This window comes from Salinicola sp. CPA57 (assembly GCF_003206035.1).
In the GTDB taxonomy this organism is placed as follows: domain Bacteria; phylum Pseudomonadota; class Gammaproteobacteria; order Pseudomonadales; family Halomonadaceae; genus Salinicola; species Salinicola socius.
The window spans coordinates 330-162,332 of record NZ_PZJR01000012.1 but is presented as its reverse complement, the minus strand read 5'-3'; the positions used below and the strand labels follow the sequence as shown (position 1 = coordinate 162,332).

Here is a 162,003-nt window from a genome sequence, read left to right as displayed (position 1 = left end):
AAATCAAACGCTTGGTTTTCTTCTTCACCGCCTCCGAGAACCTGTCTCGGCGGCAGCGGATGCGTACTTTACGACTCTCGCCGGCACTTGGCAACCCCCGAGCAGACAAAAATCTGATGATCTCTACCGCGGGTCATCAAGTTGTCATCTAGCCGATGTCACTGCCCGCCTAGATAGCCCAAAGTCCCACGAAAGCATCGACCGGCATAGACGCGAGTCGCGCTTCGTCTTCATACAGTGCGAGGATCTGTTCACAGCGCTGCGCGGGAAAGCGCGTCGCCAGGTTGTGCCGAAACTTCTTCTTCAGCAGTGGAATCCCTTCTTCACGTCGCCGGCGATGGCCTAGCGGATACTCTACCGCCACTTTTTCTGTGTGCGTGCCGTCGCTGAAGAAAACCTGAACCGCGTTGGCGATGGAGCGTTTGTCGGCCTGATGATAGTCACGGCTGTAGCGCTCGTCTTCGATCACTTCCATCTTGTCGCGCAGACGATCGATGATCGGATTGGCAAGATGGAAATCATCTTCGTAATGCTCTGCGGTCAAATCTCCGAACGCCAGGGGCACGGCAATCATGTACTGAAGACAGTGATCCCGATCGGCCGGGTTGGCGAGCTCTCCCGCCTTGGAAATGATACGGATGGCCGACTCGTGAGTGGTCACCACGATACGCTCGATCTCGTTCAGGCGATCACACACTTGAGGGTGAAGAGTGACGGCTGCTTCTGCCGCCGTCTGGGCATGGAATTCAGCCGGGAAACTGATCTTGAACAGCACATTTTCCATGACATAACTACCGTAGTCCTGCTCGACCCGGAAGCGGCGCTCGGCTTCGGGCTTGATCGCCTGATCCTTGTTGGTCTTGCTGAACAGGACATCATAAAAGCCCCATTGCGGTGCCGAGAGCACACCAGGAATCCCCATCTCCCCTCGCATGGCGATATCCACGAGCCTCACCGCCCGGGAAGTGGCATCTCCCGCGGCCCAACTCTTGCGCGATCCGGCATTGGGCGCGTGGCGATAGGTTCGAAGACTCTGTCCATCGACGAAGGCATGCGACAGCGCCGAAAGCAGCTGCTCTCGGCTGGCACCCATCAACTTCGCCACCACGGCGGTCGATGCCACCTTGACCAGCACCACATGATCCAGGCCCACCCGATTGAACGAGTTTTCGAGCGCCAGTACCCCCTGAATCTCATGGGCCATGATCATCGCCTCGAGCACGTCGCGCATGAACAGCGGGGGGTGCCCCTTTGCCAGACGCTGCTGAGATGCGTGATCGGCCACCGCCAGAATCGCGCCGAGATTGTCAGACGGATGCCCCCATTCCGCTGCCAGCCAGGTGTCGTTGTAATCCAGCCAGCGAATGATACAGCCGATATCCCAGGCGGCCTTGACCGGATCGAGACGAAACTGGGTTCCCGGAACACGCGCGCCATTGGGAACGAACGTACCTTCGACCAGCGGGCCCAGGTGCTTGGTGCATTCCGGAAAACGCAGCGCCAGCAGCCCGCAACCCAGCGTGTCCATCAAGCAGTGCCGCGCCGTGTCCAACGCCTCCTGACTCTCGATACGATAATCGAGAACGTAATCCGCAATGGCCTGAAGCTCCGGATCGTAATCGGGGCGCTGATTGAGGTCGACGTTGGCACTCATGAAATGGCGTCCTTGGTTATGTCGGTGTAAGAAGTCCGTGTCTCGCCACACGCTCCCGTTTCACACTATCGCTGCTCGATCGGCACCCACTCGCGTCTTTCCGGGCCTGCGTAGTCCGCGCTGGGACGGATAATGCGATTGTTGCCGCGCTGCTCGAAGACGTGAGCGCACCATCCCGTCAGGCGGGAGCAGACGAAGATCGGCGTGAACAGCTTGGTGGGGATACCCATGAAGTGATAGGCACTGGCGTGATAGAAGTCCGCGTTGGGAAAGAGCGTCTTCTCTCGCCACATGACCTCGTCGACACGTTCCGATACGGCATAGAGGTGATTGTCGCCCACGTCGTCCGCCAGCTTCCGGGCCCACTCCTTGATGATCGCGCTACGGGGATCTGACTCGCGATAGATGGCATGTCCGAAGCCCATGATCTTGTCCTTGCGCTCGAGCATTTCGAGAATGCGCCGCTCCGCTTCGTCCGGCGTCGACCAGCGACCGATCATCTCCATCGCCGCCTCGTTGGCGCCACCATGCAGAGGGCCCCGCAACGAACCGATCGCCCCGGTGATGCAGCTGTGCAGATCCGATAGCGTTGACGCGCAGACTCGCGCCGTGAAGGTCGAAGCATTGAACTCGTGTTCGGCATAGAGGATCAGCGAAACGTTCATCACTCGCGCATGCAGGTCCGACGCGGGCTTGCCGTGCAGTAGATGCAGGAAGTGCCCCCCCACGGAGATATCGTCAGTCTCGGTCTCGATACGTTCACCGTAGAGTGAATATCGGTACCAGTAGTTGAGAATCGACGGCGTCACGGCCAACAAACGATCTGCATGACGCTGCTGCTCTTCCAAGCGCTGCTCGGTTTCCAGGTTTCCCAGCATGGATGTGCCCGTGCGCAGGACATCCATCGGGTGGGCATCGGACGGGATCTGTTCCAATACCTTCTTCAAGGGTGACGGGAGCGAGCGTGAACGTTGAAGTTGTGCAATGTAATCCTCCAGCTGCTGCTGAGTGGGAAGCGCGCCCTTCAGCAACAGGTAGGCAACTTCTTCGAAGCGGGCGTTCTCGGCCAGCGTCTGGATGTCATAGCCGCGATAGGTGAGGCCGGAGCCGCTCTTGCCGACCGTGCAGATCTCGGTCGACCCTGCACTTTGCCCTCTCAGCCCGGTGCTTTGGGGTTGGTTCACCATGATGCTCTCCTGGACTTAGCCTGAAAAATGCCTGCGCTCAGTCGCTCCCTCTCTCGAACAGCGAATCGAGCTTGCGTTCGAAAGCGTGATAGTCGAGGAATTCATAAAGCTCCTCTCGCGTCTGCATCGAATCGACGACATCTCGCTGATGCCCTTTGGCATGAATATCCTGATACACCTTGAGTGCCGCAGCGTTCATCGCCCGAAACGCCGACAGCGGATAGAGCACCATTCGACAGCCGACTTCCGCCAGCTCCTGCTGGGTAAATAGCGGCGTCGCGCCAAACTCGGTGATATTGGCGAGAATCGGTGCCTCGACGCCCTCGCAGAACGCCCGATAGTCATCCAGGGTGTGAACCGCTTCGGCGAAGATCGCATCCGCCCCCGCTTCGACGCAGGCGTTGGCACGTTCGACAGCGGCCGCAAGCCCCTCCTTCTGGAAGGCATCGGTACGTGCGATGAGATAGAAATCCGGATCGCGCCGGGCGTCGGAGGCAGCCTTGATGCGATCCACCATCTCCGATTGGGAAACGATCTCCTTGTTGGGGCGGTGACCGCAGCGTTTCTGGGCTACCTGATCCTCGAGATGGACCGCGGCGACACCGGCACGCTCCATCTCCTTGACCGTGCGGGCGATGTTGAACGCTCCGCCCCAGCCGGTATCGATATCCACCAGTAGCGGGAGGTCGCAGGCACCAGTGATTCGACGGGCGTCTTCCACGACATCGTTGAGCGTGGTCATGCCAAGATCCGGCAACCCGTAGGACGCGTTGGCCACGCCACCGCCGGAAAGATAGAGCGCATGATGCCCGACAGCCTTAGCCATCATCGCGCTGTAAGCGTTGATGGCGCCGACGATGGGCAACGGGCGATGAGTGTCGAGCGCTTCACGAAAGCGGCCACCGGGGCTCGGATGGGTCATGATTCGATCCTTGGGGTTTCGGGTGAATGCACCGCTTCGTCGCCTAGTGTGCGGGCATAGTGCGCCGCGACGTTTTCTCGGGAAGCGCTGACATGGCGACGCATCAACAGTTCGGCCAGTTCGGCGTCGCCCGCTTCGATCGCATCGACGATACGGTGGTGCTCGACGAATGCGCGTTGCGGCCGGGAGCCGTTGGCGCTGAATTGAGTGCGGTAGAGCCGCACCAGGTAATAGAGGTCGTCGCATAGCAGCGTCATCAGCATGCGATTGTGACTGCCCTGCACGATGCGGTAATGGAAGTCGAGATCGCCCTCGCGCTGGTAGTAGGCCTCGCCACTGGAAAGGTCTTCCTGGCGCTCGTGGAAAGCCAGCACTTCGCGCAGGCCGGCGATTTCCTCGGCCGTCATCGACTTGGCGGCCAATCTCGCGGCCATGCTTTCCAGAGCCTCTCGAACGTCGAACAGCTCCAACAGCTCGTCCATCGACAGCTTGACGACACGAGCACCCACATGTGGTACCCGCTCGATCAGCCGATAGGTCTCCAGCCGTCGCATGGCTTCCCGCAGCGGACCGCGCGAGATACCGTAGTGGGTCGAGAGCTCCGGTTCCGTGATACGCGTGCCGGGGGGGAGCTCGCCTCGGACGATGGCACGCTGCAACTGATGAAAAACGCGCTCGGCAAGCGTGCGAACCACGGGGAGCTCGGTATCGGCGTCATGCATATCGGAAATTGGCTGAGGCATTGAATTGTTAACAATTAGAGGGCGAAGCCCCCATGATAGGCGGCCCGTTTTTGTTGATCAATGGAAAAAAGCTCGCAATGACTACACTTTAGTCGGAATACCAACGCCTTCCCATGCGACATTGTCAACAATTAGGCTGGGCAAGACGAGCCAGTGCTGCCAGTCATTCTGCCTCGAGGCGAATCAGGCCGTACCACAACGCCCCGAACGGAGATCCGTGGGCCTCGCTCGTCGGCATCACTCCCGATAGACTTGGCGCCCGATACTCACTGCCTGACACGCATCGCCCAGACTTTCTTGTCCGGTATCGCGCAGCACGGCAGGGTCCCGACGGCCCGTCGTCGTCCAGGCGTCAGGCGTCGTGCGCTCCCCGGGCGTCTTTCATTCCTCAGGAATAGTATTAATGGCCGATACGAGACCCCGGCTCGAGATAACCGACTTTCCCTATACGCCCGATCCGGCCTCGCTCTTCGAACGATTGCAGCGACGTCCGGGTGCCGTATTACTGGATAGTGGGCGCCCGAACGCGCCGGGCGGCCTCTTCGACATTATCAGCAGCGATCCGCTGGCGATGCTGAGCGTCGATGATGGCCTGACGCGGTGCGAACCGCCGATGCCGCTGCCCGCCGAGCCCTTCGAGGCTCAGCAGGCTCTCCTGGATCACGCCGAGACCGAGCTGCTGCCTCTACTGACAAAGGCCGTAGCGGCCGAGGCGAAGGCGCTCCCGTTTCTCGGTGGCCTGCTCGGCTATTGGGGCTATTCACTGATGAACTCCCACGAGCCGACTCATTCGACGACAGGACAAAGCGACCAGCGCCCGGGACCCAGCCTGCCAGCAGCCCGGCTGGGACTTTACGACTGGGCGCTGATCCAGAATCACGACACGCAACGCACGCTGCTCGTCGCGACGGCTGCGCGCCGAGAGCAGGTGATCGATTGGCTGAAAGAACCCGCGAAGCCGGACTCGGCCGACTTCACATTGACCAGTGAATTCGTGGGCGATATCGACCGCGCCAGCTACGGAAGACGCTTTCAACGGGTCATCGACTACATTCACGCGGGCGATTGCTACCAGATCAACCTGGCACAGCGTTTTACCGCAAAGTTTCAGGGAAGTACCTGGCAGGCGTATCGGCGTCTACGCCTCGCCACCCCGACGCCCTACGGCGGTTATCTCGCGTGGGCAGACCAGGCCATTCTGTCGCTATCACCGGAGCGCTTCATCGGCGTTGCCGCCGGTCAGGTCGAAACGCGCCCGATCAAGGGCACCCGCCCCCGCGGGCGGACGGCCGATGAAGACCTATGCCTGGCAATCGAACTCCAGCAGAGCGCCAAGGATCGTGCCGAGAACATCATGATCGTCGATCTCCTGCGCAACGATCTCGGCCGCGTCTGTCGTCCCGGCAGCGTCGCGGTCCCGCAGCTATGCGGGTTGGAGAGCTATGCCAACGTTCATCACCTGGTCAGCATCGTACGTGGCGAACTGGCGGCAGGCGCAACGCCACTGGACCTTCTGGCCGCTGCATTTCCCGGCGGCTCGATTACCGGCGCCCCCAAACATCGCGCCATGCAGATCATCGATGAGCTGGAACCCTGTCAGCGCAGCGTCTACTGCGGCAGCCTCGGCTACGTCGACCGGCGTGGCCGACTGGACAGTTCGATCGCCATTCGCACTGTGATTGCCGATGGCGACACTCTCCATATCTGGGGTGGCGGCGGACTCGTCGCGGATTCGGATGAAGAAGCGGAGTATCAGGAGACGCTCGCCAAGATCGAACGCCTGATGCAAGCGCTGACCAGCCAAGTCCACGACGAGAACGATTCCCAATAGTATTTCATTGGTTTACGCTGCCTGTCGCCATCGCCAAACAACGAACACTGCCTTGAGAACCCACACGATCTCGCCTCACGCTACAGCGCCGAACTCCACCATCAGCCGCTATCTGGCTCGCCGCCGACGTCAGCTGTGGCTCATCGCTGTGACCGCCCTGGCAACATTGATCTCGCTGTTGGTCGACGTCGCCACCGGGCCTGGCGCCTATCCGCTCGTTGACGTGATGAAGGCTCTGGTGACGCCCGCAGGAGTGCCCCACATTCTTCACGTCGTGGTCTGGGAGATACGACTGCCGGTGGCACTGATGGCCATCGTCGTCGGCGCCAGTCTCGCCGGCGCCGGCGCACAAATGCAGACGCTGCTCAACAATCCACTCGCCGATCCGTTCACGCTCGGCATCTCTTCCGCCGCCAGTTTCGGCGCGGCACTGGCGATCGTGCTGGGTTTCGGCGTTCTGCCCGTCGCCGGGACACTGCTGTTGACCGGCAACGCTTTCGTGCTGGCCATGCTCGCCTCGCTGATGATCTGGGGATTGAGCAGGCTACGCGGTGTCAGCGTGCAGACGATGGTGCTGATGGGCATCGCGATCATGTTCTTCTTCAATGCCCTGCTGGGAATTCTGCAGTACGTCGCCTCCGCCGAGTCGCTGCAGCAACTGGTGTTCTGGTCTCTGGGCAGCCTGAACAAGGCGAGCTGGGGCAAGGTCGGGCTGGCGGGGCTGGCACTGGTGGTGACGACGCCGATCTTCGTCCTCGCGCGATGGCATCTCACCGCGCTGCGGCTGGGAGACATTCAGGCCAAGGCAATGGGAATCGACGTCGGCCGACTTCGGCTACGCATGCTGCTGTGCTGCGCGCTGCTATCCGCAACGGCAGTGGCTTTCGTCGGCACGATCGGCTTCGTCGGGCTGGTCGGCCCGCATATTGCCCGACTTCTGGTCGGCGAGGATCAGCGCACATTCCTACCGATGTCGGCGCTGACCGGCGCGCTGATTCTGTCGTTGACCTCGATTCTCTCGAAGACGCTGATTCCCGGGATTCTGCTCCCCATCGGCATTCTCACCGCGCTGATCGGATTGCCGTTTTTCGTTTCGCTGGTGCTGCGCTCGCGCAAGGAGATCTGGCGATGACGCTACGCATCGACCGTCTCGACTGCACCCTGGGCAAACGCAGGATCCTGCGGGACCTGTCGGGGCTGGAGGCAAGACCGGGAGAAATCACGGCGTTGATCGGGCCCAACGGCGCGGGGAAATCGACACTGCTGAAAGCTATCGCCGGCATCGAAACCGCCAGCGGGCGCATCACCCTGGGCGAACAGACGCTCGATGCGCTGTCCCTCGAGCGCCGCAGCCGACTGCTCTACTATCTGCCTCAGGACACCAGCACCCAGGCCGCGTTGAGTGTCTTCGAGGCCGTGCTGCTGGCCCGTCGAACGCAGATAGCCGAGCCTGTCGACAGCGCGCTGTCGGCGGTCGAACGGGCGCTGAAATCGCTGGAGCTCGAGCCGCTGGCCGAACGCGAGCTGACGGTACTGTCCGGCGGCCAACGGCAGCGGGTCGCCATCGCTCAGGCCATCGTACGTCGCCCGAAACTGCTGATGCTCGACGAGCCGACCAGCGCGCTGGATCTGCATCATCAGCTACAGGTGCTCGATTATCTGCAGCGTCTGGCACGCCGAGAACGCGTCGTGATCCTGCTGGCCATTCACGACCTCAATCTGGCCGCACGCTTCGCCGACCATCTATGGGTGGTCAAGCAAGGCCTTCATGTGGCCAGCGGCACCCCAGGCCAGGTTCTGACCCAAGAGCGCCTTCGGGAGGTCTACGCCATCGAGGCTCATGTCGAATGGCCGTCCGATGCCCCACCCCGCGTGACTCCGCTATCGGCACTACGCCAACTGGGTGGTTGATCGCCGGGAGCCAATCCCCGGTGTGATAATTCGGTTATCTATCAAACTAACCAAACGGTATTGGTCGATACCGGGACAGGATTGGTAGAGTGCCGATATTCCATACCCCTAGTGGCAGCGTTCCCTCGTTACGCTGAACCAAGCCCTCAGCGCGGTGTGACCACCTTTGAAGGAGTCAACCATGGCGTTCGATCTCGATGCGCTCAACCGTGACATTGGCCACGATCCGGTGGCCATTACCGAATTCGCACTCAGTCTGGATAACAAGGCAATCTGCACGACCAACTTTCGTCCGTTCGAGGCCGTGATCCTGCATCTGGTCACGCGTGTTCGCCCGGATATTCCCGTCGTGTGGATGGACAGTGGCTACAACACCCCCGCGACTTATCGTTTCGCCGAAGAACTGACGAAGCGGCTCGATCTCAACCTCACCATTTATCACCCTCGCCGATCTCGAGCACATCGGGAATCGGTGGAGGGATCGACGCCGCAGATCGATGACCCGCGTCATGCCGCATTCACCGAAGAGGTCAAGCTCGAGCCCTTCCGCCGCGCCCTGGCCGAAACGGCACCGGATGTCTGGTTTACCGCGCTACGAGCCGAAGACACCGCGGAACGTTCCCGCATGCAGCCGCTATCGCGCAACGCCGATGGGCTCTTGAAAGTCGCGCCGGTACTGAACTGGACGGCCAAGCAGATGTATCAGTATCTTCAGCAGCACGACCTGCCCAACAACTTCGACTACTTCGATCCGACCAAGGTCGAGGACAAGCGGGAATGCGGCCTTCACCTGCAACATTGATTCAGCGCTGACACCTGACGCATGAGCCCCGCCAATGGCGGGGCTCATGCGTTATCGGGTCGGCATTGTCGGCGGCACGACAACGGCCTTGTCATAACACCGGCAGCTGAAGGTCCTTGAACAGATCGGCCTCATGCCTGGGCCCGGCCGCCAGCGCGGCTTCGACGGTATCTCGATCAAGATGCGGCGCCATGCGTTTGACGAAATCATACATGTAAGTGCGCATGAACGTGCCGCGGCGAATACCGATCTTGGTGGTGGAACTTTCGAACAGATGCGAGGCATCCACCGCGATGAGATCGCTGTCGGCGACGGGATCGACTGCCATGTGGGCAACGATGCCGATACCGAGACCCAGCCTCACATAGGTCTTGATCACGTCGGAGTCCGCCGCGGTGAGGACGACATTGGGCTTCAGATCACGAGATTTGAACGCGTCGTCGAGCTGCGAACGACCGGTGAAACCAAAAACGTAGGTCACCAGCGGATGTTCCGCGACGCGCTCCAGCGTCAATTCACCGGTTGCCAGCGGATGGCCCTTGGGGACGAGAACGCAGCGATTCCAGCGATAGCACGGCAGCAACACCAGATCGTTGAACAGCTCCAGCGATTCGGTACAGATTGCGAAATCTGCGGAACCTTCGCTCACCATCTGTGCGATCTGCTTGGGCGTCCCCTGCTGCATATGGAGCGCGACTTCCGGATATTTCTGTCGAAATTCACTGATCACGCCGGGCAACACGTAACGCGCCTGGGTGTGCGTCGTGGCGATGGACAGATTGCCTCGACGCTCGTCACTGTGTTCCTGGGCGACGTGCTTGATATCGTCGACGGTTCGCAGCACCTTGCCAGCCAGTTCGACGATCGCCTCGCCTGCCGGCGTGACGCGAGTCAGATGCTTGCCGCTGCGTGCGAATATCTCGACGCCGAGCTCGTCTTCCAGCAATCGAATCTGCTTGGAGATGCCGGGTTGCGACGTGAACAGACTTTGCGCCGTCGCCGATACATTGAGCTGGTGCCTTGTCACTTCCCACACGTAGCGCAACTGCTGAAGCTTCATAAGCGACCTCGTGGCTTCCGACTCGCCAAAATGGCATAAGAAACTGTATGAGGATTACTTTACGCAATATGTGGCGACGGGTGAAGGCCAGAAATCGCGATTCCCGGTATGAAAAAAGGGTCTTTAATAACCTGGCGCTATCGTTCCGATACGGCAGGGTATTTGCCAGCACCCTATGCAAGGGCTAACATCGATGCCATGAGCTCGGTCAGAGCGCAATATCTACAGGAGTTAACGTCATGTCCAACAACGTCGATGTCACCACTGCCAACTTCGAGCAGGAAGTGCTGAACGCGGACAAGCCCGTTCTGCTCAAGTTCTGGGCACCGTGGTGTGGTCCCTGCAAGATGATGGCTCCCGTCGTCGACGAAGTCGCCGATGAGAAAGCCGCAGACATCAAGGTGGTCAGCGTCAACGTTGACGACGCACCGGAAATCGCCTCCGAGCATGGGGTGCGCGGCGTCCCCACGGTGATGCTGTTCAAGTCCGGCGCCAAGGTCGCCTCGCTGGTCGGTGCCCAGTCAAAATCCCAGCTGACCCAGTTCCTCGAACAGAACGGCTGATACCCGCTGGGGCCGTCAGCCACGCCCTTTCAATCAGGACCTGCCAGCCAAGCCGCCCTCTCGGAGTGCGGCTTTTTTCGTCATATTTGGGCGTCAACCCTTCCCGAGAGCACTGCTCGTCGAGATGGCCGGCTCTCGCCCATCACTCGATCTCTTCTTCCAACTCGTCCAGCGCGTTCTGCGCCCTGCGTTGACGTCGCCGTCTGCGCTCGGACGGACTCAACATCTTGGCAATCCAGCGTGTCTCCGGGTGGCTATCCAGCGCGATCTTGAGCGTCATCGTCAGCGGTACCGAGAGCAGCATGCCCACTGGCCCCAGAATCCAGCCCCAGACCACCAAGGATAGAAACGCGACCAGCGTCGACAACCCCATCGTTCGGCCCATGACGCGTGGCTCGACGATATTACCCAGCACGAAGTTGATACTGAGATAAGCGCCCGCCAACGTCATCGCTTTCACGACCCCACCATCCGGCATCGCAAGCGTCAGCAACACCGGCGGTACCGCGGCCAGCACCGAACCAATGTTGGGGATGTAATTCAGAATGAACGCCAGTGCACCCCAGAGCAGTGCAAACTGCACCCCCACCAGCCAAGCCGAGATGGTCACCAGCACCCCCGTGATCAGGCTGATGACGGTTTTGACCGCCATATAACGCTTGAGGTTGTAACTGAACTCGGTAAATCGCTCCAGACTCGGCCCGGGATTGGTCAGCGCACGAGCGACTTTCTGACGAAAATCCAGCGTTTCAAACAACATGAAGTTGACCATCAGCAGAATGACCAGGCTCTGCGACAAGACCAGGCCAATACCGCTCAGGAATCCGGAAATCCAGTCTTGATCACCGGTACCATCCACCATGTCGGACAGCCGCTGCGGCGACACCGACAGCCCCTGGTTCGCCAGCCATTGCAGCAGAGTCAGATAATGCCCTTCCAACTGCTTTTGCATCTCCGGCCAGTTTTCCATGAACATCGCGAAACTGTTGGCTAACAGCGTGCCGAACAGGGCCAGCAGTCCGCCCAGGATCAACAGCGTGATCAGCACCGCCGCAAGGGAATTGACGCCACGGCGATAAAGCCAGTGAACCGGCGAGGTACAGATCACGGCGACGAACAGCGACAACAGTATCGGAATAATGAGACTTTCAGCGGCACGCATCCCGGCGATGATGATCGTCAGCGACGCCAACGTCAGCATCAGATTGAAGGGAACGTTCCGAAACGTGGGTTCCTGCCCGGGCGACATAGCGGTAATCCTAATGGCACATCCTGTGAATCGAGACAGTAGCACGAACCCCGAGCGGGTTCGTTGACGTAGTGCAAAGTACCGGAAAACTCCTCATTGACGATGCGCCAACGTAAACGCCCCCGAGCCATCGCTCGGGGGCGTCCGATGATACCGACCCAGACCAGGTGCTGACTGATCAGCCGTAACGCCCCGTGATGTAGTCTTCGGTGCGTGACTCCTTCGGCTGGGTGAATATCTTGGTCGTGTCATCACACTCGATCAGGCTTCCCAGATACATGAAGGCCGTGATATCCGAAATACGGGCCGCCTGCTGCATGTTGTGGGTCACGATGACGATCGTGTAGTCCTTCTTGAGTTCGTTGATCAGATCTTCGATATAGCCGGTCGAGATGGGGTCAAGCGCCGAGGTCGGCTCGTCGAGCAGGATCACCTCCGGCTTCACCGCAATGGTACGGGCGATACACAGGCGTTGCTGCTGTCCACCGGAAAGCGCCTGCCCGTTCTGCTTGAGCTTGTCCTTGACCTCGTTCCAGAGTGCGGCCTTGCGCAGCGCCCACTCGACACGCTCCTCCAGTTCCCGGGCCGACAGCTTCTCGTACAGCCGAATCCCGAAGGCGACGTTATCGAAGACCGACATTGGAAACGGTGTCGGCTTCTGGAACACCATACCCACGCGGGAGCGCAGCAGGTTGAGGTCGACCCCCGACTGATAGATGTCGTAATCATCGAGCAGGATCTGCCCCTCGGTCCGGATCCCCTCGTAAAGATCGTGAATCCGGTTGAAGCAGCGAATGAGCGTCGACTTGCCGCAACCCGACGGCCCGATGAACGCCGTCACCTGGCGCTCGGGAATTTCCATGGAGACGTTCTTGATCGCCTGGAATTTGCCGTAGTAGAGGTTCAGATCGTCGACACGCAATTTGGTGGCGACCTGCGGCGCTGGCTTGGCATCGGGGCCGCTGGCGTCGCGTTTCTGCTTGAGTTGAAGTTCGGCTGTCATGGCAGTCTCGCAGCTGGAAATCAGGAACGCTGGCGCGAGAAATAGCGCGCCGCAATGTTCAGAATCAGAATGGCAGCGGTCAGGATCAATGCCCCGCCCCAAGCCAGCGCAACCAGATCGGGAATGAAGGCGTTGATCGTCATGTTCTGGTAGATGGTCATCGGCAGGTTGGCCATCTCGCTACCCAGGTCGAAGAAGTTCCACTGGTTGGAGTTAAGCGAGGTGAACAGTAGCGGGGCCGTCTCGCCACTGATCCGCGCGAAACCGAGCAGAATGCCGGTCAGGATGCCCGCACGCGCACCGCTGTAACACACTCGTATGATGATCCAGTAGCGGTGGGCGCCGAGCGCTGCTGCGGCCTCCCGTAACGAGTTGGGGATCAGGCGCAGCATGTCCTCGGTGGAGCGAATCACGACCGGCACGATGATCACCGTCAGTGCCAGCACACCCGCCCAACCGGAGAAGTTGCCCATCGGCACCACCACCATGGCATAGATGAAAAGGCCAATGATGATCGACGGCGCCGACAGTAGAATGTCGTTGATGAAACGGATCACCTTGGCCATCATCCCCTTGCCACTGTACTCCGCCAGCCAGGTGCCCGCGGCGACGCCGATGACCGTCCCGATCACTGTCGCCGCGCAGGTCATGATGAAAGTCCCCCAGATCGCATTGCCCAGGCCGCCGCCGGTCATGCGCGTGCGCTCGACAAAGGTCGAGGGCGAGATCGCCCCCAACCCTTTGGTCACTAGCGTAAAGAGAATGGCGAACAGAAAGGCAAACCCGATCAGGGTTGCCACCTGACACAGCACCATCACCAACTGGCTGAGCCGTTTGCGACGGCGATAACGCGGCGTTTGACTGATATTCATGGTTCTCTCCCGCCGCTCAGGCGTGGCGACCGGTACTGTTGCGCAGCAGATAGCGCGCGAAAGCCAGTACCGCGAAAGTGATCAGGAACAGAATCAGGCCCAATGCCAGCAGTGCCGAGCGCTGAGAGCCGTCGGATTCGGAAAACTGATTGGCGATCAAGGCCGCGATCGATGTGCCCTGCCCGGTCAAGGTGGTGTTGAGGAACAGGTTATTACCAATGACGAACGTCACGGCCATGGTTTCACCCAGCGCACGCCCGAGCCCCAGTACGACGCCACCGACCAGGCCAGTCTTCACTGACGGCAGGATGACGCTACGGGTAACTTCCCAGGTGGTGCAGCCCAGACCATAGGCGGACTCACGCATGACCGCGGGTACGGTATTGATCACGTCCCGGCTCACGGCGGTAATGAAAGGAATGATCATCACCGCCAGAATGATACCCGCCGTCGTCAAACCGGTGCCGGCGGGAAAGACCGTGGGGAACCACGTGCGCAGCAACGGCGCCAGCACTTCCATGCCCCACATGCCGTAGATGATGGAGGGAATGCCTGCCAGCAGCTCGATCAGGGTACTCAGCGGCTGGCGCAGAAATCCGGGGCATTGCTCGGTCAGAAAGATGGCAATGCCAAAAGAGATGGGCACGGCAATGACGATCGCGATGAATGACGTCAGCAGCGTACCGTAGATTGCCGGCAGCGCGCCGAAGACTTCGACATTGGCTGCCCAGCGATTTTCCGTAAAGAAGTCCAGACCATAGCGTTGGATCGCCGGCCAGCTGGACACCATCAGTGACGCGATAATCGCCCCTAGCAGCAGCAGTACGGCAAAAGCGAAGGCGAACAACGTGCGCTCGAACCACACATCGAAGCGGGCCTTGCGTTGGAGCCGCTTGCGGGTGGCATCGCTGAGATGCCCCAGACCGCTGGCTTGAATCGCGTTGGAGGTGGACATCTTCATTCCTCATCGACTTGCCAACATGCCGCCAACCGGCGGCATTCGATACAGCGCCGCGACGGAGGCGGTCGCCCGCCCGCCGTCGCGGCATGTCATGCAGTGATCACGGGTTCCAGACAGCACTGCCGTCCGATCCCTTGATCTCGCTCCAGCTGTCACGAACCATCTCGGCAACGTTCTCGGGCATCGGCACGTAGTCCAGCTCCTTGGCCATGTCGCCGCCATTGCTGTAAGCCCAATCGAAGAACTCGAGCGCCTGACGAGCAGCGTCGGCGTCCTGAACTTCCTTGTGCATCAGGATGAACGAGGCACCGGTGATCGGCCAGCTCTCGTCGCCCGGCTGATTGGTCAGCACCAGGTACATGCCCGGCGCCTTTTTCCAGTCGGCATTGGCGGCGGCAGCCATGAAGGCTTCCATGTTCGGCGCGACGACGTTGCCGGCCTGGTTCTTCAGGTGCACCAGACTCAGATCGTTCTGTTCGGCATAGGCGTACTCGACATAGCCGATCGCGCCATTGGTGTTGGAAACCTGGCTAGCCACACCGGCGTTCGCCTTGGCGCCCACACCGGCAGGCCAGGCGACGGACTTGCCTTCACCGACGGTGTTGGCGAAATCTTCGCTGACCTGCGCCAGATAATGGGTAAACAGGAAGTTGGTGCCAGAGCCGTCGGCGCGATAGACCGGCGTGATCTGGGTATCCGGCAGATCCAGACCCGGGTTCAATTTGGCGATGGCCTCGTCGTCCCAGTTGGTAATCTTGCCCTGATAGATGTCAGCCAGCGTCGGGCCGTCCAGATTGAGCGAGTCCCCTTCAATGCCTTCGACGTGGAACGCGGCGACCACGCCACCCATGACCATCGGCCACTGCATCAGGCCATTCTTGTCGAGCTCTTCCTTGGTCATCGGCGCGTCACTGGCACCGAAGGTGACGGTCTTGGCGACGATCTGCTGGATGCCACCGCCGGAACCGATCGCCTGGTAGTTGAGACCGATCCCCGACTCATCCTGATAGGCATCTGCCCACTGCGAGTAGACCGGATACGGGAAGGTTGCACCGGCACCGGTAATGGTGTCCTGGGCCTGGACACCGGCGGCGCCCAGAACCATCGAGCCGGAGATGAGCGCTGCGAAGACATGTTTAAGCATAGCGATATCCTGTTTCCACCTTGAATGCGTGAGCGATAACGACGTTGCGAAGGTTGCCAACACTCTCAGCGCTCACCGTACGTCAGTGTCGTGACAGTTTTATGACACCCATGCAGCAACGTTAGCGGAGGCTGCGGGATCATGCCCGCCATTGACGAAAAAACCATCGAGCGATTGCCTGAATCCTCAGGGTCGTCAATGGCTTTTCGATGTAGCTTGGCGCGTGAGCGTCACAACCTTCGCGTCTTCACGATGACAAGTTTTGATGACAGCAGGATGACAATCGTCAAGCAGAGTAACGATAGCGCCGCTTCCGGTAACGACTCATGACGTCGCCTTGTCGGTATTGGCTTGGCCCTTGAGCGCTCGACCGGCCAGCACGCGGACAGCGATATTGCCCAGCAGCGTGGCGCCCAGCATCGTCAGCACCGTGGGCCACGCACTGGCCAGTTCGAAAGCGCCCACCAGCGCGCCGGTGACGGCACCGCAGGTGAACTGCAGACAGCCCTGCAAGGCCGTTGCCGTGGCGCTCATGCGCGGGAAGTGATCCAGCATCGACGACATCGCGTTGGGACTGATCAGACCCTGCATCCCCACGAACACCACCATCAGCGGCGCGATGGTGAATATGGAGTCCAGCCCCGTCGCGACCATGGCGACAAGCGAGATCCCCGCCACCAACTGGATTCCCAGACCCAGGAGTAGATTCTGCTGCGGGGTGCGAATCTTCAGCAGTCGGATATTGAGACGGCTGGATGACGCCATGATCAGAATGTTGGCACCGAACACGAACGGATAGAGCGTGGTCGAAAGCCCGTAGTGCTCCATGTACAGATAAGGAGACCCTGTAATGAAGGCGAACATGCCGGCAAACGACATCGACACGGCACCGATATAGCCCATCGCCTCGCGGTGCTTCAGCACGCTGGCATAATTACCCAGAATTTGACGTGCAGAGGGGGCTTGCGGATCGCGACCGTGGGTTTCGGGAAGATAGCGACCGAGCAGCCACAGCACGAATGCGGCGTAGAGGGCGAGGAACAGAAAAATCAGCCACCAGTCCGCCAGGTGCAGCAACGCACTGCCGATAGCGGGAGCCACCAGAGGTGCCATCATCAGGATCATCACCATGGTGGACATCACCTTGGCTGCCTCTCGCCCGCTGAACCGGTCACGCACGATCGCCGCGGAATTCACCACGCAAGCGCCACCGCCCAACGCCTGCACGAAGCGCCATCCCCACAGCGTCGCCAGTGAACCCACTTGGGTCAGTGCCAGGCTGGCGATGAAGAAGACTCCCAGGCCGAGCATCAGCACCGGCTTGCGGCCAAACCGATCGGATAGCGGCCCACAGACCAATTGGCCGAGCGCGAACCCGAGCAGGAAAACACTGAGAGACAGTTCCGTATGGTGCACGCTGGCACCAATCGACGCGGCCAGCGACGGCATGGCCGGCAGATAGGCATCGATCGCCAGTGGTGCCAGCGCCGTGTTGGCAGCGACCAGAAACGCCAGACGGCGTGCGCTCAACGTCGTCACATACACTCCTTGGACAGGCCACGATCCTCACCAGCTCGAGAGTCCGACATCCGCAACGAACCGGAGTCAATGAGAACGAAATAAAAACGTCTCACCGGAACGGCAAGACGAGAGGGGTTCAATTCCGACGCGGTGAAAATCGAGCGACCGATGTGGCGACCGCTGACATCAGACGTCTATATCAAAGCGGCGCATCCACGCTGGCCAAGACATCATGACTGCCGAGACATCATGACTGCCGCCCCGGCAACTGCTTCAATGGTGCGAGGAAGCGTTGGCGCGCTGTGACTCGAGCAGGTCGACGAACGGCTGGAACTCGTGTCGATTGTGCTCGCTCATCCGCATCAGGATGCGATGCGCTTCGAGAATCCGCTGCTGAATGGCACTCTCGTCAGTTTCGACCTGCGGCAGCTCATCCAGCTCCGACGGTTCGGTCAGCGGCGCCTCCAGCAACGTGAAATAGCGGGCGAACCCCATGACGTCCAGCATACGTCGCACGTCCGGATGCTGGGCGATGATCGTGGGAGGATCCTCGAGCCGCCCCTGCACGGCCATCGCCACCTTGGCCAGAAACCCCAGCGCCGTCGAATCGACGTTGGTCGCCGCACGCAGGTCGACCATCACCGCTCGCAGGCCAGGCAGGTCAGCGAGGCGCTGCGCCTCGGCGTCCAGCGTGGCGCAAAGCGTCAACCGTACGTCGCCGCACAGTTTGAGCACGAACACGCCCGACTCGAAGGCCGCCTTGATGCGCCCGTCAATCATGGTCGAAACCACTCAATGTCATCATGCTGAGATCATCCGGTAGAGGATCCCCCAACGCCAACCCTTCCCTCAGATCGTCGACGCCGGTGCAGTGTGTCGTGCGGAGCTCGAGTTCCTTGAGCCGCGCGTCCAGTGAATTCTCCGGCAGGCATTCCAGAACGCCGTCGGAGCAGAACCAGAGCCGGAACGACTCGGGCAGAGAACAGCCGTAGATGGGGTACTCGACATCTGGAAACAACCCCACGGGCGGCCCCGAGCCTCCCAGATAAGCGCTACGCCCTTCTGTCTGGAGAATCGGCATCGGCAGCTGAGCGCCGAGCGCATAGTGCAGAAAATGGCGCTCATGGTCCAGCACGCCGGCGAAAACCGTGGCGTGCTTGCCGATCCCCGTCTCCAGCAACTCGCGATTGAGCTCGCCCAGCCACCGTGACGGAAACGCTTCCGGCAGCAACGTTCGCCACTGGGCCAGCCAGCGGTTGCAGAGATACTTCAACAGCACGGTGACGAAAGCCGACGACGCGCCGTGTCCAGCCACGTCAGCGAAATAGAAGAAGCTGTAGCGATCGTCACAGCGCTGGAAATCCAGAAAATCACCGGAAAGGTAGAGCGATGGCGCGAACCAGTAATCGCAGCGCACGCCGAGGTGAGTGACCCCGGGAGACGGTAGCAACTTGCGCTGCACATGCCCACCGGCTCGCTGATCGTCGCGAAGCATCTCGAGATGTCTTTCGAGGCGATCATTCAATGCTTCGAGTTCCGCTCGACTCTGGCGGTGCTCGCTCGATAGCCGATCCAGCTCCAGCGCCCGCTCGATCAGCCGACGCAGAATATCGGCATGCTTCAGCGGCTCCACCAGATAGTCGATCAGCCCTGCGTCGATCGCCTTGTGCAGATCGCCATCGAGACGGTTTTCGCTGATCACGATCGTCGGCCGTCCCACCGCCAGCTGCTCCCAGCCCTGGTGGGAAACGGCACGCACGTGGGCAACGACCAGATCACAGCGCGCCGGCAGGGTCGAGACCGAAATCGCGACGCGGATCTCGGCGTCGAGGCGAGAGAGCTCCTCGACCAGCCGTTCACGATCCGGCCCGGGCAGGTCGATCAAACCGATCACAGGCAGCGCGTCCGACAGCGTATTGGCCACAGGTCTACTCGGCGAAGTCGTCTTCACTGTATTCGAAATCGTCACCGAAACCGCCACTGGCAAACGGATCCTCGCCCGCTGCGCCATTGGTGACCTCGAACTGGCGACGCTGCAGATAGGCATCACGAATGAAACTGTAGCGATCGCCTTGAATCAGCGCCTCCTGGTCAAGCAGACCGGCCCGCAGATCCACGAATCGCAGGAAGGTCAAACCGTATCGCCATTTGTCATCCTCCACATAGGTGACCGGGTAGGTGTAGGCATCGACCGGTAAACCACTGGCATCGCGAACCGTGCTTGGACCGAAGATCGGCAGCACCAGGTAGGGCCCGGAATCGACACCCCAGGCACCCAGTGTCTGACCGAAATCTTCCTCGTTTTCGTTCAGCCCCATTCGCGTAGCCGGATCGAGCACGCCGCCGACACCCAGAATGGTGTTGACCACAAAACGTCCGGACGCCACGCCAGCATTGCCCCACTGCCATTGGAGGATGCTGTTGAAGACCGTACGGATCTCACCCAGATTGGAGAAAAAGTTGCCGACGCCATCCTGAACCGGGTCCGGGGTGACGGTGTCATAACCCTGCGCGACCGGCTTCAGCGCATAGCGATCAAGTGTGTCGTTGAACTGATAGACACCGCGGTTGAAGCCTTCCCACGGATCCTGAGGATTGGAATCCTCACCCGTGGAGGCGCAGCCGCTCAACGCTGTGGCGATACAGATACCGCCCAGCCAATGGATCGATTTCATCAACACGCATTTCCTTTACGCAGTATCACACTGCCCGCACTGTAGCCCGCACCGAAGGAACACACCACCCCTACGTCGCCCTCCTGCAACTCGTCCCGGTGCAGGTGGAAGGCAATGATCGAGCCTGCCGAACTGGTATTGGCATAGCGGTCGAGAATGATGGGGGCTTCCGCGATCGATGCTTCACGCCCCAGCACTCGCTGAGCAATCATGTCGTTCATATGACGGTTGGCCTGGTGCAACCACAGCTTCTTGACCGAATCCCCGGTTAGCGACTGGCTTTCCAGATGATCGAGAATCAGCGCTGCGACCATCGGACAGACCTCCTTGAACACTTTGCGCCCTTCCTGGACGAAAAGCTTGTCCATGGCGTCCGGTTCATCGTCGGCAAGACGGTTGAGAAATCCGAAATTGTTGCGGATGGCGTTGGAAAACCGGGTCACCAGACGCGTGCCAAGCACCGTGAAATGCTCCCGGTCCTTCGCCAGATGATCGGCCTCCAGCACGATGGCCGTGCAGGCATCGCCGAAAATAAAGTGGCTGTCGCGATCGCGAAAGTTGAGGTGCGCCGAGCAGATTTCAGGGCTGACCACCAATACCCGCTCCAGACTGCCGGCACGGATCGCATTGGTCGCCATATCGATGGCGAACGTCGCGCTGGAACAGGCCACGTTCATGTCGAAGGCATAGCCACCCGCGCCCAGCGCTGCCTGCAACTCGACCGAGACCGCCGGATAAGGTCGCTGGAGGTTGGAACAGGCGACGATGATCAGATCGAGCTGATCGGCACGAATGCCAGCGTTATCCAGCGCTTGGCGGGCGGCAGCCACGCCCATCTCGGCTTGTACCGACAGCGCCTCATTGGCGCGCTCGGGAATTCGTGGCCGCATACGCTCGGGGTCCAGAATGCCGTTAGCTTCCATCACGTAGCGGCTTTCGATGCCAGAGGCCTTGGCAATGAAGGCCTCACTGGAGTACGCCAGCGGGTCGCGTTCACCTTTGGTGATCGCGTCCGCGTGACGAGAATTTTCCGCATCGACCCAGCTATTGAAGCTGGCGACCAGCTCGGCGTTATCGATCGAATCCGGTGGCGTGAACAGGCCCGTCGCGGTAATCACGGCTTGCGTCATCGGCTGTTACCTCCTGCGGCATCGGCCGCTTGTAAGCATTACGCGCATCCGCCAGCGGTGGATGCAATATGGCGAGCCCTGCCATCACACGGACTGCCCGGTTATTTCCTGCCAGCGTCGCGTCAGACGCTTTTCCGATACGCTCTCCAGCGTGCCCAACTGCTGAGCGAATAGCGAGACTCGCCACTCCTGCAGCCACCAGCCGAACTCGACGAGATCGGCATCGACGATACCGTCGAGATGCGTTTTCTGGCGCCGTGCATCGACACGCTGCTCCCACGCCTGCACCTGCTGCATGGCCAGCTGATCCCGACGCAGATCGCGGGGCGCCTTTTCGAGACGAATCTCCGCCGCCTGCAGATAGCGCGGATAGTGTGTCAACCACGGGCCCGCGTCGCGCACGAATCCGGGATAGACCAGTCGCTGCATCTGCGCCTTCAGATCGCTGTAGGTCAGCGCCATTGCCAGCGTGACATTGCCCTTGAGTGCCTTGGTGACCGCCAGGTGGCCTTGCAACGCCTTGTGCAGGTGATCCAGCAGCGTCTCGGTGTAGGCGACCAGTTCGCCACGCCACTGCTCGAGACGAGTGTCGAATTCCTCCCGTGATCTCGGCAGCGGATCGGCGGCCACGGTCTGGGCCAGACAGGCATCGACCACATCGCGGGCCAGTTGCTGCTGACTGCCCACCTTGGCGAACAGCAGCGCACACTGCTTGAGCTTGGGCAACTCGCGCTGAATGTAGCGCACCGTATCGGGCAGCCGACGGCGGGCCAGCCGCACGACACCTTCGCGATGCGCCGACGCCGCACGTTCGGCGTGATCGAACCAGGCGATATGAAAATCGTCTCCCTCTGCCACCATGGCCGGATAGACTTCGACCTGAATGCCGGCCTGGCTGGTCGTGCGAGAATCCGGCAGCGCTGTCTCGGGCAGATCCTCGAGTCGTTCGGCGGTCTCTTGCGGCGTCGCCGCCAGCGCCTTGGCGCCTGCCGCGGCGGCCTCGCCGAAGCGTGTCTGCAGCGCGCGCAGGTCGCGCCCCTCCCCCAGCACCTTGCCGTGGTGATCGACCACACGCAGGTTCATCACCAGATGCGGATCGAGCTGATCGTGTCGCCAGGCCGATGCGTCGAGCCGGGTCCCGGTCCTGATCCGCAGAAACTCCCCTAGCGCTTCCTCGACCGAGCGCTCGTCCGGAGTCAACGAGACCAGAGCAGCGTCGACCCAGTCGGGAATCGGCACGACCTGTCGACGCATCGTCTTGGGCAAAGCCTTGAGCAGCGCGATGCATTTCTCGCGCAGGAGCCCCGGCACCAGCCAGCTCAGACGTCCTTGTGGCAATTGCGCCAGCATCACTGCCGGCACGGTCACGGTGACACCATCATCACTGGCACCGGGCGAGAAGTGGTAACTCAGCGGATAGCGAACGCCGTTGAATACCAGCTCGTCCGGATACTGATCGACGTTCACGTCATCGGCATCCCGCGCCATCAGCGCCGCTTTATCGAGCTTGAGGATGTCCGGCGTGTCACGCTCGGCCTGTTTGCGCCAGTTCTCGAAACTGCGCCCGCCAGCCACCTCCGCCGGAATCCGCTCGTCGTAGAAGGCGAACAGGGTTTCTTCGTCGATGAGAATGTCGCGTTTGCGCGCCCGATCCTCGAGGTCCTCGACCTCGGCGACCATCGCCCGGTTGTGCTCGAAAAAAGCGGCCTTGGTCTGGTAATCGCCTTCCACCAGCGCCCGTCGCAGAAAGAGCTCACGCGCCTCCTGGGGCGCCACCTTGGCGTAGTCGACGCGGCGGCCGGTGACGATCGGCAGTCCAAAGAGCGTCACCTGCTCCAGCGCCACCACCTGGGCCCGTTTGCGCTCCCAGTGCGGCTCGCTGTAGGTACGCTTGATCAAATGGGCCGCCTGCGGCTCGATCCACTCCGGCTTGATCCTCGCCACGTCCCGCGCGTAGAGACGGCTGGTTTCCACCATCTCTCCGGCCATCACCCATTTGGGCGGCTTGCGCGAGAGACCCGACGCCGGATGAACCAGGAAGCGGCGATTTCTGGCACCGAGAAACTCGCGACTCTCCGGTTGCAGCTGCCCCAGATTGGAGAGCAGCCCGGATAACAGCGCCTGATGTAACCGCTGAGTATCGACCTGAGGCAGTCTGGCGGGCTCTTGCGTCAATGCGGACGCCCCCTCGGCGGAGCCGACGGCTGACTGGCGCGCTTCGCTGTCGCCAGGCTGCATGGCAGACGACAGCTCGAGTTTCATCTCGCGGGTCAGCTGGCGCAGTTGGCGATAGGTATCGTGCCACTCCCGCAGGCGCAGATAGTTCAGGTACTGATCGCGACACCAGCGCCGCAGTTGACTGCTCGAGAGCGTCTCGCGCATGGCGTCGAAGCCGTGCCACAGGTTGAGCCAGGCGACGAAATCGGAGTTGGGGTCTTCCCACTGCTTGTGGCGTTGATCGGCGGCCTGGCGTTTCTCCGCGGGCCGCTCGCGGGGATCCTGGGTCGCCAGCGCACTGACCACGATCAGCACCTCGCGCAGACACTGAAAGCGCTCGCCCGCCAGCACCATCCGGGCCAATCGCGGGTCGATCGGCAGCCGTGCCAGCTGGCGTCCGAGGTCGGTGATACGCTCGCCATCGTCCACCGCACCCAGCTCGAACAGCAGCCGGTAACCGTCCTTGACGAAGCGAGCGTCCGGCGCGTCGACAAACGGGAAGTCGAACACGTCGCCCAGCCTGAGCGACAGCATCGACAGGATCACCGAGGCGAGGTTGGTGCGCTGGATTTCGGGTTCGGTGAATTCGGGCCGCGACAGACAATCCTCTTCGCTATAGAGCCGGATGCAGACCCCTTCGGCGACACGCCCGCAGCGTCCCTTGCGCTGATCGGCACTGGCCTGACTGACCGGCTCGATCGGCAGCCGCTGGACCTTGGCGCGTGCGCTGTATCGACTCATCCGAACCAGGCCAGGGTCGATCACGTAGCGTATCCCGGGGACGGTCAGCGAGGTCTCGGCGACGTTGGTGGAGAGCACGATGCGTCGGCCGGCATGGGACTGGAATACCCGATTCTGCTCGGCGTTGGAGAGCCGCGCGTACAGCGGCAGGATCTCGGTGCTCTTGAGCTCGGCGCGACGCAACACGTCCGCGGTCTCGCGGATATCCCGTTCGCCGGGCAGAAAGATCAGGATATCGCGCGGACCGCTGTACCAGCGCTTCTCGCGTTCGATGCGCTCCACCTCGTCGACCGCTGCCAGGATCCCTTCCTGCAGCGTCAGATCCTCCTCTTCCCGCGATTCGCGCACCAGCGGCCGGTAATGCACTTCGACCGGATAGGCGCGTCCGGAAACCTCGACAACGGGGGCCGGCTGGATCTTGCCATCGCGCTCGACGGCAAAATGTCGGGAGAGTCGTTCGACGTCGATGGTTGCCGAGGTGATGATCACCTTGAGATCGGGACGACGTGCCGTCAGCCGCTTGAGATAGCCGAGCAGGAAGTCGATATTGAGGCTGCGCTCGTGGGCTTCATCGATGATGATCGCCTCGTAGCGCATGAGATCCGGATCATGCTGCGTTTCGGCCAGCAGAATACCGTCGGTCATCAGCTTGACCAGGGTGTTGTCACTGCTCTGATCGGTAAAGCGAACCTGATAACCGACCTGCTCGCCCAGCGGCACCTGGAGTTCTTCGGCCAGGCGCGACGCTACCGAGCGCGCCGCCAGCCGGCGGGGCTGGGTATGCCCGATCATGCCACGCCGCCCCAGCCCCAGCTCCAGGCAAAGCTTGGGGAGCTGCGTGGTCTTGCCGGAGCCGGTTTCGCCGGCGACGACCAGGACCTGATGATCGCGCAGGGCATCGAGGATGGTCTCGCGCCTGGCGGCGACCGGCAGCGACTCGGGATAGTTCAGCGTGACCGGCTGACGTTGCCGGCGCGCCAGCGCTTCGCTGGACGCCGTCAGCCGCGCGTCGATCTCGCCCAGCGACCGATCGATCGGCTTGCCGTCACGGGCTCGCCGCGCCAGGCGCTGGAGCCGCTGACGCTGCTCGTGAGCGTCACGCAGCAGACAGCCGTCCAGGCGCGTTTCCAGGTCATTCAGGGCTTGCAGTGAGGGGGAGGCGATAGCGCTCAAAGAGATCCTCTACGTCGGCGAGATAACGGCAACAACAGGTTCGCCATCCATGGCGGTGGCGAACCTGTCATTGTAGCGCCGTCGGCGGATCAACTCACGTCCGAGGAAGATCGCCGTTCCGTCGACGTCGTATCGCCAGCCTTGCCGGAGGATGCGGATTCAGCGCTGGATGCCTCGTCGCGCAGCTCACGCCGCAGTACCTTGCCGACATTGCTCTTGGGCAGCTCGTCACGCAGTTCCACGAACTTCGGCACCTTGTAGCCGGTCAGCTCCTTCTTGCACCACTGACGCAGCGCCTGGGGATCGAGACGATCGTTGCGCGCGACCACGAACAGCTTGACGGCTTCTCCGGTCTCTTCATCGGGGACACCGACGGCCGCCGCTTCGACGACATCGGGATGGCCCGCGACGACTTCCTCGATCTCGTTGGGATAGACGTTGAAACCCGAGACCAGAATCATGTCTTTCTTGCGATCGACGATCTTGACGTAGCCGTCGTCCAGAATCACTGCCATGTCGCCGGTGCGCAGCCAGCCATCGGCATCGAGTGCTCTGGCGGTGTCGTCCGGGCGGTTCCAGTATCCCTTCATGACCTGGGGGCCCTTGACGCACAGCTCGCCGCGCTCGCCCCGCGGCAGGGCTCGGCCATCGTCGTCGACGACCTGAACCGACGTTCCCGGCACCGGCTTGCCAATAGTACCGATCTGCGGCGCCTCCGGCGGATTGACCAAGGCGATGGGCGAGGTTTCGGTCAGGCCGTAACCTTCGACGATGCCGATCCCCGTCGCCTGCTGCCAGCGCTGTGCCACGGTCTGGGTCAGCGCCATGCCGCCGGAAATCGTCATCTTGAGCCGGGAGAAATCGAGCGCCTTGAAATCGTCGCGCTGACACAGCGCATTGAACAGGGTATTGAGCCCCACGAATACCGTGAAAGGGGTCTTCGACAACGTCTTGACGAAACCCGCGATATCGCGGGGATTGGGAATCAGAATATTGTGCTGGCCGGTCACCATGGCGAACAGGCAATTCACCGTAAAGGTATAGATGTGATAGCACGGTAGCGGCGCGATGATCGTCTCCTCACCCTCGACCAGCGCTCTGCCGACCACTTGCTTGGTCTGCAGCATGTTGGCGATCAGGTTGTGGTGGGTCAGCATGGCGCCCTTGGCGACCCCGGTGGTGCCGCCGGTGTACTGCAGCGCCGCCACGTCGCCGCCGTGACTGACAACCACATCGGCCTTGTGCCGGCTACCCACGGTCAGCGCGTGCCGGAAGCCGATCGAGCCGGGTAGCGAATAGCGCGGCACCAGCTTCTTGACGTATCGCACCACCCCGTTGATCAACGATCTTTTCGGCCAGGGATGAAGGTCCGCCATCTCGGTGACATAGACATGCCGGATATCGGTCTGGTCGAGCACCTTTTCCAGCTTGTGGGCCATGTTGGCCAGCACCAGTATCGCCTTGACGCCGGCATCGCGAAACTGATGACGCATCTCGCGCTCGGTGTAGAGAGGGTTGGTGTTGACGACCACCAGCCCGGCACGCAGCGCGCCGAACACGGCGACGGGAAACTGCAGCACGTTGGGCAGCTGAATCGCGATTCTATCGCCGGGTTCCAGATCGGTTTCGTGCTGCAGCCAGGCAGCGAAGTCGCCGGAAAGCCGGTCGACGTCCCGATAACTCAAGGTATGGCCCAGGCAGCTGAAGGCCGGCTTGTCGGCGAATCGCTCACACGCCTCGGCGATGATGTCGTTGATCGACGCGAACGCCTCCATGCCCTCCAACGGCGGCCCCGTCTCGACGCACGGGCTGACGCTATCGCTCATAGGATCTCCTTGATTCGTGACGGTTATCGATCTTATAACAGGATCGTGCCAGCAAGGCGTTGCCACCAAGGTTGTAAAGCGATCGTCGGGACGCTGCGATATGCCGCCATGACTCCGGCCCGCGACTGCCTAGATCGACGGCTCCTCGCGCCGGGCCAGCCGACGACGGCTCACCGCCCGCCGCCAGCGAAGCAGCATCCATAGCAGCACGATGACCGCGATGACGATCCAGGTCACCGGACGCTGGGCGTAGGTCTCCACGTAGGGTTTGGCAAATCGCCAGCTCTGCCGGGCTTTATCGACCGCGATATCGGCCATCTGCGAGGCGGTGAGTCCGTCGGTGAAAGTGTCGCTGTCGTCGGCATCCAGGCTATCGTCCTGCTGGCGAGAATCGCTGGTAATGCCGTGGTCGAGATCCGCGCCGTTCAAGCCCACCGCAGCCTCCGGATGCAGACGCACCACGGGCAGATCGAAGTGCAGCGTACGCCCGCCAAGCTGGGCCTCGGCGGCGATCTCGACCGGCAGTGACTGTCCGGGATCGGTCTGAGGTATCGCAATCGTCCACTCCCGGTCGCCGCTCTGGCGAATATCGAGCGCTCTACCGGTGAGACTGGCACTGAGCTTGGTGTTGTTGACGTCGAGATCCGGATGATTCGCACGCACCACGATCCGGGTACCATCCTCGCTCAGCACGGCACTCAGGGCAGCGACCACATTCACTGTCTGCACTTGCTGGCGAATCATCCGATCACTGCGCGCCGTGATCGTCAGGCGGGCGTTGCCCAGTTGATCCGCGCCCGGCAGCTCGCCTTGGAAATGATCCTGAGCAGGTGCCAGTTCGGTGTCGGCGAGCACCGCACCGTCGAGATCGCGCAGTTCGGCACGCACGGTGAAATCCTCGGGACGCTCGTCGGTGCCCAGCGCTCCGCCATCCGACGCCAGCCACACGTCCAGTGGCGTCGAAAAACCTCGATAGAGCGTCGCCGGGAGCGGCGCGCTGCGCAGGACCGTATCGGCATGGATACCGACACGGCTATCGGCGCCGATATCACCGTCGATCTGCCATTCGCCCGGCGTGGGGTCGGGCACGGTAATCAGGTCGTAGCGGTCACTACTTTGCCACTCCACCGAGCCGGGATGATCGTCGCGCGAGTAGCGCTGCCCGTCCGGACCGATCAGGACCGGCGAATCGGCATCCGGCGCGTGAAACAGCAAGGCGTTGAATTCGTCGATATCATCATCGACGCGAAAGCGCTGCTGGTCATCGATGGGTACCTGGTCGCCGGGCAGGATACGATCGAGAACATCCAGAAAGGCCCGTAGCAGCTCTTCCGGCGTGTTGGCCACGGCCGCCAGCCCACCGGTGGTCTGCGCCACCTGCTCCAGCAGAGGCAGGTCGACGTTGTTGGAGAGCGCAATGGGATGCACGACGACGCCGCGCGACGCCAGTTCCGGCGCCAGCTCGTTGATGATGCGCTGGCGTGAAGCGCTGTCACGCGAGGTCTTGTCACTGCCGGAAGCCGGCAGGTCGACCATGCCATCGGTCAGCAGGATCAGGTGTCGATTGGCGCTATCCGGCGCCGCACTCGACGTCTGGCGCAGCGCACGCTCGATGTCGGTGAATTGCTGATAGTCGGTCAACTGGGCGCCCATGCGCCCGGCCCGATCACGCCATGTCTCGACGACCTCGCCACTCGGCAACGGATTGGCGACGGTGGTGCCGAAAGTCCAGATGGACCCTCGCGCGCTGGGCGGCAGCAGCGTGGCGGCGAACTCCAGCGCGTTGGCGCGCAGGTTCTGGGGGTCGTTCTGCTTCATGCTACCGGAAACATCGATCACCATTCTCACGTCCGGAGCGGGCTGCGCCAGCGTCCAGGCGGGAAAAAGCGCCGCTACCAGTACCCCAATCAACCACAACGCTCGCATCTCTCGCTTCCTTGTCGAAACACACCTCAGGCGTTGGCGGCGGGCATCTCGCCCGAAGCATCGACGCCTTTCAGCCGCTGTCCTGCCGGAATCAGTTGACTACCGGCTCTCGCCGCTCTCCAGGCTTGCCCCGACCCTCTTCGGGTTTACGGGCAGGACGCCGGGGCCTGGTCTGCGACGCAGAGCGTTCACGTGACGGGCGCCTGGAGCGGCCCGATCCGTTGCCCGCGTCGTCATTCTCATCGCCGCGGCGGCGAACCAGCAGTCGCCAGGCCATCAGGCCCAGCGCTGCCCCGATCACGGCGCCCACCAACAGCAGCGGCAACGCCCCGGCGACCTGCCCGCCATCGTGCTGAACCACGCCAACGGCCATCACCACGATCGCCGGGGCCAGACCGGAGTAGGTTTCCCCAGGTTGCAGCAGCGGCAGCGAGAACGGTGCCACCATCCACAGTCCACCGGCGACGACCCCTAGCACTATCAGCCGCGGCAACAGCGGCAACCAACGCACACCCAGATAACCGGTGACCAGAACGATCAAGGAAAGCACGCCATAACTCAGCCAGAGTTGCGGCAGGGAATCGGAAAACAGCATGGTAATGACTCTCGATTCATACGATTTGTGCCATGGTACACTCCCAATCGAGAAAGCACAGCCGCCGCTAGCAGCCGTGGAAACGCGGAGCCCGGGCGCGACTGCCGCAAGCCATCTTTCTCGAAGCGCATTTCCAGACGCGCTTCTACCGAAGCGCCTTGGAAACCTCAGCGAGGCGCTTTTGAAACATCCTGCCCGCAAGGACTCTCCCCCGACCCATGTCCCGTTCGCAGACGACCCAAGCGCTCCCCGCCATTCACTTCCGCCGTGATGACGACCCCGACTGGCACTGGCTGGAATCGCGCGACGACCCTCAGGTCAAGGCTTTCCTACGCGCGGCCAATCGCGAAAGCGATGCCTTCTTCGCCCCGTTGACGGCACTGGAAAATGCACTCTACGAGGGCCATCTGGCGCGCCGGGAGCTCAAGGTGACCGGTTTGCCCACGGCGCTCGATCGATTCCGGTACTGGAGCGAAACGGCCGGCGATGCCGACTACCCGCTATGGTGGCGACAAGCGGTGCAGAGCGACGCCGCTCCCGAGCTGCTGCTGGACCTCGAGGCTCGCTCGAAAGCGCACGATTTTCTCGAACTCGGTGATATGGCGATCTCGTCGGACGAGGAGTGGCTGGCGTGGACCGAAGACGCCAGCGGCAACGAGTATTTCGATCTCTATCTGAAACGGTTGCCGGACGGCGAACCGCAGCGTTTACGCCGCCGTATCGGCCCGGACCTGGTGTGGGCGGAGGATAACCGTACGCTGCTTTTCACCCGTTACGACGCCACGCAACGGCCCGCCAGCGTATGGCTGCTGCGCCCCGAGGACGATCACTGCGAGAAGATTTTCGAGGAGATCGATGTCGAATTCTGGGTCGGGCTGGGCAAGACACGCTCGCGCCAATGGCTGGTGCTGGAAACCGCCTCGAAGGATACCGCGGAGTGCCACCTGATTCCGGCGCGTACGCCAAAGACCCCGCCTGTCTGCGTGCGGCCGCGGGAAACCGGCATCGAATACGCCCTCGAGCATCGCGGCGACCTCTTCTATGTGCTGCACAACCGCGACGGCTCGCACTTCCGCCTGGATACGGCGCCGGTATCGCAGCCGGCGAACTGGACGCCACTGGTGCCACATCGCGACGACGTCACCCTCGAGGGCGTCGACGCCTTCGGCTGGGGGCTGGTCGTCACCGAACGGGATCATCACGAAGCCCAGGTCTATCTGCGCGTGATCGAACTGACGGGCGACGAACTCGGCAGCGATGTCCAGCTAACCGACGGCGTGCCAGGGGCTCGGCTTCCCCTCCCCGAGGCCCCCTGCAGCCTGGCGCTCGGCGACACCCCGGATTTCCACACGCGTCAGCTGCACCTGCGCGAGGAGTCGTTCACCTTGCCGGTGCGCTGGATCGAGCACGATCTCGACAGCGGCAAGCAGCACGTTCTCAAGACCCAGCCGCTCTATGGCGATCTGCAGCCTGACGATCTGACCTGCCGACGACTCTGGGCCGAAGGGCACGACGGTGAGCGCATTCCCGTTTCGGTGGTGACCAGAGCCGACAGCAACGGCCAGTCGCCGATGCCGACACTGCTCTATGGCTACGGCGCCTACGGTGAAGTCCTGGACCCCTGGTTCTCGATTGCCCGGCTGGAACTGCTGACCCGCGGCGTGGCGTTCGCGGTCGCCCATGTACGCGGCGGCGGCGATCGCGGCGAGCCCTGGTATCTGGCGGGCAAGCTCGAGCACAAGGAGAACAGCTTCAGGGACTTTATCGCCGCACGTCAGGCACTGGTGGCCGAGGGCATTTCCGATCCCGATCGGATCGCCGCCTACGGGGCGAGCGCCGGCGGCCTGCTGGTCGGCGCCAGCCTCAACCTCGCGCCGGAAGCGTTCTGCGCGGCCGTGCTCGATGTCCCTTTCGTCGATGTGCTGCGAACCATGGAAAATCCTGATCTGCCGCTGACCACGGCGGAATATACCGAATGGGGGAACCCGGACGAGCCCGCCGTCCGTCGGCGCATCCGCGATTACTCCCCGCTCGACAATCTGACCGCCCAACCCTACCCCACGATGCTGTTGCAAGGCAGTTGGCACGACTCTCGAGTGCCTTATTGGGAGCCTGCCAAGCTCTATGCCCGCATGACCGAACTTGGCAGCGCGCGAGGGCCGGTGCTGTTACGAACCGACATGGCGTCCGGACACGGGGGCGCATCGGGTCGATTCAAGGCGTGGCGGGACAACGCCCGTCAGGACGCTTTCATCCTGTGGGCGCTGGGACTCGACGCTCTCTGACGGGGGTGGCGAATCAGGCCATCATCGAATGAATGCGAGGCAGTCGACTGAGGTCAAGCTCAGGGCCGTTCGTCGAGGGGAATGATCTCGATGATGTGCTCTTCATAATCGGCCTCGTCGACATCGGCCTCGCTGACGCCAAAATGGCGAACGCTCATCTTGCGCTCGTGCATGCGACGATCGCTACCGCTGCGTAGCGGATGCCAACTGGCCAGTTTGCGACCCTCGGCAAGCCGTCGGTACGCGCAGCTGTGAGGCAACCAGTGAAACTGGTCCAGGTTCTGCAGGCTCAACTGGGTGCACTCCGGCACCCGCTCGAATCGATGCGTATAATCGCTGCAGCGGCAGCTGCCGATATCCAGCAGATGACATGCCACGTTGAGCGTGGCGACATCTCCCGTCTCCGTATCTTCCATCTTGACCAGACAACATTTGCCACAGCCATCGCAGAGCGCCTCCCACTCCTGCCGAGTCAGCTCCTCGAGGGGAAACTGCTCCCAGAACCGTTCACGCATAGAACTCTCCTCGCCTGCTATCCGTGGCACGCAACGGACACGCAGCGCGGCCCGTCATCATCGTCATTGCCACGCCATCATTCGTCACGTGGGGAGAACAGGTCCAGCACCTCGGGATCCTTTGGCGGCGGCATCTGCAGGTAGAACCCCTGGGCCCGAATCGCGGCCATGACCTTGATCACATCGACACGCGCCAGCGGCCGCTCGGGCCGCAGCAATAGCGTCATGATCGACATCGGTGGGCCAAACTGGTCAAGCAGCGATTGCGGAACTGCCGCCATCCCGCGCGCCTTGTCGAGATACAGGTACATCTCGTCTCGGCGCGGACTCTTGAAGACCTCGCAGATCAGGCGGGAAGCATCCGTCACGCCGCGGCCTGCTCGGCCAGTGCCTGTTCCCAGCCGGCCGCCAGCTGCCGACCCCGCCACCCGCTCGGCAACGGTAACGCCGTCTGCCTGAGGTGGGCAGCCACCACGGCTTCCATCTCCGTCCGGTTGGAGAGTCGTTCAGGCGCCACACCCAGCGCTTCGGCGCGTGCCTGGACGACCTGCTTCAACGCCTTGAGCCGACGCTTGAACGCAGGGGATGTGGGTATCGGCAGCGGCTCGCAGAGCTCGGCCTCGTCCCGATGGTGCGCGGCCTTGACCAGCGCCAGCAGGGCGTCCCCTTCACGCTTGACCAGCGTGGGCGTCATGCCATCGATTGCCGCGAGCTCGTAACGGTTCTGCGGCATGGCATCGGCGATCGCGAACAGCAGACTATCCTTGGCCAGCCATCCCCGCGGCACGTCCCGACGACGAACTTCGGCCTCGCGCCAGACGGTCAGCTCCCGATACGCCTCGATCTGGCGCGGCTTCAAACGCCACAGCTGCCGGTGGCGGGCGTACCACTGATCCCCCGAAGCCCCATCGCGCCCCTGACTCAACGCGACGCACTCCTCCTCGAACCAGCTCTCGCGCCCCAGCTCCGTCAGCGCCTGGCGCTGCTGATCCCAGATCGCCGGCAGAAACACCACATCGAGAGCAGCGTAATCCAGCTGGGCCGGTGTCAGCGGCCGTTCGAGCCAATTGGAGCGGGTCTCTTCCTTGGGCAGGTCCACCCCGCAGCGTTGCGCGACCAGACGCCGATAGCCCATGGCCGGATCCGAGCCCAGGAAAGATTCGGCAACCTGCGTGTCGATCAGCGGCGCTACCTTGACGCCGGCCCACAGTGACAGCACCTCGAGATCTTCGCTGCAGGCGTGGATCAATTTCGGCGGCCCGCTACTCAACAGCTGCTGGAGACCGTCGCTCACCGCCACCGCCTTGGGGTCGACCAGGTAGACGACATCACCCGCCGTCAGCTGGATCAGCGCCGGCACGGGATAGAAGCTCGACTCCCGGAAGAACTCGGTATCCAGCGCGACGATATCCGCCGTGGTCAGCGCCTCGCAGGCGACCTGCAATCCTTCCGGGGTGTCGACCCAACATAGCGAATAGTCAGAACTCATTCAGATTCCTTGCGGCCATGGACGAGGCCCGGCAGTACGGGAAATCAGTCGGGGCAATGGCAAGATTCGTCCCGAACCTCGCGCCCCACGTCTTAATCGTAGGAGAACGGTTGCCGCCCCTGAAACGCGCGGCTGAGCGTGCCGCCATCGACATACTCCAGTTCACCGCCCATGGGCACGCCGTAGGCCAGACGTGAGAGCTTGGCCTCTCGCCCGACCAGATGTTCGGCGATGTAATGCGCGGTCGCTTCGCCCTCGACGGTGGGATTGGTTGCCAGAATGATCTCGTTGACCGCCTCGGCGGCGAGCCGCGCTTCCAGCTGATCCAGACCGATATCGTCCGGACCGATCCCGTCGAGCGGTGAGAGATGCCCGTGGAGCACGAAGTACTGACCGCGATAGCCTCCGGCCTGCTCGATCGCCAGCATGTCAGCCGGCGACTCGACCACGCATAGCAGCGCCGAGTCCCGCCGCGGATCCTGGCAGACCCCGCACAGCGCCTCTTCGGTCAGCGTTCGACATCGCTCGCAATAGCCGACCTGCTCGATCGCCTGGGTCAGCGCCTGCGATAGCCGCCGGCCGCCGTCGCGATCTCGCTCCAGCAAATGCAACGCCATCCGTTGTGCCGTCTTGGGCCCGACGCCCGGCAACACGCGCAGGCTTTCCAGCAACTGCTCGACCAGGGGTGAAAAGCTCATCAGAACGGCATCTTCATTCCGGCTGGCAGGTTGAGCCCGGAGGAGACTTCTTCCATCCGTGCCTTGGACTGGGTCTCGATCTTGCGTGAGGCATCGTTGACCGCGGCTGCCAGCAGGTCCTCGAGCAGCTCCTTGTCTTCCTGCATCAGGGAAGGGTCGATCTCGACGCGACTGACATCATGGCGACCGTTCATGGTGACCTTGATCATCCCGGCGCCGGCTTCGCCCGACACCTCCATCTGCGCGATCTCTTCCTGAACCTCCTGCATCTTCTCCTGCATTTCCTGAGCCTGCTTCATAAGATTGCCCATGCCACCCTTGAACATGACGAACTCCTTCGAGATTGGGAATACTTTTGAAAAATGGAAGTACTGTTGAAAAATGGAAGTACTGTCGAGAGCCTTTTAGCACTGCCGAACGTCGTGGCACTGTCGAAAGTCGTGGCGCTGCCGAACTCGTAGCGCAGCAAAATTCGAAAGCCAGTTCGGGGCGCCCCCTTCGAACACCAACGCCCCCTTCGAAAACCAACGCCACCTTCGAAAACCAACGCCACCTGACCAGCGTCAAACACGATCGGCGGTCACACTCTCTTCCATCAGCCGGGCACCAAAACGCGCCTGCAGCTCTTGGATATGCGGGTCGATACGCAAGGCTTCAACGGCACGCGCATGGCGTTCGCGCGCTTCACGGTCACGCTTCGCCTTCGCCGTTTCGCGAGTCCCATCGAGTTCGGCGACGTCGATCTCGAGACGCCGAGCGTAGCCGATCTCCACCAATGCCTTGGTGATACGATCGGTGTGCAGATCCGACAGCATCGCCGACTGTCCAGGGTCCAGCGTCATTTTCAGCACGCTGCCGTCATCGCTCTCGATGACGCAGTGCGCCGCCAGGTTACGGGTCAGACCCCCGATACCCAACTGATCGAAGCGCTCCAGCCACAGCGCGTGCGTCAATTTTCCGGCGGTTGCCGGAACTTCCCGTGAGGACGTCGCAACATCGTCGGCAGCCCGGGATATCGACGTCTCGGTAACCTCCTCGGTCGACTCCACCGGAGCCGCCGTCTCGATCGGCGCTCGGTCCGTATCGTGAACTCGCGCCACCTGCGCGGCAGCGGCCTGATCGGTGCCGGGTGACGCATCGGCAGTCAGCGCGCCGTCGCCGATCCCCTCCGACGCAGCGTCCACCACCGCCGAATCGGTCGCCCAGGCGTAAGCCTCGTCATTGAAATCGGCGACATCATCGAGTCCGTTCCCTGCGCTGAATCCCGCCCCGTGATCGAAGCCGACCTCCTCGTCCGAAGCGGGCGCGACCACGTCACGCTGATCTCGCTCGGCCGGCTGCCCCGATGAGGCTGGTTTCGAGCCAGCGTCGGTCGAGCCAGCTTCGGTCGAGCCAGCTTCGGTCGAGAAAGCCTCTGTCGACCACGGCGGACGGTCGTCCGGCGATTCGTCAGCATGGCTCGGCGCTGGTGAGGCCGACGGCTCGGTCGCTGGCGATGCAACATTTTCCAGAGGACCGGGAGACGGCACATCCTGCTCGGCGGCCACGGTGCCTTCAGTACCGGCGGACGGCTCGGCCGTCGCTGACGCGGCGCTGACTTTCGACGGCGCCACGGAAGCTGTTGGCACACTCCGGTCATGCCGATCGCCACTCGACGAGGCTGCGCCTTGCGACCCGTCCCCCTGCTGCGTATTGCGCAAGGGCAAGTCGGTCTGCGGCGGCGTGGGTACGCCCTGGGGTCGAAACGCCAGCATTCGCAGCAACGTCATCTCTACCGCCGAACGCGTATCCGGCGCGTTGACGATGTCGCCCCGCCCCTGCAGCGCAATCTGATAATAGAGCTGGACGTCTTCCGCGCTGAACCGTCCGGCCAGGGCCAACAGCTCGTCACGGTCGCCATGACCGTTATCCAGCGCGCCAGGCACCATCTGAGCGACCGCCAGCCGGTGCATCAATCCGGACAGTTCATCGAGCACGCCGGCAAAGTCCGGCCCCTGCTCGGCCAATGCCGCCACTTCGGACAGCAGCCGTTCCGCATCGACATCCGCCAGCGCCTGGGCCAGTGCGATCAGGTGCGCGTGATCCAGCGTACCGAGCATGGCGGCTACGTCTTCCCGGCGCACCTCGCCCTGGCCGAAAGCGATGGCCTGGTCGGTCAGGCTCATGGCGTCGCGCATCGAGCCGTCGGCCGCTTTGCCAAGCAACCACAGCGCCTGAGGATCGAAGCCGATCTGCTCGGCCTCGAGAACGCGAGTCAGATGCTCGACGACCCGCTCCGGGGGCATGTTCTTGAGCGTGAACTGCAGACAACGCGACAGTACCGTTACCGGCAGCTTCTGGGGGTCCGTTGTCGCCAGCAGGAACTTGACGTGCGGCGGGGGTTCTTCGAGCGTCTTCAATAACGCATTGAAGCTGTGCGTCGACAGCATGTGAACCTCATCGATGAGGTACACCTTGTAACGCCCCTGGGTCGGCGCGTACTGCACGTTGTCCAGCAGCTCGCGGGTATCTTCCACCTTGGTACGCGACGCCGCGTCGACTTCGATCAGATCGACGAAGCGCCCGTTATCGATATCGAGACAGGTCTCGCACTGGCCGCAAGGTTGTGACGTTACTCCCTGCTCGCAGTTGAGACACTTGGCGAGAATCCGCGCCAGCGTGGTCTTGCCAACGCCCCGAGTCCCGGTGAACAGATAGGCATGGTGCAAGCGGCTCTGATCGAGCGCATTGATCAACGCACGACTGACATGTTCCTGACCGACCAGCTCGTGGAAGGTACGTGGGCGCCACTTGCGGGCCAGAACCTGATAACTCATGCGGCGCGATACTCCTCGCAGATAGGCTCGCGGCTGAACGTGATCGCCAGGGACCGCGGTGACCACGATCGAAACGCGACGATCGAAACATCGTTGTCAGCCTGGGTGAGCCTGAAGTGATCGGGCCATTCTAGCAGGGTCGGCAGAAACGTGACGAGGCAGGAGGGGGCGACTTTCGAACGGGAGCGAATGTCGAGCCAGACCGGCTTTCGAAGCGCCAGGCCATGGTGGAGGCCATTCGGATGGGGGACCCGAAATGGAGGCGGCCCCGACCAGCCACATCCCGGCACACGCGACCACCACTACCGTTGCTCCCTTCCGGGCCTGGCGGGGTTTGCGGTTTAGCGTTGCGGGAGGACCGGTAAGGGCCACCATAGTTCGATTCATCAACCACATCGATGAGACCGAAGGCCGACAAAGCCTGTTCCATCAAGGCGTTGCCGAGCGAGGCGCACTATAACAGCGCCATCGCCTTCCGGCAACCGCAGCGCAGCTGGCTTGTCTCGAAAAAGTTATCCATGAGTCCGCCCCCACAACCGACTTTTGGCCTCGTGACTCATTCGTGTTGCACCTCACTCCATCGCGGCGAAGGCAAGCGGGATGGCGGCGAACAAAAATGCCCCGCCGGGATAACCGTACGGGGCATGGACCCAGTCACTTCAGTGATTCAGCCGACTTTCGCCTTGGCCGCCTGCATCCGGCGACGCAGGATCGGCCCCACGACGACCGGCAACAGCAGGCCGATGATCGCCACCGCCCACAAGCCGATGGAGAGACCGCTGCTCCACAGGATCGACCAGTCGCCGTCGGAGATCTGCATCGCGTGGCGCAGGTTCTTCTCCATCTCCGGCCCCAGCAGCAGCCCGAGGATCACCGGCACCAGCGGAATTTCCAGCTTGCGCAGAATATAGCCGCCGACGCCGAAGGCGATCATGAAGTAGAGATCGAAGGTCGAATGGCTGATCGAGTAGATCCCCACCACCGCGACCATGGTCACGATCGGCAGCAGATACATCGGCGGCACCGACAGGATCTTCACGAACACGCCGACCAGCGGAATGTTGAGCAGCAGCAGCATGAAGTTGCCCACCAGCAGTGCCGCGATGACCCCCCATACCAGATCGGCGTTCTGGGTGAACATCAGCGGGCCCGGCGTGATGTTGAGCGACACCAGCATCGCCAGCAGCACGGCCGTGGTGCCGCTACCCGGCACACCCAATGTCAGCATCGGCACCAGTGCGCCGCTGGAGGCGCCATTGTTGCCGGCTTCGGGTGCGGCAACCCCACGTGGGTCGCCTTCGCCGAAATAGCCCTTCTTGCCGAGGATCTTCTTTTCCAGGGTATAGGAGATGAAGCTACCCAGCGAGGCGCCGGCACCCGGCAGCACCCCGGCGATGAAGCCGAGCACGCCCCCTCTCACCGTCGTCGGGAAGATCGACGCAATCTCCCGCCATTTGAGCTTCAGCGGATTGACCTTGATCATCTCGCGGCCGGCGCCGGCTTTCTCTTCGATGAAGAACAGAAGCTCCGATACCGCAAACAGGCCGACGATGGCGATGATGAAGTCGACCCCTTCGTAGAGCTCCAGCACCCCGAAGGTGTAGCGCTGCGTGCCGGTGGAAAGATCGATCCCCACGGTGGCGATGATCAACCCGATCGCCGCGGCCATCAGCGTCTTCATCGGGTTCTTGCCGGTGATACCGCCCAGCGTGGCAAAGGCCAGCACGAACAGCGCGAAGTATTCGGCCGGGCCGAACGTCAACGCGAAGCGAGCGAGCAATGGCGCCAGCAGGATCAGACCGATCGTCGCGATCAGGCTGCCCATGAAGGAAGCGATCGCCGAGATCGCCAGCGCCTCCGCCGCCTTGCCTTGGCGCGCCATGGGATAACCGTCGAGACAGGTCATCATCGCCGGCTCGTCACCGGGAATATTCAGCAGGATCGACGAGATTCGCCCGCCATACATCGCCCCGGCGTAGACCGCCGTGAGCATGATCAGCGCGGTTTCCGGCTTGAGGCCCAGGGTGAATGCCAGCGGAATCAGAATCGCCACACCGTTGGCCGGACCCAGACCGGGCAGCGCGCCGATCAGCGTACCGATGAAACAGCCCATCAGGGCGAACATCAGGTTCTCGGGCTGCAGCGCCACGCCGAAGCCGAGCGAAAGATAGTGCAACGTCTCCATCAGTTCATCTCCAGCAGGCCGAGCGGCAGCGGCAATTCCAACCCATAGGTGAACAGCACGAATACCACCGCACCGCTGATCAGCCCCGTGAGATACGCTTTCTTCGGACGCGCGCCCATCCGCCAGCAGAGCGTGCCGACGGCCAGCATGGTCGAGAGGATGAAGCCCAGCGGCTCGAGCAGCAGCGCGTAGGCGATCAGCACGACGACGGCAATGCCCAGCTCGACGAACGTCTTGGCGACCGGCCAATGGTTGTCCGGATCGGGCTTGACGATCATGTACAGGCTGCAGATCGCGAGAATGACGGCCAACAGTTTGGGAAACGTCTCCGGCCCAACGGCTTCCGATCCCCCGAAGGGGACCGGAAACTGGGTGGCGCCGTAGTAGTAGGCAACGGCGATCACCAGCATGACCAAACCGAAGACGCGGTCATTGAACTTGCTCATTGAATCAGCCCGATTTCCTTGGACAGCGACTGGATATCCTGGATCTGCTGCTTGACGAAGGCCTGGAATTCGCTGGAATCCGGGTGGAACGGCATCAGACCGTTGCTCTTCATGACCTTCTTCCACTGATCGCTGGCGTAGAGCTTGTCGACGGCATCGACCCAGTACTGCTTGGCGTCGTCATCGATGTTGGCCGGGACGTAAAAGCCCCGCCAGTTGGGCCCAACCGCATCGATACCCTGCTCTTTCGCCGTGGGGATATCGGCCAGATCGCCCGGCAAACGCTCATCGGAGAGCACCGCCAGTACGCGAAGGTCGCCTGACTTGAGGAAGCCCTGGGTTTCGGTGATGTCACCGGTGAAGGCATCGACGTGACCGCCGATGACCTGCGTCATCGCCTCGCCACCATTGTTGTAGGAGAGGTACGGGATGCGCGGCAGGTTCTCGACCCCCGCCGCCTTGGCAGCGATCAGCACCTTGAGGTGGTCCCAGCCGCCGTTGGCGCTGCCGCCGGCGAACTTGACCGCACGCGGATCCTTCTTCATCGCCTCCATCAGCTCATTGAGGTCGTGATACGGTGAATCCTTGGATACCGCGATGACACCGTAGTCCGCACCCACGGCACCGATCCAGTTGACCATGTCGGCATTCATGCCCGGAAACTGGCCTTGCGCCAGACGCGTCGTCGTCGCCGTGGAGGCAGCTACCAGCAGTTGATTGTCGCCGTCTCGCTTGCTGACGGTGTGGGCAAAAGCGACGCCGCCGCCGGCGCCGGCCATGTTGATGGTCTGAACGCTGGCGGGCACCAGCTTGAGCTCTTCAAGCACGTTACCGACGCTGCGGCAGGTGAAATCCCAGCCGCCGCCCGGATCCGACGGGGCAATACATTCGACCTTGCCGGCAGGTTCGAATGCCATGGCGCTGCTGGCAGTGAGGGCCAGTGCTGCCGCCGCCACCCATTTGATTGTCTTGACTGCAAACATGGTTGCTTCTCCTTGCTGATGAAGCGGAGTTATTCGTGGCTGACGCCAACCTTACAGTTTCGTAAGGTAGAACTTTGTTCCCATGGGCGGAAATTAGGGTGAAGCCATGCAAGGGTCAACGCCGCGAGTACAAAAGCCGACTAAAGTTCAATGTCATCTCGATCGATTCGTTTACAATTGCCTGTCAATGCGCGATGGGCGAAGCCATCGCTGGCTCACCGCCCGCAAAGCGTGAGAGAGCGGGAATATCTCGGCTGCGGGTCGAGGGCCATCCTCTCGCCTTCGTCTTCAGGAGTTTTCCATGTCCCCGAAGTTGCTGTTGATCGAGGACGACCCTCTGCTCGCCAGTACCCTGACGGCAACGCTGGCGGTCGAGAACCAGCGCGTCGAATGGTTCGGTGACGGCGGTGAAGCCCTCGCGCGCCTTTCGCTCGATCACGACTACGATCTGATCCTGCTCGATCTCAACCTGCCGACCCGCAGCGGTCTCGAGGTGCTGGCCACCCTGCGCGCGCGCGACCGTCATACGCCGGTGCTGATCTTGACGGCTCGGGCGGCGATCGAGGACCGCGTCAGGGGCCTGGATCTCGGCGCGGATGACTATCTCGCAAAACCGTTCGCACTCGACGAACTGGAAGCGCGGGTTCGCGCGCTATTGCGGCGCCGCCAGAATGATCCGAGCGAGCCGTTGGCGCTCGGCTCGCTGCGGCTCGACCGTCAACGTCAGCACTTCACCCTCAACGGCACCGTGCTCTCCTTGCCGCCGCGAGAACATCGCCTGCTGGCGTGCCTGATCCACTACGGTGGCGAGCCGGTGGACAAGGCGCGACTGCTCGAAGACGCCTTTGCCGGGGAACCGGTTGGCGACAACGCCATCGAGGTCTACGTGCACCGGTTGCGGCGCCGGTTGGCCGCGTCCGACGTCAGGCTGCGTACGGTTCGCGGTATCGGTTATCTGCTGGAGGCCGAGTGAGCTCGTCAAGGCGATGGCGGCTGTCCCATCTGAGTCTCTATCGGCGGCTGACGATCTGGCTGCTCTTTCCGCTGGTGCTGCTGGTCGCCATCATGCTGCTGCAGGCCTGGTTTGCTTCGCGTGAAGCGGCCGATCGCGCCTTCGATCGATTGCTGGATGCCGCCTCGCTTTCGATTGCCGAGCAGGTCCGCTGGCAGCAGAGCCGACTCTGGATGGATCTGCCGCCTTCGGCGCTGGAGATGCTCGCCACCGACGCCGAGGAACGGGTCTTCTATGCGCTCTACGATGCCCAGGGCCGTTTCGTCACCGGCAACCGTTCGCTACCCTCGTTGCCCGCCAGGGATGGCAATCGGATGAGCTACGGCGACGTGATCTCCGGTGACATGCCCGTGCGGCTCGGCGTGCTGCGCGCGCGCCTCGAGGGCTGGGATCGAAGCGATCGCTTCGAAGTCAGGGTCGCGCAGACCCGCGAAGGCCGCGAGGCCCTGGCCAATCAACTGTTCCTGGCAAGCCTGATCAATATCGTGATCATCGCCGGGCTTGCCATGGTGGTCGTCCTGCTCTCGGCCCGCTTCGCGCTGGAACCGCTGACCCGGCTGCGCCGCGCGATCCGCCAGCGCAACCCGCGCACCCTCGCACCGCTCGAACTGGCACTCCCCCGCGAGCTGGCCGAGCTGCGCCAGGCGCTGAACGAATTGCTGGCGCGCATGCGCCGCGTGCGCGCCAATCAGGAACGGTTCATCGGCGACGCCTCTCACCAATTGAGAACGCCGCTGGCCGGTCTCTCGGCTCGCGCGGAACTGGCCATGCGGCAGTCGGACCCTGACGCCTGGCGCGAAGCACTGGCGACCATGCACGGCACCGCGACCCATACCGCGCGACTGGCCGGTCAACTGCTGTCGCTGACCCGACTCAACAACCCGGAGGCGACGCCGGCCAAGCAGGCGGTCGACCTTGCCGCCCTGGCTCAGCGCTGCGTGAGAGCGGCATTTTCCCGCCATCACCGCCAAGGCATCGATCTCGGCGTCGAAATCCCCGAACAGGCCGTGGTGGTACTCGGCAACGACTGGCAACTGGAGGAGGCGCTGAACAACCTGATCGACAACGCCTCGCTCTACGGCGCCAGCCAGATCACCGTTCAGGTCACCGATGCACCGCCACGCCTGGTGGTCAGAGATGATGGCCCGGGGATTCCCGAGCCCCAGCGCCTGCTGATGCTGCGCCCTTTTCATCGCGGCCAGCAGACCGGCGATGGCAGCGGGCTCGGTCTGGCGATCGTCGACAGCATCGCCCGTGCCCATGACATTCGACTGAGCCTGCAAGCGGCCCGGCCCGGCGATCCCGAGCGCCCCGGCCTGTCCATCGCCTTGACCTTTCCGGTGAACGCCTGATGATCGCGACACCTGGAATCTTGCAGCTCGATGCCGCCCTGCGGGCTCTTGTGCTGCTGCTGACCGTGCTGCTGCCAGCCTCGGTGCAGGCAAGGACACTGCACTTCGCCGCAGACACCGAGTCACCGCAACCGCTGACCATCTATGGCGTCGTCGATCCGCCACAGGTGCGTCCGCTGCTCGCGGACTTTCACCGCCGGAATCCGGATATCGCGATCGCCTACCACAACCTGGAGACGCTGGCGCTACACGCACGGGTACTGCAGGAGCGCGGCGCACCACGTGCCGACGTGGTGATGTCGCCCGCGATGCCGTGGCAGTATCAGCTGGCCAACGAAGGGCTCTCGACCCCGGTCGACTCCCCCGCCGCAGCGGCATGGCCAAGCTGGGCGCGTTGGCGTCAGGAGTTGTTCGGCTTCACGTTCGAACCCATCGTCATGGTCTACCGACGGGACCTGGTCAGGCACATGCCGCCGCCGCAGAGTCACGCCGAGCTTCTGAAGCTGCTACAGCAACAGCCCGAGGCCTTGAGCCATCGCGTGGTCACCTACGATCCGCGACGCAGTGGCGCCGGTTATACCTACGCCATCGAGGACGCCCGAATCTCGGCTCGATACTGGGATCTGGTCGAAGCGCTCGGCAAGACCCATAGCGCGCTGGAGACCACGACGGCGGCGATGCTCGAAGGGCTCAGTGACGGTCGCTACTGGATCGGCTATAACCTGATCGGTTCCTACGTGCAGGATTACGTCGCCAAGCATCCCGAACTGGTCATGGTCGTGCCCAAGGATTATGCCCTGGTGCTGCAACGCCTGGTCATGATCTCCCGCGACGCCCCCCACCCCGCCACGGCACGGCGTTTCGTCGAATATCTATTGAGCGCGCCGGCGCAACGCCTTCTCGCCACGCAGACCACGCTGGGTGCCGTGCACCCCTCGATCGACGGCATCGGCACCGCTGCCGACCTGCGCGAGCGGTTGGGGGACGCCATCCGACCGGTCCAGATCGGCCCCGGCCTGCTGGCGACGCTGGATACCCTCAAGCGCCAGACGCTACTGGAGCAGTGGCAGCAAGCCTTCAAGAACCATTCGACATATGCCGACGGGCCGCTGGCAGACCCCTCTCCGCTCCCCCAGACACCGCAGGAGTGAACACCCGATGAAACGCCTCGACCAGCTGGTCACCGTGCACGTGCGATCGCGCACCCGGGCGCAGCGCCTGATTCGCCAAGGCCATGTCAGCATCGGCGCCGATGGTGGGTGGCGAGTCGTGACCAAACCGGGCGAGAAACTGCCGGAGACGACGGAACTGCGCATCGCCGAGGCACCGGAAGAGCGCTACGTATCACGAGCCGGCCTCAAGCTGGAAGCGCTGCTGGAAACGATGGGCCGGCGCCTCGATGGCTTTACCGTACTCGACATCGGCCAATCCACCGGCGGATTCAGCGACTGCGCGCTGCGCTACGGGGCGAAACGGATCGTCGGTATCGAGGTGGGCCACGATCAGCTCGATGTTTCGCTGCGCGATGACGATAGAGTCACCTGCCTGGAGGGCGTCAATGCGCGCCAGCTACCTTCCACCCGGCTGGAAACACTCGCGCCCGAGGGCTTCGACGCGGTGGTGATGGACGTCTCGTTTATCTCCCAGACATTGATTCTGCCCGAAATCGCCCGCGTGCTGCGCGCAGGCGGCGAGCTATACTCGCTGGTCAAACCGCAGTTCGAGGTCGGTCCCGGCAAGGTCGACTCGCGGGGCATCGTCCGCGATGCCGGCCTTTACCGGGGAGTCGCCGACACGCTGCATCAGGCCTGCGACTCCCTCGGACTCGACATCGATCATTGGCAGGACAGCCCGATCCAGGGCGGCGACGGCAACCACGAATTCCTGCTTCACGCCCTGCGCCGCTGAGCGACTTCCCTCTTTTCGAGGCGGTGCGATCAACGCCCGCCGTCTGCTCCTCCATCGCCGCCATCGTGGCCGGCGCCGCCGACGTCGGCATCACCCAGGTGACCGTCGTCGCCGCTGCGAGACTGGCGTGCAACCCGGGATGCCGACGGCGAGCGAGATGTCGACTCAGGCTCCGAACCCAGTGACACGTCGTTCCCGCTGGCGCTCTGGATCTTCGCCATCTGGCCGTTATCGCCGTGCAGCCATACGTCCATCTGGTTGAAAGCCACGCGAATCCCGTGCTCCTTGAACATCTGATCCAGCCGCCGGTTGATTTCGTCGCTGGCGTAGAGCCGATCCAGCAGATCGTTGACGAAGATGCGCAGTTCGAAGTTGAACGCCGTCGGCCCGTAACTGATACAGAACACCTGAGGCTCGGGGTCCCGTAATACTCGCCGGTTTTCGTCCGCGGCCTGCCGCAGCAGGCGGTGCACCTCGTCGAGATCGGAGCCGTGCGCCACGCCGTAGGTCAGCACGACCCGAGTCACGTTGTCCGACAGCGACCAGTTGATCAACTGATCGGTCACGAAGGTCTTGTTGGGAATGATGATCTCCTTGCGGTCGAAATCGGTCACCGTCGTCGCCCGGATACGAATCCGGCTGACCGAACCGTGGAGCTGACCGAGCGTGATGGTGTCGCCGATCCGCATCGGACGTTCGAACAGGATGATCAGGCCGGAAATGAAGTTGGCGAAGATCTCCTGCAGACCGAAACCGAGACCCACGCCCAATGCCGCTACCAGCCACTGCAGCTTGTCCCAGGAAACCCCGAGCGTACCGAGGGAGACCACCACCCCGGTACCGACGATGGTGTAGGACAGCAGCGATGAAATGGCGTAGGCGCTACCCTGCTTGAGCGTCAGGCGTGACAGCACCATGACCTCCAGCAGCCCCGGCAGGTTGCGTGCCAGCATCATGGTCAATGCCACCGTCATGAGGGCGATCACGATATCGGCAACCGTGATCGGGTCCAGGGTCATCGCCTCGCCTTGCCCACGCTCGATTTCCCACACGCTCACGTTATCGAGATAGGAGAAGACTTCGAGCAGATCCGACCAGATCAGGTAGAACGCAAAGGTAAAGCCGATGAACAGGATCAGCTTGGAGAGTCTCAGCGACTGCTGGTTGACCTGCTCCATGTCCAGCGGCGGCTCTTCGACCACCTCGAGTCCGCCCTCGGCGCCTTCCTGGATCTGCGCCCGTCGACGCGCTACCGCCCGGCGATAGGCCAGGCGCCGCTGGGCGACGGCCAACCCGCGAACCACCGTGGCCTCGACCAGAATCCACAGCCCGAAAATATAGAGCGAATTGATGAATCGCCCGATCAACCGCAATGCGGCGTATTCATAGCCCATTGCAATCAGCCCGCCCAACACCAGCGGTACCAGTGCCAGCCCAAGCCCCAGCAGCAGCCGAAACAGCTTGAGACCGAAATACGGCACGTGGGCCAGGATCAGTCGGACCAGAATCCCGCTCATCGCCAGCAGCCCCGCCAGCAACAGCAGCAGGAACAGAGGGCGCGTGGATAGTTCGGCCTGGCTGCCGGGCGAGGTGCCGCTGATGAGGATGACCGGGATCAGCGAAATTCCCAGCCAGAACAGCAGCCGACGCAGACGTGCCACGTAGCCGGTCGACCAGTGGAAATGGCGCGTCGCCACGCCATCCGACACCAGCAGCCGTCGCGCCCACCCCAAGACGCCCCACGCCAGTGCCAGCTGCAGCAGCGATTCTCCCACGCGTTCGGCGAAATCATCGCTGCCGAGTCGCAGCAAACCGCCTATTACCGCCATGATCAGCGGCCCGTGCGCCGCCAGCAGCGCGTTGTAGAAAATCGCCCGCGGCGTATGCATCTGGGTATCCCGCTTGAGCCGGCCGATCTGCTCGTGCAGGTTGAGTAACCGCACCTTGATTCGGCGTCTCAACACCAGCAGCGTAGCCGTCAGCAACAACACAGGGATGACCGCCAGCGCCCGGATATCCGGCACTTGCCAGAAGCTCGCCAACGCCTGCTTCCATGCGCCACTTCGCACCTGGTCGGCAAGCAGATCGGGCGCATCCCGCCACCAGCTCAATGTCAGCGGACGCGCACTCGCGACCCAGAAAAGCTGCTCTTCGATGACGCCGCGCAGCGACGTCGTGAGACTCGCCAGCTGTTCCTGGTTGAGCTGCAGATCGATCGCCACCGTCAGCAGGTTGCCGTACTCCTGATCGAGCTGCTCCAGGATCTCGCTGCGGGACTGAAACAGCTTCGTCAACGAATCGATCAGCGAAGGGGTGACATCGATATCGGTGTCGGCCAAGCTCTTCTGGGCCAGTTCGCGCGGCTGGCGAAGTGCGTCGCGCTGTTCGACCAGGTCGAACTGGCTCAATCGCGTCTTGGCGATCTCTTCCTGCAAGCCGCCCAGTTCGTCGATGTCGGGCAACGCTCGGCGTTGCTCGTTGAGAATACGCGACAACAAAGGACTGCCGCGGATCGCCTCGATCTGCTCGTTGAGCGTCCGCTTGACCTGGCGCACCCGATCGAGCTGCGAGCGGGTATCGATTGCCTGTCGGATCAGCTCATTGGTGCGATCGGTGATCCCGAGGAGGCGATCGCTGAGCTCGCGGTTGGTCTTCTGGATATCACGCAATACCGGATGTGCGGAGATCGCCGCGCTATCCTCTTCGCCGATGTCGGCGACCGCTTTCTCCGATTCGGCGCGGCGCTGGCGATCGAGAGCTGCGCGCAGCGCATTCAGGCGGGCTTCTTCGATGGCGACCTGGCGCTGCAGCAGTTCGCGGCGCTGTGCATCGAGCTCGCGAAGCTGAGTGTTGTTGGTCAGTTCGCGACGATGATATTCGGCCTGCAGCTCGGCCAGGGCGAGCGCCAGTTGATAGCGTGCCTGGGCCGGATCGAAGCTTCGGGTCTCGCCATCCTCGGGCGTCTCCAGCTCCGTTCGCGCCTGCTCTGCATCGGACATCGCGCTGGCGATGGCCGCTTGAGCCCGCTCAGGCAGCGTCTCGGCACTGATCAGGCGGGCGTTGACCGTGGCCAACTGGCTCTGCAGCGCCTCCAGTTGATCGAGAGAGTCGGACGTCCTCTGACCCAGCGTCTCCACCGAGAGCTGATCGAGCGACTCGCCCGAAGGCGCCTTGTCGTCACTCAGTGCAGAGAGCTGGCGCTCGAGCTCGCGAATACGCTGCGGCGCCTGCTGCGCCGCGTTCTCGAGCGCCTTCAGATCCTTGCGCAGCGCCTCCAGTGAGTCCAGCGTCTGCAGCGCGGCACGCAGATCTTCGCGATCGGCCTTCTGCTGCTCGCTGGGTGTCTCGATCTGCTCGAGCTTCTGCTGTTCCGCCTTGAGCCTGTCGCGTGTCGGCAGGCTTCCCGGCTGTTGCGCCAGGGCGACAGCGCTTGTCACCAGTATGCACAATACGAGGGCGAAGAACGTGGTACGCTGAGCCACTTTTTTGAGGATGGCAGGGGCTCGAGACGGGATCGCGGGCCTCCCTTCCAGCATCGTCGCCGACGTGATCGCCGTCGGGTTGGCTATTCTCTCGGATTCAGATGATCCGCGGGCAAGAGAGCCCGATTGCCTGACTGACTCGCGCTCGGCCGGGGAATCCGACATGCCCTCTCCTCGTCAACTTCGTTCATGCGGCTACCGTCGCTCTCGCAAGGTACGATCTCCGGTCGAATTCGGAGTTTACCGCCAGCGCGAACGGATTCCGAGGCGTTCGTTACCTCGCTGGACGAGTTTGGACTTGACCCGACGACATGCTAGAAATCGTCACTACTTTAAAAGAAGCCTGATTGGCATCGACCGGATCGTGCTTCTCCCTATTGGATCATCTTGACAGGACAGTCTTATGACGCCCATTCGTTCGCTGCGCCATACCAGTCTTCTATTGATGGGGATGCTGACCACACCATTGGCAGCCGCACAGGATACGGCCGCCAGCGATCCGGTCCAGCAGGCGAACGAGCAGGCGGAAGTGCGCCGCAATCTCGAAGCCGAAACTGCCGAGAACCCGCTGGCGATCACGACTTATCGCCGCAACTACATCCTGCCCTGGACTTACAACACCAATCCCGACAAGTCCGATTTCCGCGAAATCACCTCCGAGGGCGACGTCGACAATTCGGAAATCAAGTTTCAGCTGAGTTTCAAGATCAAACTGCTTGACGACATGTTCGGCGATAACGGCGATCTATACTTCGCCTATACCCAGCGCAGTTGGTGGCAGGCCTATAACTCCGAGGCGTCCGCGCCCTTTCGCGAGACGAACTACGAGCCCGAGGGCTTCTTGAGCTTCGACAACCGCTGGACGGTACTGGGATGGACCAACACCATCAACCGGGTAGGTTTTGCCCACCAGTCCAATGGTCGGTCGGATCCGCTGTCGCGCAGCTGGAATCGCCTCTATGCCGAGTCGATATTCCAGCGTGGCGACTGGGCCTTCAGTGTCGCCCCTCATTGGCGTATTCCGGAAAATGACGAAGAGGACGACAACCCCGACCTGGAAGATTACCTCGGCTACGGTGATCTGACCGTCGTGCGCGCCTTCGGCGATCAGGAAGTCTCACTGATGGTTCGCGGCAATCCGGGCAAAGCCCACTATGGCGGACAGCTCGACTATTCATTCCCGCTGTTCGGCAAGGTTCGCGGTTATCTGCAATATTACAAGGGCTACGGCGAGAGCCTGATCGACTATGACCATGACGTGCAGCGTTTCGGTCTTGGCTTCAGCATCAATACCTTTTTAGCCGGTATTCCCGGCACGCGTTGATGACAGCAGATAGCATGTCTATGCTGAAGCCTGTCTGTATCAACCATGCCACTCGACTGTCAAAGGATGACAACCATGACCATGCAATCCATCGGCGGCAATGGCCCCGAACGTGAACGCGAAGCCTCTACCGAGCAGCTCAAGGAAGATCTACGCAATCTGTCGCACACCGTCGAAGAGCTGATTCACGCCACGGCCGACGACTCGCGCAGCAACATCTCTGAGCTGCGCGAGCGCGCTCAGCAGCGCCTGCAGGAAACTCGCGCACGTCTCGAAGCGCGCGGCGAGAAGATCTACGCCAACGCCAAGGATCAGATGGACGCCACTGATCAGTATGTGCACGAGAACCCGTGGACGAGCATCGGTATCGGCGCTGCGACGGGCGTCGTCCTGGGGCTGCTACTGGGGCGTCGTTGATGGCGGGTCCAGCCGAGAATGTCATATCCGCCGCTCGGCGGCTGATCGCCAATCTCATCTCCACGGGCGAGACGCGTCTGCGTCTCGCCGTCGTCGAGTGGGAGGCAGAGCGCGATCGCATGTTGACCCTGCTGCTGCTGGCAGGGGCAGGGCTGATCGTACTCTCGTTCGCAATCGGTATGCTGCTGCTGCTGGTGGTCGTGGTGTACTGGGAAGACAATCGCCTGCAGGCGATCGGTATCTGCTCGGCAGTTCTCTTCGTCATCGCGGGCGGATTGATTCTGGCGGCCAAGCGAGTGGCCAAGCAGCGCAAGCTGATGGCCGCGACCTTGCATCATCTCGAGCGCGACCGCCAGGCGCTGGGACCGTCCCATGACTGAACGTACCCGGCAACAGCAGATCGACGAGCTCGAAGACGAGATTCTACAGCAACGTCTCGACATGACCTCGGCGATGCGTGAATGGCGTGACGCGACCGCGCCGATCGATCATGCCTGGGAGAAGATGATGAGCTGGCGGGTTCCGCTGATGGCTGTCGGTGGGATGGTGGCGATGCGCAGCGCGCGCAAACCTCGCTCGACCGGACGGTTGTTCAGACGAGCCCTGACCGGGTTCATGATGTACAACCGCGGCAAGGCGCTATACCGGGCAACACGCGGACGCAATCGCTGACCCGTGCGCTATCGTCGGTATTGCCTGAAACGGCCACTATTCTCAGTGGCCGTTTTTCATTCTAGACAGACTGGCCGCTGGCTACCCCTGACGCCCACGCCCACTGAAAATTGTAGCCTCCCAGTTGACCGGTAACATCCAGCACCTCCCCGATGAAATGGAGCTGGGGAATGCCGTTGACGGCGAACGTCTTCGACGAGATCGTCTCGGTATCGACGCCGCCCAGGGTGACCTCCGCCGTCCGCCACCCTTCCGTGCCGGCCGGCTTGAAGTGCCAGGTCTTGAGCCCCTGCGCCACTGTGTCGATGTCGGCGTTGGAGAGTTCGGCCATCGGTCGATCCTTCCACGACTGCCACTGCATCAGCGCCTGGGAAAGTCGCCTGGGCAGCACCTCGCCCAACCAGGTTCCCAACTGACGCCGGGGCGCGCTCTGTCGCAGCTCCCGCAGGGACTCCTCGACCGGCATGGATGGCAACCAGTCTATCTCGACTGCCATTCCCGGCTGCCAATGGCTCGACGCCTGAAGCATGGCCGGACCCGACAGGCCCCGATGGGTAAACAGCATCGGCTCGCGGTACTGGCCATCACCGCAACGAGCCACTACCGGGCAGGACAGCCCGGACAGCGATGCCAGCGAGCTCTTCCATTGCGATGTCACCGTGAACGGTACCAGGGCCGCCCGCGTTTCGGTCACGGCGAGGCCGAACTGGCGGGCCAGATCGTAGCCGAACCCGCTGGCACCGAGCGTCGGGATCGAGAGCCCGCCGGTGGCGACGACCAGAGAGCCCGTGTCCACGGTGCGGCCGTCGATCCGTAGACGCATGCCATCACCGAGGCGTTCGACATTGCCCACCGTCGTGGAAAGAGAGACTTCCACGCCGGCCCACTCGCACTCGGTCAACAGCATCGAGACGACATCCTTGGCCGAGTGAGCGCAGAACAGCTGTCCAGGCGTCTTTTCGACATACTCGATGCCGTGCCGCTCGATCAGTTCGACGAAGTGCTGCGGCGTATATCGCTTCAAGGCCGAAATCGAGAAGTGTGGATTACGCGAGAAGAAATTGGCCGACGTGGTCGCGAGGTTGGTGAAATTGCAGCGCCCGCCGCCGGACATCAGAATTTTCTTGCCGGCTTTATTGGCGTGATCGACGACGCGTACGCGAAGGCCACGGTAGCCCGCCGTCAGCGCGCACATCAAGCCGGCCGCGCCTGCGCCGATAACGACGACGTCGTAGGTTTTCATGTCCACACGACCCTGCCTTGCTGATTGGGCGGGCATTCTAACAGAGCCTATTTCCAGCACGGCCTTTTCATTCGCCAGGGGTTGAGGTACTAACGGGGTTCGATAGCTCACAGGACATCGGTAGCGTCCCTCCTACTTCTGGCAACGCAGCGAAGACATCAGCCCATTATGACAATGATACCGGCGATCCTCTTGACCTCGTTTCCCTCGATGTCGCCCTTTTCGAAGCCACCCCTGTCGAGTCCACCCCTGTCGAGGCCACCCCTGTCGAATCCCCATCTGTCGAATCCGCCCCCGTCGACATCAGCCCTCTCGCGGAAGCGCTTTCTGCCACCGCCCATGCTGCTGAGACTGGCAGCCGCAGCCGCCCTGTTGCTCGGCTCGTTGACATCGGAGGCGCAGACCGACGCCCCGATCGCGGTGATCGGTGCCACCGCTAGCGCTTCCACCTGGCAGGATCCGGTCGAGGCGCTGGGCACCCTGAAGGCAGACGAAAGCGTCACGCTCTCCTCGACGCTGACCGGTACCGTCAGCGCCATCAACTTCGAGGATGGCGATAGCGTCGCGGCCGGCCAATGGTTGGTTCAGCTCGACGACGACCAGGCCCAGGCCGAACTCCGCGCTGCCCAGGCGCTGCTCGGTCAGCGTCAGAGCGCCGTCGATCGCGCCCAGCAGCTCCAGGACCGCAATCTGGGCGTGCGGGCCACGCTCGAGGACAACGCCGCGCTGGTCAAGCAGAGCGAAGCGGAGATCGATGCCATTCGGGCGCGACTGGCCGATCATCGCTTGCAGGCGCCGTTCGCCGGCACGGTCGGTCTGCGCGAAATCAGCATCGGCGCTCTGGTCACGCCCGGCACGGAACTGGTCACGCTGGACAAGCTCGACACCATGAAACTCGACTTCACCGTACCGGCCACGCTGCTGTCGGTACTGCATCCCGGCCTCACCCTCAGTGCCACGACGCCAAGCTATCCGCAACGGATCTTTCGTGCCCAGGTCGCCACGCTCGGGACGCGGATCGATCCCGTTTCCCGCAGCCTGGTGGTGCGCGCCAACCTGGCCAACCCCCAGGGTCGACTGCTCCCGGGCATGTTGATGGAAGTCCAGTTGAACCAGCCTCCCCGTCAGGCGTTGACGATTCCGGAGAGTGCGCTGGTCCCGGATGGGGAGCGCCAGACGGTATGGCTGATCGAACCGGGCCAGCCGCCCCACGTGACACGCCGAGAAGTCACCACCGGCGAGCGTCGGGAAGGCGAAGTGGAGGTCACCGCGGGTCTCGACGACGGCCAGCGTATCGTCACTCACGGCACTCTCAAGGTGCGTGAAGGCGATGCGGTCGAACTGATCGCCGAAAACGTCGGCGAAGGCGACATCAAGGATGTCCTCGAACGTCAACGCCGCGCCACCGAATCACAGGCGACTGAATCGCGAGACAGGGACTGATGCGAATTTCCGACCTCTCGATTCGCCGTCCGGTCTTCGCGACGGTCGTCTCGCTGCTGCTGATCGCTTTTGGCCTGCTGGCCATGGAGCGCCTGCCGCTGCAGGAATATCCGGCCATCGATCCGCCCATCGTCAGCATCGAGACCAACTACCCCGGCGCTTCCGCCAATGTCGTCGAGACACGCATCACCCAACTGCTCGAGGATCGCATTGCCGGTATCGAGGGCATCGTCTCGATCGAGTCCAGCAGCGCCGACGGCGAGTCGGAGATCGACGTCGAGTTCTCGCTGGATCGCGATATCGACGGGGCCGCCAACGACATTCGCGACCGTATTTCGTCAGTTGCCGATAACCTGCCCGACGAGGCCGAGCCTCCGGAGATCGAAAAAAGCGACAGCAGCGACGATGTCATCATCTGGCTATCGCTCTCCGGGGAGGGTTATACCATTCCGGAGCTGACCGACTACGCCAACCGCTATCTCGTCGACCGGTTCTCGACCCGGGACGGCGTGGCCCGAGTACGCCTCAGCGGTGGCAAGGAATATGCGATGCGGGTGTGGCTCGATCGAAACGCTCTGGCGGCGCGTCGATTGACCGTCGACGACGTCGCCAGCGCGCTCGAGGACGAGAACGTCGAGCTACCCGCCGGCTTCCTCGAATCCCGAGATCGCCAGTTCACCCTCAGAATTCCACGCAGTTTTACCACCGCTGCGGACTTTCAGAACCTGGTCATCGCTCGAGGTGGCGATGGTCATCTGGTCCGATTGTCGGACGTCGCTCGCGTCGAAGTCGGCTCGGTTGAAGAGCGCTCGCTGTATCGGGGCAACGAGGTTCCGATGGTCGGTCTGGGCATGATCAAGCAGTCGACCGCCAGCGTGCTGGAAGTCGCCAACGGCGCCAAGGCCGAAATGGCGCGGCTCCAACCGACGCTACCCGACGGTATGCAGCTCTCGCTCAACTTCGATTCGTCGGTATTCGTCTCCGGCGCGCTACAGGAAGTCGTATCGACCCTGTTCATCGCCATGGCGCTGGTGGTGGTGGTGATCTTCCTGTTTCTGGGCAATGTGCGTACCACGCTGGTGCCCGCAGTGACGGTACCCATCTCGTTGATCGGCACTTTCATCTTCCTGACGATGTTCGGTTTCACCCTGAACCTGCTGACGCTGCTGGCGCTGGTCCTGGCGATCGGGCTGGTCGTCGACGATGCGATCGTGGTTATCGAGAACGTCCATCGCCGCATGGTGGTTTACGGCGAGACGCCACTGGTCGCCGCTTATCGGGGTACCCGGCAGATCGGCTTCGCGGTCATCGCTACCACCCTGGTGCTGATCACCGTGTTCATTCCGCTGAGTCTGCTCCAGGGCGACATCGGCCGTCTGTTCTCGGAATTCGCGCTGACCCTCGCCGCCGCCGTCGGACTTTCCTGCCTGGTTGCGCTGTCGCTGGCGCCGATGCTGTGTTCGAAGCTGCTCAGCCCGCGGATGCATGAAAGCCGCGTCAGCCTTGGCGTGCACTGGCTGCTGGACCGCTCGCAGACGATCTACCGCCGCTGCCTGCTATGGTCTCTGCGCTGGCGCTGGATCGTGGTCGGCCTGTTCACCCTAGTGCTAGCACTCACCGCCTGGCTGTTCCAGCAGTTGCCCAACGAGTACACCCCTCAGGAAGATCGCGGCGCCTTTTTCGTGCTGATCGAAGGGCCGCCCGGCGCGACGTTCCACTACATGCAGGATTACTACGACGAGATAGAAGCGCGCTTGATGACGCTGGTCGATGCCGGTGACATCAATCAGGTATCGATTCGCGGGCCACGCGGATTCGGTAACGTCGAGAACTTCAATGACGGCATGGCCATCGTCTCGCTCAAGGACTGGGGCGATCGCCGATCGGCCTGGGACATCATCGCCGATGTCAGGTACCAGCTCTCCGACCTGCCCGGCGTGACTGCCACCCCGATCATGCGTCAAGGGTTCGGCGGCAGGGTCGAAAAGCCGATCCAGTTCGTCATCGGCGGCAGCACTTACGACCAGTTGGCGGACTGGCGCGACCGGCTGCTGACCCGCATTCGCCGTGATGGCAACAGCGGCCTCGAAGCGGTGGACAGCGACTACAAGGAGACTCAGCCGCAGCTACGCATCCGGATCGACTATAACCGCGCGGCCGCCCTGGGCGTTACCGTCAGCACCATCGGCAGTACGCTGGAAACGTTGTTCGGGGGCCGCAACGTCACGACCTATGTCGACGGCGGCGAGGAGTACGACGTCATCCTCGAGGGCGAGCGGAATAGCCAGCGCGCCCCCAGCACGCTGGACAACGTCCAGGTCCGCTCGGCGGCCAGCGGCGAGCTGATCCCGCTCGCGAGCCTGGTGACGGTGTCGGAGTTCGCCGGCGCCAGTGAACTCAATCGCTTCAATCGGATGCGCGCGATCACGCTGGAAGCCAACCTGCAGAGCGGCGTCGCCATCGGCGACGCCCTGGACTACCTGCAACGCATCGCCGACGAAGAGCTGCCCACCGAGGCGGTCATCGACTACAAGGGGCCTTCTCGCGATTACCGGGAAGCCAGCGGCGCGACCACCTTTCTTCTGCTGCTGGGCGTCGTCGTCGTATTTCTGGTACTGGCTGCACAGTTCGAGAGCTTCATTCACCCGCTGGTCATCATGTTCACGGTTCCATTGGCGATCAGCGGCGCCCTGCTGGGTCTCTGGGCCAGCGGACAATCCCTCAACATCTACAGCCAGGTGGGTCTGGTCATGCTGGTCGGCCTGGCCGCCAAGAACGGCATCCTGATCGTCGAATTTGCCAACCAGCTGCGGGACGAAGGAGAGGCCTTCTTCGATGCGCTGGTCGAGGCCGCCGTGACGCGACTGAGGCCGATCCTGATGACGACGGTCACCACCATGGCCGGCGCCATACCGCTGATTCTGGCTTTCGGTCCCGGCGCCGAATCGCGCATTGTCATCGGCACCGTGATTTTCTGCGGCGTTGCCGCCTCGACGCTGCTGACCCTGTTCATCGTGCCGGTAGCCTACGATATGCTGGCACGACGAACCGGTTCGCCCGGCGACATCAGCCGACGTCTGGAGCGCGACATGCAGGATCACGCTTCGACACCACCCCGCGCTAGCGGGGAGTAAAATTGCGACTACACTATGTTGACGACACCGCGACGACGACACCATGATCCTGGCGCTACGACAGCGATGCTTTAGCGATGACATCATGATGACGACGCGATGACAGTGACACGCCACAACGATCTGTTATCGATTCTGTCATCGCCTGCCCCGTCATGGTGTGGTCGATCACAGGTCGGGTCCGTCAGCGCGGGGGACTTTGCCAGATGCCCCGTGAGGTACCTTGCCAGATAACCTGTGAGGTACCTTGCCAGATAACCCGTAGGGTGGTCGTTCCCTCGAACCGGAGAGCTGAAAATGAGTCTGTTCCACCGTGACGACAAGGAAGCCGGGGCCAGCCGTATCGATGAAGACATGGCAGCCGCGGCCGAGCGCGCGCCTCATTTGGGGGATGATCCGATACGTGAGGAGCCCGCACTGATGCCAGATGGAGAGCCGCTGGAAGAGAGTATCGACGAGCCCTCACCCTACGCTGCCGCCTATCTGCCCCACGACAGCTGGGCCGACCGTTCGCGTCGGCGGCTGGACGATCAGATCAGCGATACCCGGGAAAGCTGCGACGACTTCGTGCAGCGCAATCCCTGGCAGAGTGTCGGCATCGCTGCACTGGGCGGAGCGTTGATGACCCTGCTGCTGAGCCGCCGTTGACACCCTGTTTTCCACCACTGATCGGTTGCCAAGCGCCGATCGCCATTGATGAATGATTAAGGACGATCCATGAGCCGTAATTATCGCGAAGACACGCGCCATTATTATCAAGACGCCAAACGCCGCGGTCGGAAAAGCCTCGACCGCGCTCGCCATCGGGCGGACGACGTCAGCCACGAACTCGCGGAGCATGCGGAAGAAGCATGGCGTGAGACCGACGACTACATCCACCGCAACGCCTGGAGCAGCATGGGTGTCGTGGCACTCGCCAGCTTCGCCATCGGCTTCTTCGTCGGTCGCCGCTAGAGAGCGTTGCCGACGGCCTGACACAGGCCGGCAGCGAAGGTCCGCGCCTGTCGGGTAAGGCGCCACCCTGATGATACGGCCCCGTGACGCAATATCTGCGCCACGGGGCCGTATCGTGTCGATGCAAGATCGACATCCGACCGACAGTCAACTCCCCTTTCAGCCCTCGTCGATCCCCAGTCGCCCGCCCCTTGCCCAGTCTTCCTTGTCGGTTTCGTGGAAGAATATCTGTACCGACTCCGCTGATATCCCATACGCCTGCACGAAAGCATCGGTGACCCGCTCGGCCAGTTCGCGCTTCTGTTCGACGTCACGGGGAAACTGCTGAATGGTCACGATGGGCATGCTAGCCTCCTCAAGGTGATAAGCCGGTGTGATCACCCTGCTCGGACAAGGTTTCACGCAGCTGGCGCAGCGATTGTGCATCGCTGCTGTCGGGCCATAGCCATGATCGATGGCCCGACAGCTCGATCGCCAAAAGCAGCGGGCCAAGTCGAATCAGACGGCACGTCTGCTTTTGCCAAGCCTGGGCATCTTCGGAACTTTCCCAGACCGGCTGTTCGTTTTCGTGCACGCAGCGCAAGTCACGCTGCTTTGGCGACGCGAGATATTGTCTGGCTGCCATCGCGACGGCGATGAAGGCCGCGATGGCGGCGTACCGATAATCGATCCACCAGCCTGCATACAAAGCCAAACCAAGCCCCACCAGGAGCTGGAAGGCCAGCGACAGCCTAGAGCGCCTGATGGCGACTGCGATCAGTGGTTTCGGCATGTTCGACGATCATCTGGACAAGACGGCGCATTTCCGGGTCCTGCGGCCATTCCCGGCGCATCAGCCAGGTGAATAGATCCTGATCCTCATTGGCCAGCAGCTCTCGATAGCGCTCCTTGTCGTCCGGCGAAAGTTCGTCGTAACAGGCCTCGAGGAAAGGCATCAGCAGCAGGTCCAGCTCCCACATACCGCGGCGGGAATGCCAGTACAGTCGTCTACGCGTGACATCTTCGTTGTCTGACATGGACTATCCTCGATCCGGTGAACTGAATGACTGCATTGATCCGCATTATACCCAAGGTACCCACCGGCCACTATTCAGGCGCGCCGGGTGACCGGCTAATGCGTTGTTTTCTCGAAAGTTGCGAAGTATGCTGAGACGACAATAACAGACGTCGGACGCCCATTGCGCGGTCTCTCGCCGCCTGGCCGAGGCTTCACGGAGAATGTCGATGACCAAGTCTGAACTGATCGAGCAGATTGCTGCCCGCCGAGCCGAGCTATCGGCGAAAGAAGTCGAGTCCGCAGTACGTGTCATCCTCGACGACATCACCAACGCGCTGGCTGACGGCGGGCGCGTGGAAATTCGCGGATTCGGCAGTTTTTCCCTGCATTTTCGCGAGCCTCGCACCGGGCGCAACCCGAAGACCGGCGACCCGGTCGATCTCGACGGAAAATATGTCCCGCACTTCAAGCCGGGCAAGGAACTACGCGAACAGGTCAATGCCAGCCGCGCGCTAGGCTATTGATCTCACCAGTCACTGCAGCCGGCGCCCGAGTCGACGGCTGCCACCGCGGAACGAATCGACGGCGAGAGCCGTTGGCGGTGTGTCACCAGGAAAACTTATGCGCTGGCTCAAAGGCGTCATCCTCGCCATCATCTTGATCGTCGTGTTGCTGCTGGGCATTCTGTTCGCGGTCAACAATCAGCAGCCGCTACCCCTGGACCTGATATGGGTGCAGCTGCCCCAGGCATCACTGTCGCTGTGGCTCCTGGTGGCACTTGCCTGCGGCGTGATTCTGGGCATGCTGGCCATGACTGGCATGTACCTGCGCCTGCAAACGCTGCTGACCCGCGCACAACGGCACAATCAGCAACAACGCAAGGAACTCGATCGTCTACGGACGCAGGAGTTCAAGGAAAGCGCCTGAATGAGCGATGTTCTGCTGCTGGCGTTGCTGGTGGCAGCCATTGCCATCGGCTGGATGCTGGGGCGCTGGGAGTCGGGACGATTCCGGGATCGTCCGCAACCGCCTCGCGGCTCCTTGCCGAGAGACTATTTCGTCGGTCTCAACTATCTGCTCAACGAGCAGCCCGATCGCGCCATAGAGACTTTCACGCAAGCCCTCGAAGTCAATAGCGACACGATCGAAACCCATATCGCGCTGGGCAACCTCTATCGTTCCCGCGGCGAGGCGGATCGTGCGGTACGCATCCATCAGAATCTGCTTGCCCGACCCACCTTGACCCCCGCCCAAAGCGGGCAGGTGCAGCTGGAACTTTCCCGCGACTTTCTCAACCTGGGTCTTCTGGATAGGGCGGAACGGCTGTTACTGTCACTTCAGAAAAGCCATGCCGACGACTCGCAGAAGCTTGCCGCGAAGCGCTTGCTGGTGGATCTTTTCGAGCGGGAAAAGGAGTGGGCGCAGGCCCTGGAAACCGCCCTGCCCCAACTGGTGCGCCAGGATGCCGACATCCGACGTGCCGCCGCACACTGGCATTGCGAACTGGCGAGCCAGCATCGCAGCAACAGTAGCCCATCTTTGGCTCGCAAGGCGCTGAAACAGGCGCTCAATATCGACGCTCGCTGCGTGCGCGCCAACTGGATGCTGGGCCAGCTCGAATGGGATATCGGCCAGTATCGAGACGCGGCTCGGCTCTGGCAACGTGTGCCCGAGCAGGATTGCAGCTTCACCACCATCGTTCTGCAACCGCTACGAGACGCCTACCGCCTGCTCGACGATGACACCGGCTGGTGGCAGTTTCTGGAGAAGCAACTGCAGCACAATCCGCAAACCACCGTGGTGATGATGGCGGCGGACACGTTGAGACAGCGACAGGGTACCGACATCGCCTGCGCCTTCGTCAGCGAACAGCTGCGCGAACATCCCAGCCTGCGTGGGGTCGACTATCTGATGGACCTCTACCTCGACGATAGCGATCCCGCAGAGCGCGACCGCCTGGAGCTGCTCAAACAGCATACCCATCAGTTGCTGAGCATCCGTCCCCGCCATCGCTGCCAGCGCTGCGGCTTTGGAGCCGAGCAACTCCATTGGCAGTGTCCGCGCTGCCGCAGTTGGGGCACCACAAAGCCGGTCACCGGGCTCGAAGGCGAATAGTCAGGCCCTGTCGGACAGGGAGCGCTCGATGTCGGCCAGGGCTGCCATCGGGTCAGCCGCCCGGGTGATCGCTCGACCGATGACCAGGTGAGTGCTGCCCGCCCACATCGCGGCTTCAGGCGTCATCACGCGTCGCTGGTCCCCCTGGTCGGCCATCGGGGGACGAATTCCCGGCGTCACCTTGAGGAACGCTCCGCCACACAGTTCGCGGATGCTCGCGCTTTCCCGTGCCGAACAGACGACGCCATCCAGTCCACTCTGCTGCGTCAGTCTGGCCAGTCGCTCGACCTGAGCTAGCGCATTCCCAGAAACGCCCGTCTCGTGAAGCTCGTCGTCAGACATGCTGGTCAGCACGGTGACGGCAATGAGGTGCGTCTTCAAACCTCGTTTCACCAATCGCTCGGCACTGGCTTCCATCATTCGACGGCCACCGGAGGCGTGCACGTTGACCATCCATACCCCCCGATCCGCGGCCGCTTCGACAGCGCCTGCCACCGTGTTGGGGATATCGTGAAATTTCAGATCGAGGAAAACCTCGAACCCCCGTTGATGCATGGCATCGATGGCCGCCGGCCCGGTCCGGGTGAACAGCTCCTTGCCGATCTTGACCCGGCAACGGGCGGGGTCGAGCGCATCGGCCAATGCCAGCGCCTGAGAGAGATCGGGGTAGTCGAGGGCAATGATGAGCGGCGATTCGGTGGCAGCCATGTCAAGTCTCCGGCAGTCGAGTTCGTGCGGGAGTATACCGAATGCCGCAATGGGATAGGTCGCTCCTGCCATATCCACGCCAGCTACTTTAGCCAGATTGAGTAGAAATTGACTGACAGGAATGATCGTTTTTTTCCGATAAAAAATCGTGGCGCAGCGTCGATACAAGGTAATGACGGGCGGTGTGAAACGACACCGGCCTTCACTCACCGACATCAAAAGAGAGATCGCCATGAAGACTCTGATCCATGCCGCACTGTTCTCGCTGTTCAGCTTCACCGCACTTCCCGTATTCGCTCAGGACGCTCCGGTCAACATCAACGAAGCTTCGGTCGAGACATTGGCCACACTTCCCGGCATCGGTGCGGTCAAGGCGCAAGCCATTGTCGATGACCGTGAAGCCAACGGTGACTACGCCAGCCTGGAAGACCTCACTCGCGTCGACGGCATCGGTGAAACCACTGTCAGCAACCTGTCCGAGAAAGCAACGCTGTAACGCCCAGCGCCGGGGCCAGCAACGGTCCCGGCGCGTCGACGCTTGTATTCCTCCCGATCGTCTCCATCTTGGCTAGCTAGGCAGCGTCAACGACGGAGACATCATGCCCCTGCTATTCCTGCTGACGATCTTCGCGATCGCGGACTTCGCTTTACTGTTCACCATTGGCGCCAAGATCGGCCTGCTGGCGAGCCTGATCTGGATCGTTGTCAGCGCCGCTTTCGGGATTCATCTGATTCGACGAGAAAGCCTGATCACGCTGCAGCGAGCCCGTGAGCGCATGGCCGCTGGCCAAATCCCCTCCGACGAACTGTTGGCGGGCGCCTCGTTTCTATTCGCCGGCATCCTGTTGATAGCACCCGGTTTTCTTTCGGATATCGTGGGTCTACTATGCCTGATCCCCGGCAGCAGCCGACTACTGCGTCGGTGGTCGGGGCGCACCGCTCGCAGCGCTGACGCCATGGGCCAGCGGAGAGGCAGGGAGGCTTCCGATGACTGGAACCTCCACCAGCAAGACGCCGGCCAATCGACCACAGGGGAACGAACTCACGATGGCGCCAAACCCGTGGAAGGCGAATATCTGGGAAAAGACAGGTGATCGCGCGGGATGAAGCCCCGGCCGAACGAGAAAATTTTCAGCCTGCCCCTTGAAACCGGCTATCCAGACCCAATCAAGGCAGCAGCGATAGCTTTAGGCCATCAGGCCGATTAACCGGAAGGCTAAGCCTTCGCCCCTTGAGCCTCGCTCATATGGGTATGTGCATTTGCAACATGCAACCATCAGGAGAACGTGAGCAATGAAAATCCGTCCCTTGCACGATCGTGTCATCGTACGTCGCAAAGAAGAAGAGCAGAAAACTGCCGGCGGCATCGTGCTTCCGGGCAGCGCCCAGGAAAAGCCGACCCGTGGTGAAGTGCTGGCCGTGGGCAATGGCCGCATCCTCGAAAGCGGCGAAGTGCGCGCGCTGGACGTCAAAGTCGGCGACACCGTGATTTTCAAGGAAGGCTTCGGCGTCGAGAAACAGAAAGTCGACGGTGAAGAGGTCCTGATCATGAGCGAAAGCGACATTCTGGCCGTCGTCGAAGGCTGATTGGCTCGACGCTCGACGATTCATCACGATTTCACGCATTACATTAGGAAGATCGAACAATGGCAGCTAAACAAGTCAAGTTCTCCGATGATGCTCGCAAGCGCATGGCGCGCGGCGTCAATGTTCTCGCCGACGCGGTCAAAGCGACCCTCGGCCCGAAAGGCCGCAACGTCGTCCTGGAAAAATCCTTCGGTTCACCGACCGTCACCAAAGATGGCGTCTCCGTTGCCAAGGAAATCGAACTGAAAGACCGGTTCGAGAACATGGGCGCACAGATGGTCAAGGAAGTCGCTTCCAAGACTTCCGATGCCGCCGGTGACGGCACGACCACCGCTACCGTTCTGGCACAGTCCATCGTCAACGAAGGCCTCAAGGGCGTCGCTGCCGGCATGAACCCGATGGACCTCAAGCGCGGCATCGACAAGGCCGTCATCGAGGCTGTCAAGCACATCCAGGCGCTGTCCGTTCCGTGCACCGACTCCAAGGCCATCGCCCAGGTCGGCACGATTTCCGCGAACGGCGACGCGCGCATTGGCGAGATCATTGCCGAGGCGATGGAAAAGGTTGGCAAGGAAGGCGTCATCACTGTCGATGAAGGCCGCGGCTTCGAAGACGAGCTGGAAGTGGTCGAAGGCATGCAGTTCGATCGCGGTTACCTGTCGCCCTACTTCGTGACCAACCAGGACACCATGGCGGTCGAGCTCGAAGATCCGTACATGCTGCTGGTCGACAAGAAAGTCTCCAACATTCGCGAACTGTTGCCGGTTCTCGAAGCTGTCGCGAAAGCGGGCAAGCCGCTGGCGATCATCGCTGAAGACATCGAAGGCGAAGCGCTGGCGACCCTGGTCGTCAACAACATGCGCGGCATCGTCAAGGTCGCGGCAGCCAAGGCGCCCGGCTTCGGCGACCGTCGCAAGGCCATGCTGCAGGATATCGCTATCCTGACCGGCGGCACCGTGATCTCCGAAGAAGTCGGTCTGAGCCTCGAGCAGGCCAACCTCGATCACCTGGGCAGCGCCAAGCGCATTACCATGTCCAAGGAAAACACCACCATCATCGATGGTGCTGGCGTCGAGTCCGACATCGAAGCGCGCGTTGCACAGATCCGCGCCCAGATCGAAGAGACCTCTTCCGATTACGATCGCGAGAAGCTCCAGGAGCGTGTCGCCAAGCTGGCCGGCGGCGTTGCCGTCATCCGTGTCGGTGCGGCTACCGAGTTCGAGATGAAAGAGAAGAAGGCTCGTGTCGAAGACGCGCTGCATTCGACTCGCGCCGCCGTCGAAGAAGGCGTCGTACCTGGCGGCGGTACTGCCATGGTTCGCGTCCTGACCCTGATTCAGGGCCTGACCGGTGACAACGAAGACCAGACTCACGGTATCGCCATTGCGCTTCGCGCCATGGAGTCACCGCTGCGTCAGATCGTGACCAACGCTGGCGAAGAAGCTTCCGTCATCGTCAATCGCGTCAAGGACGGTGAAGGCAACTTCGGTTACAACGCGCAGACCGGCGAATACGGCGATCTGTTCGAAATGGGTGTTCTCGACCCGGCCAAGGTGACTCGTACGGCTCTGCAGTCCGCAGCTTCCGTCGCCGGCCTGATGATCACCACCGAAGCCATGGTCGCCGAAGATCCGGACGACGCACCGGCAGGTGGCGGCGCGCCTGACATGGGCGGTATGGGTGGCATGGGCGGCATGATGTAATCATCACCCTGCCATCTCCTGGTTTTTCGGACTGTCGAAAGATTCAGGTATCATGGAAAGCCCCGCCATTGGCGGGGCTTTTTTTGTTTTCGAATCGTGCTGTCGCACGGGAGCCGTGCCGACGATATCGCCATGACCTTTTTTCTTGCAGGAGCTTATCGCGCATGCTCGATCGCATTCGCATCGTTCTCGTTCAGACGTTCCACCCGGGTAACATCGGTGCCAGCGCGCGCGCCATGAAGACCATGGGCCTGAGCGATCTGGTGCTGGTGGCACCGCGTCAGTTTCCGGACGAGGAAGCCACTCGCCTTGCCGCTGGCGCCACCGATCTCGTGGAACACTGTCGTATCGTGGATTCATTGTCCGAGGCCATTGGCGACTGTGTCCAGGTGATCGGCGCCAGCGCCCGTCTGCGCAGTCTGCCGCTGCCCTGCTACCATGCCCCGGATCGGATGGCCGCCGAGCTCTGGCAGCGCTTGCCGGAAGGCCCGGTCGCCATCGTCTTCGGCAGGGAGCGCTATGGATTGACCAATGACGAGATCGGGCACTGCACCCATCAGTTGAACATTCCCGCCAATCCGGACTATGGCGTACTCAATCTTTCCCAGGCCGTGCAGATCGTCGCGTACGAAGCGTTCCGGCAGTCCCGAGCCGAGGGCGGGCTGGCCCAGGCGCCCCGAGCCAACGGCCCCTATCCGACGGTCGAACAGCTGGAGTACTTCTACGATCATCTGCATCGTGCGCTGGACAGTGCCGGGTTTCTGACGCAGCCCCATGCCAGGACCGAAGCCCACTTGCGCGCCCTGTTCACCCGCGCCGAACCCAGCCGCAAGGAGCTGTCGATTCTTCGCGGCGTGCTCAACGCTCTGGAGGGGAGCAACCGATCCGAATGATCGTCGCCAAAGGTCTTTGACAGCGAAGCCATCGGAATAGAGAATGGGAATCGATATCATCCAGAAGGCGATGAAAGCGATGTCCTCCGAACGCTCTCAGCTCTACTACACCTGCGTCTTTCTACAGGTCTCCTTCCAGGCCATTACCCATTCGGTTCTGGCCAATACCGAGCAGACCAGCCGCTGCTGGCTCGATGCGCGGACGCTCGAAATGCTGCTGGATGAACTCAAGCGTTGCCGTCAGAATGCCTCCCCCTTTCGGGAGGTTCATTCATCGCTGGATCAGGCAACTTATCATTGCGGGTTGTTGATGGCTCAATGCCCGGGCGCGCTCGATCGACATCTTTGCCGGCATCATCTCGAGGCCATCAGCGCACCGCTCGGACAGGCCGTCCGGTCTCTCGCCACCGCTTCAGCACAATCGAACCGGACATCTTCCTCTGCCCGGGGGTTCCGCCACTGGTTTGGGCATTGAAGTCTGCTGAAGTCTAGAGGGTCGGCAGCGGGTCAGTTTGAGGTCAGCGTCGATCCCGAGACCCGATGAATTTGATCTTTAAGCCGGATTGGTGAATACCGCCCATAAAAAAACAGCGCCCGGAGGCGCTGTTTTCTGTGGGAGAACTCATTCAGCGAATCAGTCCTGACCCATCTGTTGCTTGATCAGATCACCGATGGTGGTCGGACCGTTCGGCTCGGCATCCTGATCGCGCTTGCCGCCGCCTGTGGTGCCGCGACGCGGCTCAACCTGATCCTTCGCCTTGATGGAAAGGTTGATGACACGGCTCTTGCGATCGACGTTGACGATCCGGGCTTCGACGCTGTCGCCTTCGTTAAGCACGTTGCGCGCGTCTTCGACACGGTCAGCGCTGATCTCGGAAGCCTTGAGCACGGCAACGACGTCAGTCGCCAGCTCGACGTGGGCTTCCTTGGCATCGACTTCGACGATACGACCGGTAACGACGGCACCCTTGTCATTGACAGCCAGGTACTCGGAGACCGGATCGGACTCGAGCTGCTTGATGCCCAACGAGATGCGCTCACGCTCGGGATCGATAGACAGGATGACCGCTTCCGCTTCATCGCCTTTCTTGAACTGACGGACCGCTTCTTCGCCAGTTTCGCTCCAGGAGATGTCGGAAAGGTGAACCAGACCGTCGATACCGCCTTCCAGACCGATGAAGATACCGAAGTCGGTGATCGACTTGATGGTACCGGCAACGCGGTCGCCCTTGTTGTAACGGCCGCTGAAGTCTTCCCACGGGTTGGTGGTGCACTGCTTGATGCCCAGGGAAATACGACGGCGCTCTTCGTCGATGTCGAGAACCATGACTTCGACTTCGTCACCGACCTGAACGACCTTGGACGGATGGATGTTCTTGTTGGTCCAGTCCATTTCGGAAACGTGGACCAGGCCTTCGACACCCTCTTCCAGCTCGGCAAAGCAGCCGTAGTCGGTCAGGTTGGTCACGCGGGCGTTGACCTTCATGCCTTCCGGATAACGGTCGACGATGTTGACCCACGGATCTTCGCCCAGCTGCTTCAGGCCCAGCGAAACGCGATTACGTTCGCGATCGAACTTGAGCACCTTGACATTGATCTCGTCGCCAACGGCAACGATTTCGCTCGGATGCTTGATACGCTTCCAAGCCATGTCGGTGATGTGCAGCAGGCCATCGACGCCACCGAGGTCGACGAAAGCGCCGTAGTCGGTGAGGTTCTTGACGATACCGTTGATCTGCTGGCCTTCCTGAAGGGTAGCAAGCAGCGCTTCACGCTCGGCACTGTTCTCGGCTTCGAGAACGGCACGGCGGGAAACGACAACGTTGTTGCGCTTCGGATCGAGCTTGATGACCTTGAAGTCCAGCTCTTTGTGTTCCAGGTGCGCGGTGTCGCGAACCGGACGCACGTCTACCAGCGAACCCGGCAGGAAGGCACGGATGGAAGCCACGTCGACGGTGAAACCGCCCTTGACCTTACCGTTGATCACGCCCTTGACGATCTCGTCCTTCTCGAAGGCCGCTTCCAGCTCTTTCCACGCCTCGGCGCGCTTGGCCTTCTCGCGTGACAGGCGAGTCTCACCGAAGCCATCTTCCACGGCTTCCAGTGCGACCTTGACTTCATCACCGATCGCAATGGTCATTTCACCATTGTCGTCGCGGAACTGCGCGACGGGGATCTGACCTTCGGACTTCAGACCCGCGTTGACGGTGATCCAGTCGCCTTCGATGTCAACCACGGTTGCCATGACGATGGCACCGGGTTCCATGTTGATGTCCTGGAGAGACTGTTCAAACAACTCAGCAAAGCTTTCGCTCATGTGATTCCTACGTGATCAACGTTAATGACGGTTGTACCAATGAGGGTTGTACCGTCTTCCTCCGTACCACCAGCAAGCACGGGCCTTATCGACATATCCCTGGGGATGTTGGCGCTGGTTCGACCTGCAACGACTTGTCAGTCGGATCATTGCACGTCATGACATCTTGCCAGGGGCCCCGGTAGCGGAAGTGCGTCGTCGGCTCATGCCGTGGAACCCCGAATCGAGCCACGAAGGCTCTATACCAGGTTCCGTTCGGCGATCAGCGTCTCGATACGCTCCACGACTTCCGGTATATCCAGCTGCGTCGTGTCCAGCTCCACCGCATCTTCAGCGGGCTTGAGCGGAGCCACGGAGCGCTGCATATCACGCGCGTCGCGCGCTTGGATTTCTTCTAAAAGGGTCGAGAGTCTAGCATCTTCACCCGCCTGCTGCAATTGTAGCTGGCGGCGTCTGGCGCGTTCCTCGGCCGAGGCCGTCAGGTAGATCTTGAGCGATGCATCCGGGAACACCACCGTCCCCATGTCGCGACCGTCTGCCACCAACCCGGGCGCCTGACGGAAGTCGCGCTGGCGCTGAAGCAAGGCATCCCGCACCGGCGGCAGCGCCGCCACCTGGGAGGCCGCACCGCCAACCCGCTCGCTGCGAATTTCGGTCGTCACGTCATCGCCCTCCAGCAGGATCTGCATCTTACCGTTCTCGACCGCGAACACCACGTCCAGCCCGTGGGCCTGGTCGGAGAGCGCCTGTACGTCATCGACCGCCACGCCATTGCGCAGCGCCGACAACGCCGTGAGCCGGTAGAGGGCACCGGAGTCCAGCAGGTGCCAGCCCATGCGCTCGGCAATCATCCGGCTGATGGTGCCTTTACCGGCACCGCCCGGCCCGTCGATGGTGAGAATAGGCGCTGCGTGGGTCATGTCGAAGTCTCCGTCAGCTCGAGCCCCACCTTGTTCGCCAGCGTGACGAAGCCCGGGAAGGATGTGGCGACGTTGGCACAATCGTCGATCACCACCGGCTCACTGGCTCGCAAGGCGGCAATGGTGAAGGCCATCGCGATGCGGTGATCGCCCAGGCTATCGACCTTGCCACCCAAGTAATTGGGCCGTTCGCCGCCCTTCCCGACGACATCGATGCCGTCGTCGTGGACAGTGGTGTCGATGCCCAGAATGGTGAGACCGTCGGCCATCGCCTGGATCCGATCGGACTCCTTGACGCGAAGCTCCTCGGCTCCGCGCAGGCGGGTAGTGCCCTCGGCGTTGGCCGCGGCGACGAAGAGCGCCGGGAACTCGTCGATCGCCAGCGGTACCTGGTCGACGGGAATGTCGATGCCCTTGAGCGGTGCATAACGGATGTGCAGATCGGCGACCGGCTCGCCGCCGACTTCACGCGGATTCTCGAGCCGCAGATCGGCACCCATCGCCTTGAGGATGTTGATCACGCCGATACGCGTCGGATTGACGCCGACATGTTCGAGTACCAGATCCGAGCCCGGCGTGATGGCCGCGGCGACCAGAAAGAAGGTGGCAGAGGAAATATCCGACGGCACGTCGATGGGCGCGCTGGTGAGCTCGCCGCCACCCTGCAATATCGCCAGGTCGCCATCGCGCTCGACCGGGTAACCGAAACCGTTGAGCATGCGCTCGGTATGGTCCCGGGTGGGGGCCGGCTCGCGGACGCGGGTTTCGCCCTCGGCGTAGAGCCCCGCCAGCAACAGGCACGACTTGACCTGGGCGCTCGCCATCGGCATGTCGTAGTCGAGGCCTTTCAGCGGCTGGCCGCCATGAATCTTCAGCGGCGGACGTCCGCCTTCGGCGGTATCGATCTTCGCCCCCATCAGACGCAGCGGATCGGCCACCCGCGCCATCGGACGCTTGGTCAGCGAGGCATCGCCGGTCAGTTCGGTATCAAAAGCCTGCCCGGCCAGCAGACCGGCAAACAGGCGCATGGCAGTGCCGGAATTGCCGACGTAGATCGGCCCCGCCGGCTTTTTCAGACCATGCAGGCCCACTCCATGCACCGTCACTCGGCCCTGATGCGGACCCTCGATGACGACACCCATATCGCGAAAGGCCTGCAGCGTCGCCAGACTATCCTCGCCTTCGAGAAAGCCCTTGACCTCGGTCACACCGTTGGCAAGCGCACCGAGCATGATCGAGCGATGAGAAATGGACTTGTCGCCGGGGACGCGAATTCGGCCGCTGACCGAACCGCCGGGCGATACCCGATACTGAACCTGTCGTGCTTCCATGGTCTGATAACTCGTCTGATTCAACAGCGTTTCAAAATAGTGTCTGGCGTGGCTGGCACGGTCGAACGTGCCCAGCATGGCGTCGCTATCGCCCTGCTCCACTGCCGTCCGCAGCCGGGCCAGGCCGGCTTCGAAGTCATCCAGCGCCGCCAGCAACGCGCCGCGATTGGCGGTGAAGATATCGCGCCACATGACCGGATCGCTGCCAGCAATCCGGGTGAAGTCGCGAAACCCGCCGGCGGCGTAGCGAAAGATCTCCAGCCGCTCGTCCTGGCGAGCCAGCGTGTCGACCAGCGAAAATGCCAGCAGGTGCGGCAGATGACTGGTCCGCGCCAGCACCTGATCATGCCGGTCCACCGGCATCTCGAGCACTTCGGCGCCGCAGCGCTGCCACAGCGAGCGCACCGCCGCGACGGCGTCCGAGGCCGTGTCAGCTTCCGGGGTCAGAATGACCTTGTGATGACGGTAGAGCGCCGGATTGGCGGCGGCCACACCGCTCTTTTCGGAACCGGCGATCGGATGCCCGGGGACGAAGTGGGTCGGTAGATGACCAAAGGCTTCCCGCGCGGCCTCGCAGACGCAACGCTTGGTACTGCCGACATCGGTCATGACACGATCACCGACCAGCGGCACCAGCTGGGCGAAGACCTGACGCATCGCCAGTACCGGTACCGCCAGCACGATGATATCGCTCTTGGCGACCAGCGGTGCGAGATCGCCACCGCCCTCGTCGATCACCCCCGTCCCGAGGCCGATGGCGATCTCGCCGCCATCGCGGTCACACGCCAGAATGCGCCCTGCGTAACCGTTGGCCTTGAGCGCGGCGGCCAGCGAGCCGCCGATCATGCCCAGCCCCACGATCAGCAGCGTCGGATCGGTACCGGATACATCGCCTGCCCGCATCCTAGAGCACACCCACCGGATAGGAACCGAGCACTTTCATGTCCTGCGCGCGACCACGGACTTCGGCCAGCACGCTGGCGATATCGGGCTGGTCGATATGCCCCTTGAAGTCGATGAAGAACACGTAATTCCAGGCCCCGGTTCGAGAAGGCCGAGTCTCCAGCCGCGTCATGTCGACGCGATGGCGGTGGAACGGCTCGAGCAGATCGTGCAGCACGCCGGGCTCGTTGCGCATGGCGACCACCACCGAGGTCTTGTCGGTGCCGGAGGGCGGCACCAGCTCGTTGCCGATGATCAAGAAGCGCGTGGAGTTGTCCGGCCGATCCTCGATCTTCTCGGCGACGTGGTCGAGACCGTAGAGCTGGGCCGCCATGTCACCCGCGATCGCCGCGCTGTGCCATTCGGTCTTGACCAGCCGCGCCGCTTCGGCGTTCGACGATACCGCGACACGCTCGGCGTGCGGATAATGCGCGTCCAGCCACTTGCGGCACTGGGCGAAGGATTGCGGATGCGAGTAGATGCGAGAGATCTTGTCCTGACGGGTGACGCTCGACATCAGCAGATGATGGTGAATGCGCAGCACCACTTCTCCGCTGATGTGCAGCCCGGAATCCATGAACGAGTCCAGGGTGTTGTTGACCACGCCCTCGGTGGAGTTCTCGACCGGCACCACCCCGTAATTGACCGCTCCCGCCTCGACCTCGCGGAAGACTTCGTCGATGGCGGCCATCGGCAGGCTGATCGCGCTATGCCCGAAATGCTTGAGTGCCGCCTGCTGGGTAAAGGTGCCCTCCGGCCCCAGATAGGCAACCTTGATCGGTTTTTCCAGCGCCAGGCAGGCCGACATGATCTCGCGGAACAACCGCGCCATCTCTTCGCCATGCAGCGGCCCGGGGTTATTCTCCATCACCCGGCGCAGCACCTGCGCCTCTCGCTCCGGGCGATAGAACACGGCATCCGGATCGTCGGCCGTCTTGACGTGGGCGACCTGCTGGGCGCAATCGGCGCGTTCGCTGATCAGCCGCATCAGTTCGCTGTCGATGGTGTCGATGCGTTGCCGCAGGGCAGCGAGATCCAGCGGCGCATTCGAGGAGTCACTCATGACCGTATCCTGAAGGAGGTGGGTGACGCCCCGCTCAACCGCGGCGGCGCTCGAAATCCTGCATGAAGGTGATCAGCGCCTGAACGTCGGCTTCGCTGACCGCGTTGTAGAGACTCGCGCGCATCCCGCCGACGCTGCGGTGCCCCTTGAGATTCAGCAGCCCTTCCGCCTCGGCCTCGCTCAGAAACACCGAGTTCAGCGATTCATCCGCCAGCGTGAATGGCACGTTCATGATCGAGCGGTTGACCGGATCGATCGGGTTGGCATAGAAATCGCTGGTGTCGATCGCCGTGTAGAGCGCCTCGCACTTGCGTCGGTTGATCGTCTCCATCTCGACCAGACCACCGATATCGTGCTTGAGCCACTGAAACACCAGACCGGCCAGATACCAGGCGTAAGTCGGCGGCGTATTGATCATCGAATCGTTGTCGGCGTAGACCTTCCAGCCCAACAGCGACGGCGTCTGCGGCAGAGCACGCTCGAGCAGGTCGTCGCGAACGATGACCACGGTGATGCCGGCAGGGCCGATATTCTTCTGGGCGCCAGCGTAGATGACGCCATATCGGCTCACATCCAGCGGCGCCGACAGGATCGACGACGACATGTCGCAGACCAGCGGCACCTCGACATCCGCCCCACCGGTAGCGGGAACGTAGTCGAAGGCAAGCCCCCCGATGGTCTCGTTATGACAGTAATGCAGGTAGGCGGCGTCTCCCGACAGCGATATCTCGTCCTGACGCGGCACGTGAATATAACCATTGCCCTGCGTCGAGCCCGCGACATGGGCACCGGCCAGATGCTCCGCCTCCTTGATCGCCTTGGCCGACCAGATGCCGGTATCCAGATAGTTGGGAGTACCACCCTGGCCTAGCAGATTGAGCGGCACGCAGGCGAACTGCATGGTGGCGCCGCCCTGCATGAACAGCACGCGGTAGTTGTCGGGAATCGCCAGCAGATCGCGGAGATCCTGCTCTGCCTGAGCGGCGATCGCCTCGAACGTCGGACTGCGATGACTCATCTCCATCACCGACGCCCCCTGCCCGCGATAGTCGAGCAACTCCTCGCGAGCGCGTTCCAAAACGGCGGACGGCATCGCCGCCGGACCAGCACAGAAGTTGTGCAGACGTGTCATTGCCTGGATCCCTAGATTGTGTCCGAAACTCGTCAACGGTTGAACAGCGCGACAATCCAGGCACCCCGGAGCCACCGGGGCGCCCTCCCCATCTCACTCGTTGCGCGGCTCGTCGTCGCTGTCGGCCGAATCATCGCTGTCGGCCGAACCCTCACTATCGACTGAGTCTTCGCCCGTTGGCGACGGCTCGCCCTCGACATCCGCCTGATCGCCTTCGACGATCTCGCCGTCCACCGCGTCACCCTCGGCCCACTCTTCTTCCTGCGGCTCGTCGACGCGCACGGTCTTGACCAGGTGCTCGTCTTCGCCGGTGCGGATCAGGGTGACACCCTGGGTGTTACGCGAGCTGATCGAGACTTCGGCAACACGAGTACGCACCAGTGTGCCGCGGTCGGTGATCAGCATCATTTCGTCGCTCGAGCGTACCTGCATCGCCGCGACCAGCGAGCCGTTGCGGGAGGTGGTCTGCATCGCGATCACACCCTGGCCGCCACGACCGCGAATCGGGAACTCCTCGAGCCGGGTGCGCTTGCCGTAGCCATTTTCCGATGCCGTCAGAATGTAGATCTGCTCGTCATTGCCATGGCTGCCGTCACTGCCGGTATCGACCTGATCGTCGGCTTCAGCGTCCGCATCGGCATCGATGGTCTGGCTCTGGGGGATGATCAGGCTGATCACCTCGGCGCCATCGAGCAGGCGCATCCCGCGCACGCCACGGGCGGTACGCCCCATCGCCCGCACGTTGCCCTCTTCGAACCGGATCGCCTTGCCGTTGGAAGAGAGCATCATCACGTGATCCGAGCCGGAGGTGATCGCGGCACCGATCAGGCGATCCCCTTCGTCGATATCGATGGCGATCAGTCCGACACTGCGCGGACGGGAGAACTGGTCCAGCGACGTCCGCTTGACCGTACCGCCAGCGGTGGCGAAGAAAATGTAGCTATCCTCGCGATACTCGCGCACCGGCAGCACCGCGCTGATCGACTCCCCGGCATCCAATGGCAGCAGGTTGACCAGGGGCTTGCCACGCGAGCCGCGGCTGGCATTGGGCATTTCGTAGGTCTTGAGCCAGTACACCTTGCCGCGACTGGAGAACAGCAGCATGGTGTCGTGCGTCGAAGCCACCACCAGATGCTCGATGACGTCCTCGTCCTTCATGCTGGTGGCCGACTTGCCACGTCCGCCGCGCTTCTGCGCCTGGTAATCGGAGATCGGCTGGGTCTTGGCATAGCCGCCACGGGAGAGCGTGACCACCATGTCCTCCTCGGCGATCAGGTCTTCCATCGACAGGTCGAGACGACTGGTGTGGATTTCGCTCCGGCGCTCGTTGCCGTACTGATCGCGAATCGCTTCCAGCTCCTCGCGGATGACCTCCAGCAGCCGATCCGGTGATGCCAGGATGAGATTGAGTTCGGCGATCCGTTCGAGAATGCTGAGGTACTCGTCGAGCAGCTTTTCGGTCTCGAGCCCCGTCAGGCGATGCAGGCGCAATTCCAGAATCGCCTGGGCCTGCGCCGGAGAGAGCCGGTACATCTTGCTGTCGTCGGTCAGTCCGTAGCCTTCTTCGAGATCTTCCGGCTTGCAGGAAGTCGCGCCGGCGCGCTCGAGCATGCCGGTCACCTGCCCCGGCTGCCAGTCACGGGCGAGCAGCTTTTCCTTCGCTTCGGCCGCGTTCGGCGAGCCCTTGATCAACTCGATCACTTCATCGATGTTGGAGATCGCGACCGTCAGGCCCTCGAGAAGATGTCCTCGCTCGCGGGCCTTCTTGAGTTCGAACAGCGTACGCCGGGTCACCACCTCGCGGCGGTGACGCACGAAGGCTTCCAGCAGCTGCTTGAGATTGAGCGTCTTGGGCTGACCATCGTCGAGGGCGACGATGTTGATCCCGAACACGTTCTCGAGCTGAGTGTGCGCAAACAGGTTGTTGACGACGACGTCGCCGGACTCGCCGCGCTTGATCTCGATCACCACGCGCAGCCCGTCCTTGTCGGACTCGTCACGCAGTTCGGCGATACCCTCGACCCGGCGCTCCTTGACCAGCTCGGCGATCTTCTCGATCAGTCGCGCCTTGTTGACCTGGTAGGGAAGCTCGGTAATGACGATATGGTCACGGCCGCTCTTCTTGTCGAACTCGACGGTGTGCTTGGCGCGCACGTAAATGCGGCCGCGGCCGGTGCGATAGGCCTCGATGATGCCGGCACGGCCGTTGATGATCCCCGCAGTGGGGAAATCGGGGCCGGGGATGTACTCCATCAGGTCATCGACCGTCAGCGTGTAATCCTCGATCAGCGCCAGACAGCCGTTGATCACTTCCACCATGTTGTGCGGCGGAATGTTGGTCGCCATGCCCACCGCGATACCGGAGGCACCGTTGATCAGCAGGTTCGGCACCTTGGTCGGCAGCACTTCGGGAATCCGCTCGGTGCCGTCGTAGTTGTCGACCCAGTCGACGGTGTCCTTCTCGAGATCGGCGAGCAACTCATGGGAGAGGCGCGTCATGCGCACTTCGGTATAACGCATCGCCGCGGCGTTATCGCCATCGATGGAACCGAAGTTGCCCTGGCCGTCGACCAGCACGTGGCGCATCGAGAAGTGCTGCGCCATCCGTACGATGGTGTCGTAGACCGCGCTATCGCCGTGAGGGTGATATTTACCGATGACATCGCCGACCACGCGCGCCGACTTCTTATATGGCTTGTTCCAGTCGTTGCCGAGTTCATGCATCGCGTAAAGCACACGACGGTGAACCGGCTTCAAACCATCGCGGACGTCAGGTAGCGCACGCCCGATGATGACGCTCATCGCGTAGTCCAGGTAGGACTGCTTGAGCTCATCCTCGATGTTGACTGGCAGAATTTCTCTGGCGATATCACCCATGGGTCGTCAAATCCTTTGCACCGCTGCCACGACCGGAGGTCCGGCCGTGGCAGCGTTATTAAAGCCCTGGCAAGGCGGCCAAGTGGCTCAGCCACACAATCACGGGATCATACCATTTCAGGGCCTTCAAAGGCAGGCGTTGACGCGCTTTGACCAGGTTTTCTACTTCGTTTCGAGTGTATCGACCACCAGCGGTCCCAATCGCTGTGCCCATTCCCCATCCATCGCGATCACCTGAGCGCTTTTTTGATCCAGCAGCACGAAGGTCAGTGTCGCTGCCGCCACCAGTTCGCCGCTGCCGACGTGGGTGATTCTATGCCCGACCACCCCGCTGCGACCGCCGACGCGGGTCAGACAGGTCTCGACCTCGAGATCGTCGTTCATGACCGCCGCGCGGCGGTAATCGATGTTGAGATTGACCACTACCAGCGCCACGCCTTTTGCCAGCCCGTCAGCGAACTCGGGATGGGCATCGACGTAGGCCCAGCGCCCCTCCTCGAGAAATTCCAGATACCGGGCATGATTGACGTGGCCGTAGCCATCGAGATGGAAGCCGCGAACGCGGACAGCGGTCACGGTGGTGCGTGAATCCATGGAAGCCTCTCCTGGTTGGGCGCAAGGGTTTTGCCGTAGCTCGTGGCTCGCAATCAAAAACATACGCTCGTTTGAAACACTCACGCAAATTTCGACGTGTCACCTTGGTGGTAACGGATGGGTCGTTTCGACATAATATGCCTCCTTTCAAACGGAACGGGCGCATGTGGTTCAAGCACTGTCATCTGTATCGCTGCCATGATACCGAGGTTCTCTCGCTGGAGGATCTGGAAACCGCGCTGGCAGAATTTGCGTTTCGCCCCGTCTCCCCGCGTGAAGCACGCCGGGTTGGCTGGAGCGCACCGGCCGGTCGTCGCAGCGAACAACGCGTACATGAAATTCAGGGCCACCGGCTGCTGTCGATGCTGCGCCAGGAGCGCCTGCTGCCGGCAGCCGTGGTCAATGACGAGGTCAATGAGCGTAGCGAGGCGCGCGAGCTTTCCGAGGGCCAACCGCTGTCGCGCCGTGAACGTCAGCTGCTCAAGGAACAGGTGATGGAGGAGCTGCTGCCGCAAGCCTTCACTCGCACGCAGCGGGTCGAACTGTGGTGGGACACCCGCACGCGGCTGATCGGCATCAACGCGTCCAGCCGCAAGCGGGCGGAAGAGGTGCTGGATCTGCTGCGCCAGACGCTCGGCTCGCTGAAAGTGACCCCGCTGGCAACGAAAACCCCGCCGTCGCGCGGCATGACTCAGTGGCTGAGCGATCCCGGCAGCCGCCCTGCCAGCCTGCTGCTCGGCGATCAGGTCGAACTGCGCGCCGCCGAGGACGACGGCGTGCTGCGCGCGCGTCAGGTGGATCTCGACAGCGAAGAGATCCAGTCGCTGCTCGAGAACGGACGTCAGGCGAGCCAGCTCAGCCTGGGCAGCGAAGGTCAGCTTCGGGTGATGCTGCACGACGACCTGGCGCTCAAATCGCTGCAGTTCGATGACGCGCTACTGGATGAAGCCAGCCAGAGCGATAGCGGAGAGGACCCGATCGTCAGTCTCGAGACGGACTTTGCCCTGATGTCGCAGACCCTGGCTACCTTCGTCGCCCAACTGATCGAATGGCTGGGTGGCGAAGCCGACCCGGCAACCCCGACGCCATGACGACCCGCACCGATACCGACAACGGCGCCGCAGCCGACAAGAACACCACGGCCGGCAATTCGCACAGCGCCGAGGCGGCGATCGATCTCGATCGCTTCGCCGACATTCGCCCCTATCATGACGAAGAGGTCGAGGCCGTACTGGCCCGACTGGCGCATGACAGCGAACTGCTTGACGCGATCACTCGCTTCCGGCTGCCGCGCCTGGCGCGTTTCGCCCCGCCGCTGGCACGAGCGCTGGCGAGCTTTCGGCTGCAGCGTGAGATGCGCGGCGTCAAGACCGTGCGCGATCTTCAGCTGCGCATCGCCGACTACATGGCGCACATGATCAACAGCTCCACCCGCGGCTTCGAAGTCGAGGGGCTGGATCGGCTGTCACCGGATCAGGCCTACCTGTTCATCGGCAATCATCGCGATATCGCCATGGACCCGGCTTTCGTCAATTACGCGCTCTACCGTGCAGGCCATGACACCGTGCGCATCGCCATCGGCGACAACCTGCTGCAGAAGCCGTACGTCACCGATCTGATGCGGCTCAACAAGAGCTTCATCGTGCCGCGCTCGATCAAGGGCAAACGCGCGATGCTGGCCGCCTATCAGTCACTGTCGGGCTACATCCGCCACTCGATCACCGACGACAACCACTCGGTCTGGATGGCGCAGCGCGAGGGCCGGGCCAAGGACGGCGTCGACCGCACAGACAGCGCCATCGTCAAGATGCTGTGCATGGCCCGACGCCTGGAAGAAGGCGACAGCGATATCGGCAATGCCGTGCACGAGCTCAAGATCGTCCCGGTATCGATCAGCTACGAGTACGACCCCTGCGCCATCAACAAGGCCCGCGAGCTGCATGCCAAGGAAACCGACGGCGCCTACCAGAAGGTCGAGTTCGAAGACATTTTCTCCATCGTCGCCGGCATCACCGGCGACAAGGGGCGCGTCAAACTCAGGTTCGGCACGCCGCTCACCAGCGATTTCGAGACTGCCGATGAAGTCGCCGCCGAGATCGACCGCCAGGTACTGGCGAACTATCCGACCTATCCCAGCCATCAGCTGGCGCTGGCCGAAACCGGACTGGCCCCGGAACTGGTCGATCTATCCGGGGTGACCGCGGAAGATCGCGAACGCTTTCAGGCGCAGCTCGCCACGGTTCCCGATACGCTGCGTCACTGGTGGCTGCTGCAGTACGCCAATCCGATTCTGAACCGAGCCGGAAAAGCGCACAGCCGAGACGCGTAAATTCGCACCCCGCTCACCATCGAATCCATACTGCCATCGAATCTCTGCCGCCATCGCCCCGCGATGGCGGTTTTTTAATGGCCACGCGTTCACCTGCCTGGATAAGCGCTATTGCAGGAGAAACGTTACCTGCCCTGAAACAGCGTTATCTCCCTGAAACAGCTTCCCTGAAACAGCTTCCCTGGAACAGCTGTCCCGGAACAACGTTCCTGGCCTGGAAAACGTTACTTGCGCCAGAAGAACGGCATCAACAGCACCAGCACGGTGAGAATCTCGAGGCGACCCATCAGCATGCCGATGGAGAGCAGCCATTTGGCGGCGTCCGGCAGCGAGGCGAAGTTGCCGGCGGGCCCGATCGTATCGCCCAGCCCCGGGCCAACGTTGGCCAGCGCAGTCGCCGCACCGGAGACGGCGGTGACCATGTCGAGCCCCAGCGCCGCCAGCGCCAGCGACAACACCGCCACGGCCAGAAAGAAGAAGAACGAGAACGCGATGACGGCGCGCACCACCTCGTCATTGAGCGGGCGGCCGTTGTAGCGCTGGGCGAAGATGCCACTGGGATGCACCAGATAGCGCAGCTGATTGGCCAGCAGCAGCCCACCGATCTGGAAGCGGAAGATCTTCATGCCGCCGCTGGTCGAGCCGCTGCAACCGCCGATGAAGGTGATGAAAAAGAAGGTGGTGACCGCCAGCGGGCCCCACTGGGTGTAGTCGGCGCTGGCGTAACCGGTGGTCGTCACGACCGAAATGACGTTGAACGCCACATTCGTCAGCGCCTGAAAAGGCGCATCGGAGAACGCCAGGATCCGGTAAAGCGTCAACGTCGCGATCACCAGGGTCAACAGGGTCACAAGGCCGCGTACCTGCTGGTCCTGCCACAGCGCGCCGCGGCTATCGCGCAATAGCCGAATATAGAGCACGAATGGCAACGCGCCGCCGAGCATGAAAAGACAACCCAGCCACAGGATCAGCGGTCGATCGTGATAGATGCCGAACGAAGCGTCGTAGTTGGCGAATCCCCCGGTGGAGACCGAGCTCATGGCATGCACGATGGCGTCCAGCGTGCCCATGCCGGCCAGCCGATAGCTCAGAATCGCGGCCAGGGTCACCCCGAGATAGATGAGGGTCGACGCCTTGGCGATGCCGCCGGCGCGGGGCAGTACCTTGTCCGACCAATCGGAGGATTCGGTCTGGAACAGGCGCATGCCACCGACCTTGAGGAACGGCAGGATCGCGATCGCCATCACGATGATCCCGATGCCGCCCAGCCACTGCATCAGCCCGCGCCAGAGCTTGAGGCCATCCGACAGGTTTTCGATGCCCGAAAGCACGGTGGAGCCGGTGGTGGTGATGGCCGAGACCGACTCGAATACCGCATCGGTGAACGACAGCTGCGGCGCGCCCAGCACCATCGGCAGGCTGGCGAAGGCACTGATCACCGCCCAGCTCGAGGTGGTCAGGATGAACATATGCCGGGTCTTCAATTCCACCGGCGTGCGCCATGTCCATGCCAGCAGCGTTATCGATACGACCGCCACCAGCCCCATCGACTTGAGAAACGCCCACAGATCCGGGTCGTTCTCGAGCCCCAGCAGAATCACCGGTGGCACCATGAACAGCGACAGCACGACCAACAGCAGCGCCAGAATCTTTAAAATTGGCTTGGCGTCTTGCAAGACTTCCTCCCGATCCCCTTCCGAGCTCCACGACGTCGAGGTCTACTGGCCTCGGACCGCCTGGCTCGCCCTGTCGCGTTGAACCGCGTTATCGTTCGTTCTGACGTTCGCCCTGACGTTAACGAGCCTGGCTTTTCTGCGTGGCTGCGAACCCATTACACAACGAGCAAACCGGTGCGATGATAGGCCATCCCGGCGCGCAAGACACGACCCCGCCTGCATTTCTTGTGGGTGCGCTCCACCGTTCGCCCAGGACTCGCGGCCACCTCTCGGATCCGCTCTGGCCGCACGGCGAGATATGCTATGGTGGCGCCATCAAAGCTCCAATTTACAAGCCAGTCACTAGAGGAAAGCCCCCATGAGTTCCGCCTCGGAAATGCAGAAGACCCGCGTCATCCAGGAACTTCGCGCCTTCATCAAGAAACTGCTGCAGGAGCCCGGCATCCTCGAGAATTCGCTGGCCATCGCCAAGCGCCACTCCGACGGCAGCAACGACACCCAGGCCTGGGCGACCATCGCCAACGAGATTTCGGATACCACCAGCGTGCATATTCCAGAAGACCCGGCCGAGCATTCGGAAGCGGACCGGCTGTTTCTGGACGTGTTGCGGGAAGTCGTGGGGGAAGAGAAGGCGCTTTATTGAGCGGTAAGCCGTAAGTTCTAAGCTTTAAGCTGGAAGAGAGAAGAAAAAGCAAGGCCGGCGGATGCCGGCCTAGGTATAGACTAAATGCCATCGCAACTATCTGGCAGATCGTCATTATCAATATCGGGCGATGAACATTCCCATCCGCCTTCTGTCTGACGCGTCAAAACAAGGCTGTCACCGCCGAAATTGCCGACTTTGTCATCGAACGTGAATGTGATCGTCGGATTGGCTACGTTTCCTTCATCATCCCTACCATCAAACTCTGCCAAAACTATCTTCCCATTTTGGACCGCGTCTGCTGACAAGCCTATATCCTCAACATCAGCCACGGCCCTACCTTCTTGAAATGCCAACTCAGCAGGGGTCTGAAGAGATTTCATCGTTGATAGGGCTGCACTGATTTGAGAACGCGCAACATAGTTTTGATACTGCGGAATTGCGATCGCGGCAAGGATGCCGATGATCGCGACGACGATCATGAGTTCGATCAGGGTGAAGCCGCCCTGCCGGCGGGTCTGTCGTTTCAGGTTCTGCATCGTGATTCCCTGCCTTGCCGTTATTGACTTGATCGTTAAGCCGATAATTGACCGATGGGCGCGGCGCCCGCCGTCGTGCCCATCGAACGCCCCGACCCTTGCGCTCCCCGCCTTTCCGAGCGCCATCGAGGGGGTCGAGCAATCCCGAACCGCCTCGATTCGCTCACGATTTCTCATACGTAAAGATACGCAAAGTTACCTTCGGTGACACTCCACTCGCCTTATCGGCCGGTTGCGAAGAATACTTAAAGAAAAAATGACGTTCGCCGATAGCAGACTCATCAGAGACGGTGAAGATCGGCTTTTCAGGTTTCGATCGATCGCCTGCCCGTTCGTCAGCCAGTCAGCCGGGGCGCCTACTTCCATGCCGGACGTCATCACATCGCGTGCACAGAGCAGTCTCGCTCAGCGCTTTATCGAACATCGTCTGATCGGCGCGGCGGAGTGCAAGCAGGCGTTCCGTGAAGCGGCTGACAAGCAGCTGACGCTGCTGGAGTTTCTGGTTCGGGCAGGTCGCATCGATGCCCGCGAGGCCGGCATTCTGGCGGCCCGCGAGTATGGCCTGCCGTTCATGGACCTGACGCAAGTCGACTGGGACAAGCTGCCGGTCATCGAGCCGGTGGCGGACAGGGTCATCCGTCGTTTTCCGGTGCTGCCGCTGGCGCGCGACGACCGCCGCCTCACCGTGGCGATCGCCTTCCCCGCCACGCTGGCGAACCTGGACGAGCTGCAGTTCACCACCGGACTCGCGATCGAGGGCGTGCTGGTGCCGTTCGATCAGCTGGAACGGGCGCTGGCCAAGCGTTACCAGCACCAGGAGACCTCCGGCATGCTGGAAGCGCTGGGGGAAGCCAGCGATTCGCTGACACTGGATACCAGCGAGGCGGATCTGGCGAGCGAAGCCGCGGCTTTCGACAAGGGCGGCGAGGAAGACGAGCCGGTGGTGCGCTTCGTCAACAAGATCCTGCGCGACGCCATTCATCGCGGCGCGTCCGACATCCACTTCGAGCCCTACGAATCCAGCTACCGGATTCGCTTTCGCGTCGACGGCATGTTGATCGAGATCGCCCGGCCGCCGCTCAACCTGCGCACCCGCCTGGCCGCGCGGCTCAAGGTCATGGCACGGCTGGATATTTCCGAACGCCGCCTGCCCCAGGACGGCGCCATGAAGATTCGCCTGGACGCCAATCGGGCCATCGATTTTCGCGTCAACACGCTCCCTACCGTCTTCGGCGAGAAGATCGTGCTGCGCCTGCTGGATGCACGGACCGCCAGCTTCGGCATCGATGCGCTGGGCTTTGCCCCGGATCAGCGCCGGCTGTTCGAAGCCGCGCTGGTCGAACCCCAGGGCATGATTCTGGTGACCGGCCCCACCGGCAGCGGCAAGACGGTCACGCTCTACACCGGCATCCATCTGCTCAATACCGAAGAGCGCAATATCTCGACCGCCGAAGACCCGGTGGAGCTCAAGATGCCAGGGGTCAATCAGGTCAACGTCCAGCCGCGCATCGGCCTCGACTTCGCCAGCGCCCTGCGCGCCTTTCTGCGCCAGGATCCGGACGTGGTGATGGTCGGCGAGATCCGCGATCTGGAAACCGCGGAGATCGCGGTCAAGGCAGCGCAAACCGGCCACCTGGTGCTGTCGACGCTGCACACCAACTCGGCGGCCGAAACCCTGACGCGACTTCGCAACATGGGCGTCGCGAGCTTCAATATCGCCAGTTCGGTGTCGCTGATCATCGCCCAGCGCCTGGCCCGCCTGCTCTGCCCGCGCTGCAAGGCGCCGGCGGAGATTCCTCTGGAGGCGCTGCGCCGGGAAGGGGTCTCACCGGAGAAGCTGGCAGGCGCCACGCTCTACCGCGCAACGGGTTGTGACCACTGCACGCTGGGCTACAAGGGCCGCATCGGGATCTACGAGGTCGTGCCGGTGGACGATGCCATGAGCCAGTTGATCATGGCCGACAGTCACGCACTCGATCTGGCACGCAAGGCGCGCGATGCCGGATTCCCCGGGCTCCGCCAGAGCGGCATCGACAAGGTGCTTCAAGGCGTGACCAGCCTCGAGGAGATCAATCGCGTGACCACCGACTAGCCAGGTCGCGGCTACCGGCGGCCTTGCAGCCCTCTTTTCGTCGATTCACCGTCAGGAACGCACTCATGGCGATCACGCTCAAGTCAGCCAAATCGGTGAAGCCTGCCAAGCCCCCCAGACGGGTCGTGATGCACCGCTGGCAGTGGCGTGGCAAGAATCTGCGTGGCGAAGTGGTCTCCGGAGAGCTCATCGCCGGCGATATCGGTGACGTGCGCAAGGAGCTGACGCGTCAGAAGATCATCGTCAAGCGGATCACGCGCAAGACCGGCATGTTCGGCCTGGGCCGGGTCAAGGCGCGGGACATCACGCTATTCTCCCGCCAGCTGGCGACCATGATCCGGGCCGGCGTGCCGCTGCTGCAGGGCTGCAAGGTCGTCGCCGAGACACTCAAGAACCCGGCCATGCGCAATCTGGTCGAAACGCTGGCCAACGATATCAGCGCTGGCTCCAGCTTTTCCGAAGCGCTGGCCAAGCACCCCTCGCGGTTCGATCGAATGTTCATCAACATGGTTGCCGCCGGTGAACAGGCCGGTGCGCTGGACAAGATGCTCGAGCGCGTCGCCAGCTACCGCGAGAAGATCGAGACCCTGAAGGGGCGGGTCAAGAAAGCGCTCTACTACCCGACAGCGGTGGTTCTGGTCGGCATTGCGGTCACCGCGCTGCTGCTGGTCAAGGTCGTGCCTCAGTTCGAGAGTCTGTTCCAGGGATTCGGCGCCGAGCTACCCGCCTTCACTCAGTTCACCGTGCACCTGTCCCAGTTGACCCAGGCTTACTGGTGGCAGGCGATGCTGGTCATCGCGGCCGCCATTTTCGGTCTGCGTCAGGCGATCAAGCGCTCGCCGGCGTTTGCCTATCGCGCTCATCAGCTGATGCTCAAACTGCCGGTGCTCGGCAATATCGTCGACAAGGGTTCGATCGCACGCTTTTCACGCACGCTGGCCACCACCTTCAACGCCGGCATTCCGCTGGTCGAGGCGCTCGACACCGCCGCCGGCGCCACCGGCAACCGGGTGCATCAGCGCGCCATCGCCAGCATTCGCGAGGACGTCGGCTCGGGGCAGCAGCTCAACTTCGCCATGCGCCGCACGCGGATCTTTCCGGTCATGGCGGTGCAGATGGTCAGCATCGGCGAGGAGGCCGGCGAACTGGACACGATGCTCGACAAGGTGGCGGAGTTCTACGAAGAAGAGGTCGACAATCAGGTCGACGCGCTGACCTCGCTGCTCGAGCCGTTCATTCTGGTGGTGCTGGGCACGATGGTGGGTGGCCTGGTGGTGTCGATGTATTTGCCCATTTTCCAGATGGGTTCCGCCATTTAGGTTGTTATTCATGACTGCGCGCATCCGCCGCGTTGTTGCCCGCCACCTCGAAATCCTCACGGACAACCGCGTCCGCTCCGGGTTCTCGGCGTCGGGCGCCTAGCGGCAAAAGCGCTCGACAATGAATCTCGACCTCAGCGCACTCAAAAGCCAGCTTTCATATGCGTTACCCTTAGCGCTGACTATTTATTCGATGTTCGTGGAGCTTCCGTTGTCCGATCTTCCCCCTTTGCTTACTTGGCCGCTGGCGTTCGTGTTTGGCGCTGTGGTGGGTAGCTTCCTCAACGTGGTCATCGTGCGTCTGCCGGTGATGCTGATGCGGCGCTGGCGTGCCGAGGCGCTGGAAGCGCTGGAGCAGCCGGCAGAAGCCGATTCCCGCTACAATCTGGCGACGCCGCGCTCTCACTGTCCCAGCTGTGGGCATTTCATTGCCTGGCATGACAACTTGCCGCTGGTTGGCTGGCTCAAGCGACGCGGCCGTTGCGCGGCGTGTGGTACGTCGATCAGCGCCCAGTATCCGCTGGTCGAGCTGGCAGCGGCACTGCTGTCAGTGGCGGTCATCGCACTTCACGGGGTGGATTGGCAAAGTCTGTGGTTGATCGGCGCCTGCCTGAGTCTCCTGGCCCTGGCGGTGATCGACTGGCGGACCCAGCTGTTGCCGGATGCGTTGACCCTGCCGCTACTCTGGGCCGGGCTGCTTTACCAATGGCTGTTCGCACCGCTGATGCTGGAGAGCGCCGTGCTGGGCGCTGTCGCCGGGTATCTGTCGCTGTGGTCGGTCTACTGGCTGTTCAAGCTGGTTACCGGCAAGGAGGGCATGGGCTATGGTGATTTCAAACTGATGGCGGCACTCGGTGCCTGGCTCGGCTGGCAGAGCCTGCCGCTACTGCTATTGCTTTCCGCAGGCGTGGGGGCGATCGCCGGTCTGATACTTATCGCGTCTCGCCAACAGGATCGAGATCAGACGATGCCCTTCGGCCCCTACATCGCGCTGGCCGGATGGATCGTGCTGCTGGTCGGCGCTCCCCTGCTGGCAAGCTATCAGGCGCTGCTACTGGGAGGCTGGGGATGAGCACCCACGTCACGAAGACCGAGGGTAAAAGCGGTACCCGGGTCGTCGGTGTCACCGGCGGGATCGGTTCCGGCAAGAGCGCGGTGGCGGAGGCCTTCGGCGCCCTCGGCATCGGTTGGGTCGACGCGGACCACGTGGCCCGGGAAGTCGTCATGCCCGGCGAGCCCGCCCTGGTCGCCATTGCGCAGCGCTACGGTCCGACGATCCTCGACGCGAACGGCACCCTCGACCGCCGCGCGCTGCGAGCCCGGATCTTCGACGACGAGAACGAACGTCAATGGCTGGAACGGGAAACGCATCCGCGTATCCGCCAGCGGCTGCTGACGCACCTGGAGCGGCTACGCGACACCGGCGCGCCCTACTGCCTGCTGGTATCGCCGCTGCTGATCGAATCCGGGCAACATCAGTTGGTCGACCGGATTCTGGTCGTCGATGCCCCCCGGGACATTCAGATTCAGCGTACCCTGGCGCGAGACGGTGTCGACCAGCGCCAGGTGGAATCCATACTGGCGGCTCAGAGCCCTCGGGAACGCCGCCTTGCAGCGGCCGACGACGTCATCGACAATGGTGGCGACCGACACAACCTGCAGGAGCAGGTTGCCCGCCTGGATGCCAGGTATCGTCAGCTGTTCGCTCAAGCGATCCAGTGACTCGCGACACAGTTGTCTTCGCGTGACAGCGCTTATACGACAGCGCTTGTGCGACCGCCCTTACACAACAGCCATCGACACGACATTTTCCCCATGACTCGACGTAACGACCCAAGCAACGATGCCAGTCACGATTCAGGGACGGGGTCAGGCGCGACCAAAACGCTGACCGTTGCCTGCCCGCAATGCCGGAAATCGGTCGAGTGGACGTCCGAGAATCCCTATCGCCCGTTCTGTTCGAAGCGCTGCAAGCTGCTCGACCTGGGCGCCTGGGCGGACGGTTCGCACCGCATCGCAGGCGAACCTCACATGGACGAAACCGAACTCGACGAGCTCATCGACCGACTCGAACGCGGTCAGGAATGACGCTGCGGGATCCCGTCCCGCGATAACGCGATCCAGATCCCGCCAGCCCCGACTCGAACGACAGACGCCGCGCGAATTGCGCGGCGTCTGTCGTCATGCCTCTCGATAGCCTGTCGGCGTCAGTCGCTATCGTTACGCCAGAAATCCCGAATCGAGGCGATACCCTGGGCACCGACGGCCCGGGCCTGATTGGCGTGGTGGCGCGTCATGCCGCCCAGCGCAAAGACCGGCATCGCGGCCGTCTCCACCATCTGCTGGAAATCGTGCCAGCCAATGGTCGTCGCGTCCGGATGCGACGGTGTCGGCGCCAGCGGCGACAGGGTGACGAAATCGCAGTCGATCAGCCCCGCCTGGGCGAGCTGCTCGTCGCCGTGGGTCGATGCGCCCAGCCACTTGTCGCTGGGGATGGGACGGTGCTTGAGCTCCATCAGTCGCGCGCTGGTCAAGTGGATGCCATCGGCATCGACACGCTGCAGCCACTCAGGGTCCGCGTTGAGCAGCAACTTGGCGCCATGTTCGCGGCACAGCGCGAGCGTCTTCTCGGCGCGAGCCTGATAGGCAGCGTCGTCCAGCCCCTTGGCGCGGAGCTGCACCAGACGGATGCTGTCTTCCTTCAGCGCCCGCTCGAGCCTGGCCAGAAAGGCGTCGTCGTCCGCGGCCTCGGCAGTGATCAGGTACTCCTGAGGCAGCGCTACCGCCCGGAGAATCGGCAGATTGGCCGCCGGGAACGGATAGTTGGGCAGATCGTCGACTTCGACCCAGCGCACCGGCTGGCCTTCCCGGCCATATGGATCGCCGTCGTATTCCCGCACCTGCCAGACATCCAGCAGAATATGCTTGTCGGCATATTCGTGGTTCACGCGGATCAGCGGCTGAGCACGTACGATCTGAATGCCGAGCTCCTCGCTCAGTTCCCGCTTGAGCGCCTCGAGCCCGGTTTCGTAGGGCGCCAGCTTGCCCCCCGGAAATTCCCACAGACCGCCCTGGTCGACTGTCGCAGGGCGTCTGGCGATCAGCACTCGTCCGTCGCCGCGAATGACGGCTGCTGCCGCTACATGGACCCGTCTTTTGATCATTTTGCTCAGTCTCTCGTACCACTGCTGTGTTTACGCTTTGTCTGAAAAATGCCTGCGCTCGCCGTTACGGCGTTGAAAAACGGTTCGAAATACTCATTTACACTCTCGTAAACTGGTGCGCCAGCCCGGTCCGTTTTCGCCGACTTCTGCCTTGTCTGGCCACCGCTCGTCGATTTTTCAGACAGGCTTGACCTTGACGCGCGAGGTCGTCATGGCGCGCAACGTCTAAAGATCGATCAACTCCGATAATCCGCGTTGATCGATACGTAATCGTGGGACAGATCCGATGTCCAGACCGTGGCATGGGCATCACCACGGCCGAGCCGAATGCGGATGACGATCTCTTCCCGAGCCATCACTCGGGCGCCGGCCTGCTCCGTATAACTGTCGGCACGCCCCCCGTGTTCGACCAGTCGCTCGTCGCCGAGATCGATGACGATGCGATCGACGTCCAGCTCTTTTACCGGCGCCCGGCCCACCGCCGCGAGAATACGCCCCCAGTTGGCATCGCTCGCATAGAGAGCGGTCTTGACCAGCGGCGAATGCGCTACCGTGAAAGCTACCGCCCTCGCCTCGTCGACGCTCGAGGCCTGTTCGACCTGAAGCGTGACGAACTTGGTCGCCCCCTCGCCATCGCGAATAATCGCCTGGGCCAGCTCAGTCAGCACCGAGGTCAGCGCCTCACGGAAACGCCGCTCGTCCTCGGCCGACTCGACCTCGGGACCGCGCCCGGTGGCGATCAAGGTACAGGCGTCATTGGTGGAGGTATCGGAGTCCACCGTGATGGCATTGAACGACACCTGAACCGCGTCGCGCAGCCACTGCTGGAGCCTGACCGGATCGATCTTGGCATCGCAGGCGACGAAGCCGAGCATGGTCGCCATATTGGGCTGAATCATGCCCGAGCCCTTGCTGATGCCGTTGATCGTGACCGTACCACCGCTGAGTTCGAGCTGGGCCGATGCGCCCTTGATGCGGGTGTCGGTGGTCATGATGCCTTGGGCGGCCAGTGCCCATCCCTCCTCGCTCAAGGAGGCCAGCGCTGCGGGCAGGCCGGCGACAATGCGCGCCACCGGCAGAGGCTCGCCGATCACGCCGGTCGAGAACGGCAGTACCTGATGGGCATCGACACCGGCGAGATCCGACAGCGAGGCACAGCAACTCTCGGCATCCTGACGCCCGCGCACCCCGGTGCCGGCATTGGCGTTGCCGGTATTGATCAACAGATAACGCGGCGCCGCTGACTGCAGATGGTCCCGAGCGACGTGCACCGGGGCAGCGCAGAAGGCGTTGCGCGTGAACGTTGCTGCCACCGTTGCCCCTTCCGGCACCTCGATCACCACCAGATCACGCCGATTCGGCTTCTTGATCTCCGCCATCGCCGTGCCCAGCCGCACGCCGTCGATGGCGGGCATCTGCGGAAACACTGACTTACCTACCGCCATGTCGATTCTCCTTGGCGGACTCGGGCCGGGCCCGAGTCCGGAACCCACTCAACTCAGCGTGCCGTGGCACTGCTTGTATTTCTTGCCGGAACCGCACGGGCACGGGTCGTTACGACCGACCTTGGGGCCCTCGCGGCGCACCGGCTGGGCGTTGGCGTCGTCGGTTTCGACCTCGGACTCGGGCCCCGCGCCCTCAGCGGTCTGCTGGGCGGCGGCGACCGCGTCCTCATGTACCGATTGGCTGGAAGCCTTCTCGCGCTCCAGTGCTTCACGGCGCTGACGCTCCAGATCCTCGACCTCTTCCTGACGACGAACCTGAACGTGGCTGAGAATACGCGTCACGTCGTGCTTGATGTTGTAGAGCAGCGACTGGAACAGCTCGAAGGCCTCGCGCTTGTACTCCTGCTTCGGATTCTTCTGCGCATAGCCACGCAGATGAATGCCGCGACGCAGATGATCCATCGACTGCAAGTGCTCCTTCCAGCGAGTATCGAGCACCTGCAACATCACCTGTTTCTCGAAGCGCCGCATCATGTCGGCGCCGATCGCCTCGACCTTGGCGACGTACTGGCCGCGATGCTGGTCCAGCAGACGCTGACGCAGCACTTCCTCGTTGAAGTTGTCATCCTCTTCCGCCCACTGCACCAGCGGCAGGTCGAGATTGAATTCCTGCTTGATCTGATCCTGGAGCCCGGCCAGTTCCCACTGTTCCGGCAGGCTCTGCGGCGGCACGTAGTCGGAGACCGTCTGCTCGAGCACTTCGTCGCGGATGCTGGCGATGTTGTCGGAGATCTCGTCGGCGGCGAGGATATCGTCGCGCTGTTCGTAGATGACCCGACGCTGGTCGTTGGAGACGTCGTCGTACTCCAGCAGCTGCTTACGAATATCGAAGTTGCGCCCCTCGACCTTCTTCTGCGCCCGCTCGACCGCATTGGAGACCATCTTGTGCTCGATGGCCTCGCCTTCTTCCAGCCCCAGCGCGCCCATCAGGCGTTGCACGCGATCCGACCCGAACAGACGCATCAGGCTGTCTTCCAGCGACAGGAAGAAGCGTGTCGAGCCGGGATCGCCCTGACGACCGGCACGGCCGCGCAGCTGGTTGTCGATTCGTCGGGATTCGTGGCGCTCGGAGCCGATCACGTGCAGGCCGCCGGACTCGAGAACCGCCGCATGGCGCTGCTGCCAGTCGGCCTTGATTGCCGCGATCTGCTCTTCGCTCGGATTGTCGAGCTTGGCGACCTCGGCTTCCCAGTTGCCGCCCAGCACGATATCGGTACCACGACCGGCCATGTTGGTCGCCAGCGTGATCGCGCCCGGACGGCCAGCCTGAGCGATGATCTCGGCCTCGCTGTCGTGCTGCTTGGCGTTGAGCACGTTGTGGGGAATGTTCTTTGCCTGCATCAGCTTGGAGAGATACTCCGACGTCTCGATCGAGGCGGTACCCACCAGCACCGGACGATTGGCCTCGCGCTGGGTATTGACGTCCTCGATGATCGCGGCGTACTTCTCTTCGGCGCTCAGGTAGACCAGGTCATTCAGATCCTGCCGAGCCAACGGCCGGTTGGTGGGAATGACCAGCACGTCGAGACCGTAGATGTGATTGAACTCGAAGGCTTCGGTATCGGCGGTACCGGTCATCCCCGCCAGCTTGTCGTAGAGGCGGAAGTAGTTCTGGAAGGTGGTGGAGGCCAGCGTCTGGCTCTCGCGCTGGATCGGCACCCCTTCCTTCGCCTCGACTGCCTGATGCAGGCCTTCCGACCAGCGCCGCCCCGGCATGGTACGGCCGGTGTGCTCATCGACGATGACGACGTTGCCGTCGGCGACGATATAGTCGACGTCGCGGTGATAGAGACAGCGTGCGCGAAGCGCCGAGTGGATGTGCTGCAGCAGCCCCAGATTCTGTACCGCGTAGAGCGAATCTTCGGCTTTCAGCAGACCCGCTTCCCGCATCAGTGTCTCGACCTGCTGGTGACCTTCTTCGGTCAGCTCGACCTGTTTCTGCTTCTCGTCGATCAGGAAATCGCCGGTGGTCGGGTCTTCCTCGTCGGTGCACTGCTTGAGCTGCTTGGAGAGCGTATGGATCGTGCGATAGAGCTCGACGTTTTCTTCGACCGGACCGGAGATGATCAGCGGCGTACGCGCTTCGTCGATCAGGATCGAGTCGACCTCATCGATGATCGCGTAGTGCAACGGTCGCTGGACCTTGTCCTGCAACGAGAACGCCATGTTGTCGCGCAGGTAATCGAAACCGTACTCGTTGTTGGTGCCGTAGGTGATATCGCAGGCATAGGCCTGACGCTTCTCTTCGTTGGGCTGCCCCGAAGCGATGACACCGACACTCAGGCCAAGAAATTCGTACAACGGGCGCATCCAGTTGGCGTCACGGCTGGCCAGGTAGTCATTGACCGTGACCACGTGCACACCCTTGCCGGGTAGCGCATTGAAGTAGACCGCCAGGGTACCGACCAGGGTTTTACCCTCGCCGGTCTTCATCTCCGCGATACGCCCATCGTGAAGCGCCATGCCCCCTACCATCTGGACGTCGAAATGGCGCATGCCCAGAACCCGCTTGCTCGCCTCGCGAACCGTGGCGAATGCCTCCGGCAGCAATGCATCGAGCTTCTCGCCATCGGCGAGTCGCTGACGAAACTCGGTCGTCTTGGCCTGGAGTGACGCGTCATCGAGCGCCTCGAACTGGGCTTCCAGGTCGTTGATCGCCACCACCTGCTTGCGCATGCGCTTGACGTCGCGGTCGTTCTTGGAACCGACCAATTTATGTAGCAATCCGTTCAACATGATCTATTTCCTGCCTGACTCGGTTTCCTGCATAGCTCTGAGAAGGCGATGCCATGACAGCTGCATCGACCCGCGATGAGATGAATCGTATGACGATGATCAGGCGGGTACAGGCGGGCCACGCCGAGAGATGACGTCCAGCGCAGCGCTGGCGATCACGACGGGTTCGGAATATCCGGGTAACGGCGCAAGAGAAGCTGTGGCCTGAGGATGCGTGGGGCGTTTGGCGGCAACGCGAGCGACGCGTCGAGACTCGGCACGAATGGCCTCCGGGGCCATCAGATAAACCTGGGTCAGACGCTCTGCCAGCCGCATGGCTTCCGCATGCATCAAACCCGCGGGCAACAGACAGCCGACCAGCACACTCGCCAGCCACCAATGGGCTCGCTGCCGGGGGCGCCATACGGCACCACGCTGACCGGACTGCGCTTTGGCCGAACTCATGCTGTCGACGAACTCCGCGTCGTGATAGGTTTAGCGGGTCTATCCCCACCGCGTGCAAGCCGATGAGTATAAAGGCTAAGCGTTTGCGAGCCCAGCCCGTTTCCCGACTCCTGACCCAACCGGGGGGGTTGGGCGACGTGATGCGCATGGCAACGCTGATCGAACGTGCCCAGAGCCACTTGAGACACCAGCTGCCGCCGGATGTGGCCGAGCATATCTACGTCGGCGGCTACCATGACGGCGTTTTGACGCTGATCACCGATCGCGCAGCCTGGCTGACCTGGCTGCGCTACGAGCAGCCACGCTTGCTCAAGCTGCTGCATCAACTGCCGGGGTTCGAGGCGGTGATGAAATTCTCGCTGAAGGTGCGCCCGATCCGACCGGTCAAGGCGATTCCGAGACAGACGCGGCGGCTGTCTCAAGCCGGGGCCGAAGCGCTGTCCGATTGCGCGGAAGGTCTGGAAGAGTCACCGCTCAAGCGGTCATTGAATCGGTTGGCATCCCACGCCCATGCGCCGCCGGAAACCGGCAGCGACTCGAGCTCGTGACACCGGCCTCATCCGTCTCTCACACCAGGGTGGCAACTGGCCGCACCTGCCGCCCACCGTTCAAACGCGAAAACGCCGATCCAGGAATCGGCGTCGAATTCTACGGCAGAACGGCATCGTCCCGTTGGCGATGACCGGAGGCTCATCAAGCCATGGCAGGCGCTGCGTAGGAGATCGGTGCGGCCTGAGTCGCTTCTTCGAAGGTCACGATTTCGTAAGCCTCAGGGTGCGCAAGCAGTTCGCGGCACAGCTGGTTGTTGAGACCATGCCCGGACTTGTAGCCCTTGAATTCCCCAATCAGGCTGTGGCCCAACTGGTACAGGTCACCGATCGCATCCAGCATCTTGTGCTTTACGAACTCGTCGTCATAGCGCAGTCCGTCCTGATTGACGATGCGGTAGTCATCGAGAACGATGGCATTGTCCAAGCTGCCGCCCAGCGCCAGGTTTTGCGAGCGCAGGAACTCCAGGTCGCGCATGAAGCCGAAGGTGCGTGCGCGAGAGACCTCCTTAACGAAGGAAGTGGTGGAAAAATCGACGCTGGCCGTCTGCTTCTGCTGCTCGAAGACCGGATGATCGAAATCGATCGCGAAGCTGACCTTGAAACCGTTGTGAGGCAAGAAGGTCGCCTGCTTGCCGTCGTCGCTGACAGTGACTTCCTGCTTGATGCGAATGAACTGCTTCGGCGCGGCCTGCTCGGCGATACCCGCTGACTGAATCAGGAACACGAACGGACCCGCACTGCCGTCCATGATCGGCACCTCGGGGGCGCTCAACTCGACGTAGGCGTTGTCGATACCCAAGCCGGCAAACGCCGACATCAAATGTTCGACCGTGGCAACCTTGACGCCATCCTTGGATAGCGCGGTACACAGATTGGTGTCGGTAACGCTCTCGGCATGCGCCGGGATATGCACCACCGGGTCGAGATCAGTACGTACGAACACGATACCCGTATTGGGCGTTGCGGGCCGCAGCGTCAGATACACTTTCTCTCCGGAATGGAGTCCCACGCCTGTGGCGCGGATCGTGTTCTGCAACGTTCGTTGTTTGATCATGGGCATCGACCTGCCAGTCAAATAGTTTGGAAACGGTGTTCACTATAACACCAACCCACCGCTTCACCAACCATATCGACGTTACAGAATGATGATCGGCGGTTAACCGATCAATCAGCCTGACGACGCAAGAAGGCCGGAATGTCCAGATAGTCGTCCATATCGGAGGTCTTGCGCTTATCCTGAGGCGACTTCTTGGCAGCAGCTTCCTGCTCGGCACGCGCGGCTTGCTGGCGCATCACGGCAGGCTGCTGAAGCTTGCGGTAGTCGGTCGTTTCGGGACGTGAAGCGACAGTCTCGCGCGGCACCGCTTTTTCTTTCTGGGCATCCAGGCCAGCGGCGACCACGGTCACGCGCAGCTCGTCCGACATTTCCATGTCGATGGCCGTGCCTACGACAATGGTAGCGTCCTGAGAAGCGAACTCCTGAACCGTCGCACCGACATCATTGAATTCACCAATGGAGAGATCCGGGCCGGCCGTGATATTGACCAGAATGCCGCGCGCGCCGTGCAGATCGATATCTTCCAGCAGCGGGCTGCGAATGGCCTTCTCGGCAGCTTCGCGAGCGCGATTCTCGCCAGTCGCGGCACCGGTCCCCATCATCGCCATGCCCATTTCGGACATCACCGTTCGCACGTCGGCAAAGTCGACGTTGATGATACCGGGGCTGGTGATCAGTTCGGCAATGCCCTGAACGGCGCCCAGCAGCACGTCGTTGGCAGCGCTGAATGCAGTCAACAGACTGGCATTCTTGCCCAATACCGACAGCAGCTTTTCGTTGGGAATGGTGATCAGCGAGTCGACATATTCGGAAAGCTCTTTCATTCCCTCTTCCGCCGCACGCATGCGCTTCGGTCCCTCGAACGGGAACGGGCGCGTCACGACCGCGACAGTCAGAATACCGAGCTCCTTGGCGACCTGAGCAACGACGGGCGCGCCGCCGGTACCGGTACCGCCACCCATGCCGGCCGTGATGAAGATCATGTCTGCACCCTGCAGCATGTCCGCGATGCGATCGCGATCTTCCATCGCCGCCTGGCGACCGACATCCGGATTCGCGCCCGCGCCCAGCCCTTTGGTGATCTCGCTACCCAGCTGAAGCACGGTCTTGGCCGCCACGCGCTTGAGCGCCTGGGCATCGGTGTTGGCGCAGATGAACTCGACGCCTTCGATGTTACTCTCGACCATGTGGTTGACGGCATTACCGCCGCCGCCGCCGACACCGATGACTTTGATGACTGCACTACTAGAAGGTGCGTTATCTACTAGTTCGAACATTGCCCCGTCTCCAAGACCGCTTGCGGCCTGTCAGAAATTTCCTTTAAACCAGCCTTTGAGTCGCTCCAGCGTCGAAACCTCATCCCTGGTTGCGCGCCGGGGAAGTGAAACTTCCCGTTGAGGCTGGGCTGATACTGCGCGAGAGTGCTTGGCGTCTTTCATTCCGTAGAGTAGCAAACCTACCCCTGTCGAATAAATCGGGTTGCGCACCACGTCCGCCAAGCCGCGGACATTGTACGGGCAAGCGATACGAACCGGCATGTGGAATATCTCCTCCGCCAGCTCCACGACCCCTTCCATTCGGGAAGTCCCCCCCGTCAACACGATCCCGGCCGCCACCAGATCCTCGTAACCGCTGCGACGCAGTTCTTCGCGCACCAGAGTGAAGAGTTCCTCATAACGGGGTTCGACCACTTCCGCCAGAGCCTGGCGGGAGAGATCCCGCGCCGGACGATCGCCGACACTGGGAACCTTGATCATTTCGTCGCTGCTCGCCAGCTGTGTCAGCGCGCAGGCATATTTGACCTTGATGTCTTCGGCATACTGGGTTGGCGTACGCAGCGCCATGGCGATGTCGTTGGTCACCTGGTCGCCGGCGATCGGAATGACCGCGGTGTGACGAATGGCGCCTTCGGTGAACACCGCAATGTCGGTCGTGCCGCCTCCGATATCGACCATGCAGACGCCGAGTTCGCGCTCGTCCTCGGTCAATACCGCATGACTGGAGGCCAACTGCTCGAGAATGATGTCGTCGACTTCCAGACCGCAACGCCGCACACACTTCTCGATGTTCTGGACGGCATTCATCGCCGCCGTCACCAGATGCACGCGCGCTTCCAGCCGTACGCCGGACATGCCCAGAGGCTCTCGGATGCCCTCCTGGGTATCGATCGCGAACTCCTGCGGGATGACGTGGAGTACACGCTGGCCTTCGGAAATGGCACGGGCACGGGCGGAATCGATGACACGATCGATATCCGCGGGCGCGACTTCACGCTCCTTGATCGCCACGACGCCATCGGAGTTCATGGAACTGATGTGACTGCCGGCAATGCCGACGTAGACGGAATGGATGTCGCAGCCAGCCATCAGTTCGGCTTCTTCGACGGCGCGCTGAATCGACTGAACGGTTGATTCGATATTGATCACCACACCCTTCTTCATACCTCGCGAAGGATGCGAGCCAATCCCGGCAATTTCCAACCCGCCATCATCAGTGGGCTGACCCACGATGGCGACCACCTTGGATGTTCCGATATCCAGCCCGACCACCATATTGGAAGCGTTGGATTGTCCTGCCATAGGTCGGGGTCGCTCCTCAAACTTGACCGATAAACCGAATAAAAATGGGCCAATAAAGATTCGCGCTTATTATAGGAACAAGACGACCTTTTTCACCAGCCCATTGGTGAAACAAAAGCCACATTAAGCGCTTTTTCTTTAAAAGGGAAATAGGGAAAGAGTCTGAGAGCTAATTAAGCCCCCTCGACATGGCGGAACGCGCCGATCGTGAAGGTTAAGCGTGCGACGACGAGCAGGATATCGACTTCCACCGGGCGCACTTCTTGCGGGATAGAAGGCGCCGAGACGGCGCCAACTGCGGGCTCGGGGCAAGCTTAACTGACGGCGGGGTGCAGACTAATCATGGGAGACAGCTGTCGTTTCGCCATGCTTGGCCACCGAAACACCATTGGGATAACGAAGATCGATGTAGCGTATCTGCGACGCCTCTTGCCCCAACTGTCGCTTCCATGCAGCAATAAAACGTGCCAGTCGTGCATCCAAGTCCGTACGTCCGAGAATGACCCAGACACCATCATTGACTTGAAAGCGCCAGGCGCCACGTGGCTCCAGCCTCAGTTGGGTGATCGAAAGGCCCAGCTCCGCCAGTGCGCGACGTAGGGAGTCGTAGTAGCCGAGCACTTCTCTCCCCGATCCGGCGGGCCCGCCAAGATCCGGCAGGCGGCGGCCGAAATCACTTACCGGTCCGGGCGCGAAAGGCTGACCGCGGGTGTTCAATAGCTGTTCATCATTCCAACGGGCTACTGGATCCTGTTCGTAGAGCACAAAGCGCAGCGTGTTGGGCCACTCGCGCGACACGGTGACCTCTCGCAGCCAGCCGATCTGGCGTGCCTCGTTGCGCAGATCGGTCAATGACAGGGAGAGCCAGGTATGCCCGCGCACCAGGGGCGCCAGCTCTTTCTGCAGATAACTCGCACTCACGTAATTCAAATCGCCGCTGATCGACACGCGAGCAATGGGCTTGTCCAACCACAACCATAACGCTCTGCCGCCGGCGCCGATGAGCACCACGATCATGAGTACGCCGAGCAGAGTACCCCGGGCGCTGGAATTCATGACGTTTGTCCTGTCTTGACGATGGCGAGACAGGACCAGCGACGTCTCGACAGACTCAAAGGAGCACCTCGTCGAGCTTCAGCGCGGCGTGAGCGAGCCCTTGCGCGATGCCGCCGATATCACCGGCACCCTGCGTGATCAGGATGTCGCCCGGTCGTAGCACTCGCGCGAGAATATCCGGCAACGCCGATTTCTTCTCGATGAACAGCGGATCGACCTGGCCTCGTTGGCGAATGGACCCTGCCAGCATCTTGCCCTCTGCTCCCGGAATCGGGACTTCGCCGGCACTGTAGACGTCCAGCAGCAATAGCGTGTCGACACCGGAGAGAACCCTGACGAAATCCTCGTACAGATCCCGGGTGCGGGTATAGCGATGAGGCTGATAGATCATCACCAGACGACGCTCCGGCCAGCCGGCACGCACCGCCCGAATGACCATTTCCACCTCGCGCGGATGATGGCCATAGTCGTCCACCAGCATCACCTCGCCCCCTTCGGGAAGCGGGTAATGCCCATGCACCTGGAAGCGTCGACCGACACCCCCGAACGACGCAAGCCCCTTGACGATGTCGTCGTCGCCGACGCCGGCATCGGTCGCCACGGCGATCGCAGCCAGCGCGTTCAATGCATTGTGGGTGCCCGGCATGGCCAGCGTGATCTTCAACGAGGCGAAGCCGTCAGGGCGTTCGGCGACGAATCGAATGGTGTCGGCCGTCTGGTGGAAATCCCGCACTCGATAATCGGCGTCTTCGCTGAAGCCGTAAGTCACGAATTGGCGCTGAACCTGGGGCAGCAATTCACGCACATTGTCATCGTCGAGACACAGCACGGCACGCCCGTAGAACGGCAGGTTGTGCAGAAATTCGATAAAGGTCGTCTTCAGCCGCGAGAAATCGCCGTCATAGGTCGCCATGTGATCGGCGTCGATATTGGTGACGATGGCCGTCATCGGCTGAAGATGCAGAAAGGAAGCGTCCGATTCATCGGCCTCTGCGACCAGAAAGTCGCCGGATCCCAGTCGCGCGTTGGTGCCCGCGCTGGTCAGCTTGCCGCCGATCACGAAAGTGGGATCGAGCCCCGCTTCGGCGAACAACGTCGAAAGCAGGCTCGTGGTGGTGGTCTTGCCATGCGTGCCGGCAACCGCGATACCGTGACGAAACCGCATCAGCTCGGCCAGCATCTCGGCGCGACGCACGACCGGAATACGATGCTCGCGGGCCCACTGGATCTCCGGATTGGTCGGATCGACCGCGGTCGACACCACGATGACGTCGGCGCCCTCGGCATTGACCGCCGCGTGTCCGATGGCCACTCGGATCCCGCACTCTCGCAGGTGGTGGGTGACCGCCGACTCGCGCAGGTCACTGCCGCTGACCGCGTAGCCTTCGTTGACCAGGACTTCGGCGATACCGCACATGCCGGCGCCACCGATCCCCACGAAATGAATGCCACGAATGCGCCGCATGCCGAGATGCGAGCGCGCCGGGCGTGTCTGAATGCTATCGCTCAAAACCAATCTCCATGCAGCCGTCGACCAGGCGTTCGACGGCATCGAGGTGGGCTACCCGGCGTGCCTGGACGGCCATCCGCGCCAGCACGTCGGGCTGTAAAAGTGACTCGAGCGCCGCCTGCAAACGCTCGGGGGTGAGCTCGGATTGCTGTATCAGCTCCGCGCCACCGGCATCGACCAGATGGCTCGCATTGTGGGTCTGATGATCATCGACCGCGTGCGGAAATGGCACCAGCAACGACGGCTTGGCTGCCGCCGTCAGTTCGGCAATGGTCAGCGCGCCGGCGCGACAGACGATGATATCCGCCCAGTCATAAGCCTCGGCCATCTCGTCGATGAAGGCGCTGACCTCCGCCTCGACACCCGCAGAACGGTAGGCTTCAAGGGTGACCTCGTCCTTGTCCCGCCCGGCCTGATGCCGCACTTGCGGACGTGCTGCCGGCTCCAGCGACGCCAGCGCCACCGGCAATTTCTGGTTGAGCGACTGCGCGCCCAGCGAGCCGCCCAGCACCAGCAACCGCAGGGCGCGACCACTCATCTGCGCCGCGGTCCTGGGCCGCTCGCCCAACGCGGCGATATCCTCGCGCACCGGATTCCCCACCACCTCGGCCCTGTCGCCGGGAAAGGCCCCGGGAAACGCCGCATAGACGCGCGTGGCCAGACGGGCGAGCGAGCGGTTGGTCAATCCGGCGACGGCGTTCTGCTCGTGCACGACCAACGGCTTGCCGCTCAAGCGTGCGGCCAGACCGCCGGGGCCGCTGGCGAATCCCCCCAGACCGACGACCAACTGGGGGTCGAAACGACGAATCACCTGGCGCGACTGCCAGACGGCGCGCGTCAAACGCCACGGAATCGCCAGCCATCCAGCCAGGCCATTGCCGCGCAAGCCAGCGATCTCGATCCGATTGAGCGGGATGCCGGCGGCGGGAACGAGACGATTCTCGATTCCCCGCGGGCTGCCCAGCCACTCGATAGCCACGCCGCGATCGCTCAGGGCCTTGGCCAGCGACAGCGCCGGGACCACGTGCCCTCCCGTCCCGCCAGCCATGATCAGTACCCGTTTCAGTTCGCTCATAGGGTCGGCTCCACCGCCTCGCCCGGGGGCCGGGTGTCATCTTCGCTTCCGGCCGAGGGTTTCGGCCGCCGCTGCAGCCGTCTGACCTCGACGTCGACGCGAAACAGTATCGCCATCATGATCCCGCTAATGATGAGACTCGAGCCACCATAACTCAAAAGCGGTAGCGTCAAGCCCTTGGTCGGCAGCATGCCGGAACTCACCGAGATGTTGATGAATGCCTGGGCCCCGATCACCAGAGCGATCCCGTAACAGAGATACGCCGCAAACGGGATACCGGCCAATTCGGCCTTGCGCCCGATCCGGAAAGCGCGAAACACCAGCAGTGCGAACAGCAGGATGACTCCCACGGCGCCGAACAATCCCAGTTCCTCGGCAAGCACGGCAAACACGAAATCGGTATGCGCCTCGGGCAGATAGAAGAGTTTCTGGACGCTATTGCCAAGCCCCAGCCCGAACCAGTGACCACGACCGAAGGCGATCAGCGCCTGGGTTAGCTGATAGCCGGTGTTGTATTGGTCCGCCCACGGATTGGCGAAGCTGGTGATGCGTTGCAGACGATAGGGCTCCGCCACCGCCAGCATGACCGCGCCGGAGCCGACGATGGCCAGGATCAGCAGGAACCGCCACAGCGGCGCCCCCGAAAGCAGCAGCATGCCCATGACGCAGCCGGTCAATACCACGACCGCACCATAGTCCGGCTCGAGAATCAGCAGAAAACCGATCAGCGCCATGACCGCCAGCGGTCGCATGAACGCGCCCCAGCTCCGACGCACCTCCGGCAGGAAACGTTCGAGATAGCCGGCGACGTAAACGATCAGACACAGCTTGGCGACTTCCGACGCCTGAACGTTGATGATGCCGAGCGAAATCCAGCGCCGGCTGCCGTTGATCTCGCGGCCGACGATCAGCACCGTGAACAACAGCAACAGCGCCACGATCAGCATCAGCGGCCCTTTCTGACGCCACCAGTCCAGCGGCAGGCGTACCGCCACCAGCCCGACGCCGATCGACGCCAGCACGAAAATGCCGTGACGAATGCTGAAGTAGTATGGGTTGCCGGTAAGACTGGCGGCGATTTCGGTAGAGGCGGAGGTCACCATCACCCAGCCGATCAGCATCAACGACAGCGTCGACAGCAAAAGCCAGCCGTCGAATGACTGATGTCGCGTGGTCAGCCGCGCCTGCGACGTCTTCACCATGGCTTTCAACATTCGGCTTCCTGCCCTTGTTCGAGCTGCCCTTGGTCAAGAAGCGCGCGAAACGCCTCGCCGCGCGCCATGTAGTTGGGAAACTGATCGAGACTCGCACAGGCCGGCGACAGCAGCACGCAATCTCCGGCCTCGGCGATCGATGCCGCCCGCTGCACGGCCTGTGCCAGCGTATCGACGCGATGCGTTGCCACCCGATCCTGCAGCGCCGCCACCAGCTGAGGCGCGTCCTGCCCGAAAACGATCGCTTCGCGGGCGTGTTGCGCGAGCGGCGCCGCCAGCGGCGTGAAGTCCGCCCCCTTGCCGACACCGCCGCCGATCCAGATCAATTGGCCGGTCAGGGTCTCGCCAAGGCCGGCAATCGCCGCCAGCGTTGCGCCAACGTTGGTGCCTTTGGAATCGTTGATCCAGCGCACCCCGCCGCGCTCGGCCACGATCTCGCCACGGTGCGGCAAGCCGGCGAAACGGTCCAGTACATCACGCATGAGCGCCTGCGGTATCCCGATGACATGCCCGATCGCCAGGGCCGCCAGCGCGTTGGCCTGATTGTGACGCCCAGCCAGACGCAGTTCGCTAACCGGCATCAGCGGTTTCCGGCCATGGCACAGCCACTCGTCGCCTTCGAGGTCCGAGATGCCCCAAGCTCCGCCTGCCGGCGTTCGTGTGGTGAACCGCTCGCAAGGGATCGAGGTGTCGTCGGGCCAGGTGGCCGCATCGTCGGCATTGACGACGACGTGCGCCGCGCCCTCGAAAACACGCGCCTTCGCCTGACGATAGCCGGCCATGTCTCCATGTCGATCGAGATGATCGGCGGACAAATTCAGGAAAGCGGCGCAGATCGCCCCCAGTCCCTCGAGCGTTTCCAGCTGAAAGCTCGAGAGCTCCAGCACGAAAAGCTCGGTGTCGGGCTGATCGATCAGCAGATCCAGCGCGGCGTCTCCCAGGTTGCCGCCCACGGCCACACGCTTACCGGCCCGCCGCGCCATCTCGCCGACCAGCGTGGTCACGGTGGATTTGGCATTCGACCCGGTGATGGCCACGATCGGCGCCCTGCAGTGGCGAGCGAACAGCGCGATCTCGCCGAGGACGCGCTCCCGCACCCTGTTCAAGCCGGACGCCTCGAGATCGACGCCGGGGCTGACGACGATGTCGTCGAACGTGCGCAGGTCCAGGGCGTCAAGGCTGCCGAGATGGATCTCGACATCCGGGAACGACGCCCGGAACGCCTCGATGCCGGGCGGCGAGACTCGGGTGTCGGCGAGCATGAATCGCTCGCCCCGATGCGTCAGAAAACGGGCGATGGCGCGGCCGGATATGCCCAGCCCGACCACCAGCCAAGGCGTCGCGGGCGGGTGAGCAGAGACTTTCAGAGACGTCGAGGCCGACTTGGCAGGCACCTGTTCGGTCATGAAATCAACGCAGTTTCAGCGTCGCCAGTCCCAGCAGGACCAGCATGACGGTGACGATCCAGAACCGCACGATCACTCGCGGCTCCGGCCAGCCCTGGAGCTCGAAGTGGTGATGCAACGGTGCCATGCGGAAGATACGCCGCCCGGTCAGCTTGTAGGAACCGACCTGAAGGATGACCGAGACCGTCTCCATCACGAAGACGCCGCCCATGATGAACAGCACGATCTCCTGGCGCACGATCACCGCGACGATACCCAGCGCCGCGCCCAGTGCCAGCGCACCGACATCGCCCATAAACACCTGGGCGGGATAAGTGTTGAACCACAGGAATCCAAGCCCCGCGCCGGCGATGGTGCCACAGAACACGGCCAGCTCACCGGCACCGGGCACTTCCGGAATATGCAGGTAATTGGCGAAGACGGCGTTGCCGCTGGCATAGGCGAATACCGCCAGCCCCATCGAGACCAGCACCGTCGGCATAATCGCCAGGCCATCGAGACCATCGGTCAGGTTGACCGCATTGGAACTCCCCACGATGACGAGGTAACTCAGCACGATGTAGAACACACCCAGCGGAATCACCACATCCTTGAACAGCGGCACGATCAAGCTGGTCTCGACCGGACTTGCCGCGGTGAAATAGAGAATCAGCGAAGCGCCGAGGCCGATCACCGACTGCCAGAAATACTTCCAGCGTGCCGGTAGCCCGCGAGGATTTTTCTCGACCACCTTGCGGAAGTCGTCGACCCAGCCGATGGCGCCGAAACCCAACGTCACCGCCAGCACCAGCCACACGTAATGGTTGGTCAGATCGCCCCACAGCAGTGTACTGACCGCGATGGAGACCAGGATCAACGCGCCGCCCATGGTCGGCGTTCCTGCCTTGGACAGATGCGACTGCGGGCCATCGTCACGCACCGCCTGGCCGATCTGGCGCTCGACCAGACGCTTGATCATCTGCGGACCCATCCACAGACTCAAGAAAAGCGCCGTCAGCGTGCCCAGAATCACGCGCAGCGTCAGGTATCCGAAAACATTGAAAGCACTTTGAAAATGGGTCAGCAGTTCAGCCAGAAAAAGCAGCATGAGTCAGATTCACCTTGAGGCATCATCACGCAGCGCGGCGACGAGTCTTTCCATGCCGGCACTGCGCGAACCCTTGACCAGCACGCTGGCCCGGGAAGGAAGCTGATCCTGGGCAAAACGCTCGAGCGTTGCCCAGTCATCGAAATGATGGCCTTCGTGACCGAAGGCCTCGGTTGCGGCACGTGCCGGTTCCCCGTACGTGCCCAGAAAATCGATACCGAGATCGAGCGCGCATCGCCCGATCTCGGCATGTAACCGTTCGGAATCGCGTCCCATCTCACCCATCGCGCCGAGGAAGCACCAGCGCGGGGCGGGGAGCGACGCGAGCGTTTCAAGTGCCGCTCGCATCGCACCGGGGTTGGCGTTATAGCTATCGTCGATGACGACCCCGCCGCGTAGACCTTTGACCACCTGCATTCGCCCGGACATGCTGCGGCAAGCTTCGAGGCCGGTCGCGATTTCCGCGGCGCCGAAGCCGAGCGCATAGGTGGCGGCCGCGGCGGCCAGGGCGTTGCGCACGTTGTGCCGGCCCATCAACGAAAGCGCGATACGGACCGACGCTTCGCCCGGCAAACAAAGCGTGAAAGCATAACGCCCGCCAGAGTCACAAGCCAGATCGCGGGCCATGACACTGGCATCATTGTCGATGGCAAAGTCGATGACTCGAGCCCGCCCCGACAGCGTCCGCCAGACCGGAAAATAGGTCTCGTCACGATCGAGAACGGCGCAACCGTCGATCGACAGGCCGGCCAGAATTTCGCCCTTGGCCTGCGCGATCTGCCCCATGCCGCCGAACTCACCGACATGCGCGCCGGTGACATTGGTAATGACGGCCACCTGCGGCCTCGCCTGCGCCGTGGTCCAGGCGATTTCGCCCAGGTGATTGGCACCCAGCTCGATCGCCGCATAACGATGTTCGGCGGTGAGCTCGAGCAGCGTGAGCGGCGCACCGATGTCATTGTTCAGATTGCCCCGCGTCGCCAGCGTCGGCGAGCGCCGGCTCAGTATCGAGGCGAGCATCTCCTTGACCGTGGTCTTGCCACTGTTACCGGTCACCGCGATCAACTTGCCGTCCCAGGCGAGCCGGTGCGCCCGCGCCAGCAGCCCTAGCGCCAGACGCGTATCCGGCACCTGGATCTGCGCCAACGGGTCATCCACCGGATATGACACGACGGCGCCGATCGCGCCTTTTTCACGCGCCTGGGCCAGAAAATCGTGGGCATCGAAACGCTCGCCCTGCAGCGCCACCAGCAGGTCACCGGGCAGAAGCGCTCGGGTATCGGTGACGATCCGCATCACCGCGGCGTCTGCCCCCTTGAGCGAGGCGCCGAGACGCGCGGCAACAGCGCTGAGCTTGTCGCTCATGCGGTTGTCTCCCGCATCTGACATAGCGAGGTCGCGACATCGACATCGCTGAACGGATGCCGCACGCCGGCGATCTCCTGATAGTCTTCGTGGCCTTTGCCGGCGATCAGCACGATATCGTTGGGTCTGGCCGCTTCGATGACGCGCTCGAGCGCCCGACGTCGGCCATCGACGGACCAGACGAGCGCCTGCGCCGCTGGCGACAAGCCAGCGACGATCTGGTCACGGATGAATGCCGGATCCTCGCTGCGCGGATTGTCATCGGTGACCACGATGCGGTCTGCCAGCCTCTCGGCCACGCCGGCCATCAGCGGACGCTTGCCGCTATCTCTATCACCGCCGCAACCGAACACGCACCAGAGCTCGCCACCGTCCTGGCTCGGCAGATGCGCGCGCAAGGCGGACAGCGCGTTCTCCAGCGCATCCGGAGTGTGCGCATAGTCCACCACCACGATGGGCGCGGTGGCATCGGCCCCGCACGGCAATCGCTGCATGCGCCCCGGCACCGGCTGCAGCTGTGCGGCGGCCTGCCAGAGCGATTCCAGCGAGTATCCCAGCCCGTAGAGTGTCGTCATCGCCGATAACGTATTGTCGAGGTTGAAACGCCCCATCAACGGCAGCTCGAGAACGCCCTCGTTGTCGGGTGTCGCGACGATAGCGCGCAGGCCATTGGGCAAGGTTTCACAGTCGACGACACGCAGCGTCGTGACGTCGCTGCTACCGGTCGCCAACACCCTGACCCCTTGCCGCAGACCCGCCAACATCAGCCGCGCCAGCGGATCGTCGCCGTTGACGACCGCCAGCTTTAGCGTCTCGCGCCTGAACAGTCGCGCCTTCGCCGCCGCGTAAGCCGCCATGCTGCCGTGATAGTCGAGATGATCGCGACTCAGGTTGGTGAAGACGGCGGCGTCGATTCGGGTATCGCCCAGTCGCTCCTGTGCCAACGCATGAGACGAAATCTCCATCGCCACGACGCCGACCCCATCCATCGCCATTTCACCCAGCATCTGCTGCAGCGCCAGCGCACCCGGCGTGGTCTGCACTGCGGGGCGCACCGCGCCGGGCCGACCATACCCTAGCGTACCGATCACGCCGGCCGGGGTACCGAGTCTTTCCAGCAGCGCGGCGATATAGTGGGTCACCGAACTCTTGCCGTTGGTGCCGGTCACTCCGATCAGCGTCAGTGACTCCGGCACGTCGAACAGCCGACGACCCAGCGCTGCCTGCTGCTGCGTCAGCCCGGGCATGGCGAGCACCCGCGCATCCGCCCGCCATTTGGGATCGAGCCCGTCGGCCTCGCATAGCACGCCCGCAGCGCCCGCCTGCAGTGCTTCCTCGATGAACTGCCGCCCGTCGGTTCCGACTCCCGGCACCGCCACGAACAGCTCGCCGGCCTTTAGCTGTCGGCTATCCAGGACCAGCGTCGCGTCAGACGATTCCGGTAGCCAGGACGCCAGTCGCTCAGGTCTCGCGACTTCAGGCCAGAGCGAGGTCAACGCGGTCGCGAGCGTCGCGGTGTCGATTCTCATGGCTTGGACTCCTGTTCCGCCCCGTCGGACGGTGCATCGGGAGGGACATCGAGCAACCGCAAGGCGCTGCCGACGACGCGACTGAACACCGGAGCGGCGACCAGACCACCGTAGTAGTCACCCTTCTTGGGGTTGTCGATCATCACCACGGTGACGATACGCGGATTGGATGCCGGGGCAATACCGGCGAACAGCCCGCGGTATTCGACTTCCTGATACCCCGTGCTGGTCACCTTGCGCACCGTGCCGGTCTTGCCGGCGATCTGGTAGCCGGGCACCATCGCCAGATGCCCGCCCGCATTGGGTTGAACGATCTCTTCCATCATCGCCAGCAGTTCGTGGGCGATACGCGGCGAAACCACCTGCTCGCCGTCCGGATCCCCATTGAGCTTGAGCAGCGACGGCGACAGCCGTTTGCCATCGTTGGCAATCGCGGTATAGGCGCTCGCCAGCTGCAACGGCGTCACGGCAACGCCGTAGCCGTAGGCCATCGCCGCCTGGGCGCTGCGCGGAAGGTTGACCTGCGATGGCAGACTGCCGCTGTTCTCCCCCGGGAAACCGGTGCCGGGAGACTGGCCCAGCCCCAGCTCGCGATAGCGATTCCAGATCGCATCCTTGGGTAGCGTCAGGGCAATGTGCGACATGCCGATATTGGAGGAGTGCAGCAGGATTCCCGCCGGCGTGAGTTTGCCGTAGTTGCGAAAATCGCGAATGGTGTAGCCATCCACCACCATCCAGCCAGGCGAGGTATCGATGATGCTTTCCGGCGTGAACTGATCGGAAGCGAGGGCTGCCGACATCGCCAGCGGCTTCATCACCGAGCCGGGCTCGATGGCATCGGTGATCGCCTGGTTGCGCAGCCCGCGAACATCGACGTCGCTGCGATTGTTGGGGTTGTAGGATGGCAGGTTGGCCATCGCCAGCACCTCGCCGGATCGCGCATCCAGCATCACCAGCGAACCGCCGTCGGCATCGTTCTGACGGATCCCCGCTGCCAACTCCCGATAAGCCATGTACTGCAGCCGCAGATCGATCGACAGGGTCAGATCGCCGCCGGGCTTGGCCTCTTCGATCAGGTGCAGATCGCGGACCAGATGCCCCTTGCGATCCTTGAGCACGCGCCGCTTGCCGGGCTGACCGGTGAGATAGCGATTGTAGGCAAGCTCCAGCCCCTCCTGCCCCTTGTCGTCGACGTTGGTCACGCCGACGAGCTGCGCCGCCACTTCCCCTGCCGGATAGTAGCGCTTGTATTCGTCGCGGGAGTAGACGCCGGGCATCTGCAGATCGAGAACCGGTTTGGCCGCGGCGGGCGTGAGCTGGCGACGCAGATACATGAACTCATGATCGGCGTAGCGCGCGATGCGGTCTTCGAGCTGGCGGGGATCGACCTTCAGCGCCTGCGCCAGCAGGGTCTGCTGGATGGGATCCTTGGGCAGTTCCTGCGGATTGGCCCACAGCGTGACGACGGGCGTCGAGATGGCCAGCGGATCACCGTTGCGGTCACTGATCATCCCGCGATGAGCGCCGATGGTCTCGACTCGCAGGGTGCGCGCATCGCCCTGATTCTGCAGGAAGCTGCGATCGATCACCTGGAGATAGACGACACGCCCCACCAGCGCGGACAGCGCCACCAGAATCACGAGCAGCATGAACCAGTAGCGCCCCGCTCCCAGCGGTGCGTCCGGTCGGCGCTTCCTGTCGGTGGCGGCGCGTCTTGCCGCACTCATGGATGAATCACCTTCACTTCATCGACACTCGGTACGCGCATGTTCAGACGCTTGCTGGCCAACGATTCGATGCGGGCCGGCGAGGACCAGGTGCTTTCCTCGAGGAGCAGGCGCCCCCACTCCGTCTGCAGCGAATCCCGCTGATTCTCCAGCTTCTGCAGTCGGGCGTACTGCACCCGGGTCAGATGCGACGTGCTGATGATGGCCAGCGCCGTTATCAGCAACGCGATGATCACGATACCCAGCAATGAAGCGCGCACTCCCAGGCGTCGCGCGAAGGGCCAGTCACCGGCCTCCAGCAGACTGCGTCGTCCTTGAACGGCCATGTTGCTCCTTATTTCGACGTCTCGGCGACAGGTCCCAGCTTCTCGGCGATGCGCATGACCGCACTGCGCGCGCGCGGGTTCGCTTCGACCTCGCTCTCGCTGGCACGCATTGCCTTGCCTACCGGCTTTAGCCGCTTGTTGAGCTGGTCTTCGCGGATCGGCATGCCACGTGGCAGATGCGTATCCCCGCGTGACTGATCACGGATGAAACGCTTGACCAGCCGGTCCTCCAGCGAGTGAAAACTGATGACGACCAGACGCCCCCCGGTTTCCAACGCATCCAGGCCAACGGCCAGCGCCCGTTCCAGCTGGCCCAGCTCGTCGTTGAGATGAATGCGAATGGCCTGGAAGACCCGCGTCGCGGGATGCTTACCCTTCTCCCAGGCAGGGTGCGCTGCCTTGACGATCTCGGCGAGCCGATGGGTCCGCTCGATCGGCGCCTCCCGTCGCGCCGCGACGATGGCGCGCGCGATGCGCTTGGCGAAACGCTCTTCGCCATAGGTCTTGAAGACCCGCGCCATTTCCTGATCGTCGGTGCGCGCGACCCACTCGGCAGCGCCCATGCCCGAGGTCGGGTCCATGCGCATGTCCAGCGGACCATCACGCAGGAAGCTGAACCCGCGCTCGGGATCGTCCAACTGAGGAGAGGAGACGCCGACATCGAGAAGAATACCGCTCAGACTGCCGCGGACGCCGCACGCTTCGGCGTGACGGTCCAGTTCTGCAAACACGCCACGACACACCGTCAGGCGTGAATCGTCGATCTCTGCAGCGACCTGCAGCGCGGCGGGATCGCGATCGATCGCGATCAGCCGACCCTGGGCGTCGAGCCGCGAGAGAATGGCGCGGGAGTGCCCCCCGCGACCAAAGGTGCCGTCGAGATAGGCGCCGGAGGGGGATTGAATCAACGCCTCCACGGCCCCGTCGAGCAGCACGCTGGTGTGGCGAAAATCGGAACCATTCGCCGCACCGCCTGGGGATGCCTGTGAAGCGTTGTCGCGGTGCTGCATGCAGATCTCGGTGTCGAACGGCGGAAATCGGAGAGGGAGCCGGCCGATAAGCCGGGTTCTGTCTAAGACAGTCATTCATCTAGGAAACGCGTCGCCACGTTTCTCGAGCAACCTACCCGGATCCAGCGCGGGCCGCGCCAACGGATCCCTATTTGGTCTTGCTCCAGGTGGGGTTTACCTTGCCACGCACTGTTGCCAGGCGCGCGGTGCGCTCTTACCGCACCCTTTCACCCTTACCGGCAGCGAATCGCTGCTTAGGCGGTCTACTCTCTGCTGCACTAGCCGTCGGCTTGCGCCGCCCAGGCGTTACCTGGCACCTTGCCCTATGGAGCCCGGACTTTCCTCCCCCGGCAATGCCGGCGGCGACTGTCTGGCCGACTCCCAAGCGCGCAAGAATAACAGCACCCCGTAACCCTCTCAAGACAGCATTGCCGTGTGGGGCAAATGCGTTCACCGATCGAGCCGAACCGTCGCCCAACGCCGACACCCGCGGGCCAGGAAGCGGAGATACGCCCCCTGTCACCTCGAAAACATCAGCTATCGACCTACGGGTCGGACTTCAGCGCCAGTGCCAGCTGATACCAATGCTTGCGTCGTCCACCGAGCACTCGCACCACGACCGCTGCCGCACTCTTCACGGCAACGCCCTCCGCCAGCATCGCCTGAATCAGGGCCGTGCCCTCGACGTCGTCGGCCGCCTCCTCACGACGGGGCGCGCCAGCCAGCATGACCACGAACTCACCCCGCGCCTGATCGGGATCTTCGTCCATGATTCTCAGCAGCTCGGTGGCAGAGCCATCGAGCAATGTCTCGAAAGTCTTGGTCAGCTCGCGTGCCAGCACCACCTGACGCTCGCCGACCACCGCAGCGATATCCTCGAGCAGATCGCGAATCCGATGAGGCGACTCATAAAAGACTCGCGTTTCTTCCCGTGACGCACCCACCTCCAGCTGTTTTCGACGCGCGCCGGACTTGGCCGCCAGAAAGCCTTCGAAAGTGAACCGATCCGTCGGCAGGCCGGCCGCACTCAACCCCGCGACCAGCGCGCAAGGGCCAGGAATCGGCACTACGCGACAGCCCGCTCGACGAAGCTCGCGAACCAGGACGAAGCCCGGATCGGAGATCAAGGGGGTTCCGGCGTCGCTGACCAGCGCCAGCTGCGCGCCGTCGGCCAGACGCTTTCTCAGTTGGTCGACACGTGCCGCCTCATTGTGTTCGTGCAGCGAAATCAGCGGACGCTCGATGCCCAGATGCCGAAGCAGACGCTGCGTGTGGCGCGTGTCTTCAGCGGCGATCGCATCGACCTCGGAGAGAATCCGGCCAGCCCTGGCGCTCAAGTCTTCAAGATTCCCAATCGGCGTAGCGACCACGTACAATACGCCTTCCTTTGTCTCGTTCATTCGGTACCATCCGGATTGACATGCATTCACATCGATGGCCGCCGCTGGCAGACTCGATGTTCAGTTCGGCAAGGAAGCCTCCGCGGGGCGGCGAGGGCCGTTCGTCATGGGCTGCCAGACTCGCAAGACTTCAGCGGAACAGGAACGGGCCGGCGCTGCGGGCAACGCTCGCGAGAATCGTCTCTTCGACAATCGAATCATCGATGACCGAGCGGAACGGTCACCGACGATCAGGCCAGCGATGATCGACTTATCGATGACCGGTGCCGACAGCGCCAGACCTCTCAACAAGTAAAGGGAAAGACATTATGCGTTACGCGCTGCGGCGACTTCTCCTGCCTCTGGCGGCCACCCTGGTGCTGGCAGGCTGTGCCGGTCAGAACATGATGCAGGGCAGCAGCGGCCCGAGCGCCCAGGAGCTGCTCGAACAGGCCCAGGGTCAGAGCGGCCAGCAGGCTGCGGCTTCCCGCCTCGAAGCGGCAGATATCCTAGCACGCCAGGGCGACACGGCGCAGGCGCTCCAGATCGCCGGCCAGATCGACAGCGGCCAGCTCGACAGCGGCCAACGGGTCCGCTGGGCCATGGTGCTATCGGATAGCGCACTGGCGGAGGAAGATGGCCAGAGCGTCATCCGTGCCACCGATATCCTCGACAGCACGACCGAGCTGTCCACCGATGACCGGCAGACGCTGCGCTATCGTCGAGGCATGGCGCTGAGCATGATCGGCGAACCGGAAGCCGCGGCTAGGCTGCTGATCGATCTGCAGCGGAACAACGCGCCCTACGAGCTGAACGATGATATCTGGACACCGCTTTCCAGCTTGAGTCCGCCCGCGCTGAACGCCCTGGCCGCAACGGGTAACGATCCGATCACCCAGGGCTGGGTGGATCTGGCTCGACTCTACCGCACCAGCGGTGGCGATATTTCCAACCTGTTCGATCGCCTGGATCAGTGGCGCAGCCGCTATCCGGATCATCCGGCCAATCGTCGGCTTCCCAAGGATCTGTCGGCGTTGCGTCAGCTCGAAGGCAATGAGATCGATCGGATCGCGGTGTTTCTGCCAAGCAGCGGTCCGCTGGCCAACATCGCCTCGGCGATCCGACAGGGTCTGGAGACCCGTGCCAGCGACGCAAGAAATCAGGGGGAGCGCACCCCCGGACTGACCTTCATCGATTCCAGCCAGCAGAACATCGACGCCCTCTATGCCCAGGCGACGATGAGCGGCGCCCAGGCAGTGATCGGCCCCCTCGACAAGGACAAGGTCAGCGAGCTCGAGACCCGCAGCGACGTCCCCCTGCCCACGCTCGCTCTCAACTACGGCGAGCATCCGCGCAACCAGGCGACCAACCTGTTCCAGTACGGCCTATCGGCGGAGGACGAAGCGCGCCAGGTCGCCCAGCGCGCCTATCTCGACGGCCACCATCGGGCCGGCATCATGGTGCCCGACAACGAGTGGGGATCGCGCATTCTGGCGGCGTTCCGCCAGACGTGGGAGAGCGATGGCGGCAGCGTCGCCTCGGTCGTCAGTTACGACCCTTCCGGCTCGGTCGCCACGGCAGTGCGCAATCTGCTCAACAGCGATCCCTCCAGCATGGACATGCTGTTCCTGCTGGCACTGCCCAGCTACGCCCGCCAGGTGCCGCCGACGCTGGATTTCTACTACGCCAGCAACCTGCCCATCTACGCCACGTCCCATCTCTACGAGGGTACGCCACAACCTCGGGCCGACCATGACCTGAACGGCGTACAGTTTCTCGACATCCCCTGGATGATCCCGGATGCGGCCGTTGGCGGGACCGATGCCTTGCCTTTCGCCTCCACCTACCAACAGCTCGTGGGGGAAGGTGACCCCGGCCTGCTCAAGCTCAATGCCATGGGCGTCGACGCTTACGAACTGGCCCGCCGCCTGCCGCTGATCCAGGCGTTGCCAAACACCCAGATCTTCGGCGCGACCGGCACGCTGCAGGCTCGCGACGATGGCCGTATCCAGCGCACGCTGCCATGGGCACTGTTCCAGTCCGGATCGCCGCAACCGCTACTGACGACATCTCCCTCGACATCGACTGACTCGCTGTCGAAGCCTGAAGACGGCGCTGCCAACGCGACACCGCAGAGCACTCGGAACTCGTCCAATAGCGATCTGAACGGATTCGCGATGGATGCCGACGATGACAACGCCAACTGATCGCCCGAATCCAGCCAACCGGGCACCCGCGCCCCATCGACGCCAACTCGGGCAGCAGGTCGAACAGGCCGCTGCCCGCTGGCTCGAGACGCAGGGATTGACGCTGATTGCCAGCAACCAGCATGCCAAGGGTGGCGAGATCGATCTGGTGATGCGGGATGGCGATAATCTGGTATTCGTCGAGGTGCGCCACCGACAACGCATGGACTATGGCGACCCGCTGGAGACGATCACCCTCGCCAAACAGCGCCGCATCATCAAGGCCGCGCGTTTTTATCTTCATGCGCAGCGGCTATCATGCCCCTGCCGCTTCGACGTCGTCGGCGTAACCGGAAGCCTTCCCAAGCTCGAATTCGACTGGATTCGCGCCGCCTTCGACGCATATTGACCCAGGCCCTAATAGGCAGCCCATGGATTTTCAGACACGCATACTCGACCTGTTCAACGCCAGCATCGACACCAAGACCTACGCCAGCGAGGTATTGCCGCCGTTTATCGAAGTCGCCAGCCAGATGATGGTTCAATGTCTGGTCAGCGAGGGCAAGATACTTGCCTGCGGCAATGGCGGAAGCGCCGGCGATAGTCAGCATTTTTCTTCCGAGCTGCTCAATCGCTTCGAGCGCGAGCGCCCCAGCTTGCCGGCATTGGCGCTGACGACCGACACCTCGACCCTGACATCGATTGCCAACGATTACAGTTACAACGACGTCTTTTCGAAGCAGATCCGCGCCCTTGGCCAGCCCGGCGATATCCTGCTGGCGATCTCCACCAGCGGCAACTCGGCCAATGTGGTTCAGGCGATCCAGGCCGCCCACGATCGGGAAATGTGTGTCGTCGCATTGACCGGACGCGACGGTGGAGACATGGCCTCTCTGCTTGGCCAGGAGGACTGCGAGATTCGCGTCCCCGCCACCTCCACCGCACGAATTCAGGAAGTTCACCTCTTGGTCATTCACTGTTTGTGTGATCTGATCGACCAACAGCTTTTTGGCAGCAACGAGTGAGACTTATGAAGAAGCCCCTGATCGTTTCCTCATGCCTGATCGGCCTGCTGACCCTTGGCGGATGCGCCACCAGCGGCAACCAGGATGAGAACTACGCCGAACGCACGCCCGGCGCCAAAGTCGAAGACAGCAATATTCAGAGCAAGATCTTCGATGCGCTGAATGCCGCGGACGCCCGCTACGGCGATGCCCACGTCAACGTCGATAGCTACAACAGCAACGTGCTGCTGACCGGGCAGGTGCCCAGCGATGATCTCAAGCAGCGTGCCACCGAGATCGCCCGCGACGTCCGCAGCGTGCGTCAGGTGCATAACGAACTGATGGTCTCGGCCAACACGCCGGTCAGTCAGCGCATGACGGACACCTGGATTACCGGTCGCATCAAGGCCAACATCGTTGCCAACGAGGACCTGGACGCCAATCTGATTCGCGTGATCACCGAGAACGGCACGGTCTACCTGATGGGCCTGGTCACACAGCAGCAGGCCAGCGAAGCCACTGCCGCCGCCTCCGGCGTGGGCGGTGTCCAGCGCATCGTCAAGGTATTCGAATACCTCAACTGAGCCTCTGAACTCGAGACCCGTGGCTGCAAAAAGGCCCGGAATGGAAAAGGGCCCGGAGTGGAAAAGCCGCTGCCGANNTCGGCAGCGGCTTTTTGCTTTTAGGATACCCTCGCTCCGGCTGGCGCCACGCCGGGCAAGGGTAAAGCTGGACAGCGAAAACCTATTTGACGATACGCAGCGACGGCTTGCCTTTTTCGGGACGAGTCGGCGCCTCGTCATCCCGCTCATCATCGACAGATTCGGTCGACTCGGGAGAACGGCTTTCCGCGCGGTTCTCGACACTTTCCAGTGTCGGGCGACCCTCGTCTTCCAGCGCCGCCTCTTCTTCGCCGGAGAAGTTAGGCATGACCGGCTCCTGACCGAAGACCATACCCACGCCGTTTTCACGCGCATAGATAGCGATCAAGGCATCCATCGGTACCACGACCTGCATCGGCTGACCGCTGAAACGCGCCCCGAAGGTGACCGCCGCATTGTCGATCGCCAAATCGCGCACGGCGGCCGGTGCGATATTCAGCACGATCTGACCATTCTGCACGAATTGCTGTGGCACCTTGACGTCGGGCTTCCCGGCATCGACCACGATATACGGCGTTTGCTCGTTATCCAGCAACCACTCATAAAGAGCTCTTGCCAGATAGGGACGGCTAGTCAGCATGTCATCTCCTTTCAGGCAGCTTACGACAAGTGCCGCTCAGCTACGCATCTCACGTTCGGATTCGGATAGCGCCACCTTGAAAGCGTCACGCGCGAAGACCCGCTCCATGTAGTCCATCAACGGGGCAACCTGCTTTTCCGGCAGCTCGACGCCCAGCGCCGGCAACCGCCACAGGATCGGCGCGATGCAGCAATCCACCAGCGTGAACTCTTCACTCATGAAGAACGGCATGTCTTCGAAGATCGGCGAGATACCGGCCAGACTCTCGCGCAATTCCTTGCGCGCCTTCTCGGCGTCCTTCTTGGAGCCCTGCTGGATCTGCTCGACCAAAGGGCACCACTCTCGCTCGATGCGATGCATCCACAGCCGACTCTGCGCACGCGCCACCGGATAGACCGGCAACAACGGCGGATGCGGGAAACGCTCATCGAGATATTCCATCATGACCTTGGACTCGTAAAGCACCAGGTCGCGATCCAGCAGCGTGGGAACGCTGTTGTAGGGATTCAGATCCGCCAGCTCAGCGTTGTGCTCGTCGGCCGAGACGTCCAGGATATCGACGGCCACGCCCTTTTCCGCCAACACGATTCTGACGCGATGGCTGAAATGATCCTCACTGCCTGAGTAAAAGATCATCGACGATCGCTTGGCCACTACACCCATGAAACTTTCCTCGAATTAATTCAACGACCAATGGTAACACGGCGGGCAACCCGACCGGGGCCTCACCATGACCATGGAGAGCTCGATGGCTCACCCGCCATATCCCAACGACAAAACGCCCGACTGATAAGTCGGGCGTTGAGCGCAGAGGTGATCCCGAAAGATCAGCGCTTGGAGAACTGCGGACGACGACGAGCTTTGCGCAGACCCACTTTCTTACGCTCGACTTCACGAGCATCGCGGGTCACGTAGCCGGCTGCACGCAGCGGACGACGCAGGTCTTCGTTGTAAACCATCAGCGCGCGGGTGATACCGTGACGAATCGCGCCGGCCTGAGAGGAGCCGCCGCCACCCTTGACCGTGACGACGACGTCGAACTGGCCAGTCGTTTCGGTCAGTTCCAGCGGCTGGCGCACGACCATCTGTGCGGTAACGCGGCCGAAGAACTCACCCAGTTCACGATCGTTGACGGTGATCTTGCCGGAGCCCGGCTTGAGAAACACGCGAGCGGTAGAAGTCTTGCGACGCCCGGTGCCGTAATACTGTTGTGCCATGACGGTTACCCTCAGATGTTCAGTTCTTGCGGCTGCTGCGCGGCGTGCGGATGCTCGGTACCGGCATACACCTTGAGCTTGGCGTGCATGGCACGACCCAGCGGACCTTTAGGCAGCATGCCCTTGACGGCGCCTTCGATGACTCGCTCCGGCGCGTGGTCGATCAACTTCTCGAACGACATGGTGCGCAGACCACCCGGGTAACCGGTGTGACGGTAATAAGTCTTGGCTTGCGCCTTGTTACCGGTCACGTGCACCTTCTCGGCGTTGACCACGACGATATAGTCGCCGGTGTCGACGTGCGGGGTGTATTCCGGCTTGTGTTTGCCGCGCAAGCGGCGTGCGATTTCTGTCGCCAGACGACCGAGCGTCTTGCCCGATGCATCAACGACATACCAATCGCGCTGCACGGTATGCGGCTTGGCACTGAACGTCTTCATGAGTGTTTCACCAAATAAACGTATTTGGGCGTCGAAGCGAACGCTTCTCGGCCATCCCTATTTTTCTTGGGTTACTCGTCCGGAGCGAGCTGCGAGGCAGCTGCCGTTCGGTCGGTAACGGAGCGAAGAGCGCGCATTGTACACGAGCCTTTGGGACGGCGAAAGATCGACTTGCGATCTGTCGAGACGATCTTCGCGCCGGCCCCGCTTCTCGCCACCTGCTGTTGTCGCTCCCTCTTTCATTCTCAAGCATTGCGGAACGCACCCCGGACTTCAGGGCTTGTGCGCCAGCGCCAGGTAATCGCGGGACTGCATCTCCTGCAGACGAGACAACGTCCGCTCGAATTCGAAACCGAGGTTCCCGCCCGTGTAAAGCGACTCGACCTCGGTCTCCGCGGAGAGCAGCAACTTGACCGCACGGTCGTAGAATTCATCGACCATGCTGATGAAGCGCCGGGCCTGATCGTCGGTGCCTGCGCCCATCCTTGGCACACTGGACACCAACACCGTGTGAAATTCCCGCGACAGCTCGATGTAGTCGTTCTGACTGCGCGGCCCGTCACAGAGCATCTTGAAGTCGAACCAGACGACGCCTTCATGCAGTCGACGGGCTTTCAGCTCACGATGGTTGATCGTCAAAGGTGCATTCTCTTTTCCCTCGTTGCCGGCCACCGAGCGAAAGCTTTTCGCCAGCAGCTGCTCGGCCTCGGCATCGAGCGGCGAGTGAAATATCTCGACCTGCTCGAGAGCCCGCAGGCGATAATCCACGCCGGAATCGACGTTGACCACCTCGCAGTGGCGCTTGAGCAGATCGATCGCCGGCAGGAACCGGGTCCGCTGCAGGCCATCCTTGTAGAGATCGTCGGGAACGATATTGGAAGTCGCCACCAGCACCACGCCCTGGGCGAAAAGTGCCTCCATGAGGTTGCCCAGGATCATCGCATCGGTGATGTCCTTGACGTAGAACTCGTCGAAGCAGATGACCCGCGCCTCGGCGGCGAACGTGGCCGCGATCTGCGTCAACGGATTCTTCTCACCCTTGTGCGCCTCGAGTTCACGATGCACACGTTGCATGAAACGGTTGAAATGCGTGCGCATCTTGCGATCGAACGGCAACGACTCGTAGAACACGTCGACCAGGTAGGTCTTGCCGCGCCCCACGCCGCCCCAGAAATAGAGCCCCATGACCTGCGGTTTGCCGGGCGCCTCGGGCTCCGCGGCCTTGCGCTTGCCGAAAAGACCCGCAACTTTCGAGAGCGCAGACTCGCCGGAGACGGTGGCGGACGGCTTGGGTGCGGGCGTTCGCTGAAGATCGTCGTACAGGCGCTGCAGATGTTTGACGGCGTTCTCCTGCGCGGCGTCGTGACTGAAGTCATCGCGCTCGAGATCGGCGCGGTAGCGTGACATCGGCGTCATGGCATGCGGATGTGACGTCGCGGACTGGGGAGAACTCATGGCGGTATCGTGACCTCATGTCGAAACAGGTGGCGGCATTATACCCTCCGACGAAAGTCTTGACAGCGGCAACCAGACAAGGAAGGTTTGACCCGGTAACCGAACGGGTCGATATAATGGCCCCGCACTGATCTTACGTAGCGATCTTGTGCACCGGGCAAAGAGACAGGTCGTGCCAGTCACGACAACAAGGAGCGCAATGTGAACGAAAGCAATATCGACTGGATTCTGGCAATCGCCTGCTTTCTGGCGGGCATCGGTATCGGCGCCCTTTGTTATCACCTGCTGAACGCCAATGTGGCCCGCAATCAGAAAGTGCGCCAGCGCCTGGCAGAGACCGAGCTGGAGCTCAATCAGGTCAAGGATGCCCTCAACGATCATTTCGCCAAGGTCGCCGATCTGGCCTCCAGCATTCAGCGCCAGAGCCATGATCTCGAGCAGCATCTCATCCACGGTGCCGACAAGCTGGTCGACGATCTCAAGCTCAAACGCCGACTGCACGGCAACCAGGACGAGAGCGAAGAGGTCGACGCGCCACAGGTCCCGCGTGACTACGCCGATGGTACGGGCGGCACGCTGGCCGAGGATTACGGCATTCGCCAACGCAAGACGGCCGAACAACAGGACGGCACGCTGCAACCCCCCCGCTACTGACAACGACTGTCTCGCCGTTCAGTTCCTCACGACCCGTCCCCGGCCGAACCGGGCTAACGACGGGTCTGCGGGAAACGCCTCATGCCGGGTTGTCGATATCCACGAAGCGATGCTCGATGCCAAAACGCGCTTTCAGCCATTCGCCCAAGGCCTCAATACCGTCACGCTCGGTGGCGTGATGTCCCGCCGCCAGATAGGTGATGCCCATCTCGCGTGCCATGTGCGTGGTGCGCTCGGAAATCTCGCCGGAGATGAACGCATCGGCGCCCGCCTCGGCCGCCATCGGCAACATGTCCTGAGCGCCACCGGTACACCAGGCGACGCTATGGACGACGCCGGCATGTCCCTCGATCAACGTCGGCACGCGACCCAGCGCCCGTTCGACGCGTGCAGCCAGCGCCTGGCTATCGAGCGAGGTATCCGGCTGCCCCATCCACAGCAAGCCCTGCCCGAGCTCACCGTCGAGACAGCGCTCCGCACTGAACCCCAGGCGCCGGCCCAGCAAGGCGTTGTTGCCCAGCGAGATGTGCGCGTCCAGCGGCAAGTGATAGGCGAGCAGATTGAGATCGTGGTGCAACAGGGTGGCAAACCGGCGCCGCTTCATCCCCGTCACGCTGACCGGCTCGTTCTTCCAGAAATAGCCGTGGTGCACCAGCACCGCATCGGCTTGCCAGGCCACCGCTTCGTCGAGCAATGCCTGGCAAGCCGTGACCCCGGTCATGACCCGACCGATCGATTCCCGCCCCTCGACCTGCAGTCCATTGATCGTGTAATCCTTGAACGCATCGACACGCAGCTCCGTATCGATCGCCTCTTGTAGCGTCTGCCGCGAAATCATGTTGGCTCCCAGCCAAAAGCATTGCTGAATGTTACACTTAGGCCACGTATCGCCATCACGTCACCTCCTCATCGGACGATCGGAATGGGCATGCGACCCCTGAATATGTAGCGTCATCGAATGTCGCGAAATCGTCCGAATTCCAGTCTAAGGACCCAGCCCATGCGTCGCCACCTAGCCGCCTACCTGTGGCCCGCCCTCTGCGGCATTCTGCTCGCGGTCGTGTTGCTCTACACGTTCCCGTCACTGCTGGGTCGCGAGCCATCCGGCAGAGAGACCGCACCCGAGGTGATCGACGCGCCGGCGCTGAATCGTCACGAAGGGCCGGTCAGCTACTCCCAAGCGGTCAATCGTGCCGCCCCTGCGGTAGTCAACGTCTACTCTTCTCGCGTCGTCGACACCAGCCAGCACCCCTTGATGTCGGACCCCTTCTTTCGGCAGTTCTACGGCAAGAACATGCCACAGCGCCAGCGCATGCTGTCGAGCCTCGGATCCGGGGTGGTGGTCAGCGAAGAGGGTTATATCCTGACCAACAACCACGTCATCAGCGACGCCGATCAGATTCAGGTCGCGCTGCGGGATGGCCGCGAAGCCATCGCTCGGGTGATCGGCACCGACCCCGACAGTGATCTGGCAGTGCTCAAGATCGATATGGACAATCTGCCGGTCATCAAGTTAAGCGACTCGGAAGATATCGCCATCGGCGACGTCACGCTGGCGATCGGCAATCCGTTCGGCGTCGGCCAGACCGTGACCATGGGCATCATCAGCGCCACCGGGCGAGACCATCTCGGCTTGAGCCGGTATGAAGATTTCATCCAGACCGATGCTGCCATCAATCCGGGCAACTCGGGCGGCGCCCTGGTGGATGCCAACGGCTCGCTGATCGGCATCAACACCGCGATCTTCTCCCGCTCCGGCGGCTCCCAAGGCATCGGGTTCGCGATTCCCGCCAACCTGGCGCGCGACATCCTGGAAGACATCGTGACACAGGGACGGGTCATCCGTGGCTGGCTGGGCATCGACGCGCAGCAGATGACCCCGGATCTGGCATCGTCGTTCGGTCTCAAGACACTGAGCGGGGTGATTGTCGCCAACGTCGTCCCCGACGGGCCCGGTGACGAAGCAGGGCTGCGCCCCGGCGACATCCTGCTGGCGATCGACGGCAAACCGATCCTCGATCCGCGGGAAACCCAGGTCGACATCGCCGAGATACCGCCCGGTACCCAGCTGCCGCTGACGATCGTGCGAGGCGGCGAAAAACGCGAGGTGACGCTGAATGTCGGCGAGCGCCCGCAGCCAGCCGAAGCCGCCGATAGCTCGCCCCAACAAACGGACCCCGCACCGGAAGCGGGAACCGCGCCGGGAGCCGACGATCCGGGCGCACCAGCGCCTGACGCAGAGGCCGATGGCGATGGCGATGGCGATGGCGATGGCGATGGCGATGGCGATGGCGATGGCGATGGCGATGATGGTGCCACCAGCGCCGGCACCGATCCGTAGCGGCGACCACCAGCCATAAACGAAATCGCCGCCCCAAAGAGGCGGCGGCGATCTCGCTTCGTGCTGGATGATCAACGTTTCAGGCGGTTCTCGGCCGAGCGGGCATGGGCGGTCAGCGACTCCCCTCGCGCCAGCACCGAGGCGGTCCGCCCCAGCGTGTCGGCGCCTTCCGGCGAGCACTGGATCAGCGAAGAGCGCTTCTGGAAATCGTAGACGCCCAGCGGCGACGAGAAACGCGCAGTGCCCGAGGTCGGCAGCACGTGATTGGGACCGGCACAGTAGTCGCCCAGCACCTCGGCGGTATAGCGCCCCATGAAAATGGCGCCGGCGTGACGTACGCCCTCCGCCATCGCCTGCGGTGCTTCCACGGAAAGCTCCAGGTGCTCCGGGGCGATGCGGTTGATCAGCTCGACCGCCTGCTCGGGCCCTTCACAGAGGATCAGCGCGCCGCGCCGCGCCAGCGATTCGCGAACGATCGCCTCGCGCTCCAGAGTCGGCAGCAGCCGCTCGATGGATGCCTCAACCGCCGCCAGATGTTCCGCGTCCCAACTGACGAGAATGGCCTGGGCGTCTTCATCGTGCTCGGCCTGGGAAAACAGATCCATCGCCAGCCAGTCAGGATCGGTGCCGCCGTCGGAAACGACCAGGATCTCGGAGGGCCCCGCAATCATGTCGATACCGACCTGCCCGAACACCGCTCGCTTGGCCGTGGCGACATAGATATTGCCCGGACCGACGATCTTGTCGACCCGGGGCACGCTCTGGGTTCCGTAGGCCAACGCGGCCACGGCCTGAGCGCCGCCCAGCGCGAACACCCGATCGACACCGGCAAGGTGCGCCGCGGCCAGCACCAGCTCATTGACGATGCCATCCGGGGTCGGCACCACCATCACGATCTCGCGGACACCGGCCACGTGGGCCGGCACTGCGTTCATCAATACGGAAGACGGATAAGCAGCCTTGCCACCGGGCACGTAGATACCGACCCGGTCGAGCGCCGTCACCTTCTGCCCCAGCACGGTCCCGTCGGGTTCGCTGTACTGCCAGGACTCCGGCTTCTGGCGCTCGTGATAGAGCCGGATGCGCTCGGCAGCGTGCTGCAGCGCCTCGCGCTGTTCCGTCGGCACGTTCGCGAACGCCGCTTCGAGCCGCTCGGCCCCGATCGTCAACTCCGACATGGCGGTCGCGGAGAGACGATCGAAGCGATTGGTGTACTCGATCACGGCGTCATCGCCGCGCTGACGAACGGCGGCAATGATCTCCGCCACCCGGGAACCGATCTCGTGATCGGAAACCCCTTCCCAGGCCAGCAGTGACGCGAGACGGGTGTCGAAATCAGTGTCCCGCGTGGCGAGGCGGGCAATGGTAGTCATTTGACTCATTCAAGCATTCTCCAGGTTCGACCGACCCCGGCCATCGGCAGGCAATAGAAACGCCTTTCCGTCATGAACGCTACTCCAGCACCTGATCGAAACCGGAGGCGTGCACTCCACACGCCTCGATGTCGGCATCACTCAGGCCGGAAGACGCGCCGTCACGGCCTGGCGCAGGCGTTCGATCAGCGGCCTCAGCCGCTCGTGCTTCATCGTCATCGATGCCTTGTTGACCACCAGGCGGGTACTGATGTTCTCGATCAATTCGCGAGGCTCCATGCCATTGGCCCGCAGGGTATTGCCGGTATCCACGATATCGACGATCTCATCTGCCAGGTTCATCAACGGCGCCAGCTCCATCGCCCCGTACAGCTTGATCACCTCGGCCTGGATGCCCTGCTCTGCATAGTAACGGCGTGCCACGTTGACGAACTTCGTCGCGACTCGTCGCTTGGCATGCGCTGGCTGTGCGCCCACGATACCGGCCGTCATCAGACGACAGCGAGAGATGCCGAGATCGAGCGGTTCATAGAGCCCTTCGGCGCCATGCTCCAGCAGGACGTCCTTGCCCGCAACGCCCAGATCGGCTGCACCCAGCTGGACGTAGGTCGGCACGTCCACCGCGCGAATGACGACCAGTTTGACATCGGGCAGGTTGGTATCGAACAGCAGCTTGCGACTCCTGCCGAAATCGTCTGCCGGCGTGATACCGGCATCCGCCAGTAACGGCAGGGTCTCTTCGAGGATACGGCCCTTTGACAGGGCCAGGATCAGTTGATTGCTCATGTCATCAGCCGTCACTTAACCCGGCACGCGACGAATGCGCGCACCCAGTAGCTGCAATTTCTCTTCGATGCACTCGTAACCGCGGTCGATGTGATAGATCCTGTCGACCATCGTCTCCCCCTGCGCCAGCATCGCGGCAATGACCAGGCTCGCCGACGCTCGCAGATCCGTCGCCATCACCGGCGCACCCGACAGCTTCTCGACGCCGGTCACCACTGCCGTGTTGCCCTCGAGCGCAATGTGGGCACCCATGCGATTGAGCTCCTGCACATGCATGAAACGGTTTTCGAAGATGGTCTCGACGACCGTACCGGTGCCCTCGGCGACCGCATTCAACGCCACGAACTGCGCCTGCATGTCGGTGGGAAACGCCGGATACGGAGCCGTACGCAGGTTGACGGCCTTGGGCCGACGCCCGCCCATGTCGAGCTCGATCCAATCCTCACCGGTAGTAATGGTCCCCCCGGCTTCCTCGAGCTTGGCCAGCACCGCCTCGAGAATGTCGGCACGCGTCTTGCGCACCCGGACCCGCCCACCGGTCGCGGCGGCGGCGACGAGAAAGGTGCCGGTTTCGATACGATCCGGCATCACGTCATAGTGGCAACCGTGAAGACGCTCGACACCCTCGATGGTGATGGTATCGGTGCCCTGTCCGCGGATATCGGCGCCCATGGCGATCAGGCATTCGGCCAGGTCGACCACTTCCGGCTCGCGGGCGGCATTTTCCAGTACCGTCGTACCGTCGGCCAGCGTGGCGGCCATCAGCAGATTCTCGGTACCGGTGACGGTGACGGTGTCGAAAAAGATCGTGGCGCCCTTGAGTCGACCATCGACGCGGGCGCGAATGTAGCCGCCCTCGACGGTGATTTCGGCACCCATCGCCTCGAGTCCGCGGATATGCAGATCGACCGGCCGGGAGCCGATGGCGCAACCGCCCGGCAGCGACACGTCGGCGGTACCGAAGTGCGCCAGCAGCGGGCCGAGCACCAGAATCGAGGCCCGCATCTTCTTGACCAGTTCGTAGGGCGCATGACAGTCACGCACCTGCGAGCCGTCGATCTGGATGCTCATTTTCTCGCCCATGACAGGCTCGATGCCCATCCGGCCGAGCAGTTCCAGCGTCGTGGTGATGTCCTGAAGATGTGGCAGATTGCCGATGGTGACGGGCTCGTCGGCGAGCAGCGTCGCCGCCAGGATCGGCAGGGCGGAATTCTTCGCGCCGCTGGCCCAGACCTCGCCGTCGAGCGGCCCGTTACCGGTGATGATCAGCTTGTCCATGAAGGTTCGCTATAGAATCGAGAAAGATGACCGGCCTGAAAGGCGCAGGACGAGGATCAGGCGCTGACATTCTCCGGCGCCGTTTCCCACTGTGAGGGGGTATAAGTCTTGATGGTGATGGCGTGCAGTGCGCCCGAGGCGATTTCATCCGACAGCGCGCCGTAAATCAGCTGCTGGCGCTTGACCGGGCTCATGCCGCCGAAGACCTCTCCCACGGCGATCACCTGGAAGTTGCAGCCTTCACCCTGAATATGGAATTCACAGCCGTCGAGCTGGCTTTCGAGACGGCTTTTGACATCGCTGGGTTGCATGGAATCAGGCTCCCTTGTGACGACTGCGCTGAATGCGCAGGGAAAGCGCCACATGGTAGCGGAAAGCGCCCCGTCTTGGCGATCTTGGCGGCATGCAAAAACGTCGCAAGCTGTCGATCGGACGAGGCCGACGACGGGGAACTAGCGCTCGCTCGACGCCGTGGCCGACTCAGATTCGACGCAGGTCGTCTCGACGGCCGGCAGCAGCGGCGCCAGTTCGGTGATATCCATCAGCCGCTTCAGCGCCAGCGACAGCGATACACGCTGCAGGCTCAGCGAGTGGTGCTGCACGCTGCGCACCCACACCAGCAACACGCTCAGCACTGCACTGCTGGCAACCTGAATGCCGGTCAGATCGAAGGAAACCTCGGTCTGCGGCGGCTGCTCCGCCAGCCAGTGTCGACCCGCCTGGGCAAGCGGGCCGGCACTGTCGAAGTCTGCCTCGCCGCGAATCGTCAGCACATGACCATCGACGATTTCCAGCGTGGCATCATCGCGTTCGAGCAGTAGCGTCACGCGTCGCTGCCCTTCTCGAGTTCATCGGTGCCGACTTCCGGCGCCCAGTTGTCGATCACGGCATCGATGTCACGATTGTTGTCGCGCATCGACTGATCGAACTGATTGCGGAACGTCAGCCCCAGGTTGATACCGTTGACGATGACGTTGATGACCTTCCACTGCCCGTCACTCTGACGCAGCGTAAAATCGACCGGGTAGGTTTTCCCATTGGTGGAGACGACCTCCATGGGCACCGACGCCTGATCGTCATAGCGTCCCGCGTTTTCGTTCTCCTTCACGCGAAGCGTCTGATAGTCGAACGTCACCAGGCCTCTGGCATAGGTATCGATCAGGGTCTTGCGGAACACATTGACGAACTTGGAGCGCTGCTCCGGCGTGGCACCACGGAAGTAACGGCCCATCACGCTGGCACCGATGTAGCGGAAGTCGGCAACTTCCGCCATGTTGGTATCCACCAGCTTGGCAAGCTCGCCCTCGTGCTGGGCGTAGTAGCCCTTCTTGCCTTCCAGCTCGGACATCAGCGAATCCACGCTCTGCTGGATGACCTGGGTCGGAGACTGCTGCGCCTGGGCCACAGGAGCCACGCTCGCCAGACACATCGCGACGAGCGCCAGGGCCGCCATCCAGGCGCCCCGCATTCCGGTATCACGTTTGGCAGTGCGGGCATGCCGCGCGAAAGTCATTTTCATCATCGACTCCTTGTCTGTGATCAACTTGCCTTGAGCTGAGCCGGCCGGGCTCACTTGGCCATATTCGACACGAACTGCTGGATGAGTTCCTCCAGCACCAGCGCCTGCTGGGTGTCGTGGATGACGTCACCGTCATGCAGCATATCCGGCGCACCGCCCACGGTCAGCCCGATGTACTGCTCGCCCAGCAGCCCGGCGGTGAGTATCGCCGCCGTGCTGTCGTTGGAAAGCTTGCCGTCGTATGCCGAGTCCAGTTGCATGGTGACCTTGGCGTCGAACCACTTCGGATCGAGCTCGATATCGGTCACCTTGCCGATGCGCACGCCGGACATGGTTACCTTGGCCTGGGGTCGCAGCCCGCCGATATTGGCGAAGTTGGCAGTCAACGTGAAAGTATCGTTGGGCACACCCACGCCCAGGCCACTGACGCGCAGACCCAGGAACACCAGCCCCAGAATACCTGCCAGCATGAACATGCCGACGCCCAGTTCCAACCAGTTGTTGCGCTTCATCCGAGGTCTCCAAACATCAACGCGGTGAGCACGAAATCGAGGCCCAATACCGCCAGCGAGGCGTATACCACCGTCCGGGTGGTCGCGCGCGAAATACCTTCCGAGGTGGGAATCAGATCATAGCCCTGAAACACCGCGATCCAGGTCACGACCAGACCGAACACCAGGCTCTTGATCATGCCATTGAGCACATCGCCGACGAAGTCGACGCTGTCCTGCATATTGCTCCAGTAGGAACCCTGGTAGACGCCAAGCCAGTCGACGCCCACCAGGTACCCGCCCCAGATACCGACCACGCCGAACATCACCGTCAGGATGGGCAACGAGACGAAGCCCGCCCACAGCCGGGGGGCGACGATGCGCCGCAACGGGTCGACGCCGATCATTTCCATGCTGGTGAGCTGTTCGGTCGCTTTCATCAGACCGATTTCGGCGGTCAGCGCCGAGCCTGCGCGCCCGGCGAACAGCAATGCGGCGACCACCGGGGCGAGCTCGCGAACCAGCGACAACGCCACCATCTGTCCCAACGCCTCGTCGGCACCAAAACTCACCAGAATGGTGAAGCCCTGCAACGCCAGCACCATGCCGATGAATAGCCCCGACACCAGTACGATCGCCCCCGACATCACCCCGACGAAATGCATCTGGCGAATCCACAGATGGAACCCCTCGCGGGACGGCAGGCAGAAGATCGACTGAAACAGGAACAGCCCCGCCCTGCCGATCGAGCTCACGATATCGAGCGTTGCGCGCCCTAGCGTCGCGATATGTCGCATCATGAAAACTGCCCCGCCGGCGCCAGAATGTCATCGTAGAAGTCCGGCGCGGGATAGTGAAATGGCACCGGCCCGTCGGGCTCGCCATGCACGAACTGCCTGACGTGCGCATCGTCGTTCACGTCGAGCGTACGCGGCGTGCCGTGGGCCATGACCTGGCCGTCGGCGATGATGTAGACATAGTCTGCGATCGACAATGTCTCCTTGATGTCGTGGGACACCATCACCGCGGTCAGCCCGAGCGCCTGATTGACCTTCTTGATCAACTGCACCAGCACGCCCATCGAAATCGGGTCCTGGCCGACGAAGGGCTCATCGTAGAGCACCAGTTCCGGATCCAGCGCCACCGCGCGCGCAAGCGCCACGCGTCGGGCCATGCCGCCTGAGAGCTCCGATGGCATCAGATGTCGCGCACCGCGCAACCCGACCGCCTGAAGCTTCATCAGCACGATGTCGCGCACCATGGCGTTCGGCAATTCGGTATGCACGCGGAGCGGGAACGCGACGTTCTCGAACACGTCCAGGTCCGAGAACAGGGCGCCACTCTGGAACAGCATGCCCATGCGACGACGCAGCTTGAAAAGCGAGCGCCGCGACAGCTGGTGTACGTCCTGACCATCGATCAGCACCTGGCCACGGTCCGGTATCAGCTGACCACCGATCAACTTCAGCAGCGTCGTCTTGCCGGTCCCGCTAGGCCCCATGATGGCAGTAATCTTGCCGAGCGGAATCTGCAGGTCGACACCGCGAAAAATATCGGTATTGCCGCGGGAAAAGTGCAGATCCTTGACCTCGACCATAATCGGGTCATCCATGCAGCATCCACCAACCTTGTGAGATCAATTATCGAACATTGTATCCTAACCTTGGCGGTAGCGACCAGCAGTCGCCACCGGACGACTACGCTCGCTGCCGCACAAGGGACGAATCGGGAAACGATCAAAGGTATACTCTCACGTATTGCGCCAACCCGAGATCGCCTGGCGCCCTCAATTTCACGACTGACGTTCATGCCATGACCGATCCCCGAACCGCCACCGCCACCGCCGAGACCCTGAGCGAACTCGCCACGCTGGACTTTCGTGCCAGCGCCAGGCGTACGCTGACGCTGGAACAGCAGGCTATCGGCGAACTCGTCACCAAACTCGACGCGTGTTTCGATGCCGCCTGTCGGCTACTGCTCGCTTGCCGAGGGCGCCTCATCGTGACGGGCATGGGCAAGTCGGGCCACATCGCCCGCAAGATGGCCGCGACCCTGGCCAGCACCGGCTCGCCGGCGTTCTATGTACATCCCGGCGAGGCCAGCCACGGCGATCTCGGCATGATCACCGGCGACGATGTGGTGATCGCCCTGTCGAACTCCGGGGAAACCCAGGAGATCACAGGCCTGCTCCCGCTGTTCAAGCGTCTCGGCGCCCCACTGGTCAGCCTGACCGGCCGGCCGGGGTCGACGCTGGCACGTTATAGCGACGTGCATATCGATGTCGGCGTTTCCCGGGAAGCCTGCCCTCACGATCTGGCGCCAACCTCTTCCACCACCGCCGCCCTCGCCATGAGCGACGCCTTGGCGCTGGCTCTGCTCGAGGCGCGCGGCTTCAGCGCCGAGGACTTCGCGCTGTCCCATCCGGGCGGCACGCTCGGCAAACGCTTGCTGTTGCGTGTTGCCGACCTCATGCACGACGGCAGCCGGCTCCCCAGCGTGGCCACCGGAAGCCCGTTGCGAGAGGCACTGCTCGAGATGACGCTCAAGGGCATGGGATTCACCTGCGTGGTCGATGAACGCGGAATGCTGGCCGGGGTCTATACCGACGGAGACCTGCGGCGCACGCTCGACCAGCGTGGCGATTTCACCCTGCTTCGCGTCGATGACGTCATGACGCGCGGCGGCAAGACGGCGGCACCGGACATGCTGGCCGCTGAAGCAGTCCGGATCATGGAGGATAACCGCATCACCGCGCTGGCGGTGGTCGAGAACGGCATTCCCGTTGGCGCGCTACACATGCACGACCTGCTGAGAAGTGGCGTCATCTGACAATCCGACAGCGCGGTGGCCTGGCGCGATCGACGCGACGGACCGCATCGTCGTTCGGAAAATCGAGAGGAGAATGGCCCGACCGAGTCGGAGTCAGCCGTTTCGTCCCGGAAATCCATTCGTTATTTCGATCAGAAGGTTCCAACCGGAGCTCTTCGATCAAGTTTTTTACCAAGACAAGGAGCAACCGTGGCCAAGACAGCCAGATTTCAGTCTCCCTGGTGGCGGCGCCTCGGTCTGCTGGCGTTGCTGCTGACGCTGGGCGGTGGCCTGACCTATCTGGATCAACGCGGGGAAGACCAGCAACAGCCCACGATCGGCAACACGACCGGCGAGCCGGACTACTACCTCGAAGACGCCAGCATGACCCGCTTCGACCAGCAGGGTCGCGCCTATCAACGTCTGGAAACTCCGCGACTGGTGCATACGCCATCCGACGACATCATTCGCACCGAAAAGCCCCACGGCTATCTGACCGACGACCAGCAGCGCCAATGGCAGGTCACCAGCGACACCGGGCGGATGAGTCGAAGCGGCGAGCAGTTGACGCTGCAAGGCAATGCGCGCCTCGTACAGCCGGAGCAGGCCTGGAGCCTGGAAACCCGGACGCTGCATTACGATAATCGTGAAGCCCATGCCTGGAGTGACACCACCTCCGTGTTACGTCAGCATAGCCAGAGCATGCGCGGCGATCGCTTCGACGCCTGGATCAACGAAGACCGTATGCGTCTGACCGACAACGTGCAGGGTCACCTGCCACAGCAACCTCAGTCACAGCAACCCAAGGATCAAGGATCATGAGGCGAGAACTCGGGCAAATTCTGGTGCTGACCGCACTGGGCTTCTCCAGCCTTCCGGCCGTCGCTCTGGAAAGCGATGCCAGTGCGGCGATCGAGATCGCCGCCGATCAGCTCGAGATCGACGACCGTCAGGGCACCGCTGTCTATACCGGCGACGTCGACATGCGGCAAGGCAGCATGAACCTGAAGGCCGCACGCGTCGACATCCAGCGGGGCGCCAACGGCCAGGTCAGCCAGGTCACCGCCAAGGGCGGTGGCGGAGAACGCGCCTACCTCGAGCAGAAGCCGGCGCCCGACGAGGATCTGGTCAAGGGTTGGGGCGACACCGTCGTCTATCATGCCGCGGAGCGTCGCGTGGAGCTGATCGGCAATGCCGAGCTGCACCAGGCCGGGGACACGTTCGACGGCGCCTACGTCGAATACTATCTCGATTCGCGCCGCATCCAGGCCCGGGCCAGCCAGGATAGCGATGGCAACAGTGACGGTCGCGTCCGCATGACGTTGACGCCACGTGACGCCTCTCCGTCGTCTCAATAGCCGCCCTGACAGTCAATCGTTCGCGCAATCTTCTCGAGCCATCGGCCAAGTCACCGTTCCAGCCATGAATTGAGCGCCGATTCGGGACCGACACCGGTGATGACTACCGGCCCCGGATCACGTTGCGTCGCGCTGCCACAAGGATCGTATCCATGAAAACGCTAACGGCCACCAATCTGGCCAAGAGCTACAAGGGACGTCGCGTCGTCCATGATTTCAGCCTGACTCTTCGCCAGGGCAGCATCGTTGGGCTCCTCGGCCCCAATGGCGCGGGCAAGACAACGTCGTTCTACATGATCGTCGGCCTGGTCAAGGCCGATGCCGGCAGCGTCCATATCGACGAGCGGGACCTCAGCCGCGCCCCGATGCACGACCGCGCTCAGGCCGGGATCGGTTATCTGCCGCAGGAAGCCTCGATCTTCCGCAAACTGAGCGTCGCCGACAACATCATGGCGATCCTCGAGACCCGCAAGGACCTGGATCGTGCCGGACGACGCGCCCAGCTCGAGCGGCTTCTCGGCGACTTTCACATCGAGCATATTCGTGACAATCTCGGGATGAGCCTATCCGGTGGCGAGCGTCGACGCGTCGAGATCGCGCGCGCGCTGGCCACGGAGCCGGCCTTCGTGCTGCTCGATGAACCCTTCGCGGGTGTCGACCCGATCTCGGTCGGCGATATCAAGAGCATCATTCGCCAACTCCGTGACCGCGAAATCGGCGTTCTGATCACCGATCACAACGTGCGGGAGACGCTGGACATCTGCGACAACGCCTATATCGTCGGCGACGGCCAGATCATCGCCGAGGGCCGCCCGGAAGCGATCCTCGACAACCAGCGCGTTCGCGACGTCTATCTGGGTCACGAATTCCGCTTATAGTCCGCCATCCTTGCTCTCGTACGGCATGCCACCGGTGGCTGGAGTCACTCACCCCGCCACGGGTGGCATGTATATTGCATAAAACGTTGCATGTCGTTAAATCAACCAGTAACGTAACGTTTCTCTCGTTGATCGTGACGCCCCTTCTCCATGTCCATGAAGCCCTCGCTGCAACTTAGAGTCGGCACCCAGTTGACCATGACGCCTCAGCTTCAGCAGGCGATTCAACTGCTTCAGCTGTCGACGCTCGATCTCTGCCAGGAGATTCAGCAAGCGCTCGAGTCCAATCCGATGCTGGAGCTGGAGGAGCCGTATGAGGAACTCGAGAGTTCGGAGACCCAGGAGGACGAGTGGGCCACCGATATCCCCGACGAATTGACGCTCGACAGCGACTGGAGCGACACCTACCAGGACGCTACCGCCGGCGCGCTGGGCAACGGTAGCGGCAGCGAAGACGCACCAGATTTCGATCGCAACGCCGCCGCCGTCGGGCTCCACGACCATCTGCTGTGGCAACTGGCGATGGGCGATTTCGATGACCGCGAGCGGGAGCTGGGTGAGTGCCTGATCGACGCGATCAATGACGACGGCTACTTCATCGGTTCGCTCGACGAGCTGACGATCAGTCTCCGCGCCCAGCGCAGCGACAGCATCAGCACGGCCGATCTCGAACACATGCTGATGCGACTGCAGCAGTTCGACCCCACCGGTGTCGGTGCCCGCGATCTGCGTGAATGTCTGCTGCTACAGCTGGGCACGCTGGATGGCGATACCCCGCTGCTACCGCAAGCCAAACGCCTGGTGCGACAATTCCTCGAAGCGCTGGCCGGCGATGATCGACGGCTGCTCAAACGACGCCTGCGACTCGAGGACGACGAGCTCGACCGTGTCATCAAACTGATTCGCACGCTGGACCCTCGGCCCGGTCAGGGCTTCGATATCCGTCGCGACGATTACGTGATTCCCGATCTCGTCGCCACGCCCTCTCCGGCAGGCTGGCGCATCGAGCTCAACGCCGAGGCCTTGCCCCGGCTGCGTATCCAGCCCGACTACGCTGCGCTGATCAAACGGGCCGACAAGAGCGACGACAACACCTTCCTGCGCCAGCATCTGCAGGAGGCCCGCTGGTTGCTCAAGAGCCTGTCCAGCCGCAACGATACGCTGCTGCGTGTCGGCAGGGAGATCATGGCGCGCCAGATCGACTTTCTCGATCGCGGAGAAGAAGCGATGAGACCGCTGATTCTGGCCGACATCGCCGGCAGCGTCGACATGCACGAGTCGACGATCTCCCGTGTCACGACGCAAAAGTATATCCACACCCCGCGCGGCGTATTCGAGCTCAAGTATTTCTTCTCGAGCCAGGTTGGCGGCCAGCGCGGTGACGGCGACAGCCATTCGAGTACCGCGATCCGCGCCCGGATCAAGAAGTTCATCGGCGAAGAGCCCCCCAGGAAACCACTATCCGACAGCAAACTGGTGGAACTGCTCGCCCAGTCCGATATCTGCGTCGCCCGGCGCACCGTGGCCAAATACCGGGAAGCGATGGGCATTCCCTCATCGAGTGAACGCAAACGCCTGTCCTGACGTCATACTATCGTCACGCCGATTCGGCGAGACGCATCGATTGGCACTCGCCAATCCGATCCCGATCCATCACGATGCCTTTGCAGTGCCCTGAAAAGGGTTACAATCAGAAGTGCCATCTGCCGCAACAGGAGTGTGTCATGCAAGTGAACGTTACCGGCCACCATGTCGACCTGACCGATGCCCTCCGAGACTACGTCGGAGAAAAACTCGTTCGTTTGGAGCGTCACTACGACAACATCACCAATGTCCAGGTTACCCTGAGTGTGGAGAAGGAGCGCCAACAGGCCGCCGGGACCTTGCATGCCGCCGGCGCCGATCTACACGCCGACGCCAGCGATACCGACATGTATGCCGCCATCGATTCGCTCGCCGACAAACTCGACCGCCAACTGGTCAAACACAAAGAGAAGGCACAAGCCCGCGCCCAAGGCGCCGGCGCCCGTTAACGCCTGATGATGACACTGGAAAAGATCCTGCCCCCCGAACGCACCCTTTACGGGGTCACGGGGGGCAGCAAAAAACGTCTGCTGGAATTCTTCAGCACCTTCGTCGCCCAAAACACACCCAGCCTGGATAGCCAGGAAGTCTTCAGCCGCCTGATCGGTCGCGAGCGATTGGGCAGCACGGGGATCGGCAACGGCGTTGCCATTCCCCATGCCCGCAGCCCGCACTGCAAGGTGCCGATCGCGGGATTCATGCGCCTGGAAGATGCCATCGACTTCGATGCGATCGATGGCGAGCCGGTGGATCTGGTATTCGTGCTGCTGGTCCCGGAAGAAGCGGACGACACGCACCTTTCATTGCTGGCAGAGGTCGCCGGCATCATGAATCAGAGCAGCGTCAGGCAGCAGCTGCGCCACGCCGAATCACAGCAGGCGTTGCACGAGGCCCTGCGCGAGGCCATTCGTCATCACCAGCCCAGCGACGACGGCTGATATCGGGACACATTACGCATGCAACTGGTCATCATCAGCGGTCGCTCCGGCTCGGGCAAGTCGATCGCCCTGCAGGCACTGGAGGATCTTGGCTACTACGCCATCGACAATCTTCCCGCCAACCTGCTGGCGCCACTGATCGATGAACTTCGCAGCGCGCCGCCAACGCGCCCTAACGTGGCAGTCAGCATCGATGCACGGAACCTGCCGGAAGCGCTCGAGCGCTTCCCCGTATTGCTGGACGCGGTACGGGAACGCGGAATCGACACTCAGGTCGTCTATCTCACCGCCGATGCCAAGATCCTGCTGGAGCGCTACTCGGCCACCCGCCGTCGTCATCCGCTGACTCGCGGCAACGACATGACACTGGCCGAAGCGATCGATCACGAACAGGAGTACCTGGCACCGATTCGCCGCATGGCCGACCTGGTGATCGACACTCAAGGACTCTCGGTGCATGACCTGCGTGCGCGAATCGGCGAGCAGGTCGCGCGGCATACCGGCGGTCGTCTGACATTGACCTTCGAATCCTTCGGCTTCAAGCGAGGCGTTCCGCTGGACGCCGACATGGTGTTCGACGCCCGCTGCCTGCCCAATCCGTTCTGGGACCCGGGCTTGCGCGCCTTCGATGGCCGCGATCCCCAGATCGTCGAATTCCTCGAGTCCTATTCCGACGTCCACGCCATGGCCGGTGATATCCATGCCTGGCTGGATCGCTGGTTGCCGGCCTATCTGGCCAGCCACCGCAGCTATCTGACGGTGGCCATCGGTTGCACCGGCGGCCAGCATCGTTCGGTCTACCTGATCGAGCGCCTGGCTCGCCACTTTCATCACGAATCCGCGGACATCCGACTTCGTCATCGCGAACTCGGTATCCAGACCGCCCTCTCGCCAGCATCGAGGCCGCGAGAGACAGCGTTGCAGGATGCACCACTACAAAACGCAGGATCCCCCAAGCGCGATGCCGACACGTGAACTTCGCCTGACCAACCGCCGCGGGCTACATGCCCGCGCGGCCACCAAGTTGGTTCAATGCTGCCAACCCTTCGCCGTTCGCGTTGCCGTCCACCATCGCGAACGCCAGGCCGATGCCGCCAATGTCATGTCCCTTCTGATGCTCGCCGCGCCTTGCGGCACCGAGTTGACCGTGGTGACCGAAGGCGACGATGCCGACGCTGCCATGGATGCGATCGTCGGCCTGTTCGAAGCGCGTTTCCACGAGGACGAGTGACGCTCACAGCCATCGGCATCGTTCGTGAACAGCGTTTTCCATCCTCGTCATTTCCTCCGACGATGGTAGAATGTTCGGCCTATCGCCAGTCGTTCAAGGATGACCGTTCAGGATGAGCAACAATCCGGAAAAGCTGCAGCCCCGGCTGGCCAAGCTCAACGAAGCGCTGGAGAGCGGCGCGCTGGATCAAGCGCGGCGCATGCTCAACCGTGGTCTGGCACCGGTGGACGTCGCTCACCTGCTCGAGTCATCGCCACCCAAAGAGCGTGAGATCCTGTGGGGCTTGCTGGATCCCGAGCTGCACGGTGACGTGCTGCAGTATCTGGGTGACGACGTCCAGATCGAATTCCTCAACCGCATGGACGCGGAACAGCTGCTGGCGGCAACCGAAGGCCTCGACGTCGACGACCTCGCCGACCTGCTGCAGCAGCTACCCAACAAGGTCATCCAGGAAGTCCTCCAGTCGATGGAGGCGCAGGAGCGTCAGCGGGTCGAAGCGGTTCTCTCCTACCCGGAGGACACCGCCGGCGGCCTGATGAACCCGGACGCGATCACCATCCGCCCGGACATCACGCTGGATGTCGTCCTGCGTTACCTGCGCCGTCACGAAAGACTGCCGGATGCTACCGATACCCTGCTGGTCGTCACTCGACGCGATGAATTGATCGGCATCCTGTCGCTCAACCGGCTGCTGGTCTCGGATATCTCGGTGCTGGTGCGCGAGGTGATGGAGACCGATTTCCACGCGATCCAGGCCACCGCCTCGGATAGTGATGTCGCGACACTGTTCCAGAAGCACGATCTGATATCGGCGCCGGTGGTCGGTATCGACGGCAAGCTGCTCGGCCGAATCACTATCGATGACGTGGTCGACGTCATTCGCGAGGACGCCGAGCACCAGGTCATGAGCATGGCGGGTCTCGACGAGGACGAAGACACTTTTGCGCCAGCGCTCAAGACCAGCCGTCGCCGCGCGTTCTGGCTCGGCATCAATCTGATCGCGGCAACCATCGTCTCCATCGCCATCGGTTTCTTCGAAGACACCATTCAGCAGATCGCGGCACTCGCAGTACTGATGCCGATCGTCTCCAGCATGGGCGGCATCGCCGGTTCACAGACCCTGACCGTGCTGATTCGCGGGATCGCGCTCGGGCACGTTTCCGGCGCCAATGTCCGCTGGCTACTGGTCCGCGAGCTGCTCGTCGGCATGACCAACGGCCTGATCTGGGCGGTGGTCGTCGGCACCATGTCCGTCTTCCGCTTCGACGATATCCGGCTAGGCCAGATCATTGCCATGGCGATGGTCATCAACCTCACCGTGGCGACGCTGGCCGGCACCCTGATTCCGGTCATGCTCAAGAAATTCAAGATCGATCCGGCGCTGTCCGGCGGCGTCCTGCTGACAACGATTACCGACGTGGTCGGTTTCGTCGCCTTTCTGGGGCTGGCGACGGTCTTCTATCTGTAGCGGGACATCGCCCCCTTCAGCGCCCCTTCAAGCAGCTCTGGTCAGCGAGGAACCTCACATGAACTTCCACACCCGCAAATGGATCAAGCCCGAAGACCTCAATCCCAACGGTTCGCTGTTCGGCGGGAGTCTGCTGCGCTGGATCGATGAAGAGGCGGCGATCTACGCCATCATTCAGTTGGGCAACGCCCAGGTGGTGACCAAGTACATCTCCGAGATCAACTTCGTCTCCAGTGCCCGCCAGGGCGACATCATCGAACTCGGCATCACCGCCACTCATTTCGGCAACACCTCGATCACGCTGGAGTGCCACGTGCGCAACAAGATCACGCGCAAGAGCATCCTCACCATCGACAGGATGGTATTCGTGAATCTCGGGGAGGACGGCACCCCGGCGCCGCATGGTCGCACCGAGATCACCTATATCAGGGATCGGCTCGACGGCTGAAGCCGAAGGCGCGGAATCCGGAGGCGCCGCACGCCGACACTGGCAACGGGAGAGCCAGCGACGACTGGCGACTGTCGCTGGCTCTCGTTCTCGCTCCTGATCGCGCTTACTGCCCCGCGATAGTCATCGAATCGAGCAGCCAGCTTCCGGTCTGAACACTTCCGCGCCGGTCGACATCGTCGCCCACGCCCTGCAGACCGGCGAACATCTCGCGCAGATTGCCCGCCACCGTGAACTCCTCTACCGGATGAGAGATCCGGCCATTCTCGATCCAGAAGCCTGCCGCGCCCCGCGAATAGTCACCGGTAACCGGATTGAGCCCCTGCCCCATCATTTCGGTCACCATGATGCCGGTGCCCATCTGCTGCATCAGGCTCTCCAGCGAGACCGTCGGTGCCTGGATGCGGACGTTACGCGCACCGCCAGCGTTGCCGGTGGTCTGCAGTCCCAGCCGGCGGGCACTGTAAGCCGCCAGCATGTAACTCGCCAGCCTGCCCCGGTCGATGAACACGTTGTCACGCGTGGCCACGCCATCACTGTCGAACGCAGCACTCGCCATGCCACCCATCTCCCGCGGGTGCTCGCCGAGCGAGAACCACTCGGGGAACAGCGTTTCGCCCAGCTGGTCGCAGAGAAACGAAGACTCGCGGTAGAGCGCCCCCCCGGCAATGCTGTTGAGCAGGTTGCCGACCAGTCCGCGCGCCATGTCCGGCGCCAGCAGGACCGGCAGCCGCCCGGTTTTGGGGCGCTGTCCGCCCAGGCGACTCAGGGTCCGTTCCGCGGCGCTGATACCCACCGATTCCGGACTCGCCAGGTCACTGGCCTTGCGAGCGGTGGTGAAGTCATGATCGCGCTGCATGGCATCACCGCTTCCTCCGATCAGCAGACAGGAGAGCGAGTGGCGCGTGCCTCGCTTGCTACCCAGGAAGCCATGGCTGTTGGCATAGACCGTGACCACTTCCGAGGAGGACAGGCTCGCTCCTTCGGAGTTGGTGATACCCGACCGCTCACGCCCCGCGCTCTCGCAGCGCAGTGCCAGTTCGATCGCCTCGTCGGTGCTCAGCGCCCACGGATGATGGACATCCAGGTCCGGCTGGTCGGTGGCCATGAGCGCAGCATCGGCGAGTCCCGACGCTTGATCCTCACCGGTATAACGCGCAATCGAGATCGCCTTCTCGACCACTGCGCGTATGGACGCATCGCCGGCGTCGGACGAGGACGCATTGCCTTTGCGATTGCCCACGTAGACCGTAACCGCGATGCCCTGATCGCGGGACAGCTCCACGGTCTCGGTTTCGCCGAGTCTCACGCTCACACCCAACCCCTGGTCGACGCTGGCGCCGACCTCGCAGGCGTCCGCACCCAGTCTCTTGGCGAGTTCCAGCGCCATGCTGGCACGCTCTTCGAGACGCGACTGCTGCGCCTCGGCATTGAAGGCTTGGCTCATCTCAGACTCCTGATTCATGAAACTCGAACATAAGAACTTGGAATATAAACACCTGAGCCGTGCGGCTCGATGGCAAAGATCGGCCCACTGACAGCGCGGATCATCGATGCCGTGGACCATCGGTCGCACGCCAAAGGGACAACAGGCGTTGGCGAGACGAATCGCACTGATATACTGCAGCCCTCATTCGTCGCTTTGGTCAGAAACATGGGTAGAAAATCGGATAACGAGATGACTTTCGAGGACGACGCGCCTCCCAGTAGAAGCCAGCTCAAACGAGAGATGCAGGAGCTGCAGGCACTAGGCGAGCGTATCATCGCGCTTGACTCCGCCGTCCGTGCCCGGCTGCCACTGTCCGACGAGATGCGCGAGGCTGTCGAGGAAACCGGCCGAGTTCGCTCCCACGAAGGGCGCCGCCGCCACATGCAGTATGTCGGCAAGGTCATGCGCAAGGAAGATCGCGAGGCGATTCGTGCCGCCTTCGAGGAGATCGACCAGGAACATGTCCAGCGCAATGCCGCTTTCCACCGCCTCGAACAGCAACGCGATCGGCTGATCGACGATGACGACGCGCTGGAGCCGTTCATCGATGCGCATCCCCAGGTCGATCGCCAAGCCCTGCGCCAGCTGATTCGCAACGCGCGCAGCGAGAAGCAGCGCGGCAAGCCACCCGCCAGTTCGCGCAAACTGTTCCAGCTGATCCGCGACACCGCCGGGCTTTGAGCCGCCCGCACCGGATGGGTGCGGCGCGGCCGAAGGACAGGCTCGTCGGCGTCAGGATGCGGTACCACCGACCGTGATCTCGTCCAGCTTCAGTGTCGGCTGGCCCACGCCGACCGGCACGCCCTGCCCTTCCTTGCCGCAGATCCCGATGCCACTATCCAGCGCCATGTCGTTGCCGATCATCGAGACATGCGACATCGCCTCGGGACCATTGCCGATCAGCGTGGCCCCCTTGACCGGCGCCGTGATCCGGCCGTCCTCGATCAGATACGCCTCGGAAGCCGAGAATACGAACTTGCCGGACGTGATATCCACCTGGCCGCCACCGAAACTGACCGCATAGAGGCCACGCTTGACGCTTTTGACGATCTCTTCCGGATCGTCCCTTCCCGCCAGCATGTAGGTATTGGTCATTCGCGGCATGGTGACGTGCGCATAGGATTCACGGCGCGCGTTGCCGGTGGGCTTCATGCCCATCAGCCTGGCATTGAGCTTGTCCTGCATGTAGCCGGTCAGGATTCCGTCCTCGATCAACGGCGTGTACTGGCCCGGCGTTCCCTCGTCGTCGATACTGAGCGATCCGCGGCAATCGGCAAGCGTCGCGTCGTCGACCACCGTGACCCCCTTGGCGGCGACCTTTTCACCCAGTCGGCCGGCGAAGGAGGAGCTCCCCTTGCGGTTGAAGTCACCCTCGAGGCCATGACCCACCGCCTCATGCAGCAGGATGCCCGGCCAGCCATTGGCCAGCACCACCGGCATCTGGCCGGCCGGGGCGGCAACCGCGTCTACATTGACCAGCGCCTGGCGCACGGCTTCCTTGGCATAGACATCGGCCACGTTCTCGTCGCGCAGCCGCTCCATGGAATAACGACCGCCCCCGCCGGCGCTGCCGCGCTCGCGCCGTCCCTCTTTTGCCACGATCACATTGACATTGAAACGCACCAGCGGACGAATGTCGGCCGCGAGCGTGCCGTCACTGGCACACACCAGCACCACCTCATGGACGCCGGTCAACGACGCGCTGACCTGGGTCACGGCAGGGTCCGACGCCCGCGCCACGCGATCCGCCTGCTTGAGCATGGCGATCTTGTCCTCCGCGCTCAGTCCGCTCAGCGGATCGACGCCCTGATAGCGAGACGTCGCCGCCGCGAGCTGGATCGGCGCGGCCTTGCGCCGCTCCCCACTGCGAGCAATACCGGAAGCGGTGCGGCCGGTATCCAGCAGCGCGTCCTGGCTGATCTGGCTGGAATAGGCGAAGCCGGTCTTCTCGCCGGAGAGCGAGCGCACCCCGACACCGCCATCGATGCTGTAACTGGCGTCCTTGACCTCCCCGTCCTCCAGCACCCACATCTCGTGCCAGGTACGCTGGAAAAAGAGATCGGCGTAATCGATGCCGGCGCCCATGGCGTGGCCCAGACCGACATCCAGCGACTCCACGTCCAGCCCCCCGGGGGCCAGCAACAGCGTCGACGCCTGTTTCAAGGCGTCATCACTCGTTTGTCTCATCGGGCTCTGAGTCATTGGGCACTTTCCAAGTTGATGTTCGGCGAGGACCAGGGGCCCTCGATGCGATAGTAAATCTGTGTGGCACGATCCAGCCAGCGGCCGAACAGCTGGTCGAACACGAATAGACCCACGCCGACCTGGGGCGCCCCGGCCATGATCGCGACCAACGGCAGGTTCTGACTGACGGGGACGGTGATCCCGAGCCGCTGATCCATCGTCTGACGGTTGAGATCGACACTGCCGGCCAGAGTGAAGCGCGTCGCGGTGCCGTCGATCACGATCGGTCCTTCGGTCTGCAGCCGCCCGTTGTACAGGGTAGCGCTGCCGTTGAGGCGATTGAAAGAGGTCCCGCCGCTGGTCACGTCGGAGAAGTCCAGCTGCAGGCGGCGCAGGATATTGTCGAGATTGAAAAGCCCCACCAGCTTGGCCCCCGATGAATGAATCTGGCGCAATCGCCCTTTCCCCAGCGTCGCCTGAACCCGTCCCGTCGATAGCGGCAGGGCAAACTGCCACGGCGCACCCGGCCAGGAGAGCTGCGCATCGGCTGTGACATTGTCGCTGGTGATCGGGACCTGCTGGCCCAGCACACGAAACGCACTACCGACATCACCGCCACTGACTTTCATCTGAGCCCGACTCAGGCTGGCGCTTCCGGAGGCCTCCCAGTCGAGGGACCCCGCGAGATCCAACTCACCCAGCGACAGCGTCAACGGAGCGACGGTGAGATGCCGATCGTCAGCGTGCCAGGTGGCTTCCAGCGGGCCGAACCGCTCGCCCTTGCGCTCGAACTCGGCAACACGCACCTGCCCCGCCGGCACCTTGGCAAGCCCCGAAGGCAGTGCAATCGGATGGGGCGCGGTTTCGATCTGCTCCATCAGGCTTGCGGCCTCGCCCTGTCCTTTCTCGTCCTTTTCGTCCGGCGTCAACGCATCCAGATTGAGTCGTGTCAGATCGACGTCGATCGGCATCTCGTCCTGTGGCTGCCAGCTCGCCTGGCCGGCGGCAATCTCACCGTCGAGAGAGAGACGCCAGCCGTTGGAGAGCGGCGCGACATCGGCCTGCAGGCCACCGAGACAGCGGCCATCCACCAGAATGCACGGCGTCGACAGCGCGATTCGCTTGAGCCCTCCACCGTCTTTCACAGGCAGCGCGTTCGGGTCGACGACATCGTCTTCCAGCGTGGTCTCGACATCGCTTCGAGGCGTCGACGTCGAATCGCTAGACTTGAGCTGGGTCAACGCCTGCACCCAACGCTGCGTATCCAGCCGGTTGGGGCGCCACAATACATACCAACCCGGCTCGCTGGGCCAGGCGGCCTGCTCACCCGGCCAGCCTTCCAGCCACACCTGCCCCTGGGCCTGATCCTCGATCGTGCGCCAGCGCGCATGGCCCCAGTCGGCCAATGTCACCGCCCCCGTACCGGCAGCGATATCGGCATCGATCGCCAGCGGCTCCCTGGCATCGGGCGCCTTGCCGAATGGCGGTGGCAGCGATACGCCCAATCCCTGCAGTTCGCTGCGCAGGGTCAGGCTGACGTTGTTCTGATCGTCGAAATTCATGCTGGCTTGATAGGGAAACGAACCATCGAGGAGACCGTCGACACCGGAAACACCCGCCCATTTCAGTAGACCGCTTCCCCGCACCTGCCCCTCCAGTGCGATACCGCTGGCGCCACGCTGATAGCCACCGACGTTGAAGTGTGCCTTCGTCTGCCCATCGAAGGCGCGCGCGTCGAGGTCGCCATTGACGTAGTCCTCGCCTCGTTCGCGGCGATAATGCAGACCACCGTCTATGTCATCGAGCGTCAGCTTCAGCTCGGGGAAGGTCAGCGATCTCGCATCGACCTGGCCCTGAACATCGACTTTCATATCGGTCTCGGCATCGCTCTCCTCATCCATCGGCATGTCGAGGTGCAATTTGGCGTCGACGCTTCCCTCGCTCTGCCACAGCCCGAAGGTCTCGCTCATGGTCTCCAGCGGGGCGTGGGCGAGAAAATCCAGCACGCCGGCGGTGCTGCCGCTGATATCGCCATCGACGGTCAACTGCTTGTCGGCCAGCTTGACCGTGGCGTCTCGAGTGGTGAGATCGTGGCTGGTGGCATGATCGATCTCGGCATCGAGATCCATGTTCTGCATCTGCAGATGGCCATAGACCCGCTCCAGCGCCGGCCAGTCCGGGGCGTACTGAAGACGTCCGTCGGCCACGTCCAGCGACAGCGTGAAGTAGTCGTCCGGATTGACGAACATCTGGCCCTCGGGCGCCTCCTTGTCGCTCAGGGTGACCGAAAGCCCCAGCTTGCCCTGCTTGACGATGCCGCCGATGTCGCCGCCGAACCACTCACGCAGCTGCGCGTCATCGATCACGCGGGTGGGTAACCACGACAGCAAGCGGGAGTTTCGCGCATCGGCATCGGCGAAATCGAGATCGAGCATGAAAGTGCCGGGTTTGTCCGAGGCATCGTAGAGCGTCAGACCGAATCGCCCTTCGGCGCTGGCACCTCGCCACCCGGCTTCGAGATTCTCGCCACTGAGCACCGCGCCCTGCTGCGTCAATGCGAAGTCGACCTGACCACTGGCGTGAGAGAGATCCAGCGGATCGGCGTAGACGGTGGGAATCGAGAATTCGGTTCCCTCGCCCCCTGAGAAGGTCACCGTACCGCCGCGACCGCGATAGGAGACCCAGGCATCGACAGGACCGCCGCCGGGAATCTCGTTCCAGGCCGTCACCGAAGCGTTCTCCAGGGCGCTTTGCGCGTACCACTCTCCGTGATCCCGTCCGACTTCCAGACCCGCGACATGACCGCGTGGATCGAGCTGGATCAGCGTCTGGGACAGTTCGAACGGCAGCGGCAGATAGCGGAGATAATCGGTCACGCCGGCCAGATCGAAAGGCGCGCTGCGCAGCCACCAGCCGCTATCGGTGGACTGCCCCTGCAGCTGTTGCGGCCAGTCGATGACCGACAGTCCGTCATGAGATAGCCGCAGATCATTCACCCAGGCCTGCCAGCGACCGCTGGCGTCGCGATCCAGCCCTGCATCGAACCCCAGGTTCGTCAGCGTCTCGGAAACCTCGTTCGCCGTGTCATTGACCTGCAAACGGGGGACATCCAGTGACAGTCGGCCACGCCGCAACCCGGAATCACGCCACGCTCCTGCCACCGAAGCCTGTCCCTCGATCTCGCCCAGCGCCTTAGGCCAGCCCGAACTCGCTGCGGCCAGCGACGGTGACAGTGCAGCCAGATCGAGCTCGCCGACGAAGCGGGCCTCGGGGTGACCGGCATCACCAGCAGCATCGTTCTCTGGGTCATCACGCTGGATCGTCACGTGCAGCTGGCCGGCGTTGTGGCTTCCGGCGGTCAGCTTTGCCTGAATCGACGCCTCGCCATCACGGCTGGCCAACGTCAGTTGCGATATCGAAACCCGCGCCTGCTCGCGCTGGCCATGCAGCACCAGCGTGACATCCTCGAGCTGCGCCTGCTGTCGCATCAGGATCTGCAACCAGTCATCGACACCGGGCAATTGTCGCGACGACGTCGAATCCTCGGGGCCGCCAAACCAGCGGCTACCGGCGCCATCCGGCCAGGCCCACTGACCGTCGTCCCGCTGATAGAGATGAAGGGTCATGCCCTCGATGTCGCCGCCCCGAATGACCGGCGCACCGAGGCGCCAGCTCGCCAGCGTCTCGAGGCGACCAGCGGCATGATCGACACTGAGCAGCGGCTGTCCGCCGCGACTCGTCAGGCGGAGATCATCCAGCGCCAGGTGGGGATTCCAGCGGTGAACCGCGAGCGACACATGGCCGAGCCCTGCCTGCGCGTCCAGCTGGCTCTCCAGCGTCGAGACAAGCCACGGACTCAGCCGGTCGATCTGCCATGCAGCCAGCCGGACGCCGCTGACGAGAACGGCGATGACGATGGCAACGAGGGCGACCAGCGTCAGTAGCCAGCGCCCCGTCACACGCAAACGAGAGTTTTGCAGACGACTCATCGGCTCACATCAGTACGATGTCGTACTGTTCCTGGGAATAGTGGGCCTCGACCTGAAAACGAATGGTCTTGCCGATGAAGGACTCGAGATCGGCCACGGCGGCGGACTCTTCGTCCAGCAGTCGATCGACCACGGACTGCGATGCCAGCACCATGTAGGTTTCCGGCGCATAGGCCCGCTCTTCACGCAGAATTTCGCGGAAGATTTCGTAGCAGACCGTCTCCGGCGTCTTCAGCGATCCTCGCCCAAGACAGGTCGGGCAAGGCTCGCACAGCGTCTGCTCCAGGCTCTCGCGCGTGCGCTTGCGCGTCAGTTGCACCAGCCCCAGTTCGGTGACGCCGGTCAGCTTGTTCTTGGCGTGATCCCGCTCCAGCGATTTCTCGAGCACGCGCAGCACCTGACGCTGATGCTCCAGCTCTTCCATGTCGATGAAATCGATGATGATGATGCCGCCCAGATTGCGCAGCCGGAGTTGGCGTGCGATGGCGGTCGCGGCTTCGAGATTGGTCTTGAAGATGGTCTCTTCGAGATTGCGGTGCCCGACGTAACCACCGGTATTGACGTCGATGGTGGTCATCGCTTCGGTCTGATCGATGACCAGATAGCCGCCGGACTTCAGTTGCACCTTGCGCCCCAGCGCCTTCTGGATTTCGTCCTCGACGCTGTAGAGATCGAAGATCGGCCGCTCGCCGGGGTAATACTCGATCCGCGACTCCATCGTCGGCATGAACTCCCGGGCGAACTCCTTGAGCTTGAAGTAGTTCTCGCGGGAGTCGATGCGCACCTTCTCGATCTGATCGCGCATCACGTCGCGCAGGGTGCGGATGAACAGCGGGAGATCATCGTAGATCGGCGTCGCGATCTCCGCGGTGACACGGCGCTCGGCGATTTTCTGCCACAGCCGCTGCAGAAAGACCATGTCGGCGAACAGCTCCTCCTGGCCGACGCCTTCCGCCGCCGTACGAATGATGAAACCGCCGCAATCCTTGTCCGGCAAGGCAATCCTGCCGCTCTCGACCAGCGCTTTCAGGCGCTCGCGCTCGGCATCATCCTCGATCCGTTGCGAAACGCCGACGTGAGGCGAGTCCGGCATGTAGACGAGATAGCGGGAAGGAATGGAGAGATGGGTCGTCAACCGCGCGCCCTTGGACCCGATGGGGTCCTTGGTAGCCTGCACCACCAGTGCCTGCCCGGCATGGAGCAGATGACTGATCGAAGCCGGCTCTTCGTGCGGCGAATCGGGAGGCAGCACTTCGTTGACATGAATGAACGCCGCTCGCTCGAGCCCGATGTCGATGAACGCGGCCTGCATGCCCGGTAAAACGCGTACCACCTTGCCCTTGTAGATATTGCCGACGATGCCACGACGCCGGCTGCGTTCGATGAAGGCTTCCTGCAGCACACCGTTTTCCACCACGGCAACCCGGGTCTCCATCGGCGTCAGATTGATCAGTACCTCACCGCTCATGCGGGCATCCTTGTTGCAGATTGGTCGAGCACGCCGGCGACATCCCTTACCGGGGCGGGCGGGGTTGGCCGCGCAACAATTATGGCACAGGCGATCGGTCTCTCCTAAGGCGCAGGCTCAGCGGGCGTCAGAGGCGACATCGTTCAACGCGCCATCCCAGAGCGCGACGCCGTGGGCCCGTAGCAGCGATGCCGTCTCGTTCAGCGGCAAGCCGACCACCGCGGAGTAGCTTCCCTCCAGGCGCTCGATGAAGATGGCGGCGCGGCCCTGTATCGCGTAACCGCCGGCCTTGTCGACCGGCTCCTTGGTTGCCCAATAGGCGGCCATCTCCGCCTCCTCGATTCGACGCATGACAACCTGAGTCGCCACCAGGCACTCACGCATCCCGCCAGCGCCGATCACCGCCACGGCCGAGAGTACGCGATGCGCTCGTCCGGATAGCGCCGTCAGCATCTCGCGGGCATGCGTTTCGTCCCTGGGCTTGCCGAATACGACGTCGCCGCAGACCACCACGGTATCCGCCCCCAGAGTCGGCAACGCACTACCGATGTGGCCGGCCTTGGCCTTCTCGCGAGCCAACCGGGAGACGAACTGCTCGGGCGATTCCCCCTTACGCGGCGACTCGTCGATGTCCGCAGGCGCGACCTCCACCGCCACGCCGATCGACGCGAGCAGCTCACGCCGGCGCGGCGAGGCCGATGCCAGACGCAGCACGGGATGGGAATCGCGATCGGGATGAGCGTGGCAAGACATCGTGAACCCTGTGAGCGGATGTTGAGTTGTCGGCCGGCGATATCGAACCGTGGACCGGAGGAGAAGCGAGCCTGTCGAAGCGCGCGCGAACGGGACGTTAGGCCGGGCTTAACCGATTCCCAGCCGGCGACGCACCGCCTGCATCATGGTGAAGAGCCACGGCCACAATAGAGACCCGATCAGTGCGGGCAGCAGAAATTCGAGGCTCAGGGAGATCGGCCCGTAGATCGTGCGAAGCCACTGTTCCACCAGTTGCGCAATGCCCAGCAGAATGAAGACCAGCACCGCCTGTTGCCAGATCGAGTAGACGCGGAAGCGCTGGTAAAGCAGCAGAAAGAGATAGGCCAGCAGCGAGAGTACCAGCGCATTCTGCCCCAGCGGCGCCCCCTCGATCAGGTCGAGCATCAGCCCCAGCACGAAGCCGTGAAGCACCCCCACGCGCTGCGGCGTGGCAACGCACCAGTAGGCCAGCAGTACGCCCAGCCAGTCCGGCCGCCACACCAGCCAGGCATCCGGCAGCGGCATCACCTGCAGACAGAACGCCAGCAGTAGCGTGAACCAGACGAAGAGATAACCGAACGGACCCATGTCTACTCCTGTTCCGCCGACTGCAGCTCAAGCGCCGCAGTCAACGCCTCTTCGCTGATGCGATGGGCATCGGGATGTGCCGGATCGCCCGGCCATACCACCTGGCGTGCCATGCGCTCCGGCCCACTCAGATTTTCCTCGGGACGCTCGGGGGGAAACAGCAGCAGGAAATAGCGCGAACGCTCGGGCTGGGAAATCGGCTCGGCCGAGACTTCCATGAATGCCTGACTCGATTCACGCTTGACCTCGTCGACCCGAGCCACCGGATAGCCCTGCGGGAAGCGTCCGCCCAGCCCGGATGTCACCAGCAGATCGCCTTCACGAATGTCCGCGGTGGCCGGTACGCTGGGAATGTTGAGCGTATCCAGTTGACCCGTGCCCTGGGCGATGAAGCGCAAGCCGTTGCGATTGATCTCTACCGGCACGGCATGGTTGGCGTCGGCCACCATCAGCACCCGGCTGGTATAGGCGGAGACCGAAACCACCTGACCGATCAGACCCGACGCATCCATGACCGGCTGGCCGATATAGACGCTATCGCGCCGACCGCGATTGATCACCATCTGTTGGGTAAACGGGTCGGAATCCAGCGATAGCAGCTCTGCCGTGATATAGGGCACGTCGGCAGGATTGGGCGCGTTCAGAAGCTCGCGCAGATGAATGTTCTCTGCGGTCAGACTCGCCATCCGCTGCACGCGATTGGAGAGCGTCAGCAGTTGCTCACGCAGGCGGCCATTCTCGTCGATCAGCGCCTGCTGATCGGAGATCGCCATGGCACTCCAGCGCACACCTTCACTCGGCAGCGATACCAGCCACTGAATGGGGGCAACGACCGAGGTCAAATGAGAACGTGCCGTCTCCACCGCGCTGAAGCGGTGTTCGGCAAACATCAGCCCGAACGCCAGTACCGCACACAACAGCATGCGGTACGTGGGGATCGGACCGTAGGAAAACAGCGGTTTGATAGGCCTCACTCCCACCTACCGAGGACGGAAGACGCCGCGCGGCGGCATTATCCGTCACGGCCGGCCTCAATCGCTGGAGAGCAACTCGAAGGTATGCTGATCGATCATCTCGAGCGCCTTGCCGCCACCACGTGCCACGCAGGTCAGCGGATCCTCGGCGATGATCACCGGCAGGCCGGTTTCCTCGGCGATCAGCTTGTCGATGTCCCGTAGCAATGCCCCGCCACCGGTCAGCACCAGGCCACGTTCGGCGATATCGGAAGCGAGCTCCGGCGGAGACTGCTCCAGCGCGCTCTTGACCGCGGAGACGATCGACGCCAGCGGCTCCTGCAGCGCATCGAGAATCTCGTGGGAATTGAGGGTAAAGCTGCGCGGGATGCCCTCGGCCAGGTTACGGCCACGCACGTCGATCTCGCGCAGTTCGCCGCCCGGATAGGCACACCCGACCTCTTCCTTGATCCGCTCCGCGGTGGCTTCGCCGATGAGGCTGCCGTAGTGGCGGCGCACATAAGAAGTGATCGCCTCGTCGAAGCGGTCACCGCCCACGCGCACGGATTCGGAATAGACCACCCCGTTGAGCGAGATGATCGCGATCTCGGTCGTACCACCACCGATATCGACGACCATCGACCCCTGCGCTTCCTCGACCGGAAGGCCAGCCCCGATCGCGGCAGCCATCGGCTCCTCGATCAGATAGACATCGCGCGCCCCGGCGCCTTCGGCGGATTCCTTGATCGCACGGCGCTCGACCTGCGTGGACATGCAGGGAACGCAGACCAGCACACGCGGGCTGGGCGTCAAAAACGTGCTTTGATGAACTTTGCGAATGAAGTGCTGCAGCATCTGCTCGGTAACGGTGAAATCAGCAATCACGCCATCCTTCATCGGACGGATGGCGGTAATGTTACCGGGCGTGCGCCCCAGCATCCGTTTGGCGTCGAGACCGACGGCCGCAACACTGCGCATGTTGCCGGATTGGCGAATCGCCACTACGGAGGGTTCGTCCAGGACGATACCGCGACCGCGGACGTAAATCAGTGTGTTGGCGGTTCCCAGATCGATCGACAGATCGCTCGAGAACAGCCCCCGTAAACGTTTAAACATGGAAACTTTTACCTAGTCCAGACCGGAACCCTGTGCGGACGCAAACGGTATCACCGTGGGGGTAAAGCAGCAAGCTCGAGCCTGCCAGATGGGCCGTGATTATGATAATGTTTCCTCCATTTATCGGGATGACGAATTCAAGTGACGAACCTTCGCGAAGTTTGCGCGACGAGCGTTTCAGAAACCGCAACTTCTATGACACGACGTTTCGACACTCAACGAAGCGACGTCTCGGCAATCCACGACGCGACGTCCCCATTACAGGACCCTCAACACATGGCAATCGAACACGCGGACGTACTGCGCGCAGCGCATCTGGCTCGCCTGGGCCTCAACAGCGACGCCGAAGCGGCCGGTTATGTCGACGACCTGACCCAGATTCTGGAAATGGTCGACCGTCTGCAAGCCGTGAACACCGACGGCGTGGCGCCCCTGTCGCATCCGCTCGACGCCACTCAGCGCCTGCGCGCCGACGAAGTGACCGAAACCAACCAGCGTGAAACTTTCCAGGCCTGCGCGCCGGAAACGGCCGAAGGCCTCTATCTGGTACCGCGCGTCGTCGAATAAGTTCGATGTTGATGGCAAGAACAGTGCGTTCGAACCCATGAATGACTGAATTCAGCCGATGAATTCGCCTGATGCGTACTAGCGCCGAATCCGTTCGGTACCGATTTTGCGATGTGGCGCCACGACAAACCGATGGCAGCCCTCGCGCACAGCGATTTGACTCAGGGAACCGCGACCCCATGCATCATATGACGCTCACGGAACTCGCCAAGGGCCTCAAGGCCGGCGACTTTTCCAGCCGAGAGCTGACCAGCAGCCTGCTCGACCGTATCGAGCGCCTGGATGGCGACATCAACAGCTTCATTTCCATCACCCGAGATCGGGCGCTCAGCGCTGCCGACGCCGCCGACCAGGCCCGTGCGAAGGGCGAGTCACGGCCGCTCGCCGGCCTGCCGCTGGCGATCAAGGACATCTTTTGCACCCAGGGCATTCGTACCAGCTGTGGCTCGAAGATGCTCGACAACTTCCAGGCGCCCTACAACGCCACGGTGGTCGAGAAGCTGGAAGCTGCCGGCATGATCAGCCTCGGCAAGACCAACATGGACGAGTTCGCCATGGGCTCGTCGAATGAAAACAGCTTCTACGGCCCGGTGAAGAACCCGTGGGATCGTACCGCCGTCCCCGGCGGTTCTTCCGGCGGCAGCGCCGCCGCGGTCGCGGCCGGGTTCGCCCCTGCGGCGCTTGGCACCGACACCGGCGGCTCGATTCGCCAGCCGGCCGCCTTCTGTGGCATCACCGGGCTCAAGCCGACCTACGGCCGGGTCTCCCGCTACGGCATGATCGCATTTGCGTCGAGCCTCGATCAGGGCGGTCCGATGGCCCGAAGCGCGGAAGACTGCGCCCACCTGCTCGGCGCCATCGCCGGGCATGACCTGCGCGACTCCACCAGCGTCGCCCGCGTAGTGCCGGACTATCTCGCCGAATTGGATACGCCGCTGGCCGGCCTCAAGATCGGCCTGCCCAAGGAGTACTTCGGTGATGGCCTCGACGCGGAAGTCGAAAGCGCCATTCGCGACGCCATCAAGGTTTACGAATCGCTCGGTGCCAAAGTCTGTGAGGTCAGCCTGCCGCATACCCATCTGGCGGTACCGACCTATTACGTCATCGCCCCGGCGGAAGCGTCCTCGAATCTCTCTCGCTACGACGGCGTGCGCTTCGGCCACCGCTGTGAGAACCCCGTCGATCTCGAAGACCTCTACAAGCGCAGCCGCGCCGAGGGCTTCGGCGACGAGGTCAAGCGCCGCATCCTGATCGGCACTCACACCTTGTCGGAAGGCTTCTTCGACGCCTACTACCGCAAGGCCCAGCAGGTTCGGCGCCTGATCCGTCAGGACTTCATGGACGCCTTCGAGGAAGTCGACGTACTGATGGGCCCGGCCGCACCCACGCCGGCGTTCGATCTCGGCGCCAAGAAAGACCCGGTCTCGATGTACCTGCAGGATATCTACACCATCGCCATCAACCTGGCCGGTATTCCCGGTATCAGCGTCCCCGCCGGCTTTGCTGGCAAACGCCCGATCGGCCTTCAGATTCTCGGCAAGCACTTCGCCGAGAGCCAGCTGCTCAACGTGGCGCACCAGTTCCAACAGGCGACGGATTGGCATCGTCGGCACCCGAGCAACCAGGAGACAACCTAATGCAGTGGGAAACCGTTATCGGGTTGGAAGTCCACGTCCAGCTCGCGACCCAGTCCAAGATCTTCTCCGGTGCCTCTACCGCCTTCGGCGCCGAGCCCAACACTCAGGCCTGCGCCATCGACCTGGGCCTGCCGGGCGTGCTGCCGGTACTCAATGAAGGTGCCGTGGCGATGGCCGTGCAGTTCGGCCTGGCCATCGACGCCGACATTCCCGAGACCTCGCTGTTCGAGCGCAAGAACTACTTCTATCCAGACCTGCCCAAGGGCTACCAGACCAGCCAGATGGCCCAGCCCATCGTCGGCAAGGGTGAAGTCGAGCTCGTGCTGGACGACGACGTGCGCAAGCGCGTGCGCATCCATCACGCGCACCTGGAAGAAGATGCCGGCAAGTCGCTGCACGAGCTCTTTTCCAACAGCAGGGGCCACGGCATGAGCGGTATCGATCTCAACCGTGCAGGTACCCCGCTGCTGGAAATCGTCTCCGAACCCGACATGCGCTCGGCCAAGGAAGCGGTCGCCTATATCCGTGCGATTCACGCCATCGTCACTTATCTGCGTATCTCCGACGGCAACATGGCGGAAGGCTCTCTGCGCTGCGACGTCAACGTTTCCGTGCGCCCCAAGGGCCAGGAGACGCTGGGCACCCGCGCCGAGATCAAGAACGTCAACTCCTTCCGCTTCGTCGAACGGGCGATCGAATTCGAGGTCGAACGCCAGATCGAGCTGATCGAAGACGGTGGCAAGGTCGTTCAGGAAACCCGGCTCTACGATCCGGACCAGGACGAAACCCGCAGCATGCGGACCAAGGAAGAAGCCAACGACTACCGTTACTTCCCCTGCCCCGACCTGCTGCCGGTGATGCTCGATAGCGCCTACATCGAGCACCAGCGTTCGACGCTGCCGGAGCTGCCCACCCAGAAGCGCAACCGCTTCGAGACCAGCCTCGGCCTCTCCGTCTACGACGCCGGCGTGCTCTCCGCGACGCGCCCCACGGCCGAATATTTCGAAGCCGTGCTGGCCGTCTGCGGCGATGCCAAGCAAGCCGCCAACTGGGTTCAGGGCGAACTCTCTGCGCACCTCAATCGCGAGAACATCGATATCGCCAACAGCCCGGTGACGCCAGAGCAACTTGGCGGCCTGATCCAGCGTGTACTCGACGACACCATCAACGGCAAGGCTGCCAAGCAGGTCTTCGCCGCGCTGTGGAACAACGAAGGTGCGAGCGCCGACGAGATCATCGACACTCGCGGCCTCAAGCAGGTGACCGATACCGGGGCCATCGAAGCGATGATCGACCAGGTCATCGCGGACAGCCCGGTGCAGGTCGCCCAGTACCGCGACGCCGACCCGGAGAAACGCGGCAAGATGATCGGCTACTTCGTCGGCCAGGTGATGAAAGCCTCTCGCGGTACCGCCAACCCACAGCAGGTCAATGGCCTGCTCAAGCAGAAGCTGGACGAAGCCTGAGTCGGCACTGCCTAGCAAACCAGCCCTGCCCCAATGCAAAAGCCCATGGCCAAGGCCATGGGCTTTTGTTTGATAGAAGAGGAATGCTCCGTTTCACAATCTCTTTGTCGCGGTGCTTTCCCGACGCAGCTGACGCGGCCAGTACGTCGGCCAGCACAGCAGTAGCGAACACCAGTGCGCCACGGCGTGAATCAGCATGAGCGGCGAGACGATCACTACCAGCGCGATCATCCCCGGGCTCCAGGGCGCGGCAGCCCACTTGTTCTCGAGAAAGCTCCAGGGGGCCAGCAGCGAACGCCACGGCCAGGGGAAGCGAGGGATGCATTTGGGCGCGGGAATGCTCCCCGGCCCCTCTTCCATATAGCGGCGGATGTATTCCCAGAGCGCATAGAGCTCGTGATCGCTGCGCAACGGCGCCCCGAGAAAGACAACGTCGTGATACTCGGCACCGGTGCGCTGCTTGAAGAAGAACAGCATCAGGATTTCGCGCTTGCGCTGCTTGGTCACTACCTGATCGTCAGGGTCGACCGAGGCCACGACGTCGTCCCAGTCGTAGACCTGATTGCCACCGGCGAAATTGGGCCGGTTGATGTATATCTTGCGCGTCTTGCGATTGAAACGGACCACGATATGGCGCTGGACCAGACACTCCATGCGAAATATCCAGAAGAGATAAACAAATGCAGCCACCATAACAAACCAAATAACCCACATCCCCACTGCGGCCACATAACTCTCATTTGTGGCCACATCTCCAGTTGCGGGCCAAACCCCATAAAAAAACACGTCCAACAGTGGAATCAAAAACAAAAAAGGGAAACTCAAAAGCCCTAAGAGCAATGGCGAAAGGCCGATAGTTACGCCGCCTCTCCATTCATCGAAGAAGGTTCTAACATCCATATAGGTGTCGTTCATGCGGTAGATGGAGCGTGCATCGGATGGCACGTCGCTGACCTGCCGCTCCTGCATCCCCCGGTACTGCTTGCCGTACTTCTCGGTCGCCTTCTCGAACTGCTTCATATCACCCTCGAACCCGGTGATATCCTTCTTGCTCGCGGTCAGGGTCCGGCGCATCAGCCATTCAACGAAGTACATGCAGGCTCCACTCGGCTGAGATCGCCCGGCGCGCCCTCCAGCACGCGCCGGCCGTGATTCGCGGCAACGCCTTCATACCGGCCCGGAGGCCGTGCTTTCCCGACGCAGCTGACGCGGCCAGTACGTCGGCCAGCACAGCAGCAGCGAACACCAGTGGGCCACGGCGTGAATCAGCATGAGCGGCGAGACGATCATCACCAGCGCGATCATCCCCGGGCTCCAGGGCGCGGCAGCCCACTTGTTCTCCAGAAAACTCCAGGGGGCCAGCAGCGAGCGCCACGGCCAGGGGAAGCTGGGGATGCACTTGGGATTGGGCAGGCTTGCCGGCCCCTCTTCCATATAGCGGCGGATGTATTCCCAGAGCGCATAGAGTTCGTGATCGCTGCGCAGCGGCGCGCCGAGAAAGACCACATCGTGATACTCGGCACCGGTGCGTTGCTTGAACAAGAACAGCATGAGGATTTCGCGCTTGCGCTTCTTGGTCACCACCTGATCGTCGGGATCGACCGAAGCCACCACGTCGTCCCAATCATAGACCCGATTGCCACCGGCGAAATTGGGCCGGTTGATATAGATTTTGCGCGTCTTGCGATTGAAGCGGACCACGATATGACGCTGGACCAGACACTCCATACGGAATATCCAGAAAAGATAGATAAATGCCGCCACCATAACAAACCAAATAGACCAAAGGCCCACAACACCAATGTAATCTCCAAAACTTGCTGCTCGCCCCGCTTCAGCAACAACACCAGTAAAAAGAATACTGGTCAGACCAGGAAGAACAAGGACAGGAAAGATAATCAGCCCCAGCAGTAAAGGTGATAATCCCAACAACACCCCCCCCCTCCATTCATCGAAGAAGGTTCTAACATCCATATAGGTGTCGTTCATGCGGTAGATGGAGCGTGCATCGGATGGCGCGTCGCTGACCTGCCGCTCCTGCATCCCCCGGTACTGCTTGCCGTACTTCTCGGTCGCCTTCTCGAACTGCTTCATATCACCCTCGAACCCGGTGATATCCTTCTTGCTCGCGGTCAGGGTGCGGCGCATCAGCCATTCGATAAAATACATCAGGTCACGTCCTGTAAAGCCTGGTGGAAGGCGCCGACTTCTTCGGCGTAGTCGGCGTAATAGTCGGGGGCGTCTTCCGTGGTAAAGACACAGCGTTTGCACCACGCCTCCAGCGCATCGTCGCCAAAAACCCAGAATCCGATCGTCAGAATGATGCCAGCCCAAGAGACCACGGCAAAACTGGCCATCAGCACGCCACGGATGGCAGCCGACGCCAGGGTGCGGGCCAGTGGCGCCAGTAAGCCGGCCAACTGGCGCGCCAACGCGGTTTTGCCCTGCTCCGCAACACGGGATAAAAAGGCCGTCGAAGATGCCAATGTCACCGCCGTGCCTAAAATAGCAACACCTATGTTCGCCAAGAATCTTGCTCCGTAAGCGAGCGTCAATAAGACGTCTCTTCTCTGAACAGATCTACTAATCTCAAATGCATCATCTACCGCTGAAAACAGCGCCCCTACCGACGCCAGCATCCCACCCCAGAACGAGAAACCGCCCAGACGGAATTGAGCGGCCTTGCCGACATCGGTCGCATGGTATTTCCCCATCACCATGACCATATTGATGCTGGAGGCTGCCGTATCCGCGATGGCGCTGGCCACGAGCACGAATGCGCCCGCCATCTTGGTGTAATCACGCGTGTCCTTGTCTTGCTTGGAGAGCGTCTGATAGAGCGCATAGCTTTCAATGATCGCCACCGCCACACCCAACCGGAATTGCATGAATTGGCTGCCATTGCCTTCCAGCGCTGTTTGCATATCGCGTGACAGGAAGCGCTTGGCCTTGGCAAGTTCACGTGCCGAGCCCTTGCTGAACCAACGGCGATTGACGCCGATCTTAGCGGCGTGCCGAGCGAGCTGTGCACGCATTAACCCCAGCGAAATGCGCAGCGTGGCTCGGTCCATGGTCTCGCTGCGCGCCTTTTCGAAGAACCCTTTCATGAACTGGGTATACCAGGCCATGGTCACGCCCAGCTGCTTCGAACGGAACCAGTCGGGTGTCTCGCCCTCCAGCGCCGCGTTGGCCGTGTTGAAGGCCGCGATGAGCTGCTTGAACCCTTGCAGAATGTTCTGCGGCTCAGGCCCTATCCAACTGTCGTCTTCGGCGTCGGCGACCTTCGCGTCCTTGGCACGAAACGCGCCGATATCCTGCTGGCCGGCGCGGCGGATATCGTACTGATTGAGGCAGTAGACCGCCCAGGCCAGGTTCGAACGGTCGTTCATGTTCATGTCGCGCCACCACTGATCCAGCAACGCGGCGCCCGCTTCGGTGCCCTCCATCCCCACCGTGGCCTGCACGACCTGAATGCTGTAGGCCCAGCCCCAGATCGGGTCACGCGAGTCGTAGTAATCCAGCGCATCGAGAAAGGGTGCGCCGCGTAGCCAGGCGAGGTGGTCAGACACCCGGGGGGCCATCAGGGCTTCCTGGCGCCGGGACTGCTCGGCCATGCGATCGTCGAAAGCCTGCCGTGCGTTCTGATCCAGCAGCGGCGCATACTGGCTATCGTATTCCTGGCGAAACTCCGCGCCACGTTCCACTGTGATTCGCTGGGAGCTCGATTCGAGAATCTCCGCTTGCCGCTCCTCGTACTCCTCGGCCAGCTCGTAGTCGCGCGCCGTCGGCTGGCTATTGCCGCCAATCTCCGCTTCGCCCACCGCCCGCACGTGAGGCATGTACCGCAACCCAGCACGCGACCTGAAACTCGTCACGTCCCGCTGCGCAAAGGCATTGACGCGGCCCTTGACGTAGTTCTCGCGGAGATCGCGTATCAACTCCGCGGTGTAGAAGCGCTGCTCGTTGGTCAGGCCGTCCGCATCCTTTTTCTCCATCCAGTCCCGCAGCGGCTCTAGTGCATCGTTACGATGGTTGTTCAACTCCTGAGTAATGCCAATGGCATCACCAAGGACGACCGCAAAGCCCTGGAGGTCATCCAAGGCACGTTGCAGGCTGTCGAAACGCGACCCGTAGTTTGTCAGATCGGCCGGCTGGGCGTTCTCTTCGAACGGATCGGTCAACGACGGAAAAGCCTGTTTCTGCAACAGGTGGCCAACGCCTTCATCCTGATAGCCGACGAATTCGGCAACCTCGGACTGCAGCATCGTTGGCGGGATGACACTCTCTCCGCTGCAACTGTGGGCCAGCTCGGCGATGGCGAAGCGCTGCAAGGATTCCCTGAGCCGAGCTTCCGACTTGAGCCGTTCGAGCATCCGCACACTCAGCGGGTCCGGCAGAAAGAGCATGTACGCCTCGGGCACATCCTCCACATCATCGATCGAGAAGTAGTTGATGCCGCCGCTCTCTTTCGTCGGCTCATAGGGATTGATCCGAGTGAGCAAGGCATCGGCGGAGACGTAATAACAGTGCTCCCAGCGGTAGGTGCCCAGCCGGTTGACCAGCACGTAAAGATAGCCCTCGCGCAGAAAGCGCGCTGTGTACTTGGCCTGAGACAGGCCGATACCGGCTACCGGCTCGCCCTGATACTCAGGCACACTGGCAAAAGCCGCGCTGTCGTCGTCTTCGCCATACACGGCGCTGTAGCGCAGCGGCAGAACGTTGACCGATTTCTTGCAGTCGACCGCCGTGCCGTCGTCATCGGCCTGCGGCATCGCCGAGAGCCTGTCACCGATGCCCTGACCCACACTCAAAGGATCGAGAATACTACCCATGACGCTCCCCATTAACGCTGTGTGACGCGACCGCCTTCAGGTTCTCCGCCAATGAACGCGGCCTTTGCACGGACATGTCGACCGCCCGGGAAAAACCTGGCTCACTCAATACCTGCATCCCGTGAGCCACGCAGTACGCAACATAGACACTCAAGTCCTGGATATCATCGAAGCCGGAAGCGCGTGCCGATTCTATGGCTTTATCCACCATCGCCAGACGTAGACCAGGGCATGCCGTATTGAACAACGCTGGCGAAGACTGCTCCAGCTCGCCCAATATTCGATGGGTCATGGGATCGCTGCCGAGGGCTTGCAGTAGCGCGGGCGTCAATGTGATCGTTTCCTCGCTATCGACCGCAGACTCGTGGCTTTGCCAACCTCCCGAGAACTCTTCCCAGCCGTCCAGTCCGGGTAGCCACCACGCGCCTACACTGCCAAAGAGCCGGTCGTACCAAGGCATATCCGAAAAGCGATGTAGAACCGGCATGACGTTGGGCGCATAGAAACGTAGCAGCTGTTCTTCGCCATTGGCGTCTTTCACGACGCAGAGTTCTCCTAACTTCACGGCTTCCTGCGCCACCGGCTGGTGGGTAATCAGCACCCCATGAAAACCACGCTCCGCCATGACGTACACATCGGAAAGCAGTGTCTCGATATCACCGTCGAACAGCCAAGGCCCCAAAGGTTTCAACGCCTGGAACTGAGGCTGCTGCAGCCAAGGCTGGCCTTGGAAGCGCTGCCACAGCGCCTTGCGTTCATCCTCATTCAGCAGCCCGGTTTCGATGATGGCGCAAACGGAGACGGTGCCCCGGTCGGTATCCTTCAGCTCTTGCACATACTCAGAAACACGTGACTTCAGCGCTTCATCATTTAGGCTCATGACTGCACCTTGACCAGGGCTCGCTGTTCCTTCAGTGCTTTTAACCAGCAACTGACACAGATGGGTTCATCGGCCTCGGGCAATGCCGGCTTGCCAACATACATCTCCGCTGGCCCGCCAAAACTCTTCGTCGCGCCCTTGACGGTGACCTTGCCCGGCGCATGCAGCTCGATATTGCCGCCCTTGATACGGACATAGGCGCCGCCGCTGACCAGCAGAATCTCCTCGGCGGCGGCGAAGTCGATCTTGTCTTCCGTCGAGGTGACCCCGAGATCCCGCCGCGCGGTGGCTTCCAGATTGTCCGACTGCGCCTGCATCTCCACCTTGCCGCGGGCCGCGAACAACTTGATGCCCGCCTTCTGCACGAACAGCGAGAGCTTCTCGGAGATCGACGCCACCAGACTCTTGCCGGTGGCGATATTGGCGTCCTCGCCGCTGGAGAGACTTAGCGATCTGCCCTGGGCCAGGTGGGTCGATTCCGGGGTACTCAGGGTGATGCCGGCCGGCGAGGCCATATGCAGCCAGGGCGCTTTCATCCGCGCCGCTTCGCCGCGGCCGCCGCTGTCGGAGGCGCCACGGGCGCTGTCCTGCTTGGCCTGACCTTGTGAATCGACGAGCTGTTCGCTATTGCCGTAGCGGTCGTCGGCGTCATCCCCGGCCTGCTTGAGGTTCTCGCGGCTGTCGAGGGCGTCGGCGTTGTGATCCTGGGCACTCTGGCTCAGCGTGTCCGTGAGCTGGTCGCCGCTGGCGCCGAGCTGGCCCCAGCTTGAGAGGTAGAGCCCCTGGTTGGCGCGTATCGCACCATAGGCGTCGGTGCGCAG

At 62.3% G+C, this 162,003-nt stretch carries 147 protein-coding genes and 2 other RNA genes; 57 read left to right on the top strand and 92 right to left on the bottom strand.

The window, feature by feature from the left end:
- Positions 1-169: 169 nt before the first annotated feature.
- The 4 genes from DOM36_RS15425 to DOM36_RS15410 all read right to left on the bottom strand — a co-directional run bounded on the left by DOM36_RS15425 (position 170) and on the right by DOM36_RS15410 (position 4,506).
- On the bottom strand, positions 170-1,654 hold the full coding sequence (locus DOM36_RS15425) for a bifunctional 2-methylcitrate dehydratase/aconitate hydratase (RefSeq protein ID WP_110643627.1): 1,485 nt from the start codon (positions 1,652-1,654) through the stop codon (positions 170-172).
- Positions 1,655-1,719: 65 nt separating this feature from the next.
- A complete protein-coding gene (prpC, locus tag DOM36_RS15420) occupies positions 1,720-2,841 on the bottom strand; it encodes a 2-methylcitrate synthase (protein WP_110643626.1) in 1,122 nt (373 codons plus the stop codon).
- 37 nt (positions 2,842-2,878) lie between these two features.
- A complete protein-coding gene (prpB, locus tag DOM36_RS15415; protein ID WP_075570495.1) occupies positions 2,879-3,763 on the bottom strand; it encodes a methylisocitrate lyase in 885 nt (294 codons plus the stop codon).
- A complete protein-coding gene (locus tag DOM36_RS15410) occupies positions 3,760-4,506 on the bottom strand; it encodes a GntR family transcriptional regulator (protein WP_075570496.1) in 747 nt (248 codons plus the stop codon). Before DOM36_RS15410 ends, prpB begins: the two co-directional genes overlap by 4 nt.
- Before the next feature lie 403 nt (positions 4,507-4,909).
- Between DOM36_RS15410 and pabB the strand changes: the two genes are divergently transcribed.
- From pabB to DOM36_RS15390, 4 genes are all read left to right on the top strand, one after another.
- Entirely contained in the window at positions 4,910-6,337 is a 1,428-nt protein-coding gene (gene pabB, locus DOM36_RS15405) for an aminodeoxychorismate synthase component I (protein ID WP_110643625.1), read from the top strand.
- A 52-nt stretch (positions 6,338-6,389) separates the two neighbouring features.
- A complete protein-coding gene (locus DOM36_RS15400) occupies positions 6,390-7,469 on the top strand; it encodes an iron ABC transporter permease (RefSeq protein ID WP_110643624.1) in 1,080 nt (359 codons plus the stop codon).
- Positions 7,466-8,248 (top strand): ABC transporter ATP-binding protein, encoded by a 783-nt coding sequence (locus DOM36_RS15395; protein WP_075570499.1) that lies wholly within the window; start codon positions 7,466-7,468, stop codon positions 8,246-8,248. Before DOM36_RS15400 ends, DOM36_RS15395 begins: the two co-directional genes overlap by 4 nt.
- Before the next feature lie 181 nt (positions 8,249-8,429).
- Complete coding sequence (locus DOM36_RS15390) at positions 8,430-9,050, top strand: phosphoadenosine phosphosulfate reductase family protein (RefSeq protein ID WP_075570500.1); 621 nt, start codon at positions 8,430-8,432, stop codon at positions 9,048-9,050.
- Between the two features lie 91 nt (positions 9,051-9,141).
- On the opposite strand, the gene cysB is transcribed toward DOM36_RS15390, so the two are convergent.
- Complete coding sequence (gene cysB, locus DOM36_RS15385) at positions 9,142-10,110, bottom strand: HTH-type transcriptional regulator CysB (RefSeq protein WP_075570501.1); 969 nt, start codon at positions 10,108-10,110, stop codon at positions 9,142-9,144.
- A gap of 239 nt (positions 10,111-10,349) precedes the next feature.
- On the opposite strand from cysB, the gene trxA reads away from it, so the two are divergent.
- Complete coding sequence (trxA, locus tag DOM36_RS15380) at positions 10,350-10,673, top strand: thioredoxin (protein ID WP_075570502.1); 324 nt, start codon at positions 10,350-10,352, stop codon at positions 10,671-10,673.
- Between the two features lie 142 nt (positions 10,674-10,815).
- On the opposite strand, the gene DOM36_RS15375 is transcribed toward trxA, so the two are convergent.
- The 14 genes from DOM36_RS15375 to DOM36_RS15310 all read right to left on the bottom strand — a co-directional run bounded on the left by DOM36_RS15375 (position 10,816) and on the right by DOM36_RS15310 (position 29,706).
- Positions 10,816-11,922 (bottom strand): AI-2E family transporter, encoded by a 1,107-nt coding sequence (locus tag DOM36_RS15375; RefSeq protein WP_075570503.1) that lies wholly within the window; start codon positions 11,920-11,922, stop codon positions 10,816-10,818.
- Positions 11,923-12,100: 178 nt separating this feature from the next.
- Positions 12,101-12,925: a phosphate ABC transporter ATP-binding protein PstB gene (gene pstB / locus DOM36_RS15370; RefSeq protein WP_110643623.1), complete on the bottom strand. Its 825-nt coding sequence runs from the start codon at positions 12,923-12,925 to the stop codon at positions 12,101-12,103.
- A 20-nt stretch (positions 12,926-12,945) separates the two neighbouring features.
- On the bottom strand, positions 12,946-13,797 hold the full coding sequence (pstA, locus tag DOM36_RS15365; protein WP_075570504.1) for a phosphate ABC transporter permease PstA: 852 nt from the start codon (positions 13,795-13,797) through the stop codon (positions 12,946-12,948).
- A 16-nt stretch (positions 13,798-13,813) separates the two neighbouring features.
- On the bottom strand, positions 13,814-14,752 hold the full coding sequence (gene pstC / locus DOM36_RS15360) for a phosphate ABC transporter permease subunit PstC (RefSeq protein ID WP_075570505.1): 939 nt from the start codon (positions 14,750-14,752) through the stop codon (positions 13,814-13,816).
- Positions 14,753-14,858: 106 nt separating this feature from the next.
- Positions 14,859-15,902 carry a phosphate ABC transporter substrate-binding protein PstS gene (pstS, locus tag DOM36_RS15355; protein WP_075570506.1) on the bottom strand — a complete coding sequence of 348 codons (1,044 nt, stop codon included), beginning with the start codon at positions 15,900-15,902 and terminating at the stop codon, positions 14,859-14,861.
- A 324-nt stretch (positions 15,903-16,226) separates the two neighbouring features.
- On the bottom strand, positions 16,227-17,441 hold the full coding sequence (locus tag DOM36_RS15350; RefSeq protein ID WP_075570507.1) for a Bcr/CflA family multidrug efflux MFS transporter: 1,215 nt from the start codon (positions 17,439-17,441) through the stop codon (positions 16,227-16,229).
- Between the two features lie 255 nt (positions 17,442-17,696).
- The gene (locus DOM36_RS15345) at positions 17,697-18,203 is read right to left on the bottom strand and encodes an STAS domain-containing protein (protein ID WP_075570508.1); all 507 of its coding nucleotides are present in this window, start codon (positions 18,201-18,203) and stop codon (positions 17,697-17,699) included.
- The gene (locus DOM36_RS15340) at positions 18,196-19,347 is read right to left on the bottom strand and encodes a SpoIIE family protein phosphatase (RefSeq protein WP_232823875.1); all 1,152 of its coding nucleotides are present in this window, start codon (positions 19,345-19,347) and stop codon (positions 18,196-18,198) included. Before DOM36_RS15340 ends, DOM36_RS15345 begins: the two co-directional genes overlap by 8 nt.
- Positions 19,348-19,351: 4 nt before the next feature.
- Complete coding sequence (locus DOM36_RS15335; RefSeq protein WP_110643622.1) at positions 19,352-20,098, bottom strand: VacJ family lipoprotein; 747 nt, start codon at positions 20,096-20,098, stop codon at positions 19,352-19,354.
- Positions 20,098-21,228, bottom strand: coding sequence for a beta-ketoacyl-ACP synthase III (locus DOM36_RS15330; RefSeq protein WP_110643621.1), 1,131 nt, complete (start codon positions 21,226-21,228; stop codon positions 20,098-20,100). Before DOM36_RS15330 ends, DOM36_RS15335 begins: the two co-directional genes overlap by 1 nt.
- Before the next feature lie 84 nt (positions 21,229-21,312).
- The gene (gene hrpA, locus DOM36_RS15325; protein ID WP_232823879.1) at positions 21,313-25,350 is read right to left on the bottom strand and encodes an ATP-dependent RNA helicase HrpA; all 4,038 of its coding nucleotides are present in this window, start codon (positions 25,348-25,350) and stop codon (positions 21,313-21,315) included.
- A gap of 98 nt (positions 25,351-25,448) precedes the next feature.
- On the bottom strand, positions 25,449-27,185 hold the full coding sequence (locus DOM36_RS15320; RefSeq protein ID WP_110643619.1) for an AMP-binding protein: 1,737 nt from the start codon (positions 27,183-27,185) through the stop codon (positions 25,449-25,451).
- 129 nt (positions 27,186-27,314) lie between these two features.
- On the bottom strand, positions 27,315-29,111 hold the full coding sequence (locus DOM36_RS15315; protein WP_110643618.1) for a VWA domain-containing protein: 1,797 nt from the start codon (positions 29,109-29,111) through the stop codon (positions 27,315-27,317).
- A 91-nt stretch (positions 29,112-29,202) separates the two neighbouring features.
- Positions 29,203-29,706: a hypothetical protein gene (locus DOM36_RS15310; RefSeq protein ID WP_075570513.1), complete on the bottom strand. Its 504-nt coding sequence runs from the start codon at positions 29,704-29,706 to the stop codon at positions 29,203-29,205.
- Between the two features lie 218 nt (positions 29,707-29,924).
- On the opposite strand from DOM36_RS15310, the gene DOM36_RS15305 reads away from it, so the two are divergent.
- Complete coding sequence (locus DOM36_RS15305) at positions 29,925-31,991, top strand: prolyl oligopeptidase family serine peptidase (RefSeq protein ID WP_110643617.1); 2,067 nt, start codon at positions 29,925-29,927, stop codon at positions 31,989-31,991.
- A 59-nt stretch (positions 31,992-32,050) separates the two neighbouring features.
- Here DOM36_RS15305 and DOM36_RS15300 read toward each other — a convergent pair whose 3' ends face one another.
- From DOM36_RS15300 to DOM36_RS15255, 10 genes are all read right to left on the bottom strand, one after another.
- Positions 32,051-32,506, bottom strand: coding sequence for a YcgN family cysteine cluster protein (locus tag DOM36_RS15300; protein WP_110643616.1), 456 nt, complete (start codon positions 32,504-32,506; stop codon positions 32,051-32,053).
- 77 nt (positions 32,507-32,583) lie between these two features.
- Positions 32,584-32,874, bottom strand: a complete 291-nt coding sequence (locus DOM36_RS15295; RefSeq protein WP_110643615.1) for a YcgL domain-containing protein — start codon at positions 32,872-32,874, stop codon at positions 32,584-32,586.
- The gene (locus DOM36_RS15290; protein ID WP_075570517.1) at positions 32,871-33,995 is read right to left on the bottom strand and encodes an HRDC domain-containing protein; all 1,125 of its coding nucleotides are present in this window, start codon (positions 33,993-33,995) and stop codon (positions 32,871-32,873) included. The genes DOM36_RS15295 and DOM36_RS15290 overlap by 4 nt, the downstream gene beginning before the upstream one ends.
- Before the next feature lie 92 nt (positions 33,996-34,087).
- Positions 34,088-34,693, bottom strand: coding sequence for a recombination mediator RecR (recR, locus tag DOM36_RS15285; protein WP_075570518.1), 606 nt, complete (start codon positions 34,691-34,693; stop codon positions 34,088-34,090).
- Positions 34,693-35,019, bottom strand: coding sequence for a YbaB/EbfC family nucleoid-associated protein (locus tag DOM36_RS15280; RefSeq protein ID WP_075570519.1), 327 nt, complete (start codon positions 35,017-35,019; stop codon positions 34,693-34,695). Before DOM36_RS15280 ends, recR begins: the two co-directional genes overlap by 1 nt.
- Before the next feature lie 237 nt (positions 35,020-35,256).
- Positions 35,257-37,509, bottom strand: a complete 2,253-nt coding sequence (dnaX, locus tag DOM36_RS15275; protein ID WP_110643614.1) for a DNA polymerase III subunit gamma/tau — start codon at positions 37,507-37,509, stop codon at positions 35,257-35,259.
- Between the two features lie 267 nt (positions 37,510-37,776).
- An RNA gene (gene ffs, locus DOM36_RS15270) (signal recognition particle sRNA small type) lies at positions 37,777-37,873 on the bottom strand.
- A gap of 303 nt (positions 37,874-38,176) precedes the next feature.
- Complete coding sequence (locus DOM36_RS15265; RefSeq protein WP_075570521.1) at positions 38,177-39,694, bottom strand: tripartite tricarboxylate transporter permease; 1,518 nt, start codon at positions 39,692-39,694, stop codon at positions 38,177-38,179.
- Positions 39,694-40,140: a tripartite tricarboxylate transporter TctB family protein gene (locus tag DOM36_RS15260; RefSeq protein WP_075570522.1), complete on the bottom strand. Its 447-nt coding sequence runs from the start codon at positions 40,138-40,140 to the stop codon at positions 39,694-39,696. Before DOM36_RS15260 ends, DOM36_RS15265 begins: the two co-directional genes overlap by 1 nt.
- Positions 40,137-41,123: a tripartite tricarboxylate transporter substrate-binding protein gene (locus DOM36_RS15255; RefSeq protein WP_110643613.1), complete on the bottom strand. Its 987-nt coding sequence runs from the start codon at positions 41,121-41,123 to the stop codon at positions 40,137-40,139. The genes DOM36_RS15260 and DOM36_RS15255 overlap by 4 nt, the downstream gene beginning before the upstream one ends.
- 301 nt (positions 41,124-41,424) lie before the next feature.
- Between DOM36_RS15255 and DOM36_RS15250 the strand changes: the two genes are divergently transcribed.
- Genes DOM36_RS15250 through DOM36_RS15235 form a run of 4 tightly spaced genes read left to right on the top strand, consistent with a single transcriptional unit; the run spans position 41,425 to position 45,395 of the window.
- The gene (locus tag DOM36_RS15250; protein WP_110643612.1) at positions 41,425-42,096 is read left to right on the top strand and encodes a response regulator transcription factor; all 672 of its coding nucleotides are present in this window, start codon (positions 41,425-41,427) and stop codon (positions 42,094-42,096) included.
- A complete protein-coding gene (locus DOM36_RS15245; RefSeq protein WP_232823874.1) occupies positions 42,093-43,487 on the top strand; it encodes a sensor histidine kinase N-terminal domain-containing protein in 1,395 nt (464 codons plus the stop codon). Before DOM36_RS15250 ends, DOM36_RS15245 begins: the two co-directional genes overlap by 4 nt.
- Positions 43,487-44,638 carry an extracellular solute-binding protein gene (locus DOM36_RS15240; protein ID WP_110643611.1) on the top strand — a complete coding sequence of 384 codons (1,152 nt, stop codon included), beginning with the start codon at positions 43,487-43,489 and terminating at the stop codon, positions 44,636-44,638. Before DOM36_RS15245 ends, DOM36_RS15240 begins: the two co-directional genes overlap by 1 nt.
- Positions 44,639-44,645: 7 nt before the next feature.
- On the top strand, positions 44,646-45,395 hold the full coding sequence (locus DOM36_RS15235) for a TlyA family RNA methyltransferase (RefSeq protein ID WP_110643610.1): 750 nt from the start codon (positions 44,646-44,648) through the stop codon (positions 45,393-45,395).
- Between the two features lie 29 nt (positions 45,396-45,424).
- Here DOM36_RS15235 and mscK read toward each other — a convergent pair whose 3' ends face one another.
- Positions 45,425-48,832, bottom strand: coding sequence for a mechanosensitive channel MscK (mscK, locus tag DOM36_RS15230; protein ID WP_232823873.1), 3,408 nt, complete (start codon positions 48,830-48,832; stop codon positions 45,425-45,427).
- Positions 48,833-49,280: 448 nt separating this feature from the next.
- Here mscK and DOM36_RS15225 point away from each other — a divergent pair, with 448 nt between their 5' ends.
- From DOM36_RS15225 to DOM36_RS15210, 4 genes are all read left to right on the top strand, one after another.
- A complete protein-coding gene (locus tag DOM36_RS15225) occupies positions 49,281-50,201 on the top strand; it encodes a phospholipase A (protein WP_110643608.1) in 921 nt (306 codons plus the stop codon).
- Between the two features lie 75 nt (positions 50,202-50,276).
- Positions 50,277-50,618 carry a YqjD family protein gene (locus tag DOM36_RS15220; RefSeq protein ID WP_083941837.1) on the top strand — a complete coding sequence of 114 codons (342 nt, stop codon included), beginning with the start codon at positions 50,277-50,279 and terminating at the stop codon, positions 50,616-50,618.
- Entirely contained in the window at positions 50,618-50,998 is a 381-nt protein-coding gene (locus DOM36_RS15215; protein WP_075570528.1) for a phage holin family protein, read from the top strand. The genes DOM36_RS15220 and DOM36_RS15215 overlap by 1 nt, the downstream gene beginning before the upstream one ends.
- Positions 50,991-51,290: a YqjK-like family protein gene (locus DOM36_RS15210; protein WP_075570529.1), complete on the top strand. Its 300-nt coding sequence runs from the start codon at positions 50,991-50,993 to the stop codon at positions 51,288-51,290. The genes DOM36_RS15215 and DOM36_RS15210 overlap by 8 nt, the downstream gene beginning before the upstream one ends.
- Before the next feature lie 61 nt (positions 51,291-51,351).
- Here DOM36_RS15210 and DOM36_RS15205 read toward each other — a convergent pair whose 3' ends face one another.
- Positions 51,352-52,533 carry an NAD(P)/FAD-dependent oxidoreductase gene (locus DOM36_RS15205; RefSeq protein WP_110643607.1) on the bottom strand — a complete coding sequence of 394 codons (1,182 nt, stop codon included), beginning with the start codon at positions 52,531-52,533 and terminating at the stop codon, positions 51,352-51,354.
- Positions 52,534-52,872: 339 nt separating this feature from the next.
- Between DOM36_RS15205 and DOM36_RS15195 the strand changes: the two genes are divergently transcribed.
- The 4 genes from DOM36_RS15195 to DOM36_RS15180 all read left to right on the top strand — a co-directional run bounded on the left by DOM36_RS15195 (position 52,873) and on the right by DOM36_RS15180 (position 58,064).
- The gene (locus tag DOM36_RS15195) at positions 52,873-53,976 is read left to right on the top strand and encodes an efflux RND transporter periplasmic adaptor subunit (RefSeq protein ID WP_075570531.1); all 1,104 of its coding nucleotides are present in this window, start codon (positions 52,873-52,875) and stop codon (positions 53,974-53,976) included.
- On the top strand, positions 53,976-57,110 hold the full coding sequence (locus DOM36_RS15190) for an efflux RND transporter permease subunit (RefSeq protein ID WP_110643605.1): 3,135 nt from the start codon (positions 53,976-53,978) through the stop codon (positions 57,108-57,110). Before DOM36_RS15195 ends, DOM36_RS15190 begins: the two co-directional genes overlap by 1 nt.
- Positions 57,111-57,407: 297 nt before the next feature.
- Positions 57,408-57,758: a hypothetical protein gene (locus tag DOM36_RS15185; RefSeq protein ID WP_110643604.1), complete on the top strand. Its 351-nt coding sequence runs from the start codon at positions 57,408-57,410 to the stop codon at positions 57,756-57,758.
- A 69-nt stretch (positions 57,759-57,827) separates the two neighbouring features.
- A complete protein-coding gene (locus DOM36_RS15180; RefSeq protein WP_075570534.1) occupies positions 57,828-58,064 on the top strand; it encodes a DUF883 family protein in 237 nt (78 codons plus the stop codon).
- Between the two features lie 159 nt (positions 58,065-58,223).
- On the opposite strand, the gene DOM36_RS15175 is transcribed toward DOM36_RS15180, so the two are convergent.
- The 3 genes from DOM36_RS15175 to DOM36_RS15165 are packed head-to-tail and all read right to left on the bottom strand — an operon-like array spanning position 58,224 to position 59,080.
- Complete coding sequence (locus tag DOM36_RS15175) at positions 58,224-58,409, bottom strand: tautomerase family protein (RefSeq protein ID WP_075570535.1); 186 nt, start codon at positions 58,407-58,409, stop codon at positions 58,224-58,226.
- Positions 58,410-58,419: 10 nt separating this feature from the next.
- Positions 58,420-58,836: a hypothetical protein gene (locus tag DOM36_RS15170; RefSeq protein WP_110643603.1), complete on the bottom strand. Its 417-nt coding sequence runs from the start codon at positions 58,834-58,836 to the stop codon at positions 58,420-58,422.
- Positions 58,796-59,080: a succinate dehydrogenase assembly factor 2 gene (locus DOM36_RS15165; RefSeq protein WP_075570537.1), complete on the bottom strand. Its 285-nt coding sequence runs from the start codon at positions 59,078-59,080 to the stop codon at positions 58,796-58,798. The genes DOM36_RS15170 and DOM36_RS15165 overlap by 41 nt, the downstream gene beginning before the upstream one ends.
- A gap of 181 nt (positions 59,081-59,261) precedes the next feature.
- Here DOM36_RS15165 and DOM36_RS15160 point away from each other — a divergent pair, with 181 nt between their 5' ends.
- The 3 genes from DOM36_RS15160 (at position 59,262) to lapB (ending at position 61,176) form a co-directional block, all read left to right on the top strand.
- On the top strand, positions 59,262-59,585 hold the full coding sequence (locus DOM36_RS15160; protein WP_279626537.1) for an integration host factor subunit beta: 324 nt from the start codon (positions 59,262-59,264) through the stop codon (positions 59,583-59,585).
- Between the two features lie 97 nt (positions 59,586-59,682).
- A complete protein-coding gene (locus DOM36_RS15155) occupies positions 59,683-59,988 on the top strand; it encodes a LapA family protein (protein WP_110643602.1) in 306 nt (101 codons plus the stop codon).
- Positions 59,989-61,176, top strand: coding sequence for a lipopolysaccharide assembly protein LapB (lapB, locus tag DOM36_RS15150; protein WP_075570540.1), 1,188 nt, complete (start codon positions 59,989-59,991; stop codon positions 61,174-61,176).
- Here lapB and pyrF read toward each other — a convergent pair whose 3' ends face one another.
- A complete protein-coding gene (gene pyrF / locus DOM36_RS15145) occupies positions 61,177-61,884 on the bottom strand; it encodes an orotidine-5'-phosphate decarboxylase (RefSeq protein ID WP_110643601.1) in 708 nt (235 codons plus the stop codon).
- Between the two features lie 232 nt (positions 61,885-62,116).
- On the opposite strand from pyrF, the gene DOM36_RS15140 reads away from it, so the two are divergent.
- The 6 genes from DOM36_RS15140 to DOM36_RS15115 all read left to right on the top strand — a co-directional run bounded on the left by DOM36_RS15140 (position 62,117) and on the right by DOM36_RS15115 (position 66,542).
- Positions 62,117-62,380 carry a ComEA family DNA-binding protein gene (locus DOM36_RS15140; RefSeq protein WP_075570542.1) on the top strand — a complete coding sequence of 88 codons (264 nt, stop codon included), beginning with the start codon at positions 62,117-62,119 and terminating at the stop codon, positions 62,378-62,380.
- A gap of 103 nt (positions 62,381-62,483) precedes the next feature.
- A complete protein-coding gene (locus tag DOM36_RS15135) occupies positions 62,484-62,978 on the top strand; it encodes an FxsA family protein (protein WP_075570543.1) in 495 nt (164 codons plus the stop codon).
- Between the two features lie 199 nt (positions 62,979-63,177).
- A complete protein-coding gene (locus tag DOM36_RS15130) occupies positions 63,178-63,471 on the top strand; it encodes a co-chaperone GroES (RefSeq protein ID WP_071232843.1) in 294 nt (97 codons plus the stop codon).
- A 59-nt stretch (positions 63,472-63,530) separates the two neighbouring features.
- The gene (groL, locus tag DOM36_RS15125; protein WP_075570544.1) at positions 63,531-65,174 is read left to right on the top strand and encodes a chaperonin GroEL; all 1,644 of its coding nucleotides are present in this window, start codon (positions 63,531-63,533) and stop codon (positions 65,172-65,174) included.
- Between the two features lie 164 nt (positions 65,175-65,338).
- A complete protein-coding gene (locus tag DOM36_RS15120; protein WP_110643600.1) occupies positions 65,339-66,067 on the top strand; it encodes an RNA methyltransferase in 729 nt (242 codons plus the stop codon).
- Positions 66,068-66,110: 43 nt separating this feature from the next.
- A complete protein-coding gene (locus DOM36_RS15115; protein ID WP_232823872.1) occupies positions 66,111-66,542 on the top strand; it encodes a hypothetical protein in 432 nt (143 codons plus the stop codon).
- A gap of 159 nt (positions 66,543-66,701) precedes the next feature.
- Here DOM36_RS15115 and rpsA read toward each other — a convergent pair whose 3' ends face one another.
- From rpsA to DOM36_RS15080, 7 genes are all read right to left on the bottom strand, one after another.
- Positions 66,702-68,384, bottom strand: coding sequence for a 30S ribosomal protein S1 (rpsA, locus tag DOM36_RS15110; protein WP_075570546.1), 1,683 nt, complete (start codon positions 68,382-68,384; stop codon positions 66,702-66,704).
- A gap of 239 nt (positions 68,385-68,623) precedes the next feature.
- Positions 68,624-69,304 (bottom strand): (d)CMP kinase, encoded by a 681-nt coding sequence (gene cmk, locus DOM36_RS15105; RefSeq protein WP_075570547.1) that lies wholly within the window; start codon positions 69,302-69,304, stop codon positions 68,624-68,626.
- Positions 69,301-71,538 (bottom strand): bifunctional prephenate dehydrogenase/3-phosphoshikimate 1-carboxyvinyltransferase, encoded by a 2,238-nt coding sequence (locus tag DOM36_RS15100; protein WP_110643599.1) that lies wholly within the window; start codon positions 71,536-71,538, stop codon positions 69,301-69,303. The genes cmk and DOM36_RS15100 overlap by 4 nt, the downstream gene beginning before the upstream one ends.
- Before the next feature lies 1 nt (position 71,539).
- A complete protein-coding gene (gene pheA / locus DOM36_RS15095; protein WP_075570549.1) occupies positions 71,540-72,640 on the bottom strand; it encodes a prephenate dehydratase in 1,101 nt (366 codons plus the stop codon).
- 34 nt (positions 72,641-72,674) lie between these two features.
- The gene (serC, locus tag DOM36_RS15090; RefSeq protein WP_110643598.1) at positions 72,675-73,772 is read right to left on the bottom strand and encodes a 3-phosphoserine/phosphohydroxythreonine transaminase; all 1,098 of its coding nucleotides are present in this window, start codon (positions 73,770-73,772) and stop codon (positions 72,675-72,677) included.
- 93 nt (positions 73,773-73,865) lie between these two features.
- Entirely contained in the window at positions 73,866-76,649 is a 2,784-nt protein-coding gene (gene gyrA, locus DOM36_RS15085; RefSeq protein WP_110643597.1) for a DNA gyrase subunit A, read from the bottom strand.
- A gap of 162 nt (positions 76,650-76,811) precedes the next feature.
- A complete protein-coding gene (locus tag DOM36_RS15080) occupies positions 76,812-77,243 on the bottom strand; it encodes a thioesterase family protein (RefSeq protein WP_110643596.1) in 432 nt (143 codons plus the stop codon).
- 164 nt (positions 77,244-77,407) lie between these two features.
- Between DOM36_RS15080 and DOM36_RS15075 the strand changes: the two genes are divergently transcribed.
- Both DOM36_RS15075 and DOM36_RS15070 read left to right on the top strand, forming a co-directional pair.
- Positions 77,408-78,334: a recombination-associated protein RdgC gene (locus DOM36_RS15075; RefSeq protein ID WP_075570553.1), complete on the top strand. Its 927-nt coding sequence runs from the start codon at positions 77,408-77,410 to the stop codon at positions 78,332-78,334.
- Positions 78,331-79,572, top strand: a complete 1,242-nt coding sequence (locus DOM36_RS15070) for a 1-acyl-sn-glycerol-3-phosphate acyltransferase (protein WP_110643595.1) — start codon at positions 78,331-78,333, stop codon at positions 79,570-79,572. The genes DOM36_RS15075 and DOM36_RS15070 overlap by 4 nt, the downstream gene beginning before the upstream one ends.
- 224 nt (positions 79,573-79,796) lie before the next feature.
- Here DOM36_RS15070 and DOM36_RS15065 read toward each other — a convergent pair whose 3' ends face one another.
- A complete protein-coding gene (locus DOM36_RS15065) occupies positions 79,797-81,248 on the bottom strand; it encodes a TrkH family potassium uptake protein (RefSeq protein WP_232823871.1) in 1,452 nt (483 codons plus the stop codon).
- A gap of 358 nt (positions 81,249-81,606) precedes the next feature.
- On the opposite strand from DOM36_RS15065, the gene DOM36_RS15060 reads away from it, so the two are divergent.
- The gene (locus DOM36_RS15060) at positions 81,607-81,891 is read left to right on the top strand and encodes a hypothetical protein (RefSeq protein ID WP_110643594.1); all 285 of its coding nucleotides are present in this window, start codon (positions 81,607-81,609) and stop codon (positions 81,889-81,891) included.
- 80 nt (positions 81,892-81,971) lie between these two features.
- Here DOM36_RS15060 and DOM36_RS15055 read toward each other — a convergent pair whose 3' ends face one another.
- Positions 81,972-82,430, bottom strand: a complete 459-nt coding sequence (locus DOM36_RS15055) for a pilin (RefSeq protein WP_110643634.1) — start codon at positions 82,428-82,430, stop codon at positions 81,972-81,974.
- 364 nt (positions 82,431-82,794) lie between these two features.
- Here DOM36_RS15055 and pilB point away from each other — a divergent pair, with 364 nt between their 5' ends.
- The 5 genes from pilB (at position 82,795) to yacG (ending at position 87,929) form a co-directional block, all read left to right on the top strand.
- The gene (pilB, locus tag DOM36_RS15050; protein WP_110643633.1) at positions 82,795-84,522 is read left to right on the top strand and encodes a type IV-A pilus assembly ATPase PilB; all 1,728 of its coding nucleotides are present in this window, start codon (positions 82,795-82,797) and stop codon (positions 84,520-84,522) included.
- A 65-nt stretch (positions 84,523-84,587) separates the two neighbouring features.
- Complete coding sequence (locus tag DOM36_RS15045; protein ID WP_110643593.1) at positions 84,588-85,841, top strand: type II secretion system F family protein; 1,254 nt, start codon at positions 84,588-84,590, stop codon at positions 85,839-85,841.
- Between the two features lie 193 nt (positions 85,842-86,034).
- Positions 86,035-86,913: an A24 family peptidase gene (locus tag DOM36_RS15040; protein ID WP_110643632.1), complete on the top strand. Its 879-nt coding sequence runs from the start codon at positions 86,035-86,037 to the stop codon at positions 86,911-86,913.
- Positions 86,910-87,563, top strand: a complete 654-nt coding sequence (gene coaE, locus DOM36_RS15035; RefSeq protein WP_110643592.1) for a dephospho-CoA kinase — start codon at positions 86,910-86,912, stop codon at positions 87,561-87,563. Before DOM36_RS15040 ends, coaE begins: the two co-directional genes overlap by 4 nt.
- 93 nt (positions 87,564-87,656) lie before the next feature.
- Positions 87,657-87,929, top strand: a complete 273-nt coding sequence (gene yacG / locus DOM36_RS15030) for a DNA gyrase inhibitor YacG (RefSeq protein WP_110643591.1) — start codon at positions 87,657-87,659, stop codon at positions 87,927-87,929.
- A gap of 119 nt (positions 87,930-88,048) precedes the next feature.
- Here the strand turns inward: yacG and DOM36_RS15025 are convergent, their stop codons facing one another.
- The 4 genes from DOM36_RS15025 to DOM36_RS20500 all read right to left on the bottom strand — a co-directional run bounded on the left by DOM36_RS15025 (position 88,049) and on the right by DOM36_RS20500 (position 93,690).
- Positions 88,049-89,005 (bottom strand): Nudix family hydrolase, encoded by a 957-nt coding sequence (locus tag DOM36_RS15025; protein WP_075570558.1) that lies wholly within the window; start codon positions 89,003-89,005, stop codon positions 88,049-88,051.
- Between the two features lie 236 nt (positions 89,006-89,241).
- A complete protein-coding gene (gene argJ / locus DOM36_RS15020; RefSeq protein ID WP_110643590.1) occupies positions 89,242-90,450 on the bottom strand; it encodes a bifunctional glutamate N-acetyltransferase/amino-acid acetyltransferase ArgJ in 1,209 nt (402 codons plus the stop codon).
- 48 nt (positions 90,451-90,498) lie between these two features.
- A complete protein-coding gene (gene secA / locus DOM36_RS15015) occupies positions 90,499-93,246 on the bottom strand; it encodes a preprotein translocase subunit SecA (RefSeq protein WP_075570560.1) in 2,748 nt (915 codons plus the stop codon).
- Positions 93,247-93,345: 99 nt separating this feature from the next.
- Entirely contained in the window at positions 93,346-93,690 is a 345-nt protein-coding gene (locus tag DOM36_RS20500; RefSeq protein ID WP_232823870.1) for a hypothetical protein, read from the bottom strand.
- Between the two features lie 62 nt (positions 93,691-93,752).
- Between DOM36_RS20500 and DOM36_RS15005 the strand changes: the two genes are divergently transcribed.
- Positions 93,753-94,238 carry a DciA family protein gene (locus tag DOM36_RS15005; RefSeq protein WP_075570562.1) on the top strand — a complete coding sequence of 162 codons (486 nt, stop codon included), beginning with the start codon at positions 93,753-93,755 and terminating at the stop codon, positions 94,236-94,238.
- Between the two features lie 145 nt (positions 94,239-94,383).
- Here the strand turns inward: DOM36_RS15005 and lpxC are convergent, their stop codons facing one another.
- The 16 genes from lpxC to rsmI all read right to left on the bottom strand — a co-directional run bounded on the left by lpxC (position 94,384) and on the right by rsmI (position 112,582).
- Complete coding sequence (gene lpxC, locus DOM36_RS15000) at positions 94,384-95,295, bottom strand: UDP-3-O-acyl-N-acetylglucosamine deacetylase (RefSeq protein WP_075570563.1); 912 nt, start codon at positions 95,293-95,295, stop codon at positions 94,384-94,386.
- A 110-nt stretch (positions 95,296-95,405) separates the two neighbouring features.
- Positions 95,406-96,575 carry a cell division protein FtsZ gene (gene ftsZ / locus DOM36_RS14995; RefSeq protein WP_075570564.1) on the bottom strand — a complete coding sequence of 390 codons (1,170 nt, stop codon included), beginning with the start codon at positions 96,573-96,575 and terminating at the stop codon, positions 95,406-95,408.
- Between the two features lie 30 nt (positions 96,576-96,605).
- The gene (gene ftsA, locus DOM36_RS14990) at positions 96,606-97,877 is read right to left on the bottom strand and encodes a cell division protein FtsA (protein ID WP_075570565.1); all 1,272 of its coding nucleotides are present in this window, start codon (positions 97,875-97,877) and stop codon (positions 96,606-96,608) included.
- A 336-nt stretch (positions 97,878-98,213) separates the two neighbouring features.
- On the bottom strand, positions 98,214-98,933 hold the full coding sequence (locus DOM36_RS14985; protein WP_110643589.1) for a cell division protein FtsQ/DivIB: 720 nt from the start codon (positions 98,931-98,933) through the stop codon (positions 98,214-98,216).
- A 55-nt stretch (positions 98,934-98,988) separates the two neighbouring features.
- Positions 98,989-100,398 carry a UDP-N-acetylmuramate--L-alanine ligase gene (gene murC / locus DOM36_RS14980; RefSeq protein ID WP_232823877.1) on the bottom strand — a complete coding sequence of 470 codons (1,410 nt, stop codon included), beginning with the start codon at positions 100,396-100,398 and terminating at the stop codon, positions 98,989-98,991.
- A 34-nt stretch (positions 100,399-100,432) separates the two neighbouring features.
- Positions 100,433-101,518, bottom strand: coding sequence for an undecaprenyldiphospho-muramoylpentapeptide beta-N-acetylglucosaminyltransferase (gene murG, locus DOM36_RS14975; protein ID WP_075570568.1), 1,086 nt, complete (start codon positions 101,516-101,518; stop codon positions 100,433-100,435).
- Positions 101,515-102,732 carry a putative lipid II flippase FtsW gene (gene ftsW, locus DOM36_RS14970; RefSeq protein ID WP_232823869.1) on the bottom strand — a complete coding sequence of 406 codons (1,218 nt, stop codon included), beginning with the start codon at positions 102,730-102,732 and terminating at the stop codon, positions 101,515-101,517. The genes murG and ftsW overlap by 4 nt, the downstream gene beginning before the upstream one ends.
- The gene (gene murD, locus DOM36_RS14965) at positions 102,726-104,138 is read right to left on the bottom strand and encodes a UDP-N-acetylmuramoyl-L-alanine--D-glutamate ligase (protein WP_083941843.1); all 1,413 of its coding nucleotides are present in this window, start codon (positions 104,136-104,138) and stop codon (positions 102,726-102,728) included. The genes ftsW and murD overlap by 7 nt, the downstream gene beginning before the upstream one ends.
- Before the next feature lie 4 nt (positions 104,139-104,142).
- Positions 104,143-105,225: a phospho-N-acetylmuramoyl-pentapeptide-transferase gene (gene mraY / locus DOM36_RS14960; RefSeq protein ID WP_075570569.1), complete on the bottom strand. Its 1,083-nt coding sequence runs from the start codon at positions 105,223-105,225 to the stop codon at positions 104,143-104,145.
- A gap of 9 nt (positions 105,226-105,234) precedes the next feature.
- Positions 105,235-106,590 (bottom strand): UDP-N-acetylmuramoyl-tripeptide--D-alanyl-D-alanine ligase, encoded by a 1,356-nt coding sequence (murF, locus tag DOM36_RS14955; protein WP_198651299.1) that lies wholly within the window; start codon positions 106,588-106,590, stop codon positions 105,235-105,237.
- On the bottom strand, positions 106,587-108,119 hold the full coding sequence (locus DOM36_RS14950) for a UDP-N-acetylmuramoyl-L-alanyl-D-glutamate--2,6-diaminopimelate ligase (protein WP_110643587.1): 1,533 nt from the start codon (positions 108,117-108,119) through the stop codon (positions 106,587-106,589). Before DOM36_RS14950 ends, murF begins: the two co-directional genes overlap by 4 nt.
- Positions 108,116-109,846, bottom strand: coding sequence for a penicillin-binding protein 2 (locus DOM36_RS14945; RefSeq protein WP_110643586.1), 1,731 nt, complete (start codon positions 109,844-109,846; stop codon positions 108,116-108,118). Before DOM36_RS14945 ends, DOM36_RS14950 begins: the two co-directional genes overlap by 4 nt.
- Positions 109,843-110,172, bottom strand: a complete 330-nt coding sequence (gene ftsL / locus DOM36_RS14940; protein WP_075570573.1) for a cell division protein FtsL — start codon at positions 110,170-110,172, stop codon at positions 109,843-109,845. Before ftsL ends, DOM36_RS14945 begins: the two co-directional genes overlap by 4 nt.
- A gap of 8 nt (positions 110,173-110,180) precedes the next feature.
- Positions 110,181-111,182 carry a 16S rRNA (cytosine(1402)-N(4))-methyltransferase RsmH gene (rsmH, locus tag DOM36_RS14935; RefSeq protein ID WP_110643585.1) on the bottom strand — a complete coding sequence of 334 codons (1,002 nt, stop codon included), beginning with the start codon at positions 111,180-111,182 and terminating at the stop codon, positions 110,181-110,183.
- A gap of 31 nt (positions 111,183-111,213) precedes the next feature.
- An RNA gene (rnpB, locus tag DOM36_RS14930) (RNase P RNA component class A) lies at positions 111,214-111,564 on the bottom strand.
- 163 nt (positions 111,565-111,727) lie between these two features.
- Positions 111,728-112,582 (bottom strand): 16S rRNA (cytidine(1402)-2'-O)-methyltransferase, encoded by an 855-nt coding sequence (gene rsmI / locus DOM36_RS14925; RefSeq protein ID WP_110643584.1) that lies wholly within the window; start codon positions 112,580-112,582, stop codon positions 111,728-111,730.
- A gap of 308 nt (positions 112,583-112,890) precedes the next feature.
- Between rsmI and DOM36_RS14915 the strand changes: the two genes are divergently transcribed.
- Genes DOM36_RS14915 through DOM36_RS14900 form a run of 4 tightly spaced genes read left to right on the top strand, consistent with a single transcriptional unit; the run spans position 112,891 to position 116,335 of the window.
- Positions 112,891-114,768: a penicillin-binding protein activator gene (locus tag DOM36_RS14915; RefSeq protein WP_110643582.1), complete on the top strand. Its 1,878-nt coding sequence runs from the start codon at positions 112,891-112,893 to the stop codon at positions 114,766-114,768.
- Positions 114,752-115,156: a YraN family protein gene (locus DOM36_RS14910; RefSeq protein WP_110643581.1), complete on the top strand. Its 405-nt coding sequence runs from the start codon at positions 114,752-114,754 to the stop codon at positions 115,154-115,156. Before DOM36_RS14915 ends, DOM36_RS14910 begins: the two co-directional genes overlap by 17 nt.
- A 22-nt stretch (positions 115,157-115,178) precedes the next feature.
- Positions 115,179-115,772, top strand: a complete 594-nt coding sequence (locus tag DOM36_RS14905) for a phosphoheptose isomerase (protein WP_075570579.1) — start codon at positions 115,179-115,181, stop codon at positions 115,770-115,772.
- Positions 115,773-115,777: 5 nt separating this feature from the next.
- Complete coding sequence (locus DOM36_RS14900) at positions 115,778-116,335, top strand: BON domain-containing protein (protein ID WP_110643580.1); 558 nt, start codon at positions 115,778-115,780, stop codon at positions 116,333-116,335.
- A 160-nt stretch (positions 116,336-116,495) separates the two neighbouring features.
- Here DOM36_RS14900 and DOM36_RS14895 read toward each other — a convergent pair whose 3' ends face one another.
- The 5 genes from DOM36_RS14895 to zapE form a co-directional block, all read right to left on the bottom strand.
- Entirely contained in the window at positions 116,496-116,993 is a 498-nt protein-coding gene (locus DOM36_RS14895; RefSeq protein ID WP_075570581.1) for a ClpXP protease specificity-enhancing factor, read from the bottom strand.
- 36 nt (positions 116,994-117,029) lie between these two features.
- Positions 117,030-117,656, bottom strand: a complete 627-nt coding sequence (locus DOM36_RS14890) for a glutathione S-transferase N-terminal domain-containing protein (RefSeq protein WP_075570582.1) — start codon at positions 117,654-117,656, stop codon at positions 117,030-117,032.
- Between the two features lie 164 nt (positions 117,657-117,820).
- Positions 117,821-118,210, bottom strand: coding sequence for a 30S ribosomal protein S9 (rpsI, locus tag DOM36_RS14885; RefSeq protein ID WP_075570583.1), 390 nt, complete (start codon positions 118,208-118,210; stop codon positions 117,821-117,823).
- An 11-nt stretch (positions 118,211-118,221) separates the two neighbouring features.
- A complete protein-coding gene (gene rplM, locus DOM36_RS14880) occupies positions 118,222-118,650 on the bottom strand; it encodes a 50S ribosomal protein L13 (protein ID WP_075570584.1) in 429 nt (142 codons plus the stop codon).
- A 273-nt stretch (positions 118,651-118,923) separates the two neighbouring features.
- Complete coding sequence (gene zapE, locus DOM36_RS14875) at positions 118,924-120,105, bottom strand: cell division protein ZapE (RefSeq protein ID WP_075570585.1); 1,182 nt, start codon at positions 120,103-120,105, stop codon at positions 118,924-118,926.
- 201 nt (positions 120,106-120,306) lie between these two features.
- Here zapE and DOM36_RS14870 point away from each other — a divergent pair, with 201 nt between their 5' ends.
- On the top strand, positions 120,307-120,759 hold the full coding sequence (locus DOM36_RS14870) for a DUF1043 family protein (RefSeq protein WP_075570586.1): 453 nt from the start codon (positions 120,307-120,309) through the stop codon (positions 120,757-120,759).
- Positions 120,760-120,838: 79 nt separating this feature from the next.
- Here the strand turns inward: DOM36_RS14870 and DOM36_RS14865 are convergent, their stop codons facing one another.
- A complete protein-coding gene (locus tag DOM36_RS14865; RefSeq protein WP_110643579.1) occupies positions 120,839-121,597 on the bottom strand; it encodes a Nif3-like dinuclear metal center hexameric protein in 759 nt (252 codons plus the stop codon).
- Positions 121,598-121,759: 162 nt separating this feature from the next.
- Here DOM36_RS14865 and DOM36_RS14860 point away from each other — a divergent pair, with 162 nt between their 5' ends.
- A complete protein-coding gene (locus tag DOM36_RS14860) occupies positions 121,760-123,100 on the top strand; it encodes a Do family serine endopeptidase (RefSeq protein WP_198651298.1) in 1,341 nt (446 codons plus the stop codon).
- 71 nt (positions 123,101-123,171) lie between these two features.
- Here the strand turns inward: DOM36_RS14860 and hisD are convergent, their stop codons facing one another.
- The 9 genes from hisD to DOM36_RS14815 form a co-directional block, all read right to left on the bottom strand.
- Positions 123,172-124,482 carry a histidinol dehydrogenase gene (gene hisD / locus DOM36_RS14855; protein ID WP_075570588.1) on the bottom strand — a complete coding sequence of 437 codons (1,311 nt, stop codon included), beginning with the start codon at positions 124,480-124,482 and terminating at the stop codon, positions 123,172-123,174.
- 132 nt (positions 124,483-124,614) lie between these two features.
- Entirely contained in the window at positions 124,615-125,259 is a 645-nt protein-coding gene (hisG, locus tag DOM36_RS14850) for an ATP phosphoribosyltransferase (protein ID WP_075570589.1), read from the bottom strand.
- Positions 125,260-125,274: 15 nt separating this feature from the next.
- Positions 125,275-126,537 carry a UDP-N-acetylglucosamine 1-carboxyvinyltransferase gene (murA, locus tag DOM36_RS14845; protein ID WP_075570590.1) on the bottom strand — a complete coding sequence of 421 codons (1,263 nt, stop codon included), beginning with the start codon at positions 126,535-126,537 and terminating at the stop codon, positions 125,275-125,277.
- 56 nt (positions 126,538-126,593) lie between these two features.
- The gene (locus DOM36_RS14840) at positions 126,594-126,848 is read right to left on the bottom strand and encodes a BolA family protein (RefSeq protein WP_110643578.1); all 255 of its coding nucleotides are present in this window, start codon (positions 126,846-126,848) and stop codon (positions 126,594-126,596) included.
- 141 nt (positions 126,849-126,989) lie between these two features.
- Positions 126,990-127,364, bottom strand: coding sequence for an STAS domain-containing protein (locus DOM36_RS14835; protein WP_110643577.1), 375 nt, complete (start codon positions 127,362-127,364; stop codon positions 126,990-126,992).
- The gene (locus DOM36_RS14830) at positions 127,361-127,966 is read right to left on the bottom strand and encodes an ABC transporter substrate-binding protein (protein WP_232823876.1); all 606 of its coding nucleotides are present in this window, start codon (positions 127,964-127,966) and stop codon (positions 127,361-127,363) included. Before DOM36_RS14830 ends, DOM36_RS14835 begins: the two co-directional genes overlap by 4 nt.
- Before the next feature lie 140 nt (positions 127,967-128,106).
- Complete coding sequence (gene mlaD, locus DOM36_RS14825) at positions 128,107-128,568, bottom strand: outer membrane lipid asymmetry maintenance protein MlaD (protein WP_075570593.1); 462 nt, start codon at positions 128,566-128,568, stop codon at positions 128,107-128,109.
- Positions 128,565-129,347, bottom strand: coding sequence for a lipid asymmetry maintenance ABC transporter permease subunit MlaE (mlaE, locus tag DOM36_RS14820; RefSeq protein WP_075570594.1), 783 nt, complete (start codon positions 129,345-129,347; stop codon positions 128,565-128,567). Before mlaE ends, mlaD begins: the two co-directional genes overlap by 4 nt.
- Positions 129,344-130,159, bottom strand: a complete 816-nt coding sequence (locus DOM36_RS14815) for an ATP-binding cassette domain-containing protein (RefSeq protein WP_075570595.1) — start codon at positions 130,157-130,159, stop codon at positions 129,344-129,346. The genes mlaE and DOM36_RS14815 overlap by 4 nt, the downstream gene beginning before the upstream one ends.
- 200 nt (positions 130,160-130,359) lie before the next feature.
- On the opposite strand from DOM36_RS14815, the gene DOM36_RS14810 reads away from it, so the two are divergent.
- The 11 genes from DOM36_RS14810 (at position 130,360) to DOM36_RS14760 (ending at position 139,260) form a co-directional block, all read left to right on the top strand.
- On the top strand, positions 130,360-131,376 hold the full coding sequence (locus tag DOM36_RS14810; protein ID WP_110643576.1) for a KpsF/GutQ family sugar-phosphate isomerase: 1,017 nt from the start codon (positions 130,360-130,362) through the stop codon (positions 131,374-131,376).
- A 189-nt stretch (positions 131,377-131,565) separates the two neighbouring features.
- A complete protein-coding gene (gene lptC, locus DOM36_RS14805) occupies positions 131,566-132,177 on the top strand; it encodes an LPS export ABC transporter periplasmic protein LptC (protein WP_110643575.1) in 612 nt (203 codons plus the stop codon).
- Positions 132,174-132,713, top strand: coding sequence for a lipopolysaccharide transport periplasmic protein LptA (lptA, locus tag DOM36_RS14800; RefSeq protein ID WP_075570598.1), 540 nt, complete (start codon positions 132,174-132,176; stop codon positions 132,711-132,713). Before lptC ends, lptA begins: the two co-directional genes overlap by 4 nt.
- Before the next feature lie 152 nt (positions 132,714-132,865).
- On the top strand, positions 132,866-133,591 hold the full coding sequence (gene lptB, locus DOM36_RS14795) for an LPS export ABC transporter ATP-binding protein (protein WP_075570599.1): 726 nt from the start codon (positions 132,866-132,868) through the stop codon (positions 133,589-133,591).
- A gap of 150 nt (positions 133,592-133,741) precedes the next feature.
- Positions 133,742-135,175, top strand: a complete 1,434-nt coding sequence (locus DOM36_RS14790; RefSeq protein WP_075570600.1) for an RNA polymerase factor sigma-54 — start codon at positions 133,742-133,744, stop codon at positions 135,173-135,175.
- Between the two features lie 140 nt (positions 135,176-135,315).
- The gene (gene raiA, locus DOM36_RS14785; protein WP_075570601.1) at positions 135,316-135,624 is read left to right on the top strand and encodes a ribosome-associated translation inhibitor RaiA; all 309 of its coding nucleotides are present in this window, start codon (positions 135,316-135,318) and stop codon (positions 135,622-135,624) included.
- A 9-nt stretch (positions 135,625-135,633) separates the two neighbouring features.
- A complete protein-coding gene (gene ptsN, locus DOM36_RS14780) occupies positions 135,634-136,113 on the top strand; it encodes a PTS IIA-like nitrogen regulatory protein PtsN (RefSeq protein WP_075570637.1) in 480 nt (159 codons plus the stop codon).
- A gap of 18 nt (positions 136,114-136,131) precedes the next feature.
- Positions 136,132-137,088 (top strand): RNase adapter RapZ, encoded by a 957-nt coding sequence (gene rapZ, locus DOM36_RS14775; RefSeq protein ID WP_075570602.1) that lies wholly within the window; start codon positions 136,132-136,134, stop codon positions 137,086-137,088.
- Positions 137,075-137,344, top strand: a complete 270-nt coding sequence (locus tag DOM36_RS14770) for an HPr family phosphocarrier protein (RefSeq protein ID WP_075570603.1) — start codon at positions 137,075-137,077, stop codon at positions 137,342-137,344. Before rapZ ends, DOM36_RS14770 begins: the two co-directional genes overlap by 14 nt.
- Before the next feature lie 112 nt (positions 137,345-137,456).
- The gene (gene mgtE / locus DOM36_RS14765; protein ID WP_075570604.1) at positions 137,457-138,812 is read left to right on the top strand and encodes a magnesium transporter; all 1,356 of its coding nucleotides are present in this window, start codon (positions 137,457-137,459) and stop codon (positions 138,810-138,812) included.
- A gap of 58 nt (positions 138,813-138,870) precedes the next feature.
- Positions 138,871-139,260, top strand: coding sequence for a hotdog domain-containing protein (locus tag DOM36_RS14760; protein ID WP_075570605.1), 390 nt, complete (start codon positions 138,871-138,873; stop codon positions 139,258-139,260).
- Between the two features lie 106 nt (positions 139,261-139,366).
- Here DOM36_RS14760 and pmbA read toward each other — a convergent pair whose 3' ends face one another.
- Positions 139,367-140,707, bottom strand: coding sequence for a metalloprotease PmbA (gene pmbA, locus DOM36_RS14755; protein WP_110643574.1), 1,341 nt, complete (start codon positions 140,705-140,707; stop codon positions 139,367-139,369).
- A gap of 231 nt (positions 140,708-140,938) precedes the next feature.
- Here pmbA and yjgA point away from each other — a divergent pair, with 231 nt between their 5' ends.
- Positions 140,939-141,430: a ribosome biogenesis factor YjgA gene (gene yjgA / locus DOM36_RS14750; protein ID WP_083941849.1), complete on the top strand. Its 492-nt coding sequence runs from the start codon at positions 140,939-140,941 to the stop codon at positions 141,428-141,430.
- 51 nt (positions 141,431-141,481) lie between these two features.
- On the opposite strand, the gene tldD is transcribed toward yjgA, so the two are convergent.
- The 7 genes from tldD to DOM36_RS14715 form a co-directional block, all read right to left on the bottom strand.
- Positions 141,482-142,936 carry a metalloprotease TldD gene (tldD, locus tag DOM36_RS14745; RefSeq protein WP_110643630.1) on the bottom strand — a complete coding sequence of 485 codons (1,455 nt, stop codon included), beginning with the start codon at positions 142,934-142,936 and terminating at the stop codon, positions 141,482-141,484.
- 11 nt (positions 142,937-142,947) lie between these two features.
- Positions 142,948-146,922: an AsmA-like C-terminal region-containing protein gene (locus DOM36_RS14740; RefSeq protein ID WP_110643573.1), complete on the bottom strand. Its 3,975-nt coding sequence runs from the start codon at positions 146,920-146,922 to the stop codon at positions 142,948-142,950.
- A 4-nt stretch (positions 146,923-146,926) separates the two neighbouring features.
- Complete coding sequence (gene rng, locus DOM36_RS14735; RefSeq protein ID WP_075570608.1) at positions 146,927-148,390, bottom strand: ribonuclease G; 1,464 nt, start codon at positions 148,388-148,390, stop codon at positions 146,927-146,929.
- A gap of 117 nt (positions 148,391-148,507) precedes the next feature.
- Entirely contained in the window at positions 148,508-149,143 is a 636-nt protein-coding gene (locus DOM36_RS14730; protein ID WP_110643572.1) for a Maf family protein, read from the bottom strand.
- A gap of 108 nt (positions 149,144-149,251) precedes the next feature.
- Positions 149,252-149,731, bottom strand: a complete 480-nt coding sequence (gene mreD / locus DOM36_RS14725; RefSeq protein WP_075570610.1) for a rod shape-determining protein MreD — start codon at positions 149,729-149,731, stop codon at positions 149,252-149,254.
- A 2-nt stretch (positions 149,732-149,733) separates the two neighbouring features.
- The gene (gene mreC, locus DOM36_RS14720; RefSeq protein ID WP_279626536.1) at positions 149,734-150,705 is read right to left on the bottom strand and encodes a rod shape-determining protein MreC; all 972 of its coding nucleotides are present in this window, start codon (positions 150,703-150,705) and stop codon (positions 149,734-149,736) included.
- Positions 150,706-150,762: 57 nt separating this feature from the next.
- Positions 150,763-151,800 (bottom strand): rod shape-determining protein, encoded by a 1,038-nt coding sequence (locus DOM36_RS14715; protein ID WP_075570612.1) that lies wholly within the window; start codon positions 151,798-151,800, stop codon positions 150,763-150,765.
- Positions 151,801-152,076: 276 nt separating this feature from the next.
- Here DOM36_RS14715 and gatC point away from each other — a divergent pair, with 276 nt between their 5' ends.
- The 3 genes from gatC (at position 152,077) to gatB (ending at position 155,470) form a co-directional block, all read left to right on the top strand.
- Positions 152,077-152,367: an Asp-tRNA(Asn)/Glu-tRNA(Gln) amidotransferase subunit GatC gene (gene gatC, locus DOM36_RS14710; RefSeq protein WP_075570613.1), complete on the top strand. Its 291-nt coding sequence runs from the start codon at positions 152,077-152,079 to the stop codon at positions 152,365-152,367.
- Between the two features lie 179 nt (positions 152,368-152,546).
- On the top strand, positions 152,547-154,004 hold the full coding sequence (gatA, locus tag DOM36_RS14705) for an Asp-tRNA(Asn)/Glu-tRNA(Gln) amidotransferase subunit GatA (protein ID WP_110643571.1): 1,458 nt from the start codon (positions 152,547-152,549) through the stop codon (positions 154,002-154,004).
- A complete protein-coding gene (gatB, locus tag DOM36_RS14700) occupies positions 154,004-155,470 on the top strand; it encodes an Asp-tRNA(Asn)/Glu-tRNA(Gln) amidotransferase subunit GatB (RefSeq protein ID WP_110643570.1) in 1,467 nt (488 codons plus the stop codon). The genes gatA and gatB overlap by 1 nt, the downstream gene beginning before the upstream one ends.
- Positions 155,471-155,563: 93 nt before the next feature.
- Here gatB and DOM36_RS14695 read toward each other — a convergent pair whose 3' ends face one another.
- The 5 genes from DOM36_RS14695 to DOM36_RS14675 all read right to left on the bottom strand — a co-directional run.
- Positions 155,564-156,565 carry a DUF6708 domain-containing protein gene (locus DOM36_RS14695; protein WP_232823868.1) on the bottom strand — a complete coding sequence of 334 codons (1,002 nt, stop codon included), beginning with the start codon at positions 156,563-156,565 and terminating at the stop codon, positions 155,564-155,566.
- Positions 156,566-156,637: 72 nt separating this feature from the next.
- Positions 156,638-157,639 carry a DUF6708 domain-containing protein gene (locus tag DOM36_RS14690; RefSeq protein ID WP_232823867.1) on the bottom strand — a complete coding sequence of 334 codons (1,002 nt, stop codon included), beginning with the start codon at positions 157,637-157,639 and terminating at the stop codon, positions 156,638-156,640.
- Complete coding sequence (locus DOM36_RS14685) at positions 157,639-160,302, bottom strand: T6SS effector BTH_I2691 family protein (protein ID WP_110643569.1); 2,664 nt, start codon at positions 160,300-160,302, stop codon at positions 157,639-157,641. The genes DOM36_RS14690 and DOM36_RS14685 overlap by 1 nt, the downstream gene beginning before the upstream one ends.
- Positions 160,295-161,182, bottom strand: coding sequence for a DUF4123 domain-containing protein (locus DOM36_RS14680; protein WP_110643568.1), 888 nt, complete (start codon positions 161,180-161,182; stop codon positions 160,295-160,297). The genes DOM36_RS14685 and DOM36_RS14680 overlap by 8 nt, the downstream gene beginning before the upstream one ends.
- On the bottom strand, positions 161,179-162,003 hold an 825-nt coding region (locus DOM36_RS14675; protein WP_157958662.1), incomplete at its 5' end, for a DUF2345 domain-containing protein. The genes DOM36_RS14680 and DOM36_RS14675, both read right to left, overlap by 4 nt.

What these genes read in the sequence shown, in the direction of transcription:
- gyrA (WP_110643597.1), bottom strand. Translation starts at nt 76,649, where the DNA reads ATGGGTGATATCGCCAGAGAAATTCTGCCAGTCAACATCGAGGATGAG.
- coaE (WP_110643592.1), top strand. Translation starts at nt 86,910, where the DNA reads ATGAGCACCCACGTCACGAAGACCGAGGGTAAAAGCGGTACCCGGGTC.
- prpC (WP_110643626.1), bottom strand. Translation starts at nt 2,841, where the DNA reads ATGGTGAACCAACCCCAAAGCACCGGGCTGAGAGGGCAAAGTGCAGGG.
- DOM36_RS15005 (WP_075570562.1), top strand. Translation starts at nt 93,753, where the DNA reads ATGAGTATAAAGGCTAAGCGTTTGCGAGCCCAGCCCGTTTCCCGACTC.
- DOM36_RS14715 (WP_075570612.1), bottom strand. Translation starts at nt 151,800, where the DNA reads ATGTTTAAACGTTTACGGGGGCTGTTCTCGAGCGATCTGTCGATCGAT.
- DOM36_RS15310 (WP_075570513.1), bottom strand. Translation starts at nt 29,706, where the DNA reads ATGCTGTTTTCCGATTCCCTGCCGCAACTCTGGCTGAGTTATGGCGTG.
- DOM36_RS15185 (WP_110643604.1), top strand. Translation starts at nt 57,408, where the DNA reads ATGAGTCTGTTCCACCGTGACGACAAGGAAGCCGGGGCCAGCCGTATC.
- DOM36_RS14685 (WP_110643569.1), bottom strand. Translation starts at nt 160,302, where the DNA reads ATGGGTAGTATTCTCGATCCTTTGAGTGTGGGTCAGGGCATCGGTGAC.
- DOM36_RS15315 (WP_110643618.1), bottom strand. Translation starts at nt 29,111, where the DNA reads ATGCGAGCGTTGTGGTTGATTGGGGTACTGGTAGCGGCGCTTTTTCCC.
- DOM36_RS14905 (WP_075570579.1), top strand. Translation starts at nt 115,179, where the DNA reads ATGGATTTTCAGACACGCATACTCGACCTGTTCAACGCCAGCATCGAC.
- pheA (WP_075570549.1), bottom strand. Translation starts at nt 72,640, where the DNA reads ATGAGTGACTCCTCGAATGCGCCGCTGGATCTCGCTGCCCTGCGGCAA.
- ftsL (WP_075570573.1), bottom strand. Translation starts at nt 110,172, where the DNA reads ATGGCCGTTCAAGGACGACGCAGTCTGCTGGAGGCCGGTGACTGGCCC.
- DOM36_RS15425 (WP_110643627.1), bottom strand. Translation starts at nt 1,654, where the DNA reads ATGAGTGCCAACGTCGACCTCAATCAGCGCCCCGATTACGATCCGGAG.
- murF (WP_198651299.1), bottom strand. Translation starts at nt 106,590, where the DNA reads ATGAGCGACAAGCTCAGCGCTGTTGCCGCGCGTCTCGGCGCCTCGCTC.
- pstC (WP_075570505.1), bottom strand. Translation starts at nt 14,752, where the DNA reads ATGTCCACCTCCAACGCGATTCAAGCCAGCGGTCTGGGGCATCTCAGC.
- groL (WP_075570544.1), top strand. Translation starts at nt 63,531, where the DNA reads ATGGCAGCTAAACAAGTCAAGTTCTCCGATGATGCTCGCAAGCGCATG.
- DOM36_RS15045 (WP_110643593.1), top strand. Translation starts at nt 84,588, where the DNA reads ATGGCGATCACGCTCAAGTCAGCCAAATCGGTGAAGCCTGCCAAGCCC.
- ptsN (WP_075570637.1), top strand. Translation starts at nt 135,634, where the DNA reads ATGACACTGGAAAAGATCCTGCCCCCCGAACGCACCCTTTACGGGGTC.
- mlaD (WP_075570593.1), bottom strand. Translation starts at nt 128,568, where the DNA reads ATGAAGCGCAACAACTGGTTGGAACTGGGCGTCGGCATGTTCATGCTG.
- cmk (WP_075570547.1), bottom strand. Translation starts at nt 69,304, where the DNA reads ATGACCCACGCAGCGCCTATTCTCACCATCGACGGGCCGGGCGGTGCC.
- DOM36_RS14985 (WP_110643589.1), bottom strand. Translation starts at nt 98,933, where the DNA reads ATGAATTCCAGCGCCCGGGGTACTCTGCTCGGCGTACTCATGATCGTG.
- secA (WP_075570560.1), bottom strand. Translation starts at nt 93,246, where the DNA reads ATGTTGAACGGATTGCTACATAAATTGGTCGGTTCCAAGAACGACCGC.
- pilB (WP_110643633.1), top strand. Translation starts at nt 82,795, where the DNA reads ATGCCGGACGTCATCACATCGCGTGCACAGAGCAGTCTCGCTCAGCGC.
- DOM36_RS15070 (WP_110643595.1), top strand. Translation starts at nt 78,331, where the DNA reads ATGACGACCCGCACCGATACCGACAACGGCGCCGCAGCCGACAAGAAC.
- hisD (WP_075570588.1), bottom strand. Translation starts at nt 124,482, where the DNA reads ATGAGTCAAATGACTACCATTGCCCGCCTCGCCACGCGGGACACTGAT.
- recR (WP_075570518.1), bottom strand. Translation starts at nt 34,693, where the DNA reads ATGAGCTTTTCACCCCTGGTCGAGCAGTTGCTGGAAAGCCTGCGCGTG.
- mraY (WP_075570569.1), bottom strand. Translation starts at nt 105,225, where the DNA reads ATGCTGCTTTTTCTGGCTGAACTGCTGACCCATTTTCAAAGTGCTTTC.
- DOM36_RS15025 (WP_075570558.1), bottom strand. Translation starts at nt 89,005, where the DNA reads ATGATCAAAAGACGGGTCCATGTAGCGGCAGCAGCCGTCATTCGCGGC.
- dnaX (WP_110643614.1), bottom strand. Translation starts at nt 37,509, where the DNA reads ATGAGTTATCAGGTTCTGGCCCGCAAGTGGCGCCCACGTACCTTCCAC.
- gatA (WP_110643571.1), top strand. Translation starts at nt 152,547, where the DNA reads ATGCATCATATGACGCTCACGGAACTCGCCAAGGGCCTCAAGGCCGGC.
- DOM36_RS15305 (WP_110643617.1), top strand. Translation starts at nt 29,925, where the DNA reads ATGTCCCGTTCGCAGACGACCCAAGCGCTCCCCGCCATTCACTTCCGC.
- ftsW (WP_232823869.1), bottom strand. Translation starts at nt 102,732, where the DNA reads ATGTTGAAAGCCATGGTGAAGACGTCGCAGGCGCGGCTGACCACGCGA.
- DOM36_RS14890 (WP_075570582.1), bottom strand. Translation starts at nt 117,656, where the DNA reads ATGGGTGTAGTGGCCAAGCGATCGTCGATGATCTTTTACTCAGGCAGT.
- yacG (WP_110643591.1), top strand. Translation starts at nt 87,657, where the DNA reads ATGACTCGACGTAACGACCCAAGCAACGATGCCAGTCACGATTCAGGG.
- DOM36_RS14860 (WP_198651298.1), top strand. Translation starts at nt 121,760, where the DNA reads ATGCGTCGCCACCTAGCCGCCTACCTGTGGCCCGCCCTCTGCGGCATT.
- lapB (WP_075570540.1), top strand. Translation starts at nt 59,989, where the DNA reads ATGAGCGATGTTCTGCTGCTGGCGTTGCTGGTGGCAGCCATTGCCATC.
- DOM36_RS15330 (WP_110643621.1), bottom strand. Translation starts at nt 21,228, where the DNA reads ATGACGCAAGCCGTGATTACCGCGACGGGCCTGTTCACGCCACCGGAT.
- DOM36_RS15390 (WP_075570500.1), top strand. Translation starts at nt 8,430, where the DNA reads ATGGCGTTCGATCTCGATGCGCTCAACCGTGACATTGGCCACGATCCG.
- DOM36_RS15055 (WP_110643634.1), bottom strand. Translation starts at nt 82,430, where the DNA reads ATGCAGAACCTGAAACGACAGACCCGCCGGCAGGGCGGCTTCACCCTG.
- DOM36_RS14695 (WP_232823868.1), bottom strand. Translation starts at nt 156,565, where the DNA reads ATGTACTTCGTTGAATGGCTGATGCGCCGGACCCTGACCGCGAGCAAG.
- DOM36_RS15345 (WP_075570508.1), bottom strand. Translation starts at nt 18,203, where the DNA reads ATGATTGACGGGCGCATCAAGGCGGCCTTCGAGTCGGGCGTGTTCGTG.
- pyrF (WP_110643601.1), bottom strand. Translation starts at nt 61,884, where the DNA reads ATGGCTGCCACCGAATCGCCGCTCATCATTGCCCTCGACTACCCCGAT.
- rng (WP_075570608.1), bottom strand. Translation starts at nt 148,390, where the DNA reads ATGAGCGGTGAGGTACTGATCAATCTGACGCCGATGGAGACCCGGGTT.
- DOM36_RS14680 (WP_110643568.1), bottom strand. Translation starts at nt 161,182, where the DNA reads ATGAGCCTAAATGATGAAGCGCTGAAGTCACGTGTTTCTGAGTATGTG.
- DOM36_RS15215 (WP_075570528.1), top strand. Translation starts at nt 50,618, where the DNA reads ATGGCGGGTCCAGCCGAGAATGTCATATCCGCCGCTCGGCGGCTGATC.
- DOM36_RS14690 (WP_232823867.1), bottom strand. Translation starts at nt 157,639, where the DNA reads ATGTATTTTATCGAATGGCTGATGCGCCGCACCCTGACCGCGAGCAAG.
- DOM36_RS14910 (WP_110643581.1), top strand. Translation starts at nt 114,752, where the DNA reads ATGACAACGCCAACTGATCGCCCGAATCCAGCCAACCGGGCACCCGCG.
- DOM36_RS15075 (WP_075570553.1), top strand. Translation starts at nt 77,408, where the DNA reads ATGTGGTTCAAGCACTGTCATCTGTATCGCTGCCATGATACCGAGGTT.
- mreD (WP_075570610.1), bottom strand. Translation starts at nt 149,731, where the DNA reads ATGGGTCCGTTCGGTTATCTCTTCGTCTGGTTCACGCTACTGCTGGCG.
- tldD (WP_110643630.1), bottom strand. Translation starts at nt 142,936, where the DNA reads ATGAGACAAACGAGTGATGACGCCTTGAAACAGGCGTCGACGCTGTTG.
- ftsA (WP_075570565.1), bottom strand. Translation starts at nt 97,877, where the DNA reads ATGGCAGGACAATCCAACGCTTCCAATATGGTGGTCGGGCTGGATATC.
- trxA (WP_075570502.1), top strand. Translation starts at nt 10,350, where the DNA reads ATGTCCAACAACGTCGATGTCACCACTGCCAACTTCGAGCAGGAAGTG.
- murA (WP_075570590.1), bottom strand. Translation starts at nt 126,537, where the DNA reads ATGGACAAGCTGATCATCACCGGTAACGGGCCGCTCGACGGCGAGGTC.
- pstB (WP_110643623.1), bottom strand. Translation starts at nt 12,925, where the DNA reads ATGACAGCCGAACTTCAACTCAAGCAGAAACGCGACGCCAGCGGCCCC.
- DOM36_RS14790 (WP_075570600.1), top strand. Translation starts at nt 133,742, where the DNA reads ATGTCCATGAAGCCCTCGCTGCAACTTAGAGTCGGCACCCAGTTGACC.
- DOM36_RS15220 (WP_083941837.1), top strand. Translation starts at nt 50,277, where the DNA reads ATGACCATGCAATCCATCGGCGGCAATGGCCCCGAACGTGAACGCGAA.
- lpxC (WP_075570563.1), bottom strand. Translation starts at nt 95,295, where the DNA reads ATGATCAAACAACGAACGTTGCAGAACACGATCCGCGCCACAGGCGTG.
- serC (WP_110643598.1), bottom strand. Translation starts at nt 73,772, where the DNA reads ATGACACGTCTGCACAACTTCTGTGCTGGTCCGGCGGCGATGCCGTCC.
- pstA (WP_075570504.1), bottom strand. Translation starts at nt 13,797, where the DNA reads ATGAATATCAGTCAAACGCCGCGTTATCGCCGTCGCAAACGGCTCAGC.
- rpsA (WP_075570546.1), bottom strand. Translation starts at nt 68,384, where the DNA reads ATGAGCGAAAGCTTTGCTGAGTTGTTTGAACAGTCTCTCCAGGACATC.
- pabB (WP_110643625.1), top strand. Translation starts at nt 4,910, where the DNA reads ATGGCCGATACGAGACCCCGGCTCGAGATAACCGACTTTCCCTATACG.
- DOM36_RS15120 (WP_110643600.1), top strand. Translation starts at nt 65,339, where the DNA reads ATGCTCGATCGCATTCGCATCGTTCTCGTTCAGACGTTCCACCCGGGT.
- DOM36_RS14840 (WP_110643578.1), bottom strand. Translation starts at nt 126,848, where the DNA reads ATGCAACCCAGCGATGTCAAAAGCCGTCTCGAAAGCCAGCTCGACGGC.
- DOM36_RS14945 (WP_110643586.1), bottom strand. Translation starts at nt 109,846, where the DNA reads ATGAGTGCGGCAAGACGCGCCGCCACCGACAGGAAGCGCCGACCGGAC.
- rplM (WP_075570584.1), bottom strand. Translation starts at nt 118,650, where the DNA reads ATGAAGACGTTCAGTGCCAAGCCGCATACCGTGCAGCGCGATTGGTAT.
- DOM36_RS15300 (WP_110643616.1), bottom strand. Translation starts at nt 32,506, where the DNA reads ATGCGTGAACGGTTCTGGGAGCAGTTTCCCCTCGAGGAGCTGACTCGG.
- DOM36_RS15115 (WP_232823872.1), top strand. Translation starts at nt 66,111, where the DNA reads ATGGGAATCGATATCATCCAGAAGGCGATGAAAGCGATGTCCTCCGAA.
- ftsZ (WP_075570564.1), bottom strand. Translation starts at nt 96,575, where the DNA reads ATGTTCGAACTAGTAGATAACGCACCTTCTAGTAGTGCAGTCATCAAA.
- DOM36_RS14810 (WP_110643576.1), top strand. Translation starts at nt 130,360, where the DNA reads ATGACCGATCCCCGAACCGCCACCGCCACCGCCGAGACCCTGAGCGAA.
- gatC (WP_075570613.1), top strand. Translation starts at nt 152,077, where the DNA reads ATGGCAATCGAACACGCGGACGTACTGCGCGCAGCGCATCTGGCTCGC.
- DOM36_RS14760 (WP_075570605.1), top strand. Translation starts at nt 138,871, where the DNA reads ATGAACTTCCACACCCGCAAATGGATCAAGCCCGAAGACCTCAATCCC.
- argJ (WP_110643590.1), bottom strand. Translation starts at nt 90,450, where the DNA reads ATGGCGGTAGGTAAGTCAGTGTTTCCGCAGATGCCCGCCATCGACGGC.
- DOM36_RS15190 (WP_110643605.1), top strand. Translation starts at nt 53,976, where the DNA reads ATGCGAATTTCCGACCTCTCGATTCGCCGTCCGGTCTTCGCGACGGTC.
- raiA (WP_075570601.1), top strand. Translation starts at nt 135,316, where the DNA reads ATGCAAGTGAACGTTACCGGCCACCATGTCGACCTGACCGATGCCCTC.
- DOM36_RS14730 (WP_110643572.1), bottom strand. Translation starts at nt 149,143, where the DNA reads ATGTCTTGCCACGCTCATCCCGATCGCGATTCCCATCCCGTGCTGCGT.
- DOM36_RS15180 (WP_075570534.1), top strand. Translation starts at nt 57,828, where the DNA reads ATGAGCCGTAATTATCGCGAAGACACGCGCCATTATTATCAAGACGCC.
- DOM36_RS14950 (WP_110643587.1), bottom strand. Translation starts at nt 108,119, where the DNA reads ATGAGAATCGACACCGCGACGCTCGCGACCGCGTTGACCTCGCTCTGG.
- cysB (WP_075570501.1), bottom strand. Translation starts at nt 10,110, where the DNA reads ATGAAGCTTCAGCAGTTGCGCTACGTGTGGGAAGTGACAAGGCACCAG.
- rsmH (WP_110643585.1), bottom strand. Translation starts at nt 111,182, where the DNA reads ATGCAGCACCGCGACAACGCTTCACAGGCATCCCCAGGCGGTGCGGCG.
- murC (WP_232823877.1), bottom strand. Translation starts at nt 100,398, where the DNA reads ATGCGGCGCATTCGTGGCATTCATTTCGTGGGGATCGGTGGCGCCGGC.
- pmbA (WP_110643574.1), bottom strand. Translation starts at nt 140,707, where the DNA reads ATGAGCCAAGCCTTCAATGCCGAGGCGCAGCAGTCGCGTCTCGAAGAG.
- DOM36_RS15280 (WP_075570519.1), bottom strand. Translation starts at nt 35,019, where the DNA reads ATGTTCAAGGGTGGCATGGGCAATCTTATGAAGCAGGCTCAGGAAATG.
- DOM36_RS14895 (WP_075570581.1), bottom strand. Translation starts at nt 116,993, where the DNA reads ATGCTGACTAGCCGTCCCTATCTGGCAAGAGCTCTTTATGAGTGGTTG.
- DOM36_RS15195 (WP_075570531.1), top strand. Translation starts at nt 52,873, where the DNA reads ATGCTGCTGAGACTGGCAGCCGCAGCCGCCCTGTTGCTCGGCTCGTTG.
- DOM36_RS15100 (WP_110643599.1), bottom strand. Translation starts at nt 71,538, where the DNA reads ATGCGGGCAGGCGATGTATCCGGTACCGATCCGACGCTGCTGATCGTG.
- DOM36_RS15135 (WP_075570543.1), top strand. Translation starts at nt 62,484, where the DNA reads ATGCCCCTGCTATTCCTGCTGACGATCTTCGCGATCGCGGACTTCGCT.
- DOM36_RS14770 (WP_075570603.1), top strand. Translation starts at nt 137,075, where the DNA reads ATGCCGACACGTGAACTTCGCCTGACCAACCGCCGCGGGCTACATGCC.
- murD (WP_083941843.1), bottom strand. Translation starts at nt 104,138, where the DNA reads ATGACCGAACAGGTGCCTGCCAAGTCGGCCTCGACGTCTCTGAAAGTC.
- DOM36_RS15235 (WP_110643610.1), top strand. Translation starts at nt 44,646, where the DNA reads ATGAAACGCCTCGACCAGCTGGTCACCGTGCACGTGCGATCGCGCACC.
- DOM36_RS15320 (WP_110643619.1), bottom strand. Translation starts at nt 27,185, where the DNA reads ATGAGCGATAGCGTCAGCCCGTGCGTCGAGACGGGGCCGCCGTTGGAG.
- DOM36_RS15225 (WP_110643608.1), top strand. Translation starts at nt 49,281, where the DNA reads ATGACGCCCATTCGTTCGCTGCGCCATACCAGTCTTCTATTGATGGGG.
- DOM36_RS15255 (WP_110643613.1), bottom strand. Translation starts at nt 41,123, where the DNA reads ATGTTTGCAGTCAAGACAATCAAATGGGTGGCGGCGGCAGCACTGGCC.
- pstS (WP_075570506.1), bottom strand. Translation starts at nt 15,902, where the DNA reads ATGCTTAAACATGTCTTCGCAGCGCTCATCTCCGGCTCGATGGTTCTG.
- rapZ (WP_075570602.1), top strand. Translation starts at nt 136,132, where the DNA reads ATGCAACTGGTCATCATCAGCGGTCGCTCCGGCTCGGGCAAGTCGATC.
- DOM36_RS15290 (WP_075570517.1), bottom strand. Translation starts at nt 33,995, where the DNA reads ATGAGTTCTGACTATTCGCTATGTTGGGTCGACACCCCGGAAGGATTG.
- DOM36_RS15210 (WP_075570529.1), top strand. Translation starts at nt 50,991, where the DNA reads ATGACTGAACGTACCCGGCAACAGCAGATCGACGAGCTCGAAGACGAG.
- DOM36_RS15040 (WP_110643632.1), top strand. Translation starts at nt 86,035, where the DNA reads ATGTTCGTGGAGCTTCCGTTGTCCGATCTTCCCCCTTTGCTTACTTGG.
- mlaE (WP_075570594.1), bottom strand. Translation starts at nt 129,347, where the DNA reads ATGATGCGACATATCGCGACGCTAGGGCGCGCAACGCTCGATATCGTG.
- DOM36_RS14740 (WP_110643573.1), bottom strand. Translation starts at nt 146,922, where the DNA reads ATGAGTCGTCTGCAAAACTCTCGTTTGCGTGTGACGGGGCGCTGGCTA.
- DOM36_RS15175 (WP_075570535.1), bottom strand. Translation starts at nt 58,409, where the DNA reads ATGCCCATCGTGACCATTCAGCAGTTTCCCCGTGACGTCGAACAGAAG.
- DOM36_RS14865 (WP_110643579.1), bottom strand. Translation starts at nt 121,597, where the DNA reads ATGATTTCGCGGCAGACGCTACAAGAGGCGATCGATACGGAGCTGCGT.
- lptA (WP_075570598.1), top strand. Translation starts at nt 132,174, where the DNA reads ATGAGGCGAGAACTCGGGCAAATTCTGGTGCTGACCGCACTGGGCTTC.
- DOM36_RS14815 (WP_075570595.1), bottom strand. Translation starts at nt 130,159, where the DNA reads ATGGATGACCCGATTATGGTCGAGGTCAAGGATCTGCACTTTTCCCGC.
- DOM36_RS15140 (WP_075570542.1), top strand. Translation starts at nt 62,117, where the DNA reads ATGAAGACTCTGATCCATGCCGCACTGTTCTCGCTGTTCAGCTTCACC.
- mgtE (WP_075570604.1), top strand. Translation starts at nt 137,457, where the DNA reads ATGAGCAACAATCCGGAAAAGCTGCAGCCCCGGCTGGCCAAGCTCAAC.
- DOM36_RS15060 (WP_110643594.1), top strand. Translation starts at nt 81,607, where the DNA reads ATGAGTTCCGCCTCGGAAATGCAGAAGACCCGCGTCATCCAGGAACTT.
- DOM36_RS14915 (WP_110643582.1), top strand. Translation starts at nt 112,891, where the DNA reads ATGCGTTACGCGCTGCGGCGACTTCTCCTGCCTCTGGCGGCCACCCTG.
- DOM36_RS14830 (WP_232823876.1), bottom strand. Translation starts at nt 127,966, where the DNA reads ATGTGTCTGGCGAGCGTGGCTCCTGTGGCCCAGGCGCAGCAGTCTCCG.
- DOM36_RS15240 (WP_110643611.1), top strand. Translation starts at nt 43,487, where the DNA reads ATGATCGCGACACCTGGAATCTTGCAGCTCGATGCCGCCCTGCGGGCT.
- DOM36_RS15170 (WP_110643603.1), bottom strand. Translation starts at nt 58,836, where the DNA reads ATGCCGAAACCACTGATCGCAGTCGCCATCAGGCGCTCTAGGCTGTCG.
- lptB (WP_075570599.1), top strand. Translation starts at nt 132,866, where the DNA reads ATGAAAACGCTAACGGCCACCAATCTGGCCAAGAGCTACAAGGGACGT.
- DOM36_RS15205 (WP_110643607.1), bottom strand. Translation starts at nt 52,533, where the DNA reads ATGAAAACCTACGACGTCGTCGTTATCGGCGCAGGCGCGGCCGGCTTG.
- zapE (WP_075570585.1), bottom strand. Translation starts at nt 120,105, where the DNA reads ATGAGTTCTCCCCAGTCCGCGACGTCACATCCGCATGCCATGACGCCG.
- DOM36_RS15395 (WP_075570499.1), top strand. Translation starts at nt 7,466, where the DNA reads ATGACGCTACGCATCGACCGTCTCGACTGCACCCTGGGCAAACGCAGG.
- DOM36_RS14900 (WP_110643580.1), top strand. Translation starts at nt 115,778, where the DNA reads ATGAAGAAGCCCCTGATCGTTTCCTCATGCCTGATCGGCCTGCTGACC.
- DOM36_RS15080 (WP_110643596.1), bottom strand. Translation starts at nt 77,243, where the DNA reads ATGGATTCACGCACCACCGTGACCGCTGTCCGCGTTCGCGGCTTCCAT.
- DOM36_RS20500 (WP_232823870.1), bottom strand. Translation starts at nt 93,690, where the DNA reads ATGAGTTCGGCCAAAGCGCAGTCCGGTCAGCGTGGTGCCGTATGGCGC.
- DOM36_RS15250 (WP_110643612.1), top strand. Translation starts at nt 41,425, where the DNA reads ATGTCCCCGAAGTTGCTGTTGATCGAGGACGACCCTCTGCTCGCCAGT.
- gatB (WP_110643570.1), top strand. Translation starts at nt 154,004, where the DNA reads ATGCAGTGGGAAACCGTTATCGGGTTGGAAGTCCACGTCCAGCTCGCG.
- DOM36_RS15260 (WP_075570522.1), bottom strand. Translation starts at nt 40,140, where the DNA reads ATGAGCAAGTTCAATGACCGCGTCTTCGGTTTGGTCATGCTGGTGATC.
- prpB (WP_075570495.1), bottom strand. Translation starts at nt 3,763, where the DNA reads ATGACCCATCCGAGCCCCGGTGGCCGCTTTCGTGAAGCGCTCGACACT.
- murG (WP_075570568.1), bottom strand. Translation starts at nt 101,518, where the DNA reads ATGAGCGAACTGAAACGGGTACTGATCATGGCTGGCGGGACGGGAGGG.
- DOM36_RS15155 (WP_110643602.1), top strand. Translation starts at nt 59,683, where the DNA reads ATGCGCTGGCTCAAAGGCGTCATCCTCGCCATCATCTTGATCGTCGTG.
- DOM36_RS15165 (WP_075570537.1), bottom strand. Translation starts at nt 59,080, where the DNA reads ATGTCAGACAACGAAGATGTCACGCGTAGACGACTGTACTGGCATTCC.
- DOM36_RS15130 (WP_071232843.1), top strand. Translation starts at nt 63,178, where the DNA reads ATGAAAATCCGTCCCTTGCACGATCGTGTCATCGTACGTCGCAAAGAA.
- DOM36_RS15375 (WP_075570503.1), bottom strand. Translation starts at nt 11,922, where the DNA reads ATGTCGCCCGGGCAGGAACCCACGTTTCGGAACGTTCCCTTCAATCTG.
- DOM36_RS15265 (WP_075570521.1), bottom strand. Translation starts at nt 39,694, where the DNA reads ATGGAGACGTTGCACTATCTTTCGCTCGGCTTCGGCGTGGCGCTGCAG.
- rpsI (WP_075570583.1), bottom strand. Translation starts at nt 118,210, where the DNA reads ATGGCACAACAGTATTACGGCACCGGGCGTCGCAAGACTTCTACCGCT.
- DOM36_RS15410 (WP_075570496.1), bottom strand. Translation starts at nt 4,506, where the DNA reads ATGCCTCAGCCAATTTCCGATATGCATGACGCCGATACCGAGCTCCCC.
- rsmI (WP_110643584.1), bottom strand. Translation starts at nt 112,582, where the DNA reads ATGAACGAGACAAAGGAAGGCGTATTGTACGTGGTCGCTACGCCGATT.
- hisG (WP_075570589.1), bottom strand. Translation starts at nt 125,259, where the DNA reads ATGAGCAATCAACTGATCCTGGCCCTGTCAAAGGGCCGTATCCTCGAA.
- yjgA (WP_083941849.1), top strand. Translation starts at nt 140,939, where the DNA reads ATGACTTTCGAGGACGACGCGCCTCCCAGTAGAAGCCAGCTCAAACGA.
- DOM36_RS15335 (WP_110643622.1), bottom strand. Translation starts at nt 20,098, where the DNA reads ATGAAATCGATCCATTGGCTGGGCGGTATCTGTATCGCCACAGCGTTG.